Raw genomic sequence first — 230,686 nt, 5'->3', positions numbered from 1 at the left:
GCAATGGTTGGTGTTTTTACAAAGACAATACAGTGGTGCTGCTGAGTTATTCCATGCGGTTAAACGTTTGCAAACCGAAGATGAGATTTATGCCGCGATAGCAGCCCATCAAAAACAACTAGCATCACATTCACACATGGAAGAAAAAACAGAGCAAACAACTGCATTGGTCTAATTTACCTTACAGAGTACAATTCACGCATGTCATTATCTCTTAAAAATTTACTCATTCTGTTCGTGGTTATTACTGTTAGCGCATGCTCCCAGCAATCTACGCATTCAAGTAGATACACCGCGACTAATGCTTCCTCTCCATCACATCCCTCAGTTAGCTATCACGCCAAAGGTAAAGCCTCCTATTATGCGGACAAATATCATGGCAGGAAAACAGCCAATGGTGAGAGATTCAATCAAAGAGCAAAAACCGCTGCACATAAAAAGTTACCATTTGGAACATGGCTTAGAGTCACTAACGTAAACAATGGGAAAACAGTCATCGTTAGAGTTAACGACCGTGGTCCATTTGTGAAAGGACGGATTATCGACCTATCGAAATCGGCTTTTTCAGCAATAGCAAACCCAAGAGTGGGAGTTGTTGATGTGGTCGTGGATGTTATTGATCATTGATTAACTGAAAGATTAAGTGAGAGATAGAGAGTGAGTCAGAGATTGAGTTTTTTATCAGTCTCAATGAGTTATAACAGCCAAAAGATAACAACTATCATCGATTGAAATAACTAAAAGCCACCCCCCACCTTTGGGGCACTTTTTTAATTAGTTAAAATAAATCCAATTCAACGGTTTATTATTTCAATGAAAACGACTATAAACATTAAATAAGCAAATACCCCTTTTAAAAGTTTCCGAGGAACACTTATGACAGTCCATGTCGCGACCCATCCTTTAATCCAACATAAACTCGGCTTACTCAGAGCTGTAGATATCAGTACTAAATCTTTTCGCGAACTTTCAAGCGAAATCAGCATGTTACTCACTTACGAAGCCACTGCAAATTTGAAACTGGAACCAACCACGATTGAATGCTGGGACGGTGAAGTTGAGATTCAGCAAATCAAAGGCAAAAAAATTACCATCGTACCTATCTTGCGTGCAGGCCTTGGCATGTTAGATGGCGTCATCGAGTTGCTTCCAAATGCACGTATCAGCGTCGTGGGTTTATATCGTGATGAAGAAACTTTAGAGCCTGTGACTTACTTTGAAAAAATGGCACCTAAGATCGAAGACCGTATCTCACTGATTGTAGATCCTATGTTGGCAACCGGCGGCTCTTTTAACGCTGCGGTTGATATGGTTAAAAAATCAGGTTGCACCCATATCATGGGACTCTTCCTGGTTGCATCTCCTGAAGGAATTGAAGCGGTTAAGGAGCAACACCCGGATGTCGATATCTATGTGGCTGCGGTTGATGATCATTTAAATGAAAATGGTTACATCATTCCTGGCCTAGGCGATGCAGGCGACAAATTGTTTGGAACCAAATAGCACAGATGTAGCAATAGTTGGAAGGAAAGCCGACTGAATGAATCTTTAGGAGAAATAATATATGCAACACAGCTCAGATTTAGAAAAACAATCGATGCTACATACCGCCATCCTCGGCGCACAAATGTTATTTGTGGCGTTTGGTGCGTTAGTTTTAGTCCCCATATTAACTGGCTTAGATCCAAATGTAGCCTTGTTTACAGCAGGTATCGGTACGCTGGTTTTTCAAGTAGTAACGAAGCGTCAAGTGCCGGTTTTTCTCGCATCTTCATTTGCCTTTATCGCACCCATTATTTACGGCGTTCAAACCTGGGGAATACCTGCAACCATGTCAGGCTTATTTGCGGCAGGTATGCTGTATATGGTTTTAAGTGCAATGATCAAGTGGCGAGGTCGTGGCATTGTTGATCGTTACTTACCACCGATTGTAGTTGGCCCTGTGATTATCGTAATTGGTCTTACTTTAGCGCCTGTGGGAATTAATATGGCGCTGGGTAAAACGGGTGATGGTTCTGCCGTTTTAGTGGCGCACAATACTGCCTTGATCATTTCGATGGTGACGCTATTAGCGACAATGTTAACCACCGTTTTCGCCAAAGGCCTGTTCAAACTGATTCCTATTTTAATGGGTATCGTTGTTGGTTATATCATTTCGATGTTCTACGGTTTGGTTAATTTTGACGGCGTAGCTAATGCCGCGTGGTTTACACTACCCAAATTTACAACGCCTGAATTCAACCTTGAAGCGATTCTGTTTATCTTGCCGATTGCGATAGCCCCGGCGATTGAACATATCGGGGATATCTCTGCCATTAGTGGTGTCACAGGCAAAGACTTTATGAAAAAGCCTGGTTTACATCGCACTTTGTTAGGTGATGGTTTGGCGACATCAACCGCAGCATTATTTGGTGGTCCACCAAATACAACTTACTCAGAAGTAACAGGTGCGGTTGCGCTCACAAAATCATTTAACCCAGTAATTATGACGTGGGCAGCGGTATTCGCGATTTTCTTATCGTTCTCTGGCAAAACAGGCGCTCTTTTAGCAACCATTCCAACACCGGTAATGGGCGGCATCATGACGCTTATGTTTGGTGCTATCGCAGCAGTTGGTATGAATACTTTAGTGCGCGCACGTTTAGATTTATCTCAATCACGCAATATGATTATCATCGCGCTGGTTTTGGTATTCGGATTAGGCGGCATGCAGTTTGGTCTAGGTGAATTCACACTGAAAGGTATTGGGCTTTCTGCGGTATTAGCGATTGTGTTGAATATCATTTTACCTAAAGAAAAAGGTGAAGCGGTTTAATACTTAATTAATAAATAATTCATCGTAAAAAAGGCCGGATTATTCCGGCCTTTTTTGTGTCTGCTTTTTCATTTTATTCTAAGACAGTTATCAGAAGGTCTGGTTTCTTTGGGGACTTTAAAACATAAGCTATTATCATTTTCCAAATACACTGCTGAATTTTCATTATCATAAAATGGGTTATTTATAGCGCTTGGACTTACCGGGAGATTCTTAGTATTCGCCGTTGCATTAAACAATTGTATTTTAGCATCCAGATAGAAAAGCGAGGCGGCATACTTACTATAATCAGGAAAAGCGACATTATTTAAAATATCCCCAATATAGTTTCTGAGGAAAGACTTTTTAACGTTTACAGGCTTATCATTTTCTACAAAACCAGTGAAATTTTTTGCGCTTCCTTTAGATAACTTGATGATTTTTTTGTATCTTGGGTAAGCTACATTGATTTGCATATTAGGCTTATACAAAAATTTCCTGCTTAATATTCCACCGAGTTCACTGTTTGTCTGACTGTTATCAGTAGAGCTATTTCTTTGGAAAACTTTTGAGAATTTATAGGCCATAGCAAATTCATAATTGAGAGGTTTTTCCAAACTTTTTTCTTCTTCATTCAACACAGGAATTGTCTGATGAAAATCAAGTTTTTGTTTGTGAATGATTACTGACAATAAATCTAAACTATTACTAATAGATCGAGCCCCTATAGCTTTTAAAACGATGCTATCTGCTTGCTGTAGTAAATGACGCAACTGTTTTATCTCATGTAACAAAGCAGTTATTGCCTCTTCTTCCCTGTTTTTTTCTGCATATTCCAACGCTATTAAATGGCTTAAATTATTCCCAGCGAAAAGGTATGAGTAGGATGGGAATGGTGTCATCATATTGGGTACAGCCAGTGTATGAAAATCATCTTTAGCAAGAAATTCTCTGTAACGCTCTAACAAAATTGATTCAGTTGTTTTTATCTGTTCTGAATTATCGTTTTGCGCCAATAACCTATCCACATAACCGCAGTTGTCTTGTATTTTAAAGTCTTTGCAAGACTTCAACTTAAACTCTTTTAATCGTTTTGCTTTGGGATATTCACGAATTTTGTATGTTTGTTCTTCAAAACTTTTATCAGCAATTCTTTTTTCTTCAGCCCTGAGATATTCTAATTGCTGTTTTCCCACTGTCATCGGATCGTCATCAACACCCGCATAGATACCTAACAAATAAACATAAGCATCACTTTCAGTGTTTTCACCCACACTTTGATACATCTGAGAGGCTTCTGGGGCTATCTTGTCATCTACTGTAAAATAATAAACGACTAGTACTACAGGTATTGTGATCAAGGTAACGAGCTTAAGTACTAGTTTCATATTATTTTTAGTTAGTTTTATATAGTGTTAATTTTAAGAGTAATGAATACGAATAACAAACCGATTAGATTAGCGGGTAATCGACCAAGTATTTAAATACAAAGTCACCCCCCTACTTACAGGCACTTTTTTAATTTGATCTATGTCATAGCAACTTAAAGCCTGCATTGGTACAGATATTGTTCGATGCTAGACTCCCGCTTTTTAGCGCTTCCAATATCATCCAATGAAAAAACCTGAATTACTCGCGCCTGCTGGCACTTTAAAAAGTATGCATTATGCATTTGCGTATGGCGCTGATGCGATCTATGCGGGACAACCGCGTTACAGTCTTCGCGTTCGCAATAATGAATTCTTAAATGAAAAACTCGCTCAGGGAATCAACGAAGCGCACGCACTGGATAAGAAGTTTTATCTAACGGTAAATTCATCTCCGCATAACAGCAAAATCAAAACCTTCATCAAAGACTTAGACCCAGTAGCCAAGATGAAGCCCGATGCGTTTATTATGGCGGATCCTGGTTTGATTATGATGGCACGTGAAGCATGGCCAGATATGCCGATTCATTTATCGGTACAGGCGAATACCGTCAATTACGCCACGGTTAAATTCTGGAAAACCATGGGCGTTGAACGTGTGATTTTATCGCGTGAATTATCACTGGATGAAATCGCAGAAATCCGTCAGGAATGTCCTGATATGGAATTGGAAGTGTTTGTGCATGGCGCATTGTGTATTGCGTATTCGGGACGCTGTTTACTATCGGGCTACTTCAACCATCGCGATCCAAATCAGGGAACCTGCACCAACTCCTGTCGCTGGAAATACGATACCAAGCCCGCTGTTGAAACGGAGGAAGGTATTTTCAGTCCTGAAGATGTAAATACAGATTTGGCTAAGCCTGTAATCCTGTCAGAAGATATTCTCAATAATCCCGGTATCGGCGATCAACAACGTCACCCACTGGCTGATGAGGTTTACTTCCTCGAAGAGAAAGAACGACCCGGTGAATTGTTGCCGATTATGGAAGACGAGCACGGCACCTATATCATGAATTCCAAAGACTTACGTGCGGTAGAACACGTGCAGCGCTTGTGCGAAATTGGTGTCGATTGTTTAAAAATCGAAGGTCGTACCAAATCTCATTATTACGCCGCTCGCACTGCACAGACCTATCGTAAAGCGATTGACGATGCGGTCGCAGGACGAGAGTTTGACACTGACTTACTAGGCACTTTAGAAAATTTATCCAACCGTGGCTATACCGATGGTTTCTACCAGCGTCATCACACGCATGAGTACCAAAGCTACATGGCTAATGCTTCTCAAAGTAATCGCGCACAGTTTGTCGGTGAAGCGATTCAGGTCGATCACGAAAATGGCTTTATGGATGTGGAAGTAAAAAACCGCTTTAGCATTAATGACCGTTTAGAATTCGTGATGCCAAACGGTAAGAATATTGAAGTCACTCTGGATCACATGGAAACACTCAAAGGTGAAACGATTGATGTCGCACCAGGCAGTGGCCATACCGTAAAGATACCTATTAAAGAGCTCGGTATCGAAGGTGACCGCGTATTGATATCACGCTATTTATAAAATACTTTGTTTAGCCACCCCCCTACTTTTGGGCGTTTTTTTCAGTATTTGACGTAACGAGCAAAATGACATTTGGGTGTTCATGAGGAGTTAATTAGTGAGCATCTAAAATGCTTGTTATGATAAATAAAGAACAAACCACTCTGACAGATAGATTTGCTTTAGCTTTTGCTGGCGCTTTAATAACGTTTATCACAGGCTCAATCGTTTGGATCACGGTAAATGCATTTCTATTTAGCGCAACGGAAACCATTTTGTTCCCATTTTCACTGGTTTTGTTTTTTACTGCTTTCGGTACTGTTTTAGGTTTTTTTGCTCAACATAATTATCTGCTAAAAATATTAGCGCCGATCTGGAACCTTCTTAGCAGTACTGTTAAAAACAGGGATGATTATTAGTTAGCTTTAGGGACTATTAGTTAGCTTTGGACATTATTAGTTAGCTTTAGGAATTTTTTGTGAGCTTTAGGTATTTTTTGTTAGCTTTAAGCAATTTATTATCAATAGTCACCCCCCTACTTTAACGCTATTTTCCTTACTCAGTATTATTGAGAGATATCAGCTTTCTATACCTCAATTCATGCTATTTTCATTTCATGAAATTTAGACATGCTATAAGCTTATTTTTGTTAATTTTATTAACACTCCAATCTGGTTGTTCGCTGATTAAAATAGATCAGGAAATCAAGGAAATTGACAGCGCTGTCACCATTACAGGGAAAATCCTAAACGCGAAAAACCCTGACACACCAATCGTTATAGGTTTATTTAAAAAAGAGAAAGAAAAAGAGAGAGTAAAAGAGCAAGGCAAGAAAAATAAATATACGCTTTTACAATCTACAGTTGTTTATGGAAATTCTGCTTTTGAATTTTTGACTGAAGAAGATAGTTATTATGTCGCTGCTTTTGCAGATATAAATCAGGACTTCATTTTACAGAAAAATGAATCGGCGGGCTGGTATGGTAAACCATCTGCCTTGAAAGTGATTAGCGGCAAACAGATACCTCCGATACAAATCACATTAAAACCACCCACAGAAGTTAACATCGATATGCCTTCTATTTATGATGCTAACTATCAACAGCTAATAACGCTAAAGAATAATAAGACACTAGGTAGAATCCTTAAAATAACTGACCCATCACTTTCTCATTCCGTTGGTCAATTAGGTTTATGGCATCCACTGGAATTTGTGAAACAACAAAAAAACGGGATATTTTTCCTACAGGAATACGACCCTAAAAAAATCCCAATCATATTCTTTCATGGCATTGGTGGTTCGGGTGCTGATCTTAAATCACTAATAGCCAGTGTCGATACAAACAAGTTTCAACCGTGGGTGCTGCAATACCCTTCTGGGTTACGTCTGGATTTGATCGCTTCTCACTCTTCAGGAGAAATCAACAAGCTGCGTTCAAAATACCATTTTGATCAATACGTGGTTATTGCACACAGTATGGGTGGCTTGCTGGCTCGTAGTATTATCGAACGCCAATTATCCCAAAAAAGAGAGGTTGATATCTCTCTGTTTATTTCTATCTCTACACCCTGGAATGGTCATAAAGCAGCCACATGGGGCATTGAAGGCGCGCCTGTAGTGATCCCGGTATGGTTTGATATTGCGCCCGGAAGTCCTTACTTAAAACGCTTGCATCAACAGATAGCAAAAACACCCGTCAGACATCATTTACTCTTTAGTTATAAAGGTAACTTGAGCTTAATCAACAGTGAAAATAACGATGGTACGGTGACACTCAGCAGTGAGTTATTGCCCGTTGTGCAATCTCACGCCGAAGAAGTGTATGGGTTTGATGTTGACCATGTTGGCATTCTTGAGCATCAAGAAATGCTTGATAAAGTGAATCAACGACTATCTGAAATCGTCTTTTAACAGATACATTAAAGGCTCCAGTATTTCGACAACTAATACTGAGATACTGAAGCCAATTTATAACAGTAAACTTTGAAAGTTGTTTTGAAAGCAGTGTTTCTCGTTATTAATCACCCACGCAAATACCTTTTTTACGGATCGCATTCAGCGTTGCCGCGATTATTATTCCAACGACAATAGTCACTAATACGAGTAACCCACTCGCTATCCAAAGATAGATGTCTTTTTGGGTATTCTCATAAACCACAAAACTGCTGATGGTGATGGCGGCAAGTGGAAAAGAGTAAGCCCACCATGAAAGAAAAAACGGTATACGGATAAATCGATTAGTTTGCGACAATAGCAGTAACGTTAAAAACAACGCCGCAAAATAAAGAAAATGAGCGAAATTATCCATGCCGCCATTGAGTCGCATATACGCCAAAAAACCCACCGCTGGTGGAGCAATCAATATAAAAAGTGTGGGGAGTAAATGCTTATCCATTGGGTCATGGAACAAAATGCGATTGAAGAAAATAGTCATCAACATGATCCAGAACATCATTCCAATACTAAAGAAAAACCATGACACATCGGTATAGCCAAGCGTCACACCAGCTATTGGCACTAACACATTACCTACCGCCGGAATAAACCACGCCGGATTTATATGATTCACTTTGAAGTGTTCGTGATGCATCCAGGCGCTGACGATATAAAGGGTAAACCCTAGGTGCAATATGGCTCCGATAATCCACAAGGGACGTGAAATCGCTTCATTGATGTTCAAATACGTTATTGAAAGCAGGATAAAACTGATCGAAATACTGGGAAAAAAACTTAATTTAACAGGATGCTTGAGTTCCTTTTTAACGCTGGAAGTGTATTTGACTATTTTCGTTACATATAGAACAAACAACAAGACAAATACTGCTGTAGCAATACCCACTAAAACAGGCGTGATAGCCATTTGAAGATTGTATGCGTGCTGTGCTTTCTCCCATGCAATGGTTAAGCCACAAAGACCCATTACGACGGAGAAAAAAGAAACCGGAAAGTTTTCTAAACGGTTTTTTTCTGCGCTGTTGTTTTCTACACTGCTGTTTTCTGCGTTGTTGTTTTCTGCATAGTTGTGCTGTGATTTTTCCATAATCCATATCCTATATAGATTGTTTACATATTAGTTAGGATATTGGGACAGTAAGATGAAGTCGTCATTGATAAAACACAAAACTGACTTCGCCTTAGAATGAATTATGGTAAATATTTACACCAATACTTTTGATATTGCATGTGCAATTTCGAGATGGTTTTTTGATTATGATTGAAATTAACTACAGTTAATCAAAATACTTACCTTCAATAAGTACTTTGATGAACGGCAAAGCGCAGGATTTATTATTAACTGCCTACGTGTTCTACTTTGAATTTACCGTCGATATGTTCGTTGAAAAACTTATTGATCGTATCTGACGCGGCAAAAGATTTAAAAATATTTTCAGGAACGTTCACGTAGGGTGTATCAATCTCACTGCCCTGAAAATCTATAAACATCGTATTTACTTCTCTGCTGTAACCTATTCTATTTATTCTAGAGGTTTTAACAGTAACCCATTCAACCATATTTTTTCCTTTATTTCCCTAGCGACACTGAACAAATTGTTATTTATAACAATATATTAGCGCAACATTAAAATACATTATAGTTTTTTATTAAATTGTTTTTTAATGGACTCGTAAAATTAAGTCTTATGGTAAGTAAGCACTACCTTAAGAAAGGTTCATGTTAATTTTACAGAAAATTGGCCTCGCTTCTCCGCAACTTGAAAGCCGTTTACCAAGCTACCATCTTTAACCTTTATAAAATGGTAATTTGTCACATTTTTGAAAAATTATTTGTTTATCGCTTTTACTTAAATAAAATTAGTTACACCATAAAAACACGTATTCATCTATTCGCCTTTTCAATGGTAAGTAGTTTTACAATTAGAATTAATGAAATAACCGGAGGTTGGATTTTCCCAATTTCCCTCTTTTAAAAAATGTTAGATAAAACTTTACTTACAGATCGGATAATATGAGCCATCACTCGATTATATTCTAGTAATAGATAGACAAAACATGAGGAATGTCATGCCGAGAACAGCCTATAAACAATCAATCCTGATTCATAATGCCCGAGCAACCACTTTATTTGTTTTAATCATGACTTGCGCGTTCCTCATGCATGGTTGTTCATCCAGCGCGCATCAAAAGAATTATCACAACAATGGAAAGCTCATCCAGAACGTCAGTGCTGATTTTCGTGTGGGAGGTTTTTTCGGAACAACGTATGTCGTAAAAATAAAAGACAATGTACTTTCATACCGAACTTATAAACAAGGGGTTACCAGCGAATGGCAAAAACAAACGTTAAGCGCAGAGGATATCGAAAAGCTGGAAAGTAAATTTATTGAGTTAGACGTAGTCAACTGGGACAAACAATACATTAACCCTAATATAATGGATGGGACAAACTGGTTTATTCAATATAGCTCTAAAAGAATAAAAATAAAATCGAGAGGCAAGAATAAATACCCGGATAGTTACAAAAGCATCATGACTTACCTATCGAAGGAGTTACTAAAAGGAAAGCCTTTTGCTTAAGTGCCCAATCATTAATCGTCAACGATGGTGATTACAGGATATTGGCCCCCCCCTACTTTAAGGCCTTTAAAAAAGTCCCTGTAAGTAGGGGGGGTGCCATGAATAGATTTAGTAATGAATAGTGATGGTTAAAAAGGCACAGGGAATTGCTTAATCACATCATCAATTCCTGCCAATACCTCTTCAGAAAGCGTCAGGTTATAAGCGTCGATATCTTCCTTGAGCTGCTCCATCGAGGTCGCGCCAATAATAGAAGATGTCACTCCATTAAACTGATACACCCATGCTAGAGACATTTGCGTTAATGACAGGTTATGACTGCTCGCTACTTTATACAACGCTTCAATTGCCGCGTGTGACTGGCTGGTATCACGGAAAATACCGTTACGCTGTTCGATCGTCCAGCGACAATTAGGCGGTAAGGCACCATTTCGATATTTACCCGACAATGCGCCACCTGCCAACGGTGACCACGGAAGATAAGCCACATCATTCAATACACAGGTTTCAATTAAGTGTGGTGAATCCATCAAATGAAGAATGTTGAATTCATTTTGAATCGATACCATTTTAGGGAGATCGTGCTTTTCAGCCAGACGTAAATATTCATTCACTCCCCAAGGCGTATCATCAGATAAACCACAATGACGAATTTTTCCTGCTTTTACGCAGTCACCCAAAGCCGTTAAAATTTCGAGATGCTCTTCGCGCTCCTGGGCTACATCTATCTCTGCATAGTTGACATCTTGTGGCCAGTGGCGATTAAAATGAGGGAATGGGCGATTTGGCCAATGCAACTGATACAGATCGATATAATCAGTTTGTAGACGTTTCAGCGAGCCATCCAATGCTTCTTTTAGCCCTTTGCCTGTGATCTTGCCACCATCACGAATCCACGAGATTCCCGGGCCACAGACTTTAGAAGCCAGTACAATATCTTCACGTTTATCTTTATTTGCGGCCAACCAGTTACCGATGTAAGTCTCGGTCAAACCCTGCGTCTCAGCCTTTGGTGGAACAGCATAAACCTCTGCAGTGTCGATAAAGTTAATCCCTTGATCCAGAGCATAATCAATCTGCTCAAAAGCTTCTGCTTCCGTGTTCTGACTTCCCCAGGTCATCGACCCGAGACAAACCTCGGAAACCTGTAAATCACTGCTGCCTAATTTTACTTTTTTCATATTATTTCTTTTGCACTCTCGCTTTAGGTGGTTATTTATTACTAAATATTTGGATGTGTGTTTTGTCTACATTGTTTATTAAGCGTTTTATGTTGACGCTTTTTTCCTAGCTTTGTTCCTAGCTTTGTTCCTAGCTTTGTTCCTAATTAAGTTACTGACAAAGCACAGTAGATAGTAGGTTCAGTTGTGATTTCAAACCTATATCTGGCATTTTTATATCTTTAATTCTTAGTAACATCAATATCATCAATGTAACATCTATCTAATAGTAGAATAGAATTCTACCCACAACCAAGTAACACATACAAATTGTGTTTTTATGTCTTATGCAGATTTATTTTGTTTCCACCCCCCTACTTATAGGCACTTTTTTTTACTAAATTTTTAAAAGATGACTTAAGTCAAAATACGGGATGTTGCTTTCGCTATTATATGCCTACCAAACATGTCTCTTTTGGTGATTGTGTTGGCTGGCAGCTAGATATTATTTCCTCCTCCTTAAGACCATCTAGTGCGCCAGCCATTTTTTTACACTTTCATTTCAAATTCTCCACCTTTCTTTGCTAAATCACGGCTGTTCTTCAAAAAAACACTGATTTCTTCCGAATAGTTTCGAATAAATCCAGCAGAACTGATCTAGTTTCGTGTTAGAATCGCTTTTTTTAAAATACCCCCTCTGCACTCATTATGCCTGATTCTAAAACGCCCTTAACTTATCGTGATTCTGGTGTCGACATTGATACCGGTAATGCCTTAATTGATCGTATAAAACCACACACAAAACGCACAACACGCCCTGAAGTAATGGGTGGTCTTGGTGGTTTCGGTGGTTTAATGTCATTACCTACAGGCTATAAAGAACCGATTTTAGTATCGGGAACAGACGGTGTAGGCACAAAATTGAAACTTGCTATCGAAGCGGGTATCTACGACACCATCGGTATTGATCTAGTTGCGATGTGTGTGAATGACATTATCGTCACAGGCGCTGAGCCCCTATTCTTCCTCGATTATTATGCAACGGCAAAGTTAGACAATGACATCGCAGAAGATGTTATTAAAGGTATTGCAGAAGGCTGTGTTCAATCTGGCGCTGCGTTAATCGGCGGCGAAACCGCGGAAATGCCTGGCATGTATGCCAAAGGTGATTTCGACCTTGCCGGATTTAGTGTCGGAGTCGTTGAAAAATCAGAAATTCTAGACCCTGCAAATATCGAAAATGGCAATGTACTGATTGGTCTTGCATCTACAGGACCACATTCAAATGGCTACTCACTGATTCGTAAAGCGCTAGAAGTCAGCGGTGCGTCTCTATCTGATGCGTTTGATGGCGGAACCTTGGGCGAAGCATTAATTGCGCCAACCAAGATCTACGTTAAACCATTATTAGAAGCACTGAAAAAACACAAAATCAATGCTCTCGCGCATATCACAGGAGGTGGTCTTACTGAGAACCTACCGCGTGTTATGGCAGAAAACAGCAAAGGCGTGATTGATTTGAATAGCTGGGTAAAACCAGCCGTTTTTGACTGGCTACAACAGCAGGGCAATATCGAAGAGCAGGAAATGCTACGCACCTTTAACTGCGGTATTGGCATGGTTGCAGTGGTTGATAAAGACGATGCTGCAAGTATCCAGCAACACTTTACCGATGCTGGCATCAATAACTGGGTAATCGGTTCTATTGAAAGCTCTACTGAGACTGAGCCACATATCGAATATGTTTAAGCCTGATTCCAACGATTTTAAAATCGTTGTTTTAATTTCCGGAAGTGGCAGTAATCTTCAAGCGATTCTCGATAATATCGAATCTGGAAATATCGATGCAAAAATAACAGCGGTTATCAGTAATCGCGCAAATGCGTATGGTCTGGAACGTGCTGAAAAATGCGGCATTGATGCCAAAGTGCTCGATCATACACACTATGATTCAAGAGAAGCATTCGACCTAGAGCTGCAAAAACTGATTGATTCGTATTCGCCAGACTTAATAGTGCTGGCTGGATTCATGCGTATTCTCAGCGATGGTTTTGTTGAGCACTACAACGGCAAACTAATCAACATCCACCCTTCTCTATTACCTTTATACAAAGGTCTTGATACGCATCAACGTGCATTGACAGACAAACAATCTGAACACGGTGCGAGTGTGCATTTTGTCATTCCAGAACTGGATGCTGGCAAAGTAATTATTCAAGGTATCGTCGATATTAAAGAAGATGACGATGCAGAATCTCTGGCTCAACGCGTACATCAAATCGAACATAAGATTTATCCGCATGCCGTGAAAATTTTGGCTGAAGGTCGTTTAGCCTATAACAATGGCGATGTTTTATATGACGGGAAACCGATGCTAGATTCCCTGAAGAAAAGACTGACAGACAGCTAGAGCTGGGTAAATAAACCACTAGGACTTAGATATACCTAAGATTTATCGTCTGTATCCTTGCCTATTTTTTGCTCATTGTTTTTGACGATATCTTTGACGTTATCGTTATCACCTTTATCATCTTTATCAATGACAGTATCATTACTCCGCTTTGATTCTTTTTGTTCTTCTTTTAATTGCTTGAGGAGCTTTAAACCTTTTTTGCGATGCGCGTGAATCAAGGCTAGTTCGTTTGATATTTTTTCTTTGTTACCGCGCCCTTCTGCGAATTTTAATTCGAGCTTTTTCTCACGTTTACGTAATTTATCCAGCACGTGCTTTAAGCACTTAATTTTGGATTTACGTTTTCGATTTTCGACGCCAAGGTATTCATCAGCCTTATCAATTAATTCACTAATCTTCATGCTTACCCTCCTTTGCTCCCTGTTCTGTTGCTTTACGTGCGGCAATTGCCTCGGCGGTCTCCTTTTCATCAAGCATCAGACTCTTTTCAATCTCATGCAATGTTGTGTTCTGACTCTTAAACAGAATTGTGCCGATCTCTATCAGCTTGTTGGCAATGTTATTAGTATAGCTATGATCGTTCATGAGTGAGGTCGCCATCACTCCAGTGATATGTTTTTCGCGAATTAGTTGATTCATATCAGTAAAAAACTGCTTATCGGCTTCTAATACACCCACTTTCATTGCCTCAAGTGTGGCTAAAGCGGTTCTATGTTCATCAGGATCGTTCTGCAAATCAGACAATCCCCTTAAAATAGAACCCAGCCGAAAACGTATTTGGTTATATTCTGCACGAATATATGGGTTGGGATTGTTAATATAATGTGACAGATTTTTATGCAGATGCTGGATACTTTTGATGCTTTCCAGCATGGCTCTTCCCGCAGAACGTAATTCAAATACTTCATTACTTTGTTCTTGCGTCATATTCTCATTCGCCTTGCCAATAAAGTTAACGATCTCTGCATAGAGACCTTTTATTTTATTGGTATATTCTTCTTTGATATTGACCGGAATCGGTTTTCTGTGTGACTGAATAATCTCTTCTACCGGTATGTATGACTTAATATCCCTCTCTCTAAAACTCAAACCGTGACAGACAATGCCAAAATAGTATTTATAGAGGTTAAAAGTTTCTTTACGAACGGCTTCTAAGGCCATCTCAGGCAACTCCAAAGCCGCATCATTCAAATACAGAGGTTCAGCTATTTCATGTTCTTTTTCTGGTAATAATTTGGTAATGAACAAACCCAGCTTATTGATAAATGGCAACATCAAGGCGATACCGAGTAAATTAAACAAGGTATGAAATACCGCTAACTTCAAGGTGTAGTTATCACTGGCGATGCCCAATTTAATCGATAACCAATCTACTGCTGTAATCAGTTGAGCGATTAAGGTAATGGCAACTAACCCGGTGACGACATTAAAAACCAGATGCGCTATCGCCAAACGTTTACCATTGATATTCGCACTGATCGAACCGATGATGGCTGTTACAGTCGTCCCGACATTGCTTCCAATGGCAAGCGCCAAGGCGTTTTCATAGGTAATTTGCTGACTTGCCAGCGCAGTGATAATCAACACCAAAGTCGCATGGCTTGATTGCATGATTACGGTGGCGATGATTCCGATTAGGGTATAGATTAATAAGCCTTTTAATCCTGATAAGGCATAAGCGGTCAAATCAATATGCTCACGAAAGGTTTCAAACCCTTCCTTCATATAATGAATACCGAGAAATAAAAAGCCTAAACCAGCCAGGATATAGCCAATACCTTTTAACTCTTTTGGTTTTTGTAAAACCAGAATAATGCCAAATACCAACATTGGCATCGCATAGGCGGAGATATTAACTTTTAAGCCCAAACCAGCAACCAACCAGGCGCCTGTTGTGGTACCCAGATTGGCACCAAAAATAATGCCAATACCAGACGCTAGCGTGATCAAACCCGCAGACAAGAAAGAAATGGTGATGACCGAAACCAATGAGCTAGATTGCATGAGCGTGGTCGTCACCACACCAAAACTCATGCTCTTCCATAAACCATTGGTGGTTTTATTCAGGATTTTTTCTAATAACCCTCCGGTGAAAGCTTTGAAGCCCTCTTCCAGAGACAGCATGCCAAACAAAAATATGGCCACGCCCGCAGTAATCTCTTTCAGGTTAGGACTTACCCAAAACCCGTATGACAATATAGCGAAAATACTTAGAAGCAGTATATTCCTAAACATAGAAGTGATTATTCATTACGTTTTCTATTATTTTTCTTACCCTTCTTATTCTTTAATCAAACAACTCTTACTACAATCACATAACCCTGCATCAAGCCTTTCAAAGGCTTTTTCAGCTTACTAGACTCAGATTTCAAGACTAGGGAAGCATCGCGCCTCTAATAGTGTAAAAAATCAATGCAGACAGTAATGCTGATGCGGGTACGGTAATCACCCATGCAGCCGCAATTTTCAACAACGCAGATCTTTTCACCAACTCTTGGCGATAGACCTTCTTCAAGCTTTTGGTTTCGCGTTTCGTAAACTGAGCATCAGTTTTGTTATTTTTCAGCTCTTTCAACATAATACGTTTACCCGCAACATTGGCTTTCTGGAAGTCTTCAAGAAACACTTCAACCACATGCTGCTCTGAACCTTCATGATGATCAATGATTTCATCGACCATACGCTCGTATGACTTTTTCAGGTACTCACGTAAAAAACCAACACCAAAAATACCGCCGACTGCAATATGCGTAGAACTTACGGGCAATCCTAATTGTGAGGCAATGATAACGGTTATCGAAGCTGCCATGGCAACACTGAATGCACGTAATTTATTCAATTCGGTGATTTCACTACCTACAGTACGAATTAGTTTTGGCCCAAACAATGCCAAGCCCAGGACGATACCTAATGCACCTACCATCATTACCCAGAATGGAATTGATGCTTTACTATGAATGCCACCCTGTGTGATTGAATCATTGATCGCAGCTAATGGACCCACTGCGTTGGCAACGTCATTGGCTCCGTGTGCGAAACTCAGCATGGCTGCGGCAAAAATAAGCGGTATGGTAAACAGGCTATTGATAGAGTCTTTCTCGTTTTCGAGCTTATCAGCCGCCTTAATAATTAGAGGCTTTATAATAAAATAGATCGCTAGTGCGATGAAAAAACCCATGACAAAAGCCATCAGGAAATCTACTTTCCAGAGTTTTTTCAGACCTTTCATAATTAAATAGGTAGAAAAACTCCACGCCATTAATGACAACAACAGCGGAACGATCTTTTTCGCCGCTAAAATTTTGTCGTCTTTATAGGTAATGGTATGTTTTATAAAGTACAAAAATCCTGCGGCTATCAAACCTCCCAGCACCGGAGATATAACCCAACTAGAAGCGATAGCAGCCATCTTGTCCCAGTTAACAATTCCCCAACCACCGGCAGCTATACCAGCCCCCATTACCCCACCAACAATTGAGTGAGTTGTCGATACCGGGGCGCCCACCGAGGTCGCAAAGTTTAGCCACACTGCACCCGCCAGTAATGCCGCCATCATCAGCCAGATAAAGACATTGCTGTCCTGAATAATATCGGGGTTTATAATACCTTTTTTGATGGTACTGACCACATCGCCACCGGCTATCAATGCCCCTGCAGCTTCAAATACACCTGCAATCAAAATGGCCCCAACCAGTGTCAAAGCTTTCGAACCAACCGCTGGGCCTACATTATTAGCAACATCATTCGCACCAATATTTAAAGCCATATAACCACCGATCATCGCTGCCACGATTAACATGATTCGATGCGGCACATCAGGAATATTAAAATGGGTATAGAGCATAATACCAATCATAAATACCAACACGATAGCCATGCGCAGTGATTCACTTTTACTGAAGCCCGTGTTTTCTTCAATTTTATTTATGCTCGACAAATCCATACAGTTATTCCTGTCATTGATGCTTTTGGCATCAACTTCTGATTACCATTAAGGGGAAATAAATCACGCTTTTAGAAAAGCGAAATTCTCATAGACTTAGTAATACACACCCATTCTTCTTCCTTAAACTAAATATGTCGAATGAATGTCTACTGATTACATTTATAGATCATGTTAAGGCTTATGTAAAAGCAATTCTCATCATTTATGACCTATATCAACAGTGATAGTATTTGACATCTAAATAACTATTTTAATAGCAAAATTTGTCTACTTATTTACCGACATATTTTATGTATTTTGTCGGCATAAAATAGATAGAAAGTTATGAGGTATGGATTTCATAAAGAGACTTTAAATAAGAGACGAGAACGAGTAGATAAAAACCTTTTACAAAAAAAAGGAGCCACTAAATGTGTCTCCTTTTTATATATAGTAATTAAATGAGGAAATGCGTTATTCAGGAACACCCTGCCATAACATCTCATAACCTAATTCATGAGTGTCATCACAGAAGGTTGCTAACTCATCAAACTTCTCTTTGAACAGTTTGTCAGCATGTGATTTTTCATGTTGCTCAAACGATTTCCAGTAAGTAATGATAGCAACTTCACCTGTCTTCACTTTCTCTGCTTTTTCTTTTTCGGCTGATGACTCAGCACCTACCGAACCTTCTTCTGAGATAAACCCAGCGTATTTAAAAACCTGACCACCGATAAAACCGCCTTTATCATCGCCATAGTTATTTTTAACTACATTGCACATTTCGCCGAGGGTTAACTCAACATCCTCAATACTAACGCCCTCTTTCAGGTCTACGACATTAAATAGCATGACGCAGCCAAAAGGTATTTCAATCGGGTGAAACATAGTTTTCTCCTGTTAATCTAATGAGTTATTGTTACTTATAAGATGGGGTAAAAATGATTAATTTCAATCTACTGCTTAGGGAATTTGTAGAAACTATCGTTCAGGTATTCGGTGATCTCTTCCATGTCTTCATCAAACAGAGACGTACCTAAATTGGCATCACACATTCTCACCATTGACCCCAGACCTTTAAAATCCTTGATGCGGCGATCTTTGCGCGTGTAGAATTTTTCGTCGTGATTACCTCGATGACAATTAAGGCAATTCTCATCGTGTAAGGCTTTACCCGACATTTCCTCATCAGCAAATGCAGATACACTGAAAGCTGATGACAATAAGAGGCTACTTAAAGCTAATGATAAAAACTTCATAAATACTCCTTAAGGCAATAAATGGGTCTAATTAGTAGTAATGCTATTTACAGACCATACCAACTATTTATTATTTTTGTATATCCCAAAATAGTCATACTTTATAAGGTAAATGTATGAACTTATTCAGATTGCCTTAGATACGAGTTTTTACGATAAGTGCGACATATTTTTGCGTCCGTGCTCTACCAGTAAATCCACACAATCGTGCAGATAGCTTTTCATAAACTTACTTTTTACATACGCCACTGTGGTCGTGGAATACGGAAAAAACTCGGATAAATCTCGCATAATAAGATCACTATCATTCTGCTCCGAATACGCCATGCGTGAGATAATTCCCGCACCAAAGCCTAACCGCACATAACTTTTGATCACGTCAGTATCTGTAGCCGCGAATGTCACATCCATCTCCAGCCCTTTTTCTTTAAAAGTCTCATGAATTTTAGTGCGACCTGTAAATCCAAACACATAGGTCAGCAGAGGAAATTCTGCAATACGCTCAAGCGTGAGCTTACCTTTTTCAAGCGGATGACCTGGCGGTACAATCAATGCATGGTTCCAGTCATAACATTTCTTTTTCACCAGATCCGCGTGTTCTGCTAATTCTTCGGTACAGACAGCGATATCGGCTTCACGCTTATGCAGCATATCGACCAATTGTGTTGGCTTTCCCTGAAGAAAGTGAATTTTAACTTTCGGGTATTTTTCACGGAATTGATTCAGCACTTCAGGCAAAAAGTATTTCGCCTGCATGTGGGTTGTTGCCAGACGTAACTCACCGACACGGGCATCACGATGGTCGTCTGCTACCGCTCTTATATTATCCATCGCCAATTCGAGTTGATCGACTTCTTTACAGATATCGAGACACAACGGGGTGGGTTCTACCAACCGTTTTCCTTTACGGATAAACAATGGCATGCCTAATTCATCTTCCAGCAAACTCAGCTGTCGACTAACCGCAGATTGCACCACATAAGTCTGCTTAGCCGCTTCGCTAATATTTAAACCGTTATTTAATAAAATTTTGAGTAATTGTAATTGTGTAATTTTCATATATCTAATTATGACATAAGGATAACGAATTATATCACTTTTATTGTTGTTTATTTTAAGAGATATTAGCTTCCACAAAATGCTGTGCAGTTAACACAGCAATTAAATCATTTATGAAAAAGCGAATTAAAGCGAGTAAATAATCATGACATTACTAAACCAACAACAAATACAGAAAGTGTCTTCAGCAGTCGAAGGCCTTAATGCGAATCAGCTTGCATGGGTGAGTGGTTATTTCTCTGGCTTATCTGCAAATGCCGATACGGGTTTACAGCATCAGATCACCGATTTATCTACTTCACAAACCAGCGCACAAACTAGCCCACAACTGCATACCGCAGAAAAAGTGACGGTATTATACGGCAGCCAAACAGGTAACAGCAAAAAAATTGCAGAGTCAGTAAGTGCCGAACTTAAAACCAAAGGCGCTGATGTTACTTTAAAGAATCTACTGGACTACAGACCGCAACAATTAAAGAAAGAACAGAAGGTTGTTCTTGTGATCAGTACTCATGGTAATGGCGAAGCACCTGATGAAGCTTTGGCTTTTTACAACTTCATCTACAGTGACCGCGCACCTAAATTAGACAATCTGGAATTTGCAGTGCTTGGTTTGGGTGATTCTAGCTATGACGACTTCTGCCAGACAGGTGTTGATGTTGATGCTAAATTTGAAGAACTTGGCGCAAAACGCTTTCATGACCGTGTCGATCTAGACCTTGATTTCGAAGTAGGCGCAAAAAGCTGGCAGCAGGAAATCGTTTCTAAATTAGATGCGCTTAACGATCAAAAAACAGAATCGAATGACGCTCAGCATGTCGTTATCGACATCAATAGCAAACAAGCGATTAATACTGCTGAGACACAAAGCTGGAGCGAAGCAAATCCGTATCACGCTGAGATTTTAGCGATTACAAACCTGACCACAGATGATTCTGAGCAAGATGCTTACCACATCGAAATCTCAACAGAAGCTGAAGGTCTACGCTACGAACCAGGCGATATCATTGCGATTCTGCCAGAAAACAATACTGAACTGGTTGATGCAATCATCAAACAATTAGATGCAAGTGAAACCGAGTTGGTGACTGTTTCAGGCGATACAAGCTCATTACGCAATGCCCTAACGCATAAATTAGAAATCGCGAATCTTACGGCTAAAGTTGTAAAATCTTATGCTGAGTTAGTAAGCAACGAACCACTAAATGCGCTTACTGCAGATAAAGAACAATTGAAGCAATACCTTCACGGTTCTGACCTGCTCGACTTATTACAAGATTACCCGGGAGAGGTTGCGACGGCAGACTTGTTAAATATTTTACGTCCGCTGTTCTCTCGTCAGTATTCAATTGCCAGCAGTGAGCAAGTGCATACCGAAGAAGCACATATTTTAATCAAGCCTGTCTATTATGATCACAACGATAGAAAGCACCTTGGTGTCTCGTCTAACTGGTTAATCGACAAACAAGCTGGCGATACAATCCCGGTTCACATCAAGCCTAATAGCGGATTTTCATTACCTGAAAGCAATGAAGACAAGATCATCATGATTGGTGCAGGCACCGGTGTTGCGCCTTATAGAAGCTTTTTGTACGAACGTGAAGCACGTGAAGCGAAAGGCAATAGCTGGTTATTCTTTGGTGAGCAACGCTTCCAGAGTGACTTCCTCTACCAAACAGATTGGCAGCACTTCTTGAAGAATGGCACATTAGAAAAAATGAATGTTGCTTTCTCTCGAGATCAACAAGAGAAAATCTATATTCAGGACAAGCTACTAGAAGAATCAGCACAAGTGTTTGAATGGATTGAGCAAGGCGCGACGCTATATGTCTGTGGTGATATCGACAGACTGGCACAAGGTGTTCACGACACGCTTCACAAAATCATTAGTAAACACTCAGGTTTAGATGACGACGGTGTAAACAACTATATCGATCAGTTAAAGATCAATAAAAAGTACCAGCGCGACGTTTACTAACAGATAAAAAATGTATTAGGCACCCCCCTACTTACAGGGGGTTTTTTATTAAAAGCTAAAAACAACGAATAAACAGGAACAGGATTAATCATATTGAAAAAACATCAGCACTATTAACCACTCACTCATTGATTGAGTGATCAGCAGATACAAGCTGACACGTTAATACTGATATCGCTGAAATACTCCGTATGATTTAACACAAAACAATGAAAAATGTATTAGACCCAAGCAAAGAAATCATCAAACACCAGGGCGTGTTAATCAATGACAGCACCCCAGTGGAAGTTGCGAAAGATAAAGGTAACTACCTTCGTGGAACCTTAGTCGATACCTTTGCCGATCAAATAACAGGATCGATTCCCGCAGAAGACACTTACCTACTCAAGTTTCACGGCACCTATCAACAAGACGATAGAGACCAGCGAATCGGGCGTCAGGAAAAGAAATTAGAACCTGCTTATTCATTCATGATTCGCGTCAGAATTCCTGGTGGCGATTTAACTTCGGATGCATGGCTTGCACTCGATGCGATCAGTGACGAGTACGGCAATAAAGATTTCAAATTGACTACGCGTCAAGCGGTGCAGTTTCATGGAATCATCAAGTTTGATTTAAAGCAGACAATCAAAGCGATGGATAAAGCATTACTCGACAGCATTGCTGGCTGTGGTGATGTCAATCGAAACGTCATGTGTGATCCTGATCCTACGCAATCCAAAATTCATGCGCAGGTCTTCCCATGGGCGAAAAAAATCAGCGAACACCTATTACCTAAATCTCGCGCTTATCATGAAATCTGGTTAGATGAAGGTAATGGTGAAGGCAAAAAACAGGTTAATGCACCCGAGCCTGAAGAAACCGTTGAACCGCTTTACGGAAAACTCTATCTACCGAAAAAATTCAAAATTGGTATAGCGATTCCACCAAATAACGACAGTGATATCTACACCAATGATGTGGGCATCGTCGCTATCGTCAAAGATGAAGTGCTGCAAGGTTTCAATATTGCCGTCGGTGGTGGCCTGGCGATGACGTTTGGTCGCACAGAAACTTACCCACGACTGGCAACCGATATTGCCTATGTAAAACCAGAGCAATTACTTGAAGTCGTTACCACAATCGTAGAAATTCAACGCGATTATGGTGATCGCACAGATCGCAGTCAGGCGCGTTTAAAATACACCATCGACCGCATGGGTTTAGACACATTCCAAACCATGTTGATCGAACGTCTTGGTTACGAGCTTGATGCACCTAAGCCGGTTGAATTCAAAACGTCAGCAGATAACTTTGGCTGGCATAAAGCGACCAATGATAAATGGCACTTACTATGTTTTGTTGAACATGGTCGCGTACAAAACGTCGAAGGCTCTCAACAAAAACAAGCCTTAAAAGAAATCGCTGAACTCGGTGTGTGTAAATTCAGACTCACGGGTAATCAGCACGTATTGCTCGTCGATATCGAAGAAAACGACAAAGACAAAATTGAAGCGATCTTCACCAAATATGGTTTATCCGCTGATGCCAGTCACCTAAGTGGACTGCGCCGCAATGCGATTGCCTGTGTTGCACTAAACACCTGTCCGTTAGCAATGGCAGAAGCAGAAAGATACTTACCTAGTTTAATCACTAAAATAGAACCCATTCTAGAAAAGAATGGTTTGATTGATGATGAGATTAAATTCCGTATGACAGGCTGCCCGAATGGCTGTGGTCGTTCGGTAATGGGTGAGATCGGATTTATCGGTAAATCATTGGGTCGATACAATGTGTATCTCGGCTCAAGCCATCAGGGTGATCGACTCAGTAAACTCTATAAAGAAAATCTGGATGAGAAACAAATCCTCGAAGAGATGGATCTATTACTCACCGATTATGCTAACAATAGAAATAAGGGCGAACACTTTGGTGATTATGTCATCAGAGCAGAATACGTCAAAGCAACAACACAAGGTCTAGATTTCCACGATTAATTCTTCTTCTCCTTGAGGATGATACTTAGTTAAATCTAAGATTGCGCTTATCCGTTATTACACATTATGTAATAACGGATAAGCCTTTATTATTATATTAAAGACCACCCCCCTACTTTTAGGGTGTTTTTTAGTAACAACTCCATCTCTTTTATTTCTAATACCTTGAGAAGACTCTAAAGACATAAGCCATTATCATACTTACCCACTTTTCTAATCATCTCGGCTTTACTCGGTTCTACACGACGACCCGATAACTCCGATGAAATCGTTCTGACCACCAGTTGATCCAATCGTGTCACCACATAACATGCCACATTCGGTTCTTGGTGTTTGTTACCCACACCCGAATCATCCGTTAAAAATTGATAGCGACCGTTACTGATTAAGGCAATATGTCGCATCAGATATTCTGCTTCATCCTTAACGCCACTGGCACCCAGTGGATAAATTCGTATCCCTTTTTGATGAGCAATTTTAGCGGCACTAAAGGCTTTGTTTACACCGTTAATATGCGCGGGCGCATCTGCAATCAAGAACATCAATCTCGCGCGATTTCCTTTACCCCAATCTGCATTTACACCTTTTTCAACGGCCGCATCTAAAGCTTCCGGGTAGTCACCACCGCCATTTGCATTTTGCTTCTTAAGTAGTGTTTCCATTACAGATAATGAGTTCTGGAATTTATAATGACGTACCACATATTGATCACCCACATCTCGATAAACAATTAAACCATAGCGAATGCTAGTTTCTGGATGTAACCGTTTAACACGATTAATAATGCTTTTAAGCTCAGATTTAATATAGCTCAACTCATCCTGCATACTGCCTGTGGTATCAATAACAAACATCAGATCAAGTCCTTTAGGTAGTGTATTTTGCTGTCCTGTTAGAGTGATTTTTTGTACACCTGTTTTTCTAGTATTGATGACGGTTGTTTTAAGCGCTCGACTACGTTGTGAATCATTTGATAACAAGGTTACTGTTAATTTTGAAGAATCGAGTTGAGGGATTTCATAACCAGGGTATAAATAGAAGTGGCCATCGCTACGCGTATAGTAAGTTTGTCCCGCAATTTTTAAATGCACATTACTCAATCCTCTACCTGTGGTATCCACCACCTGTAAATGAATCACACCCTTATCAATAACCGAAGGGTATTGAGCAAGATTACCATTGCCATTTTGTTTATCTTTAACTCGCTTTGCGTAGCGTATGAAGTCTTTAAAATTTAAATTATCATCAATTTCACCCGCCGTAAGAAGACCTGACTGAGGTATATGCGAAGGACGACTGGGCTTCTTTGTTAAGCCAGACGAACTCGAAGAAGAAGATGATGATTTTGCAGCTACCCTGACCGATGGAGCAGATAAAGTTTTTGCAGAAGAAGGGGAAGACGCTACAGGAGCGGGAGCCGGCCTAGGTGCTGGTGCAGGCTCCAAAACAGGTTTAGAAACGTCACTCCCTTTATTTTTTGTCGCGGAAGATGTAGAAGTTGTAGAAACACTTGTACATGCAGAAAGTAAAACAGAGAAAAACACGAGTAGAAAAAAACGTAACAGCATTACAGCTCCCCTTAATTTGTATAGTTATTCATGAGTATAAAAAAGTTATATTCTGAATATCATTAAAAAACAACCATTCATTGAGTTGTCTATGATGACTGTCAATATCAAGAAACGGCATCAGCTTTTCTCTTCCCGTAATAAAATAAATAATTAGAAATGAATCGATCCAAAGTCACCCCCCTACTTACAGGCCTTTTTTTATTTTGTTCGTTCCTTTTTTATTCATTTTTTCCTCCCCAGCACTATTATCAAGGCTTATACCCTTATCTAAAAGTTAGATACATAAATCTAATTATATCGTTTTAACTGATGATAAATTTAAATGATAATAGCATTCATGCACTGAATACCGTTATTAATAAGCACTTTTCAGTACAAACATAATCATTAATTTTTAGGAGACATCATGTCAATCAACATTGAACAATTAAATGCCGAAGTGACAGGCAAATCACCACAGGAAATTATCAAAGCGGTATTAGCTGCTGATTCAAACGCGTTTGTGACTACAAATTTCAGCCCGTATGAAACCGTCATTTTACACATGCTCACACAAGTTAAACCCGATATTCCTGTGGTATGGATTGACTCTGGTTTAAACAAGCCAGAAACCTACGAATTTGCAGAAACCGCAATCGAAGAATTAAACCTAAATGTATCTGTATATACACCAACAGTAACGGCTGTACGTTTAGAATCTGTATTCGGCGGCATCCCAACAATTGATGATGAGCGTCACGCAGAATTCACCAAGCAATTCAAGTTAGAGCCCTTCCAGCGCGCGATGAATTCACAAACAGATAAAGTCTGGTTTACCGCAGTACGCCGTGAACAAACAGCAGTCCGCGCAGACATGGAATACGTTGATAATGGCCCATTTGGTTTAACCAAGATAGCGCCTTTACTCGATTGGACATTAGAACAGATGGACGCCTATATCGAGAAGTACAACCTACCTAACGAAACAAACTACTTCGATCCGACCAAAGCAGAAGGCGATCGCGAATGTGGTTTACACACTTTAAAGGTAGAAGACCAGCCAATAGAAAACGCGGCGTAGTCAAAAAACATACACCACAGTAAAAACAAATCACCCCTTGGCAATCACTATTTGCCAAGGGGTATCAGCAAAATCCGGAAGGGCAATATGCAAGAAATCATCTTTGTAAAAAAGAAACTGGCAACCGGCGAATGGTGCGCTAAATGTATCGATGTATCTAATCGTTTAGAAAAAGATGGCACATTACGATATATAGATCGCATCGTGGTTGCGGACGTGAACGATGCGCAATCAGAAGGCATTCAATTAGCCTTAAAACATAATATGGATCGTGCGCCATTTTTTATCGTGACAGATTCAAATACCACCCAGATATTCGATGTGTATTTCAAATTCAAACGTCACATGCAACGATTTGCCACAGCGGCTTAATTAATCTTAAGCGTTGCTTTGGTTGTTAAATAAAACAACCTACAAGCAAGATCAGGATATCTGGTTATTTGCATCGGAATGCTGTCTACTAACTGTTACTTTCTGTTTTGTAATCCAAAGGTGTAACAACAATGGCGACCCATCATGCGAAATCCGGCGAACTCGTAGACCTTAAAACCTGGGCGAATGATTTAAAAAAAGAACAATCCAAAGCCATTACAAAAACCAAAGGTTTGGAGATTGCTCGCATTGTGATTGAAGCAGGCGCAGATATGCATCACTCAGATTATTGCAGCGTAGCCGGTGCAACCGTATTTCAATGTATTGAAGGGCACGTGATATTGAAATTGCCTGATGAAGAAATCTCCATCCAACAAGGTCAATTAGTGTATCTGGATGCGGGTGTAAAACACGCCTTGAGTGGCGTACAGAAATCAGTTGTTTTACTCACTATCGTTTTATAAAGAACAGGCTTACTGCTATTCTCAATACGCTTATCAAGATAGATGAGTATTATACTAACTGGACCGCCGTTGTTGCTGAGGGCATTACTTAAAATTACTACTTAGTTACTTGTTACTATTTTCAGCTGTTTACTTGTCTTAGAACAAACAGTCTAAGACTGCTTAAACAATATTAAGCAGCTTTAGGTGTTCTAGGCATCTGTGGCGCTTCTGTAACAGCTTCTTTAGCTTTTAGTGTAGTTACATTATCAGGGATAAGCTTAGAAACTTCTTCTGCTTTCCAAGGGTATGCGTTTACGCCAATTTCCAATAACGCTCTTGAAATACCTAAATCAGCTAATTGCTTATCAGATAACAAACGTAATTCCTGTGCTGTACGTGCATAACCAGAAAGTCTCATGCCTTCATTGATGCCACCGACTAAACTACTTAATCCGTTTACTATTTTTCCTACTATCATTGTGTTTACCTCTTAAATTGTTTTCAAATTATTTTAATATTCGAATGCGCAAACCATTTTGCGTTTCGATGTGTCAATTTTAGAGTTTTAAGAGAACTTCACAAGCGAGTTAATATTGCCTGATTGTATAGTTTTGCTAACCAATAGTAATTATTAGGATGCTGTAATTATTTGTTTTTATTATTTTATTCCAATACGCTTTTTTGAAGTGGCGTATTTTCGAAGTGCGCGTACTTTAGTAAATTTTCGCCTTCACCGCCAGTAAAATTTCACAAAAAAATCGCAGCATGTAACATCAATTTTCGACATTACACCCTGCGATTATTTCCTCCGTTTTTAACAACAATTAACTACAATTAACTGTAATCAACGTTAATTAACTGTAATTGACCGTAAGAACAGAACATCAGTTAATCAACCGACTTCTTAAATCGTGCGAGCACCTCCTCGGCTCTCTTCTTGTTAATCTCTTGTGAACTTGGCTCACCGCGAATATGTGATTCGATATTCTGCATCGCCAGCATTTTGTCATCGAAATTTTCATGCTTCAGCTTAATCCGATCCAGTGACTCCTGCATTCGCGAAAACGTATGGCTGTGTTTATTCGCATGTACCGAAATCTTACCGACACTCTTTTGCGTCTCCTCAACCGCTCTCGCCATGTTCAACTCATTCCGGTATTTCGACAACGTAAACGCCGTGCGCTTTAACGCCTGTAGCAGATTCGTCTCATAATCCTGTAGCTGATCATGTTGCTGTTGCTGCGTTTTCACCCAGGTTTCAAGCTGCGCCAACTCCTCTGCCAGTAACAATGCCGAAGCCTCATCACCCTGCTCTAGCGACTCGCGAATTTCCTGTTCTTTATTTGCGACTCGCTGTTTCTGCGCATCGAGTTTGCGTTTAATGCTGAGCTTTTCCGCCACCACATTCGACAAATGTAATTTAGACTCCTTAAGGCTCGCCTCGCATTCGTAAATCTCCTGCGACAAAATTCGAAGTGATTGCGCATCAACCGCATTTTCCAACACTTCCCGAGTACCACCGCGAGCGGCAGTCGATAATTTCTGTATAAATTCAAACATAATCAACCCTCCTATTCCGCGTATTCTTTAAGAATTTTATTGGTCTTCGCTTCACTGATTTTACGATTAATACTCTGCGCCTCGTGCTCATCACGCATAGTTTTAGACATAATGATGGTCGAACTAATCAAAAATAGTGAGTTCAATGCGAGGTAGCCGCGCATTAACAAACTGCCTTCCATAAAGAAGATGAAACCCAGCATCGCTGCGATAGATATGCCGAAGGTCAATCTTACGAAAAGTAACCAGCCTGTAGAATTAGATTGAAGTGATTGTAATGTAGCAGTACTCATGATCTTTCCTCTTTTGCTTTAAAAAGTATTTCGTTTTGTTTGTTAATAACTGTTTTATTAACTTTGTTTTTTAACGTTGTTTTGAACTTAGTTTTAACGTTGTTATTAATGCAAAGTTACAAGTCCGAATGTGTATGTCCCTGTAACTGGAAACGAAGATTAGAGAAAGGTATTACAATCGACAATAATTCTAATAAAAAGAGTGATAAGCGCACCTATGAGTATTAATTAGTGATACTTAAAGTCGATTTGGGGAAATATGAGTGTGAGAATAACTAGATCTGACTAAGTCTATAAAGATAAAGTCACCCCCCTACTTTAGGGCACTTTTTTCTAATTTATAAAAATTCAGGCTTAGGTTATAAGTCGAAATATTTCAGTAAATGAATGCTTAAATGAATGAGAATAATTTCTCACAATAGTCTTGAAAGGTACCTGCTTATTCTTAATAGCTATTCTTTACGACCAAAACAAGTTATTCCGTATAGTAAGATAATTTAACGCCTGACTATTATAAACATCCAGCTATAGCGTCATTAGCACTCATAAATTGAGCTAATCCGTATAGTAAGATATTATTTGGGTCTGTATAATAAGCTGTTATGTGATATGAGGTAAAAATGGCAGAAATTGAAAATCCAAATTTTCTAAAAGGACATAATTTAAACCTCAAACAAATACGTCTAGATATCTATCGATTAGCTTGTTATTTCGAAGCAAATAAATCATTTGCTAATCAAAATGTTGAATCAAATCAAGATCTCTGCATAAATAGGCTACCTCGAGAATTCCTAGAGGATGAAGTAAGTCGCATTTTACTACAAAGCGCAATAATTATTAGGATATTGGATGATGAGTCGGAAGCAGATAAAGAAGAAAAAAATCCGTTTTATTGTGGTGAGTTATTGTTTAAAAACTCGACACAACAGCTTTCACTAAGAGAAGCATGCAATAAGATTGTTCATGGCCAACAGATCAACTTTGACATTGAAGAGCTAAACGGACACTCTTACCTTAAACCCATAGTATATTTGTATGGCTATCAGGGGAAAAATGACTGGAAAGCAACACTCCAAATACAGCAATTTGTTGATCATGGAGCAAGGCTACTTACTGCTAGAACACTTAATGAGTTCTTAGAATGGGAAGGCAAATACGGCAGCACATAACAAATTGCTGCATCGGAAAAACTACTCGCTGACGCTCGCATTTTTCCGCTGAGCAAGCCGTTAGCCTGACCTTATTCACCAACATCACTGGAACTAAATATACAATGACAAGTAACAACTTTTATCTAGATCATACTTTTAATGCCGAGTTACTAGAAATTGGAACTGAGCTACTTGATGGACAGAAAGGAGTTCTTAAAAGGAATAAAGAGGAATATATTGAACATGCCAAAAAGTGGTTTGAAGAAAAAAAGAAGGAAATAATTGGTATTCTTTGTAGTAAACAAGAATTTATTGAAGAGCAAAGTGACTTAAACATTGCTGTTGCAGACCTAATTTCTTCAATTGTAATTGGAGTTGCTCCAATAACTGTTGCAAAACTTATAACAAAGGTTGGACTAGACAAATTATGTAATAGCGAAAAGTAAATCAATATGTCTAAATCTATAGATTATATTAATGAACAGCAAAAGTTATATTCGTTAGAAGAAGATAAACTACTAAACCTATATGACACAGATAAAGAAGCTTTCAAAGACGTATTAACCGATATAAATACAAATATTATATCGGAAGCTTTTAAATATAAAACAAAATCTAAAAATGAAAATATTGAAATTGCGAAGTCCGTAAGTAATAACATGATTGATTTTTTAAACTTGCATAGAAAAAATATTCCGGATAGGCAAGACCTAGGTGAGTACAAGATACTTCATGATTTGATTAAAACTATCAAAAAGAAAAACCAAATAACAACCCAGTTCCCGAATTTCTTCTCACTACCCATCGGGTCACCGAATGCATTTTCTATACCTGTACCTAAGTCTGAGGAATATGTAATAGCATTTCAGTCAGGATTGTTTAATTTCTTAAGAGAAATTAGCCAAATTGTAGCTAATAGTATTCCATATGAAAAAATCACAAAACAACACATTAATTATATAAAAAACAATAATTTAGATATTTCCCAGATTAGTTATTCAAAAATTTATAGTATTTCTAAAGATAATCAAGAAGCCTTTAATTATCTTATTAGTAGTTATCTCTGTAAGGGGGAAGTCTCTCATAATAAATTGTCCTATAATTCTCTACCAGCAAAAATTGATTCAGGGGCAATACTAATAACAGCTGAATATTTTATACTTTGCCATGAATATGCTCATATATTATTGGGGCACTTAAAAGATTCCCCCAAGGAAAATGTTAAAGAATTAAACTTTGATCATATTTCTAGGAGCCATCAACAAGAAATCGAGGCCGATGTACTTGCATTACAAATGTCATTAAAATGTAACGATGGTGAGTTATTTATCCCAGACTTCTTCATGGGTGTTGAAGTTTTTTTAACCAGTATAGACATACTCTATAAAATCTTGGGCTTTCAATTTAAGGGAAGTTTATTTACAACACTAAAGTCACCATCTCATCCATATCCTATGACTAGAATTGGAGTTTTAAGACATATGATAAAGAACAATACTAAAAATGGTAAAAATGGAGATGCTGAAACAATATTTGAGATACTTTGGTGGGGCAGTGTAGCTCACAACACTACAAATAGCCTTTTATTTAATGAGCAAACACTTAACTTGTTAAAAGATATTCGTAAACATAAATCGCTACATAAAACATGGAGCTCATATAATAAAAAAGATTTTATTTTTGAATTTCAAATCCCATTTTATTCTTTTATCAAAAGTGTAAAAAGTAAGTTCGGCTTTGATTTTAACGGCTAACAAGTGACTGTGGTTCCAAGTCATTTCATCGAAAAAAATATTTACTCACCCTCACCATTTCCTCTGAGCAAGACGTTATAGAATCTCAGGAAAATCACCTAATGCATAAACTAATAACAGATCACTTAATATACATACCCTGCTATGACTGTAGATAAACATTTACTGACCTCTTTCTTATTATCATCAGACAAGAAAGATTATTTTGAGCCTAAAATATCAATTCTTGAGTTTAAAAAGCTGGTAGATGACATTGCACTTTGTGAATCAAATACTGAGTCTGAGCTTGTAGAGATAGGTGACAACTTATTAAAAATTCAATTTAAGGCTAAAGACGCTTTATCAGGTCAAGATATTCCAAACTCATTTACAATTTCATATTTCAAGCATGAAGAAAAGTACCATGCATTCTTGCAGACACATGATCGTGGCCCAGTGCACATATTTGATGAGCAACGATTTATCCCATCATCTCAAATAGTGGATATAGTTAAATACTTAGCTAATCAATGCGGTAAACAACGGTAAAAACGTACAACCATTTCACCTTGCACTAAACAGTACTTCGCCCATTTAAATAAACGCTTTATTTCCAATAATTAATTTCTGTTAGTAGCATCCAGTTACTATACTCTTATGTTTTTGAATGTGCGTATTTAGCAACCGTTAACACGCGTTTCATAGAGTAAGCACATAAGCTTCAGTTAAACCTTGCGCCAAGCGCAGTATCGGAATTCCATCATGAGCCCCAAAAAACGTCGCGTTCTGCAAGCTATCTTGTATGAAGTCTTTGCTATTGCCTTTGTTGGCCCGATTCTGAGTCTCGTTTTCGATAAATCCTCGGCTTCAACCTTTGGTCTCGCCTTTGTTTTATCCAGCGTTGCACTCGCCTGGAACTATGTGTTCAATGCATTGTTTGAGCGCTGGGAGTCTCGTCAAACGGTTAAAGGGCGATCATTTATGAGACGTTTGATTCATGGTACTGGCTTCGAAGGTGGCCTCGTTATTATGCTGGTTCCGGTTATGGCTTATTGGTTGGATATTTCAGCGCTCAGTGCGTTTGTGGCGAACCTTGGTTTATTCGTGTTCTTCTTTATCTATGCCATTGTTTTCACATGGGCCTTCGATCGCGTTTTTGGACTGCCTGCATCTGCAGAAAAGCAAGGTGACACTAAGCTTTAAATCTATAATTGGGTTTTATTGTTATATTGGCACCCCCCTACTTTGAGGCGTTTTTTGTTAGACTCATCTAAACCCTGAATTAGAAACCAAAGGAGCACAACAATGAGTCATACCACGGTCAACGGCATTACGCCTTTTCTGCCTGCTAAAGACTTTGATTTATCGTTGCGTTTTTATAAGGATCTGGGGTTTGTTGAAGTCGCTAAAATTGATAATGCAGTTAGGCTAGACATGAACGGTAACAGCTTCTGGCTTCAGGATTATTATATTGAAGAATGGGCGAACAACACTATGCTGTGCCTTTATCTGGATGATTTAGCTGCTTGGTGGGAAAACGTAAAACCGCTAAATATTACGGAAAACTACGAGGGCAAAGCCAAGGTATTTGCAGAACCGCATGAACAGGAAGGTGGTCAAATGATGCAGATTGGCGACCCTGCTGGGGTGTTGTGGCATATCAGGGAAGGTAGTTAGATTTTTTTAATCAGGTTTTTACAACGCATTTTCAAACCAAGCCATAGGACATAAAGTCACAGCAAAAACACTTTATGCTGGACTCATAAACGCTCAGCTTTTAGCATTAGCTTCTATCTCACACATTCAATATAAATGAGTTTTCAAATTTAGAAATATTATAAGGACATCGATATGGTTACCTCTATCATTCTATTAAAAGTAAAAAGAAAAAAAGTAAACGAAGTGGCTGAGCAGTTGGCAGATATTCCGGGCGTTTCTGAAGTGTATTCTGTAACCGGTAAGTATGATCTTGTGGTGATGATTCGCGTAAAAACCAATGACGATCTTGCGGAGCTTGTAACAGGCAATCTTGTGAACGTGGATGGGGTTAAAAAGACCGATACCATGCTGTCGTTTAAAGCCTTCTCAAAGCATGATCTGGATTCTATGTTCTCTATGTAAACCAACCCGACCTAGTGAACATAGTGAAGAACTTATTGAAGGACTTATTTAAGAGCATGGCGAAACACATAGCAGTACTCATAGCCTTCTTGTTGTTTAGCCCTGGCCTGTTTGCGACACCCACATCCGCGAAAGAAACAGCAGCAGACTTGCTCACCATTGGCTTTAAACATGCTGGAGGCATTGATTATTCTACAAAGTGTCTTCTGGAAAATGTATCAAAAGCATTCCCTGGTTTTATCGTAGAACCCGCTGTTTTTGATGATACCTACAGAGAGGATGCGAAAGGTTTTCATGTGCGCCTAGGGTCGAATCCTGACCCTGTATTTTCACTTAGTTGTGTTGATGTGGATGAGGGCAAGGAATCCGGTTCTACTTACGCTGGGGCAGAGAATAAATCCGGCGAATATGTTTTTTTAGTGCGCACGCGTAATAGTTTGGTTAAAGGGCCTGCTAACGCCATCGTGGGTAAAACAACCTTTGCTGAAATGAGAGATGTCCCCTGGGGTACAGGGGTTGATAGAGGCTGTTCCTTTGGTCAAAATGGAATGAAGAACACCATGGTTTGTTTAGGTGGAAATTTCAGAGCGTTATTCGTGTCACCCGTTGATTATAAGAAACCACTAAGACGCGCTCGACCAAAAATCATCGATAAAGCCGTTTTGTCTGAGCTGACGTATTGGCCAGGTTTTAAGGATAACTGAAGTCACTATTTATTAACTAACTAACTAACGAGCGTTGCCAACACGAAAGGATCTAGAGTTCTATGGATTACATTAAAGGAATAGCGCTTGCGATCGTCTTTATCGTATATACAGTAACCCCAACTTTATTGTTTATCATCCTATCGGTTCAATTCAAAAAATACCTACCCACACGTAGTTTTGTGTTGTTAGTCATATCGACGTTGCTGATTGCTTTTTTATCTGCGCTTAAAGTTGGCAGTTTAGTCTTCCCGATGATGAACAGAAATAATATGGAATTGATTGCAGAATATGTACAGATTTCATCAATTGCCGGGACGGTCAGTAGCTTTTTACTGTTGATTATCATCGCTATTTTATTGTTCCAACTGAAAGGACTGATTGCCAGTAATCAAAAATCAGGTGACTGAAATGAGCAATAATTTTGATCCATGTGTCATTGAAAAATCTCCCATTAATGGAAATTTCACACTCTGGCTTCCCGAACAAGAAGGCATTGTCGAGTGGCTAGAACAAAAGCACCAACACTCTCAAGGTCATATTTGGCACGGTGTAATATGTGCGTTTTATGAAACTCGACAATTAAGCCTAAGCGATTATTACATCGAACCAGAAGGTGATGTCTTTGTCGCTTATACAAAGACAGAATCAATAGCAAATAGCATGGCTACAGTGATTTTAGAATTACTTGAGAAGAAATCACTAATGCTTGAAATGGCGGATTATGCTGAGAAACACGGTTATTATTGATTAAGTTTTCTATGCCTGAATCAATTATTTCTTGTATTAAAAAATAAAAAACCACCCCCCACCTTTAGGGCACTTTTTTATCGCCATTATTTCAATGAGATACGTCTTATTCTTACGTATATGTCCTATGTGCTTACGTATAACTCCTACTTCATCACTTTGTTATTCTTTGATAGTTTGTTTGATATTGAAACGCTTGTAATGAAAAACCTTTTGAAAACAAGCCTGCAATAAACAGTTCAATCATCTGATCTCAAGCCTCAAGATAATGGAGCGATTAAGTTTATGCTAAAACTCAAATCCAGAAACGTTAGCTATAGAAACATCAGGCTCAACAGTATCCTCATCCCGATTCTGCTGACATTCACTCAAGCCAGCATGGCAAGTGATTTAGGGGAAACGCTCTCAAAGCAAGGTAATACCAAAGGCGCTACCGCATGTGTTGCTTGCCATGGCGTAAATGGCGGTGGATTAGCCTCGGCTGGATTTCCCCGATTATCAGGATTGGAACCTGCTTATATCGAAAAACAGTTACAGGACTTCGCCAGCGAGAAACGGGTAAACGCAGTGATGAAGCCAATTGCCCAAGGCTTGTCGGACGATGAAATAAAAGCGGTCGCCACTTATTATTCGCAATTAGAAATACCTGCTTCAACACAAAAACCTGACACAGATGACGCCACTATTGCCTCTTTTAAAGAAGGCAAACAACTGGCAATAAACGGCAACTGGTCTAAAAATATTCCTGCCTGTTATGCCTGTCATGGTGAGAGTGCTGGCGGTATCGGCGAAAACTTCCCCGCGCTTGCCGGACAAGGTGCCTTGTATATCGAACAACAGTTAAATGCATGGCGCAATGGACAACGCAAGAATGACCCCAACGATCTTATGAAAGGCGTCGCACTGCGCTTAAGTGATGCAGAAATAAAATCCGTGAGTGCGTATTTAGCGAGCCTTTCTAGTGCTTGGCACTAGAATTATTTCAGGAGTTTATTATGTCCAACAAAAACAAAGTCATTGAAGTGCTAGTGGGATTCAGCCTGGTTGCATTGACTGCCTCATCGATGAGCGTTTCGGCTGAAGAAAAAAGCACAACTAGAAATACAGATAAAGATTACCAGCTTGAATTAGAGACTGCCCCGAAAGGCGTTGCAACGTTTACTCCCCCCAAAGAAGCGGATATCCCAGATACGCCTTTTGGTGAGGCTGTCCGCTATGGTAAATCCTTGTTTATGGATACCCAGCAATTACGCGGTAAATACGTCAATAATGAATTGAATTGCGGAAACTGTCATCTGGATCGCGGCAGAATGGCTAACTCAGCGCCATTGTGGGGAGCCTTTCCCATGTACCCTGCCTATCGCAGCAAAAACGACCATGTGAACACCATCGATGAACGTATCCGCGGTTGTTTTACTTATAGTATGAATGGTACTCCACCGCCTTTTGCAAGTAAGGAACTCACGGCTATGGTTGCCTATAGTTACTGGATGTCGACTGGCGCACCCACGGGACAAGCGTTGCCGGGTCGGGGTTATCCAAAACTCGACAAAGCAAAATTAGAACCCGATGTGGGTCGCGGTAAAATGGTTTATAACGATAATTGTGCAATCTGCCATGGCGCTAATGGTGGAGGTACCAAAGCCAATGGTAAATACGCCTTTCCTCCGTTGTGGGGAAAAGACTCCTTCAACTGGGGCGCTGGAATGCACCGCGTGAACACAGCCGCAGGTTTCATCAAAGCCAATATGCCGCTTGGTAAACCGAATAGCCTGAGTGATCAGGAAGCTTGGGATGTGGCGGCATTTATGAACAGCCATGAACGGCCACAAGATCCACGATTTAAGGGTAATATCGATGAAACCGCTAACACCTTCCACAAACACCAATGTTTTTATGACAAAAAAGTGGACGATAAGCTCATTGGTACGGGTACAAAATAATTGGCTTCAATTGAATTTTTAAGGTCACCCCCCTACTTAGGGGCACTTTTTTATAGTGTGCTTATTAGATTAAAACTGATTCATCAGAATAAAATCATTAATCAGAATTAAGTCTAAGACTCCTCACTTTCTGCCTTGGCGTTTTGGTTTTCAATCTTCTGGTCCAGAATAATTTTGATGCTGACCAGAATCGGCACTGCCATAAATATACCCAACACTCCCCAGATCCACCCCCAAAACAGGATGAACAAGAACACAATCACCGGATTGACGGTTAACATTTTGCCGACAAAAAAGGGTTGAATAAACTGGCCTTCCAGCAAATTCAAACCCAATAAAGCCAAGGGTGGCATCAGAATATTAAAGGGCGTATTGAAGGTCGACAAAGACACAACTGCAACGATGCTGATGTTAATTAGCGGGCCAACGTAAGGAATGTAATTGAGTAACGCAGCACTCGCGCCCCACACCAATGGATTCGGCATTCCCAGCCACCACATCACGCCTGCAACGATTAAACCGAGGACAATATTGATCGCGGTAATCAGGAATAAATAGCGACTGATGGTTTGTTGCGTATCGCTGATGGCTTTGATGATATTGGTTTCGTACTCTAGCCGCTTCCAGTAACGCCCCAGTTGCCTGACCAGGGAATGACCGAACGCCAGTATAAAAAACAGTAACACGATAAAAATCAAGAAACCCCCAATAAACGACTGGGTGCTATCCAGCATTTTGGCGACTATACCTGGTTTTGTTTGTACCGTTTGCCCTGAACTTGAATCACCCGTTGCCATTTCAGTTAAGTCATCTATTTTTTTCGTGGCTTCTTTGACGTTATCAACAGAGCTTTTAAACACCTTTAAACGTCTATCTATATTGCGTATTTCTTTGGGTAATTTTTCCAGCCATTCACCTGCAGGCGTAGACAGACTATTAAACGAAAGTACGATCAGCGAGGATGAAATCAACAACACCAGAAAACTCGCCATAGCGCGCGGAATGCGAAGTTTCATTAAAAACAACACAACGGGTGTCAGCATAAAGGAGATTAAAATCGCCAGAAACACGGGGATTAACAGGCTTTGACCGACGTGCAAGACAAACAAAACACCGATAATAAAAAGCCCCCAGAGAGGGATTTTTATCGATTCTGATAGTGCTTTGAAGTCTTTCGTTTGCATGCGTATTACAACCCGTTATTTTTAATGGCTTACAATTGGATTAAAGACTTAGCGACCAGAGATGTAACTTTAGAGGTTGCCAGTGCAGATGTTTTTTCAGCGCCTGCAAGCAAGCCTGCAAAAAATGAAATACCAACGCTTTGTATTGGATTCTCTTTTACTGGTGCTAAATAATCGATAGTAGCTGCATTATGGCGTAGTTGTTGTTTCGCTTCAGCAACTGAAAGCGGTGTTTTGGTGCTTAATGTTTTTTGTGACGATTCGCCATCTGTTGACGTGTTTGGAGAAGATTTGTAGTGAATTGATGCATTTTGAGTGGCCACATCAATCGTTGAAGAAAGATCAGACTTTGAAATATCTAACTTTGTACTATCTATGCCTGTTGATTTAGACGATACGCTAGCCATACTAATCCTCCTATAAACAATAAACAAACCAGACTGGTAACCAGGTACGCTACAGCAGGAACCGAGACCATCAATGATGCGTGATATACAGACGCAAGCAACAGGCATATAGCGATGAGTGACATAATCGCCACAACCAGTATCATAAAAGCGATACTGGTTGTTTTGATGATTTTTTGTCGAAGCAAACGTCCTTCCGCTTCAGCCAGTTCAAATAGACTTATGGTGGTTTCGGTTAGTGCTTTCATGGAGTTAACCTGCTAGTTACGTTAGTTGCTTGTAATAAAATATTAAGTAAAGATTATTTATTTGAAGACACTTTCGACAATACATAACCCACACCAAATGCAACCAGAATGCTCGCAACCGGATTTTGCTTAATGCGGCCACTTACGGCTTCAACGCCTTCTGTGCCTTTCTCATACACTTCTTTCAAACCTTCTTCAGTCGTGTTTTGCAGGCCTTCGAGCTTGCTTGCCATTTCGCTTTTAATATCGTCCTTTTTTTCTGAACCCTTCGCTTTTAACAATTCAACAAGATCGTTGTATTTATCCTGAAGTTCTTTTAACTCTTCGTTGATCTCTTTATTGCTAATTGCTTTTTTAGTCGCAGCCATGACTTACTCCTGTTATTAATGATTGAATGAAATTTTGATTAGGCTGACTGTTTAACTAGTCAACAGATTCTAATTTATAGATAACAGGAGCGGAATGAACTCGGACAAATCCACAAATGATGTAAGGCTTGTCTTACATTGAGTGATTCTTAGGTGATTTCGTTATAACATTTAGAATAGGTCACCCCCCCTACTTTCAGGCACTTTTTATCTACATGTTAGCTTTGAAGTATTGCTGATTAAACAATTGGACTATTTATGATCTTAAGAATTTTAATTGCACTGATAATCAGCATTGTCGCTTATGTGACTTATTACAATAACGCGATCAGTACCGATTACAACGAAGACATCGCTTGCTTTGATCTCAATGACAGCCACATCAACGCATTAAGAAAAAGCGCCGTGACTTTTGATACTACGGAAGGTGGTGCGCCGATGCTGTCGTTTGAACTAACGGATCTGCTATTTCCGGGAAAGATCAGCGCGAATGAGTCTCTTGATACCACTAATAGAGCCATCATCAAGGGCATTGCTTTTCAAATATTCCTTAATGCTGCGACCTTAAAGTCAGGAAACTATTCTTTCACCAATCCTTTATTTGATGATGATAATCACAATAGCAGGATTTCATCGATTCCCGAGCTATTAGAGCTGTATCACAACAAAACAATAGGATTTTATTTTAACGAGAATCACGCCACGCTTTTAAAGTCGAGTCAGGCGAACTTCTCCTACGGTGTTATCGGAATAAACGCGAAAAGACCGTTCGGTGATTCGACCGCGTTTGAATACGATATCGCTGATATTGTCGGTGAAAAATACCCTGTGAATAACGACAACACAGGAAATATGTCAGCAGAGATGCTGGATAGAATGATGCGTCTGTATTACGAACTGGTCCCTGCGTTACAGGTATTACTGATCAATGGTGAGATTGAAACGGGGAAATATTGTAGAGAGAACTCTTACTCTGAATGGATAAAATCCTGATCAAAACAGGAGGTATCATCTTTATGAATAAAAATGACACCCCCCTACTTTGGGGCGCTTTTTTCTGATCAACGTTAAACTAATTCTCTCTATTAGTAGCCAAGCAGCTTCTACCAATAGCCAAGCAGTTTCCACCAAAGTCCGCCAACGACTCCCCATATAATCAAGTTAACAACACTCATAATCAGCCCCATGAGCCACCAATTTTCCATTGAGACATAACCTGAGCCGAATATGATGGGTGAAGTACCTGTCGCGTAATGCGTCAAAGACATCATTAATGAAGATGCGCCTGCAAGCAATAAGCCCAGGTACAATGGTGGCGCGCCTAACGCTAAGCCAGCCACATAAAAGGCAGCGAACATCGCAGTGATGTGCGCAGTGGTACTGGCGAAGAAGTAATGAGCATAGAAATAAATCACAACCAGGATAATGGTAGAGGCTATCCAGTCAAAACCGAGTTCTTTGATATTGCTTTCAACCACGGTAGAAAACCATGCAACCAAGCCTAATTTATTGAGGAATGTTGCCATCATCACTAAGGCAGAGAACCAGATTACCGTATCCCACGCTTGTTTTTCTTTCAGCACATCTTCCCAGCTTAAAACACCGGTAATCAATAAAACAGATAATCCCAGAAAGGCCACTGCGGTGGTATTCACTTTATAATCTGGGCCTAATATCATCGCGGGAACACCCGCCCAGAGAATCAGTAAAAGGGCAAACACGCTGATCATGATTTTCTCACCGTAAGACATGACACCCATTTCCGTTAATTTAGACTGTGCGTAGGTTCTGGCGTCTGGGGTGCTTTTGATTTCTGGCGGATACACCGCATAAACAATCAGCGGGACTAAGGCAATACAGACTAAACCTGGCAACAATGCAGCCAGTGCCCATGTTCCCCAGGTGATGCTGATATCGGCACCTGTTGCATCTGCAATCAGTTTCACAATTAACGGATTTGGCGCTGTTGCGGTGATAAACATCGCTGATGTAATCGGGTTTATATGGTAATTCACTAACGCCAGATAGTGACCAATTTTTCGTGAGGTTCCCTCTTCTGGCGAAGACCCGAAACTGGTCGCAATGGATTTCATAATGGGGTGAATAATTCCACCACCACGCGCGGTATTACTGGGCGTAACGGGTGCGATAATTAATTCGGACAATGCCAAGGCATAACCGATACCAATCGTCTTGCGGCCAAATAAGGAGATGAAGTAATAGCCGATGCGATTGCCCAGACCTGTTTTAGCCAAACCACGAGAGATGATAATCGCAATACCGATCAACCAGATCAATGAGTTAGAAAAGCCACTTAATGCATCTTTGATCGCGCCAGATGGATTGTCATTGGTGACGCCGGTTATCGCAACCAGAGTAATGGCTAAAATGGCAATTGCGCCAATCGGCATAACCTTGCCAATAATCGCCACGATGGTGCCGACGAACAATGCCAGTAAATGCCAGGCATTGTCAGAAACATTTTCTGGAGCAGGAACAACAAACCAAAGCAGTAGAATTATTGCGAGAGAAATCAATCCTGGAATAATTCGAAGATCAGTACTTTTCATGTGAGTACCCTTTTAATAGGAGTTTTTGTTCTTCGAAAACCGAAGAATTTCTAAGCGAATCTTACCCCACTTAAATAGGTGATCTCAGTGTCATTAGTTGATGAATATCATGTATTTGCGATTAAAAAGAGATTGGCTGATGAAGCGCGGGTTTCAGTGATAATTACGGTTTTAAATTAAGGATTAATTCACTCAATACGCTTAAGCCACCCCCCTACTTATAAGCACTTTTTTAAGTCGACTTTTTTTAGGGCGGCTGTATTTAGAGCTACTTTATTTAGAATTTAGAAAGCTACGATTAGATAATGCTGTGCTTTATGAATAATTCTCTTCTACTCGGTAAGAATTGTTCACTACAGATACACAGCAAAAATATTGTACATTCACCCTATCAATCGATGCCTTGTGAAAGTTTACATAGAGAGGCTAGTTCTTTCTTGATAGCTTCTTTCTTGATAGCTTCTTTCTTGATAGGTTTTTTCTTGATAGGCTCAGGCATCATAAAAACATTCGGAGAAGTACATGTCGGCTATTGAAATTCGTGACGCAAGCATTGAGGATTCTGCATTGATACTGAGGTTTGTCACTGAACTCGCTATCTATGAAAAAGCAGAGCATGAAGTGATTGCCACACAGGATGATATTGAGGAATCTTTATTCGGCCCTGAAACGAAAACCAAAGCGCTTATCTGCCAGTTAAATGGCGAAGCTGTAGGTTTTGCCGTCTACTTTTTTAATTATTCAACCTGGCTGGGTAAACACGGTTTGTATCTGGAAGATTTATACGTCTCTCCTGAAGCCAGAGGCTCAGGTGCGGGCAAGGCATTACTGAAGCACCTTGCAAAAATTGCGGTTTCTAAAAACTGCGAACGCGTTGAGTGGAGCGTACTCGACTGGAATGAGCCTGCCATTCAATTCTATCAATCGATTGGCGCACAACCAAAAGATGAATGGATTGGTTATCGATTGTCTGGCAAAACGCTGGAAGATTTTGCTAACGGTTAAGTATGGCGCGTTAAGCGTTTGGTGATAGCGGATAGAGTTTCAAACTAACAATAAGGAATCAATCATGACTAAAAAAATAGCTTTCTTCGATACCAAACCCTATGACAAGAAATCGTTCGACGAAGCAAATAAAGACTTCGGATTTGATATTACCTATTTCGATGCGCATCTGAATGCCCACACAGCCCCGTTGAGTGCTGAACATGATTCGGTGTGTGCTTTTGTCAATGACGTTATTGATAGTGATGTCATCGAAACTATCGCCAATAATAAAATACAGATACTGGGAATGCGTTGTGCAGGCTATAACAACGTCGATTTTAAAGCCGCCTACGAAAAACTGCATGTAGTTCGCGTACCTGCCTATTCTCCCTATGCGGTGGCTGAACACACTACAGCGCTAATTTTGTCGCTAAACCGCAAAACCTATAAAGCGTACCACCGCACTCGCGATGGTAATTTTTCCATCAACGGCCTGCTTGGTTTTGATATGCACGGCAAAACAGCGGGAATTATCGGTTTGGGTCAAATCGGAAAATGTCTGGTATCTATATTAAAAGGCTTCGGCATGCAGGTGCTAGCGTATGATCTGTATCCCGATGAAGCTTATGCAAAAGAAGTGGGCATTGAATATGCCTCTTTAGAAGAAATCTATAAACGCTCCGATATTATCTCGCTGCATTGCCCCTTATCTAAAGAAACGGAACACATGATAGACGCGGATGCGATCGACATCATGAAAGACAATGTGATGATCATCAACACCAGTCGTGGCAAGCTCATCGATACTGAGGCTTTGGTCAGAGGTCTTAAAGCAGGGAAAATTGGTGCCGCGGGTCTTGATGTTTATGAAGAAGAAAACGAATACTTCTTTGAAGACAAATCACTGGATTTGATTAAAGACGACACCCTTGCCCGATTGCTGACCTTCCCTAATGTATTGATCACTTCTCATCAGGCGTTTTTCACCAAAGAAGCGCTGCATAATATTGCCCAAATAACCTTGAACAACTTTAAACAATTCTTTGAAAATGGCGCTTTAAACAATGAGGTTTGTTACGACCACGAAACGATCAAAGAAAAATAACAAGAATCGAATGAATAGCCGACAAATTCTAATAAGCCAAACATCTGGCAATAATCTACATTTAAAATAAAGTAAAATTCTTGATTCTGTTATTCGTAAATTTCAGTATTATCTGCGCCAGTACAGCACATTTTAAACAACACTTTGGGTTGGAATTAAACAATTCGATACCCAATAATTATTAGATCACTGTTAGGAAAGCACCATGCAAACGATAAATATACTCGAAGAAGTTAAACAGGCATGGGGCTGGGTCGGCATTGATCCCATTGAGCTCGTCACCGAAAATGAATTTGGTAATTTAATCATCAAGGACGCGAAAGATCAGTTCTGGAGATTATGCCCTGAAGATGTGTACTGCGAAATCGTGGCAAATTCAATCGCAGCGTATAATGAGCTCATTCAAGACGAAGAGTTTCTGGATGACTGGTTCATGACCACAATGGTCGAAGAAGCCAAAAAATCACTTGGGGAATTAAAACCTGATCGTAAATATCATCTGGTGATTCCTGGAGTACTGGGTGGTGAATACACGGGTAAAAATATCAAAACAGTACCCTTCATTGAATTAATCCGCTTTTCTGGTGAGCTGGGAAAGCAAATAAAAGACTTACCCGATGGTGCTGAAATCGAATTGAAAACCACGCCGTAAGTAATTAGAACAAACGTAGCTTTAGATTGTTTAATATGACAATCGACTCAACATAATCAAATATAAAAGCGGACAAATAATGATATGACTAAAAAAGTAGTAAAATTTGAATACGAAAAAGAAACCAAAAACAGCATTCGTTACAAAGAAGTTCCTGAAGAAGGAACGCCTCCTATTGTGGGTTCTTTATATGTTCAGAAGTGGTTTGCTGGTGGTAGTAAAAATATTGAAATCACCATCGATAAAAAAGACTAAGTCTGGCAATTTGCCTTGAAAGCAATGCTTGAACTCAACCCGCAAGAAACAAACCAGATATTTCTTGGTGAAAGAGTAACCATTACGTTAAAAGAACATGGTTCTGTGGGCATTAAATCTAAAGCGATAACTAATGACGAATCTATCATTAGTTATGTAACGTCTAACTTTGAATATTCTAATGCTACTATTCCCATGCAGCCGGGCGGTGACGGCGGGCATAGAACCTATGTTTTTAAAGCAAATAAAACAGGGAGCACTTCGATCACTACACAGCGAATTTTTCGCGCTAAACTAGAACATGAGCGCAATATAGACATTATTGTGACTACCTAAACTGGTGTATCTAGCTATTTATTGAGCTAATAAAATTTTCTCAACCGCTTTTAAATCGTCTTCGGTGTCTACTCCATGTCCCGGGACTTGTTCAGCCACTTCGACATGAATACGAGCGCCATGCCACATGGCACGTAACTGTTCTAATTTTTCCAGATTTTCAATCTGACAAAGTTCCATAGAGGCAAAGCTTTTGAGGTAGCTTGCGCGATAGGCATAGATGCCGATATGACGTTGCGCAAACTGGCTGATTTCTATGCCAGCATCACGCTGCATCGGAATGGGTGAACGACTGAAATATAAAGCCAGACCTTGCTTATCTGTGACGACTTTAACCACATTTGGGTCGTTGTATTCAGCTTCTGTTTGAATCGGCGTAGACAGCGTTGCAATGGCTGATTCAGTGTTGCTTGAGAGATTCATCGCAACCTGCTTGAGACTGGTAATCGGCGTGAGTGGCTCGTCGCCTTGCAGATTTACCACGATGGTATCATCAGCCCATTGTTTCAGCGCAACCACTTCCGCCAAACGATCACTGCCTGTTTCGTGATCTTTTGATGTCATGCACACTTCTGCACCAAAACTTTCGCAGGCGTCTTTGATGCGCTCGTCATCTGTTGCGACGATGATCGCTTCAAATCCTACTTCGGCAGCTGCTTCTTGCGCACGTTCGTAAACGTGTTGAATCATTGGCTTACCAGCTAAATCTCGAAGTGGCTTGCCAGGAAGACGAGTAGACGCATAACGTGCTGGAATTACTAAAACTTTAGCTGTCATTGGCTTTTGCTTCCTTATTTCCTTTCGACTTCTTCAGCGGTTAGCGCACGTGCTTCTTCTTCCAGCATCACGGGAATCCCATCTTTAATCGGATAGGCTAGTCGCGCTGATCGTGAGATTAACTCGTTATTTTTCTTATCGTAAATCAGCGGACCTTTAGTCACTGGGCAAACGAGTATATCGAGTAATTTTTTATCCATTAGATTGTTCCATTTGTTTATCTTAAATCAAAAGTCACCCCCCTACTTTGGAGGATTTTTTTGAGTATCTTATATTTTGTAAAGCATTTGATCGAGAATAAATCCCTTAGCTGTTAATGAAGCCCTTAGCTACCAAATAAGCCTTTAGCTACCAAAGAAGCCTTTAGCTAACAAGAAAGCCTTTAGCTAACAAGAAAGCCTTTAGCTAACCAGAAAACCTTTAGCTAACCAGAAAACCTTTAGCTCTCAAAAGCCCAAGTAACTTATCATCAAAATCTTGAGGCAATACCGCACTAATCGGCAGGTACCAATAATGCGTTTGATCACCAATAAGCTTTTTACATTTTACCGCATCTTTCTCGGTCATTATAACCTTGGAATCATCAGCAAATAATAGATCATTTTTGGTAAATGCATGATGATCCGGAAAGCTATGCTGATTTATCGCTAAACCTGCATTTTCGAGTGTTGAGTAAAAACGCTGTGGATTTCCAATGCCAGTCAAGGCTTCTACTTTTAGCTGCGAAAACTCAGTTAAAGACCGCTGTTCTGCAGTGGCTAGATTAACCAGTGAATTACCTGATAATGTCATCATATAGGCTTGATTTAAATGAGTATTCTGCGTTTTATTTTCGCCATTTAACACCAGTAAATCACAGCTATCTAAACGACTGAGCTTCTCCCTTAAAGGACCTGCCGGAATGCAATGTTCGTTTCCAAAACCACGTTCACCATCAACCACAGCGATTTGGATATCGCGCGGCATTTTGTAATGTTGCATACCGTCATCAGATACAATGACATCACAATCCGTGTCTGCCTGTATACGCTGAATAGATTCCAGTCGATTGGCACCAGCATAAACAGGAACTGATGTACGCGTTGCCATTAACACCGCCTCATCACCAACTAGTTCTGCATCGCTATCAGCTGTTACCTTTTGTGGCCAGCTCTGTGCTTTGCCGCCATAACCGCGGGTAATGATCGCGGGTTTGTAACCAGCATTTTTTAATAGCTGGACGATATGCACTGTGACAGGGGTTTTGCCAGTGCCGCCAACGGTGATATTGCCGACGACAATAATCGGCAGTTTGATATCTGATGGATTTTGCTCAAGCGTTTTGAGCTGTTTTTTTCTTTGATAGGCATTGGCGGCGCAATACAAAGCGCTTAATGGCATCAACAAAAACCGACCTTTGCCATTTCTGTACCAAACACGTTCTAACCATTGTTGTAATTTAGTGGTTTGGTTTTGGCTTGTGTCTGGGCTTTGCTGTGACATTGCTATACGTTTGTAAAATTCGTAATGCGTTTATTTCAAAAACTGCAGCTGATGCAAATTCGCGTAAGCACCCTTTTTCGCCAGTAATTCATCATGCGTGCCCGTTTCGATGATTCTGCCTGATTCCATCATCATAATTTTATCGGCTTTTTCGATGGTCGATAAACGATGTGCAATCATAAAGGTAGTGCGATTTTCTAACAGCGTTTCTAATGCCGCCTGAATATGACGCTCTGATTTAGTGTCTAAGGCTGAAGTTGCTTCATCGAGAATCAGTATCGGCGCATCGGATAAAATCGCTCTGGCAATCGCTACACGCTGTTTTTGACCGCCTGATAGCAAGGTGCCGTTTTCGCCTACTTCGGTATCAAACCCAAGTGGTAGTTTTTCAATAAACTCTAGCGCAAAAGCCGCTTCTGCAGCCGCCCTGATCTGCTCATCACTGGCCGTTCTCATGTGGCCATAGGCAATGTTATTGCGAATGGTATCGTTGAACATAGTGACGTCCTGTCCCACATACGCAAATTGGCTACGAAGATTTCTTAACTTGAAATCACTGAGCGCATGACCGTCTAAAGTGATCTTGCCTTGTTCTTCTTCAGGGAGGTCATAGAATCGTGGCAGTAAATTAACCAAGGTTGTTTTGCCGCTACCAGATTGGCCCACCAGAGCAATTTTATCACCAGGGTTTACTGAGAATGTAATGTCCTTTAGGACCTGTTCAGAACCTTCGTTATATGAAAAATTTACGTGGCTGAATTCAAAATTACCTTCTGTTTTCTCTACATCCAAAGTACCTGAATCTTTCTCTGTGGTTTCATCAAGTAACGAGAAAATACTTTCGCCCGCTGCAATACCACCCTGTAATATCGCATTTACTTGCGTCAGTCTTTTAACAGGATCAAACAGTGCGATCATTGCTGACAGGAATGCCATAAAGCGTCCCGGCGTAAATGATTCCAATAGATCCCCGTGGGTTGCCGTATAGAGCACAACTGCAAGCGCGATCGCCATAATAAATTGCACGATAGGCATGCTGGTTTTTTCAGTGACGATACGCTTCATGTATGAGCGATGATTACGCTCATTGACGGTTTCAAAACGTTTTGATTCGTATTCCTGCCCATCGTAAATGCGTATTTCACGATTCGCATTAATCACTTCATGACCGATTTGCGTGACTTCACTCACCTGCTCCTGAATTTGACCACTCAATCGTCTAAAACGCTTAGAGATATAAGCGATCAAAGCAGCAATGATTGGGCCAACAAAAAAGATGATTAAGGTTAGCTTCCAACTGTAATAGAGCATTACACCGATGGAGCCAATCACCACGACAGTATCCTGAACCAGTGTTGTTAAACCTTTGGTTGCAGCAATAGAGACTTGCTCAACATGATAGATAAGTCGTGTAACTAATTGACCTGAATTGTTTTTATCGTAAAAAGAAACGGGTAAACGCAGCAATCTTGAAAATAATTCGGATCGGATTTCTTTAACCACCGAACGTCCTATCCACTCCATCGAGTAGCTGGACATGAAACCAGAAATACCACGCAGTAGAAATATCAGGAGCAATGCAAACGGTGCCCATTCGATAATTTCAGGATCTTTATCCATGAAGGTTCCATCTAACAGCGGTTGCATATACACCGCAAATAATGGAATGGTTAAACCACCGATGATCAATCCTACGATGGCTACAATCAAATATTTCCAGTGTTTTACCGCATAAATAGCAAGGCGCTTATAGATGGCATAACCGCTTTCTTCTGGGCTTAGTGGAGTTAATATGGATGTTTTAGACAAAGTACACCTAGAGGCTTAATAACAGCGTGGACTTTAACGCAGAATAGCTACTTGAACAATCTATAGCTGTTGTTAGTTATTGTTAAATGTTGATTGATTTCAACTAGCCACAAACAATTACACCCCCCTACTTATAAGCACTTTTTTCGGGAAAGTGCCTGTAAGTAGGGGGGTGTATTTGTTTCTATTGAATAATCAGTAAACGGTAAATTATTTTTTTCGAGTTGATTTTGATGTTGCCATCGAGAAGTTAGTCATCCCCAGACGACCTGCAATATCCATTGCAGTCACTACAGCCTGATAATTAGTACTGGCGTCAGCGCTGATAACCAATGGCGGTGTTTGTTCGCCACGTTCATTAAGTGCTTGTGTCATTGCTCTGAAAAGCGTTTCTGGTTTATTGTTTAGCACTTCTCTACCATCAACAAAAAACTTGCCATTGCCATCAATAATGACTTCCATGGGTTGTTTTTTAGGCGACGGCACTGCATTGGTTGTAGTCGGCAGATTGATATTGATTTTTGCATCTTTATCAAAGGTTGTCGTCACCATAAAGAAGATCAGCAACAGGAACACCACATCGATTAATGGCGTTAAGTTTACCTCAACCTCATCACTCATGTTTTTGCGGAAGTTCATGCTACCCTACCTGCACTAACAGCTTGTGCTGCTGGTCTTTGTCTTTTCGCCGCTGGTTTAGCAGACATATCCGTTGCACGTCTGTTAGGTATGCTGACAACTTCAAGTAGTTTAATTGCCTGTTGTTCCATTTCGATTGCGTAATCGTTTATCTTTCCGCGGAAATAACGATGAAAAATCAATGCAGGAACCGCAATAGTGATACCAAATGCTGTTGTAACCAACGCTTGTGAGATACCACCCGCCAGGTCCGCAGGATTTCCTACACCACCTTGACGAAGCATTTCATTAAACACAACAATCATACCGACAACGGTACCAAGTAATCCCAGTAAAGGAGCGATTGCAGCAATAGTGCCCAGTGTTGTCATGTACTTATCCATTTTATGAATAGCGTGACGACCCGCTTCTTCTATATTCTCTTTCATCACATGTCTTGGCTGACCAAGGCTTTGTAAACCGGTTGCCAACACTCTTCCCAGTAATGAACCATGTTCGATTTGATCGATATGACCTTGTGTCATCTTGCCTGATTTAGCAAGTTTCTGTGCTTTCTCAGCAAGACCGTCCGGAATCACTTTGTCCTTTTTAAGTGTCATGAATAGAGCGAGTATGACGGCGATAGCCACTAATGAACTCAGAACAAGAGGAATCATTAACCACCCCCCTGCTTGTACAAATGTATCCATGTTAAATATTCCCCTTAACGATTAAATTTTGTTTTTGTTAGTTTTTCTGATTTAAACACACAGGGACAATAACTGACATAACCTAAACTGAAGCTTAACAAAATGCGAATTCATGACTTAGGTCATTACTTTAAATAGATAAAATTAATAATATAGTGTCATTCAAAACACACACACATTGAGGAGTGCTTGAAATGAAAGAATTATTATTTAGCCCAATGGGATTTTGGACGGTTTTCACACTTGCGTTTATTATTATTTTAATGAGCTACTTTGTTTATAAAGTGATGCGTTTATCTGAGAAGAAATAGCAGACATTTAAACTGCCGAGATGAATCGACTCAGTGATTACAACACTGAGTCTGAAAATTCATAAAAGCTGATTAAGAAAGATGATCAGAGCTACACGTTACATGCGCGATCTTTTCTAATTCAGCGAGATTCTTGATGGTTATCATACGGCGATTGGTTTCTAAAATACCGCTTTCGGACATGCGCGTAATAATTCTGCTAAGCGTTTCTACTGCCATACCAAGGTAGTTAGATAAATCCTGTCGTGGCATCGGCAAGGTAAATTCTTTGCTTGAGAAGCCTCGTGACTGATAGTGAGCTGCTACTTTTAATAGGAAAACGGCGAAACGTTCATCCGTTTGTTGTTGCCCTAGTGACAATAGCAGGTTCTGGTTGTGAGTAATTTCTTTACCCACTTGATGAAACATCACCTTGCGCATGCCAGGAAGGCGATCACACAAGCCATCAAACTCTTCCAGACTGATTCTGCACAGCAATGTATCTTCTAATGCTGTTGCATTACATTTATGTTCGCCAGTATCAAAAGCATCGAAACCAAGCAAATCGCCGGGTAAGTGAAATTCGACAACTTGTTCTAATCCGTCTTTATTCGCAATTGAGGTTTTAACCGCACCCGATTTGACTGCGTAAATGCCATTTGCTTTGTCATTGGATCTAAAAACCAAACTTTTCTTTTTGATTTTTACTGACTTATCAATCGAAGTTTCTAATTCTTCAATTTCCGAGTCGCTTAATCCATTCGGTATACATATTTGACTTAAGCTACACGCTTCGCACTTAATCGTCTTTTCGGCGATAATATTTATAGGTGGTTTCATAGCAGAAAGATTATGAGTTTTTTGACTTTTTAGCAAGATTTACCTGCTAAAAAGTCTTAAGCATTCTCATTAAAAACGCCTAATTAGCGGCTTCTAACAAGAACTATGGGTAAAAACCGTTAGATAACTTTAGAAAAACGTTGCTGCTTAATTTGTTCTTTCAAGTAAACATCAAACACCATGCAAATATTACGGATCAAAAGTCGTCCACGTGGTGTCACATCAACTCTACGGGCATCCATAGTGATTAAATCATCGGCTTCAAACTTGATTAACTCTTCTAATTCTGCGGCAAAGTAATCATTAAAGACAATATCAAATTGTTCTTCTATTTGTTTGAAATCTAATGAAAAATGACAACTTAACTGTTGGATGACACGGTGTCTGATAATGTCGTCGTCATTCATACTCAAGCCACGAATAATAGGTAACTCATTTTTATCGATACGTTGGTAATATTTTTCCAGCGCTTTTTCATTCTGGCTATAACTGTAGTAAACACTACTGATTGCACTTACGCCCATTGCAACTAAATCACATTCAGAATGGGTGGTATAACCCTGAAAGTTTCTGTGTAACTGCCCTTGTTCCTGGGCAATTGATAACTCATCTTCAGGTTTTGCAAAGTGATCCATACCGATATAGTTATAACCATCGTTAACCAATGTTTCGATGCTGTGTTGTAGTATTTCCAGTTTATCTTCGGCTTTTGGCAGTTGTGCTTCATTTATACGACGCTGCGGTTTAAACAAATGTGGCATGTGCGCATAGTTAAATAATGAAATCCTGTCCGGAGAAACCTCGATAATATGTTTTAAGGTGTTGGCAAATCCTTCAACCGTTTGTAATGGCAAACCGTAAATCAAATCAATACTGATAGATTTGGCGTTATTTGCCCTACATGCATCGATGATTCCTTTGGTCTGATGAAATGGCTGGATTCTATTAACCGCCTTTTGCACTTCATCATCAATATCTTGAACACCTAAACTAAAACGATTGAAACCAACTTCACGTAATACTTTAATAGTTTCTGCACTGACACTGCGAGGATCTATCTCAATAGAATAATCACCCGAATCGTCATCCAGTAAATTGAAAGACTTACGGGTATAAGCCATTAAGTCCTTTATTTGTTGATGATTCAAAAATGTAGGCGTACCACCGCCCCAGTGAAGTTGCTCTACAACGCGATCGGTATCATATAGCTTTGCTTGCATATCGATTTCTCGATACAAATACTCAAGATAGGTATCTGCTTTAGAGTAATCTTTCGTGGCTATCTTGTTGCAGGCACAATAAAAGCAAATCGTGTCACAGAAAGGGATATGAAAATACAACGACAGCGGTGCATTATCCTGTTTGGTGTTGCTCAGATCAGCATGCATTCTAAAATCATCTTCAGTAAATGAAGGTGTAAAGGCTACCGCAGTTGGATATGACGTATAACGTGGACCTGCCGTGTCATAATTTTTGATTTTCTCAATATCAAATTCGATTTTCATAAAGGTTACTCTAAGTGGTCTTTTACAATATGCGCAAAATAATAACGTGAATCATTCTTATTCGAATTGATTTGCATCATGTTTAAGTAAACAACGCATTAGCCGTTAAATTGTCGATAAAGCGGCAAAAATGAAACCTAACAGATTCACAATGATTAACTTACTTTTAGCTTTTTATGAGCCTGCTTTAAGGTCACAAGACTCATGTAGTTTTTAGCGGTTAATACGATACAAACACCCACGACAAATAATCCCCCGATCACTAAACTAGCGGATTCATCATTTTGCAATTTAGTAAACAATACTGACCCCAAACCAACCGTTATCAGCATTAAGCCTACTGACATTAAACCTTTTACGATAAATTCTATATCGCACTCTGTGTCGCCTTTTTTTACATCGTGTTTTTCGTTGTGTTTGTCGCTATCTTTGCTGATATTTTTGTTGCTATTTATCTTGCTATCAATGTTGCTATAAATGTTGTTATAAATGTTGCGTTGTTTCATTTTAATAGTTTGCTCAAAACCTATTCATCATTAAAGAATGATACTAAGGCTTTGCTATATATCTCTTGATCTAGCTCATGCCACGCAAAATATTAATCTGTAAATAAGCACTAATCTGACAATAGGATTAAAAAAATTAACCTAACGTCACAGTTTTCGATACTTTTATTGCAGAAGTTATTACACTGGTATTAACAACACTTTGTCATGCTAAACTCGTTTGCATAATTATAAATATCACAATAAAAATCTAAAACAGGAAAACAGTATGTCCCTAGGAACTAAAGCATGAAAAATGCCCTGAAAGTTACCGGATTATTTACCTTTTTAGCGGTTGCCTTTTTAAATGCCTTTGTCGATTTAGGGCACAAAATAATTATTCAAAATACCATTTTCAAAAACTATGATGGTTCTGAATTAATTGTTTTAACATCTATTGTTAATGCGCTGATTTTATTGCCATTTATCCTGTTATTTACTCCCACAGGTTACATCTCAGACAAGTACGCGAAAAACAGTGTAATGCGTGTTAGCGCCTGGGTTGCGCTAGGAATAACATTGCTTATTACCTTTAGTTATTATCAAGGCTGGTTTTGGGTGGCATTTGCCATGACATTTTTGCTCGCCATGCAAAGTGCGTTTTACTCGCCATCTAAATACGGCTATGTAAAAGGATTAGTCGGCGACCGACGTCTGGCGCAAGCGAATGGACTGCTTCAGGCTGTCACAACCACAGGGATTTTATTGGGAACATTTTTCTTCTCCATTTTATTCGAAAAAATTATCGTCGGTTTCGAAATAACGGATAAAGATTCGCTAATTGCCATGATGGCACCACTGGGCTGGGTATTAGTGGGATTAACTACCATTGAATTAGTCTTAGCTTATCGCTTGCCGCAAACCAATAAAACCAATCATAAAATGAAGTTTCGCTGGGATGATTATATCCGCGGTAGAACTCAGGTAAGGAATATTCGCCTTGTTAGACGTCAACCTTATATCTGGTTATCGATTCTTGGGCTTTCAATTTTCTGGGCAATTTCACAAGTTGTTTTAGCCACTTACCCGGCATACGCGAAAGAATTTTTAGGTATTACCAATACCGCCATGGTGCAGGGACTCATGGCATTTGCTGGTATTGGCGTGATGATTGGTTCATTGATCGCTGGCAGAGTCTCACGTGATCATATCGAAACCGGTTTAGTGCCTGTCGGCGCGATTGGTATCACGATTTCTCTGATACTGATTAGAGCCTTTGACTCCAGCTTGCTGCAAGCCCTGAATTTTATGTTCCTTGGGGTAATGGGTGGTTTTATCGTTGTACCACTAAACGCACTACTTCAATATCACGCGCAAAATAATCAGTTAGGCAGAGTTTTAGCGACGAATAACCTTATCCAGTTTAGTGTGATGCTGTTATTCCTTGCGATAACAACCGTGCTTAGTTATTACAAGTTTGGCAGCACCGGCATACTTTGGGGATTAGCGCTGATTGCATTTATTGGTACGTTATATGCTGTCTTTAAAATACCTGAATCTCTACTGCGCTTTATTGTTGCCAGAATATTTGCTGCCCGTTACCGTATGAAAGTCTTGGGCTTTGAAAATCTGCCTCACTCTGGTGGTATGTTGCTACTCGGTAATCACATTAGTTTTGTCGATTGGGCATTGGTGCAAATCGCCAGCCCGCGCCAACTGAAATTTGTCATTGAACGCGGATATTATGAACGCTGGTATTTAAATGGCGTGCTTAAGATGTTCGGTGCAATCCCGATTAACAGTGGCGATAGCGCAGAATCGCTGGATATGATCAATAAATTACTTAAAGACGGGAAATCAGTTTGTCTATTCCCTGAAGGAACCATAAGTCGTACTGGACAACTTTCCGAATTCAAACGTGGCTATCAACGCGCTATAGAAGGAACTAACGCAAAAATTGTACCGTTCTATCTGCATGGATTATGGGGCAGCCGCTTTTCACGCTCTAGTGGATTTTTAAAAGACTCACGCCAGTCAGGCTTTAAACGTGATGTGATCGTCGCATTTGGCAAACCATTGCCGGCAGAAACAACACCTGACCAGTTAAAACGTCGTGTTTTCGATTTATCATTCGCATCGTGGCAGAAATATTCAAAAACACTCGACCCTATTCCGGTGTCATGGTTGAAAACAGCCAAGCGCATGAGCTTTCAAATGGCTGCAACAGACATCACTGGAGAACCCGTCAGCCATCATAAATTTATTACTGGTGTGTTTGCCTTCTCTAGTCTTATCAAAAAGAACAGCCCAGAGAAAAACATAGGTATTCTAGTGCCAGCTAGTGTCGGTGGAGCCATTACCAATATGGCGGTTATGGCAGCAGGAAAAACAGCGGTTAACCTCAACTTCACTTCGAGCCCTGAAGCAATTCAAGGGTCGATAAAAAGTGCGGATATAAAAACCGTTTACACATCAAAGAAATTCATTCTAAAACTAGAACAACGTGGCATAAAAATCAAAGAGATACTGCCAGAAACGAAACTGATCTATTTAGAAGAATTCAAAGAAAAGCTATCAAAAGCGCGAATGTTATTTACTTTGCTTTCGGTGATGTTATTACCTACTCGAATACTGCAATGGGTATTCATCAAACCAATCAAGCTTGAAGACACTGCGGCGATCTTGTTTTCTAGCGGCAGTGAAGGCAACCCTAAAGGCGTTGAGCTTAGCCACTTGAATCTAGCCGCTAACTCACGTCAAATCGCCGATACGCTGAATACACGTGAAGACGATGTCGTTATGTCAACGCTGCCCACATTCCACGCCTTTGGCTTGTTAGCCACGACCTTTATGCCCTTATCCGAAGGCATACCGATTATATGTCACCCTGATCCCACGGATGTTGTCACGATTGCGAAAGGTGTCGCCAGACATCAGGCAACCGTGTTGTTTGGTACGTCGACATTTTTACGCTTGTACACGATGAATAAAAAAGTGCATCCGCTGATGCTTAGATCATTACGCTTAGTGATTGCTGGCGCTGAACGTTTGAACCCAGACACCCGCGATGCCTTTACCCTTAAATTCAATAAGCAATTATTGGAAGGTTACGGCACCACCGAAACATCGCCCGTTGCTGCGGTTAATATCCCTGATGAACTGGATACCAATTACTGGAAGCCTCAACTGGGCAACAAACTAGGTACGGTTGGAATGCCATTACCAGGAACAAGTTTGCGCATCGTTGACCCGCATACGCTGGAAGAACTGGCTACCGGCGAGGATGGATTAATCCTGATTGGTGGTCCGCAAGTAATGAAAGGCTATCTCAATCAACCCGACAAAACCGCTGAAGTTATCGTCGAAATGGACAAGTATCGCTGGTACAAAAGTGGAGATAAGGGCCATTTGGATTCTGATGGTTTCTTAACCATTGTCGATCGTTATTCCAGGTTTGCAAAACTAGGTGGAGAGATGGTTAGCCTTTCTGCCGTAGAAGAAAAAATCAGAGGTGCTCTGGGCGATCCAGAACTTGAATTAGTCGCGGTGAATTTACCTGATGATAAAAAAGGGGAAAAAGTAACGCTATTAATCGTCAATGAAATGTCTGCCAGAGAGATCAAGAAAGCGCTGATTGATGCCGAGATGAATCCGCTGATGATTCCTTCAGCATTTATTAATGTGAATGCAGTACCGACTCTGGGTAGCGGCAAAACTGATTTCGCTACCTCCAAAAAAGTGGCTTTGGGAGAGTTATAACAACAAGAAGTGCAATCAAACATCCAAATAGCATGATTCAATATGGTATTGCTGATTGATTGTCACCCCCCTACTTACAGGCACTTTTTTAGAAAGTGCCTAAATTTTAACCATTTTTAATAACACACAAGAATATGGCGTAAAAGATTGCTAGGCTTAAAGTGAATTTTTCAACAACAAGGATGATGTATGGAAAAAATCAGCACGATGCTAGCAAACATGCGCAACTTAAAATCAGCAACGATGTCCGCTCACGAATCACGGGACATTTACTTTAAAACATTATTTGCTGATCCTTACGGCTTAAAAAATAAAAAATATGATTGGGGCGGTGAAAACACTTTTGTTTACTTTTCCTTATTGGTTTACGGAATTGGTATTGCCACACTTCTGGCACTGGAAGCCAATGGAGTTCTCCCCGAAATAAACCCTAATATTTATTTCGCGTTTATATTTGCAGTATTCATCGAATTATTGGGGAAAGTGGTTTTTTCATGGAGCATCCATCGCTTCAAAATAAAAATTAACTACATTAGAAAGCTGGCGATAAGGCCCTGGCGTAAATTAAAGATATATGTCATTACCCTGTTCTTTGTGATTGAAGGCAAAGACGCTGTCCATATTATTTGTATGTTGTTTTTTATGGACCAACTGAAAACCATCTTCACAGAATGGAATGTCATCAGACGAAGAGTTCCCATATTAGCGTATGCATTTGTAGCGTGGGACCGTATTGAAGACAGACCCTATACACTTCGCTATGACATGCTTGAAGATATTCTGAGATTCATTGTTTACTTACCCTTCATCATTATCTTTGGTAAGGCATCAATCATCATTATGATTCCGAACTTGATTAACGAGTTTGGTGATGGATTGGCAGAACCTGTGGGGATTCGCTTTGGTCGTCATAAATACCGCACGCGATCATTGTGGTACAACGGTAAATTCTGGAATGGCGATTTCCAACGCAGCCTTGAAGGCAGTGCCATGGTGTACATAATTTCAGTGGTGGTATTGCTGATGTATAGCGATCTATTCACCAGCACGCAGTTGATTATTTCGTTGATATTCTTACCGATTATTATGACGGTAGCAGAAGCCTTTAGTCCGCATACCAATGATGGACCAATGCTGGCATTAACCGGATGCTCCTTCCTCTGGGTGACGATGAATTTCACCTAGGTCATATAAAAGTATTGTTTAAGTTTTGCTTAAGCCACCCCCCTACTTTGAGGCATATTTTTTAAATTAGAGGGGGGGCTTACTTAGCTATATAGAAAAAATAGTTAAATAGAAAAATAGCTAATTAAAAAAATTAACCCCTATCGGCTCCAAAAACCTCGGTTAGTGAGTCGATAGGAATTTGTCTTGATCTCACCCTCATTCGCAGGGAAGCTAATCAGCATAGCGCCATGATCGACTGTATTCATTAAAGCCACCCCCCTACTTTGGTAGCGTTTTTCTATCTCAGCTTTCGGATGTCCAAAACGACTTCGATACCCCGCCGTAATCAAAGCAATATCAGGTGATACCGCTTCAATAAAGGCAATCGAAGATGATGTTTTACTACCATGATGCGGCACTGTCATAACATCTGCATGCAGTTTTTGCGGAACAGTTTCGAGTAAATTATTTTCAGCTAACTGTTGGATATCACCCGTTATCAGCAATGTATGATAAGCATTCGACACTCTTAATACACAGGACCGGTTATTATCATTCTCTGGGTACACAGCCGGTGGCGAGAGTATCTCAAAGTCGACATTATCCCATCTCCATTTCTTGCCCATTTCACAGGCATCTATCTTTACCTTATCCAAAACCGTGGGATCACTACTCACGACAGAGCTAACGGGTATATTGTCATAGATGTATTTAGCACCACCTCGGTGATCGATATCCTCATGAGATATCAATAAGGTATCAACCTTTGTAATACCTTTAGCCCGTAAATAAGGAATAACCACCAGCTTGCCTATATCAAAGTTGTTACTCGCACGAGCACCCGTATCGTAAACCAGCGTATGTGATTTTGTTTGAATGACTGAAGCCATGCCTTGCCCCACATCGAGCATTGTATAACTGAACTCACCATCGCTTGTTTTTGCCGGGGAGAATAAAACAGCAGGAATGATTAATACCGCACCCAACCAACGCGCGGGGAAACCTTTGGGTAGAAAGATAAAGAGAAGCCCCATGAATGATAAAGTCAAATAAACAGTGGGAATTTCAGAAGGATGGAAATTTGAGAGGATTGTGCCATCGACTAGCTCCAATCCCTTAAACAGGTAATCGATCGCTACGGCAGCTATTTTGAATAGAGTACCGGACAAGACCCCAGATATTGGCATTAATATCAGAGCAACCAGACTTAAAGGCACAACCACCAAAGACACCCACGGAATAGCAAATAAATTCGCAACCGGAGAGGTTAAAGAAGCGGTACCGAAAAACAAAATGGTTAACGGCAGCATGGCTAACGAAATCAACAACTGTAATTTCACCATCATCCAGCGAGGCTTTTGCTGCTGGCGTTTGATGAAAAACAGAATAATTGCCACCGCCATAAAAGATAGCCAGAAACTAATCGTCATCGCCGCCAGTGGATCCAGCAATAACACCAAAATCAATGCAACCGCTAATACAGTCGAGGAATCGTAATTCTTCCGACTATTTAAACCCCACACACCTATCACGACCATCAATAAGGCACGCTGAGTAGGCAATGTAAAACCAGCTAACATCGCATATATCAACGCAAACACCACACCAACAATTGAGCCAGCTATGCGCACAGGGACCCACTCATTCAAACGTGGAAATAATCTCCACAGCAACATAATCGGTAAAAAGGCAAAGCTCGCGAGTAAAGCGATATGCAAACCTGAGATGGCAATCAAATGACTGGTGCCAGATTGTTGCAATAATTCCCACTGTCTATCATCCAGCTTGGTTCTGACTGCAACTGTGAGAGCACTCAGCACAGCCGCAGAGGTTTTGTTTTCGACATTGCTTTGAATCGTTTCATGGATATTTTGGCGCAAGCGATTAATCGAATACCAGGCAGATGGAGCGATTCGTTTATTGAGTGTTAGTGATTTACGTACATAACCTGTGGCTCTGATCCGTTCGGTGAATAACCACTTCTCATAATCAAAACCACCGGGATTGAGAAAGCCGTTTGGCTGTTTTAAGCGAACAACAAATTGCCACTTTTCACCCGCATTTAGTAATTGATGATGCCTAAACCAGCCTAGTCTGACATTTCCTTTAAAATCTAACGGTGTATTGATATTTTTTTGAACGATAGTCTGCGATGTTGCTTCTGAATCATTGAGTTTTGCTGTGTTATTGATCAGTTCTGCGTTTTCTACCTTGAAAATAAATCGAACACCTTCATCCGTAGAATTCGGAATATCGTGAATTTTACCCTGAAGTAAAATCTCCTGACCTTGCAGTTGGCTGGGTAAACGATTATTGATTTGAGTGTGCGCTGCATAAGCAGCGATGCTGAAACCAAACAGGAAAACGATGACCGATTTCAGGGCAGTTATCAAAGAATGTGTATATTTATTCTGATTAAATGATTTATAACCCTTGAAGTACGGTAATAAAAGTACAATGATTAGAGCTAAGCTCATAGGTAACAATACATATAAAAATGTAGATATAGAAACAAGACTATTTGGTATGGTCTGAAAGAACTGGAGCGTTACCGTGCCCAGTAAAAATAGAATTGAATAAATCCGCATGAAAGTCTTATTTGTATTATTCGTCTGATTATTATGATTTAGATTTCGTATTTAGATAAAATATTAACATATGCCACGTAAGTTCCTGAAACGCTATTCTCCTAGCCCGAAAACAATTCGGGATAATAAGGCATTATCTTATTTAGGTGAGGATATTCATCGCCCTAGTTTGTGGCATATGAACCGAAACTCGGTATCGAAAGCATTTGCCATCGGTTTATTCTGTACCTGGATACCCTTTCCCTTACAAACCATTATCGCTGCATTGCTTGCCATTTTCTATCGTGCGCATTTACCGATATCCGTGGCATTAGTCTTTATAACCAATCCAATAACGATTCCACCAATGTTCTACTTCGCCTATAAATTAGGCAGCGTCATGCTGGGCGTAGAACTAGAATCAGTCCCCATGGACTTGAGTTGGGAATGGTTTTCATCGACATTACATCAAATCTGGCAACCTTTATTATTTGGCTGTTTGATCTTGGCCATCGTTTCATCGGCAGTGGGATATTTTACAATCAACACTATTTGGCGCAAAAATATTAAGCACCGCTGGAAATGTCGTGTAGACGAACGCGAAGCAGCGCGCGCCAAACAATCAATGCTGAGCGAGATCAAAAAAGCGATGAAAGATAGCTAGTGGCTATTAACGCTAGCGAACTATTATCTCAGTAATATCCGCAAGCCTTTTCGGTCATTTATGACTCTCAACATCCCCGCAAAAGGCATATCAATCAACTGCTGACTGGCTAATGGCATGCCTAGAATAATACCCAAAATGGCACGGGTTACGCCCAAATGCGTCACCAATAAAACATGTTCGCCTTCATAGGCTGTCAGGATTTTACCGAATGCGTCGTTTACCCGAGGTGTAAAAAACTCCAATAACTCTGCATTTTCTGGGCGGTTATTGACCGGATCGTCGAAGAAATTCCAATAATCCTCTTCTGATTCATGGAATATTTCAGTCGCGGTTCGTCCTTCCCATTTTCCGTAACCTGCTTCTCTAAAATTCTCTACTACTTCTACAGGGATTTTTTTGCTGGCACCTAATTGTTGTGCAAATTCATAACAACGTAACATGGGGGAGCTTATTATCGCAGACCAGTCTGCAGGATTAGCCTCGACACTGTGTTGCATCTGTTGCCAACCTGTTTTACTTAAATGATGGTCTGTGCCACCACCGCGATACATAGTCCCGCCTTCAGGTTCACCATGGCGGAGGATGTCAATTATGGTTGTGGTTTGATTAGTCATTGTACGTTTATCTCTATTTATCTCTGTCCATCGTTATCTATTTCAGTACCTGTCTCTAGTTTTGCATTAGCGGGGAGCTGCACATCAAGCGCGTGACTTAAGGAATCCCATCTAAAATATGGCCCTGGATCGGTTTTACGACCCGGTGCAATATGTTCGTGACCAGTGATATTTTCTTTGGATAATGACGGATAGCGTTTCAGCAAAGCAGTTAGCGTTTGTTCCAGTGTCTGATATTGAACCTCGGTAAATGGTTCAAAATCCGTACCTTCCATCTCAATACCAATCGAGAAATCATTACACACACTTCGACCTAAATAGCTGGATTCTCCCGCATGCCAGGCACGTTTTTCAAAAGGTACGTATTGAACAACTTCGCCGTCACGTCTAATCAATAGATGACTAGAAACCCGTAAATGGTCGATTTCTTTATAGAAGGGATGCTCATCCCTATCGAGTGTATTGGTGAATAGCTGATCGATTCCGTCACCACCAAATTCATTGGGAGGAAGGCTGATATTGTGAATAACGATTAAAGAAATATCATCAATGTCTGGACGCTCATCGTGATTTGGCGACGGGCATACCCTCGCACTTTCTAAAAAACCTTTATTAATCGTGCTGTTTGGTTCTGGGCGTTTTGTTTCAATTTTTGGCATATTGGTATTATGCCAGAACAAAGCGGATACGGTAAAAGGTCACCCCCCTACTTTAAGGCACTTTTTCTTTATATTTAGGTTAATTGATTCGTACGAAATTAAATCTAAACCTTTTTAACCATAGTTCTATCAATAGACCATTTCAGAACAATCGGTGAGATCAGTGTCGTTATTATCACCATAATGACAACAGCACTAAAAACATCATCACCAATAACACCCAGCCCTTTTCCGATACTGGCAAATATCAAACCTACTTCGCCACGTGGAATCATACCGACACCAATCACAAATCGATTCACACCTTTACCAGCAGCTAGACCAGATAGGAGCTTTCCAATGATTGCTACGACTGTAAACATAACGGCCAGCCAGATTGTTTGCGTTTCGAGAAAGGTTTTTAGATTAACCTGCATTCCCATCAAAACAAAAAACACAGGAGCAAACAGACTTTCAATCGGATTAATCAGTTCCTGAGTGGTCGGCGAATAATCAAAATTTCCATTTTCATCACAATGTTGACTTCTTTTTTTACTATCACCAAAGTGTTCATCATTTACAATTAAGCCAGCTGCAAACGCACCTACAATTGATGCCAGACCAATAAAGCTAGTAAACGCTGCCATTAGAAAAGCAAGGGCTAGTGGGAATAACAATTTTACCTGAAATTTACTGAATACCTGATAAAACTTACTCACCAACCACCCAACAGTTTTTTCACCAAAGAGTAATACCAAGGCGATGAAACCAATCGATAATAAGAGAATTTGTGAGACATCGGCTATTTGTACACTACCGGTAGAGACAATTCCGATGACTATTGCGAGGATAATCAGCCCTAAAATATCATCGATTACCGCGGCACCTAAAATGACACGCGCTTCTTTACTTTTAAATCTGTCTAAATCTTTTAAAACACGCGCGGTAATACCGACACTGGTTGCGCTTAATGTAGCCCCGATAAATAAATGGGTGGGTGTTGATACTTCTGGCAGAAACCAGCTACTGGCAATATAGCCGAGTGAAAATGGTGCGACCACACCAATAATGGAAACAAACAAAGAGCGTTTGCCGACCTTGATCATATCGGTGACTGAGTTCTCTAAGCCAATCATAAACAGCAGCATAATCACACCAAGGTTGGAGAACAGCCAAAGTGTCATGGTCATCAGCAATGTATCCATTGCGTGAGGACCTACAATAAAGGAAATTAATTCTTGAGAGATTCCGCCTTCGGCTAATTCGTTGGCGTTAAAGACATGCATTGCAGCATCATTGATACTGGAACCCGTGCGCCACACTTCTTCTAGCAATCTCTGCGCATCATCCAGATGCATAATCACAGTCGCTAATGGGTTACCTAACCAATAGGCAATATTACCCAGCAACACCCCGATCAATAATTCACCGAGCACTGAAGCCTGATTGAAACGCAATGCAAGACCACGACCAATAGAAGCCATGCCGATAATAACGGCGAGCTCTAGCAATATAAATGAGAAGGGTTCCATACTCTCATTATCAACTAATACAGATTATTTATAGTTGATATTAATCAGACTCGATATTGATAGTTACATTCAATTTAGCCCTGCTTTTACTCTATTTTAATATTAGCTTTTATATTTAACACCATAAAACAAAGCGTATAACACAGGTACTAAAATCAAAGTTAGCACAGTCGCAAAACTCAAACCAAACATTATAGTAACCGCCATAGGCTGGAAGAACACATCAGAAAGCAACGGTATCATGCCCAATACGGTGGTAATCATCGCCATCGTTACAGGTCGTAAACGACTCACAGATGCATTGGATATCGCATGCAGCATTTCATCACCCTCTTCTTCATTGAGGCGTTTGATTTCTTCTACCAACACTATCCCGTTTTTAATCAACATCCCGGTCAAACTCAAAATTGCCAGTAACGCCATAAAGCTGAATGGTGCGCCAGTCACCAGTAAACCCCAGGTCACCCCAATCATCGCTAACGGCACAGTAATCCACACCGCCAATGTTTGCTTAATCGAGTTAAACATAAAGATCGTGATAACCAGCATCACTAAAGCACCCAAGGGAACAAATGCAAATACCGCTTTGTTGGCTTTTTGCTGGGCTTCAAACTCACCCCCCCACTTTAAGCTGTATCCTACCGGCAATTCTATTTCTTCAACCAGAGGGCGTAGTTTTGCCAATAACGGCACAGGCATACTGCCCGTAGCGGGGTTAGGATCTGCCAATACGGTTAAGGTACGTTTTCTATCACGACGTTTAATTAAGGGGTCTTCCCATACTACATCGATACCGTTGATAGTTTGTTCGATATTCACATAAGCCTGCTTTGCAGGACTGAATATCTCTATATTTTTTAACTCATCAAAACTACTGCGCTCTGATTCTGGGGGACGTAACTTAATCGGTAATATTTCAGACCCATCCCTAAAAACACCAATCGTAGTGCCAGACACATTCAGCGCAATAGCATCATCAAGGTCTTTTTTACTAATGCCTAAACGCCTTGCTGCATTATCATTAAATATCGGGCGAACCAGCTTAGTGCGTTCTCTCCAGTCCTGCTTTACATTGATCGCATCTTCCTCCGCGAGAAATATTTTCTCAGCTTCAGCCCCCAGTTTTCTTAAGATTTTTGGATCTGGACCAATAAAGCGTGCTTCAATTTTTGCTTTGGTACTAGGCCCAATAGCCATACGATCGTATTTAGTGAACGCTTGCGGATAGTTAGCATCGGTGTAGGTTTTAATTTCACTCATTAATGTTCCAACACGCTCGAAACTGTCCGCACGCACTAATAATTGAGCATAACTTGGGTAATTAAATTCTGGGCTGTATGTCAGCATAAAACGATCTGCACCGCGCCCGATAGTCGCTGTTACTTGCTCAACACCCTGTTGTTTCTTGATATAGTTTTCTAAACCACGGATGTCTTTTTCAGTCGCGCGAATATCACTCCCTTCCGGCAACCAGTAATCCAGTATGAAGACAGGCAAAGAGCTCGCAGGGAAAAATGCCTGCTTCACGTTGCCGAAATTCATCATCGAAAAGACAAACAAGCCGATAATTCCAAACAAAGTTAACCAGCGAAAACGCAAGAAAACATGCAATAACCAGCGATAGGTTCCGTAGAAAACACCTTTATAAGGGTCTGCCGCCATATTATGTTGTTCAACAATCTCTTCTTTGAACATCAAATAACACAGGAAAGGGGTAATCGTGATAGCCATTATCCAACTCAAAAACAGCGAGATAAACAGTACCCAGAATAAACTGCCAGTAAACTCACCACTGGCATCCGGTGACAACCCGATCGGCGCGAAAGCAGCAATCGCTATGATTGTTGCGCCCAATAACGGCCAGACTGTATTTTTAACAATACGATTAGCCGCTTCTATTCTCGTTAAGCCTCGTTTTAAACCGATCATGATTCCTTCGGTAATGACGATGGCATTATCTACCAACATTCCCAGTGCAATGATCAAAGCTCCTAAAGAAATACGATGCAGCTCTATGCCTTGAATTTTCATGATGATAAAGGTGCCGAGAATCGTCAGTAACAACACAATACTCATCAAAATACCCGGGCGTAGTCCCATTGCCACAAGCAGTACCGCTATTACAATGCCTATTGCTTGTGCCAGACTCACCACAAAATTTTGTACCGAAGCATCAACCTGACCCGGCTGATCGTAAATAACGCCAATCTCTATACCTATCGGCCGTGCAAATTCTAATTCTTTTAGTCGTTCTTTTATCGCCTTGCCCACTTCGACCACGTTAACGCCTGATGCGAATGAAACCGCCAGCGTTAAGGCATTTTCTCCATTGAAGTGATAAATATGACTGGCAGGATCGATAAACTGTTTACTGATAGAGGCGATATCAGACAGATATACCAATTGATCACCATTGCGCCCTACGGTTAGGTTTTTCAATGCCTCTATGGATGAGACCGTACCGGTCGAGCTGATGCGCACATACTCTGTGCCGATTTTTATTTTTCCGGCATTACTCACAAGATTCTGCGTTTGCAACAAACCTTGTAAGGAGCTGACATTCAGCCCTAATGCAGTCATGCGCGAACGATTAATCTCGATAACCAGTTCTTCACTTCTGGTACCGCCGACTTGCACTTTACCGACACCATCGACAACCACTAATTCACGTTTCAGATAATCAACATAGTCTTTTAAATCGCTGTAGTCATAGTCTTTACCGGTGATAGCCATGAAATAGCCAAACACATCACCGAATTCGGTATTCACTATAGGCGTTGCAGAACCCACGGGTAAACCTGCCTGCATATCTGAAATTTTACTGCGCATTTCATCCCAGATCTGAGCGAGGTCATCCTTACGGTAGGTACTTTTCATTTCCACCATAATCTGCGACATGCCATTGCTCGATGTCGATGTCACATTATCCAGATAAGACAAGGTTTGCAGTGTCGTTTCCAGTGGTAAGGTGATTTCTTCTTCAACTTCTGTGGCTGAAGCACCCGGATAATAGGTGACTATCATCGCCTGTTTGATGGTGAAGTTAGGGTCTTCCAGACGACCTAAACCCTGAAATGAGATAATGCCGCCGGCAACCAGCAACACGATAATCATCCAGCTGACTGTTTTTTGGCGTATAGAACGTTCCGCGATATTCATAACTTTGTATCCTGATAGTCCGTTCTATAAACCGCGTTCTTTAGTTAAAGGTCGAATTTTCTGACCTTCTGCAAGATAACTCACACCGGCAGCAACCACTTTATCCCCAGCGCTTAACCCATCTATGATACGGATATTATCTTTGACGATACCCTTCACTGTCACATTGGTTTTAGTAACTCGCATATCTTCCGTGACTTTCCATACCCACTGCTTGTCATTTTCATCGAATACCGCTTCAACAGGAATTAATAGACCTTTGTTATCTGTGGCTAACTCTAGTTCGGCGAAATCCAATTCGATATCAACACTCATTCCGGGAAGTACATTGTAGTTTTCAGGATTTTTTAGACTGAATAAAACGGGATAAGAACGCGTCGCCTGATCTGGGACAGAATCATGTTCTTTGTAGCACGCTTTAATCTCATTATTATTATCAGAGGCTAGTTTTACCTTGCCGCACATAGACTTGTATTTATCAGATTTTCTTAAGCTTTTTATCAAAGTCTCCGGAATATCAAACTGTACATCCAGTTGAGTGGTGTTTTGCAGTTGAACAATCGTTTGCTGTGGCTGAATAAACTGAAAGTTTTCAATATCGACATGAGATATTGCACCAGTAAACGGGGCGCGTAACTTGGTATAGGTTAAATCCGTCTTGGCTTGTTTAACCGCGACTTCTGCGGCTTTTAGTTCTGCGGTAACGGCATCCACTTCTGCCTGAGACGCATAACGCTTCTTGAATAATGTGGTGGTCTGTTTGTACTTGGTTTTCGCCAGATTCAATTTGGCAATACGGTCATCATAAGCATTCTGATAATCAGTGCTGTCTATTTGCGCTAGAAGTTGGCCTTTTTTGACTTGAGAGCCAGACTTTACCATTACTTTCTCTAGTTGACCGGGCACTCTAAATGCCAGATCAGATTTTTTATTTGCTTCTATTAACGCCGGGAACGAACGCAGACTTGTGCCCTGCAAACCCATTACTTCGCTGATTATGGCTGGTCGGACAATTTCCTCTTTAGCCATTTTCTCTGAGTTTTCGGTGCTTTCAGTGCCTCCTGAAGCTTCATCAGCCATTGCATTTCCTGCACCTTTGCAGGCAGTTAATGTACTCAATAACAGCAAGATAAAGAGAAGCGCAGAAGACTTCCCTGAATTAGCAGTGATGTTCATTACATAGTTCTCGGATATAGATAGTGGGGACGTATTATATACATACATTCTTGTATGTATAGTTTATTTCTGATAAACTGCGCAAAATTTTTAGGGCTCTGTGATTAATAATCTGTGAATAATAAATAATGGCTAGAAAAACCAAAGAAGACGCGCAAAAAACCTTTCAGGCTTTGCTTGAAGCAGCACAGCGCCTTTTTATAAAACAAGGTATCGCCAACACCACATTGAATCAGATAGCCAAAGAAGCAGGTATGACTCGTGGCGCTTTGTATTGGCATTTTGAAAATAAAGATGCGTTGATAATGGCTTTGTGGGAAGAAGGCGCAGGTAGCTTTAACCATGAAACCACCCATGCTTTAGAAAACCTCAGTGAAAATGAAAACCCTGCCGATACATTCAGGCTATTAATGCATGGCGTAATCGGTGCTGTGCTGACTGATCCAAAGCTCAGTCAATCGCTAAAAATTATCATGAACTGTGTTGAAATAACCGATGAAGAAACGCCATTACGCGCCTACTTACAAGAAAAATATACATCGTATTTCACCAGCATGGCGATAGCGATTGAACACCTTAAAAGTCAATCCATGCTAAAAGTAGAACTGTCTGCGAATACCATTGCCGCAGGCTTACTCTCGTATTTATATGGGATGGTCAATTCTCACTTGCAACCTTCCAGACTGATCAATCTTGAAAACGATGGTATTGCCTTGATTGACCTCTATTTAAATAGTTTTATCAAAGACTAGCGCTTCAGGATTTCTAATTAATTATTCTTTTGATAATCAGACAATGTTCTAACAACGATGCTCTAACAACGTCGTTCTAACAACGGCGCTTTAACAACGATGCATTAACAACAATGCTTTAAATAAGAATCAATAACACGATAACAACAAACCCACCCCCCTACTTATGAGCACTTTTTCTATTTAGATAAATTTTTTATTCAATCAAAAAAAATTAACCTCATAGCTATTCAACAAGGTTTATACTTACTCTTTACGTATACGTAAAAGGGACACTCTAAACGGTGACTTATACATTTTATCTGAGTTGATCTTTACCCATCTCTCATATCATTAACAAACCCAAACTAATACTGTGATGAACTTATCTAAATTCGGCAAAAAATTTACCCAACCTACTGGCATTACCCAGTTAATGGAAGACCTTGGCAACGCCAACAATAGCGGCAATCCGGATATTGTTATGCTGGGTGGTGGCAACCCTGCATTAATACCAGAATCCAATGAGCTGTTTGTGAAAGAACTGCAGGCACTCATCTCCAGCTCGAAAGTCGATTCAATGCTGGGTTTATACGATGGCCCACTGGGTTTTGATGAATTTAGAGAAGCCTTGGCAGATATGCTTAATGACCATTATGGCTGGGGTCTCGATGCGAACAATATTGCCTTGAGCAATGGCAGTCAGAGTAACTTTTTCAGCCTGTTTAATTTACTTGCTGGTGAAATGACTGACGGCAGTAACAATAAGATTCTGTTTCCGTTAGCCCCCGAATATGTTGGCTATGCCGATCAGGGTCTAAGCGATGATATGTTCGTTTCGATAAAGCCTAAAATCAATATTCTTGAAAATGATTCAGCAAGTAATACCAGCCACAGCAAGCAAAAACAGTTTAAATACGAAATCGATTTTGATGTTCTGGAAGAAACGCTAGCTGAAACGCATCGAAATATTGGTGCTATCTGTGTGTCCCGTCCGACAAATCCCACTGGTAATGTAATTACCAATGAGGAATTATCCAGACTCGACGCACTGGCACAGCAATATCAAATTCCATTAATCATTGATAATGCTTACGGGCATCCATTCCCCGGGGCGATATACATCGATGCAAAACTCACCTGGAACCCGAATACGATTCTGTGTATGTCATTATCTAAACTTGGATTACCGGGTTTAAGAACAGGCATAGTGATTGCCAATCATGACATTATAAGCGCACTTAGCCGCATCAACGGCGTTATGATTCTTGCGCCAAACAGCGTTGGTCCAACGTTAATGACCCGCATGATTAAAGACAAAGAATTGTTAAACCTTTGTCGCAATGTGATCAAGCCTTTTTATCAAGACAAAGCCGCAACAGCGGTTCGTGTATTCGATGAAGTGTTTGCGGATCAGCCTGTATATCTGCATAAACTCGAAGGTGCATTTTTCATGTGGCTTTGGTTTAAAGATATGGATATCACCGGACAGGAACTCTACACACGCTTGAAACGCGAAGACGTTTACATCATTCCCGGGCATAACTTCTTCATCGGTATTGAAGATGACTGGGCGCATAAACATCAATGTATTCGAATCAATTACGCTAAAGATGAAGCAACCTTAAGAAAAGGTCTGGAAGCAATCCATCGCATCATCACCTCGTAATAGCCGGAGGTGATCCTATAAAGAAGGTCTTGGATCACCTCTAAAGTCACCCCCCCACTTATAAGGCATTTTTTGAACAGTATTCATAATGGTGTAATATTGTCCACTTACACTGCTTCGTCTAAATTTGTATCTAGGACGTTTTAAATAACAAAAAAATCAAGGGCACAATAGAATCACCAATCCACTCTAGTTGTAACCTTAGAATAAATCTATTGGAATCATACATACATGTCAGAACAGTTAGTTAGCGCGCGAATTACACCAACACAACACCTTAATATATTATCTCAGCTGGAAGTTTCCCGATTACTGGATGCATCGAATACCGGTATTTACCGCTTGTTTCGCCAATGTGCATTGGCGGTATTAACGCATGGAAATTACACCGACGATGCAAAAGAACTGCTGGAACGCCACAAAGCCTTCGAGATTCGCATCATTCAGCAAGACCGTGGCATCAAGCTTGAAGTAAAGGGTGCGCCCGCCGAAGCTTTTGTCGATGGCAGAATGATTCAGGGCATCAATGAACACCTGTTCGCGGTGATGCGCGATATTCTCTACACGCATGACGAAATACTCGATAATCCGAAATTTGATCTGGAAGACAGTGATGGCATTACCAATGCGGTATTCCATATTATGCGCAACTCAGGCAACCTTCGCCCACGTTCCAGACCGCAACTTGTGGTGTGCTGGGGTGGACATTCGATCTCTCGGATGGAATATGATTACACCAAGGAAATCGGTTACCAGTTAGGTTTACGTGGCATGGACATTTGTACTGGTTGTGGACCCGGTGCAATGAAAGGTCCCATGAAAGGGGCGGCTTACGGTCATGCCAAACAACGTATCAAAGACGGCCAATACCTCGGCATTACTGAGCCCGGTATTATCGCTGCTGAATCACCTAACCCGATTGTTAATGATTTGGTTATTCTGCCTGATATCGAAAAGCGCCTTGAAGCGTTTGTACGCACTGGGCATGCGATTGTGGTATTCCCTGGCGGCGCAGGAACTACCGAAGAAATTCTCTATATTCTTGGTATTTTATTGCATCCCGATAATGAAACCATGCCTTTCCCATTAATCTTCTCAGCGCCCGAAGGCTCTCGTGATTACTTCCAGAAAATAGATGATTTTATTGGTGCCACGCTGGGTAAAAAAGCTCAGGAACAATATGAAATTATTATTGATAACCCTGAAAAAGTCGCAAAGAAAATCAAGAAAGGGACAAAAAGAGTTCGAGATTTCCGTCGTCAACATAGCGATGCGTATTACTATAACTGGCGTTTAAAAATAGACACCGAATTCCAGCAGACGTTTATTCCAACGCATGAAAACATGGCAAATCTTGAATTAAGCAAAGATCTGGAAACTCATGTACTCGCGGCTAATTTACGCCGAGCTTTTTCCGGGATCGTAGCAGGTAATGTAAAAGATGAAGGCATACGTGCCATTGAAAAACACGGTTTATTCCAGTTGAGTGGAGATCCTGACATCATGCAAAAAATGGATGATTTACTGAAATCATTTATCAAAAATGATCGAATGAAATTACCGAGTGATGTGGCTTATACTCCGTGTTATGAGATTGTAAAGTAAGACAAGATTAATTGATTATAAAGTAGGAGGGTGTAAGCCACCCCCCTACTTTAGTCGACTTTTTTGTCGTGTTTTTCGTTTAATGTCTTCAGCGACTTTCTATATCAATGAACGTCTACTGGTTCACCATCACCAATCACATCACCAACATTAATAAATGAGTACGCAGAAATAGTTGCGTAACCGCCCCAACTTTCAGTGCCACTGTTACTTGGAGACGTAAATGCACCTACATCGTATGAACTATTATTAGCACCATTTACCACTTTTAAAACTAAACGAGCAGTGATACGTCCAGTCTCAGGATCATAAGTCATCTTGGTTCTACCCGTTGCAACTTTCCCTTCAATCACTTCAGTTTGGTCAGCGTTAATTGTTGCCGTACCACCAAAAAGTAAACCTTCATATTGATAGACACTAAAATCTACACTAAAACTCCCATCAGTCAGAATATCAGTATCTTCAAATTGTGCTACAGCAATCACTCTAGCTTGGTCATCGGGGAGTCCTATGGTTCTAACTTTTGCAGTAAAGTTGCCTTCCAATGCTGAAGCCGTAAAGCATAACGATAAGGCGATAACAGAACTCATGAGCATGATAAATTTTTTCATTAATTTTCCTTTGATGGTTTGTTTATAAAAATTATAATAATGGCTTACAAAATAAGAGCTTAGTAACTGCTTTTATTAAAACCATCCACAACCTATCACATTAATTAATAAAACACATTACCATTTTTTAGGCTTTCCCTGGTTTTAGCGACATAATGAACAAAACTGACGAAAGACGGCGAGTGCCCGTAAATGAATATGGGTGATGATGAATGAAGACGATGAATGAATATGTGCGACGACGATTGATGACGAGCACAGTATTTTACGTATGAATCTTCATTTAACCGCTAGCTTCATGGTTAAGAGCGGTTTAATTGCTTATAATCATCGCTTGTAGAGTAGCTCACACTTTTGCAATGATAAATCTATGGAAAGGATTATGCGGTTAGCAGTTGTTATATCACTTATATTATTAGCAACGCTATTTACTACGCTACCCCGTTCTGTTCTATCTGCCCCCGAAGCCACCGTAACAAAGCATTCTCATAACGGTCGCGTCCATAGCCATATACTGCCTAAAACCGGGCTAAAACATTTTCACCGCCATTCGCATAATGGACGCAGTCATATTCACCCTTATTCTGCTGAAATTGGTTTTAAACATACGCACAACAGTCCACAAATAAAAACTGACCCTAACAGTGTAAAACATCAACACGGGAATAGATGGCACAGCCACCCCTTACCAAGTTCTGGGTTAAACCATCCACATCGACACAAACATGGAGGTAGAACGCATTCTCATCCTCTACCTGCCACCGGGATTGATCATTATCATCGCGTAAGTCCTTCTACTTCTATTCATGCTTCGTCATCTACTATATTTGCGCCTGTGACAACACCTTTTGAACAAGGCGATGATGATTCAGATAGTTCGGCTTTTAAACCCACACAGAAACCTGAGATCAATATAAAGGAGATGGTTGAACAGCTATCTTTAAGCAAAAAAAACAATTCAGTTAAAAGCACTAAAGCAAAAGCTAAAACCAGCCCTAAAAAACATGTAAAGAAAAAAACCAAGAGAAAAGCCAAGAAGCAGGCCAAAACCAAGCAACGCATCAAACAATCGACTAAACAGAAAAAGAGCCCCTCTAAAGCTGTATCCAGCTATAAAGCTAAACAAGTAGACGAAGAAGACAAAGAAGAAGTCAAAGAAGAAGTCAAAGAAGAAGTCAAAGAAGAAGTCAAAGAAGAAGCACAGCAGATGATTGAAATACCTGCAATAGCTGCTGCAATAGAAGAAGAAAAAATGATTGAAACGCCCACCGAAGATCAACAATTGAGTGCAACAAGACAGTTTGAAATTGGCTTACGCTATGAGCATGGAACAGGCATAGAAAAAAACCTGAAACAGGCGGTAAAATGGTATCGCAGAGCCGCTGAACAAGGGCATGCCAAGGCGCAATTTAATTTAGCATCAATGTATGAAAGTGGCGAGGGTGTAGAAAAAGATTTAAAGCTCGCTCTCAAATGGTATAAGAAGGCTGCTGAACAAGGCAAAAATAAGTAACATAAGAAAATCACGATTACGCTTCAATACAAGACTACTTATCACTACTTTTTAAACGATAAAAACTATCTAACAGGATTCACCATGAAATCATTTTTACTTGCTGTTTGTTTGAGCTGTTCTTCATTACTGCTATTTAGCTCAACGGCTATAGCAAGCACAGAAGATACTGCCAATACTGAAATCACTAAATTGTTAGAGCAAGCCATACATGAAAATGTTAAGCAGATGAAAGCTGAAAACATCGAAGGCACAATGGCAACTATTCACACAAAATCCAATCTGTATGCGAGTAGTAAAAGTCTGATTTCTCGCCTATTCGATATCTATGAACTCGATTATGAAATCATTGATATCAAATTCATTGCCCATCAGGATGAACTGGCTTATGTACGAGTAAAACAACTTACCAAAAAAGTAACAGGGCCTGCATTCAAGAATAATGAACTCGACATGGTGCAAATATTCAAACAGGAAGACGGTAAATGGAAAATCTGGTCTCAAGCAAATATGAGCGTCGTGTTTCTAGACCAATAAGTGACCAATAACTGGCTAATAATGAATTATTAAAAGATAAACTAACGTCACCCCCCTACTTTGAGGCGTTTTTTTCGCGCTCAAAGTAGGAAGTTAGATCACACTATCCTTTGGCTTTTTCCAAATACAAAGGGTGCGTCGCGATGAAATGCTTTAACACTTCTTTAAGTTTAGCCGCTTGCTCATCATGGCCTTTACGTTTTGCTTCTTCGATATCATCTTTAATAATTCTTCGAAGCTTAGGAATGCCGTCTTTCCCATGAATAATATAATCAGCAAGCTCAGAGGCGACCGCGTCTGGCACATGTTCGTGCATGGCAACCGCTGCAATTTCTTCCTCAGTACAATCACACATACCGATAATATCTTGTAGATTTAGCATCTTTAACTCTCCCTGGTTATTTCGTTTGCTTATGTATTTACTGAATCATTTATTCATAATAATTAAACGAATCACCTAAATTACGTTCGCTAACATTTCTTCTCCTCATTAAACAATACTCCTTTCTACGGAGTGTTATGTGAGAATTGAAAACAAACAACGAAAAATCAAAGTAACTATTGATACAGATCAATCAAATTTCCGAACACTAAACAATAAAGATGAACCTATACTCAGAATAGTAAAAATAAACCATGGCAATCCAATCAATGAAAACCACTCAATGAAAACGACAAAATCCGCTGATCAAATTATCTATTTCTTGAAACAATGCGCTGATGCCATAAAAATTCGGACGAATAACCCAATCGTACTTGAAGGCGTTGAAGTCTTTAGTCAGCGAATACAATCTCCCACAGAAAAGCAGTTTAGCCCTCATTTATTGCCCGTTATAGCCCAGATCAAACACCTATCATCGACACCTTTTACCTTTAACTTTCAGCAAATTGCCACAGACATGGTCTGGAGGCCCTCTCCCCGTACCGATGAAAAAGGGGAACAAATGGCACTGGGTATTTTCAATGAAGTGTTAGATTTAGGCGATATCGTTGTTGGTTTATTACTGGTGGATAAACATCAGAGTTATCCTCTGCACCAACATCGACCGCAGGAACTGTATCTGGTGTTATCAGGAACTGGCGATTGGCGATACGGTGGTTCAGAGGAATTCAACACCTTAGTACCGGGTGATGTGATACATAACCACCCCAATGATCTGCATGGGGTAAACGCTTTAGATGAACCCATTTTGGCTTTATATGTGTTATGGAAATAGCCACACGGTTTTAGCATTCAAACCTTGAAGATAAAGCACGTCGTTTCTTGCATTGTTTCTTGCATTGTTTCTTGCATTGCTTGTTGTCATACGTCTTATTTGGACTTCATGCATTTAACATATGAACAGTGTGTTAGTTTGTGTTTGAGCTGTATTTCTCTTAGGGTCTTATTTGAAAATAAACATAAAAACCTCACCATGCTTAATCAACACTAAATCAACATTTATACAATACAGGGAGTATTAAATAATGAGCGCTAAGCAGCCAAAAGCTGACCTTGCCAAACCCATAGAAAAACAATTTGAAAAACTCACAGAACCGTTTAACCGGTTTGTAAATAACCAGATTTCTGGGGCGCTCTTACTTATTTTAGCGACACTCTCCGCACTGATAGTGGTCAATAGCCCATGGCATGATTACTACTTCGCGCTGGAAAACATTGAATTTGGGGTCGTGTTCAACGACTACGAAATTCGAAAATCATTACACCACTGGGTCAATGACGGTTTGATGGTGTTATTTTTCTTCTTGCTGGGTTTGGAAATCAAACGAGAATTTCTGGCCGGTGAGCTTCAGTCTTTTACTCAATCAAGCACTGTTATTATGGCGGCATTGGGTGGCATGATTTTTCCCGCGTTAATTTTTGCGGCTTTTAATTATGACACTGAAAGTGCCGCGGGCTGGGGAATCCCGATGGCGACAGATGCGGCCTTTGCACTGGGTGCTTTGGTGTTGCTAGGGTCACGCATTCCGAGTGGCTTGAAGGTGTTTTTAGTCGCTCTAGCGATTGTTGATGATATAGGAGCAATCATTGTGATTGCGGTGTTCTATACCGATCAGCTTAATTTACAGATGCTAATGATCGCTGCGGGTTTGTTTGCTCTATTGCTGGTGATGAACCGCTTAGGGATACGCAAACCTTTGCCTTATTTGCTGATCAGTATTCTACTGTGGTATGTAACCTTGCTATCTGGAGTACATGCAACTGTTGCTGGGGTACTCGCGGCATTTGCCATACCTGCACGTCCACGACGTCATCCGCGTAACTTAGCGAAGAAACTACGAACCGCGGCTAAGCAAATGGATCAGATTGAAGAAAATCCTGAAACAGAGATGCTTGCCGAAGCCAGTAATCACAAAATTGTTGAGGACGTTGAAGAACGAGCCAAAGAAACGAAAACACCCCTAAGAAGCTGGGAAACAACCCTAGAAAGACCGGTAAGCTTGTTCGTGATTCCGATATTCGCATTTCTAAATGCGGGCATCGTTATTTCCTTAGACACCATCAATGCCATTATCCCTGCGACTATCAGCTGGGGCATTATTGCTGGCCTGGTACTCGGTAAACCCATTGGCATCGTTTTAATGAGTTGGATTGTGTTAAAACTGAAATGGGGAGAATTACCCAAAAATGTCACACTTAAACACATTATTGGTGTCGGATTACTTGCCGGCATGGGCTTCACGATGTCGATTTTTATCGCGTCTCTGAGTTTCCCTGGTCACCCTGAAATGCTCACCCAAGCTAAACTGAGCATAATGCTAGCGACGGCTTTAGCTGGCTTACTGGGGGTAATCTGGCTATGGGTTTTATCATCCGGAGAAAAGTAGCTGCTGATTATAAACTTTTTAGCTAGCTTTTATAGATCGAATAAAAAACCGGCATTGATTGAAATTTAGATAATCCAATCAATGCCGGCTGTTATTTTTTAACCATTTTCTATCATCTAACTATCTTCATTAACACTTTTTCTTTGACAAAGTCATAGTCTGTTAATCAGGATTCATTAGAAAATAGTGGTTGCCACCCCCCTACTTTGGGGCAGTTTTTTTTAGTTTATCAATTTCAGTGCAATCAACGCACAGTCGTTAACCTTGATCACCCGCACGTACCGCTCGTATTAACTCTTGCGGCAAATCAACAACGTCACAAGGGCCACGGAATTCTTCAGGTACATCACCCGGGCATTCACCACAGGCTTCATTACCCGGTACGGCAAAATCAATTTTGCGCGGATATGGTAAATCAAGATTATTCATAATAGCGACAAATTCATCCTGAGTTTTATTATTACCTAAACGTGGATTACGATTCTTTTCCTGGCCGATGGTGGTTATCTGTCGTCCTTCATAATCATGCGCAGGATAAACAAGGGTCTCGTCTGGCAAAGTAAAAAACTTCTGCGTAATGCTTTCATATAATTTAACGGGGTCACCCGATTGGAAATCCGTTCTACCACAGGCTTCAATTAACAGAGCATCACCGGTAAACACCACTTTCTGCATGCCATTATCTAATAAATAGGCGTGATGCTTTCCCGTGTGACCGGGTGTAAATAAGGGCTCTAATTTAATATTACCCACCATAAATGGTGTGCCTTCAGATACGCCTAAATCGGCACAGGGTAATTGTTCCATAGCGGGAACTACAATCTGACTACCAGCAAATTCCTTTAATTTTTTCGCGCCTGTAAGATGGTCAGCATGAACATGGGTTTCCAAAGTATAGGTTAGACCTAAACCCAGTTCTTTTAGGACTAATAGATCACGTTCCACAGTATCAATCACCGGATCTATTAATACCGATTGCCCCGTTTCTTCACAGGCGATTAGGTAGGTATAAGTACTAGAGTCTTTTTCATAAAGCTGTTTAAAAATCATGGTTCACCTCTCACTGTTTGTTTCATTTGATCAGCATAGCTTTTTATCAGCAAAATTAATTCCACTGCAATCTGATCTAATCACATTTCAGATAAAAATTAGATGACTTATATCTTCTCATTCAAAATTAAATCCAGCTCTTTTTTCCAGTGTTTAATATCTTCAATATCATAGTCAGAAAGCCCCATTGCTTTTTGCTCTGAAACGATGGCTTTAGCCTGTTTATCGATAGCCTTGGCCTGTTCGGATGTTTTAGCGATTAGGGCTAATTTATGCAGTGTTTGTAATAAATGAATGGTTACTGCCAGGTCCCTCTTACCGTGATGACGTATCTGGTTAAACGAAGCTTCAACAATGCCATTAAAGGTAAATGGTTTTAATTGCATGAGTAGATGCCCACTGTCATCAACATATTGCTCATTAGGAAATTGTCTTCCCATTAACAAGCCAATATTACTGCCCAATCTATCGATGCAGCTGATAGCAGTAAAGGGGTCATTAATACCCGGCGACAATGCCCTTAGTGCAACTTCAACCAATTGCCTAATAGCAAATTCAGGGTCTTGTTCGGGCGTTGCTTTATCCCCAATAATCAGTTGTGCATTAATCTGTTTCGTTATGTCATCCTCATCAGGCTTTTCCTCTTTATGAAGAAAATAAGCAATCAACGAGGCTTCTATAATGAATTCACCCGGCTTTATCAAAAAATGCACAGCCACGTTATTATCGCGACAGCATTCCAGTAACGCATTGACATCAAATGCCTGAAGATAACCCGATTTTTGTGCATACACTGGATTACCTTGCTGTTCAAAGTGTTGCTGAATATTTGAGGGTTTTTCTAATTTAAGCGGTTGTTGATCTGGCTCTGTTTCATCAGGAAACAGCGTTTTTAGTTGTGCCACCAGTTCTTTATCAACATCGCCAATGACACTATCCGCCTGAATGGATACCGCTATGTGGTGAATAAAGAAAACCAGTAAAAGCAGATTAATGAATATCAGCACCAGCAACACGATCATCGAAATAAATGGGGTGGTTTTTTCCAGATCCATCGAACTAGTAAATTGCAATTGTAAAATACAATATAAAAAAGTTCCGATGAAACAGCCCAACACCAACTGGTTGAACCTATCCAACATAAAGTTACGGAGTAAACGGGGACCGAATTGCTGTGAAGCGAGCGTTAGGGACGCTATGGTAATGGAGAAAGAAACACCTGCGACACCTAGAATAGAGGTTGCAGAGACACTCAAAAGTGAGCGTATATTCTGTGAGTTGTTGAAGAACAGAAAGAGATCAGGGTATTCGATATGACGCGCTAACAGGGTTTTATCGAGATAAAAATTAAGAAAGGCCAAACCTGCACCTAACAACAGCGAACACAGTGGAATCATCCAAAAATTAGCGCTGATGATTCCCAGAAAATGCAGTATTCGTGTTTTCATAGATTCAGTAATTGTATAACAACCTCAGAATGATTTTTCTAACTTAATACTACGTTAAATAAATGATATGAGCCTGATTAAAACAGGCCCATATCACAGTACAATTTACATCTTGTTCAATGATTGTCTCATCATCTTTTCGCTAGTCTTTTCGCTAATTTTTTAGCTAACAAGATGTAGATTTACCACTTATTTTAGACGGTATCTAACACCCATTGTCAGGCTCTTATCTAGATCATCATTGCCGTTATCTGCAATTCTGTCGTCCGTATCGGTCAATTTTGCTTCAACACTAAAGTCTAACTTATTGGTCAAACTATATAGGAAAGTAGAACCGATTGTATTGGTTGTCAGTTCTGGTCCTGTATCAGACTCATTGTGATCCAGAGTCCACTTGTTTTCCCAATCGATTTTGTCAGTTAGCTCATGTGTGAGTGACATCGCGTTATTAAAGTTAAAGCTATCATCGCCATCTTTAAGTGTTGCTGTTGCAATAGCTTCGTTTGAAAACTGAGTGCGATTGCTTAGCGGTTTGTGGTACTCAGCACCTATTTCAAGCGCAGGCTTGCCATCTTCTCCGTCATAATCAGATAAAACAGCACCAACACCTGCTCGAACTAACCAACCACTCTTACGGGTTGAAATACGCTCGTTCACAAGTACATCATAAGATTTTAAGATAGCTCTGGCGTTTAAACCTGTAGTGCCATTTGTCATCCCACTTGCTTTAAGAGCTGTTTCTATATCCTGTACCCAGTATTGCTCGTAATCTTCAAAACCGTATTTAGAACGATATTCCGCTTCACGTTCGATTATTTGTGCTACTTGTTGATAGGTTGCATTGGTTGGATCGGCTTTAATAAAGCCATTTTCTTTTAATTCCTGAATGATACGAATTGATCGTGCCATTGGCGTTACATTGATAACGCGTCCGTAACCCACACCAGCTGTCGCTTTAGTAAACGGGTCTTCCTGACCTTTCTTTAAGCCAACCTCACCTTTACCGTACCAGAATGCTTCACTTTTATCGGGGTTGAAGTAATTATCAACGGTTACTGACCCAAGCGCCTGATAGGTGCTTTCTCTATCATCACCATCGCTTGATCCGCGAGAAACTGTACCTGTTCCTAAAAAGTCTAGTTTGGTATTTCTGTTTTTTGAACTGAAAACTTTTTCGTAATCGATCGATAAATCCAGATCGTAACTGGTTTGATCCTGGTTACCGCTATCCAGATTTAAATTACCTGAGAAATAAGCATCTTCATACGCTGAGGTTGCTTTTTCGTAATCTGTAATAAGAGGTTCAGCCCACAAAGGTGTCGAACCTATTGATACGATTGCCGTTGAGATAGCGACTTTTAATAGTGATTGCTTTGTCATGTTATTTTCCTTTTATTGATAATGAAAGATGGTTAATTAAAACTTACTAATTTGTTGATTCAGTTATGATGAATTTGTCTCTAAGGAAACTTTACCCAGAGGAACAACGCTCAAACTTCATCTTGGAATCTATCTTCTAAAAATTATCAATCGCTGACTGTCAGCAGAATCACATTTGCATGTAGTCTTTGACTGACAGAAAAGTAAAAAGCAGCATTTGTAGGATACGTCCTACAGCAAATGTTCAATTGTCCTATTGTGTATAATCACGAAACGGAATATCTTATGATTAGGGAATACACCCCCCTACTTTGGGTCGTTTTTTTAGAACGTTTATATAGCGTATCTATATTTAATTACTGAATTAAATCAACGAACTACAATATCATTACTTTTGATTAACCCTGAGGTGTAGGTATACAACGTGGTAAAAATTGCAATCGTAGATGATCATGAAATCGTAAGACGTGGCTTCAATGAAATGTTACAAGATGAAGTAGACTTTAATGTGGTATACGAAGCGTCTTCTGGCGAAGAGATTATCAATTATCTAAAAGATAATGACTGCGATGTTGTGTTACTGGATATCTCGCTTCCGAATAAAAGTGGTGTAGATGTATTAAGACACCTGCGTCAACGCTACGAGAAGTTAGGAGTGCTGATTCTAAGCGGACACCCTGAAGAGCAATACGCCCTACCCATGATCAAAAATGGCGCAAATGGTTATTTATGTAAGGACTGCGAACAGGAAGATTTAATCAAAGCAATAAGAACCGTTTCCCTGGGACGTCGTTATCTCTCTTCCAAAACAGCAGAATTACTTGCTGGAGAAGTCTTTAATGAAAACGACTCTGAACCACATAAAAACTTGTCAGAACGTGAACTACAGGTATTTATGCGGATCAGTGAAGGTGCGAGTGTCTCTGACATTGCTAATATTCTCGATCTGAGTGTTAAAACCGTCAGCACCTATCGTTCGCGTTTATTAGAAAAAATGGGCGTTAACAGTAATGCAGAATTAGCAATATATGCAGTTAACCACGGCTTAATTGAAAAAGAACTAGACCTATAATAATTACAAAAACTCATGAATAAATTGGCAACACTATGGCTTTAAACACAGAAAAATTATCCATTGTCCTTGTCGAGGACAATCCATTACTCAGAGATATTGTCTTGGAAAACCTGGACAGTATTGAACAGGTAAATGTAGTCGCAACAGCTGACCGGCAAATTCAGGCACTTAATGAGATTGAAGAACATAAACCCAATCTGGTTATTGCTGATCTTGAATTAAACGAAGGTAACGGACTTGGTGTATTAAATGAAATCAATCGTCACCCGGAACTTTATGGCACACCAGAAAAACTGGTTCTCACAAACCATACTTCCAAGCATTTAAAGAAAAAGTGTTTAGAACAGGATATTCAAGGTTTCTACGATAAATCCTATCAGTTATTTGAAATGATGGACTGGATAGAGGAAGCGGCTAAAAAGTAATTTAACAAACCGTTAATTTACTTTTAACGACTGTGCCGTCACCTGGCGCTGACTCAATATGCATGGTTCCTTTAAACATCGCCGCACGTGCCCTTATACCAGCTAATCCATGAGTTCCTTTCTTGGTTTCAGCTTGATCAAAACCTTCGCCATTATCCTTGATGGTTAAATGGTAAAAATCCCCTTCGACACTAAGTTCTATGAATACCTCGGTCGCTTTCGCGTATTTCCAGATATTATTTAATGATTCCTGACATATCCGATACAGAGCGAGCTCTCTTTCTTTATCGATCTCTGTCAGTGTGTCATCTATATCGACATGGTATTCCGCTGGCGGATGATTAGGATCATTTTCTGTCATCGCTATAATAGCTTCTGTTAAGCCCATTTCCCGAAGCAAAGGAGGCACTAAACTGGTGGTGATATGACGTTTGAGCGCAATACTTTTATCAATCGAATCAATCAATCTTTTAAATCGTGTATCAAATTTTTCTTTTTGATCTTCATTGATAGAACGACTGATCCAGGTACTGTCCATTCTAGCAGCAGTCAACAAAGCACCTAATTCATCATGGAGTTCTCGGGCAAGACGTTGCTTTTCATTTTCACTGGTTGTGGTCACATGTGATGCAAGATCAACCAGATCTATAGTCCTCTGGTTAACTGTTTTTTCTAATTCTTTATTGCGCAGTGCGATGTCATCAGCATGACTTTTCAACATTTTCTGTTGCCGTTCGGTTAACGCAAAAGATAAAAACAACAAACCAAATGAAATTAAAATAAGCAGTATTAGTAGCCACTTTATTAGATTCAAGGAGTTCAAATTGTCTTCAGTATTCTTGGCATTACTCTCTTTTATTGTTTGTCTAATTTCAGAAATTCGGTCGCGTAAACTATCCATGAGTTTTTTAGTAACATCGAATTCGGAAAGTCTGGTTTTCTGATCAAGTGCTTTTTGATTGACTAAATCAGATATCTGGATGATGGTTTGTTTAACTTCAGATTCTAAGGCGTCTATCTCTTGCGGACTCAGATAATCTGGCCAATGCTTTTCTACCGAATCAAAAGTATTGGACAGATTCTTGATACCTTCGTTATAAGGCTCAAGAAATTCGAGGTCATCAGATAACAAATAGCCTCTAGCACCCGTTTGAATATTCAACATGTTAATCAAAAGCCTGTCACTGTAATCCAGATGCAGTGCATTGAGCCGTGTCGAGTTTATTGAGGCTTTTGAGTCATATACAAACTTCAGAAAGAAAACGAATAGAATAATGATAATGGCACTAAAAATACTGAATAAAATATGCAGGCGATTACGACTAAGTTCTTGTAAAAAATTCTTTTTCATCTTATTCATTTATAAAATTATTCTAGGAAATATATCTGTTTGCGGGATAAAGACTACAAACCCTTCTGATATAGCTGACATATTTTATCATTCGCACCCCTCATACTTTATCTCAAGCGTATCAGGAAATACGACTTAGTTTACACGTTGTTCGATTGTCAGTCTTTACGATGCTATTGAACTTATCAGTTAACAAGATAAAGGAGTTAGTTATGATTAATCTAGCCGTTATATTTTTAATAGTAGCAATTATCGCAGGTCTACTTGGACTTAGTGGAATCGCAGGAACTGCGACAAACATTGCATGGATTCTTTTTGTAGTTGGTTTAATTGTGTCATTGATTATGTTTGTTACCGGTCGAAAACCACATTAATCAACTCAATTAGAATAACCCCGAAAAAGAAAAAGCGACTTTTATAGTCGCTTTTTCTTTTGTTGATTTTTATTTTTTTATTAAAACATTTCAAAATAAACGTTTATTTATCGGAATCATTTTTATCTGAGAAATAATGCTCCATGGCTAAACCGATAACTGCGATTATGGTAAAAATAATTCCCAGAGTTTTAAATATCGATTGCATGCTGCCACCTTCCAGAAAGAAGAATCCAAGCAACCCGAAAGCCACAGCAAGTACGGCGTATGTTATTGAATAATATTTCATAGTATTTGTAATTTGATTATCGTTAAATTCCCAGTCTGTCCTAGCATAGCTAAGTCATTGTTAATAAGGTGTTAAAAGCACTTACATTTTCTATTTAAATGTTTGGATTCATTAACAAACATCTATATTTCCTGATGTAGTTCCTAATGTAATTCCTAATGAAAGTCCTAATGAAAGTCCTAATGTATCTTCATAATAAAACTTCAATACATCTTCAGTTATCAGCGCATGCGGTAAGAGATGTAAGTCTTGTCTTACACAATATGCCTAAGTGATAGACACACTGCTTGATGTCAGACATCACTTACAAATCCCCCATTAAAAACCCTACAGGGTTAACAGAGTTCACTGAATTCCTTAGTGCGTCTTCGGATGTAATATTTCACTCAACGTTGATTTTGTTATCGATTCACTTATTGATTCAGATGCAAGTACAGAACACTTATCAATGTTTTTAAAACATAAAGGACCTACTGAGTAAAGCCAATACATCTACCTCAGTTTTTCTAAATTTGAAATTATTAAACTAAAAGGAGTTTTGATATGGACACCAAACATGCATACATCAAAAAAATGAAAGCTCAACTGGATGAGCTTGAAGCGGATATTGGCAGATACCAAGCCAAGGCAGATCAGGCGTCAGCAGATGCGGAAATCGAATATAAAGCCAAGGTTGAAGAGTTAAAAGAGCAACGTACTGAAGCTAAAGAATGGCTTGATAAAGTCGCTGATGCTTCTGACGATGCATGGGACTCACTCAAAGATGGTTTTACTGATGCTTATGATCGTATGAAGAAAGTATTCTCTTAAACATAACATCAAAAGCATAAAAGTAGTCATCTATACCCTGGCATTCATTCATGTCTGCCAAGGTATATCTAAATAAATAGTAGTGCATATATAACTAGAAGGTAAATACCATGTTAGTAAATTTCAGTTACATCAATGGACAAAAAATATCCATGTTTGAAAAGGACGCTAAAGGCATGCTCGAAGTGATGGAAATGAGCGGGAAAATTCCAGGCGCAATGAACCCTGAAGATATTCCTACAGCTATCAAACTAATTGAAGAAGCTAGTAGCATTTCGCAGCAACAGCCTGAAACGGCCAATGATGCAAAAGCCAAGGATAATTCGGTCTCTTTCAAAAACAGAGCTTTTCCACTGCTTGAACTACTCAATATGGCCGTGGAGAAGAATCAATCAATTATCTGGGAATATGAATAGTTTACGTCCCTAACGTTAATTACCTTTTACTTTTTTTTATAACTTATACGTACCTTTTTAAACGTACTAACAAACTTCTTTTAAGGAGCAATTAAAAATGAATATTTTTGAAGCGTTAAGAAAAGACCATGACGTACAACGAAAAATAGCTGATGCAATCATTGAAACGCACGGCGACACATCAAAAAGAGATGAGATTTTTTCCGATTTGAAGACAGAACTTAAAGCTCATGCTGTCGCTGAAGAAAGGCACTTTTATATCCCGCTCATGGAACATGATTTAACACAAGAAAAGTCACGCCACAGCGTCGCAGAGCATCATGAGATTGATGAGATGATTGAGAAACTGGAAGAAACTGATTACAGCTCGTCTGCGTGGCTAGTAGAAGCCAAAAAGCTACAACATAGAATTCATCATCATTTAGATGAAGAAGAACAAGAAGTCTTTCAGATGGGTGGGAAAGTACTCTCCGACAAAGAGAAAACGGATTTAGCTTCTGAATATGATAAAGAAATGACGAGCCAAAAGAAAAAAGAATGGTAACCACTTCTTTCTTCTAAAAAATTTAACGTATTTTAAGGTCAAATCACTCATTTAATTAAATGATAAGGAGTAGAAAATGGGAATCGAAGTAGGAGGAATATTTGGTTTAATCGTATTGATTTTAGATATTCTGGCAATAATAAAAGTGATGAATAGCGGAACCAGTACCGGTGGTAAATTACTATGGACGCTAATCATCGTATTTTTACCAGTGTTAGGACTGATTATCTGGTTCTTTGCAGGACCAAAATCATAGAAAACGGTAATACGATTAATTTAGGCGAAAAAAAAGATCAATTAATAATAATTGATCTTTTTTTATAATTGGTGGGCCCGGGAGGACTCGAACCTCCGACCAATAGATTATGAGTCTACTGCTCTAACCAACTGAGCTACAGGCCCCAGTGGATTCAGAATTTTACTGATAACTTCTATAAAAATCTATATAAAAAATCAGTTTAAATGAATCCAATGAATAACAGGCTTTCACCTGCAAGATATAGCTTAAGATGCACCTATATCTTTATCCATTTCCAGGAAGCTGCGTAGCATATCTGATCGGCTAGGATGACGCAATTTTCTTAGTGCCTTAGCTTCAATTTGTCTAATACGTTCACGTGTCACATCGAACTGCTTGCCCACTTCTTCTAAGGTGTGGTCAGTATTCATATCGATACCGAAACGCATACGAAGTACTTTAGCTTCACGCGGTGTCAAACTACTGAGTACATCACGTGTACTTTCACCTAAACCAGTCGATGTTGCAGACTCTATTGGAGATTGAACATTGCCATCTTCAATAAAATCACCTAATGATGAATCTTCATCATCACCGATAGGAGTTTCCATTGAAATAGGTTCTTTAGCTATTTTCATAACTTTACGAACTTTATCTTCTGGCATTTCCATCTCAACCGCTAATTCTTCAGGTGTACCTTCGCGGCCTTTTTCCTGTAGAAGTTTACGAGAGATACGGTTTAGTTTGTTGATAGTTTCTATCATGTGCACTGGTATACGGATCGTTCTAGCCTGATCCGCAATCGAACGCGTAATAGCCTGACGTATCCACCATGTTGCATAAGTCGAGAATTTGTAACCGCGACGATATTCAAACTTGTCTACAGCTTTCATCAAACCGATATTTCCTTCCTGAATCAAATCGAGGAATTGTAAACCACGGTTGGTGTATTTTTTTGCGATAGAAATAACCAAACGCAAGTTAGCTTCGACCATTTCTTTCTTTGCACGGCGAGCTTTCGCTTCACCTACTGACACAATGCGATTGATGTCTTTTATTTGTGTCACACTTAAGCGAGTTTCTTTCTCAATCTTTTGTAATTGTATTTGATTGAAAATAATATCTTCTTTAAATGGCTCTAGACTTTCCTGAAACTTAGGTTTGCTTTCAATATATTTATCAAGCCAATCAGTATCAGTTTCATTTTTAGGGAAGCTACTAATAAAGTCTTTCTTCGGCATTGCTGCTTTTTGAACACAAAGCTTCATTATCTGACGTTCATATCCACGAATACGCTCGATAATCGCATGCAGTTGACTGCCAATTTCATCAATGACTGGCTGAGTTAATTTAAACTCAAGCATCTTACGCGCTTGTTCCTGACGAACTCTTTCGTACTCTTCGTAGTCATCGTTCTCACTTGCCTGACAAGCTTGTACATAAAGCTCATTTAGCTCAGCGAATTTCACTTGAGCAATTTCAGGATCAGGACCTGTATCTTCTAATTCTACTTCTTCTTCATCCTCATCATCGACATCACCATCTTCTGCTGCCTCTGCAGCTTCAGCTGCTTTTTTCTCTGCAGCTTCTTTTGATTCTGGAGTGACAATAGGTGCTGGCTCTGGAATAACGTGACGTTCTGCATCAGGGTCAACAAAATCTGAAATCAAATCAGTAAGACGCTTCTCTTCTGTTTCTACTTTGTTGTAGAAATTTAATAAGTATTCAGTTGAAGCCGGGAATTCAGATAAAGCCGTAAGTACTTCGTACAGACCTTCTTCTATACGAATCGCGATTTCAATTTCGCCTTCACGCGTTAATAGTTCTACGGTTCCCATCTCACGCATATACATACGTACAGGGTCAGTCGTTCTACCAAAGTCATTATCAACGTTTGTTAGTGCTGCAGCGGCTTCTTCAGCGGCATCATCATCAGCTTCAGTCGCTTCTTCGGTTAGAACAAGACTGTCTTCATCAGGAGCTTTTTCATAGACTTTGATACCCATGTCGCCGATTGTCGTTACAATCTCTTCGATTTGCTCTGGGTCTACTATCGAATCTGGAAGGTGATCATTTACTTCTGCATAAGTTAAGTAGCCCTGCTCTTTACCTTTAAGGATAAGCAGTTTCAAACCTGACTGACTTTGCACTGCTACCGACTGGCTTGTACTTGCCTCGTCAGTCTTTGTGCTACTATCAGCCGTCTGTTGTTCTTTATTAAGTTCTTCTTTACTCATATATTTTTTATCGCGCCTTTAACGCTCTTCCTAATGTAACAATAAAAACATCTATGATGTTTATAATGCAGATACTGAACACTTTACATATAAAAAAATCAGTCAAACAGTATACCACAGTCTTACCACTCTACAATGTATCCATATTGAGAGAGTATTGATATTTATGACAACTACTTGATATTCATCCACCAACTGATAATCATCTTAAATGAAATATTGTGACGAAAATCGAAAACTAAAGAGAGGCTTAGCTATTTTTCAGATAAACAAGCAATGATTGCTTCTCTGACTCACTCAAACCCTCTGTGCGTTCTTTATGGAGCAAACTTTCAATTTTTCTCTCTTTGGCCCTTTTCCGAATTTGTAGCAAACAATCCTTAAATTCATCACTGAGTATAGCCATATCATCAGATTCAGGCTGCCATTTCATTAATTGAATTAGCGGGGCTTCAAATTCGGTATTTTTCCATCTATCCAGGAGTGCCACAGGCTTAATATCGGGACTCTCTTGAATTGCTTCAATGAGTGTAGTCAATAAATCTGATCCTGGCAGTTTTGATAATGCAATTTCTTCAATATTTTCAATTAACTTGACTAATGTCGGCTCTGAAAGTAATAAACTAATCGCATATCTTATTGGCGTCTGACTAACGCTTCGGTTATTAAGACGAGAGCGGCCAGACTTTGGTTCACCCATAGACTGATCTTTCGGTGAATTATTTGACGAGATTTCTCGCTGAAACAACACTTTTTTATCAACGTTTGTCATATCGGATAAACGTTGCACTAATTGATCTTTAATTAATGTATCCGGCATTTTCGTTAAGAGTTTAGCCGCTTCTTTTAAAAAACGTGTTTTGCCTTCATCCGAGGTAATATTAAAACGTGAATGCAAATTCTCAACGAAATAAGCGGTAAGTGAATCCGCTTGTTGATAATTTTCTTCAAATGCATCCTTACCAATTTTTCTGATTTGCGTATCAGGGTCTTCACCATCAGGTAAGAACAAAAATTTAATCTCTTTGCCATCTTGCATAACGGGCATCGCGTTTTCTAAGGCTCGCCAGGCTGCTTCTTTACCTGCGCGATCACCATCAAAGCAGAATATGATTTCTGGAACAGCTCTAAACAACTGTTTGATATGTTCTTCCGTAGTTGCTGTCCCTAATGTAGCAACGGCATAAGAAACACCAAATTGTGCTAAGGCAATAACATCCATATAGCCTTCAACAACAATGATCCGATCCAGTTTTTGTGTATTAATTCTGGCTTCGTACAAGCCATATAACTCTCTACCTTTATGGAAAACGGTGGTTTCTGGTGAGTTTATATATTTAGGTAAATCATCACCTAACACTCGTCCACCGAACCCGATCACCTGACCTTTACGATTTCTGATAGGAAACATAATACGATCACGGTATCTATCGTAAGTTTTTCCGTCATCTTTTTTGATGACTAGACCAGAGTCTACAAGCTGTTGTTCTGCATACGATCCTTTAAAGTGATTAAGCAGATGATCCCAACCATTTAAAGAGTAACCAATATTAAAACGCTTACTGATTTCACCGCTTAGCTCTCTGCCTTTTAGATATTCAATAGCAGCGGGTGAGCCTTTAAGTTGTAACTGGTAATACTGATTAGCATCATCCAGAAGTGTGTACAGGTCTTTACTTCTCTGACGTTGGGCTTCACTTGGTGCTCCCTTCCCTCCTTTTTCTCGGGGTACTGTAACCCCCATAGAATCTGCTAACGACTCTATTGCTTCAACGAAATCTAAATGCTCATATTCCATCAAGAATGAAATCGCAGAGCCATGCACCCCACAACCAAAACAGTGATAAAACTGCTTATTAGGGCTTACGGTAAAAGAAGGTGTTTTTTCATTATGAAAAGGACAACACGCAGTGAATTCGCGCCCCTTTTTTTTGAGTGGCACTCTCGCATTGATCACATCAACAATATCTGCGCGCGTCAGAAGATCGTCAATAAATTCACGAGGAATACGTCCAGATGCCATAATCAGGTTTCTTGATAACCTCCCACAATAAATCCGGGAAGTTGAATATTTAAGTCACCCCCCTACTTATAGGGGGTTTTTTTAGGATACAGAATGAGTTTAGCGAAATTTCTTATAAAAAAGCTAAAAATAAACAGTTAACAGGCAAAGGTCTTATCTAGATAAACTGGTATAGCCCATCAAGTACTCATCGATAGAGACCGCACACTGACGCCCTTCACGAATTGCCCAAACTACCAAAGACTGACCACGACGCATATCACCAGCAGCAAACACTTTTTCTAGTGACGTATAATAAGCGTTCTCGCCTTCAGTTGTTCCTTTGACATTACCACGTGGGTCAAGCTCGAGCTCGAGCTCTTGCAACATTCCTTCATGCACAGGGTGAACAAAACCCATCGCTAAAGTAGCAACATCAGCTTTCAATTCAAACTCAGAACCAGCTACTTCTGACATTAGCCAAGCACCGTTCTCGTCTTTATCCCAAGATACTTTGACACATTTTATTGCTTTAAGATTTCCATCTTCATCACCAACAAATTCTTTTGTGGCAACCGAGAATAATCTTTCACAACCTTCTTCTTGCGAAGATGATGTGCGCATTTTATTTGGCCAATCTGGCCATACCAGACCCTTGTCTTCTTTTTCTGGCGGCTTCGGCATAATTTCTAATTGAGTTACAGATGCCGCATGATGGCGAATTGATGTTCCAATACAATCTGATCCTGTATCACCACCGCCAATAACAACAACATGTTTGCCTTTTGAAGAGATTACCTGATCTTCTCCGTGAACGCCCTGCACCCACTTAGTGTTTGCTTTAAGATAGTCCATTGCGAAATGTACACCTTTTAAATCACGCCCGGGAATTGGAAGATCACGAGGCTTTTCTGAACCACCAGTGAGTGCTATCGCATCAAACTCAGCCAGTAATTTCTTTGCTGGAATATCTACACCGATATTCGTATCGGTTTTGAATTCAACACCTTCGGCAGCCATCTGCTTCATGCGTCGATCAATGATTTTTTTATCAAGTTTGAAATCAGGTATACCAAAACGCATCAAACCACCAATGCGTGATTCCTTTTCAAACAAAACTACATCATGGCCAGCACGTGCTAATTGTTGCGCCGCAGCCATTCCAGCAGGACCAGAACCGACGACAGCAACTTTCAGTCCTGTTTTATTTTTGGCAATTTCTGGTACAACCCAACCGTTTTCAAAGCCTTTATCGATAATGGCAGCTTCAATCGTTTTTATCGTAACAGAGTTATCATTGATGTTTAACGTACAGGATTCCTGACAAGGTGCCGGACAGATTTTACCGGTGATTTCCGGGAAGTTATTGGTAGAGTGCAATGTTTCAAGTGCATCTTTCCATTCACCGTGATAGACCTGATCATTCCAGTCTGGAATCAGATTATTAACCGGACAACCACCCTCTGGACCGTCGTGACAAAATGGTATGCCACAATCCATACAACGTGCACCCTGAGTTTGTAGCTCTTCATCATCTAGCGGAATAACAAACTCGTGAAAGTTAACAATGCGTTCTTCTACGGGTTGATATGCTCTATCTTGACGATCAAACTCTTTAAATCCTGTGACTTTTCCCATTTTTTCAACTACCTATCTAACGTTATTTCTACTATTTATCGAAATGAATTTTAAACAATAAGCAAAAATTCATTTCTCAATACCCACTCACAATAAGATTTTTACCTTCTTAAGCTGCTACCTTCTTTGATCTTTGACCTTCAAGGGCTTTGCGATAATCAACGGGCATTACTTTGATAAATTTGGGTAAGTTTTCTTCCCAATTATCCAAAATACTTTGAGCCAGTTTAGAGCCTGTGTATTTTTGATGGTTTTCAACCATTTGCTTCAAGCGTGTTTCGTCTGCTTGTAATAAGTCTGCGATATCAACATTGCCGCTATCTGGGCTTAAGTTTTCTAGTTCCACCATTTCGGTGTTACATCTTCTAGAGAATTCATTCTTCTCATCAAAAACATAGGCAATACCACCAGACATACCCGCAGCGAAGTTACGCCCTGTTTTGCCTAAACAAACCACAACGCCACCAGTCATGTATTCACAACCATGATCCCCGATACCTTCTACAACGGCCTGGGCACCTGAATTACGTACACAAAAACGTTCTCCACCAGAACCATTAAAATAAGCCTCACCAGAAATAGCACCATAAAGTACGGTGTTACCAACAATGATATTGTCTTGATGATTATCTATTTTGCAATCTGCCGGAGGGTAAATAATGATCTTTCCACCTGATAATCCCTTGCCAACATAATCATTACCTTCACCAGATAACTTAATGGTAACGCCTTTGGTTACCCAAGCGCCGAATGACTGCCCTGCTGTGCCCGACACATTAATGCTAATTGTGTCTTCAGGTAATCCCTCGTGACCATAATTTTCTGCGACACGACCTGACAACATTGTTCCGAATGTACGGTTATGGTTATGGATATCAATATCGATAACAACTTTTTCGCCATTTTCTAAAGCAGGTTTAGCTTGAGCAATAAGCTCGTTATCCAGTGCTTTTTCGATACCATGATCTTGTCCCATCGTATGATGTTCATCCGCATGTGAGTCTGCAACTGGCTTAGTGAGGATTTTGCTGTAATCGAGACCTTTAGCTTTCCAGTGATCAATGGCAGATTTCATGCGTAACTTGTCAGATTGGCCAACCATTTCTGAAATAGTTCTAAAGCCTAGTTTCGCCATAAGCTGACGCATCTCTTCAGCAACAAAGAAGAAGTAGTTAATAACGTGCTCAGGCTTACCCGTAAACTTCTTACGTAATTCAGGATCTTGTGTTGCAACACCTACTGGACAAGTATTTAGATGACATTTGCGCATCATGATACAACCTTCAGCAATCAATGGAGCCGTGGCAAAACCAAATTCATCAGCACCTAGAAGTGCAGCGATAACAACATCTCGTCCTGTACGTAAACCACCGTCAGCCTGCACACAAACTCGACTACGTAATTTATTAAGTACCAAGGTTTGATGCGTTTCAGCTAAACCAATTTCCCAAGGTGATCCTGCATGACGCAGTGAAGTCAAAGGCGAGGCCCCTGTACCACCATCATATCCAGAAATTGTTACATGATCGGCATGAGACTTGGTAACACCTGCTGCAACTGTACCGACACCTACTTCAGATACTAGCTTTACAGAAATACGTGCTTTGGGATTCACATTTTTCAAATCGTGGATTAACTGAGCCAAATCTTCGATTGAGTAAATATCGTGATGTGGTGGTGGAGAAATCAAACCAACACCGGGTGTAGAGTGACGTACTCGACCTATTTGCTCATTTACTTTATGACCAGGCAGCTGCCCACCTTCACCAGGCTTTGCCCCCTGCGCCATTTTGATTTGCAAATCATCTGCGTTTACCAGATATTCAGTAGTTACACCAAAACGCCCAGATGCGATTTGCTTGATAGCCGAACGCTGAGGGTTCATCGATCCATCTTCTAGTGGATTGAATCTCGATGCTTCTTCACCGCCTTCGCCCGTATTTGATTTACCACCAATCTGATTCATGGCAACCGCTAAGGTTGAATGTGCCTCGTGAGAGATACTTCCAAAAGACATAGCACCTGTAGCAAAGCGTTTGACAATCTCTTTAGCTGGCTCTACTTCATCTATTGATATTGGATTTTCTTCAAAGTTGAAATCCATTAATCCGCGAAGCGTTAATAAGCCTTCAGATTGCTCATCAATCGTTTTTGAAAATTCCGCGAAACTCTTCGCATCGTTACCACGTACTGCATGTTGTAACTTAGAGATAGTAACTGGCGTCCAGATATGTTTTTCACCACGTACTCGATAGGCGTAGTCACCACCGACATCCAGATGTTTTTCATATAGTTTCTTGTCACCATAACCACGCGAATGACAACGTCTGGCTTCTCTTGAAATTTCTTTTAAACCAACACCTTCAACAGTGGTAGATGTACCCGTAAAGTATTCTTCAATAAACTCTGTTGATAATCCAACAGCATCGAATATTTGAGCACCACAATAAGATTGATAAGTACAAATACCCATCTTCGACATAACTTTCTTTAACCCTTTACCAACGGCTTTTATGTAGTTTTGTTGTGCAGTTACTTTATCAATGTTTGGATCAAACTTTCTGTAATTATCATCAACAGTTTGTAATGCAAGCCATGGATTAATCGCTTCTGCACCATAACCTGCTAGCGTTGCAAAGTGATGTATCTCTAATGCCGCACCGGTTTCAATAACAAGCCCCGTATTTGTACGTAAACCATTCTTAATTAAATGATGATGCACGGCTGAGGTAGCTAGCAATGAAGGTATAGCCATTCTTTCAGCAGACATACTTCTGTCAGAAAGGATCAAAATATTGTAATGACCACCTTCAACAGCTTCTTTCGCTTGATCACATAACGACTTAAGTGCTTCTCTCATACCACCGCCTCTTAGCGCGGAGTCATAAGTCATATCCAGTGTTTTGGTGCGGAAATCATCACCAGCATGATCATTGATTTTACGTACAGTCGATAACTGTTCATTAGTCATGATTGGCTGATTAATTTCAAGGCGCATACTGGAGCCACGGTTATTGTGACCCAGTAAGTTTGGACGAGGACCAATCAGGCTCACCAAAGACATCACGATCTCTTCACGAATCGGATCAATCGGTGGATTGGTTACTTGAGCAAAATTCTGTTTGAAGTAATTCGACAAGTGACGAGCGCGATGAGACAACACAGCAACAGGACTATCAACACCCATTGAACCCGTTGCTTCCATGCCGTCTTTAACCATTGGTTCCAAAAGGAATTTAATATATTCCTGCGTATAACCAAAAGCCTGTTGCTGTTTCAGCAACTCCCCAGGATCCAAGTCTTCAGGGATATCGTTATCGCCAAAAATCTCACAGACTTTAATCTGGTTTTCATCCAACCATTGGCTGTAAGGATGAGAAGTTGCAAGATCTGTCTTTAACTCATCATCAGAGATAACTCTGCCCTGCTCCATATCAATCAGGAACATTTTGCCAGGCTCTAAACGCCACTTCTTAATGATTTTATTTTCAGGAATATCCAACACACCCATTTCAGATGCCATCACAACCAGATCATCATCTGTGATTAAATAACGAGCAGGACGTAATCCGTTACGATCAAGCATGGCGCCAATTTGACGACCATCACTAAATGCAACCGCAGCTGGGCCATCCCATGGTTCCATCAATGCAGCGTTGTATTCATAATAGGCAACGCGATCCTTATTCATGTGATCATTGCCATTCCAAGCCTCAGGAATAAGCATAGTCATGGCTTCGGTTAATGAATACCCACCGGCAACCATCAGCTCTAACGCATTATCAAGACAGGCTGTATCTGATTGACCTTCTGGAATAACTGGCCAGATTTTTTCTAAATCATCACCCAATAATGTTGATTTCATTGAAGACTGACGTGCTGCCATCCAGTTTACATTACCGCGATTAGTATTGATTTCACCATTATGTGCAATCATTCTAAACGGATGAGCCAGGTTCCAGGTCGGGAATGTATTCGTTGAGAAACGTTGATGTACAAGGGCCATCGCAGATTTTACACTAGGCTCAACAAGGTCCTTATAATACTCGCCCACTTGTTCTGCGAGTAACATACCTTTATATACGATGGTTCTTGATGACATGGAACAGATATAGAAGAATCGACTTCCATCGACTTCGTCTGAATCCACTCTGGCAGTTAAAATTTTGTGGATGACAAACAGCTTACGCTCGAATTCATCCTGATCTTTAATATCATCACCCCAGGCAACAAACACCTGAAATACTGCTGGCTCAGTTGGCTTTACTGATTCGCCAAGACCACTAGAGTCAACCGGCACCTGACGCCAACCAATAAAACGTTGACCAATTTCTTCTATAACACTTTGTACAAGACCTTTAAGCTCTGCACGTTGACGCCCGTCTTTAGGCATAAACAGCATACCTACGCCGTACTTTCCAGACTCGGGTAAATTAAATTCTGTGGCATCGCCCTGAAAAAACTCATCAGGAATTTGCATTAATAAACCAGCACCATCACCTGCTTTTGAATCAGCACCAACCGCACCACGATGTGTAACTCTTTCAAGAATGGTAAGACCTTGCTCGACGATACTATGGCTTTTTTCACCTTTAATATGTGCAACAAAACCTACACCACAAGCATCATGCTCATTGTTTGGGTCATACAAACCTTGTTTTCCGGGAAGGGTATTCATGCTTTCTTTTATTATTGGATTAGATAAAGCATCAGCCTTAAGGTCTGAGTTCGATTTCTTAGCTTTTGAAGCTGGTGTAGCAATAGTGCGCATAAATTTCCTCGGCAGATCCATCTAGAAAAGTCTATTAATTCTGATAGCGTTTAATTAATGACTCACCCAAATAAGCCCTTGAAATTAGGGATTTGGGTTAAAAAGGGGCAAGCAGTATACCAGCTTTTTGTAAGCTTCATATACCTTCAAAGGCATAATATCCTATTAGACATTTAATAGAGATTATTACGTTGCGGTTTGATTGTACTATTATGAAAGCAAATAATAAAAGTAATTTATTATATATAACCTCAATAACCATAGGGTAATTGCATGTTTCCTTCTAAACAGATTCAATCACTTTATGGTTCTTTCTTTTTAGTTTTTTGACCAAATCACGACCGACAATCGTTAAAAACTTATTATAGATTTTTATATTTTTTTGCTCGAGTTTATACAAATCTTCATGGGTCCAATAGGCCACTATCACAGCATCTTTGGCAAACACATCTGCAGACGCTGTTTGCTTACTCATAAAACTCATTTCACCGATGAAGTCACCACTCGCAATAGAAGCAATCTCTTTATTAGAAGAAATCACAGAGGTATTGCCGCTTAGTAACAAGAATAGCTCATTGGTATCCTGACCTTCAGACATTATTTTATCCCCTGCTTTATAGGCATGATAGGGATTGGTCATAATGATTTTTTTAAATTCGCGCGTAGTTAAGGTAGTAAACGCTTCTTTGTAAATGCCTTTAATCTCATCTGGTAACATCACAGTACTTTTATTGAATAAGATCATTCCGGCATGATATGAATTAATTAGAAAATAAGCCGCATTCCAGCCAGCCATAGAAGTTAGACCCAAGCTTACTCCCGCCAGGATATATAGAAGAGCTGCGATGATTAAAAACACCCTTAACCATAAAATATTACTAAACACATAGGCAGCAAAGCTAAACACAGCTGCAATACTGTATAGATACTCACCTGAATCAGGCGCAAAAAACAAATCCATATTTATAAGCCCATCTAATACTTCAAAATGTTATCTATTAATAGTAGAAAACCAATTAATAATCTTAATTATCTATAGCCACCCCCCACCTTTGAGGGCTTTTTTTGTTTGTGTGACCGAGAAATTACTATGTTAAAGTTAGCCCCAATGAATAGACCTCAAACACATTTAGGTAGCTACCAACAAGCCATTAGGCTTTTTTGGAAAGAGCTATACACAACTGGCGGCAAGACATTATATAGCCAACAACACTTTGGACCAACTAAACCAGACTGGATAAACATAGAACATGTTTTTCCCATGGCATGGGTCGTAAAAGCGTTGAAATGCAAAGACCGCAGAGACTGCCGTAGCAATTCTACCAAGTTTAATTACATTGAATCGGACATGCACAACCTGTTCCCCAGTCGACGGGATTTGAATATGCTCCGGGCAAGCCATCGCTTTGGCTCGATCAGTCACACAAAACCAGCAAAAGCAGACAATATTGATCGCGCAATTAAAGGCGAAATCAGGCTAATCGGCTCCTATGACATCAAGATAGACAATAAGAAAAGAATGGTAGAGCCAGCACCCGCAAGCCAGGGGGAAATTGCCCGTGCGATGTTTCACATGTCAGCAACATACAAACTGAAATTATTTTCCAAACAAGCTCAAACACTCGCTTACTGGAACAAGGTTGACCAACCCAGCAAGGAAGAAAAACGCCGCAATGATATTATTGAAAGCTTGCAGGGTACTCGAAACCATTTCATTGATTACCCAGGCGAAATTGAAGACCTGATATAAAGATGCTTATCCGCGTAATATTGCATTCACCCCCCCCTACTTTCAGGCACTTTTTTACTATTTAAAAACACATATCAATTTTTCATCTGACTTATTCGTAGTTTTATCTTCAAAGTTAGAAAAAACTGCAAGAGTTCGGTATTATGCGCAACAAATTTACTGGACCAATCAAGGTCAAATTAGGACCCAAGCAAGGTCGAACCAAGGTTACATTATGAGAAAAGGAATCATCCTAGCCGGAGGCAGCGGCACACGTCTTCACCCACTCACTCAAGTTGTCAGTAAACAGCTCATGCCTGTTTATGACAAGCCTATGATTTATTACCCGCTGACGGTTTTAATGTTATCAGGTATCCGTGATATTTTGATAATCACAACGCCACACGACAGCGAACAATTCCAAAAACAATTGAGTGATGGCTCACAATGGGGTTTGAATATCCAGTATGCCGTTCAACCTGAGCCAGAAGGACTGGCACAAGCATTTATCATTGGTAAAGAGTTTGTTGGCAATGACCCTGTCACCTTAATCCTTGGTGATAATATTTATTACGGCGAAGGATTATCAGAAAGATTACTGACACTGGCGAAAAAAGATCAGGGAGCCACCGTTTTCGGTTATTACGTCCGTGACCCTGAACGCTATGGCGTAGTTGATTTTGATAAAGATGGACTGGCACTCAGCATTGAAGAAAAACCAGAAAAGCCAAAATCAAATTATGCGGTAACCGGTTTATATTTTTATGATAATGATGTCCTGGACATAGCGGCAAATATTAAGCCGTCTCCACGCGGAGAACTTGAGATAACAGACGTTAATCGCGTCTATCTTGAACAAGGTAGATTAACTGTAGAAATGCTTAAACGCGGCACAGCTTGGTTAGATACAGGCACTCATGCTTCTTTGTTAGATGCGGCAAATTACATTCGAGTGATTGAAGAACGTCAGGGGCTAAAAATTGCCTGCCCTGAAGAAGTTTCATGGTTTATGAACTATATCACCACAGAAGAGCTACTCAGCCTCGCCAAACCATTACAGAAAAGTGGATACGGCCAATATTTAATTGATATCGTGAATGCAGGTTTGCACCAGCAGTGATACAGGCAGTGGAAAACAACGAGAAAAGTATGAAAGACAGCAATCTATTGCAGTGCAGAATTTGTGATAATGATGATCACAACACTATCTATAAAGTTCGGGAAATGATGCTCGGTCTTCGAGACACTCACAATTACTTCGAATGCGCTGATTGCGGTTGTCTGCAGATAGTAGAAGTTCCTGAAAACATTCAAGACTACTACCCCAACGAAGACTATTACTCATACGACGAAGTAAAAGCCACCAGCGGCTTTAAAGGTAAACTTATTCGCAGTAGAGATCGCTTTGCAGCAACCGGCAAAGGTATCCTAGGCAACATCATGCAGCAGTACCAGCCGCATGACAAACTACCTTCATTAAGACACGCGAATGTCACACTTGATTCAAAGATACTTGATGTAGGCTGTGGTGCTGGACACCTGCTACATTCAATGAAAGAAGCTGGTTTTAAAAACCTACTCGGCATCGACCCATTTAACAAAGAAGACATCCAATACGATAATGGCTTAACCATCGCCAAAAATTCTATTCACGATCTTCCTGCCAGCAACGAAAGTGATAAAAAGTACGGCACTGAAAACGGCTGGGACTTAATCATGTTCAACCATTCCTACGAACATGTTTATGATCAGTTTGAAGTACTAGAAAAAACGTATGACTTACTCAAGCCAGGTGGAATATGCATGCTACGTATTCCTACCGTTACTTCATGGGCATGGCGCCATTACGCGGAAGACTGGGTTCAACTGGACGCACCAAGACACTTATTCCTTCATTCACTTAGAAGCATTCATATCCTTGCAGAGAAAACTGGCTTTGAACTGGATGAAGTCATTTACGACTCATTTGCTTTCCAGAGCTGGGGTAGTGAGCAATATAAAAAAGACATCGCATTGCACGATGAAAATTCCTATGCGATTAATCCCGAAAAATCCATTTTTAGCAAAGAAGATATAAAGGGATTCGAAGAACACAGCAAGGTTCTAAATCAATCAAAAGCGGGCGATCAGGCTGCTTTTTATCTGAAAAAGATATAATTCGTGAGTAAAAACAAAAAGCCAAAAGTACTGGCGATCGCATCCCCCGGTGGGCACTGGATTCAGCTGAATAAAATCTGCAATCCGTTGGAGGATCGATTTGATTTAACCTATGTCACGCCCGGATCTGAATACGCTTCTGCAGTAAAAAACTCACGCAAAGTATTAAACGTGACCGATGCCAGCGCGGACAGTAAAATTAAATTAATCCCGCTTGCCTTCCAATTACTCTGGATATTCATCAAGGAACGCCCTACTGCGATTATCTCTACAGGTGCAGCGCCCGGCGCGATTGCATTTTTACTCGCTAAATTTTTACCTATCAAAACCATTTGGGTCGATAGTATCGCCAATGTTAGTCAAATTTCGCGTTCTGGTCGTATGGTCATGAAACATGCTGACAAAGTGATTACCCAGTGGGAACCATTGAGTGATGGTGAAAAAGTCGTCTATAAAGGCTCAATACTATGATTTTTGTAGCAGTAGGCACTCAATTCTCATTCAATCGACTCATCGAATACATGGACGATTGGGCCGCAGAGCATGATGAAAGCGTCATCGCACAAATCAGTGACGGAAGCTACACACCCAAAAATATGGAGTGGGAACGCTTTCTCAATGGCGAACAATATAATAAGAACATCAAAGAAGCCTCGGTGTTTGTTTCACACGCCGGAATGGGCAACATTATCAGTGCACGTGAACAACAAACACCCATTATTGTGATGAATCGACAATTTAAATTGGGCGAACATCGAAATGATCATCAGGCCGATGGGCTAAAGTGGATGGGTAAATTAGATGGTGTTTATACCGCGAGCACTCAAGAAGAATTAAACCAACATTTAAGTCACATAGAGAAGCTTCAACTTAAAAATACCAATAGCACAGTAGGCAATCAAAATCTGACCGATTATATCGCTGATTTTATCAACGACGATTTAACAAAGTAGCATTACAGTCATGAGTGCTCTTAAAAAGCTATTCAGCAAAGTATTAAATAACCCGCTGCTCAAACAGAGCTTATGGTCATTGATTGCAAGGTTTGTTGGCGTTGCTTTAAATTTTCTAGTCGTAATGATTATCACTAATCAACTACCAAAATCATCTGCTGGTGATATTTTACTGTTAATGACATTTATTACAGGTATTGCGTTAATCAGCCGGCTTGGCATCGATCAATTATTAATGAAAGAAGTTGCCAGCGCTCACCAGGAAGATCTTGATTTTCATGAAGGGTTCTTTAAAGCCAGTTTGAAAGCAGTTTTGTTTTTATCATTTATTTTCATGGCTTTATGGGCGCTATCTAGTCATTACATTCAGGCTAACTTCTTTTTTGATCATATTGCTAATAGCAACATTAACGAGAAGCTACCAAACGTTAGTATCACTGAATTAGTCGTAGCCAGCCTAGGCATCTTGTTTTTTAATCTGGTCATTTTAAACAGCACTTATTTGAAAGCGATTAAAAAAACGGTGATGGGTGTACTCGGCCAAAATGCACTCACAGCGATCACTTTTTTAGTATTGATTGGATTATTCTGGAATTACTTTTCAAAAGATCAGTATGTGTTTTATATCTATACCGCGTCCCTAATGTTGGCGGGAGTTATTGCAATTATCTATACGTATCGATCATTTGCCAATAAAACCGCAATAACTACATCAACCACAGAAACACCTGACAAGCTGCTGGAAACAGTCTCTAAAACAACTACACCCCCCCACTTATACGCACTTATTTCAAAGTCGCTACCGTTAGCACCCGTATCGATTATTTCTTTTCTGATGATATTTACTGATACCATCATGGTTGGCTGGTTTTTAGCCAACGAACAAGTCGCTGAATACAGTGTTGCTTCGAAAATTTCTTATATTGTTTTATTTTTCTTACAGGCGATGGAAGCAACCATTTACCCCAGATTATTAAATATATTTAGCCATAACAAAGATAAATTACATTCATTTTTCTGGCAATCAACCGCTTTGGTCATTACTGTCGTTCTGTCTGTCACTGTTTTCATGTATTTATTATCAGATTGGATTTTAATAGCCTTCGGTAAAGAATATGATGTGGCGAAATCCGCATTAGGACTTTTATTAATCGCACAGCTTTTCAGAGCAGCAACCATCACCTTTTCGTTTATGTTTATTATCCGTGAAAAAGTAAGATATCTAAATTACATACTTGTCACTGCTTTTGTAGTGAATGTTGTGTGTAATATTATTTTTATCCAGAGCCATGGTATTGAAGGCGCTGCTTTTGCAACACTGGTAGCGAATGCCACATTACTGATTTTGATAATCGCACTATTCGCAGCACATAAACTATTAACACTTCCTAAAGAAGCCACTCAGCCATGATCATTAGACTTCTTGCCATTTTGTTCGTAATTTCCATATTCATTCCTGTAGAATTCCATATTTTAGCTGGCAGCCTGCGATTAGAAGCTTATCGCCTAGTCCTAGCAGTGGTGTTAATTTATGGTTTTATCAATATCAACCAGATATTGAAACAGGCCAATTTGGTCGATATTTTACTGTTTTTCTTTGTGATATTGGCAACCGCCAGCCTTATCTACAACCACGGATTGAAAGATGGCATCGAATCGGCAGGTATTCTCATTATAGAAATACTCGGGTCTTTTTATCTAGCCCGGCTGTTTATCACTACCCCAAAAAGTTATTACGAAATCAATATGTGGTTTGCTACTATTTTGGCGATATTACTCGTATTCTCCTTGTATGAGGCCTTTGCCAAACATCGTATTTTGCACGAGTGGGCCAAGGTAATAACCGGCAATGATTCTTTAGATTACCGTTTGTATACTCATTACTATATCCGAATGGGCATTATGCGAACCACCAACCTGTTCGCTCACCCTATTTTGTATGGCACAATCGGAGCGATATTCTTCCCCTTTATCGTGCTTTTAGTTGCTTATAAATTCAAACTCGGCAATGCCATTAAAGCGGTTGCCATATTTATCGGGATGGTAACCACACTCTCTTCAGCACCTCTTCTTTCAGTGGCATTCCAAGCAATGACTGCAGTACTTACGCGTTTCTGGCATGGCGGCAAACGCTTTTGGTTTGGCTTTGGTTTTCTTGCTATCTCTGGGATGATATTGATCAACGCACTGTCTAATCGTGGTTTCTTTGCGATCCTTATTTCATACCTGACCTTTAACCCGGTTACAGGCTACTATCGCTTACTCCAGTGGCAGTACACGATGGATGATATTAAAGAACATCCATTATTTGGTATTGGCCTGCATGACTGGACTCGTCCAGAATGGATGAATAACAGTATCGATAGCTTCTGGTTATTAATGACACTTCAGCATGGCATTATTGCCAGCTTCATTTTACTGTTCTTGTGTCTATACGCCGTGTTCCACATGCTCAACAGATTACATAAATTCCATCCTGCTACTCGCTGGATGATTCGCTCATGGATATTGGCATTCATGTCACTTATTCTTATCGGTTTTACCGTCGATTATTTTGGTAAGATACAACCATTATTCTTCTTTATTCTAGGCTCAATTGGCTGGGCAAGTAATCATCAGCAAATGAACCAGATCATTAAAAGAATGACACAAAGATTAAGAGCAAAAAAACGAAGCACACAGGGACACTCATGAGAGCCAGATTTATCAACCAGAATATGTTTATGGTACTTGTGAGAATCCGTAACTCACTACTTTATGCAAGAACCTGGTATTACCGAACTGTCTACGGAATGGATATTGCTAAAGATGTGCGACTATCATTCAAGTCACGAATAGATAAAACCAATCCGAAAGGTTTAACCATCGGCGAAAAAACCATGGTTACCTTTGATGCGATTGTGCTTTCTCACGACTATGCCTCGAGAAGACATGCGGCAAGAACAGTAATCGGGACGCATTGTTTTATAGGCTGCGGATCTATTATCCTACCCAACGTCACTGTTGGTAATCACGTCATTGTGGCGGCTGGCAGCGTTGTAACGACCGATGTTCCGGATAATTGTATTGTTGCAGGAAACCCAGCCAAAGTTATAAAAACAGGTATAGATACAATTGCTTACGGAATGTTATCTGAAGAATATTTAGCAACACAAGATGCCATAGCAGAGAAAACAAATGAGCAAGATTGATATAATTTTAGTCTCGTACAATACTGCTGAATACACAAAACGCGCTATAGCATCAGTCTACGAAGAAACCAAAAAGACTTCTTTTCGAATTATCATGGTCGATAACGACTCGAAAGATAATTCGGTAGAATTAATCGCTTCAGAATTTCCTGAAGTTGAAATCATCCAGACCGGCGCCAATCTTGGTTTTGCTGGTGGCGTCAATGTTGGTACAAAAGCGAGTAATAGTGAATATATCCTGTTACTCAATCCCGATACCGTGATTCTGGAAGGCGCAATCGACAAGCTTTTTGAATATGCCCTGAGTACACCAAAAGCTGGCGTTTGGGGTGGCATTACACTGAATAACGATTTAAGCCTTAACCCTAATAACGCACGTGCTAGATTATCTTTTAAAACACTGTTATTCAGCGCCTTGGGATTAAGCAAAGCCTTTAACAAAAGCTGCTTTTTCAACCATGACAATTACGGTTGCTGGGACAGAAAAAGTGAACGCGAAGTCGATGTAGTGACAGGCTGTTTCTTTTTGACACCCCGCCACTTATGGGAAGATTTACAAGGCCTCGATGAAACCTTTTTTATGTACGCAGAAGAAGCAGATTACTGCATAAGAGCAATCAAAAAAGGCTATCAACCACGTGTTACCCCTGATGCTAAAATCATTCATCATGGTGGTGTCAGCGAAACGAATTTATCGGGCAAAATGCTGAAACTGTTAAAAGGCAAAGCTGAACTGATCAACAAGCACGCTAAATCCTGGGAAAAGCCGATTCATAAAGGTTTATTGCAGTTACATGTTCTAAACAAACTACTCTCATTGAAACTTTTATCTCTATTCAAAAAAGATAAATTAGAAACTCTTAAAGAGTGGCAAACCGTTTACAAACAGCGCAATGAATGGCTTAAAGGGTATCGTTAATGGCCACAGTAATTGTACCTGCACACAATGAAGCCAGTGTCATTGAAGACTGTCTGAACAGCATTATCAACCAATCAGGTATCGATAATATAATCGTCGCTTGCAATGGTTGCACAGACAATACGGTTGAGATTGTTACAACTAAATTCCCCAGCGTCACTTGCCTCGACATTGAAAAACCTTCAAAAACCAATGCGCTAAATGTCGCTGAAGAAAAAGCCAAGGCATTAGGCATAAGTTATCCTATTTTTTATATCGATGCCGATACTCAACTCAGTGAAAACGCCATCCAGCATATTTCACAAGTGATGGATACAGGTGACGTTTTGCTCTCGGCACCTACGCCTATCATTAAAACTGACAAGTCATCATTTTTAGTGAAGACCTACTATAAAGTCTGGACCAATCTTCCCTATATCAAAGAAGGTGTAATCGCCACCTGCAGCTTTATCGTAAGCGAGGAAGGCAGGCAACGATTTGACAAGTTTGCTGATGTCATTGGTGATGATGGTTATATACGTTGTCACTTCAAAAACAAGGAAATAGCAAATATCAAAGGTGCTGAAATTTATATTACTGCCCCTAAAGATATTTTCTCTTTAATTAAGATAAAAACAAGAGCCCGATTAGGCAATATGGAATTGATCGCTAAAGACAAATGCCCGGTTCGCGAAGAAAAACATTATGGCAATGTCATGAAAGAAAGATTATTTAGTAAGAACTTTTTCTCCACTTCCATCTACATAGCAATAGCTCTGATTATTCGAGTACGTGCAAATGCTCAATTTAAAAAGCTCAGCACGTATACATGGGAAAAAGACACGTCTTCACGATAAAACACATTTATTCGTTTTTTATCTAGTTAAACAGCTTAGTTTCTATGATAAAGAGCAGAAATAAGTAAATAATATCTATATAATTACTAGCTGAACATTTACCAGCTGACTCAATAGCTTGCAACGGAAAGGAAACCTAATCTGTGGATGATAAACATATTAGTTCAGAACTTATCTATCGTACCGTAGATATTCTGATTATTCTTTTCACACTATTTCTCGGTTCACCCTATACAAATTTTTATAATTTAGAAGGCTATATCATCGCAGGATTAAGTGCGATTGTTATATTTGGCCTTGTCGGTCGATTTACCGATATCTACACCTCTTGGAGTGGCAGACCTCTTAAAGACGAAGCCCTGCGAATTACCATGGCGTGGCTGATTACCTTCCTTTCATTGGTCTTTATTGCCTTTGTTACTAAAACGACTGAACAGTTTTCACGTGTTGTACTGGTTGCCTGGTTAATCGCGACCCCGGTTTTATTAATTCTGGCGCGATTCTTACTGCGTCAGATTTTTGCTCACTTACGCAGAATGGGAGTCAATAACCGCAGAGTTGTTATTGTAGGCATGACTCAAAATGGTTTGCACTTCGCCCGTGATCTCGAGAACAGACCAGAATTTGGTTATCACGTCGCTGGTTTTTATGACGATAGAAAAGATCGCGTCCATAAAGAAGTACTCAACCATTATGCACACCTTGGTAGCTTCGATGATCTAATCATTGCCGCTAGAAACGGCGAATGGGATCAAATTTATATTGCCCTGCCGGTTGAAGCTCGTAAACGTATGTTGAAATTGCTCAATGACCTTTCGGACAGCGCAACACCCATTAGACTTCTTCCGGATTATTTCACGACTAATCTGTTACACAGTAAATTTATCGAAATCGCAGACAACCCGGTTCTCTGTATTTATGATTCACCTTTCTCTGCTGATCACGCATTTATCAAACGAATCGAAGATATCCTATTAGGCAGTATCATCCTAACCATGATATCTCCCATTCTATTGGGTATCGCATTAGCGGTGAAATTAACATCAAAAGGCCCTGTGCTGTTTAAACAATCGCGCTACGGTCAAAATGGCGACAAAATACGAGTATGGAAGTTTAGAACAATGACCGTTTGTGAAGATGGTGATGAGGTCAAGCAAGCAACTCGCGGTGATTCGAGATACACCAAGATTGGTGAATTCTTGCGTAAAACCTCTTTAGACGAGCTTCCGCAGTTTTTTAACGTACTCCAGGGAACAATGTCTATTGTCGGCCCACGCCCTCATGCTGTTGCCCATAATGAGCAATACAGATCAATTATCCCAGGTTATATGCTTCGTCATATGATCAAACCAGGAATTACCGGCTGGGCTCAAATAAATGGCTGGCGTGGAGAAACCAATACGGTTTATAAAATGCGCAAACGTGTAGAGTTTGATCTTGAATATATGCGCGAATGGAGCCTATGGCTCGATCTTAAGATTATATTCTTAACCATATTCCGCGCTTTCACAGATAAAAACGCGTACTAATCCAACCTCGTTTAAGACTACATTTTGCAATTAGATCAAATCACTTTTACGCGTTTTGTCGCGGCCCTTACCGTTGTTTTCTTCCATTACGGTCAGACTGTATTCCCGGCTAACGTACCTTTCCTGTTTGAGAATGTAACGGCTGGCCCAATCGCTGTAGGTTATTTTTACGTTCTCTCTGGCTTCATTATGTCTATTGCTTATTATCAAGTAGACGTATCTAATCGGGCTGAATTTAAAAAGTTAAAATACTGGGTAGCCCGATTTGCACGTATATACCCTGTCTATTTAATCGCGCTGCTGATCATTGTTGCCGCTAAATATAAAACACTGGGTGAAGACTGGGACGTTTTTCTCGCACATATTTTTCTCGTTCAATCTTGGATTCCTGGATATCCGATTACCCTCAACACACCTGGTTGGTCTTTATCTGTTGAAGCATTCTTTTACCTTTGTTTTCCTTTTTTGATTTTGTGGGTTTATAAAAAAGGGATTAAACAACTGGCTGTATTTAGCATTGTTTTATGGGGTGTGACTCAATTAATACTAACCCATCAACTGAATTCTAACGCCTATATACCAAAGAATCAGCTTCACGACTTTATATACTACAACCCGGCAATGCACTTAAGCTCTTTCTTACTCGGCATGTTGTGCGGTATATACCTAAAGCACACTAAGGATAAACAGACGAGCAACAATGGTTTACTCCTTTTCGCTTCATTCATGCTTATCTTTATTTTAATTTGGGCAAGACCTCATCTTGAAAACCTATTCGGTTTAAAACTAGCCTTTACCAATGGACTACTTGCACCTGTTTTTCTACTCTTTATTATTACTCTAGCCAGACACAAGGGAGGAATATCGAGAGTCTTCAGCAATCCAAAACTTGTTTTATTAGGTGAAGCGAGTTATTCCTTATACATATTACAAAAACCAGCGCATGGGATTTATGATAAAGTCATTGTTCCCCGTGTCCCATTGAATGAAACCATTCACTTTTATATCTTTTTGGTTTTACTCATTATTTTATCCATCTTGTCTTATAAGTATTTTGAAACACCGATGAGACAATTAATACGCAGAAAACTGCAATAAGCCTTTTTCAACCGGTAAACGATTATTTATTGTTCCTAAAATGGCTACTTGCTAGAATGTGCGCCGCCTCGTATCTACTTCATCCAGATTTATATTAACTTCATCTGTGCTTCTTTGAACCAAATGGAAGCATTTAAGATACTAAGCCAAGTACTAACTCCCTACTTAAAAAAAGTAACTGAACACTATGACTTCAAACAACGGCCAGCAACTTCCAATGAATCCACGTTCATCAAGAAGTAATGCATCTGATAGCGACCTAATTCCTTATCCTCGTGACTTCTATCCAGAGGAATTACTGGAAGATTCAGGCGGGCTTGATTTAAAAGAATTCATTAATGTACTTAAGAACCACAAGAAATTAATTCTCTCGATCGCATTTGTAACCATGTTAATTGCTCTTTTACTAACATTGTTAATGCAGCCAGTTTATCGTGCTTATTCAACGATCAAAGTTGAAAGATATGCAGCGAACCCAAATGTGCAAATTCTAAATGCAGAAGCATCCAGAAGTGATAGAGACTTCTTTGAAACACAGATTCAATTAATTCAAACAAAAACACTCGCAAGCAGAGTTATTTCTGAACTTGGTTTAGATAAAAAGCCTGAATCAACTGGCTTAGTATCAAGTATTAAAAATCTGTTTTCCGGCGACAAAGCAGCAGATGCTAAAGATACGACAGCTATGGAAGAAATCTTTTTGAAGAACCTGACTGTTACACCCGTTAGTAATTCTCAACTTCTTTCTATTAGTTATGATTCTTCTAACCCACAATTGGCAGCTGATATTAATAATGCAATTGCCAAAACTTTTGTAAGACAAAATCTGGAACGTAGATTTGAAACCGCATCATCCTACAAAACTTATGTTGCGAATAATATTGAAGTTACAAAGAAGAGTCTGGAAGAAGCAGAACAGCGCTTGAATGATTACGCTAGAGAAAACGATATTGTTCAAAACGTCGATGGGGAATCAACCAGTAGTCTCACCCTTAAAAAACAAATTGATGAATTAGTGAATGCCGAGAAAGAGCGTATTGATGCGGAAGCTGCTTATGAGTTATACAAGAGTAATCCAGATTCAGCTCCTTCATTTGCGATCAATGATCCTTACATCCTTTCACTCAAGAAAGCCGCAGCTCGTTTAGAAACGCAATACCAAGGCTTAACAAGAAAGAAAACAAGAAGCGCTAACAGACTTAGAAAACAGATTGATGATTTAAAAGAACAGATTGCCTCTGAAAATAAATCTATACAATCGTCTTTCGAATCTCGTTATATGGAAGCGCAGCAAAAAGAGAAAATGGTTAGAAACCAACTTGATAAATTAAAAGCGGGCGCACTTAATCTTCAATCAAAAAGCACTAAATACAATAGATTACTCCGTGAAGTTGAAATCAATCAGCTCGCTTACAATAAACAACTTGAACAGTTAATGGCTGTTAATGTCGCAAGCAATGTAGGCACTAACAATATTTCGATCATCGACAGTGCCTCTGTACCCACCAAGAAATTCAAACCGAGCCTAAAAACCAACCTTGGTTTTGGTCTACTTTTAGGTTTATTACTGGGAATGGGCTTTGCATTCTTACGTGAATTTGTAGATGACAGTGTTAAAAACAGTGAGTTACTAGAGCAAGCAACCGGCCTACCAGTTTTATCTCAGCTACCAGAAACCAAAAACCTGGGCCCTAAGAAATTGGCATTACAAACGGCATTGGAACCGCGTTCTGCGCTAGCTGAGGCAATTCGATCATTACGCACCAGCCTTCGCTTTTCAACCAGACACGGCGCACCTCAAAGTACGTTTATTACTAGCTCAAGTGCAGGCGAAGGAAAAAGCACCGTTGCTTTAAACCTTGCTACAGCCTATGCGCAAGCGGGTAGTAGCGTGTTATTAATTGATGCAGATTTAAGAAACCCGAGCATTCATCAGTTGCTTGAATTAAATAATGTAGAAGGCTTAACCAATTATCTAGCAACCACAGAAACTAAAAGTGGTGATGTGACTCAGGCATGTATGATCAAGAATCTTAACGTGATTACCTCTGGCCCTATTCCTCCTGATCCAGTCGAGCTTTTATCTGGCAGTAAAATGGCGGAGCTGATAGAAAACGCAAGCGACATCTACGACCATATTATTATTGATGGACCACCTGTTTTAGGATTAGCAGATTCTCAGGTATTGGGCAATTTAGCTGAAGCAACTATAGTTACCGTAGAAGCTAGCAAGACCCGTAAAACCGCATTGCTAGATAGTTTGAAGCGTTTGGATCGTGCTAATGCAAATATGATTGGCACCGTATTAAACAGAAACAGTCGTTCTGCGAACCCTGACTACAATCAGGAATACTATTCGTATACTAGACAGGCACCACAGACAAAGAAAGCATAAAATAGTTAAAGCAGGTAGTGTGCAACTTTTGAAAGCCACCCCCCTACTTTGAGCGATATTTTCAGGTATTTAAGCCAGTTAACTGGCTTAAATACCTGATAGCAAATAAGCACTCTTTAAAATCAAATTCCCATTTCATTTTTTACTTCGGTAAAAGCAGCTATCGCCTTATCAATATCCGCTCGACTATGACCGGCTGATATTTGCGTTCTAATTCTAGCCTTACCCTCTGGAACCACCGGAAATGAAAAGGCAATGACATAAACACCCTTATCTAACATCTTTTTAGCGAAGCTAGAAGCTACTTTAGCGTCATACAACATGATAGGTACGATCGGGTGATCACCCTCTAAAATATCAAAACCCTGCTCCGTTAAAGCATCTCTGTAGTAACGCGTATTCTCCCTCAGAGACTTACGTAACTCATTAGAATTCTCAGCTATATCGATCGCTTTTAAAGCTCCCGCAACTACGGAAGGCGCGACGGTATTTGAAAACAAATAAGGACGAGAGCGCTGTCTCAAGAGTTCAACTATTTCAGTGCGTCCACTGGTGTATCCTCCACTAGCACCGCCTAAAGCTTTGCCGAGGGTTCCTGTCAATAAATCGATTCGACCCAAGACTCCGCAATATTCGTGACTGCCTTTTCCGCCTTCTCCAACAAACCCAGTCGCGTGACAATCATCCACATGAACCAAAGCACCATATTTATCGGCAAGATCACAAATCGCTTTTAAATTAGCAACATAACCGTCCATTGAAAATACACCGTCTGTGGTGATTAACTTGATTCTTGCCCCATCTGCATCTGCTTGCTGTAAACACTTTTCCAAATCTTGCATATCATTATTGCTGTAACGATAACGCTTCGCTTTACATAAACGCACGCCATCAATGATGCTGGCATGATTTAAAGCATCAGAAATAACGGCATCCTGATCATCCAAAATCGTTTCGAATAAGCCACCGTTTGCATCAAAACAGGACGGGTAAAGAATCGTATCTTCTGTTTCTAGAAAAGCAGATAACTGATTTTCTAATTGCTTGTGAATGGTTTGAGTACCACAAATAAAGCGCACAGATGCCATACCATAACCATACTCTTCCAAACCCACCTTAGCTGCTGCATTTACCTCAGGGTGTTGTGCCAGACCTAGATAGTTGTTAGCGCATAAGTTTAAGACTTCTCTACCATCACTGAGTGAAATTGTGGCGCTTTGCGCGCTGGCGATAATACGCTCTTCTTTATAAAGACCAGCATCTTTGATCGCATCTAACTTTTGCGTAAAATGTTGTTTTATATCTGTATTCATTAGTGATTTTCCCAATCTAAAATTACTTTACCCGACTCTCCCGAGAGCATCGCATCAAAACCTTGTTGAAAATCTGTATAAGGCAAACGGTGAGTGATAATAGGATTTAAGTCCAAACCTGTTTCTATCATCATCGACATCTTGTACCAGGTGTCATACATCTCACGACCGTATATACCTTTAATGGTCAACATATTGAAGACAACTTTATTCCAGTCGATTTGAGTTTGCTCGGCAGGAATACCTAACATGGATATTTTTCCGCCATGATTCATATTAGCAATCATGTCATTCAAGGCTTGAGGATTTCCAGACATCTCCAAACCAACATCAAACCCTTCTTTCATGTTGAGTTCTTTTTGCACAACCGACAGGTTTTCTTTAGCAGCATTAACGACACGGGTAGCACCCAATTTGCTGGCCAAGTCCAAACGATATGGATTAACGTCGGTGATCACAATATTGCGCGCGCCGGCATGTTTACAAATAGCTGCCGCCATCGAACCGATTGGCCCCGCGCCTGTGATTAACACGTCTTCTCCAAGCAAATCCCACTGCAAAGCTGTGTGAGTGGCATTACCGAAAGGATCAAATATAGCGGCAATATCTTTATCAATACTGTCATTGTGTACCCATACGTTCGACATTGGCAATGCAATGTATTCAGCAAAAGCACCGGTTCTATTCACGCCAATGCCTGAGGTGTGATTACAATAGTGTCGGTTGCCTGCCATACAGTTTCTACAACGACCACAAACGATATGTCCTTCTCCGGATACGATCTGACCTTTGTGGAAATCAATCACATTAGAGCCGATATCGACAATTTCACCAACGAATTCATGACCCACTACCAGAGGAACAGGAATCGTTTTCTGCGCCCAGTCATCCCAGTTATATATATGGATATCCGTACCACAAATAGCGGTTCGCTGAACTTTTACCAACACATCGTTTATACCAATTTCAGGCATTGGAACATCTTCCATCCAGATCCCTATCTCTGGTTTTGATTTTACTAACGCTTTCACAACAATATTCCTTATAGTGTATTTATATCCACTATAGTAAACTTAAGAGAATAGAGAAATCTACATATTTATTTCATATAGTGGATATTTTTCTACTATATAATTACTAGAGATATCCGAAAATATACTCTTTCTCTTATAAAACATTAGTTTATGGACATTTAAATTGAGCAACGAAACACTGTCATCACTATCTACACGAATCAAACAGCAGAGAAAGAAACAGCTCTGGACTTTAGAGCACTTAGCAAATCTCTCAGGCGTTAGTCGATCCATGCTTAGTCAGATCGAACGCGGTAAAGCGAACCCTACTCTTGCGGTCACCTGCAAGATTGCAGAAGCATTCAATATATCTATTGCCGAATTGATAGAAGAGCCATGGACACAGCCGCTAATAGAAGTCGTAAAAGGGGATAATAAAAATTCTATTTTAAGGGATGATCAGTCAGCGTTTATCCAGGTATTGACCCCCATCCATTCGGCCGAGAATATCGAGTTTTATTTGGTGAAGCTTCCTGTAAATGGCGAATTAAACAGCCATCCCCATATGCGAGGGACTCGGGAAATGATCACCGTCCAGAGTGGAGATATTACGGTTATTTCAGGTTCTGATTCAAAGCATTTAACCACAGGAGATAATGCGTATTATCAGGCTGACCAGGATCATAGAATTATTAACAATTGGGATCAGGAAGCGGTCATTTATATGATAACCAGTTTTGACAATGCATCAAATACAAACTAGTCCCAACAGCTATAAAGCCTTATGGGAATAGATTTTGAGAAAACGAACAAACCGTTGACATTATTTTTTAGAGGCTTTTAGATAGCGTGTAATCTCTTCCTTAGCGTCACTCATCACGGAATCTCGATCGAGACTATCGAGTATATTTTGAACAATCAGTTTAGGCCCGGAATCACCCCAGGATTTACCTTTGGCTAGATAATCTTCAGCAACTCTACCGACGACCAGAGTGCTATACCAGGCGACTGCACCTTGCGCCAAACCAGTAACTACGGTTGAAAAACCTACAGTGCCTATCTTCAATGCAGACGAGGCAAAATGAATTGCCCAGAAAGTCGCATATAAAACCAGCATTTGAGCGGCGATGGTTTTAATCAGCTCGCCTGCTTCTGATTTACTCATCGGCAAACCGTATATTCTGGAAAGATGAATCACCATACTCACATCAATCGCAGCCGCCGCTAATAGATCGGCAATAGGTATAGGGTTTAATGCAACCGCAACACCTTTACCCACGCAATACATGCGAATGGTTTCTTCACCCAACTCTTTTCGGGTTGCGAGAATCTTCTCCCCCAGTTGTTCACTGAGGTTTCCGGCAAACAAGGAAGCGTTTAGCGCAGATAAGGTCTTACCTTCCGCTTCTAAAATCTCCCATAAGCGCGATTTCAGATTCAGGATATCAACAGGTCGTTGTCTAACCGTTTCTTTTTCATTACCTTCATCATCGACGTAGATGACTGTTTGTCTACTCGGCGATGCGGCAGTGAAAACGATATTCGCAGGCGCGATAATACCCTTAACACGTTTGCGAATAATGGTGCGTAATTCGAAGATTTCTTCTTCGTTGTACTGATCTGCTTTGTTCACGACCAGAATAATCGGGCGATTAGTATCAGCAACGGTCTTTAATGCCGCTAATTCAACTTCGGTTAAATCGCTATCGACCACAAACAATAATAAATCAGAACGATTCGCTACTTCATGAGCTAATTGCTCTCTTTCTTCGCCGTCTATTTCATTAATGCCAGGCGTATCAATCAGGTAGATACCGCCAGCATCCACTTCCTGCCATTCTTCACTACTTTCTGTTTTAGTTTCGCCGTGTAAAACACTGACACTAAATGCCTGTTTACCTAAAAGAGCGTTCAATACAGACGATTTACCCACACTCACCCGACCGAAAACAGCTATGTGCAAATGCCCTTTTTCGAGCTTTTCCAGCATTTTACTCAGCTGCTGATACTCATCACTCAGCACATCACGTACAGAGTCAGGCACACGCGTATCTTCAAGTAACTGGCTTAAACTTTCCTTCGCCATATCGACATTGGAGTCACCCGAATCAGAGCCTTTGCCAGGTAATTCTGAAAGTGCGGTTTCTGAGTCGCTATTTTGACTGTTTTTGCTTGTCGAAAACCAGCTTGGCAAATAACTTCGCGCGCGATTCCAGATCTTCACTCAACATCTCCTTAAAGGTAATGGCTGCAGGAGCGGGTTTTAATTGACCTCGCTGTTGCAAAGTTTTATTTACAGCACGCCCTAAGGCATCAAATATCAACCCATAAGCCACTGCATGAGTCAGCCCGCCGGTTACGGTGCCTATTCCGGGGAAGGCCTTCATACCGTTGCCGGCTACAGCCAGTATTAACGGAACGCTTTTTTTCATTTGACCTGTACTAAAGTCCAGCAAATTATCGATATCCAATTGTTTAACAGGTACATCGTATAAAGCACACAAACCTTTAACGAGCTGTGTTCCAAGTACACCCTGTATCACTAAATCCGATCCTGGGCTGACAGAGGCCAATGCTCCCAGTACGGCTTTGCGGGTAGAGCTTTTAATGATTTCTTCTGCTTTTTTCTGGCGGAAATCATCCTTCGCCACATCTAATTTTTGTTTAACCAGTACAAACACACTGGCATCACGTAAGGTTTCTAGTGCGCCACTCTGTTTGTCGATTTCATCCTGTAGTGCTTGTGCCAATGCAGAGACATCAGCCCTGCGCGCTCTGACGACTTTCTCCTCACGACCATCCGGGTATATTTTGACAACTTCTTCTTCACCACCAGATTGCACAAACACGTGTTGAATTGAAGCATCCGTGCCTGCATTTAAATTGGTATTGAAACGTTCGCTGATCAATTGCTTTTCTTTATCGGTGAAACGATCACTTTTATTCAAGGCAACAATCATTGGCTTACCGAAACTCTTGAGTTGCTGAATATCGTCAAATTGACTGCGGGACAAATCAGAATCCGTCACATACACCACAATCTGTGCTCTGATTGCCTCATCTCTAACGGCTGCATCTAATTCGCCGCTGGCTTCATTGCGACCGGGAAGATCGGTTAATACCAACTCATCACCCGATGTGCTTTTCCAGGTGTATTGTTTGATGTCCTGAGTTGATCCACCACGCACATTGATATCAATATTCAATGACGCAGAAGTAGCCTCGGGCAATAGCGCTTTGACAATGGATGATTTACCTGTGCTGACATCACCAAACAGGGCGACATAGATTCTGCCAGTCTCTTTACGCGCCTGTAATTGCTCAATCTCACGACGCATTTCAGCAGTTTCCATGCCTACCGTATCGGCGTGATCTAATTCTTTTAAGATATTTTCTTCGGTGACTTCTTCAATTTTATAATCAGGGTTTTGCTGACTCGGTTTTAATAATTTATAAATCAACCATAAACTGAATAAAATCACCGCAGCAATAAGTGCTACATACGTGTAAAACAGTGGTTCAGGCAAGCCTTGCAAACGCTCCCAAACATCAAGCGCACTGCGAGTCGCAGAAAATAGAAACAACAATAAAAGCAGTGTCACTAAAACAACTGCAACAGCGAGTATTCGCTTGAATTTAAATCCAGATTTTTTCATTGATTATGGCTGTGATTATCCTGATGTTTTAGAAGTCTTTATTAGCTTAATGCAAGGGTGTAACCGTTCAATTTATTACTTAAAGGATTATCACTCAAAAAGTGTGATTCGTCATTGGTATAAAATTGATATAAACAGGATTAACGGTGATTAAACCATTAAATATAAATACCTTGAGCCACCCCCCTACTTTGGGGGCTTTTTTAACTGGTTTCAAGCATGCAAACCACATTGCTAAAATCACATTTAGCCAAATCACTCTTGTGTATTAAAAAGGAAATTTCACCCGCATCCCAAAAGCAGAAGCCACAATTATTGTCAGAATAGACCTTTAATAAAATCACCCAGTCTTCCAGTTTGCCTTTTTTTATTAATGCCGCATGCTCTTGAGGTGACTCATGCTGGGTAAACACATAAGTATTAATTGCATGATGACTATCGGCATAATAGCAGTCATTCCAGCTTTGATAGATCCCTTTTACCCCGAGCTTTTTCGATAACTCTTCCTTTATCTTATGATATTCGTCGACTTCTTTACTGGCATAAAAGTTCTCTAATGTGGTTTCTTTGAACAAAGGATCGTTTCGATAAAAATGCGGTAACGAAATCATAGTCGTTGCGGTAGCTTTGAATGGCGCATAAATGCCGCCATCATCACCAATATAATCATCATCAATGTCTAAGTCCTTGGCTGACTGTAGTTTTGTCGTATCCGAATAAATCACCTTACAAACAAAACTTTCCTGATCTTCCAGAAAGAAATAGAGCATTCCAGTTCGTGGCAAATACGCCTGGTAATCGACTAAATCTGCGCAGTTAAGCTGTGCGATAAATTGCCAACCACACATTCTTTCATAATAATTCGATTCAAATTCTGGATATGCCATGCCTTCAGGCAGGTCAGGTTTTCCACCAAAACGTGTATTGCCAAGAATACTGTAATCATCCGCTTCAGTGGTTTGCAGGCAGACCGCTTTTAAAGCCACATCTTGCAGTGCCTGTTGATGTTTCTCGAACACCGTATTGGTTATTGCGGACTGTAGTTGTTGCAATAACTGCTTATCATTACTGGCTAAATATAGCGAATCGTTGATATCAACCGTGCCTTTTCCATCTGCACCTTTATAATCGTAATCGAGCAGTCGTTGCTTTTCAGGTAATTCTAAAACGATGTTTTCAATGCTGTTTAAGTCTTCTGGTAGATGCGTAAAGCAGTTGTATTCAATTTCAATTTTATTAAGTTGTGGTTGAAGCGCTAAGGCTTTGGGTAACGTGGTTAATCGATTTCTGGAAAACGAAATCTGTTTCAAACTAGGTAAACTTATCTCATCAGGTAAATGTGTTAGGTGGTTATGGTTGAGATAAAGACATTCTAAAGCCGGTAGCTGCATCAATGATTCTGGAATACTTTCGAGTAAATTATTAGTCAATTGCAACCTGTTTAAGTTTGAAAGCTCACCGATACTATCTGGCAATTTCTTTATACAAGTATTTGAAATACTTAAAGACGCTAATTGTTTAAAATTAGCGATAGACTTTGGAATCTCATTTAAAGGACTGTATGAACTTTCTTGATCAGCATAATTATAATTACCCAAAATGGTGAGTGTTTTTAGTTGAGTAAACGCCAGAACCTCTTTGGGTAGTTCCACAAAATCTGGTTTTTCAATATACAAATAGCGCACGTCATCAGGGTTGGCTTGTAAAGATTCAGCATAGGAAAAAGTATAATTAGTCCAGTCCAGTTGTTCAGCATCGATTTTACAATAGACCCTCACCTGAAAAAGGGGCGTATTCGCATACGGTGGTTTTAAGTAACCATTTAAACCCAACCACCCTTCTTTTAACTCTAGTCTTCCAAAAAAATCCAGACTGTATTCAAACCCTCTACAATAAAGATGCAGAAAGAGTGGCGCGTTAGATTTACCCTCCTCAAACTCAAAAACTCCGGTCGGGATATTATTTTCAAACACTTGTTTCAATTCAATATCAAACCCAAAGTAATCGATATGTTCATTAAGCAATTGGCTTTCTACAGCACGTTGAAAGTGTTTGTCATTTTTGACGGGCAGATGAATTTTGACACCGAAGGTATGTGAGAAATCACTGATTTGAAAAACGCTAATCCCGCTATCGAGTTTGAAAGCAAACTCCCCAACCTCAAACACTTCATTTCCATCGTCAGGAATGCAAAATTCGGGTATATCCATAACATCCAGTACACTCATATTGTTGATATTATCAATATTTAGCGCAGTGATTTTTTCTTCATAATCAGCAATCTGTTGCTCTAGTTCTGCGCAGTGATCCGAATAATGACCTTTGTAGTGGATATCCTTGAGTATATTTAAAAATAACGGCTCGTAGGTGTCTCTTACCGATAACTCACAATCAGCGGTTAAATCCAGAATGTATTGATCATCAATGCATACAGTGGCAAAAAGATGGAAAAAACGTAATTCTTCTTCCTGATGTTGAATGCTTGAAATAGCTTTTTGCAGATAACAGGTCTTACCTTCTACTTCGATTTTTTCGATAGTCGACTCAACAATGTTATAGCGTTTTAGTTTGTAATAAGCCTGAATCAGCGCTTCGACATTATTTGCATCTGTATCTGTATCTTTATCTTTATCTTTATCTTTATCTAATGAAGCATCAGTGCTTTTAAACGCTTCTAAACCCTTTATTTCTGACAACTTCGAAAACTTATCCAGCGAAATAATCATTTGTGGTATCTGTAATTCAAACGACTCATCCGGGTTAGTCAAAATCACATCGCCAAATGATATTTTATTTTCTGAAAAGAGTTCGTCATAAGACACATCAAATGACAGCGTTTCAATTCTTTTCATGGGATCTCAGCACCTACTATCTAATAACAAAAATATGGAAAAAATATGACAACAAAAGCGATCGCGTAGATTGCTTGAATTAATTGCTTTATGCTTGTTTTACTAGCCTACACTAATCGTATTCGATTGAAAATTAATGGTATTGAGGTCACCCCCCCACTTTTAGGCACTTTTTTAAGCGAATCATAGTAGGCGTTTCAACAAAACTTTTCTATACTATTGATTCCACTTGATTCGACTTGATTCGACTTGATTACATTGCAGTTACCTCTCTGCTCCGTTTAACTTAAAAGGAAATCGTATGACACTTTTTGCAAAGCAAGCTACCAATCTCTTCAAAACAAATCTCTCCATCAAAACAATTGCCATGACCAGTCTGGCTCTCATTTTTACTTCAGCGACAACTATGGCTCAAGCGGATACCACAAAAATCGGTATGATTACGACGCTTTCTGGTGGTGGATCAAGTCTTGGTAAAGATGTCAGAGATGGTTTTCAGTTAGCGCTAAAAATGTCAAACAACAAAGATGTTGAGCTTCTCATCGAAGATGATGGCCGTAAACCAGCGAAAGCGGTACAAATTGCAGACAAGTTTATTCAAAAGGATAAGGTCGATATTCTTACCGGTATTATATTCTCTAATCTGGCAATGGCTGTTATCCCTTCAGCGGTTAAGAAAGGCGTTTTTTATGTTAGCCCAAATGCAGGACCTTCGGCATTAGCTGGAAAAGGCTGTCACGAAAATTCATTCAATGTGGCATGGCAGAATGATAATTTACACGAAGCCATGGGTAATTACGCTAACAGCGCAGACCTTAAAAAGACCTTTATTCTGGCGCCAAACTACCCAGCGGGTAAAGACGCATTAACAGGTTATAAACGCTTCTATAAAGGCGAAGTTGCGGGTGAAATCTACACAAAGCTCGGTCAAAAAGACTATGCGGTTGAGATTTCTAAAATTAAAGCATCGGGCGCTGATTCTGTATTCTTCTTCCTTCCGGGTGGCATGGGTATCGCATTCATGAAACAGTATTCACAATCTGGTTCAAAAATCCCGGTTATGGGTCCTGCGTTCTCATTCGACCAGGGTATTCTAGGTGCAGTTGGCGATGCGGCACTTGGCGTTAAAAACTCATCACAATGGAATAAGGATATCGATAACGAAGCGAATAAAACCTTTGTTGCAGCGTATCAGAAAGAATACAACAAGCTTCCATCTCTTTACTCAAGTCAGGGTTACGATGCGGCTAACTTGATTTTATCAGCATTAAAAAAATCTCCAGTAAGTGATAAAGATGCATTCCGTAAAGCGCTTAAAGCAGCTGACTTCGCATCGCCGCGTGGTGATTTCAAATTTGGTAATAACAACTTCCCAATTCAGGACATTTACGTTCGTGAAGTGGTTAAAGAAGGTGATGTTTTGACCAATAAAATTATCAGCAAAGGCCTTGAAAATCATCAGGATGCTTACGCTAAAGATTGTGCGATGTAATTCATTTGATCATTGATTGTTAATCATTGCTCATTAATTGTTCATTAAAATAGTTACATCATATAAGTCACCCCCCTACTTTGGGGCACTTTTTTCTCATTAACGAAATTCGTTACTGAAAAAAGTGCCCCAAAGTAGGGGGGTGACTTTTTGTTTCCTTTACTATCCCTAAACGCCCGAATAAATTGATATGACAGCTGCCCTCTTTCTTGAGCAACTCCTTAACGGCTTGCAACTCGGTATGACATTGTTCCTGATGTCAGCTGGTTTGACGCTGGTATTTGGCGTGATGGGTTTAATTAACCTCGCCCACGGCTCACTGTATATGATTGGCGCTTTCTGTTGCGCCACTATCACAAATATGACGGGCTCTTTCTTGCTTGGCTTGCTGGCAGGATTTGTTGGTGCAGCGATTGCAGGTTTGATTATCGAGGTTGTTGTGATTCGTAAACTCTACGATCGCGATCATCTCGATCAAGTGCTTGCCACCTTCGCGTTAATTTTGATCATATCTGAAGGCACTAGCTGGATATTTGGCTCATCACCGTTGTATCTCAGCATTCCAAGCTGGTTATCGGGTTCTATACCGCTTTCTTTCGAGGAGGATAGCAATAGTTCCTACCCTATTTACCGCCTGGTTATCATTGCGATTGGCTTGATTATTGCGTACTCACTTTATTTATTAATTACCAAAACACGGCTCGGTATGCGTATTCGTGCTGGCGAATCCGATCGTGAGATGATCGCCGCATTAGGCGTAAACATTCGTGTGATTTACTCGCTTATTTTTGCATTAGGTGCAGCACTTGCGGGATTGGCTGGCTCACTGGTCAGCACACTCTATTCAGTAGAAGTTGGGATGGGCGAACCTGTGTTAATACTTGCCTTGGTGGTGATTGTTATTGGCGGTATCGGTTCGGTCAAAGGTGCTTTGGTCGCTTCTATTCTAGTTGGTTTGGTCGATACATTAGGTCGCGTTTTCTTACCTAATATTCTGGCATTGTTTATCGACAACAGTCAGGTTGCAACGCTGAGTGCATCACTTGCCTCGGTACTGGTTTATATTTTAATGGCTGTGATTCTGGCTATTCGTCCACAAGGATTATTCCCAGCCAATGCTTAATTCTACTCATCAAAAAGGCTTTAAAGAGAAAGCCCTCAACCTGATTATCCTTGGCTTAATTTTTGTTACGGCCTTAGTCACCTATTGGCTAGATCAAGGCTATTACGTCAATTTAGTCTCTCGCGTGGTTATTTTTGCCATTGCCGGTGTTGGTCTTAATCTCGCATTGGGATATGGCGGCATGGTTAGTCTCGGCCATGCCGCATTTTTCGGTATTGGCGGATATATAGCCGGTATTTCAGCCATGCATTTTAGTGAAAGCACCTCATTTATTGCAGGCTTAGACAGCACCAATCAGATGCTTACGATCTGGCTATTTGTCATTATTATTTGTGCCCTTCTCGCCTTATTTATTGGTTTGATTTCGCTGCGTACTAGCGGCGTCTATTTCATTATGATCACCCTCGCCTTTGCACAAATGGTGTATTACTTTGCGATTTCGTGGCCCGATTATGGCGGAGAAGATGGTTTATTAATTTCTAGCCGAAATCAGTTTCTGGGCAAAGATACCGATAATGAATTGGTGTTCTTCCTGATCTGTTTTACTGTATTGCTGTTAACTGTATTTCTGAGTTCGCGCATCATCCGTTCACGTTTTGGTACCGCACTGCAAGTCGCCAGAATGAATGATGTACGTTTAGCGACGGTTGGCATCAGGCCTTATCCAATCAAACTGACAGCTTTTGTGATTTCAGCCGTGATCACTGGCATCGCTGGCGCGTTATTTGCCGATTTAAACCGCTTTGTCAGCCCTGACATGCTCAGTTGGCAGATGTCAGGCGAGATCATTATCTTTATATTACTGGGTGGCGTAGGTCGCTTATCTGGCCCCATTTTAGGTGCTACATTGTTTGTATTGCTCGAAACCTTTATCGGCGGTTATACCGAACACTGGAAGTTATTCCTTGGTCTGGTATTACTCATTGTGGTGCTCTATGCCAATGGCGGTTTGATGAAAATGGTTGTGGGAGAAAAGCAAAATGACTAATTCCACCGTTGATACATCAAATAGTACTAAATTGGGCAGTACTGTTCTTAAAATAGAAAACCTCACCAAGCGTTATGGGGCTTTAACCGTTAGTGATTCCATTAATTGCGATCTTAAACAAGGCGAAATACATACTTTAATCGGTCCCAATGGTGCGGGCAAATCTACCCTGGTTGGACAAATCGCAGGATGGATAAAACCAGATTCTGGTTCTATCACGCTTAACGGCACTAATATCACCAATATGAACGTTGCTAAACGCAGCCGCTTAGGTTTAGGCCGCAGTTTTCAGGTATCCTGCCTCGCCATGGAACTAAGCGCGCAACGCAATGTGATGCTCGCGGTTCAGGCTCGTCAGGGTTCTAGCTATCGTTTCTGGAAACCGGCAGCCAGTGACCAAAGCCTGATAGACGAAGCCGATAAGATTCTGGATCGATTACACATCAGCGAGTTTAAAGACACGCTGGCTTCACAACTATCCCACGGTAAACGCCGCGAATTAGAAGTTGCCTGCGCCCTCGCCTTACAACCCAAAGTGTTATTACTGGATGAACCAATGGCGGGTTTGGACCCTGCCAGTACACAAGGTTTGATCAACTTTCTGCAAAACCTCAAAGCAGAAATACCTATTTTACTTATCGAACACGATATGGATGCAGTATTCCAGCTTTCTGATCGCATCTCTGTATTGGTTTATGGCAAACTGATTTTCTCTGGTTCACCCGATCAAATCAAAGCTTCACCAGAAGTAAGAAAAGCCTATCTGGGGGATGACTAATGTCTTTGCTCAAAGTCGAACACATAGCCGTCTTCTATGGCAAATCGCAGGCATTGTTTGATGTCAGTCTTGAGATCAATCCCGGCGAAGTTGTAGCTCTAATGGGGCGTAACGGCGTGGGTAAATCAACCACAATACGCGCTATTTGTAACCTCACCCCCCCACTTACAGGCACTATTTCATTAAACGGTGAAAATCTGGCGAAGTTGCCAACGCATGTCGTTGCACGAAAAGGAATCGGGCTCGTCCCGGAAGGACGCCGTTGTTTTGCGAATTTAACGGTCGAAGAAAACCTGTTAGCGACAGAAAGAAAGGGCCAATGGGATATGCAGAAAATTCATCAGCTGTTCCCGCGATTAGAAGAACGCAGTAAACAATCTGCCGCGACTTTATCGGGCGGCGAACAACAAATGCTAGCGATTGGCCGCGCTTTATTAACCAATCCAAAGTTATTGATTTTAGATGAAGCCACTGAAGGACTTGCCCCTGTAGTCAGGCAAGAAATCTGGGCTGCTATTCATAGACTGAGAGAAAACGGGCAATCGATATTACTCGTCGATAAAACTCTTAAGGAATTACTCCCGGTATGCGATCAATGCTTCATATTGGAAAAAGGCCAATCTGTCTGGAATGGTGCACCACAAGCGTTGACTGATGATATTAGTAGTCGGTATTTGGGAGTTAGTACTTAAGAGTTATTAGTACGTATAAAGAATCACTTGGAAATTTGAATTTAGAATAATAAAAAGGGTGAATAGATAGCCTCAATTCACCCTTTTATAAACGTCAAAAGCTTGGTCCTATTTAAAAACCTTCAAGTACCACTTTCCCAACCGCTTGATTAGTCTCGATATGAGCATGCGCGCGCTTCAAATTTTCTGCATTTATTGTGCCGTAGTTCTCCCCTAAGGTTGTTTTGATCACACCGTCATCAATCAATTGAGAAATCTGATTCAACAAATCATGCTGTTTTTGCATATCCCATGTGTTGAACATTGAACGGGTGTACATCAATTCCCAGTGCAAAGATAAAGATTTAACTTTAAGCAACGTTATATCAAGCCCATTTTCTGGATCATCGATAAGTGCTAATTTGCCTTGTGGTGCTAACGCTTCTACCAACTGTGGAAAATGCTGTTCTGTATGATTAAGGCTGATAACATGCGTCACATTAACAATACCAAGATCATTTAATTGGGCAACTAAAGGCTGGTGATGATTGATTACATGATCAGCTCCCAGATCACGAACCCATTGCTCGCTTTCTGGACGTGATGCCGTACCGATCACTATTGCATTGGTTAGCTTTTTTGCAAGTTGCGTTAAAATAGAACCCACGCCGCCTGCAGCGCCCATAATAAGGATAGTTGGTTTAGGTGAACCTGCCTCAGCATCTGCATCTGTTTGACCCGGCGTAAAATCTAAACGGGCAAATAACAATTCATACGCCGTAATAGCGGTTAAAGGCATTGCCGCTGCTTCTTCATTCGACAATGATGATGGCTTTGTACCGACGATGCGCTCATCAACCAATTGAAATTCAGAATTTGAACCCTGGCGTGTAATATCGCCCGCATACCAAACTTGATCACCAACTTTAAATAACTCTGTATCTTCACCGACAGCGACGACTTCTCCTACTGCATCCCAACCGAGAATCTTATGTTGATCACCTTCTGCTTCTGCTCGCATTCTTACTTTAGTATCAACAGGGTTTACTGAAACCGCTGCTACTTTTACTAAGATATCTCGACCGGTTGCTACAGGAGTTTCTATCTCGATATCCATTAATGAGTCTGCTTGATCAATAGGTAACGATTTTAAATATCCGACTGCTTTCATTTTTTATTCCTTTGCTATGCTGTTGCGTTTGCTTTGCTTTGCTTTGTTAGTTTAGGTTTGCTCTTGTCATTTACTTGTTTTAACAAACACAGGAAAATGACAACTCTGTAATTTATTTGAGAAGTATAGTATTGATATTTTATTGTTTTTCATAAAGAGTGTTAACAGAGAAACATAATCAACATATTTTTGATAATCTATGTTTGATATATGTTTTGTATATGTTTTCTAGGCAGATCATTCATATACTTCTTGCTGTAAGAAATTTTATTGTAATAGATTGTTGCTGTATTAGATTGTGATGATAAAACGGACCAAAGCCATGCAAAAAAAAGATCCAACTGTTAACCCTATTCTGAACCCGGAAAGCAAGAAACACTCAGAAACAGACTTCAATCATTTTGAAGTGCTATTAGCAAATCGTAACTCAGGTATCGCGTTAGAAACCTTACGCCATGATGTTACCCCTATCGGTATGCATTATTTACTCAGTCATTTTGATATCCCTTATGTTCAGGATGAAAAACAATGGTCTTTAGAAATTGGCGGATTGGTCAATAATCCGATGACGCTGGATATGGATTACCTCAAGTCACTCCCACAAATCACTCAGCAAGTAACACTGGAATGCGCAGGTAATGGTCGAGCCTTATTAAAGCCACATTGGCCAAGCATGCCATGGACGTATGAAGCTGTTGGTACAGCAGAATGGAAAGGCACACGCCTGATTGATGTTTTAAAAACCGCAGATGTTAAAACCGAAGCAATACAATGGGTATTTAGTGGCGCCGATGAAGGCGTTGACTCTGGCGTACAGCATGATTTTTCGCGTGCACTGAGTATCGAAATGGCAAATAACCCAGACATTATGCTGGCATGGGAAATTAACGGCCAACCGTTGCCGCCACAACACGGTTTTCCATTACGATTAGTAGTGCCAGGCTGGTATGGCATGGCAAGCGTGAAATGGTTAAACCGCATCGAAGCCATAGACTATGAATTCCAAGGTTATCAGCAAGTTGGAACCTATGTTTATCGTAAAGATAAGGATGATAAAGGCACGCCAGTATCAGCAATACGCGTGAAATCATTGATGGTGCCGCCGGGCAAGCCAGACTGGTATACCCGTAAACGTTTATTAGAAGCTGGTGAAACAATACTGCAAGGACGAGCCTGGTCTGGCTTTGGCACACCAATCACTAAAGTCGAAATTGGAATAAATGATGATTGGTTTGAAGCAGAAGTCTTCCCTGCCAATGAAAAGTACGCATGGAGCCGCTGGCAATTTAACTGGCAAGCAGAAGCGGGATACCACCAACTTAAGTGCCGAGCCACAGATGCCAATGGCGACACCCAACCGCTTGAGCCTCCCTGGGATAATTCAGGGTTTGGTAATAATTGTGTTCAGATCACTGAAGTCTGGGTTGAAGATGATTTAAGCAATGTTTAAATCTATTGTTGCTGGGGATTAAAGAACGTCGTTTATTCTGGAATCTACGATGGACTTTTCTGGCTCTTGGTGAGGGTTTGATAATAACTTTTGAGTCTTAAAGACAGTAGTTGTTGATCTACCATTGTACATCGACGATTCCTTACGGAATCTACGATGGACTTTTCTGGCTCTTGGTGAAGTTTTGATAGTAGCTTTTGAGTCTTAAGGACAGTAGTTGTTGATCGACCATTGTACATCGACGATTCCTTACGGAATCTACGATGGACTTTCTTGGCTCTTGGTGAGCCTAAGAAAGCCACCTCCCCACTTACGGGCACTTTTTTGCTTGTTTACAAAGTAAACTAACGATTAACCAGAAGTAATTCATAAACTTACATATATTCGTGCAAGCCACTCAAGGAAAGGTTAAAATCGCCTGAACTATTCAAAAGGGGTCTGTCAAAGAAGTAGCAAGCGTGTCACGCTTGAGCGCTTTTACAGTTCGAATATAAGGCAAAAAAACTCTAGGCAGTTTTGATTTATTTGCCAGAAAATCATAGGAATAAAGAATAAATATGAAGTTATCTATCAAGCTGCTTAGCAGTACACTTTTGGCATCGCTCGTTCTGTCATTATCAACCGCCACACAAGCTGCTCCTGGTAACCGCCTTGGTTATAACACCAGTGGATTACATCATTTAGCTTCATCAAACCCTTTTACCGATATTTTCAAAATATCACGCGGCTGGATAACATCGTGTGAATTTAACTGGCAACAAAATCGCCCTATTGACCCTGGTTGTACAAAAAAGACATCTTTTAATACCAAAGAGTCTGACCAGGTTCCTGTTGACAGAAATGGTTGGCCAACGCGTTTGCCTGCGCGTGCCGAACGCCCAATTTACACATCGATCAATGCAATCTGGGATATGCCAGACAACTTCCCTGTCGGCAAACATTTCGTGACCTACGAAGGTGATGCAGACATTAAAGTACATGGCGATGTAGAAGTAACACGTCAGATTCCAGGCCGCATCGACTTTAATTTACGTTCAGCTAAACGTAATCTACGTTTACATATTACCCGTATCAATCCGCGCAATTACATTCGCAACATCAAAGTAATTCCGCAGAAGTATGCGAGCATTTATACCCGTCAGACTTTCAACCCGGAATACTTAAAGACTTCACGTAACTTTAATTCTATTCGCTTCATGCCTTGGCAGAATACTAAATTAACCAAGCTGGCAGAATGGCATCAACGCGCTACTCCACAGTCTGCATTTTACAATCACAATGCTGGTATGCCTGTTGAAACGATGGTCGATCTAGCAAACCAAAGCCAGGCTGACCCATGGTTTTCAATGCCACATTTAGCGTCGGATGATTTCTATCGCAAGTTCGCACAAACCGTTAAAGCACGCTTAAACGGTAGACATAAAGTGTATGTTGAGAACTCTAATGAAATCTGGAATTCAATGTACCCTGCTACTCACGATGCAACTCGCAAAGCGCTTAAATTGTGGCCACGCGGCAAGCTAGACATCAAAAACGTTGGTACTCGCCGTTTGTTCTTAGCGCTTAACTACAACGCTAAACGTAGCCGTGAAATGTGCCGTATCTTCAAGCAGGTATTAGGCAATCGCGCTGTTTGTGTTGTATCTGCTTATGGATCTGCACCAAAAATGGCCGAAGAATTAATGACCTGCCCATTAGCGGGTGGAGATTGTTACAAATCTTTTGATGCTTATGCAGTAGCACCCTATTTTGGTGATTACATTGCACGTATCGAGAACCGTCCTTTAGTGAAACGTTGGGCAGCATCTGGCAGCAATGGCGTTAACCAACTGTTTAGAGAGATCATGAATGGCGGACTTGCAAAAGATAATTACCCAGGCGGCGCAATTGAAAATGCTATTCAGGACCGTGTGGTTAAAAATGTGGCAATTACCAAAAAGTACGGCGTAAAACTGCTCGCTTATGAAGGCGGACAGCATTTACTTCGTGTCGATGGCCAGCATCGCATTAAAGACCCTCGCGTCTTTAGCCTATTCGCTAATGCGAATAAGAACCCACAAATGGGTAACGCCTATACCAAGTACTTAAGAGCCTGGAATCGCGCGGGTGGCGGCATGTTAATGCACTTTAATGGCATTGCTGCGATTGATGATCGTAATTACTTCCCAATGCTAGAAAAAGCGGGAACAACGTCGCCTAAATATAACGCCATGATCAATTATATTCGTGGACGTTAAGATCGCCTAACAACGCACAGTATTTCAAAAATGTCATTTAGCATGGGTGATTCGGGTGATCTTTGCCCAATCGGTGTTTTTGATTCAGGACTTGGTGGACTTTCCGTACTTCGGGAAATCCACCAACTTCTTCCCCATGAAAATCTCATCTATGTTGGTGATTCAGCGCACGCTCCCTATGGCGACAACAGTGCTGAATACGTCCGCAACCGATCACTCATCGTTTCTGAATTCCTCTTGGACCAAGGTGTAAAAGCCATTGTCGTAGCCTGCAATACAGCAACTGCCGAGGCGATTGATCTTTTAAGAGTGACACTAGATGTTCCTGTGATTGGTCTGGAACCAGCCATTAAACCCGCTAGCAAATTGAGTAAGAATGGTATTATTGGTGTTCTTGCAACTCAACGGACGATAAACAGTGAGCGGCTTCTGGGTTTAACAGAACAATATGCGGCAGATAAACGCGTATTAGCTCAGGCATGTCCCGGATTGGTAGAGCAAGTAGAAGCATGTGAACTTGAATCTGAAAAGACAAAAGACTTATTGAAGCACTACATCACCCCCCTACTTACAGAGGGTGTTGATGCATTAATTCTTGGCTGCACACATTACCCTTTCTTGATCGACGCCATTCGAGATATTACTAACGGCATCGGTGCAGGCATAAATAAAGACAAAAAAATTGAAATCTTAGAAACAGGCAAGCCAGTTGCCGTGCAATTACAGCGCGTGTTGGAACAGCATGATCTACAAAGAATCGTGCATGGAAACACTGATTCCGCGGGCGAAAAACAAAACCATTTGGGTAACATCAGCTTTTATAACAGCAGTAAAGACCCAGTCACCCTTAATAGTATGAAACAGCTATGGCAACGAAGTTTGCAGAAATCAATCAATCCCATAGCCATAAAAGCCCTTCCTGCGCTAGAATACGGCCATGACTGATAATTCACACCAACTTGACGATATAAACCCTCACACGGGCGAGCCTTACAAAATTCGCCCGAATAAGACCCAACTAAAACGCGAGATGAAGGTCTTGCATGACCTTGGGCGCGAACTTGTAGAGCTTGCACAAAATAAACTGGAAGAAGTAACCCTGTCTGAGCGTATGTATGATGCAGTGGTTTCTGCCAAAAAGATGAAAAAAGCGGCTTTACAACGGCAATTTCGATTCATCTCAAGCATTATGGACGAAGAAGACGTTGATACGATTCAACTAGAGCTAAAGCAATTAGCACTTCCGCAACAAAAAGAGGTTGAGGCATTACATCAGCTTGAAAACTGGCGAGACCAATTAATTGCGGGTGACAATGATCTGATTGAACAGCTAGTGACTGAAATTGAAGCAGATAGACAACACATCCGACAATTAGTCAGAAATGCTAATAAAGAAGCACAACAGAATAAACCACCGAAATCTTCACGGTTACTATTCCAATACTTAAAAGAACTTCAAGAGAATGCAGAATAGTTTTAGTTTTGTATTAAGGAAAATCATCCTGACATTAAAGTAAATCCGAAGTATCAATAAGCTCTTATCCAGCGTATACACTGTACATCGACGATTCTTTACGGAATCTGCGATGGAGTTTGGCGAACTTAGCGTTTCGTTTGTTGAAACGGATAATTCGATTATTTGGCTTTCCATTTCTGGCTCTTGGTGATCCTTAAAAAGCCCCCCCCTACTTATAAGCCTTTTTTTATTTCTTATCTAAACGCTTAATCGTTAAATAACCCAAATGCCTATTTTCAGGAATCTTCTTCTGCTTATCTGCAAGTGTTAGTAAATTGCATGAAAAGCGTTAAAATGGTTCACTAATATATATTGACCACATTACAATGAAAAATAAGCATTAGGCAATGTATGACTAAACAACTTTAAGTCTCTAATTATCCTAAATAAATCCATTTTTACCATTCAGATTTTTACTAATAATAGTTATGAAAGAAAAACACACCTTAACGCAGTTTCACAATTTTCATTTTCAAACGCTTGTTTGAATCTATTTCTATAGAACATTAATAGACAGATATTGAATAGTTGAGGCCTTCATTGAATTTTAGAGAAGACATAAATGGATTAAGAGCTATCGCCGTTATGGCAGTAATGCTATTCCATTTCGAACCCGCATGGGCTCCTGGTGGATTTGCTGGTGTCGATATTTTCTTTGTTATTTCAGGCTTTTTAATGACTGGAATAATTTTTAAAGGCATTGAAAACGATAGTTTTTCAATCTTAAGGTTTTATGCTGCCAGAGCCAATAGAATCATACCTCCGTTATTTGCGCTCTGTGCCACACTGTTAATCATAGGCTGGTTTGTATTAACCCCTGCGGATTACAGAAACCTGGGGATTAACTCAGCCGCAAGTTCGGTGTTTATTTCAAATATCATCTATTGGCTTGAATCGAGTTACTTTGCTCCTGGTGTTGAAAATAATCTGTTACTACACACATGGTCTTTATCCGTGGAATGGCAGTTCTATCTCATATATCCGGTTATTCTGCTCTTTTTAAGTAAATTTCTATCGATTAATAACATCAAAAAATTACTGATAGTGATCACACTACTGGGCTTTAGCTATAATTTATACGTCAGTGTATACAGCCCGAGCGCTGCTTACTACTTATTGGGATCACGATTTTGGGAGATGACCATTGGTGGTCTGGCTTTCTTATACCCCATTACTTTTACAAGAAAAAAGAGCATCGAAGCAATCGGTTTATTGCTCATTTTGGCGTCGTTCATCTTTGTTACCAAAAATGATTTATGGCCGGGCTATATGTCGTTACTGCCTGTTGTTGGTGCTTACTTAATTATCATCAGTCATACCGAAAGTTCACCTTTTACGACAAATCGACTCTCACTTTTTATCGGTAAAATTTCTTATTCTATTTATCTGTGGCACTGGATTGTGCATGTATTCTTATTCAAAAATGAATACGACAATCTTTACAGTAAAGTTTTTGGCATTTTAGTGTCTATTGTACTTGGTTATATTTCGTATTCCTTGTTTGAAAAGAAAAGGTATAAATTAGAAAATATTACTTTCAAAAACTTAATAACCTTCAAGCCTCTGATTTTATCATTCGCTATTTTTGGGCTTTCTGCGGGTATTTACCTTTTCAATGGCATGTTGAATTACACCTACTTAAGTCATCCGGAAGCATCCGATTACATTTCCAAATACGAAAACTATATGGAGCGTAAAGACGTTCAAGAAAACTACGGCGTATTGAATATCGATAACAGATATGAGTCTTCGACATCGACATCTACTTCATCAAATATAGATTCCAACCTTAAACAAAATGATGGTGTGTTTCTGTGGGGAGATTCTCATGCAGATGCCCTCGCCTATGGTCTAGAGAAAATATTTAAAGCGAATAACATTAAATTTCAGGCAACTACAGCTCAGTCTTGCGGTGCGGGTTTAGGCATTGGTGCAAACATAAAGAAAAAGGGCACGGATGACTATAAGCAATGCGTTGAAAGCAATACCTTTGCAGTCGACTTTATAAAAACACATAAACCTTCTGTAGTGATTTTTGCCCAACATAAAGACCATGATCTGAACAACTTTAATCAAATAGTCGATGAAATAGCAGATAAAAATATTAGCTACATCATCGTCGGGCCAGTACCACAATGGAGAGGCACTTTACCCTCCAGAATTGCATACACTTCGTTAGATCCCAAAGATAAGTATCTGGGCAGTATTCGACCCTGGATTCTTCCTCTGGATCAAAAAATGCAAGAGAAATACCAACAGAATAAGAATATTCGTTACCTATCTCTGATAGATAGGCTTTGTACGAAAGACGATAAATGTCTGGCTAAAGTAGATGATAAGAATAGCCCACTGGTGTGGGACTATGGACATCTCAGTCTGGAAGGCTCTTATTATGTGGGGCAAAACATTATTTACCCCGAAATAAGTAATCTTATCAATCAGTCTGCAATGACAAGCCAGATCGAGCAATAACTATAACGTTTAAATAACGCCTGCTGCCTGCTCATCAGCAAAATAAGATGATCGCACCATTGGACCACTGGCAACATGCGAGAATCCCATCTCGTAACCTACCACTTCAAGTTCTTTAAATTCATCTGGGGTTACGAATCTTTCCACCGGCAAATGATCAAGGCTAGGTTGTAGGTATTGACCAAGGGTTAGCATTTCACAATCGTGATCGCGTAAATCCTGCATCACGACTTTGACTTCGTCAATCTCTTCACCAAGTCCTAGCATTAAACCGGATTTAGTCGGAACTCCCGGGTGCATTGCTTTGAATTTCTTAATTAAATCCAGTGACCATTGATAGTCAGAACCAGGACGTGATTGCTTATACAAGCGAGGCACTGTTTCTAAATTATGATTGAATACGTTAGGTGGTGATTTAGTCATGATTTCAAGAGCAATATCCATACGGCCTCTAAAATCAGGTGTTAGGATTTCTATTTGAATGTCTGGGTTACTCTCACGAACTGCATTTATGCAATCGACGAAATGTTGTGCTCCACCATCACGTAAGTCATCACGATCTACTGAGGTAATAACAACATATCGCAGTGCCATTGCCTTGATGGTTTCTGCAAGGCTTGCTGGCTCATCTACATTTAACGGTTCTGGACGACCATGACCAACATCACAAAACGGACAACGTCGCGTACAGATATCACCCATAATCATGAAAGTAGCAGTACCTTTTGTGAAACACTCACCTAAATTTGGGCATGCAGCTTCTTCACACACAGTCACTAATTTCTGTTCACGCAATACTTCTTTTAATCGCCTGACTTCAGGCGTAGTTGGCGCTTTGGCACGTATCCATGAAGGTTTACGTTTGATTTCTGTACTTGGTATGACTTTTATCGGGATTCGCGCTACTTTTTCTGCACCACGTAGTTTCACACCCTGTTCTGCTTTCTTCACACTCATATTCGTCCTAAACTCTTCTTAGCCTTTAGCTGCTTATATCGCCACAAGCTCATTTTAGTCTTACACTTATTACAAATCGTAACTGTGCTATTCATTAAGTAATAGAGGATTATATCGCCATGTCTAAACAATACCAAGACTCCAATCAAGAAACGCTGAATACCCCGACTCAATCCATCAGCAATTTATTTCAAATCAGCTTCTATGTTCCAGTCAAAGATTGCGAAGCGGTCAAACAAGCCATGTTTGATGCTGGTGCGGGTATTGTTGGAAATTATCAGGAATGCGCGTGGCAAACGTTAGGGAAAGGTCAATTTAAACCATTGCCAGGGAGTAAACCCCATATCGGTGAGGTTAATACGCTTGAAAGCCTAGAAGAATTCAAGGTCGAAATGGTTTGTGCCGATGAATACCTGGAACCGGTCGTTCAGGCATTAAAAAGCAGCCACCCCTACGAGGTGCCTGCTTTTTCTGTGATAAAGCTTGAAGCGTTTTAACGAATTCTTCGAACGACTCTAACTGCACTGCTATTTGATGCATTCAAACCATCAACACGAATACAATCCGCATGATTTTTATGATTTGGGTTATGCGCTTTTCTATGAACCTTAGCTGCGCGCTTTTCTTTAGTCGTATTCAATACAGCTTGAGCTTGACGGTAAAAGTTAGCGTCGACTGATTGTAAGCGATTTGCTTGTAAACCGCGAGTCGCTTTTTTGATAAAAATAGCACTATTATTCATGGCATCAACGCGAATACAATCTGCATGGTTCTTGTGATTAGGATTGTGAGCGTGGTGTTTCTTATGCATTCTATGTTTTTTGTGCATGCGCTTTTTGTACATACGCTTTTTGTGCATTTTTGGCTTAACGCGCATCTTTGCACCAGGCGTCCAATTCTGACCTTTGTAGTTCTTAGTCGCCTTCGACTCAGGGCAATTAGTACGGTAGTAATACCCTTTTCCACGTTGCGCTATATAATTGTCATGAGCTGCCCAACCTCGAAATTGACCACCGTAAGCACGTACATTTTTAGCAGCGGCTCCGCACATATTCATTTCGTCAGTATCTGGCCATGCGTAAGCTGGCAGTGTCAAAACACTTCCAAAACTGAGGATTAGTAATAAAACCAATCGTTTGATTGATACAATTTTCATTGAGATAGTCTCCATACTATTTTATAACTTGCTTTAAACTTCCAAAAACATCCATTTTAGGAAGTGTTTAAACCTTGATAGCGTTTAGTGGCGAAGTTGCCATTAAATAGTTCATAAACACGCTTCAGTGATTAAAATATCAAGGTACGCCTGTAATATTATTGATATCATAGCTCACAAATTTATTAACTTATTTACTAAAACACTGTTTTGATTAATATTTAAACAGCCTATATCTATTTATAAATTATAGAAATAAGCACCGTTTTAAGTAATAACCAGGTATCCAATAATGTCTAAACAAGATGTTCAAGAGACTACGCATTTCGGTTACGAACAAGTACCAGTAACCGATAAAGCGAGCAAAGTAGCAGACGTATTCCATTCTGTTGCAGATAAGTACGACATAATGAATGATTTAATGTCGGCTGGCGTACACCGTTTATGGAAGCGATATACGATAGAAACATCAGGCGCTAAAAAAGGCGACACTATTCTTGATTTAGCAGGTGGCACTGGGGATTTAGCGGCAAAATTTACCCGTATAGTCGGCCCTAATGGTCTAGTCACACTCTCGGATATTAACGGCTCGATGCTTGAAAATGGCCGTCAGCGATTAACCAATATGGGTATTGCAGGCAATATCGAATACGTACAGGCGAATGCCGAATGCTTACCATTTGCAGACAATAAATACGACCTGATTACCATCGCTTTTGGCTTACGAAATGTAACGGATAAAGATGCGGCCTTAAAATCTATGTATCGCGTTTTGAAACCGGGTGGAAAGTTAATGATTCTCGAGTTTTCAAAACCTGTCGTACCTGGTTTGAGTACTATTTACGATCAGTATTCTTTTAAATTATTACCACTCATTGGTAAAGTCGTAGCGAATGATGAAGACAGTTATCGCTACCTTGCAGAATCCATCCGTATGCATCCCGATCAGGAAACATTGAAAGGCATGATGGACGAAGCAGGCTTTGAACGTACCTCGTATCACAATATGACAGGCGGAGTTGTTGCGTTACATACAGGATATAAATTTTAAGTTATCTGTAGTCACCGCTATTACAATTATCTCTTATTAAAGAATACGCTCAATGAAACTTCCTATACCCTTTCTATCAGCCATCGAGACAGCCATAAATACCTGGATGAAACTTGATGGCGAGTCTTTGGAAAAACTGAAGCCCTTAGAAGGAAAAATCATTCGTTTTCACATAACGGGGCTCGAGCTGAATTTATACTTTCTTCCTGCTGTTGCAGGCATAAGCGTTCTTGGTAATTATCCCGAAGAAAAGGAAGGCGGAATGGTCGATGCCACGATTCATGGATCACCAATGGCATTGATTCGTTTGAGTACTGCCGAGAACTCTGGGGAAACATTACTCAAGAGCGATGTTGAGATAGACGGAGATATGCGTATTGCAGAAAAATTTAGCGCTGTTCTCAGAGAGATAGATATCGATTGGGAAGAACACTTATCCAGATTAGTCGGAGATATTGTTGCCCATCAGGCAGGACAGTTTATTCGCGGGGCAAGTCGCTGGTTGAATGAAACCAATGATGCAATGAAAATGAATACCGCAGAATATATTAATGAAGAAGCTAAACTCTCTCCTGCTGATGCAGAAGTAAAATATTATATGGATCAGGTAGATGATTTAAGAATGGGCGTTGATAGACTCGATGCGAGAATTTCAAACCTCACTTCAAATCTTAAAAAATCTGACAACGCTTCAATAAGCAATAACAAAAAAGCATAAAACACCCATGAATCTTTTCTCTCAGCTTTATCGGCTCTTCGTCATTAATCGCGTCCTGATTCGTCACAACCTCGATGAATTGATTTACGCCATTCCTGCCTTCCGTCCTTTGCGATTTATTTATCATATATCTCCGTGGAACTGGAAAAAAGAAGAACGTGCTCCCCGTGGTGAACGCATCAGAAAAGCATTGGAAGATCTTGGACCCGTATTCGTAAAATTTGGACAAGTGCTCTCGACGAGACGAGATATGTTACCCGACGATTTAGCAGATGAACTCGCCAAGTTGCAGGATAACGTTCCGCCTTTCTCAGGCAAACTAGCCCGTGAAATTATTGAAAAGTCTTTAGGCAAGCCAGTAAACGAACTCTTTCAAGACTTCGATGAAACACCCCTCGCGTCGGCATCTATCGCACAGGTGCATACCGCTACCTTACAGGATGGTAAAGAAGCAATCGTCAAAGTCGTTCGACCTGGCATAGAAAAAACCATTCGTCACGATATCGACTTAATGCTTTTCATCGCAAAAATGGTGAATCGTTTTAGCGCTGTCGGTAAACGTTTACGACCTGTAGAAGTGGTACAGGATTATGAAAAAGTAATATTTGATGAGCTAGATTTAGGCCGAGAAGCCGCCAATGCCAGTCAATTAAGACGTAATCATTCTGGCACAAAAGATCTGTATGTACCTGATGTATACTGGGATTACTGCGCTGAAAATGTAATGGTCATGGAGCGCATCTATGGCGTTCCGGCGGGCGACATCAAACAACTACATGCTAACGGTGTAGACATGAAGGTTCTCGGCGAACGTGCTGTTGATATCTTTTTTACCCAGGCATTAACACATAACTTCTTTCACGCTGATATGCACCCCGGGAATATTTTTATCGATATCAGTAACCCTAAAGACCCCACTTTTATCGGTGTGGATTTTGGCATCATGGGTTCTTTAGAGGCTCAAGATCAGCGCTACCTCGCGGAAAATTTACATGCCTTTTTTAACCGCGATTATAAACGTGTTGCCGAAGTCCATATAGAATCTGGATGGGTACCGTCTCATACCAAAGCCAGTGAGTTTGAGGCTGCGATACGTACCGTCTGCGAGCCTATCTTTCAGTTACCTATCAAAGATATTTCATACGGCAAACTATTGCTGAGATTATTCCAGACTGCGCGACGCTTTAATATGGAAGTGCAACCACAACTGGTGTTACTGCAAAAAACACTGTTAAATATCGAAGGCATGGGTCGTGAACTCTACCCAGATCTGGATTTATGGGTAACCGCCAAACCTTTCATACAGCGCTGGATGGATGAACAATCCGGCATCAGATCATTATTCAATGGCGCTAAGGAAAACTTACCCAAATTCGTCGAACAGTTGCCACACATGCCGGTGATGATTAATGAAGTGATCCGCCAAATTCATGAAAAAAATAGCAATTCAGAATCTGAATCACGACAGATTCAAGCACTGCGTGAAGAGATTAAACAAGCCAATCAAAGAACCACTTATACCGTCACTGGTGGTGTGTTAATTATTAGTGCCGTCCTTTCTAGCTCTCCATTGCTTCTGGTGTCTTCTTATACTTCTCCCATATCCTTAGGCCTTGGTTCATTGGGAATTGCGTTGTTAGCATTTGGGTTAATGAAAAAATAAAAGTCCCCTTTTTTCTTAGGCACCCCCCTACTTATAGGGTTTTTTTTTAATTGCTAATGTCGTCTATGTCTAATGGCTTTCTAAACGACTAAGGATTTTATTTGGCTAATAGTTTCATCATTAGCTATTAGCTTATCTTCACTTAATCATCTTTATCAATAAGCCCAGATTAAACCTGTAATTCATTTTATTTATTAAAAATAAATTACTATTAAAAAATAATTAACACAATTTAGCGCTATATAAAGTAAAGTTACTCAAGGTTTACTTAATCAATATTGAAGTTGTATAGAAATAAAAATAACAAAAAACATACAAGTAATAAGAGGGAAGTCAATGAGTAGCAGTCTTAATGATTCTAACTTATTATTAACTAATCGCGCTAAGCAGTTAGAAAATATAGAGTTTTTCAAAGGAATGAACATGTCAGAGCTTACAGAGCTAGCTGGCATGATGAAAGAAATTAAGTATAAGAAAAATACCATCGTCATTAATCAAGGAGACTTGAGTCGTAGTTTATTCGTCATTGTTTATGGGCGTTTAAAAGTATTTGCGACCGATGAAGAAGGCAATCAAACTATATTTACCTTTTTAAATAACGGTGATTTCTTTGGCGAACTGAGCCTGCTGGATGACGCTCCGCGCTCGGCTACGGTATATACCCTTGAAGACAGCACAGTACTTAATTTAGACCATGTTAGGTTTAAAGACTTTATTGATACGCACCCTACCGCTTGCTGGCCGCTATTTAAATCACTAACAAGCCGCATACGAACAATGGATCAAACCATCTGTTCGCTCACCTCCAGAGATATTTACGGTCGGTTGATTGAAACCTTATACAAACAAGCCGAAGAAAACGCAGACGGGGTGCTTATTACGCAAAAGCTGACCCATCAGGATTTTGCTGAAATGATAGGCTCATCTCGTGAAATGATCAGTAGAATTTTTAAAGACCTCAAAAAAGGCGGCTATATTTCCGTAGAAAGAAAACAAGTGAGTATTCTTAAGCGTTTACCGTCGCAGTGGTGAAAAATACGGCTTACAATTAAATCAAAACAGACTTTTACAGCCTTATAAACCGCTCACGACACAACGTAACACGCCATAATTCCATTCGCCATCAAGCTCTTCAAACAAGGGCTTTAATGCGCCCTCTTCCTTAGTATTCAAGAATTCTGCCGTACGTTCTATGGTCGCGATATCCTCATCATCGAGTTCCAAAACATCCCAGGACTTTAGCATTCCCGCTTCAATCACATCCGCCAAGTGCGAATAAATAGTGGATGAGCTCAAATCACGTTTTTCAGATATTTCTTGAACACTCATGCCATCGTTATGAAGCGTGAGCGTTTCATTGATGGTATCTGAAAAATTATTTCTGAACATTTTTGGCAACGGGTTATCTTTGATCACCTGCATGAACTGCTTGCCGTAACGTTCTAATTTCATTTCGCCCACACCACTAATAAACTTAAACGCATTAGCGTCTTGTGGACGTTGACGAGCCATCTCAATAAGACTGGCATCACTGAAAATCACATAAGGTGGAACCCCTTGCTCGTCTGCCAGAGAACTTCTAAGTACTCGCATTGCTTCGAACAAAGGTTCGTCCATGCTACGTAAGTCGGCTTTTGCTTTGCCTTTTTTAGTGGTGACTTTCTCAGCCTTCTTAACTTTACGTGCGAATAACTCTATTTCCCCGCGTAATAATGGTCGTGCGGCCTCGGTGAGTTCGAGCGCACCAAACTTCTCCATATTAATCGTGAGATAACCTTGCGCAATTAATTGACGATATAAGCTGCGCCATTCAATTTGCTTTAGATGCGCACCAATTCCCCAGGTGGTTACTTTATCGTGTTGATTTTGTGCAATACGATCATCAGTTTTTCCCATGAGAATATCCGTGACATAGGAAACACCAAAACGTTGTCCCGTTCGGTAAACCGTTGACAGTGCTTTTTGTGCATCTTCCGTCGCATCCCATGTTTCAGGTGGGTTTAAACAGTTATCGCAATTCCCACAGGGCTCAGGTAATTCTTCATCAAAGTATCCGAGAATGGTTTGCCGACGACAACTTGCTAGCTCACACAGTCCTAACATGGAATCGAGTTTTTGCTGGGTTATTCGCTTATAGTCATCGTTTCCAACGCTATCTTGCATCATTTGGCGCAAGGTAATCACATCTTGCAAACCATAACTCATCCAGGCATTCGCTGGAGCGCCATCACGTCCTGCACGACCGGTTTCCTGATAATACGCTTCGATATTTTTAGGCAGGCTTAGGTGGGCGACAAACCGCACATTAGGTTTATCAATTCCCATACCAAAGGCAATCGTTGCTACGATAATAATGCCTTCTTCCCGTAAAAACCGTTGTTGATTATGCGCGCGAATATTTGCACCTAAGCCGGCATGATAAGGTAAAGCGGTAACGCCTTGTTTAGTTAGCCATTCAGCGGTTGATTCTACTTTTTTACGAGATAAACAATAGACGATTCCAGCATCATTCGGATGATTTTCCTTGATGAACTTCCATAATTTATCGCGCCCGTTTTGCGCTTCTGAAATGGTGTAATTAATATTCGGTCGATCAAAGCTATTGGTATAGACCCCTGCTTCACTTAAATTCAGTTGTTGTATGATTTCGTGGCGGGTACGTTTGTCGGCGGTAGCCGTTAATGCAATTCGCGGCACATTGGGAAAGCGTTCTGGCAACACCGAAAGGCGTTGGTATTCAGGGCGAAAATCATGCCCCCATTGCGATACACAGTGCGCTTCATCAATCGCAAATAAAGAAATTTTACACCGCTCTAGCATTTGCAAGGTATGTTCACCCAACAATCGCTCAGGTGCTACATAGAGCATATCTAATTCATCATTAAACAACGCTTGCTGTACATCTCGGGCTTCTTCTGAACTCAGGGTAGAATTCAAATAAGCCGCGCGAATACCTAACTGATTCAGGGTATCAACTTGATCCTGCATCAATGCTATTAAAGGCGAAACGATTACACCGACGCCTTCGCGTGTTAACGATGGAATTTGATAACATAAGGACTTACCGCCACCGGTTGGCATCAAAACAAACGCATCGCCACCATCAATCAACTGCTGCACAATCTGTTGCTGATTGTGTCGGAATTCACTGTAACCGAATGTTTTTTGAAGGATAGATTGTGCGTTTTCTAGGGTATTTGTCATTATCAATTGAAGCTTAGTATTTGATTAACATTAAAACACACCCCCCCACTTTGGGGCACTTTTTTATTAGTTTCTGTTGCTCAAATATAGATTATATTTAATTGGCGATAGACACCAAATTATCCTGAAATAAGCTTATTTTACATTAACTTAATGAGCCTGAACTTTGAGTGGCGCTTGAAGCGGCGCATTCGGTACCAGTTGAATTCGTTCTTGTTGACTCACTTCACGCCAAACGGTGTCTTTTGAAATCACCCCTAAAATATCGCCAGTATTGAATGCTGATACGTTATTTAAAATAGGATCTAGTAAATCAGGTCCATATTGATTTTGTAATTCTTCTGAATAACCTAATAAATCAAGTACCGTGGGGAATAATGAGAACTGGTCAGTTCGATTATAATTAGTCGCTGCAGATTCCACAAAATTTGATAACAATGGCTTTTTATCCGTCATCACCATCAATGGAACGAGTCCTTCAGTAGCAGGTGCATTCTCGCCAGAAGTACAGTGCGTAGTACTGGATGGTTCAAAATATTGCCCATGATCTGACGTATAGATAATTGCTGTATCGCTTAAATCAACTTCGTTAAACAGCTTTTCAAAAAACTTATCCACGGTCCAGTAAATGGAGTTTTTATAAGTATTAATAACAGGCTCCATCGAACCATCTGCGTAGAGTTCCATTAGTCCATCCAGACCTCTGTTTTCTTCACCTGTTGGCACTGGCAGATAGATTTCTGCTGATTTGGGATAATTATCATCGTAAGGAAAATGCGCGCCATTTTTATTGGCATAGATGAAAGTAGGTTTATCACTTTGTAATTCTTCTTCCATAATTTCTAGCAAGCGATAATCCAGATCCGGACCTTCAACATTTTTAACTTTGTAGAACTTATCGATTAATTTAGCTTCTTCGGAGGTCATATAGTTTTGAAAATCGTTAGGTTTAGTCACCGTTTTTTCAGATGCTTGAGAATCTATATAGACGGTTCGAAAACCTGCTTTTTTCGCGTATTGCCAAATAGTAGGACTGGTTCTGACAGATTCAATCAGGTTATCTCTGGTTGCCCCTAAACGTAAAATCGCATTTGATCTGGCAGAACAATTACTGCCCGAAACTGCCGTCCCAAAATTGGCGATTTTATCTTGATTCTGCATAAAGCTATCTAACAACTTACCTTTACTGGTATAGACATAATCGGGATTAATGCTTTCATCAACCAGATAGACAAGGTGTTTAACTTTTGCGGCGTATTTTGGCTTATCTTCAACCGTTTTTCTTTTCGGAATTTCCTGCACTGATAATTTATATCCCACCGCAGTAGCAATAGAAATTGGTGATAACTGTTGCGGCAAACCTGCTACTGCCCTATCAGATTTTATGAAAATCAGGGCAACAAACATAAGCAATGGCACAATTGGCAACCAGGCAAATGCGGTTAATAGCGTTCTGGCTCTTCCTGTCAATTTAGGCGGTGGGTAAGCGATTATAACGAATCCAATGAATGCAACTATTCCGGCTTTAATAACAGCATGATGAAAGTGTTCAAACGCCCTGCCTGTTTCATGTCTGGCCTGCCAAAGCTCCAAAACATCAAGCACTTCTAATTCAGAACCGCCTGCAGCGTAAAAACCATAAGAAACAGCCGTTGTAGCAGCAATGACCAGCGCCCAGAATAGTCTGATTAGCGTGTTTTGCTGAAAAGTCACCAAAAGGAGAATTAAAAGCGAAAACAACCACAAAAAAGCAAACACAATAATTGTGGTGGTGTTATTCGTTTCAATTAAGTATTCAAGTCTAAAATTGAACCCTTGATTGGTAAAAAGCACAAACACTAGCAACGTGGCTACTTTTAACCAGAAACGTGCACTGTAAAAAATGGAATTAGATAAGCTCATATTCGTTTATAATTTTTAATATTGGGGTTTTATTTATACAACTGAATAATTCTAATTTGCTATTGTTTTTTAACACTATTAAACACGATAGAGTGAGCATTTCTTCGGTTAAAGCAGAATTTTATCTTAAGTCGAATTTTACAGAATTTATTCAGGATCGAATATAAAGTATTAAACAGCATCCTTTATTCCGTTTTGACATACTTCTTATCTGGTCATTATTTACACAACAAGGCTTTTAAGTCACACTGTATTTTGTAAAATTATAATAAAACCGATATGAATCATATCTCCTATCAGCAACAAGAAAGTCATACAAAAATAGAATCGAGCCTTATTGTAAAATTGGCACTATTTCTATCTCTGTTCTTCATTTTTTCTATCCCATGGGGAAATGCCGTCTGGGATGGACTGACTCGTATTTTTGGTATCATTGCTTTTGGTGCTGCTGGACTCTCTTTGCTGAGCCACGGGACACATACCCGTTACAATATTTTCCACTTTTTTGTCGCACTCTTCGGGGTTTGGCTATTATTCAGCCTTATGTGGACGCCCGACCTGCCACGTGGCGAATTTCTTGTCACAAGTACCGTCCAATTATTGATGATCGCCTTTCTCATGACATTAATTCTTGATACAAAATACAAGATGTTACTGATGTATGAAAGCTATGTTTTTGGTAATTTAGTAGGTTCGGGTATCATCATCTACAATTACCTAAACGGAATAGAATCAATATATTACCAGCGTTATGCAATACCTGTGTTAGATATTGATGGCCAATCAATCATGCTAACGTTGGCTATACCTATGGCAGCATATATCACTACACAATCCAAAAGTAAGATACTAAAAATCATTAATATTGTGGCGATTCCAACGATTATCTTTGCGGTATTTTTAACGGGTACACGAACCGCTGCCATCATTGCGATAATCGGCGTCGCTTATTGGTTGTTTACTTACCGAAATACTTCCATGAGAATCAAGATCACGTTCTTCATTCTATTCATGGTGTCACTGGTTATGGTATTTACTTTCGCCCCTGAAAAGTCATTGAATAGAATTTATAGCTCTGGTGAGTCTATTTCCAGCGGTACCTTAAACAATAGAACGGTTATCTGGAGAGCATCGATTGAGCAATGGAAACAAGCACCAATAATTGGCAATGGTGTTGGAAGCCTTCAATATGTTCTCAGCACCAAACATGTTGAATACGACAGTGCCCACAACAGTTTTATTCACATTCTCACAGAAAATGGAATTATAGGTTTGTCGATATATCTGCTGATCATTATTAGTATTATTTTCTATTCCTTACATGCGCCCCTGACAGAAAAAGCCTTTATTATTGCCACCCTCATGATGATTTTAGTCAGCCAAATAACCCAGCACACCCATTTCAGTAAGGAAACCTGGTTTGTTTTTACGATGCTGGCAATACATGGCTACCTAGAAAGTAAACGAGCCAAGGAGTAATGTTATTTCGCCATAGCGGTATTTATATACTCGCAAAATTAATCCCCGGCTTAATGGCTTTTGCTGCATTAAGTCTCTATACACATTTGCTCACACCGAGTGAATACGGGGTTTATACGCTGATATTTACTGGCACAGTGTTTATCCATAACGTTGTATTTAATTGGCTTAGCTCAGGGACTTTGCGCTATTGGTCTAATCAAGAATACAGCGACTCACAATTCATCAATACGCTTTCTACCAGTTTATTGCGAATTTCGTCTGTCGTTTTAGTTTTCGCTTTAATTGCTGCGGCCTTCTTCTGGGATAAAACTGAATCTCTTTGGGTAATAGCCTCGTTTTCATTATTAATAGCACTTGCATTATTTACCATTACGCAAAACTTGTTCAGCGCTAAAATAGAACCCGCTAGTTACGCGTTTTTAACCATCGTCTATTCCATTTGTTCGCTGACCTTGGGCGGTTTATTTTCGTATATGGGTTATGGTGCAACGGGAGTTATTTTTGGCATTGCGTTGGGAACATCAATCCCTGCACTCTTTGTTTTCAAAAGGTTGTGGCTACCCTATAAAAAAGCTGATTTTAACAAAGGTTTATTCAAGCGTTTATTAACCTATGGAATCCCTTTAGCAGCCGCTGCTTTAGTAGAAGAAATCACCAAAGTATCTGATCGTTTTATGTTGGCTGGTATTCAAGGCAAAGATCAGGCTGGGCTTTACGCAGTGGGTTATGATTTATCCGGTAATTCCATTTTGATGATTATGTCAGCGATTAATATTGCCGCTTACCCTGTCATTATCAAACTTCTGGATAACGAGGGCGTTAAAGCCGCTACCGATTATTTTAGACATTATGTGATCTTGTTATTAGGGGTATCCATTCCCGCGGTCATTGGGCTTAACCTTGTTGGGCCTAATCTGGTGCATTTATTGATAGATCTCGATTATCAAGAATCTGTAATTTTCCTGTTACCCTGGATAACTAGCGCAATTTTTCTTCTGGGATTGCAGGTTTTCTACTTTGATTTAGCCTTTCAGCTTGGGCATAAAACCATAGCGAGTGTGAAGATTGCTGTCGCTATCGCCATAATCAATATTGGTTTAAATTTCTGGCTTATTCCTATTATGGGCATTCATGGGGCGGCGATTGCGACGATCTCATCATTTGCCGTGGGCAGCCTTCTTAGCGCTTACTTTGGTCGAAAGTACTTTTCATTACCCTTCCCTGCTATCGAAACTTTTAAAATCGTTATAGCAACATTAGTTATGTGTTTATGCTTATATTGGCTGAGAGATAAAAATGGCTGGGGATGGCTATTACTTCAATTATCCATTGGAGCAGCCAGTTATTTTGTGATGATGCTGTTATTTAATATCTTAGATATTAGATCAATGATAAAGGACAGATTGGCTCGCTAACTAGCTTGAATGATCAAATGATTGAGTCGCCGAATAACTGAACAATAAAAGCCAATAGCAGGCATCATGTCTGTTAAGAACTTTTGTGCAATCGGCTCATTAACCACAAATATACCGCACTAGATATTCCTTCAGAACCATAGATCATAGCCATCACCATTATTTGATAACGAACTGCAATCAATGGATCTACTCCTGATAATATCTGCCCTGTCATCATACCAGGCAAGGACACAATACCTACTGCAAACAAAGCATTTGTGGCCGGAATCATTGCATTTGCGTAAGCCAGATTTCTCGCTTCGATTTTACTTGTACCACGATTAGTCTCTTCATAAAATCGATCCGCAGCCAGACTGATGCTATTGATACAATTAGAGAAAATCATTCCACCTAAAGGAATTAAATATTGTGGTTTATACCAAGGCGTAAATTCCAGAACCACTTGAGTGACTAATGCCAAGGTCGTCGCACCACCCGCCAGTAAAGCGATCAATACATAACCGTACTGTTGAATCCGTTGTTCTTTGACTGTCCGTAATGCAATCCACGCCGAAAGACCAATCATTCCCGCTAGAATTAACAATATTACCCAATAACTCTCTGCACTAAATATATACCCGAGAAGATAGCCAACAATAATCAATTGGCCGAGCATTCTTAAGGATGCATAAATTCCTTCTTTATAATTTAATGACCACGAAAACTGGATGAATAGAACAATAATGACGGGAATTAAGACCAGCAACAAAGAAGCGATTGGAATGGTAGATATTGTCATTGATCATATCCAGAACTAAAAAAACGCCCTATAAGTAGGGAGGTGGGTTACATTTAGCGTCGAGTTAATCTAAAAAATACTCAATGGCTTGATGCAAGAATTCTCTACCAGTATATATCAAGTTAGCATTATCGACTCTTTATCACTATTTTTACCCTACTCTTCATCTTTAAGTATAATTCAGGATAACCCTTTGCAATATTACCCTGTCTAAAGATAGCTATTTATTGACTACCTTCAGACCCTATTATTTATTAAAGATAAGTAGATGCCTTTTTTCCCATTTAAATACTTTAGCGAGAACCCACTAGGCAAAGATTATGTCGTGGGTGACCTTCATGGCATGTTCTCTCTTTTAGAGTCGCAGCTAGAAAAACTGAATTTCAATCCAGAAACAGATCGCGTTTTTTCCGTGGGAGACCTAATAGATAGAGGGCCGGAATCTTTTCGTGTAATAGAGTTTTTAGATAAACCATGGTTTTTTTCTATCAAGGGAAACCATGAGATGATGCTATTAGAATCACAACATAAAAAAACCACCTATCGCAGCTGGGTAGAAAACAACGGTGGCGATTGGTGGCAAGATATCGACATCGATACTCAATTTGAAATTCGCGACCGTATTAAAGAACTCCCCGTTGCCATCGAAATAGCCACTAACATTGGAAAAATAGGTATCGTACATGCGGATATCCCCGTAGGCGTATCATGGCAAAAACTGGTTCACGACATTCATGTAGATAACGAAATCATAGATTACTTGATGTGGTCACGTAACCGTTATAAATATATCCAACTAACCGGCGAAACAGAACGTGTAGAAGGTATAGATCTTGTCGTGATGGGACATACGCCAATACCAAAACCAATGAAGATAAGTAATTTGTATTATATTGATACCGGTGCTTCATACATAAAAGAACAAGATTTGGGACATTTAACGCTTTTGCAAATACACCCTGAACTCAAGGTCTTCGAATATCCCGAATCACTCGACTGAAATCTACCGCCTAAAACTATTTACACGAGTTAAGTGTTTAATTTTTATCAACACTAACGAAGTAGTAGCAAATAAAACGCATTCAAACGTATAATCGGCTCGTGAAATTTTCTACCTCTCTTAAAACTATTCTCTGCACTGGATTTTTTGCCTCATTTTCGGCATCCAACGCTAAAACAATAAATGCAGAAGAATTTGCGTCTTGTGTAGTGCCGCAACAAACAACATCTAGCTCCACAACATTAAAGTCATCTCAAAAATCAATTACAGATAAGCCTGTTAAGGATGCAATCTATCTTGAAGCTGATTCAGGTAGCATCAAAAAACAAGGTATTTCGACACTGAATGGCGACATTATCATTCAACAAAACACAACTGTGTTTAACGCAGATCAAGCGCAACTCAACCGTGATAACGAACAGATAAATGCGCGAGGAAATGTTGTACTTACTGATACTAATTATGAGCTTAAAAGCCCTGATATCGAGTACAACCTTAAAAGTAAAACAGGCACAATTAAAGATGCAACATACTCGGTTGGCGACAGTGGGCTAAGAGGTAAAAGCACAGAAATCAAGAAAATTGATGATAAACGCCTGCAGTTACAAGACGCTACCTTTACTAGCTGCCCAGCGAATATGGATAGCTGGCATTTGGCATCATCAGATATTATTCTGAATAATGAAACTCAAATTGGTAATGCAAAAAACGTTACATTCAACGTCGGAAAAGTACCTGTTTTTTATTTTCCGTGGCTCAGGTTTCCGATGAATGATCAGAGACTATCCGGTTTTCTTACCCCTAGTGTAAAACTGCAATCGAACGAAGGTATATCACTCCCCTATTACTTAAATTTAGCACCCAATTATGACGCCACATTTAGATTAACAACAATCAACAATACCGGTGTGCAAATTGATAATGAATTTCGTTATTTAACACAAAAAAGCAAAGGTACACTCGAATACGATTTCATTCCTGAAGATCAGTCGTACGAAGATCAAATGCGCTATTATTTTAAGGTAGATCATCAAACGAAATTCAACAAACAAACTCGCTTAAACCTCAAAGCCGAAGGTGTATCCGACGCTGACTTTTTCGATGACTTCTCATCATCACTAGAAACCAGTACACGGCCTGCTTTGCAAAGGCGCCTAGAATTTGTAACAAAAGACACGCCATGGAATGCAAGTATTGCCGTTGAAGATTATCAAGTTCTGGATAGTGATGATGACCCGTATTCTAAATTACCCGAACTAAAGCTTGGCTATACCCCTAAAAGTGGACCAAATGAGCTAAAAGTAGGTTTAGACTCAGAACTGGTCTACTTCGACAAAGCTGATGAAACAAACGGTGCAAGAGCAGATATTAAATTCACCGCATCTAAAAAATGGGGAGATGATGCCTGGTACTTTAAACCTAAGCTAAGTCTCGAACATACCATTTATTCACTAGATATCTCCGCCTCAGACGAAGAGACATATACAGACTCAAGTATTGACCGAACATTACCGACCGTTACCCTCGATGCAGGGCTGTTCTTTGACAGACAGCTAAAAAACAATAAATATACGCAAACTTTAGAACCTCGCCTTTTTTATACTTATACTCCCTATAAGGATCAGAGCGACATTCCCATTTTTGATACCGCCCTCACTAATTTTTCTGAGAGTAATCAATTATTTCTAGAAAACCGGTTTACCGGTAAAGACCGCATTGCTGATAACAATAAGCTGACGTTTGCCGTTACCTCAAGAATCCAGAACCGGGAATTGGGTAGAGAACTATTTAAAACAAGTATTGGCCAGGTGTTTAACTTTACAGATAGAAAAGTTACCCTTCCCGGGGGAACTATTTCTACTGGTACACGCTCTGATCTAGTATTGGAATTAAGTGGCAGATTAAATGATAATTTCAGGTTATCTACGACTGCCAGTGTGAATAACGAAGATAGCAGCGATTCAAGTTATTATCTGCGTTTAAACTATCAGGATGACAAAAAGCGTATTGCAAATATCAGTTTACGCAAATTAGATACCGAACTGAAACAATTAAGTTTCTCAGGTGCTTTACCTATTAACGACAAGTGGTCGATGGTTGCGAGTACTGATCAAGACCTGAAAAATAATAGAAATCTGGAATCACTTGTAGGCATTGAATATCAAGATTGCTGCTGGAAAACCAGACTAGTAGTGAAACGTTATCTGACATCAGATAATATAACCTATGACAATCCAGTCTACCTTGAATTCGAACTCAAAGGATTAGGAAATATTGGTAGAAGTGCAACAAGCCAAATTAAGGAAAATATATACGGATATGACGATTATTAACAACTTTTTAAGATCATCAAATAAATTTTTACTAGCTCTTGGCTGTGTTTTATTTGCCAATACTGGTATCGCTGCTGACAAAACGCTGGATAGCATTGCAGCGATCGTTAACAACGACGTTATTATGATCAGCGAAGTTAAAGCGGAAGCTATAAAAGCAAAGCGTTCAAACAAACAAAATGTATCTGAGCAAACATTAATCAAAGAAGCGATGGAAAAGCTTATTTTGGATAAAATTCAGGTACAGAGAGCTAAAGCAGTCGGTATTAAAATTGATGACACAGCTGTTGACCAAGCTATGCAGTCATTAGCAGAACAAAACAAACTAGACCTGCAAAAGTTTAGAATTGCTTTGATTAATGAAGGATATAACTATAAAGATTTCCGTGAAAATATTCGCGATCGTCTTTATATGAATACCTTAAGAAAAAGACAACAAGTTAGTAATAAAAGTATTTCTGAATCTGAAGTAGATGACTTGATACAGGCTGAAAGCTTTTCTTTAAACAAAGGCGTTCAGTATCGCTTCATTGATATCTTCATCCCGAATAAAAATGGCCAGGGCGTTCAGCAATTTAATGCTAATTACAATCGCGCCCAGCAATTAAGAAAACAGCTGTTAGGAAAATCCACTATTCCTAAAGCTACTCTGAGTAAAATGGGTGCATCAAGTCAGGAGCTTGGCTGGAAAGAATCGAGTACTTTGAGCCCTGTTTATATGCGTAGCTTAAGCCTTATTGGTGAAGGAGAGTTATCGCAAGTGGTTAGAGATGAAAGAGGATTTCATATTCTCAAACTGATTGAACAACGCGGTGGCAAGAGAACAGAAACCAAACAAGCCAGAGTGCGTCATATATTAGTTTCTGCTGACACTCCAAATGGAAGAATCAAAGCCATTCAAATACGTAATCGTATTCTTGCTGGAGAGAATTTTAACAAACTCGCTAAAGAAAACTCTGCTGACAAAGGCAGCGCAGAAAAAGGCGGTGAAATGCCAATGTCAAATCCGGCTATATTTGTTCCTCCTTTTGCCAAAGCCGTCAACTCTTTGCCTTTGAATACACTTAGCCAACCCGTTCAAACTAAATTTGGCTGGCATATTATTGAAGTATTAGAGCGTAAAGTCAGTGACCAGACGAGAGATGCGTTGAAAAAACAAGCTCAAACACTTATTAGCGATAAAAAACAGGAAGAAGGCTTTAAGAATTGGTTGAAAAGCTTACGTGACCAGGCATTTGTCGAATATCGTTTAAACCTATAGCTTTTACGAAGTTATAATTTACAGCCGCAACTATGCTTTTATTCATAACTTTATAAATACAAATTAACACAGCAAACTAATGTCATGAATATACCTCGTTTAGCTATCACCTCTGGAGAACCCAGTGGAATTGGTCCAGATCTAATTATTCAGCTCGCTGATACTTTATTTCCTGCAGAATTAATTGTTATTGCAGATAAGAAAATGATGCAGCAACGATCTGACCAGCTAGGTATACCTGTATCTTTTTCAGACTATAACGCTTCTTTGTCAAGAGCAGAAAATAACAAAGGGGTTATCAAGATAATTGACACCCCCTGTGCCGTACCCGTTTCTGCGGGTATTCTAAACAAAGAAAATGCTTCGTATGTTCTAGACACCTTAACAATCGCAACGAAAGGATGCCTATCTGGCGAATTTGATGCGATGGTCACTCCCCCTTTACACAAAGGTATCATCAACGAGTCTGGCGTTGCATTTACCGGTCATACGGAATTTTTGGCAGAACTAACACAAGCAGAACTTCCCGTGATGATGCTAGCTGCAGATGATTTACGAGTTGCGTTAGCCACCACGCATTTACCTTTAAAAGATGTTAGTGCAGCGATCAGTAAAGAGTCTTTAACAAAGGTCATTTCCATCTTAAACCATGACCTTATCCATAAGTTTGGCATTGAAAACCCTCATATTTTAATCTGCGGCTTGAATCCACACGCAGGTGAAGACGGTCATTTAGGTATGGAAGAAATTGATACGATTCAACCGGTCATCAAATCATTAAAAGACCAGGGAATGAATCTATCAGGTCCATTACCAGCGGATACGTTATTTACACCAAAGTATCTCGATACAGCTGATGCGGTGTTAGCGATGTTTCATGATCAGGGTTTACCGGTTTTAAAACATGTCGGTTTTGGCCACGCCATCAATATCACCCTGGGTTTACCGATAATAAGAACTTCGGTTGATCACGGTACCGCTTTAGATCTTGCAGGCACGGGAAAAGCATCCTCAGGGAGCATGGTGGCTGCAATTAATTCAGCAATTTTGCTGTCTAATGAAACTTTATCTTAAATCACCCATCAAACAAATCTTACATCTAAAAGTAAATTTCAGAGGCTAATAATAAAAAATGAACACAAGTAACCATTCAATTCGACCACCAATGCTATTCGGCTTAATAATAAGCCTTGGCATGCTTGCTGTAGCATTATTCTTCCAGTACTACATGGAATTAGAACCTTGCCCTTTATGTATCGTATCGCGAGTTATCGTTATCGTTTTAGCTGCAGTATTCTTTTTTGCATTGCTACAAGGCCCAACATCATGGGGTCGAAGAATATATGGCCTATTACTGACTTTAGTTAGCCTTGCTGGCCTTGGTGTATCAGCAAGACATACGTGGTTACAACACCTACCACCCGAAAAAGTACCAGAGTGTGGGCCAGGTTTAGAATTCTGGATGAATAACTTGCCTGCTACAGACGTAATCCAGAAGGTCTTTCATGGCTCCGGTGAATGTGCCGAAGTTTCATGGACAATGTTCGGCTTAAGTATTCCCGAATTAAGTTTAATCGTTTTTGGTTTATTCTTAATTTACAGCCTAAAACTGTTATTTAAAGGCAGATAAATACATTGTTTGTTTTCAAGCAAAACTAAGTACTTTCTATAAAAAAGTACTTAAAAATTAAGTCTAGTTTAAATGGTTATTTGAAAAAGCGATTAAGTACCCCATAATAACGACATTAACCACACAATCATTAGAGAGAACACAATGGAAGAAATAGATGTAATGGATCGAATCAAAGAGGCTGTTGAAGGAAACGAAGTTATTGTTTTCATGAAAGGCACTCCTCAGCTACCTCAATGTGGGTTCTCTAGCAGAACTGCTCAGGCATTAATGGGTTGCGGCGAAGAATTCGCTTATGTAAATGTTTTGACTGATCCAGAAATTTTTCAAAATCTACCACGCTATGCTGATTGGCCAACATTCCCACAAGTTTATATCAAAGGTGAATTAATCGGTGGTTGTGACATCACACTTGAGATGTTTGAAAAGGGTGAATTACAGACCATGATCAAAGAAGCAAAAGCAGGTGCAAAAGAAGCTTAAGCAACTGATCTGCTCAAGATCTACATAAGCAATAAATAAAAAAAGGGAACATATCGTTCCCTTTTTTTATTGTCTTAAACTGATTAAGTTTCCAAAATCTTAAATAGTATCTACGACATCATTGCCTAAGATCTTCATAACCGTTTCATCCTTTATCGAATAATAAACTCGGTTTGCATCCTTTCTGGATGAAACAATACCTTTATCTCTCAATAAGCATAAATGTTGTGATACATTACTTTGGGTAGTACCTACCGTTTTTAAAATATCCTGAACGCTCACTTCCCCTGCACCTAAAACGCATAAGATATTAAGCCGTAATGGATGAGATATGGCTTTTAAAGAACGAGATGCATCTTCTAAATTACTACCAGCAAGTATGCCACGTAGAAACTTGCATGATTCATTTTCAGGACTATGCCCAGTCCCACTATTTTTGTATATTGTCATGATACTAAGTCCGCTATATTAGTATAATGTGATATTTTAATACGCACTAAATCTCTTGTCTACTTATTTCACTATAACTAAAATTTATTCATTTTAATAATTAATGACTTACTACGTTCTAAGAACTACTCTCAGTTGCCTAAACAGGTCTTTAGAAACACTATCAGGGGTCACTATTACTGTGTAACTTTTCTTTTTGTTATCAGCGAAATTCAAAATAAGTAGATAATTAGAAACAAAGCTCTCTGCCTGTAAATCGACTGTCTTTTCTTCTTCTAAAGCATTTTTTATAAACCAGTTATTTCTTGAATCTTGATACATCATCAACACTGAATATTTAGACTTCAGCCATATATGAAGATGTAAAAAGTATAAACAAGAAAATATTATTGCCAGGAAAAGAAAAAACGAAAGCAATAAAGACACTTTTACTATGCTTATTACTACAACAATTGCGATTAAATGAGGAAGAATAATCAATAGCCATTTTTGCAAAGAAGCATGTACTGGCAAGGAGATATTCCCATTAGATGTTTTATTAATCATAGATACCATTATTATTCTAATTTATTAATACTAAGCATTCATCTATAATCCAGTAAACTCTCGCTAGATAGTATATCATCCGCCCCTACTCGAAACATGCCTCTCTTGGAGAAACCAATATGAGTCAATCAGGCCAACGTGCTTCAGAATACTCTTTAACAGAAAAAGATAACATCCTGATGGATGGATACCGGAAGAGTATCAAAGATGGCCAAATCAGAGTAGACCCAGATCAAGAAGAAGTTATCCACGAACTTCAAAATATCTATGATCAATTAATCAAAACACCCGCTCCGATAAAACCAAAAAAAACACTGGCTAGATTTTTCTCAAAATCTAAAAATGATCCAGTGCTCCACAAAATCAAAGGTTTATACCTTTGGGGTGGTGTAGGAAGAGGAAAAACTCATTTAGTGGATTTTTTCTACGACCAGCTTCCTATCGAAAATAAAATGCGCTTACATTTTCATCGCTTTATGCAGATCGTTCATGATGAAATGGGCACCCTGGACAGTATTCCTGATCCACTAGAGCAAGTCGCAAAAAGCTTTGCCAGAAGAACCAGAGTCCTCTGCCTTGATGAACTTCATGTTATTGATATAACTGATGCAATGATTCTAGGACGCTTCTTTCAATATCTATTTGATGAAGGCTTAATTTTAATCACTACCTCTAATTTCCATCCTGATAATCTATACAAAAACGGATTACAAAGAGATCGTTTCTTGCCAGCTATCGAGCTACTTAAAGAAAACACTAAAATGGTAGAAATGGGTGGTGACTATGACTACCGATCCAATGCCTTCAAAGAAATCGGTATCTACTACTTTATTAATGATCAAGGCTCAGAAGAAATTCTTGAAAAGCATTTTCATCAACTCTCTGGCATTGAATTATACGAAGACAAGAAAGACATCATCATCAATGGTCGACTTATTCCTGTGAAGAAATTCAGTCCCGATGTTGTATGGTTCGACTTCAACGACTTATGTAATGCGCCACGCTCAACAGAAGATTACACAGAGATTGCTTCGTACTTCAAAAGCATCCTGATCTCTAATATTCCCGTAATGGGATATGACCTAGATGATGCAGCAAGACGCTTTATCAATATGATCGATACTTTTTACGATATGAGAATTAATATCGTCGTTTCAGCAGAGAAAGAACCAGAAGCGTTGTATACCGCTGATAAATTAAAATTTGAGTTTGTCAGAGCCGTGAGCAGAATCAACGAAATGCAAACCGACAAATATATTACGAGTAGCAAACTTACAGATGATAAGAAGCTATAAGTAAAAAATACTCATATAAAACCATGAGTAATAAGCTATAAATATAAAGCCATAAGTAAAGAACTATAATATGGATTCAATTGCTAAATTCATAAAAGTTAAACATTTGTTCTATACTAGGTCGATTATTTGATACACCCGATTATTTAAACCAAAGGAAAAAAAATGTCTTGGGATGATCCGCGGCCAATGTCGCCACACTTACAGGTATATAAACTACCTATTACAGCTAAGTTATCTATCTTACATCGAGGCACTGGTGGAGCACTATTTTTAGGCTTAATCCTAATGATTGCTGTACTAGTCTCTGCTGCATCTGGACCTGAAAGCTGGGCTAGCATGCATTCTTTTTTATCTGGCTTCTTTGGTCAATTGATAATCTTTGGATTTACCTTTGCCCTCTATTATCACGCCTGTAACGGTGTTCGTCATTTATTCTGGGATATCGGAAAAGGGCTTGATTTAGAAAATGCTCGTAAATCAGGTATTGCCGTTCTTATTGCAAGTGTTGTACTAACCCTTCTCACTTGGCTTATAGCCGCAATAGTATAGAGGATATATAAATGAAAGATTTAAGATCACCTCTAGCAAAAGTTAAAGGCCTTGGCGCTGACGGACATGGTTCTACAGAACACTTTTGGGTACAGCGTCTAACAGCTTTAGGACTTGTGCCTTTAGTAATCTGGCTTTGCATTAGCCTGGCATTTCTACCAGAAGCAACCTATGAAACGGTTATTGCATGGTTACGATCTCCATTTAATGCAATTATGATGATCACTCTAGTCATCGTTTCACTGCAACATGCGCATCTTGGTATACAGGTAATCATCGAAGATTACGTATCAGATCATGCTAAGCGTCTTGCAGGCATCCTGGTTGTTAAATTTTTAAGCTATTTCTTAATGATCGTCGGCGTTTACTCGATCATTAAAATCACCTTGGGGGGTGTATAAGTGTCAACTCCAGATAACAAAGATATCTCAAATTATAAAGTAATTAACCACGAATACGATGTTGTTATCGTAGGCGCTGGTGGTGCAGGTTTGCGTGCAACTTTAGGTATGGCAGCAGCAGGTTTAAGCACCGCATGTATCACAAAGGTATTCCCTACTAGAAGTCACACAACTGCTGCTCAGGGTGGTATGTCAGCGGCACTAGCCAATATGGGCGAAGATAGCTGGCAATGGCATATGTATGACACAGTTAAAGGTTCTGACTGGTTAGGTGACCAGGACGCAATCGAATATATGTGTCGCGAAGCGGTCCCAGCAGTTATTGAGCTTGAGCACTACGGCGTTCCATTCTCACGTACTGCAGAAGGTAAAATCTACCAACGTCCATTCGGTGGTATGACAACTCACTTCGGCGAAGGCGTTGCAGAACGTACTTGTGCTGCAGCTGACCGTACAGGTCACGCTATTCTTCACACCCTTTACCAACAGTCTTTGAAGCACAAAGCTGAATTCTTTATCGAGTACTTTGCAACTGACTTGATTATGGAAGATGGTGTTTGTAAAGGTGTAATGGCATGGGATTTAACTACCGGTGAATTACATTGTTTCCGTGGTCATCAGGTTGTTTTAGCAACCGGTGGCTATGGTCGTGCATTCTTTTCTGCAACATCTGCGCATACTTGTACAGGAGATGGCGGCGGCATGGTATTACGTGCTGGCTTACCACTTCAGGATATGGAATTCGTTCAGTTCCACCCAACAGGCGTTTATGGCGCTGGTGTATTAATTACTGAAGGTGTTCGTGGTGAAGGTGGATACCTAACCAACTCTGAAGATGAACGTTTCATGGAGCGCTACGCGCCAAATGCAAAAGATTTAGCATCTCGTGACGTGGTATCACGTTCAATGACGATGGAAATCAATGCAGGACGAGGCGTAGGCCCTAATAAAGATCATATCTTCCTTAACCTTCAACATTTAGGTCCTGAAGTAATTGATGAGCGTCTTCCAGGTATTGCAGAAAGTGCGCGTATTTTTGCAGGCGTTGATGTGACTAAAGACCCTATTCCAGTACTTCCAACTGTTCACTACAACATGGGCGGAATTCCAACGAATTATCACGGTGAAGTAGTTACCTTAGAAGGCGATGATCCAGATAAGGTTGTTCCTGGTCTAATGGCTATCGGTGAAGCTGCTTGTGTATCTGTTCACGGTGCAAATCGTTTGGGCTCTAACTCACTGTTAGATATTATCGTATTTGGTCGTGCAGCAGCTTTACGCGCTAAAGAACTTGTTGAAAAAGATAAGCCTCATCAGCCATTAGCTGAAGGTGTTCTCGAAAACATTCTGGCTCGTTTCGATAAAACGCGTAATGCTTCAGGTTCAACTTCAACAGCAAGCATCCGTGGCGAAATGCAGCGCACTATGCAGCAGTATGCAGCTGTTTTCCGTACTGGCGAGACGATGGAAGAAGGAACCAAGAAGATGAAGCAAATCTTCGATTCTTTCGCTGATGTTGGCATCAACGACCGTGGCTTAAAGTGGAATACTGATTTACTCGAAACACTCGAATTAGAAAACCTCTTAACACAAGCGATGGTCACTATCGAAGGTGCATTAAATCGTAAAGAAAGTCGTGGCGGTCATGCACGTGAAGACTTCCCTGATCGTAATGACGACGAGTGGATGAAGCATACATTGGCCTGGGTAGATGAGGCTGGCAAAGTCAAGTTCGATTACAGACCTGTGCATATGTACACACTTAGCGATGACATCGATGTTATTCCACCAAAGAAACGCGTTTACTAGGATACTTACCCATGGCTGAATTTAAATTACCTGCTAATTCTATTGTTATGACTGGTAAAACAGTTAAAGCGCCTGCAGGTGCAACTAACATAAAGAAATTTATTGTTTATAGATACGATCCAGATACAGGCGAAAATCCACATACAGACACTTATGAGGTCGATATGGACAACTGTGGCCCAATGGTTCTTGATGGTTTATTAAAAATCAAAGACGAAATGGACTCAACCGTTGCACTACGTCGCTCTTGTCGTGAAGGTATCTGTGGTTCTTGTTCAATGAATATCGATGGCAGAAACACCTTAGCGTGTACAAAAGCTATCGACGATATTGAAGGTGACGTGAAGATCTACCCTCTTCCACATCAACCTGTGATCAAAGATCTTGTTTCTGACTTGACTAACTTCTACGCCCAATACGCATCGGTTAAACCTTGGATGAGTACTGACGCAGCGGTTCCACCTGATAGAGAAAGATTACAATCTAAAGAAGACCGTGAAAAGCTAGATGGTCTCTACGAATGTATTCTATGTGCCTGTTGTTCAACCAGTTGCCCAAGTTACTGGTGGAATAGTGACCGTTACCTAGGTCCTGCTGCACTACTGAACTCATATCGCTGGATTGCTGATTCACGTGATGAGAACACCGGTGAGCGTCTGGATGAGTTAGAAGACACATTCAAACTATACCGTTGTCACACAATCATGAGTTGTACTGACTCTTGCCCGAAAGGCTTGAATCCTGCTAAATCAATTGCAGAAATCAAACGCCTAATGGTTAAACGTAAGTCTTAGACTTATTAAGTCTAAAGTCGACTGATGAAAGATACACCCGAGTATTCAAAGCTACGCTGGCATTGCCGGCGTGGCGTTAAAGAACTCGATGTGGTTTTCTGTGAATTTCTCGAAAACCACTATCCAACCGCGGACGAAGAAACCCAACGGGGATTCAAAGAACTACTGGATATAGAAGACCCTATTCTGTTATCACTCCTGATGAATTATCACACCACAGATAACGAATTGCACAATCGTATAATGGTCAAACTCAGGGATTTATTCTAATTCCGCCTGAGTAGAGCCAAAGTAGCACCGCAGCACCATAGAGAACACATCAACAAAAAAGTGCCCGTAAGTGGGGAGGTGGCTTATCTATTTCTTCATGCTGTCTATGTTATCTTTATATTTAGTTATATCCCATAATATTCCTTATATTCTCACCCTACCTTTAAAAAACACGTTATAGATCAATACCCATAGTAACGAGTCATGTAACAATGAATGACACAAACTAATGGAAGGATTTCTAATGCGAGTTTCTTACATTGTTATTCCCTTATTGATCGGCGCAGGCTTTTACGGCTGGTACTGGAAGCAAACCCACCCTGATATTATTCCCGTTTCAGTGATTGCTGTTGAAAAAGGAAACGTTGAAGCAACCGTGGCCAATACTCGTGCAGGTACTATAAAAGCATGCCGCAGAGCCAAACTATCCCCTTCAACTGGCGGCCAGATTAGCGAATTACCTTACGCCGAAGGTGATTTTGTTAAAAAAGACACAATGCTTTTAAAAATCTGGAGTCTGGATTTACAAGCTGAAGTTGAACACATTAAAAAGAATATCATCGCCAGTGAAGATACTGCTGAAGCCACCTGTTTACAGGCAAACATGGCACAACGCACGGCAGATCGTGAGTTACGCTTATTGCGCTCCAGATCAATCTCGCAGGAAGAATACGACCTAAAATACACCGAATACTTAGTCAATAAAGCCTCTTGTAAGGCGGCAAAAGCCAATATCGATTCTGTTAAAGCCAGCCTGCTTGTCGCTCAGGAACAATTAAAACGCACTGTTTTATATGCGCCCTTTGACGGTGTTATTGCAAAAATTAACGGTGAGCTAAATGAGTATGTAACACCCTCCCCGATTGGTATTCAGACACCGCCGGTGATTGATCTCATAGAACCTGGTTGTTTTCTAGTCAGTGTTCCCGTCGATGAGGTAGATGCACCCAAAATCAAAATTGGCATGCCAGCCCGAATTACATTAGATGCATGGCGCGGCCAAATATTTAAGGCAAATGTTTCTCGCATTGGCTCTTATGTGACCGATACCGAGAAACAGGCACGCACGGTTGAAATCGAATTAAGCTTTCAAGATAAAACCCAGCTTGATGATTTATTAGTCGGTTATAGCGCTGACGCAGACATCATTCTACAAACCAACAAAAACGTGTTGCGCATCCCTAGTGAGACATTAGTTGATGATTCCCACGTATTACTGTTTAACCCAGAGAGCAAGCTTCTAGAAAAAATTACCGTAAAAAAAGGTCTCAGTAACTGGAGCTTTACAGAAATAAGAGAAGGCTTAAAAACGGGAGATCAATTAGTCACATCTGTCGGCACAACTGGCGTTAAAGAAGGTGTCCTGGTCAAAGTTGTAAACGAAAAGTCAGAGAAAAATAGCAATAAGACAGATAACAAGAATGATTAAACTCCAGGATATCTGCCGTTTTTTTAAGGTCGGAGATGAAACGGTACATGCGCTAGATAAAGTCACGCTGGATATCTCGCGTGGTGATTATATAAGCATTATGGGCGCATCCGGATCGGGCAAATCAACCCTACTTAATATGCTAGGCCTGTTAGACATGCCAAACTCTGGCAGTTACCAATTTGAAGGTAAGGAACTCACGACCTTAACCGAAGAAAAAAGAGCGACTTTTAGACGCGAAAACGTTGGTTTTATCTTTCAATCTTTTCATCTGATTCCTCGCCTGACTGCAGCAGGTAACCTCGAACTCCCTCTAATGCTGATGGGTATGGCTCCGAAAGAACGCCACACCAAAGTAAAAGATGCATTAGCAAATATTGGACTAGCTGATCGTGCCAATCATTTACCTAAACAGTTATCTGGCGGGCAACAACAACGCGTGGCAATTGCACGTGCCATGATACTCAAACCCCCTTTATTATTAGCCGATGAACCAACTGGCAATCTTGATACCCACTCCGGCAATGATGTTGTCAAAATACTGGAAGAATTAAACGCCTCTGGCATTACCTTAATCGTAGTCACGCATGACTTGGAATTGGGGGAACGTGCTACCCGCAAAATCAAAATGCTGGATGGAAAGATCATAGAAGATGTGACATCTGAAAAACCAATATGAGAATTCTGGATACATTAGGCTTTGGTAAAATCGCATTAACAGCGAACCCAACGCGTACACTGCTGATATTACTCGCAATGTCTATTGGCGTAGCGTCAGTTATCATTTTAACCTCCTTAGGTGAAGGTGCACGTAAATATGTCTCTGCCCAATTTGAAACCCTAGGTTCAGAGTTACTTTTCATACTTCCGGGTAAAAGAGAAACAACCGGCGGTCTACCTCCCCTATTAGGAACGTCTCCCAAAGATTTAACTATTGAAGATGCGTTATCACTAAAGCGCAGCCGTGCTATCGCCTATGTCGCACCAGTAATTTTAGGCGCTGCGCCGGTGTCCTTTGCATCCAGAGAACGAGAAGTCGTTATTTTTGGCAGCAGTAGCGATCTTAAAGCCGCGCTTGATTTACCTTTGGCAGCAGGTCATTTCTTACCCGACGATGATCCAAGAAATGCGGCATCAATTTGTATTATCGGAAACAAACTCAAAAAGGAGCTTTTTGATAATAAAAAAGCCATAGGTGAATGGTTAAGAATCGGAGAACGTCGTTTTCGGGTGATTGGCGAACTCAGTGCGAAAGGCCAATCTGTTGGTATGGATTTAAGTGATACTGCCATCATCCCTGTAGCAAGTGCTGAAATTCTTTTTAATAAAGCCTCACTCAGTCGCATGATTGTTAAAGCACGAGGCAAAGAATCACTGGATAAAGCCGAAGCAGATATTTTAAGAACGATCAAACAACGCCACGATGGTGATGAGGACATCACCATTCTACGACAGGATTCCTTATTACAAACGTTTGATGGGGTTTTGCAAACACTGACCTGGGCGCTGGCAGGTATTGCAGCTATCAGCCTTATTGTTGCCGGAATCCTGATCATGAATGTCATGCTGGTTTCAGTGAGCCAGAGAAAATCCGAGATTGGCTTACTGAAAGCGCTGGGAGCCCCTACGCGTCAAGTGCTCACCCTATTTCTGAGTGAGGCTTTGATGCTATCCATAGCCGGAGGAATTATTGGCGTATTTATTGGCCTTGCCGGCGCAAAAATGATTGCCTACTTTATCCCAAATTTCCCCGTGCAAACGCCACTGTGGGCAATTGCAGCTTCACTCATCGTTACCATTATTACGGGACTGATATTTGGCAGCATACCCGCCAGCAAAGCGGCAAAACTGAATCCCGTGTTAGCCCTGTCGGATAAATAGTTATTAGAATGCGTATCACAGACTACTCACTACTCGCATTATCTAGCCTCAAATACAGCCGTTTGCGTACCTATTTGACGGCTCTTGGTATTGCCGTTGGTATTGCTGCTGTTGTCCTGTTAACAGCATTAGGCGGTGGCGCACAACATTATATGATGGGTCAATTCAGTCAGTTTGGGGCAAATATAATATCGGTTGCACCCGGTAAAACCACGACAGCAGGTATTTCCGGAGCCATTCTAAGCAATGTTCGCCCATTAACCATTGAAGATGCAGAAAGCTTGCATAGACTCCCAAATATCATTACTTCAGTTCCAGCAATACAGGGAAACCTGCCAATAGAACGCGGCAATCGAACACGCTGGACGAGCGTCTTAGGTATTAATCACGAAGTACCTGACACATGGGCTATGGAAGTCGGGCAAGGACGCTTTTTACCCAATGAACCTGCCGAACAAGCGCGTAATTTTGTGGTGATTGGCGACACCATAAGAAGAGAACTGTTTCCTTACACCAAACCACTGGGTGAATTTCTCCGCATAGGAGGTGAACGCTACAGAGTTATCGGCGTGATGAAAAAGAAAGGTCAGGTGCTAGGTTTGGATATGGACGATATTGTCTACATACCCGTATACAGAGCGCTTTCATTGTATAACCGCGATAGCCTGATGGAGATCGACCTGCGCTATACCGAAGGATACGATGAAGCGCAAATCATCAATAATATCAAACAACGGCTAATTGAAAGACACGGTAGTGAAGATTTCACCATCACTTCGCAAGACGACATTATCGGCACACTCGGCTCCATATTAGGGATTTTGACCGCGGTAGTCGCAGGGCTTGGCAGCATTTCTCTGTTTGTCGGTGGTGTCGGCATTTTCACCATCATGAGTATTGCAGTAAATGAACGAATAAAAGAGATTGGTTTACTCCGCGCGCTTGGCGCTTCCCGCAGACAGGTGACTTTACTGTTTCTGTTTGAAGCTGCAGTCCTATCCGGTTTAGGTGGAATTTTCGGTATGCTGTCGGGTTTTGGCATTGCGTGGTTACTGCACTATGTGATTCCCGCCCTACCCATTAATATTCAATGGGATTATGTCATCATGGCAGAAATTATTGCGATAGTAACGGGAATGATCGCTGGTCTGGTTCCGGCGACACGAGCTGCAAAAATGGAACCCGTTGACGCCTTACGCAGTGAGTAATAGTTTAAAAAACCCCTCATAAGTAGGGGGGTGCCTTTATAAACGTCTATTAACTCTAATTTAAAAAGAACCGAGTAATTTAGGATTTTTTCATCGCGACAAATCTGGGCATTGCTTCAATCTTAGCAAGCCATGCTTTAATATTTGGATAAGACTCTAAACTGATATCCCCTTCAGGCGCATGAGCGACATAGGTATAGCAAGCGATATCCGCAATTGTGATTTCATCTCCGATTAAAAAATCTTGTTGGCTTAGGGTGTTGTTGATCATTCCCAACAACGCATGGGTCTTTTTCTCTACAGCCTCAAAATCAATTTCAACCTTATACAAATTACTAAATCTTGCGGCAGCCGGGCCAGAAGCTAACTCGCCTGCGGCGATAGATAACCAGCGTTGTGTTCTTGCAGCTTGCTCTGCGGACTCGGGCAACCATGCATGACCATCGTTGTATTTTTTAACCAGATAGACCAGTATCGCGTTCGAATCAGCTAACTTAACACCATTATCATCAATGACTGGAACCTGACCAAATGGACTTGTTTCTAAATAATCATCTGGGCGATTACTACCATCGCGATTTAATTCGATAATCTCATAAGGTAAATCCAGCAGAGACAACATTAACTGCACTCTATGACAATGCCCTGATGCCTCAAAACGATAGAATTTAATGGGATTATTGCTTTCTGGAAAATGGCTATTCATATTGATTACCTGTCAATTAGATTCTTGACTATAGCTTACTGTATATAAATATTTATACACCCCCCTACTTATAGGGACTTTTTTAGATTATATGTTTTCAACAGAATTGGAAATTTGTACTTATTTTTTGTAATTATTTATTCGTATTTAAGACTTTGTATTAGTCTATCTTTAAATTCTAAGTCATCGACTTGAAATGGAATTTTTATGGCTTTTTTTTACAATAATTATAAAATATTTTTTATATCAAATAACACAGGATGTTACAGAAAAGAATGGCAACTTAAAAAGATACGCTATACCTTTTTAAAAAAAAGCATAGCGTATAAAACCGGAAGCGGTATTTCTCTCTCTATATATATTTAAGCAATCAATATTTCTATCCCCAAATCCTCTACTCTGTTTATTGCCACTCTTGATGAGTAATCACTATCCGTAGTTAGCTCTTGTAACGTTCCATCTAACCAGTTTAATCGGTGAATTTCTCCACTTTTATCTTCAATTACATTTGATACAACATCTTTTAAACAAACTTCATTTGTAGAAATTGCCAATATTAATTGACTATCTTCAAGCTTAACTCGTAATAGAGTATTTTCATTCTTCTGGTCAAACTCAATAATTTTAGAGTCTATTGATGTAACTGATTTATTGTGAATACTGGTTAAAAAAGCGTGTATATGTTTTACAAGATAGTAACCTGGTTTTGGGTTATATAATCGATCAATAACACCCTCGCGAGGGAAGTACCCTCTATCATTGGTCGCTAAAGTGTCGCAATAAATTGTATCTATTTTGAACAACCATCCATATATCATCGCCTCTGCAAGACGTTTACAAATAAATGATTCGCTCGTCATGTTTTCAGCGGGGTTATCTGCGGATAAACGCAGATGTATTGAGCTTTGTAAGCCTGTTTTTTTATTAGTTTCAGCGGCTAGATTGACTGTATTCCAAACTGAATCTAAAAAGCCACATCTCAAAACATAAGCTGAAAAATGATTATTTATTGACTGTGTCAGTTGGTCAGATAAATGTTTATCGGAAGGTGTATAACCATGATTTATCACATGGTAATAAGTTCGACCCGATTCCATAATATCAGCTTTGGAGCGCAGTGCTGAGAACGTCATGAGGCAATCAATATCAGAAGGCAATTTGGCGATTGATGCATATAACTCATCCAATCTTTCCACTGGCCAAGATATTTCCCAAGCCGAAATTAATGTCGATAGTGCTTTAGCCACCTCTAATTCAAAAGCATCTTCAGGAATTCCAAACGAGAACAAGGTGAATTCAAAACCCAGCTTTTGCATTTCATGTAAACGCTTTCGACGGTTTAGATTCATGATGTCGGCAAATGGAATGCGCAGGGACTTAACGCCCATTTCCAATAATGCTAAAAGAGCATAATCATTGCGTACCCACTTTCGATCAAATTCATCCAGTCCACCCGAAGGTGGAATTTGCACCATCTCTGCCCAATCCTGCCGAAGATCAAAACCCAGTACTGGGACCTTATTAGTCTCTGGGTTTACGTAGCGTAACAACTTGTTAGCAATCAGAAGTGTTGATTCGTTATCTGCTGTTTCATTTCCATAACAACGAACCATTTCAACATAATGGCCTTGTTCATGAACATGAACTAATAAATACCCAAGTTTTGCTTCATCGTTTCGTCCAAACTCGGCTGCGGATCCCACATGGAACATTTCAGCATAATCTTGTCTTGTAAATGCAGTTGAGGGAAGTAGGTAACATTGGCAATTATCCACTTGGTTGTACCAGAAATGGTGTACATGCCCTGCAAATAAGGCTTCTACATTGTGTTTTTTAAGTAGGGCCAATAACCACCCTCTTCCGGCTTCAGAAATATTATCATAGTGCTCTGGTTCATCTGCATCAGCCAAAAATGGCGGATAATGGGTAAACAAATAAATACGTTCCCCATTTAATTCTTGCAAAGTATATTCTAGCCACGCTTTTTGCTCCTGCTCCATACTCAAACCGGAACCTATTAATTGAGCATTTATCCCTATAAAAGCAATACCATCGTGAGACACATAAAAATAATGATCACCAAAATACTCGGTCCAAGCTTGTAAAAATAAGTCATTAACAGTCCCAGCAGGCCCCCAGGCAATAAATTTGTCTCCTACATCATGATTACCAGGTATTACATGCAAAGGATGCCTAAGTGCCGACATCTGTTCATGAAAACGTGCTGCTGACTCGGCATAGAGTGGGTCCATTGATGGGACTGGATGTACAACATCTCCCAGATGAAAAACCAGTGCCAAATCTCTTGTATTGAGATCGTTCACCACATAACGTAAACGACGATTGGCAAGACGATTCACATCAAATGGAGAATTACAATTATCCTCATCTTCATTTAAGTGAGTATCCGCGATCACTGCATAGGTAAATAAACGCTTACCTGCATCATTTCTCTTTCGAGATCTAGTTGAGTTATTTATCATTCGTTTTCAGAAAAACTCTATAATTAGGGGTTGACTTTTTATTAGCTTTATTCTCATTAAGAATCAGCCAGCAAGCGGAATATTCTTTTGTTTACTCTTAATTAAAAGAAATATTGAGATTGCAGTTAACACCCAGAAGAACCAACAGATAGGACTTCGTATTAATATCCCCAGACCACCTTCAGAAAGCACCATGGATTGCCTGAAGTTATCTTCAAGTAATGGACCTAAAATAAAAGCAATTAAAAATGGTGCCGCAGGGAATTTAAACACCATCATCAGATAGCCTAGAATTCCCATAACAAGCATTACCAAAACGTCAAAAGTACTATTATTAATAGCGAAAGTACCATACATACATAACACCACAACGATCGGATATAACACGCTATTTGGAACTTCTGAAATACGACTAATAGCTTTGATTGAGAATTTACCAATAATAAACAGATAGGCACTACTCAACATAATCCCAATGAATAAGGCATAAATCATGGGTAAGTTTTCTACAAACATCAAAGGTCCAGGTCTTAAGCCATGAATCATGAAGGCACCAAGAATAACCGCCGTAATTACATCTCCCGGCACTCCCAGTGCTAGTAATGGAATTAAGGTTGCACCTGCAACACCGTTGTTTCCGGCTTCAGCTGCAGCAACTCCTTCTATTTCACCTTTACCAAAGTTTTCAGGATTTTTTGATGTTCTACGTGCTTCGCTGTATGACAAAAAAGCCGCTGGAGCGCCCCCTATGCCTGGAATTGCACCTAATACCACGCCGATCAAACTTCCCCGAAAAATTGATTTAAAGCACCTCTTAAATTCTTTCATACCCGCACCCACACCTGACATAACGACCGTATGGACACGTCTTGATGCATTTTTACTAAAATAATGAATAATTTCAGGTAAAGCGAATAAGCCAATTAATACTGGGATGAAATTTAAACCACTCATCAGATTCCAATTATCAAAAATAAAACGATTAGTGCCATAAATCGAATCTAAACCAATGGTTGCCAACATCAACCCTAAAGAGGCTGAAATAATTCCTTTTACTAAATTATCACCAGAAACACCTGCAATAATGGTTAAAGAAAATACAATGAGTGTAAAAAACTCTGGTGGCCCGAATTTCAGAGCAAACGTTGCCAGCAATCCGGCAAATAAAATCAATGCCAAATTTGATAAAAAGTCCGCAAAAACAGAAGCATAAAGAGCTATATCTAATGCTTTCCTGGCCTCACCTTTTTGCGTCAAAGGGTAACCATCCAGAACCGTGCAAGATGCCGCAGGAGTACCAGGGGCTTTTATTAAAATCGCCGTTATCGAACCTCCATAAAGCCCCCCTTTATAAATACCTACCAGTAACAGAATTCCTGTTACTGGTTGCATAGTGAAAGTAAAGGGTAAAGCAAGTGCAACACCCATTGGGGTCGTCATGCCAGGGATTGCACCTATAATAGTACCCACTAATACACCTATAAAAACGATTGCAACGTTTTCAAAGGTCAGAAAAATAGAAAACGCTTGTAGTAAATTATCAATCATGATTATCCCCTCCAGGACTCAAAGACACCTAACGGGATCGGAATATTCGCGACATTCACGAAAAAAAGATACAAAATAACAGGTACTAAAATTGACAGCATTACCATCAACCACCAGCGCCGATACCCTGCAAACACCATTAAAAAGAAAATTATGATAATACCTGGCACTACCATGCCAAGCTGTTCTATGAAAAAGTAAAATCCAAAAAGCACCACCGTAATAACCATTAATCTTGGAATTCTTGTTTTCCAAGGAGTGCGGTTTTCATCGTCCTCATGATCACCTTTGCCATCCGTTTCAGGTTTTATTCTTTCTGGAATCATTAACAACACACCCATAAGTGATATGACCGCGGTAATTATTGTTGGCCAAAAGGCGGGAGATAACATTATGTTATCGAGATTTTTTGGTACTTTTATTCCATGCGGAATCAATACAAAGTAAGTAAAAACACCAAAAATAATAATAAATAGGCCTGTAAATTGATTAGTTTTCATTTGTTTAGCTTCTGAGAAATTTTACATTGAACCAGTGACTGGTAAATTGCGAGGGATTGTGCCGATTCATAACTAGACATTGGATGAAACCGTAAACGGTCATGAATAAAATCAGCGCTATTTAGACTTTTAAGACGTTGCCTTACTGCATCACAATAAATATTACTCTCAACTAGAGGCCCTGAAACTAGAATCACATCTGGATGTAATAACGCGTGCGACATACTAATTACATAGCCTAAAGCACTTCCAGCTCGTTCAAGCCGCTTGGCTGTATCCTTATCAACAGTGTCACCGGCATTTATAATATTGATTAATTTCTCTGCTAATTTGCCCGGATTATTGCTAATCGAAGTTTCTCCTTTTTGCAGAACAGAAATACCACCTGCGATTTGATCTATTGATTTATATTTATGAGAATCATGATCCCATATATTCATATTTTCGATTAAACCGGCATTACCTTTGGAACCTCGAATTAAACGACCATCAAGCAATATGCTGCACCCTATTGCCAATGACGCATTAAAAAGCAAAACATTATTTACATCTTGAGTGGATCCAAAACTATGTGCAGTTAAGTTCTTAGCATTGGGAATACTTTCGAGAAAGATAGGTATATCAAGATTTTGACCAATAATTTCAGAAACGTTTACGGTGCTCCAACCTAATGCTGGCGATGATCTTAAAATTCCTTTTTCGGGATCTATCGCTCCAGTAATTGCTACCCCACAACTTATCAAACGCTCTCTATTAACATCAGCTTTATCAATGAGTTTATTAAGTTCGTTAACACTTTTTGTTAATACTTCTTCTGGGTTACTAAGGTCACCAATATGAATTCTTTGACTCGCTAACACAGCATTGGACATATCTGCCAAAACGATATCCTGACGAAATGCATTGATTGAAATACCAGCCACGAAACATCCTTTAGGCCTTACTTTCAAACCTATAAAACGCCTGCCGCGTCTATTTGGGTCTTCCGATGCTTGATCCTCTTCTACTATTCCTCCATCTATCAGTTCACGACTGATTCTCGACACTGTTGCTGCTGTTAATCCAATGCGATCGGCTATTTTCGCTCTTGCAATTGGCCCTCTAAACATAATCTCGGCCAAGATTGCTCGGCGATTACGATCACGTTCACTTAAATCTTCATCAGTTTGCACAAGGTTAAGTATCATAATTTAATTATTTAGTTGCTTGCAGTAAGTAAATAATATATTGTTTTTACCAGATGTCAAACACAGACTTAAAAAATGACATCAATAAACCCCAAAGGAGAAACCAATGAAATACACTAAAAGGATTGTTGGGCTTATGGTTACATTAGCCTTCATACCGCTATTGATTATGCAATCAGCATCTGCTGAATATCCAACCAAACCCGTTACACTCGTATCACCCTATGGCCCAGGTGGCGCTGCAGACTTAGCTGCGAGAACACTTTCTGCTAATGCAACAAGTTATTTAGGACAAGGAATACTGGTTGTTAATCGTACTGGAGCTGGTGGAGTAACAGGTTCAATATCGGTAGCAAAGGGGAAAGCTGATGGTTACACCTTACTCTTAGCTCGTGTTGGCTCCCAAGCGGTTGTACCTGCAATGAACAGAACTATTCCATACAAATGGGATGAATACACATTTCTTGGTTTACTAGAATTAAACCCTTTTGTTCTCGTTGTAAATGCAGACTCACCATACAAAACACTGGATGACATAAAAAAAGCAATCGAATCTGGAAAGAAACCAAGCTACTCATCAGCAGGGGTTGGCACTCTTTTGCACGTAGCCATGACGATGGTAATGGATCAATTCGGTATGGATGCAAATGCCATGAAACACGTTCCTTACAAAGGTGGAGGGAAAGCGGCTGCAGCTGTAGCTGGTGGTCATGTGGACATGATGTTCCAAAACTTATCAGGCGTTATTGGCAATATACAAGCGGGTAAAATGCGCGCCATTGCAGTAACAACTCCAGAACGTGTACCTAGTATTAGTGATGTACCAACTGTTGCGGAATCTGGTTATCCTGGTCTTGAAACTATTGTTGGATGGAGTGGCGTCTGGGGTCCACCAAAATTACCGGAAGAAGTCGTGACAAAGTGGCTAGGTGTACTTGAAAGCCTCAAGAATGATAAGGCTTGGAATAATATGACAAAAGGTCTTGGCTCAACACCGTATATACAGAACCCTACCGATACCAAAGCTTTTGTTGAAAAGCAGTATTCAGCATTCAAAGCGCTGACTGAAAAGCTCGGTATGACAATCGAATAATCTAGAATCAATAACAGTAAGTAGTTTAATAAAGGTAAATAATATGTCCTCTGAAGCAACAAAAAAAGCACCTAACATATTGGTCATTCAAGCTGATCAAATGACAGCTAAAGCTTTATCACTATACGGCCACCCCTTAGTCAAGACACCTAACATTGACCGTCTCGCTAAAGAAGGGGCTGTTTTTGAAAACAGTTATAGCAATTTCCCACTATGTGTTCCATCTCGAACATCAATGATGGCTGGACGTTTTGCCAATGCTCTGGAACTGTGGGATAACGCCATTGAAATGCCAGCGTCAATACCGACGTTGGCTCATTACCTACGTGAAGAGGATTATCACACGGTGCTGTGCGGTAAAATGCATTTCATTGGCCCTGATCAGGTTCATGGTTTTAATGAGCGAATTACCACTGATATTTATCCTTCTAATTTCGCATGGACTCCCGATTGGGTAGTCGGAGAACGATATCGTCCTACCGGCATCAACATGCGTGCCGTGGTTGATTCAGGTGTTTGTGTCCGTGGTCTACAAATGGACTATGACGAAGAAGTCGAACACGCCGGCGTGCAAAAACTTTATAACCTCGCCCGTTTTAATGCTGATAACCCATGGCTTTTATGGGTTTCATTTACCCATCCTCATTCACCTTATATTACCACTCAGCATTATTGGGATATGTATGACCACGATGATGTAAAAATGCCAACCGTTCCACAAATAGAACCTGACGACATGGATCCTATGAGCCGCTGGTTACACTATGCACATGGCGGGGACTTACATAATGTCAGCGATGAAAATATTCATGATGCTAGACACGCTTACTATGGAATGTGTACCTATATCGATGACAAAGTAGGCCACCTTCTTGATACTATCGAAGATCTGGGATTAGAAGATGACACAGTTATCGTATTTACTTCTGACCATGGTGAAATGCTTGGTGAACGTGGTATGTGGTTTAAGCAGAGCTTCTATGAATGGTCGGTGACTGTACCGATGATTATTAAAGTACCTGGTATGAAACCGCAAAAACGTGTTAAAGAGCTAGTATCACTTGTTGATTTACTTCCAACTTTTATGGACATTGCCACCAACGGAAAAGTCCCAGAACCTGTGACTATTCAGGATGGCAACTCATTATTACCATTGATGAAAGGAGATACGGAGAACTGGAATAACCGAGTTATTTCAGAATATACAGGTGAAGGAGTGATTGCCCCGTGCCGCATGTTACGTCGTGACAATATCAAGTTTATCTACACACACGAACATCCTGATTTAATGTACGATTTAGATAACGACCCGAACGAATTAAATAATCTTATTGGTAACCCAGATTACTCAGAGACTGCAGTTCAACTTAAAGCTGAACTGCTATCAGACTGGAATCCTGATGAGGTAAATGATAAATGCATTCAAAGCCAGAAAGAGCGTCTGTTTATTCAAAGTGCGACAGATGGAAACCCAAACTGGGCGTTCTGCTATGACTCTGATGATTCGAATAGATTTATACGTAACGACAGTGCCGTAGGCACCAAAGCCAAAGCACGTTATCCGTATATCGAACCAACACCTTATATAAAATAAAGTCAGATATTTGATATACGCCTATTTAAGTTAAATCCCCCCCCTACTTACAGCTCTTTTTATAGATACTTTGCGTAATCTTTTAAAAATGTACTTATAAGTAGGGGGGTGACTTAATAGTTATTCTGCGATTTCTTTCTTCTCTCTAAAGTTTTGTTACTTATTATTTTCTAAATAACTATCAACATCAGCATTCAAACGCTGTTTCTCTGCATCAGAAATAAATGCTGCATCAAAACTATTCTTGGCGAGTTGTGCGAGATTTTCTTTATCGTTATTGATCAAATCGCTAATCGCTTCGTAATTCGCATTTAAATAGCCACCAAAATAAGCAGGGTCGTCAGAGTTAATCGTAACTTTTAAGCCAGCCGCTAACATATTCGGTAACGGGTGATTTTTCATATCATCCACTACACATAGTTTTGTGTTTGATAATGGGCAAACCGTTAATGGCATTTGCTCATCAGATAAACGTTTGAGTAATGCAGGGTCTCTCATTGAGGTATTTCCGTGATCGATACGCTCAACTTTCAATAGATCTAACGCTTCGTAAATATACTCAGGTGGCCCCTCTTCGCCTGCGTGTGCCACGATATGAAAACCTTCTTCTCTAGCCTTGGCAAACACACCTTGGAACTTAGAAGGCGGATGACCCATTTCTGATGAATCCAGACCGACTCCGATAATTTTATCATTATGCGCTAATGCAGATTCCAAGGTTTTAAACGCATCATCTTCATCCAGATGACGTAGAAAGCACATAATAATGCCAAATGTAATACCAAACTTATCTTGACCCGTTTGCAATGCCGAGTGGATACCATTCAAAGCCGTTTCGAACGCCACACCGCGATCAACATGCCCTTGTGGATCAAAGAAAATTTCTACATGGCGTACATTTTCTGCATTCACCTTTTCAAGGTATGCCCAGGTTAAATCATAGAAATCCTGCTCGGTCTGAAGCACGTTCATCCCCTGATAATAAATATCCAGAAAGTCCTGTAACTGATTAAAATCATAAGCTTTATGCAAAGCTTCAACAGACTCATAAGGCAATGTAATACCATTTCGCTCAGCAAGCTTAAACATCAACTCTGGCTCAAATGTACCTTCAATATGTAAATGGAGTTCGGCTTTAGGCAAGCCAGCAATAAATGATTTCATAGAGTTTCGCTTTATAAATTTATTAACAAAAAAGAGCGGCTAAAATATTAACCGCTCCTATTGAATACTACATAAATTTTGACTCAGAGTGCTTAGATTTTATTTCAAATCAAGGCGCTCCCGCACGCAGAATGTGAGCGTATACTTATACGTGACCATTCGAGTACGGGAACAACGAAGAGTTGGGATAAAAGATAAGTGCTCTGTGCCTAAATTTTTATTTTGGGATGGTTCCATCTACCCCTTCAACATACCAATCCAGCTTAGACAAATCACCATCAGAAATAGTTTCGCCTTCTTTCACAACGATCTCGCCTTTCTGGTTTTTGATTGGGCCCTGGAATGGGTGGAAGCTACCATCAATAATTGAGGCTTTTACTTTATCAGCCATTTCGCGAACATCCTCTGGTACTGCATCTCCGTAAGGAGCCATGACTACCATCCCTGCTTTTAGACCGTCCCAGGTATCATCTGATTCCCAGCTTCCGTCCATGGCTGCTTTTACGCGTTCGATATAATAAGGAGCCCAATCATCAATGATTGCTGTCAGTTGTGCCTTAGGTGCAAATTTCTTCATATCTGAAGCTTGACCGAAACCATAAACACCGCGTTTTTCAGCAACTTGTAGTGGTGCTGGAGAATCGGTGTGCTGCGTGATGATATCTGCGCCTTGGTCGATCAATGCTTTGGCCGCATCACCTTCTTTTCCAGGATCAAACCATGAGTTTACCCAAACAACTTTCACGGTGACATCTGGATTGACTTTACGTGCAGCAATCGTCATTGCATCAATACCACGAATAACTTCTGGAATCGGGAAAGAAGCAACATAACCGATGATATTCGACTTTGTCATTTTACCTGCGATCGTGCCTAATATTGCACGTCCTTCGTAAAAGCGTCCTGAATAAGTACCTACGTTTGCTGAGCGCTTATAACCAGTGGCATGTTCAAATTTAACCTTGGGATATTTCTTCGCTACTTTAAGTGTTGGGTTCATATAACCAAACGAGGTAGTGAAGATCACTTCGTTGCCATCTGCTGCCATCTGGCGAATAACTCGTTCTGCGTCAGCGCCTTCTGGAACACTCTCAACATAGCTGGTTTTTACATCTAATTCCTTTTCAAGCGCTAAGCGCCCTTGATCGTGCTGGTATGACCAGCCATGGTCTCCAATGGGACCGACATAAACGAAACCAACTTTCGTCTCCGCGTTAGCAATACCAGCGGCTGACAAGCAGGTGGCAATTGCAACAGATGTAAGAATTTTTTTAATCATTTTAACTCCTTCAGGGTTTGGGTGAATCAAATATTAGCAGATATTTATCGACTTGCATGAAAAGGTTTGCCTAAACTTGCAGGGGCATTTAGTTTAATTTTTGAACGGTCTCGGGAAATAATAACCAGTACTAAAATAGTGGCGAGATACGGTAGCATCGACATCACTTGCGAAGGCACAGCAATACCTAGCGCTTGAGCGTGAAGTTGTAAAATAGAGATTCCACCAAACAGGTAGGCACCCATTAATACGCGCCTGACTTTCCAGCTTGCGAATACCACTAGGGCTAGCGCTATCCAACCGCGACCCGCTGTCATTTGCTCTACCCACAGCGGAGAATAAGCCAAAGATAAGTACGCTCCACCGACACCTGCCATCGCACCGCCAAATATTACCGCGAGAAATCGAATTTTAAGCACTGAATAGCCCATCGCATGCGCTGCATCGTGGGAGTCTCCTACGGCTCTGAGAATCAATCCTGCACGGGTTTTATTCATAAACCACATTACAGCAAACACCATAAATATAGACAGATAGACCAGCCCATCCTGACTGAAGAAGATTTCACCGATCACTGGAATATCAGAGATTACCGGGATATGAAGTTGTGGAATGCCGTCATAAGCCACACCAATCATGCCTTGTCCAACCAGCGCACTTAGTCCTATCCCGAATATTGTTAGCGCCAATCCTGTAGGTACCTGGCTGGCATGAAACACCAGCACTAGCACACCAAAAATTGCAGCCATCGACGCACCCGCTACCATACTGGCAAAAATAGCCACGGTGGCACTGCCAGAAAAATGCACTGCCGCGAAACCGACAATTGCACCCATGACCATCATGCCTTCGACACCAAGATTCAACACCCCGGATTTTTCTGTCACTAATTCGCCTAACGCGGCAAATAATAACGGCGTTGCTGCGGTGATAATTGTCAGTATTGCTGCAACTAAAATCTCCATTATTTTACCTCGCTTGTAGATTTTATTGATGACTTAACTGCTGGTGCAAACGTCGACTCAGACTTTTTTGAGGTTCGAATCTTGTATTGAATCAACACGTCACAGGCCAATAAGAAAAAGAGTAATAAGCCTTGAAAAACACCGGTCACCGCAACGGGCAAATTGAGTTTCATCTGTGCGGTTTCTCCACCCAGATAAGACAGTGCAAGCAATAAAGCCGCGAATAGCACACCCAGAGGATGTAATCGTCCAACGTAAGCGACGATAATCGCGGCAAAACCATAACCCGGGGAAATATTGGGTAATAGCTGCCCTATCGGTCCAGAGACTTCGATAGCGCCCGCCAACCCCGCAGCACCACCACTAATTAATAGGGTCGTCCAGATTATTTTGGAATGACTAAAACCCGCGTGCTCGCCGGCTGCTGGCGCATCACCCATCACCTTAATTTGATAACCGAGCAAGGTTCGAGAAAGTAATATCCAGCCGATACCAACAAAAAATAAAGCGATTATGGCGCCAAGGTGTAAACGGGTGCCATCGTACAAAATAGGTAACAACGCGGAGTCACTGAATAAGCGTGATTCGGGGAAATTAAAACCATCTGGATCTTTTAAAGGTCCATGAATCAAAAGGTTTAATAACAATGCAGCTACATAACTAAGCATCAAACTTGTGAGGATTTCATTCGCATTAAATCGGGTCTTTAGAAAAGCCACGATTCCGGCCCATAACATCCCCCCTATTACTCCCATAATCAATATTAAAGGAATGATGTAAAAGCCTGTTTTCTCATAGAAAAACAATGCAGTTGAACCACCGAATATGCCACCGAGTATCAACTGCCCTTCAGCACCGATATTCCACACTCCAGCACGAAACCCTAGTGATAAAGCGACCCCGATAAGTATTAAAGGTGTGGCTTTTACCATCAGCTCGGTTAAACCATATATGCTCGAAATAGGCTCGACGAAAAATGCGTGTAACGCTGCTGAAGGTGACACACCCATAATCAGAAACAACACAACACTGGCTAATAAGGTTAGCAATAGTGCAAGTATTGGTGACAAAAAAACCATCGCTTTCGATGGCGCTTGTCGTTTAATCAATCTAGGTAGCATTTTTATTACTCTTGTTTGTAATATCGTTATTGGCATTATCTCTAACGTCGTCTGTGACACTGTCATCCAGTGAAACACCTGCCATTAACAAGCCCATTTTCTCAACCGTGATCTCTTCAATAGGGTAAAAACTGGAAAGCACTCCGCCACAGATTGCCCCCATGCGATCTGATATCTCCATCAATTCATCAAGGTCTTGCGAGATAACCAGAACAGCTGCACCTTTCGAAGCCATTTTACGAATCGCTTCACGTATCGTTTGTGCAGCACCTGCATCAACTCCCCAGGTGGGTTGTGAAACAATCAAAATATTGGGATTCTGGTCGAACTCTCGCCCCATAATGAATTTCTGTAAATTCCCCCCTGAAAGACTCGCCGCCGGGACTTCGGCATTAGGGGTTTTCACTGAGAAATCTTTAATCACTTTATTGGCATATTGCTCGGTTTTGCCATAATCAATAAAGCCATGATTGATGAAGTCGAGGCGTTCATAAGCCGTTAAAAAAGCATTATCGACTAAATTCATATCCGGCATCGCACCGTGACCGAGACGCTTTTCTGGCACACTTGCCATTCCCATTAAACGTCGCTTATTCGGCCCAAGATGTCCAACTTGCTCGCCTTCTATAATGATACTGCCAGATTCAGTTAAATGCTCGCCATTGAGTGCGGTCAATAATTCATCCTGTCCATTACCTGCAACACCTGCAATACCTACCACCTCACCTGAGTGGACTAACAGGTTAATATCCTTTAACGATATACCCAGTGGATCTTTCGCTACCATATTCAGGTTTTTAGCTTTTAAACGGATATCACCAAGGATTGGTTTTTCCGGGTGTTGAAATGCCTGCATCTCTTCGCCCATCATCATTGCAGCAAGTGAGCCGGTACTTTCTTTATCAACTGATACAGTGGCGACTTTTTTACCCAGTCTTAAAATGGTGGCGTCATGACAAAGTGCTTTGATTTCATCGAGCTTATGACTGATATAGAGTATTGCCAGCCCTTCTTCACCCAGACGTCTTAAGGTAACAAATAATTTTTCCACTTCCTGCGGTGTCAATACCGAGGTTGGCTCATCCATTATCAGCAGCTTGGGTTCTTGTAATAAACAACGAATGATTTCAATACGCTGGCGTTCACCTACGGACAGGGTATAAACGTGACGATCCGGATCAAGAGGCAAACCATAACGCTGGGATACTTCGGTGATCTGCTCTGCCAGTTCTCTCATGCTGCTCGCATGATCCATCCCCAGTGATATATTTTCGACGACGGTTAATGAATCAAATAGTGAAAAATGTTGAAACACCATTGCAATGCCCAACTCTCTGGCATGGGCGGGTGCCTTGATATTGACTGCTTTTCCATTAAATTTAATTTCTCCGGCATCTGGCTTCAAAATACCGTAAATCATTTTTACCAGCGTGGATTTACCTGCACCATTTTCACCGAGTAAAGCGTGCACTTCGCCAGGTCTGATTTTCAGATCAACATTGTCAGTAGCGAGTACACCCGGAAATGCTTTACGCATTCCTGTGAGTTCTAGCAAATACTCAGATGGTTGAGCCATGTGTTTCCCTATCCAGATTAATCTAAAATTGTACCGTTAAAAAACAAATGAATTTCATACATTTGCAATAAATCTAATAATGTTTCCTTAAATGATTAAAAAATGCCCTCAAAGTGGGAGGTGCCTTTAATCGTTTTAAGAATATATTTCTTAATTACACTTTTATTAGACTTTTATTACGCTTTTAATACACTTGTATTAAACCCATATCGATTGTACCCACCCCCCTACTTTAGAGGCTTTATTTTTTCATGAATGAATAAAAGTCATTGTTATTGGACTTTTCACCCATGATACTTTTCACCCATGATACTTTTTACCCATAATACTTCTTACCCATAATATAGGTTTCTTTAACACAACGATCATCGCCCAACATCAATAATGAAAACAGACTCTCTTCAAACGTAGTGCATTGTTCTATTTTAAATTTCAGCAACGGCGTTGCCTGATAATCCATCACCACAAAATCAGCTTCCTTACCCTGTTCAAAGTTCCCAATGTTATCGTCTAAATCCAGTGTTTTAGCGCCACCGAGTGTTGCCATGTACAAAGACTGGAATGCAGATAAGCTTTGGTCTTGAAGTTGTTGAATTTTATAGGCTTCGTTAATCGTTTGCAGGATTGAGAAACTGTCCCCGCCGGCAACATCGGTACCCAAACCTACTTTCACTTTGTGCTGTTGTGCTTTATGCAGATTAAACAAACCACTACCGATAAAAAGATTTGAACGCGGGCAATACGATATAGACGAGTCCGTTTCAGCAAGTCGTTGCCATTCGCCATCGTCCAGGTGAATACCATGCGCAAAAACAGATCGTTTACCAAGCAAATCATAATGATCGTAAACATCCAGATAGTTTTTTCTCTCTGGAAATAATTCGTGTACCCATTCGCACTCTTTTTTATTTTCAGAAAGATGCGTTTGAAAATGCACATCCGGAAATTCTTTTAACAAACGCCCTGCTGCTTCTAATTGTTCCGGGGTGCTGGTCGGTGCAAATCGAGGCGTTACGGCATAACGCAAACGATCTTTATTGTGCCATTTTTCAATCAGTTGTTTGCTTTCGCTATAAGACGTTTCGGGTGTATCCAGTAAATAATCTGGCGCGTGTCGGTCCATCATCACTTTGCCGCAAATCATGCGTAAGTTTCGGTGTTGTGCTTCGTTAAAGAATGCATCGACGGATTGTGGGTGTACCGTGCCGAAAACTAACGCGGTCGTGGTTCCATTCGACAGTAACTGATCGAGGAAAAAACGGGCTATTTCTGCTGCATATTCCGGATCAGAGAAATTCGATTCAGCAGGAAAAGTATAGGTTTCGAGCCACTCAAGCAATTGTTCGCCGTAAGATGCGATAATTTCACACTGTGGGAAATGAATGTGCGTATCAATAAAACCGGGAGTGATCAGGCAATTAAGGTGCTCCGTAATCTGAGCATCAGCGGGCAATGCTTTGAGTAGCGCTTCCGCTTCACCACAGGACTGCACCTGACCATTACTATCAATGACCAGTAAACCATCTTTAAAATACTGCCAGCTATTCTCTTTTGTTTCGGTTGAAGACTGATATTGAGGATCACTTAAAAAATGCAATATTTCGCCGCGATGAGCAGTAACAGAATCTTTAACTGAAGATGAAATTGTCATTAATCCCTGCTCTCTATGCTGACTATCTTGTTTATATCATCTTCAAGTCGAGCATAATCTAACTGCTGCTTTTCTTTTAACAACAGACATTCAGCCATGATCGAAACAGCAATCTCCATTGGTTTTTTAGTCTTTAAGTCGGGCAACCCCATGGGGCATGTCAACTGTTGCAGTTCATCCTGATTAAAGCCTTTCTTTAATAGACGCTGTCTAAATTTTAGCCCTTTGGTACTCGAACCTATGACACCACAATAGACTGCATCACCACGGGTTAGAATTGCTTCGCAGAGTTGCTGGTCGAGTGCATGATCGTGTGTCATCACCAGAAAATAACTATTCTCAGGACACGATTCGACTGCCAGTTCTGGCTGTTTTAAATGGATTGTTTGAACATTTCTCGCATCAATACCACTGAGCAGTTCTGGTCTGGAATCGAACAGGTTTACCTTGCAATCTACCTCGGCCAATATCTTGACCAATGCCTGACCGATATGCCCTGCGCCAAAAATATTGAGCACAAAATCACTGGCGGGAAATACCTCAAAAAAGACTGAAACCACGCCACCACAACATTGCTTTAAATCTTTTCCCAGATTAAAACGCTCGGTATGTTGCTGTAATTTATTGGATTTCAATAACTCACGTGCAATGTCGATAGATTGAAACTCCAGCGCACCGCCACCAATGGTATCGTAAGTTTCACCTTCAGAAACCACCATTTTTGTGCCCGTATCGCGTGGACTGGAACCGCGAACAGCCATCACCGTGAGCAACACAAACCCTTGTGCTTCAGATTCTAGCTTCGCCATCGCCTGAACCCAGTTCAAGACTTTGCTCCGCTGTTTGTATCAGTTTCATCAACATTATAAGTTATGGCGCTAATGGCATTCATAATACTTTCAGGAGTCGCAGGCGCATCTAAAGGTGGATTAATTTTGTAATCAGCGACACTAGCTATCGCATCGCGAATCGCAAAAAACACCGAGAAACCCAATAGTAACGGTGGTTCACCCACAGCTTTTGAACGCAGTATGGTGTCCTCGTGATTCGGGTTATGAAAAAGTTTCACTCTAAGGTCGTCTGGACAATCGTTAACAGCAGGAATTTTATAGGTGGAAGGTGCATGCGTCATCAGCTTGCCCTTCGGGTTCCACCACAAATCTTCTGTCGTAAGCCAACCCATGCCCTGAATAAAAGCGCCTTCTACCTGACCGATATCTATCGCTGTATTAATTGGATTACCGGCATCGTGTAATAAATCTGCGCGGAGCAACTTCATTTCGCCGGTTAAAGTATCAACAATCACTTCTGAAACGGCTGCACCGTAGGCAAAATAGAAAAAAGGTCGACCTTGTAACTTATCCTTGTCCCAATTCAACTTTGGGGTTTTATAAAAGCCATCTGACCAGAGCTGTATACGGTTTTCATAGGCTTCTACAACGAGTTCTGTGAAAGATATCGAATGTATATCAAGACTGACCGTATCATTTTCAAATACCACATCTTGAATGTCACCCCCCCACTTATGGGCGATATATTCTGCTAAACGCTGTTTAATCTGTGCGGCAGCATTCTCGGCGGCTTTACCATTTAAATCAGTTCCGGAAGATGCCGCTGTTGCCGAAGTATTAACGACTTTACTGGTATCTGTGGCTGTAGCTCGTACTCGACTTAAGTCAACACCAAGCACTAGCGCAACAACCTGTGCAACTTTGGTATTGAGTCCCTGCCCCATTTCAGTGCCGCCATGATTCACCAGAATAGAACCATCGGTGTAGATATGGACTAATGCACCTGCCTGATTGAAATGCACCACATTGAATGAAATCCCGAATTTTACGGGGGTCAGTGCTAGACCTTTTTTTAGAATTGGGCTTGTTTCGTTGTAAGCCTTAATCTCAGCACGACGCTTGGCGTAATCGCTGGTTTTTTCTAACTCGTCAACCAGCTCATGAATGACATTATCTTCAACCGTTTGACCATAAGGCGTAACATTGCGCTCAGCGTTGCCGTAAAAATTAGCTTTACGGATTTCCAGAGCGTCTTTACCTAAGTCACGTGCAATATTATCAATAATATTTTCAATCGCGATGGCTCCCTGTGGACCACCAAAGCCTCGAAATGCGGTATTTGACTGGGTATTGGTTTTGCCACACATCGCGTGTATTTCAACATCACTCAGATAGTAAGCATTATCAAAATGGCATACCGCACGGGTTGCTACCGGTGGTGATAGATCAGTTGAAAAGCCCGAACGCAAAACCATTTCAACTTTGGCTGCAAGAATTCGTCCATCTTCATCAAAGCCAACATCGTATTCATAGTAAAAACAATGACGTTTTCCCGTAGCCATAAAGTCATCATCACGATCGAGACGAATTTTTACTGGGCATTTAAGGTGATCAGCACATACCGCGGCGACACAGGCGAACAAGCCGGATTGGGATTCCTTACCACCAAAGCCACCACCCATACGGCGCGTTTCGATAAGTACCTGATTAAAGTCACGCTTAGTTGAATGCGCAACCAAGTGCTGCATTTCAGTAGGATGCTGTGTCGAACAATACACCAGCATGCCATTATCTTCTTTCGGAATGGCGTAGGAGATCTGGCCTTCCAGATAAAACTGTTCCTGCCCGCCTACATAGAATGTTCCTTTAGTTCGAAGCGGAGAATCCTTGAGTTTCTTTACGGGTTCGCCACGTACTAACTGCATTGGCGGAACCACAAATGAACCCTGAAGCTTAGCTTCCTGTGGCGTCATGATTGCAGGTAAATCTTCGTATTCGACTTTTGCTAATACGCTTGCGCGACGTGCCGCCATATAATTTTTGGCAACAACCACAAAAATTGGCTGACCTACAAACTGCACCAAACCATCGGCAAGAATAGGATCATCCTGAACAATCGGGCCACATTCGTTATCGCCCGGAATATCTTTGGCAGTTAATACTGCGACCACATCCTCAGCGGCTTCAACGGAGGATAAATCCATGGATTTGATTAATGCATGTGGGCGCTCGCTTAAACCCAGAGCCGCATACAAGGTTCCGTTGACCTCAGCAATATCATCCACATACACCGCTTCACCTGACACATGTAAATGCGCGGATTCGTGAGGATGGGATTTTTGGGATGACTGACTCATGAATTCACGCTCGTATTGGCAAACACATTGAGGCTTTCGTTGGTTAATGGGTTCACCAAACGCGTTTCCAGATAAAAACGATAGAGCAGATTTGTCGCCGATTGCATGCGGTTTTTATCACTCGCGCGCATATCAGTCATTGGCGCATAGTCTTGCTGCATCACCTTCATCGCAGTGCGAACATTCGACTCATTCCACTCCTGCCCGACTAAACTCTGCTCTGTCTGTTTTGCTCTCTTGGACGTTGCAGCCATGCCACCGTATGTTATTCGACAACTCTCGACGGTATTGCCTTTCAAGCTTAGCGCAAACGCGGCGAATACTGCGGAGATATCAGAATCATGACGTTTAGAAAGTTTATAGCAGCGGAACTGTTGTCCGGTAACAGGTAAAGGCAGATAAATAGCTTCTACGATTTCATCTCGCTGCATATCTTTTTTCATATAATCGAGATAGAAATCCTCGAGCAACAACGTTCTTGAACCCGAAGTGCTACGCAATTCAACTTCAGCGCCCAAACTGATTAGTGCAGGCATGGAATCACCAATGGGTGAGCCATTAGCGACATTGCCACCCAGGGTTCCGACATTACGTATCGGCTGTGAAGCAAAACGCTCCCACATCTGGTCCATCTCTGGATAATATTCTGACACCACTTTATACGTATCGGTTAACGACACTCCAGCACCTATTCTCAACGATTCATCTTTCACTAAAATTTGCTTTAGTTCAGTAACTTCTCCGATATAGATGATCGGATTCGGTTCTTTAAATTGTTTATTCACCCAAAGACCGACATCCGTGCCACCAGCGAGAATGGTTGCATCGGGATATTGAGCACGTAGCTCAGTTAATTCATGGATAGTTTTAGGTGCAAAAAATTGAGAATCTTTATAGTTATGGCTGAGTGCGGATTCACGTTTTAAATTACGTAGCTGATTGCATAAATCATCAGATTTAAATTCAACCGGAGGCAACTCAAACATTTGTTGTGCTGCATCAAGTATGGGACGATAGCCCGTACACCGGCATAAATTTCCAGTTAAGGCGCTTCTGACTTCTGACTGTTCGGGTTTGCTGCCTTCGGCTTGATGTTTATTGTAAACATTCCACAATGACATAATAAAACCGGGTGTACAAAAACCGCATTGCGATCCATGTTGATCGACCATTGCTTGCTGAACCGGATGCAAACTCCCATCACTTTGACGCAAATACTCAACGGTGAAAACAGCTTTAGCATCAAGTGTAGGAACAAACTGAATACAGGCATTAACCGTTTTCAACTCAAGTTCATCATTGACAAGTTCGCCAATGACAACCGTACACGCGCCACAATCACCCTCAGCACAACCTTCTTTCGAGCCTGTCAGTCCTTGATCTGTGCGTAAAAAATCTAATAGGGTTTTGTCAGCTCGAATATCTTCAAGCTGAGTCAATTTATTATTGAGAACAAACTGAATCACTTAAAACAAAACTCCATCAAATGCATATTGTTTACGTTAAAAATTTATACCATCTCAACTGATAGTATTCATAGTAAAGGATAGCAGAGATTAATTTTTTGTAGACCGAATTATCTATAATAATCATGCATAAAAAGCTCAGAAGAAAACGTAAATCTAACGCTTAATTAAAGGTGTACAGATCCAACCGTACTTCATTATCCCAATAAGTAATTAAGCAAGATTCATACCAGTTACACCATCCTCATTTTGCCTTAATTTAGCAAGCTTATTACTAACCAGACTCTAGAGAGGTCCAGCTAACAACAATACATTACCCCAGAATAGTGCAAACACATATATGTATACACCCAGAACAGTGCATGAATTAGCAATTAGAATTTATCTCGATTTGAACAAACACCTCAGCCAGAGCCCTACTATAGTCCTACTAAAGCCCTCCTATACAAATATTGTGCACCCGCAGCATTTGGCATAGTACTTGCTGACTTTATTTATTGATTGGTCAACAACTTTTCCAATTTTATTTTTTACTCAAGTTTTTACTCAATGATTCATATCGTCATCTATCAGGAGAATATGCAATGCCTTTAAATCTCTCATCACAAAAACTATCTACAATACTTAAATCTAGTTTAACTAAAGTAGCCGCCATAGCCAGTATATGTCTGGCCTCTACATTTTCCACTCATGCGGCTGATTGGAGTTCCACCAATGTACAACTGCTAAATGGCAGTGGTTATGAGCTTGGCGATAAAAATCGTACAATATTTACGTTTGAAAATGCACTCGGCTGGAAATACGGCGATAGCTTTTTATTCATCGACGTGACTGAACCTTTTAGCGAAGGAACGAGTTATTACAGTGAGTTTTCACCTCGATTTTCTCTTGGGAAAATAACGGGTAAAGATATGTCCTTTGGCATTGTCAAAGACGTGATGGTATCTACGACACTGGAAATGGGGCAAGGGACCCGTGGTTACTTAGTAGGTGTAGGTTTACCTCTAGATATTTCGGGCTTTGCATTTGCTAATGTGAATTTATATGCACGCCAAAGTGACCGCGATTTTGCTGCTGATGACACTGATCTAGGTGGACAGGTCACACTGACCTGGAATCGTCCGTTTACATTAGGTTCTACAAAGTGGAATTTTGAAGGCTTTCTCGATTATGCGTTTGCTGAAAAAGGAGGCAGTGCGCCGAAAGAAGACAATATCGTTGCAGCACCACGCTTAATGCTAAATCTCGGAAAATCTTTACAAGTGGGTATCGAGCAACAAATATGGAGAAATAAATTCGGCGTTAAAAATGTGGACGAAGATGTCACACAAGCAATGGTAAAATTCACGTTCTAAGCCTGTCATATCAAAGTAAACAGTATCTGCTTATTATTTATAACTAAAAACTAATGTCGTTATAAATTCCTCTTTCTAAGGGGAATTTATAACTAAAGCAAATCATAATTAGATCAAAAAGAATGAAAAACAAAGAATACAGATTATAAGTCACCCCCCACCTTTGGGGCACTTTTTTACTAAAGCTTCAACACAACCTTAGTGCCCAGCTCCGTTTCAACACAGTTGTTATCATCGGCTATGTGATCAACGACGATAAAATCACTGTCTTCTTGAAGGGGTATTAAATAGTGATGCCATACGCCTTTGTGGTAATTCACTCCTTGCCTGCCATTACTGATAAATAATTCGAGCTTATCGCTTTCCAGTTTTTCAGCGGGCGGAGCTACCAGTATCAGAAATGGAATATCGCCCAAGGGATGAAACAGCTGACTACCAAATGGATGATATTCCATCATCGTGGCTTCAAACGGTAATTTAACGGCCTTTGATTTGACCAGACTAATACAGGTGTTACCGCCGTTATCATTAACATCTATATCTGCAAGATCGTAATAACGGGTAGCCATATCATAATTCATGGAAAACGTTTTACTGGCGCTCTCAATATCGACGACATCTCCAAACGCTGAAAATGCTTGTGCGGTTAACGGTTTAGCGGTTAATTCAATCATATTTTTTGACTTCCTATTTCTCGCAGTTACCTATTTATTGCAGTTGCCAATGGTTCCATAAAGCCTAAAGCGACTGACACCACCATCTGGATAGATATTCAGACGTACATGGCTAACTGCACCTATATCATTAATCTGATCTATAAAATTATGCTCCATATCCATCTCTAGTTTTTGCTCAGTGAGAATTTCAGGCCAATTCTGGCTTTGCTCAATAAGTTCATCAGTGTTCATTGATGCATCAGTTAAACAAACTGCCTGTATGGAACAACGATCAGGATAGTTACCTTTGAAAAAGGCAGTATCAACAACCACTTTTTTAAGATGACCAGCATGACCTAATGCAATAATAACCCAATCATGACCAGGCCCACGTCGACGCGACGTTTCCCAACCATCACCCATATTTTTACCTTTCCCAGGAAAGATAATATTATTCATAATGCCGAAGTGTTCGTCGCTACAGGCAATGGCTCTCCCACCATTTAGAGCCGCCGCTAAATCCATAACTTCACTAGGAATTACATCATCCCAGTTGCATTGTGGTCGTCCATACACTCTTAAACGTGCAACACCACCATCTGGATAGATATGTAACTTCACGTGGCTAACCACTTGTTCGCATTCTACTTTACACGCTTTAACGTCATTTTCATTGACTGGCGTTTTAGCAAGCAACGTCGCCCATTCAGTTTTTTCACTTGGGACACCTTCACAGTAACAATAATCTATTGAGACATCTGTCGGCTGATTGCCTCTAAAGTGAGAAGTATCGATAACAACACCACCGATATAACCGGGACGAGCTAGCCTAACGATACAATAGTCATGCCCTGGAGTTCTTTTTCTGCGTGATTCCCAGCCATCCATCCACTTGCCGTGATCATCGAACTTATCTTCAATGAATACAGGCTCTTTATCGTGTAATAAACGTTCTTTGGCAGCAAAAAAGTCATCCGTCGCATAAAGCGCGATCGCACCTAGATTAGCTGATGCAAGATTGATGAAGTCCTGTTTAAATTGTTTAATCATTTTTTTATGAATTCCAGAGATAAAGTAAAATGTCTTTTGCTTTAAATGTAGCTTGTTTTTACTTAGTCTGTTCTAAAATAGCAGTTAAGCATTAACACTAAAATTTTCTTGCCAATGCTTGGCGATATCTATTCGACGGGTTACCCAGACTTGTTCCTTAGTTTGAATATAATCCAAAAAGCGAGCTAGCGCTGCAGCACGACCGGGACGTCCAACCAAACGACAATGCAGACCTATTGATAACATTTTAGGCTGGGTTTCGCCTTCTTCGTAAAGAAAATCGAAACTGTCTTTTAGATAACTAAAAAACTGATCGCCACTATTAAACCCCTGAGGCGTGGCAAAACGCATATCATTAGAATCCAGCGTGTATGGAACGACAAGTTGTTCTTTCGAATATTGCTTATCCCAATAGGGTAAGTCATCGGCATAACTGTCTGCGTGATAGACAAAATCAAATTCATCGGCGACCAGCTTAGCTGTGTTGGGACTAGCACGCCCCAGATAAAAGCCCAATGGTTTGGAGCCTGTAACCGCCTCATGGATTTCTATCGCTTTATGTAAATGTTCTCGCTCTAGTGCAATAGGAAGATGCTGGTAATCAATCCAGCGATAGCCATGACTGGCGATTTCCCAATCTGCTTTTAACATCGCTTCTACAGCTTCAGGATTACGTTCCATAGCCATTGCAACCCCAAAAACAGTAACGGGTAAATCTCGATCGGTAAACATTCGATGTAAACGCCAAAAACCTACACGCGAACCATATTCATATATAGATTCCATATTGGCATGCCGCATGTCTTGATAGGCCTCAGCACCGACTATTTCAGACAAAAAGCGCTCAGAGGCATCATCACCATGCAGTATGCAATTCTCCCCGCCTTCTTCATAATTGATGACAAATTGAACGGCAATACGCGCCTTTTCTGGCCATTGGGGATGTGGTGGATTCGCTCCATAACCAATCATGTCACGAGGATATTTCATGCTATTTCTCCAAAGACCGATACCAGAGACTAACCTGTTCGCGTTCCTCATCGGTCATTTGAGTGAGATTACCTAAGGGCATGATTTTTTGCATCACCTGAGTATTGACCTTATCCGCATTATTTTCAACATCAATGGGTTTATCGTAAGCCAACCCAGCGGGTGGTGCCGCAAAACCGGGCTGTGTCGGTTTAGCACTATGACAACTTGCACAACGCTGGGTGATTATAGGCATAATTTGCGCAGTTGTGACTTTATTCGCATCTTCAACTGCGGCTTGTTTCGCAGGCATTGTCGCCATTACAATCATAATAAATCCGAATAATGCCGTGGGTAACATCCATACCGCTTTATGCAAATGACGAATATTGTAGTAATGACGAACCAGAACACCCACCGCTGACACAGTAATGAGAACTAACCAGTTATACTGATTACCATAAGTACTCGGGAAGTGATTGCTGATCATGATGAATAACACTGGCAAAGTTAGGTAATTATTATGTCGTGAACGTAATAAACCATTCGCGCCAAAACTCGGGTCTGGTGTACGCCCTTCAGATAGCGCTTTCACCAGTTCTTTTTGAGAAGGAATAATCACAAAAAACACATTGGCTGCCATGATTGTCCCAATGGCTGCACCGACATGAATATAAGATGCTCTCGGGCTTAATAGCAGGCTTAAAATAAACGCTAACATTCCAAGAAAAACAAAGATTAACGCACCTAATAATTTCGGGTTTTCTTTTAAAGATGATTTACACAGCTGATCATAAATTACCCAACTCACCACCAGACTTCCAATACCAATCAAAATAGAAAGGAAAGGCGATATATCAAGCACGGAAGGATCAATCATCATCGCTTGCGCATTGTAATAGTAAACAATACACATCAAGGTGATGCCACTGACCCAGGTCATATAGGCTTCCCATTTAAACCAATGCAATACTTCCGGAAGCTTATCAGGTCCATTTTCAAATTTTTTCAGGTGATAAAAACCACCTCCGTGAACGGCCCATAAGTTACCATCAATGCCTTTTTCTTGTGGCGCCTGTCGATTTAAATGGTTTTCCAGCCAGTTAAAATAAAACGATGCACCTATCCATGCCACACCGACAATAAAGTGTATCCAGCGTACTAAAAGATTGAGCCATTCTGCGATATGAGCTTCCATGAATTAACTTCCTCTATACGTTGAATAGCCAAAAGGAGAGAGTAATAACGGAATGTGGTAATGCTCTCCGTCACCCGTTATATCGAAAACAATTTCAGCATAGGGATAAAAAGCCTCTATCTTCTGTTTTTGAAAATAGGCTTCTGTCACAAACAAGACTTTGTATCTGCCAGCATCCAGCTTGATTTCATCCGCCAATAAATTAGACACACGTCCATCACTATTCGTTATTCCTGCGCCCAGTAACTGCCATTCATCATTGACTAATTGAGATAAGGTTAAATCAATTCCCTCTGCGGGCTTCCCAACCGCCGTATCTAAAACATGGGTAGTTATTTGGCTCATGCTTTTTCCTCTAGTAATTTAAGTAATCTAATCTGGGTTATTTTGCGTTGTTCTTCAGCTGCATTTTCAAGTTCTTGTTTTCTATTATTGGGTAAGCGTTTTAGTAAAAGTTCCAGCATTTCTTCCGCACTTTTACCGGTGGCACACACTATAAAAATGAAGCCGAATTTTTCTTTGTAATCCTGGTTTCCCTGAGTCAATAACTCCAATGTATTCTCATTGGCTGTATTAACGCCAGACTGCTCATGCCCTGCCAGCTTTTCTGTATTGCGATATTTTTCTCTAAGCGTAGACACATCACCGATTTCAGGATGCCCTTCAAAAGCTTCCAGATAATCTTCTTCAGTAGAGAGTTCCCAATGTTGATCGGCTGTTGCTAACAAGGATTGAGAATCTGAAAAAGGACGACTCTGTTCCATTCGCATGCACCACTTCTGACTGGTATTGCATTGCATAAATAGATCAAGAGCCTGTTCTTTAGAAAGCTGATTAATGAAACTACACCCCCCTACTTTCAGGCCTTTTTTTGTTGATGAATTCATTGTGCCAACACCTTTGCCGCTTTAGTATGTTCTGCCATCAATTCAGCAAGATCAAGATCAACAACCTCACCATCTTTAACTTTCCATTCACCCGCAACCATAACGCGATCTGCTGCGTGAGCGCCACACAATAACAATGCAGCCAGTGGATCACCCGCACCAGAAAAACGGATTTCATCCAATTTAAAGAATGCTAGATCAGCTTGCTTGCCGACGGCTATTTCACCAATATCATCACGTCCCAGACATTGTGCAGAACCTTTCGTAACCCAGCGTAATGCATCAAAGTGAGTCACGCCCACAGAACCATAATGTAGACGCTGCAATAGCATCGCTTGTCTCACTTCTTGAATCAGATTAGAACAATCACTGGATGCTGAACCATCAACGCCTAAACCCACTGGACATCCTGCTTTTTCTAAATCCAGGGTACGACATTGTCCCGAGCCCAATACCATATTAGAGCTTGGGCAGTGCGTTACACCAACCTTTGCTTTTCCTAAACGAGTGATTTCTTCATCGTTAAAATGGATCCCATGTGCTAGCCACACATCATCCGACATCCAGCCAACACGTTCGAGATAATCAACAGGTCGCACGCCAAAAATTTTCATACAGAAATCATTTTCATCATGAGTTTCTGCAAGATGTGTATGTAAACGTACCTTTTTCTCACGCGCTAATATTGCACTTTGTTTCATTAAATCTTCGGTCACACTAAACGGTGAGCACGGAGCCAAAGCAACTTGTATCATCGAGCCTTCACTGGCATCGTGGTATTGGCCAATAACCCGATCGCAGTCGGCAAGAATCGCATCTTCAGTTTGAATAGTATTACGGGGAGGCAAGCCACCCTCATCTTCACCTAGGCTCATAGAGCCTCGTGTCAAGGTTGCTCGAATACCCACCGTGTTAATTGCATCAACTTGAACATCCAGCGCTTCTCTAGCCGCTTCAGGAAAAATGTAATGATGATCCGCCGCTGTGGTACAACCCGATAACAATAATTCAACACTGGCAAGTCGGGTAGATACATGAATCATCTCTTCATTCAAACCCGCCCAAACAGGGTAAAGGCTTTTTAACCAGGGAAATAATTCCTTATTTAGAGCATCTGGAAATGCACGCGTCAGTGTTTGATAGAAATGGTGATGAGTATTGATTAATCCGGGTAAAACAACATGCTCTGATGCATCAAATATTTGATCAACTTGTACTGAGGGTTTTTCATCCAGAGAGAGTATTTCAAGGATTGTATTGTCCTTTATAACAATGCCTCTAGCATACTCGTTCTTATCGCTATTGTTACCGTTACCGTTTCCGGAACCACCAACAAAAATTGCAAGCGGGTTCTTTATCCAAATATTCATTAATTGAGTCTGAAGTGCCTCGTTTTAATTAACTAGTACGTTTATGTAAGCATGGCGAAATGCAAATTTTATATGCCTAACGCCAGGCTTTTTCAATCAGAACTTTATGTAAAGAACTCTATTCTAAGAAAATTACTAAAAGTACATTTTTCATAGAGCTAGACCTATCAGTTAGTTGCTAATTGTTCTTTAGTTTCTTTCTCAAGTTCAGGTACGGATAGAGACTTAGACTCAGGTTGAGGCAGAATCAAATTCAAAATAATAGCCGATAATCCACCCATTGTGACTGCACTACCAAAAATATTTTGAGCGACTTTTGGCAATTGGGCGATTGCCTCAGGAACCATCATGACCCCCAAACCAAGACCAAATGAAACCGCTATGACTAACATATTACGACGATTTAATTCGACTTGCTTCAATATCTTTACGCCTGCCGCTGCAACGGTAGCGAACATAATTAATGTCGCACCACCCAGTACGGGTTTTGGCATATTTTGTAGTACTCCACCAATAATGGGGAAGAAGCCTAAAATAATTAAGATAACAGCTATAAAATAAGCCACGTGACGACTAGCCACCCCAGTTAATTGAATCACGCCATTATTCTGACTGAATGTAGTATTAGGGAATGTATTAAATGTTGCTGCAATTAAAGAGTTCACTCCATCTGCTAGTACACCGCCCTTGACACGATCGCGATATTTTTTACCATCTATTTCCTGTCCTGAAATCACACAGTTTGCGGTGATATCACCGGTAGTTTCAATTGCTGTAATAATATAAATAAGTGCTATTGGTAAAAAAGCAGCTAAGTCAAATGAGAATCCGAACTTAAACGGAACGGGAATACTAACTACTGGCAAAGCAGCAAGGTTACTAAAATCTATTTTTCCCATCATGATTGCTATGATAAAACCGACAACAAGACCTATCGCAATAGATGAAATTCTTAACCACTGATTTTTCATTTGATTCATAACAATCACAACAAGTAATACCGTGATGCCAAGCATCATGTTCTCGATACTGCCCAAATCTTTGGCTTTAAATCCCCCCGCCAAATCAGTCATACCCACTTTAATCAAACTCAAACCAATCACAGTGATTACTATGCCTGTTACCAGTGGTGTAACCACATTCTTTAATTTACCAATAATCTGGCTGAGAAATATTTCAATAAATGCACCGAAAAAACAAACCGTAAAAATCAGTGAAAGAATTTCATCAGGTCCTCCGCCTTTCGCTTTAGCGATAAATCCTGCAGCCAGTATTGAACTGAGAAAAGCAAAACTTGTTCCTTGCACACATAACATTCCTGCACCAACTCCGAGCATTCGACGTGCTTGAATAAACGTCGCTGCACCAGAAACGATCAATGCCATACTAATCAAATAAGGTATGTGAGATCCTAAACCTAGCACACCACCAATAACCAGAGTCGGTGTAATAATTCCCACAAAACTCGCTAGCACATGCTGTATCGCAGCAAATGTTGATTCGGTAACGCCTGGGGTGTCTTCTAATGTGTAAATCAGGTCCGTCTGCGGCTCGCTCTTATACTCTGCCATAATATTCTCCATGAACTTAGATCAATTGAAAAAGTCACTGCAGTAATAAACAAAGCAAATTTAGTGCCAGTATCGGTAAAATAATATGAGAACAGGTTTCTATCATCTAAATTATGAATAATGATAGATTGTAAATATATGATAGAAATCACATAAGATTCAGTAAAATAAAAATATGTTGTTATAAATATGGAAAGTGAATTTATTTTTACAACAAGAAGGCTTACAACAATTGATACCAATAAAAGACTTCAACAGTAGCACTTTTCACGTAACTCATTAAATTATTTAGAATAAACACATAAGAAAACGCTTATTAACAGGAGATATATCAAGTTACGCACCAAATTCTTACTTATAAATTCAATTATTAACAATTATCAACTTTAAAAATCTAACCTTATTTTATATTGAGCATAAGAGTTATTTGTAAAGGCGAGGAATTTTAAACACAAATCACCATTCCCCCATCACATAAAATTTTAGTCTTAAGCAGATAGCGCACTTTGAAATGACTCCACGAGGAGTGGATCTTTCAGTCTATTTTCAATCAAGGAGAGTTGATATGTCAGTACAAACATTTAGAAAAACCCCGATCGCTTTAGCAATAACGACAGCCGTTACAATGCTTATTGCTACGAATCTACAAGCAGGGCAAATTGTTACCGACGCACCAGAAGGTGAAGCGTTAAAAACCGCTGTTAATACACCAAACCAGCAATTTGGCTTTGGTGGATGGGATTTGAGCAATATTAGTGTAAATATAGTAAGCGTAGAGGATTTCGCTACTGTAACAGGGTCTTATAATCCTGCCGATGGAAGTTATACCAGTATGGTATTAGGTGATTCTTTTGAGTCTGTTATCACCACTGGTGGTGAGGTTAGAGGACTGCTACACGGTAAAGATTGGCCTACTGGTGAACCATCAGGAATCAAAATCATAAATGGTGATTTGGAGACTAAGCAGGGTAGACCAGAAAACTGCATAATGACAACATCTTACCTTGATAATGGTGGACCAACTCTTTGTTCTAGCCCTTTTCAAAGCCACAAACGTTTTAAAATTAATCTACAGCCAACTACAGTAGCTGGTGTTGAAGCGGGATTAGGATCACCCGTAGAAATATCATTTAATCTAAAAGAAGGTGATACCAGTACACAACGCTACCAAGTCTTACAAAAAATTAATAACTACACAGGTAAACGTCTTAATGGATATAGCATTGAAGTGTTCGATGCCGAAGGTCTTCCAAATCCAGAATTGACAGTATCCATAGGTTTAGGTGAAAACCCAAGCAATGGTGATGAACCAGCCACAGATATCTGGGATATCGAATCAAGAGCTAACTTCTCTCATGGGTTATGGGGACCAATAGATCAACATTTTGACTCTAATGGCTTTTTTGATAGCACTCGAGTTTATTACACGCCAGCGGTGGGTTCTAACAGCATCTCTTATGCGGGTCCAATGCTAGGCGGTAACTATCAGGAACTCTTTGGTAACTGGTTGCCTTCTATTTGGGAGCCAACAGGGGTATTTCATGATGATGACTTTAACCCACTTACTGATGCAACACTCAAAGCTTTTTGGGGCGATCCTCTAAAAACTGGAACAAATGCATGGCATAAAGGCAATGAAGATAACTGGGAAATTGCGACCGAGGAAGATCTACTTACTTGGTCAGGCGATTGGTATGCACAAGGTCCGGTTGAAGATGTTTTGAATCTGGGCGTAAACTACATCGTTAACGTCGGTGATAACACCGCCATTGGTAATAAATTCACCATTCGTATTACCCCAAGTGTTGATTCAGATCAGGTCGAACCCGCTTATGTGGCGGATGTTGCACCAGAGCCAGGATATGACGAAAGTGAAGGTATCGTGGTTGTTGATATAACACCGATCCCTGAAGACGAGCCAGATTCTGAAGAAGTGACTGATGATGAGACTGTTGTCGAGGATGATACAGCTGCTGAAGATGACGCTGTTGTCGAAGACGATACTGTTGTTGAAGATGACATTGTAGCCGAAGACGATACAGTTGTTGAAGGAGACGTTGTTGCCGAAGACGATACCGTTGTTGAAGATGACGTTGTTGCCGAAGACGATACAGTTGTTGAAGATGATACTGTTGTCGAAGAACCTGCTGTTGCAGCTAGACCAGAAGAAGAGCTTGTTCTTGAAGGTTCTGCACTTATCACAGTAGGTGTTGCCGACAATGACCTCAATACTGACCCACTTGCAAGAGAAACGGTTGAAATTGCGGTAACCAGTGATCATGGTGAGACAGAAATGTTGACCCTAACTGAAACCGATATCAATACATCTAGATTTATCGGTTACTTAAATGCTCATGCTTCAAACGAAGCAACTGTAGATAATGATGGTAAGTTGAATCTTAATAAGCACACTAACTTGAAAGCGACTTATGTCGATAATAAATACGGTGAGCAAACAACGCCTGAAACCGTTGAAACGGAGCTAGCGATTGAAGTTGCTGAGTTACCTGCAGAAACAGAAACTAGCAGCAATGGTGGCGGTAGCTTCAACACTTTCTTAATGATGCTATTAGGTACTCTTGGAATTCGCGGATTATTCGCACGCAGAAAACTAAGAGCTAACAATACCAAGTAATAGTATTTAACTTAAGAAACCGAATAAACCGGAGGGTAAACAGTCAGATCATTTGACTGTTTGCGCTTCGGTTTTTTCGTTTTGATTTTTGTTCTGTCTTTTCGTTTAGCCGTTATAGATTAAAAGCCACCCCCCACCTTTGGGGCACTTTTTTTAAATGTCTAAATTAGCTATCGGAAATAGTTATCGGGAATTAACTATCAGGAATTAGTTCGGGCTTCAAATAAGGTACTAAAAAGGGTTTGTGTTGCTTGATTTCATCCAGAGTCAACCCAGTCATTTCATACGGGAACACCAACCAGTCTTCAGTCTGGTGCAAAACAAAATCGGGCTTGGTATCAACCGCATTGTATGAAGATCGTTGATACAGCGTAGCTACTTTCACCTGTTTCGGCATATTGCGTCTTAAACGATGCTGGAGTTTCTGGATAACCGCTTCAATATTTTTACCTGTACTAAAAACATCATCCACAATCAACAATGAATCACCCTGATTCAAATTATCAACCAAATACTTGGTGCCATGCACTCGAATATCACTTACAGGCAAATTAGCCATTTCGTGATAATACGGTTGACCGCGGTAAGAGGTCCGCAAGGAAATATGATTGGTTTCAACACCCAGTGTTTGCAAACATTCCTGCACGTAAATACCGACAGAACTTCCGCCGCGCCATAGGCCAACGATAAAGGTTGGTTTAAAACCAGACTCAAAAATCTGCACACCAAGTTTGAAGGAGTCTTGTATTAATTCTTGTTCTTCCAGGAATGTCTTTTTCATAGTTTTAATATACTCTTTAAACTAGCCTTGTTAAAGTTGAATGATCATGGAAAAAGTCTACCTTACAGCACAAGATTTACTAGAAGATTCGTTTAAACTCGCCCATAAAATTCTGGAGTCGGGTTTTAAACCGACATTCATTATTGCAGTATGGCGTGGTGGCGCGCCGATAGGCATCGCTGTGCAGGAATATCTGCATTTTCACGGCATCCATGCTGACAATATTGCGATTCGCACCTCATCCTATTCCGGCATTGATAATCAACAACGCAAAGTGAAAGTGCTCGGTCTCGATTACCTCATAAAAAACATTCAGAACCACGACAAATTATTGATTGTGGATGATGTGTTTGACACGGGCCGATCAGTGCAAGCAATTATCAATCGACTTCAGAAATCAGCGCGTAGAAATACCCCAGAAGATATCCGCATCGCCGTGCCCTATTACAAACCCAGCAGAAACCAAACGGATATCAACCCCGATTTCGTCGTCCATGAAACCGCAGACTGGTTAAAGTACCCGCATTCGATGGAGGGGCTGACTAATGAAGAAATGGCAGAGAAACGCCCTGAGATTTACGCAATCCTGAAAGATCATTTGCCAAAAAATTAAGAGATACCATTCTAGGTCACCCCCCTACTTTAAGCCTGTTTTTCTGTTTCAGAAATCAATCAAGCAAATTTGATTAGCCTTCTCTATCCAAAAAAGAAAGATCGCGGTTGGGCTTGGCATAACTAAGATGCCCCAACAATTGCGTACTGTGATAGGTATCCAGACTGCTTACTGCAACCGTATTGGCTTTTTCCAGCGAGATAAACCCATCTTCGCTAACTAATTCGTCCGGAACTTCAATGCTGATAATCTCACCGATTAAGAACTCTGTACCATTGATGGCTAAATGGTGTTTTTCTCGCAGTTTCATGCCTAACTTGATATGACTTTCTTTTACAAACGGCGCAGCAAATCCTTCTTCCCACTGTTCGTTCAAACCCACTTCGTTGAATTCAGAAATATCCTCAGGATAACGTGCCGACGTTTGATGCGCTTGTTGATAGATATCGGTATTTACGTGATTCAAGGTATACACGTCAGTGTTGATAATATTTTCCAAAGTGCCGCGCGGCACGCTGTGAGGTCGCATAACCATTCCCAGTAGCGCAGGGTTTGCACCCAAGTGAACTACGGATGAAACGATCGCCAGATTGCTCTGTTTCTCATCGTTAGCTGTACCGACCAGATTCGCACTTTTAAACCCTGATAATGAATTGATGAAAAGTACGCGTTCGCGATCATCTTTCGCTTCGATCTGTTCTTTGTTTAATTTCATATTTGGTGGTTTGTAATTCGCTTTAGTAATAGATAGTTTGTTTAACGAAGACGCTGTGTCGGACAAACAAAACGACCAACCGTAAATCCCCGTTGTGTCAGATGTTTGGTTTTGCGACCACTGACCCGTTTGCGCCACATTTTAAAGCTGGATGCTTTCATGTGTTTGCGCATCAACACTATGACCTGTTTTTCTGCCAAACCATATTCGGTTTCAATCGCTTCGAAAGGCGTTCTATCTTCCCACGCCATTTCTATAATTCGACTCACATCGGCTTCTTCAAGACTTTTGGATTTACTGCTTTTCATAATAAATAAACATTCGTAGATATAGATTCAAAGGCATCGTTAAAACAAAACACAAATACTAACACATTTATTATACAATACTTATATTTTACCGATACATTAATTCTTGGGCTCCCAAATATGACGCATAAAAAGATCAATCTGGCTGAGAAGCAATGTCCGTTTTGCGAGAAACCATTTAGCTGGCGCAAGAAGTGGCAGAGTTGTTGGGACGAGGTTAAATATTGTTCAGAACGATGCAGACGAAACCGCAACAGTGTTGTTAATGTTGATAATCAAACGAGGAAAAGTTAATGCGCAGACTCTATGTCATTCTTGGTGATCAACTCGATCATAAGTCGTTAATCTTCGATGATGTCGATAAACAACAGGATTGCTTCTGGATGGCGGAAGTCAAAGAAGAAGCCACCCACGTTTGGTCACATAAACAACGCATCGCCCTATTCTTATCTGCGATGCGACATTTTGCAGAATCGTTAAAACAACGTGATTTACCTTTGCACTACTTAACGCTCAACGATCATGATTATTCAACGCTGGCTGATGCCTTAGGTGCAACGATAAAGGAACATAATCCTGAATCTGTATGGCTGGTTAGACCTGGTGATTACCGCGTGTTTAAATCCATCGCCGAAGTCTGTAAGCAACACGATGTCGAGCTAAAACAACTACACGATCAACATTTCCTCTCAACCCCTTCTGAATTTAAACAATGGGCCAATGGCAAGAAACAACTGCGTCTGGAATACTGGTATCGAGAACTCCGCAAGAAATACCACATACTCATGGAAGACGATAAACACCCTTTGGGTGGAAAATGGAATTACGATCAATCCAATCGCAAATCATTCAACAAAGATGGCCCACAAAACATCCCGAAAACGATTGACTGGGAAGCGGATAAAATCACTCAGGAAGTAATCACACTGGTTAACAACAACTACCCAGATCATCCCGGCGAATTAGAACAACTAGAGTGGCCAGTCACACCCGAGCAGGCACAACAAGCGTTGGATCGCTTCCTCGATGAGTGCCTGCAAAACTTTGGTGATTACCAGGATGCAATGTGGACTGACGAGTCTTTTCTCAATCACTCACTGATTTCATCTTCTCTCAATTTAAAACTACTTCACCCTTTAGAAGTGATTAACGCTGCCGAAACATACCACCGCGAAAAAGGCGCACCACTCGCTGCGGTGGAAGGTTTTATCCGACAGATTCTAGGTTGGCGTGAATACGTGCGCGGTTTGTATTGGTTGAATATGCCCGACTGGCTGGAAATGAACGGACTGCAAGCTAGTAACGATCTGCCCGATTTTTACTGGACGGGCGAAACCGATATGAATTGCCTGCATCAGAGCATAAAGCAAACGCTTAAACATGGTTATGCGCACCACATTCAACGCTTGATGATTACGGGATTGTTCTCATTGATTTACGGCGTTAAACCCAAACAGATTCACGAATGGTATCTGGCGGTTTATGTCGATGCCGTCGAATGGGTAGAACTACCCAATACCCTTGGCATGAGTCAGTACGTAGACAATGGTATTATGGCATCCAAACCCTATGCAGCTAGCGGCAATTACATCAATAAAATGAGTAACTACTGTAAAGAATGTCGCTTTAAACCTAGCGAAGCCATTGGCGATAATGCCTGTCCTTTTACTACCTTATTCTGGGATTTTCTGGATAAGCACGAAGCTGACTTTGCCAATAACCCACGTATGGGATTTATGCTAAAAAATCTGCGCCGCAAAAGTGATAACGATCTCAAACAAATAAAAAAACAAGCTGCAGCATTTAGGGAAAACACAAATAAATAAATTATAATGACCCGATGGATACCTTAAAAGAAATTGGCCTGAGTGACTGGTTTCAAAGTCACATTGATCAAAACAAACTAGCTACACATGAACTAGCCCGTGTTGTTTCAGTTCACAAAGATAGCTTCATGATTAGTAATGGCAAACAGGACGTGTTTGCCGAGCTTTCTGGAAATCTATATTACAGCGTGGAATCGGCAACCGACCTACCAACCGTTGGTGATTGGGTTTATGCTGATTTTTACGATGATGATACGCATGCAATTATTCATGGCGTTGTCCCCAGAAAAACCTTATTAAAAAGAAAAACAGCCGGAAAGCTGGTTGAGTTTCAATTAATTGCTGCGAATATTGATACTGCATTTATTGTTCAATCCGCCAATGAAAATTTTAATCTGAGTCGTCTAGAACGTTATTTGGTGATGATTAATCAAAGCGGAATTACACCCGTTATTCTATTAAGTAAAAGTGACCTACTCCCTCAATCCGAAATTGAAGAATTAACGACCAGCATATTGACCACCTACCCTGAAATCACGGTAATTGCATTTAGTAATGAGACCAGAGAAAACCTGGATAAAATCCGAGGTTTATTAATCTCAGGTTCTACTTATTGCCTACTAGGTTCTTCAGGCGTGGGAAAAACTACGCTACTCAATAGCATTCTCGGTAGTACTAAATTAGAAACCCAAACCGTTAGCAAAAAACAAAGTAAAGGCAGACATACAACCACCAGCCGCGAACTGTTGCAGCTAGAAAATGGCGCTATGATTATTGATACTCCCGGCATGAGGGAACTCGGTAATATGTCAGTAGATAGTGGTCTTGACGAAACATTCTCTGAAATTATTGAGCTAATGCAACACTGTAAATTTAGCAACTGTTCTCACACCAAAGAAAAAGGCTGCGCCATTTTAGCTGCGTTAGCCACTGATGAACTGTCTGAACAACGCTATAAAAACTATCAAAAAATGAAAAGCGAATCAGCCTTCAATGACATGTCCTATTCCGATAAAAGAAAGAAGGATAAAGACTTTGGCAAGATGATTAAAACCACCTTGAAGAACAAAAAGCGATGATATTGATGATAATATAATGATGAGTAGATCCAATAATCTATCACCCAAAATAACAAAGCCCGAACAGTAGTTCGGGCTTTGGTTGAATCTAATAACTATTGTTTAAAGTTCTTTCTTACAGAAGTACCAATCCGTACATTCATAACCTTCAGTCATACGTGCTTCGGCAGCAGCCGCATCCTGTGGTGGAGGTACGATAACCTTATCACCTGGCTGCCATCCTTCTGGCGTTGCGATTTGGTTTTCGTCAGATGCTTTAAGCGCTCTAATCACTCGCAAAAACTCAGGAATTGAACGGCCATTTGTCATTGGGTAGTAAACCATCGCACGTAAGATTCCATCAGGATCAATAATGAAAGTTGCTCTTACCGCTGACGTATCCGCAGCACCCGGGTGAATCATTCCGTAAGCTTTCGCCACATTCATTGAAAGGTCTTCGATGATAGGGAAGTTGATGTCTACACCAAATTTCTCCTTAATATTACGTACCCATGCAACGTGGCTGTAATAGCTATCGATAGACAAACCGAGTAAGTCTGCACCTTCTGCCAAGAACTCTTCGTGGTGATTCGCAAAAGCCATGAATTCAGTGGTACAAACAGGTGTGAAATCCGCTGGGTGAGAGAATAATACTAACCAACGACCTTTGTAGTCAGAAAGCTTTTTAACACCGTGCGTAGTCTTTGCTTCAAAAGCAGGTGCAGGTTTATTCAATTGTGGGAATGTAACCACTTCTTCGTTAATTTTTTCGATTGTATTTTCCATGATATTTACCTTCTATTATTAGGTTTCAATATTTTTCAATTTACGTTTGTTTGAATGAAAATCCGTTTTATTTTTGTTTAAACCAGATTTTCTGATTCCAGCTTGGTAGCTGTTAAAACCTATATTAGACTTCATTAATATACTTGTGAAATGTTAAATAACTATCGAAACAATCTATCTAATAGATGGTTGATTTATATCAAAACCACTCTGTGATTAAGCCAAGTAAAAAGACGAATAGCCCTGCATAGAAGTTGCTAAACTGCGATCTATAAGCAAGCTACTAATAAGCACATAATCCCCATTAAAACAAACAGGCTGAGTAAATGCATACCATTCGACAATACATAGAAAGCGATTTAGACGATGTTCTCGCAACATGGGAAAACGCTAACAAACTCGCACATCCTTTTTTAAAAGAAGACTTTGTCGCACAGGTGAGAAAAGATATTCCTGCACTTTACTTACCCAATGCAGATACATGGGTGATAGAAGATGACAATGAAAAGAAGGTGGTTGGATTCATCGCCCTGATTGGTAATGAGGTTGGTGCGATATTTCTACAGCCTGAGCATCATGGCAAGAAGCTTGGTAAAATGATGATGGATATCGCACACCAATTGCACGGCGATTTAGAATTAGAAGTATTCGAAAAAAACACCATTGGCCGCGAGTTTTATAAACAATATGGATTCACGCAAATCGATGAGATGGAACATGAAGCATCTGGCGAACATGTACTTCGTTTGAAATACACTGCATAAATGAGCACTGTTTATTGTAAATCTACTAAAGCAAAATAGGAGCAGATAAATGTCAATACAACCCTTCATAAGATGCAACGATATAACCGTCTCCCTCCCCTTTTACACGGAAGTTTTGGACTTCAACACTCTACAAGCACCCGACCCTGATCCAACTTCGTTTATGTCGATGTATGCGTTTTTAGAAAGAGATGGTGATCGGATTCATCTATCACAACATGCGGGCGATGGCGTATTTGGTAATGTGATTTATGTAAACGTCACAAATCTGGATGAGGTTTATAAAGGATTTACAAATAACGGTTTAACGGTCAAAGACAAAGCGGGAATTACCATGCAACCCGTCGAACAGACCTGGGGAATGAAAGAATTTTCAGTCGCTGATCCAGATGGTAATAGACTGACTTTTGGGCAAAACTTATAGAACAAATGTTAAGCCTTAAAAAAAGGCTTATAAGTAGGGGGGTGCCATTTCGTTTTTAGAAATGGTCAACTCATGTATGCCAAAGCTTAGAGCTAGCTCGCCGATAGGCGATACTAGATATTAGCGTGTATGCAGACGCTTTTTTATATATTGGTTTTAATCATTCACAAAATGTACACGATCGAACTCTTTTCTCAGCTTCGCCGTTTCAGGTGCAATTTCTTCAGGGTTATCAGAGCGCAATGCACGCGCAACCAAGCTGGCAATTTCTCCAATACGTTCAACGGTCACACCCCAACGCACTAATTCTGGTGTACCAAATCGCAATCCATTCATATCACCTTCCACAGTTTCAATCGGTAGTCCGATTCCGCTCGCGAGGAAACCGGCTTTGCGAAGCTTTTTCGCAGCCGTCTGACCTCCACCAAACTCTTTAGCGATAATCGCGAACTGATGAGATTTAGTGAATCCTTTGTCTTTAGCGTAAATAGGAATGCCTTCAGCATCTAACGCTTTAGCAAAAGCTTGTGCGACCGCGATCATCTCTTGTGCATAGGCTTCGCCATGTTCGCGCCAATCCAGCATGCTTACAGCGAGTGCCGCGGTTTTTGCGGCATCGAAGTTGGCTGTCATTCCCGGATAGGCAATTGCGTCTAGTCGTTCTACTATGTCTTTATCATTGGACACGATAATGCCACCAGCTGGGCCGCCCAGACTTTTATAGGTGCTCAGTGTCATAAAATGCGCACCTTCCGTTAACGGGTTTTTCCATGCCTTACCAGCGATAATGCCGCATTGATGCGCTGCATCGAACATTAACTTCGCGCCTACTTCATCCGCTATTTCTCGCACTTCTCTAATGGGATGTTCAAATAAATTTAAACTACTACCGATGGTAATTAATTTAGGTTTTACTTCTTTTGCTAGTTCACGCAATGCTTCGATATCAACGGTATAGCCATCTTCGTTAACCGGCGCATAAACCGTATTCAAACCATAAAGACCCGCGCAACCATCACTGTGATGCGTCACATGACCCGCAATTGATGCAGGTGGTGCGATAATAGTATCACCTGCTTTACAGGTCGCCATAAAACCATAGAGGTTCGCGATTGCGCCAGAAGGCACACGTACTTCAGCGTAATCTGCGTCAAAGATTTCGCAACACAATTCAGCGGCGATGACTTCGATTTCTTCAATTGCCTCAAGTCCCATTTCATATTTATCACCGGGGTAACCCAGTGATGCACGTGACCCCAAACCTTTCGCATGAAACGCTTCCGCTTTAGGGTTCATCACATTAGACGCAGGATTCAGATTGAAACACTCACGCTCGTGAATATCGGCATTCTTTTTCGTCAAAGACTCGATATGATCAAAAACGGTATTTGAATCTTCTTTGCTCGTACGCTTTGCAATAGCTTGTACCAAGGCTTCACTATGCTCTGGTACCCAGTTTCTTTTGTTCAAGGCCATAATATTCTCCGTCTGTTTAATGCGTGTGTCTCATGTATTTATAGATGGTTATTTGTATATCGATTTTGTCATTCAGAACCAGATAGATGATGCGCCACGCCTGCTGATTCGCGCAACTCAGAATTACTAAACTTTGGCATAGAAAAACTAGCCCTAATTTATTTGGTATAATTACTTTACATATCTGCAACATAAGCTACTTTCCATATAGCGATACGCTATATATATCTCTTGAGGATTTACACCTTGCCAGTTTCACCGCCCCGACCGAAAGGTCCACCGTTGAATGCATTACGCGCGTTTGAAGCAGCCGCACGTTTGGGTGGATTCAATAACGCCGCAGAAGAATTGTGTGTAACGTCGGGCGCCATTTCGCAACATATAAAAACACTGGAAGATTGGGCAGGCGCGAAGTTATTTGAGCGCCGCTCTCAAGGTGTCGTGCTTACTGATGTAGGCACAGAAGTCATCGCAGATTTCACCAGTGCGTTTGATGCGCTGGGTGATGCGGTTAGATTGTTGCGCACTAAAACGACTGTTGCTACGATTAATATCGCCGCTTTACCGAGCATTGCACAACTGTGGTTATCGCCGCGTTTACCTGCGATTCGTCGTGCGTTTCCACATATCAATATCTCGATTACTGCTTTGGAAAACCCACCCAATTTAAACCGGGAAATGTTTGATATCAGTTTATTTTTTGAAGCGGCTAATACAGACAGCAGCGCTAATAACATCAATGACAACAATAACAACAACCAAATCATTCTCGAAGAAGATACCATCCTGCCGGTTTGCTCACCTGAAATAGCGAAACGCTTAAAAACACCTGCTGATCTACTCAATGAAACCTGTTTGTATGATGTGCTATGGCCAGATGACTGGACTAACTGGCTTAACAAAGCAGCGCCAGATCTGACAATCCCCAAAAACGGACCTAGTTACTCACTATTTAGTATTGCAGCAGAAGAAACAAAGAACGGTGCGGGGATATTAATGGGGCATCTATCATTGCTGGAAGCGCCGTTGAAAAATGGTGACCTGGTAGCACCTTTCAAACAAACAGTGACGACTGACAAACCATTGATTCTGAAATTTGCAGGTGATAAAAACGTATCAAATAATCTTAGGCATGTAATCGATAGTCTTACGGGTTAAAATTGTTACCCACCCCCCTACTTTGAAGCCTTTTTTTATTCCATATTTATGAACGACAATCACCAAACAATCAAACCGATCGGCAAGTACTCAGAAGATATCGATTGGGATATTATCTACCGCACTTTTCACAATCCTAAAGATATTGCAGAACGCATTGCGTTTGAACTTGCAGATCACCAGGCTCCTGTCATTTTCTGTGGGTTTCCGGAAACTGCAGCCTATCTAGCGGCCGCGACCGAACTACAATTTGTTGATAAATCTGCGGTCGTGACACAACGTACAGAAGAACGCTACCCTGATATTCACAACGTCACACAAGGTGATATCAGTTCAATTCTAAAAGACACGCCCACCAGAAATGTCGTTATCAGCTGTCGTCTCTCTGCATTCTGGCAAACCGAGCAAGACTTCGAAGCACTCGCTAGCGCGATTCTAGCCCATCCAAGAGATCAGATTATTATCGACTTTTTCGATCGTGAAGCGGTGTTTGAAGGTATGCATATCTACTATCATGCAGAAGCGCCTGAAGCTGATTCTGAGGTAGCTGAAAACAACGCACAGAAAGAGAAAATACAACAGTCAGGAGATTGGGATTTCAAACAATTTGATGACGTCCAAAGTACCAATCCAGCTATTCAGATAGCCAATATTGATGTGAGTTTTTTTATTGAGAATGCTAACAATAGCAAAAACGATATTAATTTTACCTACGAAACGCGTCGCGCATTCTTTACTAAAATGGCTATTTTAAACTGGTGTACCAAAACATTCCCCAATTACGAAACAACACTCGCAACAGGCCTATTGGAAGGAGACCCAAGTTTCCTCGTAAGCCTTAAACCATTTTAAAAAACTGAGTTAATAGTAGCAATATTAAGGAGATTACTATGACAGGTATCGTCGAAATCGAAGAACTATTAAAATCCATGTCACCCGAAATCAGAGGCGGTGAATATGCATTTTGCGCCGTCGAAGGAGAACTCGCGGACTATGTTCATTTAAACCCTCTGGCTACCTATATCGAAGCAGAAGGTTTAACACTTATCCTTGATGTAGAAGCAGCAGAAAAAGCAAATATTCCCTTCGAAGGGAAATACAAACAGATCACACTCACCGTGCATTCCAGTCTGGAAGCGGTTGGTTTAACGGCGGCGGTATCAGCCAAGCTAACAGCTTATAACATCAGCGCGAATGTAGTGGCGGCTTATTATCACGATCATATCTTTGTGCAATCTGATAAAGCTGAGGCGGCTTTGGCAGCGTTACAAGAATTAGCAGAGTAACTTAATGAACACTTTTATCTGATTATATAAAATGTACTTAAACACGCGTTATCCAAAATATCTAGAAATTCAGTTTAGGTCTCTAAACTCACTGTTTTTATTTCAAACTCAGGTGTGACAAACTCCGCTGGAATCTTATCAGCAGTAATCAACAGTGTTACTGCTTTTTGTGCTCTCATCATCGATATGGCCAACTTTCGTGAATTTTTTTCAATGAGATTTTGCTCCTTCTCTGGATCATTATGAAACTGAGCTTCACTCGCAGCTAGTATATTTAAACCTGTAATAAATATAAAAGATGAAGTGAGCGCATGCCTTTCAATAAACCTGAAACTCGTAAGACCTAAGTGCCCTTTATGTCTATGCATATTGGCATCATTAATGACTTCGCAAGGTATATTTAAGGAATTACTAATCAGATTCTCAAGTGTTTTTTTATTAGTAATACTTGCTGATACAACTAATATTTCTTCCGCTTTTATTTGATTATTAAGTAGCCTTTCTATCTCTGATAGTAATTGGTTTTGTTCATCTTGCTGACGGAAAAAATGCATTAATCGAGGAATCGAATATTGATCCAATTCGATACTCTCATCATTATCGAGGCGGGTTACTTGAGAATGAAGCCTTTTTCTTAAATAAGCATTAACGGCTTTTAGTATTAAGGGATTACCCATTTATTTTTATTTACCCACTCAGGTTATTTTTATAAAAAACATGAATAAATTAACATGCTTATGATGAATGCAGTTTAAACATCGTAGTTATTTTTTTCATTGAATGCACTCAAATTTTATATGCAAAAAATAAGATTTCACGTTGCAGATCCCTTGCGAAATCTACAATGCGTTTTACCTAAAGATTTACCGCAGATAGTACATTTAACAATCTGCAGATTTAATCTTCTTCTAGCATCTTAAAGTAATTCACCAAGTTTTCTTTTAGCTCAAACATTTCTTTATTGATCTGATCTTTCTCAGGTCCATCGTATTTCAAGCCTTCTATCAGAATACGCGAAAGGTTTTTATTCACGCGTTTAATCGGACTTTTGAGCAATGTGTATTCTTTTGGTAACGGCACAAAGTTTTCGTTTTCCTGAATCGCCGCTTCGATGCCACCTTGCTTTACCGCTTTGATTATCTGCTTTGCTTCTTTGACTGTTTTATCCGCGATTAGTGGTAATACTTTTTCTTGCAGTTCTTTATTTAACTGGATAATTTCATTCGTCTGGCTGGCATTCAATTCACCCTGACTACGCGCCTGTTTTACCGAATCTGCTGCCAATTCATCGCGTTTGATGGCACTTTTAATCACTGATTTTGATAAGCCGGTTTTTTCTGAAGTAATCGCCGCAAACGAATCGTTATCGACTTTTTCCTGCTCTTTTTCTTTTAACTTATTCTCAGGGTTTAATGATTCATTGGATACATCAATTTTGATTGCGTTCGGGTTTAGCTGTTCGTAAATTTCACGACCACGATTCAAACACTTCTCTAGCTCTAATCGATTCAATGGCTCACGCACCAGGTTTTCATCGATAGAGATCAATTCCTGCTGTAATAAATCACGATCTACCACATGTACATCGACCTCTTTCCAGCCCAATTCTGTGACCGCCTGAAAGCGTCGAGAACCTGCTAATAACTCATTATCTTTATTGATCGTGAGTGGGTTGATTAGCCCGATGCTTTCGATGCTCTTTTTTAAGGTATCGACGTCTGTTCCGTGACGCAAGTATTCACTATTTCTTTTAATATCAGATAGTTGACGAGTAGCGAGTTCCATTTTCGACCTTCCTTATTTTTTTGAGATGCGTATTTTATGTAATTAACCGTTGATTAGATAGCATTGCTTTTTAAAAAACAAACAAGTTCAAATGAAACCTTATGCATCAAGCGTTAACACATCCAAATTCTTTTTCCTCGCGTATCTAAACCATTATTAACGCATTACATTGGTCATTCGCATGAACTTGAAAAACACTTTACTCATTGGCGCACTCTCCGGCTTTATCGTTGGCGTATTATTTATCTACGTACAACCTCTGTTTGGCATGTCGCCACTGACAGATAGACACGCGGCGGCTTACACCCAACTGAGTAATATAGGTCCATCTATAGCATTGATAGTTGCCTGGACTGCTCATTTACTGGTATCCATTGGATATGGCATTGCGACGGGACTGGCGTTATTCATCAGCAAAGACCTGCTTTCTTTCGGCATATTTATTGCCGCACTGGGGTGGATCACAACGGTTATCGCTGGTCCTGCGAATCAATTAATCGTTAGAGTGGTGACCAGAGATGGTTTTCCATCGTTGAATGGCTTGCCTCCTCTAAACTTTAACCTTGATGCAAAACTGCTACTACATTTGATTTTCTTTTTAGCTATCGGCGTATTTCTATTAGGCTATAGTTATCTTGGTAAACACAAAGCCGACTCACTCCGTCAGGCGGCTTAAGGGCTAATTATCAATCTAACAATCAGGAATCTAACCATGCAAGAAGCGTATATCATCGGCAATATTACCGTTAAAGATGAGACTAGATGGGCAGAATACAAAAGCAAGGTTCCTGATACATTGATTCCCTGGGGAGGCACTCTCGTCTTCCGCGGGGAAACGTTGAAAGGTTTTACGAACAGCTCCGCGCGCGCAGATTCCTCACATACCGATAACGTTATTATCAAATTTCCAAACCAGCAATCTCTGGATAACTGGATTGAATCCGATGCCTATCAAGCGTTAATACCTAACCGTGATCTGGCGGCTAATATTGATCTGGTGAGTTATCTGTCGATGGCTTAACTGTTTTCGCTTTCACACCATCCATATCTGTTACTTTAAGGCAATTAATGTAAACTGCCGAGCTTGTTAAACCAACGACTCTAGCTTCGCAAACCGATATGAACACTACTGATATTTTTGCCTTTTTTGCCGCTCTATTCTCAATGATGAATCCTATTGGTGGTGTAGGTATTTTCGCCAGCCTCACAGCCGACAGAAGTGAAGAGGAATCTCGTAAGATTGCCAAAACCTGTGCATTTGCATCAGCAATTACCTTATTGGTGGTTATTTGGGCGGGTGGCGGATTCCTTCAATTATTTGGTATAACCGTCAATGAGATCAGAGTAGCCGGTGGTTTAATCGTGCTTTTAATTGGCTTACACATGCTATTTAACAAAGATGACCACAGAACCAGTTCGGCCGAGACCACGGTTCACTCAAGCCACGATTCTATCGCGGTGGTTCCACTAGCTATCCCTTTACTAGCAGGTCCGGGAACAATGGCAACCGTGATTGTCGCTAGCCAAAACCATTCTGGTATCAGCTCTGACTTTATAATGTCGGTGATCGTAATCATCGTTAGCGCCATCACTGGTGTTTTGTTTACCTATTCACGCGTTGTTGCCAATTCTCTGGGTGAAAGTGGTATGGCAATCGTCTCTCGAGTAATGGGGATGATATTGATGGCGATGGCAGTAGGTATGCTGGCCGAAGGATTACGCGCGATGTTCCCTATTCTTAGATAGTCGGGATCAAATAGCTCAGTACACACACTAAGGTGCAAATAGCAGAGCTATAGTAAATAAGGCCCAAAAGCCTTGGTTTGCCTTATTTTTATTTTAACGGAAAAAACCACGTATAAGTGGGGGGGTGGCTTTTGCTATCTTCATACCCCTTTCCAATTCACTAATAATCCTCTATTTCAATAAAGCCTTCAATTCATCGCTGGCTGTCTTTTTATCCTTGATTCTTTGATACGCGGTTTTGCCGGTTTTATCCTTCAGCGATTTATCAGCGCCCAACGCCAGTAATATTTTTGATTTACTCAAGGCATCTTTCATACCGTGACTGGCTTCGTGCATCAGTGGCGTTACTCCCCTATCATCCTGCGCATTGACGTCTGCGCCTAATTTAACTAATTCTTTAATGAATGTTTCATCATTTTTCGCAATGGATAAGGACGACATGCCATCGTCACACACGATATTAATATCGGCACCGAGAGCCGCAAGCTTCTGCACACCAACGAGATCACCGTATTTGGCCGCGTAAAATACCGGATTACAACCATCTTTAATGGTTTTTCCATCCAGTGTTTCGAGCGCATCAAGATTTACTTTTAACTTTTTCCCTAGGTCGATACCCGATATCCCTGCATCATTCTTAATCGTGGGGTCAGCCCCGTTTTGCATCAGAAGACCAATGAGGTAGCTGTTATACACTCTGAAAGCAGCATGCAGTGGCGTATTACCTTTCGCCCCTTTAGCATTCACATCAAAGCCTTTATCCAATAAATAGCGAATGATATTCGGGTTTTCACCCATAGTTGCAGCCAGTAACAGGTTACTGCCATCTTTGGCTTTATGTTGCAGATTGCCACCTTTGGCGACGAGTGTTTCAAAGAAGGCTTGATCGCCTTTCGCGGCTGCGATGAATAGCGGACTCATACCATCTTTCGCGGTCATATTTACATCAGACCCTTTTTCAACATACTGTTTAATCTTGACCAGATTGCCTTTGAAGATGGCTTTTTTATAATCTTCGTCACCCATCACGATACCGAAATCTTCAGGTTGACCGACGATCTCAAAATTCTTCGCATAACGTTTACAGCTGGCTTGTAGCTTCTTCTTTTTCACATTAGCCTGACACTTTTTCAAAGCTTCGCTATCAGCCAAATCTGGTGAGAAAGCCCCTTCTGCACGACCACATGCCTGCTTACCTGATTTATCATTGGCTAAGTAAAAGGCTTGATGCTGACTTCCGCGCAGATAGTATTTAAATTGAAACAGGCACGGACCTTCGTTAATGATTTCTCTGCCCTTATTCAGATACTCACTGTACTCACTACTGCTTAAATATTTGTCTGATTTGGGGACAAGATTCACACCAAAATCATCCGCACTTAGCAGAATCTGTTTGTTTTCCGCATACACTTTACACGCACTTTTAGGTGCATTTTTGCCGCGTTTTGATTTATTGGTTTTACAGGCTTTAAGTGCGCTTTGTGTTACCGATTGCAAATTATCACCGAAACTTTTGCCACAGGCATATTTACCATCAGCATCAAGACTGTATGTAAAAACTCTGTGTTCTTTATCCTTTAAGTGAGTTTCATAGAAAGGCAGACAATTACCCAGAACGAGTTTCTTTGCTTCAGCCAGTAGCGCTTCTTTTTGCGAGTCGCTCAGCGGTGTATTGTCGGCTGGGGTAATCTGTGAAAAATCACCCTCTTTCACCAGGTAAGTGCCATCGGCATCAACCACCAAACATTCCGCATTTAATTGGTGTTTGGCACAGGATTTAATCGCTTCTCTCTTTGCAGTTTCAACGTCTTTAGCGCCGTAATGCCATTGGCATCGATCCTTGCCCGTCTTTTCTTCTCTCACATAAACAAAGGCTTTATGTTGTTTCAGGTTTTTATACTGCGTCTGATAAGCATTGAGGCAGCTCTTGTTCAAAATACGCTCAGGAGCCGGAGCAGCCCAGCTTAAAACGGGAAATAATAGGATTAAAACAAGCAGTTTATTAAGCATATTCAAAATCATGTTGGTAGGTTTTGTTAGAACGTAACTTATGGCAGCTACGATTTTCGATCAAGCTTTAATTGAAGCAAAATACCTAATAATCAAGTGGCAGTTAATTAACTACTTATCAAGTATAAAAAGAATCATTAAAAGCAGCTTAAAGTTTAAAAATGTGACTTATTTAACATTTGCTTAATCTTAACGCTATAGAATCACAGCGAGAAAAAACTCATCAAAAAAAGATAAGAGCGCCATGACTTTTTGTCGCTTTATAATTTTTTTGTTATCAGTACGTCATATTGGTCTATAAAGTAATAGAACAACAAGATGCATGCCTCCATATCCACGACTGATTTGATCAGGTTTACGATATAAAAGCACTAATGCGCAGAGAACTAAAGTCAGGAAAGAGTTTTAAAGAAGTGTAAGTTTTTATTTAAAAATTGGGAGAAAAAAGATGTTCAGTTACAGTTTATTATCTGCAGCAGCAGTGCCTACCTTAAGCGGTATCATGTTATTTATACTTAGCTTATCGCTATTTTTTGTAGCTTTTAAGGTATCAAAACAAAAAAGTGCGAATACCGGAAAATTCTTTATCACACTCATCGGAGTTGGCGCACTAGTGTCAGGTATGGGTGGTGTTAAATTAGTTACTGATGCGGAAGCTATTGTATTTATTGATGAACTTCCTTTAGTTGGATCAAAAGGCCAAGTTCAACTACAAAATCTTGATGGACTAAATACGTTCCAAAATCTAGATAATTCACAAAGAACGTTAGTCGCAGGAGCACTTACTAATCCTGTAGGATCAACGTGCACAGCCATAGCGCGCACTAGGGTTCAAAAAATAACAGCAGCAGCTCCACCGGAAGCAGTCATTAATAGCGATCCTGCCTGTACTGAAGGCACGCATATTACTTTTAAAGCTGTGTGTTATTTTGATTGCGTACTTGATAATCCATTATAAATATAAACATGATCTTTTAAAATAGGGAGAAAAAGATGTTCAATTACAGTTTATTAAATGCAGCAGCAGTACCAACCTTAAGCGGTATGATGTTATTTATACTTAGCTTATTGTTATTTTTTGTAGCTTTTAAAGTATCAAAACAAAAAAGCGCGAATACCGGAAAATTCTTTATCACACTAATCGGAGTTGGCGCACTTGTGTCAGGCATGGGCGGTGTTAAATTAATATCAGATGTATCAGCAGTCGGCTATGCTTCTCTTCCTATAGTTGGATCAAAAGGTTCGGTTACTCTTAACCCCAATGGAACAAGTATATTTCAAAATCAGGACGGGGCACAAAGAACATTAGTCGCAGGAAAAATTGATCTGAGCGGATTTCCTGAAGGTGCATTTTGCAAGTCCATATTACAAGATGTTACGCCTAATACGACTGATACGTTTAATTATAACCCTTGCAATGAAGGTGATCATATTCCTTTTAACGCAGTTTGTAGATTTGAGTGCTCAAGCTCTGGAGGCGTCCAGTAAATTAAAGAATTATCCTGAGATGAGCTCAAATTAGGAACTGTAATTTACTGTGTTTACTCATGCAGTTTAACTATTCCCATCATCTTACATTTACTACATCCTAATCATTCATTGCCAGCTATCCAGTTGGCAATGAATTTTTCTAAAAAACCAAAATATCTTAAAAAAGAACCCCCAAAGAATAGATATCTATTAGCAACAATATCTATTGCTAAAAGTGTCCATTACCAACAAATGTCCATTACCAATAAATGCCTATAAACTGACACATGTCTATAAAAGCCAACAGTCGATGCGCTAAAATAATAAGGTGATAAACATTGATAGATGTATTTTTTTATAACAAATAGCCCACCCTCATAAAATGAACAAAGCAAAAGATGTAAAACACACTAGATACATCTTGGATGGATTACATCCACGGTTATTGCTTGTTCTTTATTTACTAATATCTTCACTGCCTCTGGTTTTAGCGTATCTGCAAAACAAACCATTGCGCGAATTTCCCAATGAATTTGCATCAGCTTTCGGACTGATTGGTTTCACCTGGATGTTGATGAGCTTTTTACTTTCTGGGCGTTTTCGTACCATTTCCGGAAAAATTGGCATCGATAAAACAATGCGCCTGCATCAGGTAATGGCGATTGTGTTGACCGGGTTCATTCTCCTTCACCCATATTTATATACGTTACCGATGAATGAGGACTTGCCGTGGGACCCGACGCATCAACTTTACCTGACGCTCCCCCTTTCTGCTTTTATCACGGGAATGTTTGCCTGGGTATTGCTCCCTGTATTCGTTGCGCTTGCGTTGTTTAGAGATCAACTTCCCTATCGCTACGAATCCTGGCGCGGTTTACATGGCTTGGCTGCGCTAGTGTTGGTCGCCGCCAGTTTGCATCATGTACTCGTAGCAGGTCGTTATAGTGAAGATTTGATGATGAAGCTTTTCTGGTTTGGTTTAATCGCAATTGCATCACTAACGTTAATCCGTACCTACCTAATCCTCCCGATGCTACAAAAAAAGCGTTTGTACAATGTCGTGAGTGTCATACCAGCAGCGCTCAAAACCTGGCATGTAATGGTAGAAGCCAATAAGAAAAAGAGCAGTGACTTTACTTTTAAAGCGGGACAGTTCGCCTGGTTAAAACTACAAAAAGATCCATTCAATCTAACCGAGCATCCATTTTCGATTAGCTCAGCCCCTTCTGATCTGCCACAAATACGATTTACGATTAAAGAGTCAGGTGATTTCACCCGAGAAATCGGCACTATCACCGACGGTCAACATGCGTATCTGGATGGCCCACACGGCTATTTCATTATCGATGATCAGACGTTCGACGGAATCGTGATGCTCGCCGGTGGTATCGGTGTCGCACCGATGATGAGTATCATCAGGCAAATGGCTCACGATAAAGATAATCGCCCAGTAAAGCTGTTATATGGCAATCGTATCGAAAGCCAGATTGCCTTTAAAGATGAGCTTAAAGAAGCTGCCAGCAACATCAATCTGGATGTGGACTATGTACTCTCCGACCCACCACAGGGCTGGCAAGGTTCTACTGGCTATCTGGATGAAGCCGTCATAAAAGCAGCGCTGGTTATGCCCAATCCAGAAAAGTGGCTATACCTACTCTGCGGACCACCTGTGATGTTAGATTCAGCCGTGGAAACACTTCAATCAGCGGGCATTCCCAAACAGCAGATTATCTTTGAGAAGTTTTCATACCTCTAACCAAGCGCATAAAAAAAGTGCTTATAAGTAGGGGGGTGGCTTTTTGTTTACTTATTTTTAACCTATTACCATCACTGTATTTCATGGCTTTCAATTAAGTACTTCTGCTTAAACTATGAAACAATACCCCGCATGACTACATACAATGACATCTGGTACACCAGCGAAAACGGTTTGCGTTTATATGCGCGAGATTATTCCACTACGCTTGATAAAAACCCAAACGCAAAAACCATACTCTGCATGCATGGGCTGACAAGAAACTCCGCCGATTTTGAAGATATTTGCAATCAACTCGCTGATGATTATCGCTTAATTGTGGTTGATCAAAGAGGACGTGGTTTGTCTGATTATGACCCCGATCCGAACAACTACAATCCCCTGGTTTACGTTCAGGACATGTTCCTATTATTGGCAGAGTTAAAGCTTTCATCGGTGATTCTTTTCGGAACATCAATGGGTGGAATCATGTCGATGATGATGGCGGCGATGAAGCCAGACATGATAGATGCGATGATTATTAATGATGTAGGCCCTGAAATTGCAGAAAAAGGACTCGATCGTTTAAAGAAGTATGTCGGCAAACAAACGCCCGTAAATACCTGGGAAGAAGCGGCCAGACAAACAGAAGTAATTAATCGAATTGCATTTCCAGATGCCACTAACGAAGACTGGTTAAAATTCGCAAAGCGTTTATACCGTGAAGATGAAAACGGTCGCCCCATAATTGCCTGTGATCCTAATATTGCAATACCGCTACAAGACAATAGCGATAACAGAGTGGCGCCAGACCTCTGGCCTATCTATGAACAGATTCTGGATAAACCCATGCTGCTCATTCGTGGCGAGCTTTCAGACATTATTGATGTTGAATGCGTAAAAAGAATGCAACAGATGAAACCCGATCTTGAGGTGTTGGAAATACCGAATGTAGGACACGCTCCACTCTTAAGTGAAGAAGCTGTGGAACCTGCTATAGCAAAGTTTTTACAAGAATCTATCTAGACATCAGCATATATCTAAATGACACCCCCCTACTTTAAGCGACTTTTCATTTTGTTGTTTAAAAAGTGAATTGAGTTTATGCAAAGCAAAGGTACTTTTATAAACTGACTCTTAGGTTGAAACCATTTTCAGGGTAATTAGTGAAACGCTTTGTGATTGATATCTAATAATTGATGTTCACGTGCAAATCACGCGAACATCAATTCAGACTTATTTGCTGTTATAAGCTTTAGAAACTGCATAACTATTTTCAAGCCAGTTCCAGCTTTTCACTTTGCCATCTTTAACATGCACCCGAACAGCCCAGGTGAATTTTCCAGTATCGACGCCAGAATTATTCGCGATTGCGCTCATGGTACCCATGAACATCGCCTGATCAGCTTTTGAGAAACTGTAATCGGTACTCCAGCTTGTTACTTTTAAACCTGCACCGAATGCTGGCATAAATGTCCCCATCACTTTTTCTTTGCCTTCCCAATTTCCAATCCATGGGATGTTTGGATCACCTTCGTTGTGCCAGACGAAATCATCACTCATTAATTCATTGAGCGTCTTTCCATCACCACTTCCTGCTGCATTCAAAAATGACTGGGCAACCGCAAGTGTTTTATCAGATTGTTCATCGGCATGAGCCACTCCTGCCACATTCGTTAACATCAACCCTGCTAGTAATACTGAATAAATATATTTCATCGGTGTAACTCCTTCTATCTCTTTAAATTTGGGCTGGTCGTTGATGAAAACACCCAGCCCTTGTTGCCTTTAACCTGCTGATTACGTGCTTTTTACTTACCTTTCAATTGACCAAGCGCACCAGACCAGTCTTCAACGTGATAAGTCTTAACGATTTTGCCATTTTCAATGGTGTGGATATCAATAGTTAAAATATCGAAGCTTTTGCCTTTGCCATCAACACCAAATAAAGGCCCCGTTGGCGTACCTGTTGCGCGGCTTCTAACGACAACGCGATTACCTGATTCGATCATCTCCTGAGGTTCCCATTTAAGGTTTGGGATTAATTTAGAGAAAAAGCCTATCTGACCTAAAAATGCTTCTTTAGATTTATTTTTCCCCGAATAGTTTCCAATACTCTCCCAATCATCAGCGATGTGCGTGTTGAAGTTTTTTACGGCTGCGGCTGACCCAGGATTACTTAGAAGATCATAAAACGTTTGTGTCGTTGCTTTATTATCAGCTGCTGAAACATTACTCATTGCCATCATTGGAAGCGCAGCAACCATAAGTAATGCAAAAATCTTTTTGAAAATATTCATCATAAATGTCTCTTTTGTGTGTTTAGAAAATTAAGCAGTTACATGTTGTAGCCACAAAAAACATTCTATCGACTCTCTCATTGTTTGATAATATGCCTTTAATTAATTTCATAATTCGATAAAATGAGATAATGCTCAATCAACTCAGACAAATCGCCGTGTTTGCCAAAACAGTCGAACACGGCTCATTCCGTAAAGCGGCGCATGCTTTGAATCTCTCTCCATCTGTGGTCAGTCATCACATTGCCAAATTGGAAGAAGAACTAGGAGTAGCCTTGCTATACCGGTCTACCCGTAAACTCTCACTCACCTCCGATGGCGAAGCGCTACTGATTTCAGCGCACGCCATGCTAGAAGCTGCAGAAAGTTTTTTAAATGTTGCCACTAAACAGTCGACACAACTTATAGGAAATTTAAGCGTCACACTTCCGGCGGTTTTACAACAATCGGCTTTGGTTAATCACATCGGTTCGTTTGCTAAGTCACATCCCAATGTCATTCTAGATCTCGATTTTTCTGATTTAACCACCAACCTGATCAATGATGGGGTAGATGTCGCAATCAGAATGGGCTGGTTACAAGACAGTGGACTCAAAGCGCGAAAACTCTATGACGTAGATCGATACGTCGTCGCATCAGCCGACTATCTCAAAACCAAGCCCAATGAAATAACCGTTGAAGAAGTCGAAACCTGGGACTGGATGGAGCTTTCCTCGGTTGGCCTTGCGAATCTTTATTCTTTTCCAAATAACCCCAAAAGAGTATTCAGACCCCAATCCAGAATTCGGGTTAACAGTGCCTACGCCATACATAAACTCGTCTCAAATGATAACGGCATAGCTGCATTGCCAAAGTTTCTGATAAAAGAAGAACTTGAAAGTGGTAAATTAGTACATGTATTACCAGAAATAGAAATTAAATCTGTCGGTGTTTATGCGGTGTGGCCGCCGAATGCGCCCAAGGGAGGTTTGACGAGTCGTTTTGTAGAACACTTAAAACAGAATATACAATAGTTACCCCCCTACTTTGAATGATATTAGTTTTTTGTTGTTTGAAAATGTAAATAGAGCCGAGCTTGCGAGACAAAAGCTTTAGCTGACCCTTTAGGATGAGGCGTAGCCGAATAATTTATGCTTTGCGAAGGCACTTTTTTTAGTTAATCATGAAAAAAAACAAAGACATTCCATTACATTCTTTTAAAAACACTGTTGATAATGTACAGAGTTCTCAGGGAAAACCACTCGAACCCCTTGATCCAGAATTTCCGTTTGTAATGACCAGTTTTGGGGCCATGAATGAGTCAGCTCAGGCAAAATATCCACATCGTCATGATTGCTATGAAGTGCTGTATATTTGTGAAGGCGAAGGAACTCATATCATTGATTTCGAACCCTATCCCGTAAAACCGAATACATTCTATTTCCTCTCCAAAGACCAGGTCCATTTTTGGCAATTAAGTAAACCATTAAAGGGCTATGCCCTGCTTTTTACTGAAGAGTTTTTAGGCATTCCTTCTTCGAACATTATCAGGACCCATGATTTCTCCTTTTTCCACGATGTGGGACAAGCCCCCTACCTTTCTATCGATAACAAAGCATCTGCAATGGTGAATGGATTGTTTGATGGAATAGAGCAGGAGTTTCGCAATGAGACTGTGCGAAGTCTTTCCGTATTACGTGCTTATTTACACATCCTACTGACACAACTTCATCGTTTATATGATGTTGATCACCCAGAAAGACACGCCAAGACAACATCGCCTATCGTACGACAGTTTTCACAACTGGTATCCGAACACTTTATTTCGGAACATTCTGTAAAAGACTACGCCAACAAAATCGGGATTAGTACCAGCCATCTCACCGATACCATCAAAGCTGTTACAGGACAATCACCGGGAAACATTATTCGACAAAAGCTTGCGGTAGAAGCTAAGCGTTTACTGGTGCAAAGCAACGCTAGCATCGCTGAAATCGGTTATCACCTTAACTTTGAAGACTCGTCCTATTTCGGACGATTTTTTAAACGTGAAACCGGTATGAGTCCTGCAGCGTTTCGCCAGGAGATACGAGAAAAATACCAGATTGACTCAGAGAAAACCCCTTGATTTAAGTCAAAAGATTGAATGATTCAATCGAAAATCCGCGAAAAGTACCAGAACACCCGTGTTCAGTCTCTATATAAACTCCTGCATTAATTCATCATATCCCCATAGCATGAATTAACCATTAGCATTCAAGGAGAGAACAATGAAAACTCAACTAAGTACTTTATCAATACTAACCACACTTCTTATATCAGGAAGTGCCGTTTATGCAGATACTGACACAAGGCAGGATTCAAAAACCTATAAAATCGCAACACGTTTAAGTGACTATACGCGCCCAATAACGTTTACCCCGACAAAAGCCATACCAGTAAACGGTGCAATTACCGAAAATATTGTTACCACCACTCAAAACATATTTAACAAAGAGGCTCTTTTCCTCAAGAAAGGAATAGTGAAGCCTGTAGGTGAAGACCAATTCAGTGCATGGGAACTTGTCAGTGACGAAGGTGGTACTGATCATGATCAAACTGCGCCAAACCCTTTAACCTATTATGCGGCAGGTTCAGCCTCTAGTTTATTAACCCAAATTGAAAGAAGCATAAAAATATTAGGTCTGGATGTTGAGGATGTAAAAATAGAATCAAAAATATTTTTTAGATTCGACGATCCCATGACAAAAAAATGGTCTGGCTACACGGATAAAGTCATCTCTAATATTCTCATTAAAAGTAATGAGCCACCCAAAAAAATAACAGCATTAAAAGAAATGGCTCTTAAAGCGTGGGCTGTGGGTGAAGGACTGGCAAACAAAACCACTATCGATGCTGCAATTGTCATCAATTCAGATAATTGGTCAGGGATGACAGTTCATGCAGGGAAAGTAGAATCCCCTATTTCTATCGACAATGGTTTTACCCTAACTAATGTCACACCTGATTTAACGTTTGAAACAATGGACATTGAAGAAGACCTCGCTTTTGGCATGCTTGATATGCCAAACCCTATGATATTCCCAGAAATTGCCATTGCCGAATCTGCAAATGATGCAGGCAGACCCTATATGCATAAGATCAGAGCGAAATCATTAACCCAAAATTATCAAACCTGGGAGCTTTATGCTGATGATAGCCGTGGATATTCTGGAATGGATAAAGCGCCAACTTCAAGAGACTATTTCACCGTAGGCACATCCTTTTGCTTAATGAGTCAACTTTCGATAAACAAACTTCTCTTCCAGAAACAAGGCGTCGAAATTAAAAATTACCGGGTAGAACACCAGTTTAATTATCAGCAGGATAATTTTATGACTCCCTCAATGACGGGACATCTGGATGATGTCATCACCAGAGTCATCGTCACCAGCGACGCTGCAGAAGAAGCGGTAAATGAGTATGCCAAACAATCACTTCGTATGTGTTTTGCAGGAGAAGGCATTCAAAATGAAACCGAAATGGAAACCAATGTTTACCTCAACGGAAAGATCGTAAAGTAAGACAAAACACCCTCTTGAAAGACCCTTTCAACAGGGGTAATTATCAAATGAGATAAAGGAACATAGAAATGAAACAGCTAAAAAATCTACTGCCCGCTAATGTCAAAAATACATTGAGCGTGTGTTTTGCCACGGTTATTTTAACAATAAGTGGAGTAGCGACAGCCGAAAACACGTTTGATACACAGGCGGTAAAAGACAAATACAGTGTTAGAGATTATGTTTATGCGCCAATGCCTGAGCGCGGCTACAACTATTATGAAATTGCCAAAGACACCTATTTCGTTCATGACGAATTCGAACACATGGTCTTTTTTGTCACAGACGACGGGGTGGTTGTTTATGACCCCAAGCCAGATGTCTCGCCATTTGTGCTCAAGGTAATTCCTCAAGTCACCGACAAGCCCATCACTCATGTAATTTACTCACACCATCATCGAGACCATTCTCAGGGGGCTTATCTTTTTCCGGAGTCAGCAGAGTTGATTGCCAATGAACGAACCACCAAATTTCTGGCAATTGCAAAAGACCCAAAACGTCCTATGCCTGACACAACCTGGTCGGACAGTTATGTACTGGAAACTGGCGGCCTCCGACTTGAATTCAAAGATTTAGGACGGAACTGGCATTCTCAAGACGACACCATCATGTACGCACCGCAACAGAAGATCTTGTTTGCTACTGATATGTTCCACGCTGATGCCGCTCCCTGGATCCATTTTGGTGAATCTTCCGACCCAATGTTCGCCTTTATGTTGCCCGGCATACTATTAGATACTTATGATTTTGAGTTTGTTATTCCCGGTCATGAACGCATTGTACCCACCCGAGCTCACATGGAAACCTATAAAGCGTTGATAGCGGACATGCAAAAGATTCTATTTGAGGTTGTAAAATCCCCTGCATTCCAGAAAAGCGCTGAAGAAGCAGCCAAACGTTATAAAGATGGTCAAGACCACTGGGAATACAAAGAAAGTATCATGACAGCGTCGAATCTGTGCGCGAGTAAGTTTATCGAAAATTGGGCTGGGCGCGTACGTAATGCCAACTTGAATGCCGTGGAAAACTGCCAAACCATGTTTATGCATCAGATAATTCTTGATCCATAAAACTTAACTACGTTAAAGGCGAATACTAGCTTCTGATTGGGTTAGTATTCGCTTTAATTTTTATTACTTTTCATGAGAAACAAGCTATGAGTGACATACCACTAAATTAGCAAACATCCAATTAATGGACAGGTGACCGAGAAAAAGGCGAGGTTCGAATTGACGACTTACCCGTAATGCTCTCCGGTTCACCACATGATGACTACCGATTTTGTCCAGTTGATATTGAGACTATTATTAAAACCGCAAAATGATCACTGAACGGCGTTAATTCAATTATCGAAGATATTTAGCGTCATTATTAACACCTAAAATATACAAGAGAAAACCATGCCTAGAAAATTTTTTGCAGTAGCCTTGCTTGTCTCATTTATAGCAATGTCTACATCAGGGTTGATGATGTTTTTCATTGAAAAACCATCGTTTACTATTCAGATGCACCCGGTACATAAACTCTTCGGGCTGGTAATGATCATCTCGGTGATTGGCCATCTTAGTTTTAACTATCGATCTCTATTAACTTATTTGAAGACGAAAACAATCGCAATATTCGGCAGTGTATTGGTATTTCTACTGGTATTTCTCTACGGTGTAGCGATCAACAATAAAGTACCCGACAATATTGCGATACCGATGGATGAACTGGCAGGTCAGGCAGAATCACACGAGTAACAACAAGTTTTAAGGGGCACTTTTTTAATGAGTTTACATTTGAGTGAGTTTTTCGTCGCTAGGAGCGTATTTCTTTTTCACTTATTTTAGAGATCAGTCACGAGTTCACTTCTTTCTTTACTGCGTGAAAAGCCGCATAAAAGTACAGGGGTGTGTTTATAAGTGTTATCTTTAAGATACTTATTTATTCAGCCTTTACCCCCCAAAAACTAACGAACTCTATGACTGACTTTTCAGACAGCTTTTCTATTCTCTATCAAGATGATGACATCGTAGCGATACATAAGCCTGCAGGTCTTTTGGTTCATCGATCGTGGATGGATTCCGACGAAACACAATTCGCCGTGCAGATGACCAGAGATGCCATTGGCCAAAAGGTATTTCCCGTACATCGTCTGGATAAGCCCACCTCAGGCGTTCTTATCTTTGCCCTATCATCAGAGGTTGCCCGATTACTTCAAGAACAATTCCAGAATAATAGCATCGAAAAAGAATACCTCGCTCTGGTACGAGGCTGGCCAAGCCATGCAAAAGATCATGGAAAATGGATAGTCGATAAACCCCTCAAATACCATGTCGACAAGTTCTCCGAACCCGATACTGAAGAAGGGAAAATGCAAGAGGCTGAAACACATTTTGAATGTCAACAAACAGCAACCATTCAGCAACCCGTGGGACGCTATGATTCAGCCAGATATACCATAGTAAAAGCGATGCCGAAAACCGGCAGAAAACATCAAATACGTCGTCACCTGAATCACTGTAATCACCCAATTGTGGGAGATGTAAATCATGGGGATCGTCATCACAATCACTTTTTTCAAGACTATTTTAAGCAGACTCGCTTATATCTGGCAGCTACACAGATAACGCTTACGCATCCGATTAGTTTGGAGTCTTTGGTGATTGAAGCACCTATAGAGGCTAGCTTTCAGCGAGTGATTGATCAGATTGATTGGGATTAGAAAATTGTCACCCCCCTACTTACAGGCACTTTTTTTGATTAATATTTGAGTGGGCTTTTTCGTAGCTTGTGAACTTTATTCTTTCCCTCTTACTTTTGGTTATCGGCTACGAGTCACTTTCTTGTCTACAGCTACAAGAAAGTAACCAAAGAATAGCCGCCCCGATAAAGCACCCTGCGGGTTCACTGCGCGTTTCGCAAATAATGGGAATGAAGGGAACTCGCTCCTATCGTCACTCAAACAACCTTAATCCTGATCCATTATTTACTGTAATGCTCGTTGCTTTAGAGGGTATTTGGTCGCTAGTTTTGATTCTTGTCTTTTTAATGATTATTAAGTCACCCCCCTACTTTGAATGATATTACGTTTTTGTTTTTTGAAAACGTAAATAGAATTTATGCAGAGCTAGGCACTTTTTTTTTAATTAATATTTGAGTGGGCTTTTTCGTAGCTTGTGAACTTTATTCTTTCCCTCTTACTTTTGGTTATCGGCTACGAGTCACTTTCTTGTCTACAGCTACAAGAAAGTAACCAAAGAATAGCCGCCCCGATA

The 230,686-nt window shown here is 40.4% G+C and carries 215 protein-coding genes and 1 tRNA gene (1 of these 216 cut by a window edge); 123 read left to right on the top strand and 93 right to left on the bottom strand.

The features are described from left to right. From OO007_RS06655 to OO007_RS06640, 4 genes are all read left to right on the top strand, one after another. Positions 1-175, top strand: partial view of a tRNA dihydrouridine synthase gene (locus OO007_RS06655; RefSeq protein WP_325808215.1) — the final stretch only. The gene continues 833 nt to the left of window position 1, outside the view; 175 of the gene's 1,008 nt are visible here — the last part of the coding sequence; the start codon falls outside the window, past its left edge; it ends in the stop codon at positions 173-175. Positions 176-201: 26 nt separating this feature from the next. Continuing rightward, positions 202-627 carry a septal ring lytic transglycosylase RlpA family protein gene (locus OO007_RS06650; RefSeq protein ID WP_325808214.1) on the top strand — a complete coding sequence of 142 codons (426 nt, stop codon included), beginning with the start codon at positions 202-204 and terminating at the stop codon, positions 625-627. 249 nt (positions 628-876) lie between these two features. Then, positions 877-1,503 carry a uracil phosphoribosyltransferase gene (gene upp, locus OO007_RS06645; protein ID WP_131905532.1) on the top strand — a complete coding sequence of 209 codons (627 nt, stop codon included), beginning with the start codon at positions 877-879 and terminating at the stop codon, positions 1,501-1,503. A 61-nt stretch (positions 1,504-1,564) separates the two neighbouring features. Next, the gene (locus tag OO007_RS06640; RefSeq protein ID WP_325808213.1) at positions 1,565-2,815 is read left to right on the top strand and encodes a uracil-xanthine permease family protein; all 1,251 of its coding nucleotides are present in this window, start codon (positions 1,565-1,567) and stop codon (positions 2,813-2,815) included. Between the two features lie 68 nt (positions 2,816-2,883). Here OO007_RS06640 and OO007_RS06635 read toward each other — a convergent pair whose 3' ends face one another. Next, positions 2,884-4,182 (bottom strand): hypothetical protein, encoded by a 1,299-nt coding sequence (locus OO007_RS06635; RefSeq protein ID WP_325808212.1) that lies wholly within the window; start codon positions 4,180-4,182, stop codon positions 2,884-2,886. Between the two features lie 226 nt (positions 4,183-4,408). Between OO007_RS06635 and trhP the strand changes: the two genes are divergently transcribed. The 3 genes from trhP (at position 4,409) to OO007_RS06620 (ending at position 7,673) form a co-directional block, all read left to right on the top strand. Beyond that, complete coding sequence (trhP, locus tag OO007_RS06630) at positions 4,409-5,782, top strand: prephenate-dependent tRNA uridine(34) hydroxylase TrhP (protein WP_325808211.1); 1,374 nt, start codon at positions 4,409-4,411, stop codon at positions 5,780-5,782. A gap of 110 nt (positions 5,783-5,892) precedes the next feature. Then, positions 5,893-6,180, top strand: a complete 288-nt coding sequence (locus tag OO007_RS06625) for a hypothetical protein (RefSeq protein ID WP_325808210.1) — start codon at positions 5,893-5,895, stop codon at positions 6,178-6,180. A 227-nt stretch (positions 6,181-6,407) separates the two neighbouring features. Beyond that, on the top strand, positions 6,408-7,673 hold the full coding sequence (locus OO007_RS06620; protein WP_325808209.1) for a lipase family alpha/beta hydrolase: 1,266 nt from the start codon (positions 6,408-6,410) through the stop codon (positions 7,671-7,673). A 106-nt stretch (positions 7,674-7,779) separates the two neighbouring features. Here the strand turns inward: OO007_RS06620 and OO007_RS06615 are convergent, their stop codons facing one another. Together OO007_RS06615 and OO007_RS06610 are read right to left on the bottom strand one after the other, a co-directional pair. Then, positions 7,780-8,802 (bottom strand): SLAC1 anion channel family protein, encoded by a 1,023-nt coding sequence (locus OO007_RS06615; RefSeq protein WP_325808208.1) that lies wholly within the window; start codon positions 8,800-8,802, stop codon positions 7,780-7,782. A 251-nt stretch (positions 8,803-9,053) separates the two neighbouring features. After that, complete coding sequence (locus OO007_RS06610; RefSeq protein WP_325808207.1) at positions 9,054-9,275, bottom strand: KTSC domain-containing protein; 222 nt, start codon at positions 9,273-9,275, stop codon at positions 9,054-9,056. 510 nt (positions 9,276-9,785) lie between these two features. Between OO007_RS06610 and OO007_RS06605 the strand changes: the two genes are divergently transcribed. Continuing rightward, entirely contained in the window at positions 9,786-10,298 is a 513-nt protein-coding gene (locus OO007_RS06605; protein WP_325808206.1) for a hypothetical protein, read from the top strand. A 128-nt stretch (positions 10,299-10,426) separates the two neighbouring features. Here OO007_RS06605 and OO007_RS06600 read toward each other — a convergent pair whose 3' ends face one another. Then, entirely contained in the window at positions 10,427-11,479 is a 1,053-nt protein-coding gene (locus tag OO007_RS06600; RefSeq protein WP_325808205.1) for an aldo/keto reductase, read from the bottom strand. A 687-nt stretch (positions 11,480-12,166) separates the two neighbouring features. Between OO007_RS06600 and purM the strand changes: the two genes are divergently transcribed. After that, on the top strand, positions 12,167-13,207 hold the full coding sequence (gene purM, locus OO007_RS06595) for a phosphoribosylformylglycinamidine cyclo-ligase (RefSeq protein ID WP_325808204.1): 1,041 nt from the start codon (positions 12,167-12,169) through the stop codon (positions 13,205-13,207). Then, positions 13,200-13,868, top strand: a complete 669-nt coding sequence (gene purN, locus OO007_RS06590) for a phosphoribosylglycinamide formyltransferase (RefSeq protein WP_325808203.1) — start codon at positions 13,200-13,202, stop codon at positions 13,866-13,868. Before purM ends, purN begins: the two co-directional genes overlap by 8 nt. Before the next feature lie 35 nt (positions 13,869-13,903). Here the strand turns inward: purN and OO007_RS06585 are convergent, their stop codons facing one another. From OO007_RS06585 to OO007_RS06560, 6 genes are all read right to left on the bottom strand, one after another. After that, positions 13,904-14,272, bottom strand: a complete 369-nt coding sequence (locus OO007_RS06585; RefSeq protein ID WP_325808202.1) for a hypothetical protein — start codon at positions 14,270-14,272, stop codon at positions 13,904-13,906. Then, positions 14,262-16,016, bottom strand: coding sequence for a Na/Pi cotransporter family protein (locus tag OO007_RS06580; RefSeq protein ID WP_325808201.1), 1,755 nt, complete (start codon positions 16,014-16,016; stop codon positions 14,262-14,264). The genes OO007_RS06585 and OO007_RS06580 overlap by 11 nt, the downstream gene beginning before the upstream one ends. Before the next feature lie 229 nt (positions 16,017-16,245). Beyond that, a complete protein-coding gene (locus tag OO007_RS06575) occupies positions 16,246-17,814 on the bottom strand; it encodes an inorganic phosphate transporter (protein ID WP_131905546.1) in 1,569 nt (522 codons plus the stop codon). Between the two features lie 456 nt (positions 17,815-18,270). Continuing rightward, positions 18,271-18,684: a hypothetical protein gene (locus tag OO007_RS06570; protein WP_131905547.1), complete on the bottom strand. Its 414-nt coding sequence runs from the start codon at positions 18,682-18,684 to the stop codon at positions 18,271-18,273. Positions 18,685-18,752: 68 nt separating this feature from the next. Further along, positions 18,753-19,055, bottom strand: a complete 303-nt coding sequence (locus OO007_RS06565; RefSeq protein ID WP_131905548.1) for a c-type cytochrome — start codon at positions 19,053-19,055, stop codon at positions 18,753-18,755. Between the two features lie 150 nt (positions 19,056-19,205). Further along, positions 19,206-20,114, bottom strand: a complete 909-nt coding sequence (locus OO007_RS06560; RefSeq protein WP_131905549.1) for a LysR substrate-binding domain-containing protein — start codon at positions 20,112-20,114, stop codon at positions 19,206-19,208. A 145-nt stretch (positions 20,115-20,259) separates the two neighbouring features. Between OO007_RS06560 and OO007_RS06555 the strand changes: the two genes are divergently transcribed. After that, positions 20,260-22,092, top strand: a complete 1,833-nt coding sequence (locus tag OO007_RS06555; RefSeq protein WP_325808200.1) for an assimilatory sulfite reductase (NADPH) flavoprotein subunit — start codon at positions 20,260-20,262, stop codon at positions 22,090-22,092. Positions 22,093-22,301: 209 nt separating this feature from the next. Further along, positions 22,302-24,068 (top strand): NADPH-dependent assimilatory sulfite reductase hemoprotein subunit, encoded by a 1,767-nt coding sequence (locus OO007_RS06550; protein ID WP_325808199.1) that lies wholly within the window; start codon positions 22,302-22,304, stop codon positions 24,066-24,068. 176 nt (positions 24,069-24,244) lie between these two features. On the opposite strand, the gene OO007_RS06545 is transcribed toward OO007_RS06550, so the two are convergent. Next, a complete protein-coding gene (locus OO007_RS06545; protein ID WP_325808198.1) occupies positions 24,245-25,636 on the bottom strand; it encodes a vWA domain-containing protein in 1,392 nt (463 codons plus the stop codon). Between the two features lie 409 nt (positions 25,637-26,045). On the opposite strand from OO007_RS06545, the gene OO007_RS06540 reads away from it, so the two are divergent. The 3 genes from OO007_RS06540 to OO007_RS06530 all read left to right on the top strand — a co-directional run bounded on the left by OO007_RS06540 (position 26,046) and on the right by OO007_RS06530 (position 27,535). Beyond that, the gene (locus tag OO007_RS06540; protein WP_131905553.1) at positions 26,046-26,699 is read left to right on the top strand and encodes a phosphoadenosine phosphosulfate reductase domain-containing protein; all 654 of its coding nucleotides are present in this window, start codon (positions 26,046-26,048) and stop codon (positions 26,697-26,699) included. A gap of 87 nt (positions 26,700-26,786) precedes the next feature. Further along, positions 26,787-27,071, top strand: coding sequence for a hypothetical protein (locus OO007_RS06535; protein ID WP_325808197.1), 285 nt, complete (start codon positions 26,787-26,789; stop codon positions 27,069-27,071). Positions 27,072-27,202: 131 nt separating this feature from the next. Further along, complete coding sequence (locus OO007_RS06530; protein ID WP_325808196.1) at positions 27,203-27,535, top strand: hypothetical protein; 333 nt, start codon at positions 27,203-27,205, stop codon at positions 27,533-27,535. A 172-nt stretch (positions 27,536-27,707) separates the two neighbouring features. Here the strand turns inward: OO007_RS06530 and OO007_RS06525 are convergent, their stop codons facing one another. The 3 genes from OO007_RS06525 to OO007_RS06515 form a co-directional block, all read right to left on the bottom strand. Beyond that, the gene (locus OO007_RS06525) at positions 27,708-27,995 is read right to left on the bottom strand and encodes a DUF1127 domain-containing protein (RefSeq protein WP_325808195.1); all 288 of its coding nucleotides are present in this window, start codon (positions 27,993-27,995) and stop codon (positions 27,708-27,710) included. Between the two features lie 410 nt (positions 27,996-28,405). Continuing rightward, the gene (locus OO007_RS06520; RefSeq protein WP_325808194.1) at positions 28,406-29,077 is read right to left on the bottom strand and encodes a PspA/IM30 family protein; all 672 of its coding nucleotides are present in this window, start codon (positions 29,075-29,077) and stop codon (positions 28,406-28,408) included. A gap of 11 nt (positions 29,078-29,088) precedes the next feature. Then, entirely contained in the window at positions 29,089-29,370 is a 282-nt protein-coding gene (locus OO007_RS06515; RefSeq protein ID WP_131905558.1) for a YiaA/YiaB family inner membrane protein, read from the bottom strand. 620 nt (positions 29,371-29,990) lie between these two features. On the opposite strand from OO007_RS06515, the gene OO007_RS06510 reads away from it, so the two are divergent. The 12 genes from OO007_RS06510 to OO007_RS06455 all read left to right on the top strand — a co-directional run bounded on the left by OO007_RS06510 (position 29,991) and on the right by OO007_RS06455 (position 37,772). Further along, on the top strand, positions 29,991-30,539 hold the full coding sequence (locus OO007_RS06510; RefSeq protein WP_325808193.1) for a hypothetical protein: 549 nt from the start codon (positions 29,991-29,993) through the stop codon (positions 30,537-30,539). Between the two features lie 104 nt (positions 30,540-30,643). Continuing rightward, entirely contained in the window at positions 30,644-30,967 is a 324-nt protein-coding gene (locus OO007_RS06505; RefSeq protein ID WP_325808192.1) for a hypothetical protein, read from the top strand. A gap of 6 nt (positions 30,968-30,973) precedes the next feature. After that, entirely contained in the window at positions 30,974-32,275 is a 1,302-nt protein-coding gene (locus OO007_RS06500) for a hypothetical protein (protein ID WP_325808191.1), read from the top strand. 144 nt (positions 32,276-32,419) lie between these two features. Then, positions 32,420-32,803, top strand: coding sequence for a hypothetical protein (locus OO007_RS06495; RefSeq protein ID WP_325808190.1), 384 nt, complete (start codon positions 32,420-32,422; stop codon positions 32,801-32,803). Positions 32,804-33,016: 213 nt separating this feature from the next. Continuing rightward, on the top strand, positions 33,017-33,457 hold the full coding sequence (locus OO007_RS06490) for a PACE efflux transporter (RefSeq protein WP_325808189.1): 441 nt from the start codon (positions 33,017-33,019) through the stop codon (positions 33,455-33,457). Between the two features lie 102 nt (positions 33,458-33,559). Beyond that, a complete protein-coding gene (locus OO007_RS06485; protein ID WP_325808188.1) occupies positions 33,560-33,931 on the top strand; it encodes a hypothetical protein in 372 nt (123 codons plus the stop codon). A gap of 174 nt (positions 33,932-34,105) precedes the next feature. Further along, entirely contained in the window at positions 34,106-34,375 is a 270-nt protein-coding gene (locus tag OO007_RS06480; protein WP_131905563.1) for an Lrp/AsnC family transcriptional regulator, read from the top strand. Positions 34,376-34,431: 56 nt separating this feature from the next. Further along, a complete protein-coding gene (locus OO007_RS06475; RefSeq protein WP_325808187.1) occupies positions 34,432-35,079 on the top strand; it encodes a hypothetical protein in 648 nt (215 codons plus the stop codon). A 62-nt stretch (positions 35,080-35,141) separates the two neighbouring features. After that, the gene (locus OO007_RS06470) at positions 35,142-35,489 is read left to right on the top strand and encodes a hypothetical protein (protein WP_325808186.1); all 348 of its coding nucleotides are present in this window, start codon (positions 35,142-35,144) and stop codon (positions 35,487-35,489) included. Position 35,490: 1 nt separating this feature from the next. Continuing rightward, positions 35,491-35,829 carry a hypothetical protein gene (locus OO007_RS06465; protein WP_325808185.1) on the top strand — a complete coding sequence of 113 codons (339 nt, stop codon included), beginning with the start codon at positions 35,491-35,493 and terminating at the stop codon, positions 35,827-35,829. A gap of 285 nt (positions 35,830-36,114) precedes the next feature. After that, positions 36,115-36,804 (top strand): c-type cytochrome, encoded by a 690-nt coding sequence (locus tag OO007_RS06460; protein WP_325808184.1) that lies wholly within the window; start codon positions 36,115-36,117, stop codon positions 36,802-36,804. 20 nt (positions 36,805-36,824) lie between these two features. Then, positions 36,825-37,772 carry a c-type cytochrome gene (locus tag OO007_RS06455; RefSeq protein ID WP_325808183.1) on the top strand — a complete coding sequence of 316 codons (948 nt, stop codon included), beginning with the start codon at positions 36,825-36,827 and terminating at the stop codon, positions 37,770-37,772. A 113-nt stretch (positions 37,773-37,885) separates the two neighbouring features. Here OO007_RS06455 and OO007_RS06450 read toward each other — a convergent pair whose 3' ends face one another. Genes OO007_RS06450 through OO007_RS06435 form a run of 4 tightly spaced genes read right to left on the bottom strand, consistent with a single transcriptional unit; the run spans position 37,886 to position 39,979 of the window. Further along, on the bottom strand, positions 37,886-38,956 hold the full coding sequence (locus OO007_RS06450) for an AI-2E family transporter (RefSeq protein ID WP_299877126.1): 1,071 nt from the start codon (positions 38,954-38,956) through the stop codon (positions 37,886-37,888). A 29-nt stretch (positions 38,957-38,985) separates the two neighbouring features. After that, positions 38,986-39,363 carry a hypothetical protein gene (locus OO007_RS06445; protein ID WP_131905568.1) on the bottom strand — a complete coding sequence of 126 codons (378 nt, stop codon included), beginning with the start codon at positions 39,361-39,363 and terminating at the stop codon, positions 38,986-38,988. Beyond that, positions 39,330-39,611 (bottom strand): hypothetical protein, encoded by a 282-nt coding sequence (locus OO007_RS06440; protein ID WP_131905569.1) that lies wholly within the window; start codon positions 39,609-39,611, stop codon positions 39,330-39,332. The genes OO007_RS06445 and OO007_RS06440 overlap by 34 nt, the downstream gene beginning before the upstream one ends. Positions 39,612-39,664: 53 nt before the next feature. Then, a complete protein-coding gene (locus OO007_RS06435; RefSeq protein WP_131905570.1) occupies positions 39,665-39,979 on the bottom strand; it encodes a DUF883 family protein in 315 nt (104 codons plus the stop codon). A 258-nt stretch (positions 39,980-40,237) separates the two neighbouring features. Here OO007_RS06435 and OO007_RS06430 point away from each other — a divergent pair, with 258 nt between their 5' ends. Next, positions 40,238-40,972, top strand: a complete 735-nt coding sequence (locus OO007_RS06430; protein WP_325808182.1) for a hypothetical protein — start codon at positions 40,238-40,240, stop codon at positions 40,970-40,972. Positions 40,973-41,082: 110 nt separating this feature from the next. Here the strand turns inward: OO007_RS06430 and OO007_RS06425 are convergent, their stop codons facing one another. Continuing rightward, on the bottom strand, positions 41,083-42,549 hold the full coding sequence (locus OO007_RS06425; protein WP_325808181.1) for a DASS family sodium-coupled anion symporter: 1,467 nt from the start codon (positions 42,547-42,549) through the stop codon (positions 41,083-41,085). Between the two features lie 522 nt (positions 42,550-43,071). On the opposite strand from OO007_RS06425, the gene OO007_RS06420 reads away from it, so the two are divergent. The 5 genes from OO007_RS06420 (at position 43,072) to OO007_RS06400 (ending at position 45,884) form a co-directional block, all read left to right on the top strand. After that, entirely contained in the window at positions 43,072-43,554 is a 483-nt protein-coding gene (locus OO007_RS06420; protein WP_325808180.1) for a GNAT family N-acetyltransferase, read from the top strand. Between the two features lie 64 nt (positions 43,555-43,618). Continuing rightward, the gene (locus tag OO007_RS06415) at positions 43,619-44,641 is read left to right on the top strand and encodes a 2-hydroxyacid dehydrogenase (RefSeq protein ID WP_325808179.1); all 1,023 of its coding nucleotides are present in this window, start codon (positions 43,619-43,621) and stop codon (positions 44,639-44,641) included. Between the two features lie 205 nt (positions 44,642-44,846). Beyond that, on the top strand, positions 44,847-45,293 hold the full coding sequence (locus OO007_RS06410) for a T6SS immunity protein Tdi1 domain-containing protein (RefSeq protein WP_325808178.1): 447 nt from the start codon (positions 44,847-44,849) through the stop codon (positions 45,291-45,293). A gap of 84 nt (positions 45,294-45,377) precedes the next feature. Further along, positions 45,378-45,548: a hypothetical protein gene (locus OO007_RS06405; RefSeq protein WP_325808177.1), complete on the top strand. Its 171-nt coding sequence runs from the start codon at positions 45,378-45,380 to the stop codon at positions 45,546-45,548. Positions 45,549-45,572: 24 nt separating this feature from the next. Beyond that, entirely contained in the window at positions 45,573-45,884 is a 312-nt protein-coding gene (locus OO007_RS06400; protein ID WP_325808545.1) for a protease inhibitor I42 family protein, read from the top strand. Between the two features lie 18 nt (positions 45,885-45,902). On the opposite strand, the gene kdsB is transcribed toward OO007_RS06400, so the two are convergent. From kdsB to OO007_RS06355, 9 genes are all read right to left on the bottom strand, one after another. Then, positions 45,903-46,661, bottom strand: coding sequence for a 3-deoxy-manno-octulosonate cytidylyltransferase (gene kdsB / locus OO007_RS06395; RefSeq protein ID WP_325808176.1), 759 nt, complete (start codon positions 46,659-46,661; stop codon positions 45,903-45,905). Between the two features lie 14 nt (positions 46,662-46,675). Beyond that, positions 46,676-46,861: a Trm112 family protein gene (locus OO007_RS06390; RefSeq protein WP_131905577.1), complete on the bottom strand. Its 186-nt coding sequence runs from the start codon at positions 46,859-46,861 to the stop codon at positions 46,676-46,678. Between the two features lie 220 nt (positions 46,862-47,081). After that, the gene (gene lpxK / locus OO007_RS06385) at positions 47,082-48,143 is read right to left on the bottom strand and encodes a tetraacyldisaccharide 4'-kinase (RefSeq protein ID WP_325808175.1); all 1,062 of its coding nucleotides are present in this window, start codon (positions 48,141-48,143) and stop codon (positions 47,082-47,084) included. A 30-nt stretch (positions 48,144-48,173) separates the two neighbouring features. Then, positions 48,174-49,952 carry a lipid A export permease/ATP-binding protein MsbA gene (msbA, locus tag OO007_RS06380; protein ID WP_243651540.1) on the bottom strand — a complete coding sequence of 593 codons (1,779 nt, stop codon included), beginning with the start codon at positions 49,950-49,952 and terminating at the stop codon, positions 48,174-48,176. 210 nt (positions 49,953-50,162) lie between these two features. Then, entirely contained in the window at positions 50,163-50,591 is a 429-nt protein-coding gene (locus OO007_RS06375) for an ExbD/TolR family protein (protein WP_131905579.1), read from the bottom strand. After that, positions 50,588-51,280 carry a MotA/TolQ/ExbB proton channel family protein gene (locus tag OO007_RS06370; RefSeq protein WP_131905580.1) on the bottom strand — a complete coding sequence of 231 codons (693 nt, stop codon included), beginning with the start codon at positions 51,278-51,280 and terminating at the stop codon, positions 50,588-50,590. The genes OO007_RS06375 and OO007_RS06370 overlap by 4 nt, the downstream gene beginning before the upstream one ends. A gap of 383 nt (positions 51,281-51,663) precedes the next feature. Then, entirely contained in the window at positions 51,664-52,410 is a 747-nt protein-coding gene (locus OO007_RS06365; protein WP_131905581.1) for a cyclic nucleotide-binding domain-containing protein, read from the bottom strand. Between the two features lie 119 nt (positions 52,411-52,529). Beyond that, complete coding sequence (gene hemN, locus OO007_RS06360) at positions 52,530-53,915, bottom strand: oxygen-independent coproporphyrinogen III oxidase (RefSeq protein ID WP_325808174.1); 1,386 nt, start codon at positions 53,913-53,915, stop codon at positions 52,530-52,532. A 155-nt stretch (positions 53,916-54,070) separates the two neighbouring features. Beyond that, the gene (locus tag OO007_RS06355; protein ID WP_325808173.1) at positions 54,071-54,421 is read right to left on the bottom strand and encodes a hypothetical protein; all 351 of its coding nucleotides are present in this window, start codon (positions 54,419-54,421) and stop codon (positions 54,071-54,073) included. A gap of 288 nt (positions 54,422-54,709) precedes the next feature. On the opposite strand from OO007_RS06355, the gene OO007_RS06350 reads away from it, so the two are divergent. Together OO007_RS06350 and OO007_RS06345 are read left to right on the top strand one after the other, a co-directional pair. Beyond that, entirely contained in the window at positions 54,710-58,159 is a 3,450-nt protein-coding gene (locus tag OO007_RS06350; protein WP_325808172.1) for an acyl-[ACP]--phospholipid O-acyltransferase, read from the top strand. A gap of 189 nt (positions 58,160-58,348) precedes the next feature. Further along, the gene (locus OO007_RS06345; protein WP_165874662.1) at positions 58,349-59,344 is read left to right on the top strand and encodes a hypothetical protein; all 996 of its coding nucleotides are present in this window, start codon (positions 58,349-58,351) and stop codon (positions 59,342-59,344) included. Between the two features lie 140 nt (positions 59,345-59,484). Here OO007_RS06345 and OO007_RS06340 read toward each other — a convergent pair whose 3' ends face one another. After that, entirely contained in the window at positions 59,485-61,914 is a 2,430-nt protein-coding gene (locus OO007_RS06340; RefSeq protein WP_325808171.1) for a DNA internalization-related competence protein ComEC/Rec2, read from the bottom strand. A gap of 70 nt (positions 61,915-61,984) precedes the next feature. Here OO007_RS06340 and OO007_RS06335 point away from each other — a divergent pair, with 70 nt between their 5' ends. Continuing rightward, the gene (locus OO007_RS06335) at positions 61,985-62,557 is read left to right on the top strand and encodes a DUF2062 domain-containing protein (protein ID WP_131905587.1); all 573 of its coding nucleotides are present in this window, start codon (positions 61,985-61,987) and stop codon (positions 62,555-62,557) included. A 23-nt stretch (positions 62,558-62,580) separates the two neighbouring features. On the opposite strand, the gene OO007_RS06330 is transcribed toward OO007_RS06335, so the two are convergent. The 5 genes from OO007_RS06330 to OO007_RS06310 all read right to left on the bottom strand — a co-directional run bounded on the left by OO007_RS06330 (position 62,581) and on the right by OO007_RS06310 (position 69,679). Continuing rightward, positions 62,581-63,174 carry a histidine phosphatase family protein gene (locus tag OO007_RS06330; protein ID WP_325808170.1) on the bottom strand — a complete coding sequence of 198 codons (594 nt, stop codon included), beginning with the start codon at positions 63,172-63,174 and terminating at the stop codon, positions 62,581-62,583. Between the two features lie 17 nt (positions 63,175-63,191). After that, the gene (gene ampD, locus OO007_RS06325; protein ID WP_325808169.1) at positions 63,192-63,833 is read right to left on the bottom strand and encodes a 1,6-anhydro-N-acetylmuramyl-L-alanine amidase AmpD; all 642 of its coding nucleotides are present in this window, start codon (positions 63,831-63,833) and stop codon (positions 63,192-63,194) included. 104 nt (positions 63,834-63,937) lie between these two features. Then, positions 63,938-65,344 carry a cation:proton antiporter gene (locus OO007_RS06320; RefSeq protein ID WP_325808168.1) on the bottom strand — a complete coding sequence of 469 codons (1,407 nt, stop codon included), beginning with the start codon at positions 65,342-65,344 and terminating at the stop codon, positions 63,938-63,940. Between the two features lie 102 nt (positions 65,345-65,446). Next, the gene (locus OO007_RS06315) at positions 65,447-68,503 is read right to left on the bottom strand and encodes an efflux RND transporter permease subunit (RefSeq protein ID WP_325808167.1); all 3,057 of its coding nucleotides are present in this window, start codon (positions 68,501-68,503) and stop codon (positions 65,447-65,449) included. A 24-nt stretch (positions 68,504-68,527) separates the two neighbouring features. After that, on the bottom strand, positions 68,528-69,679 hold the full coding sequence (locus tag OO007_RS06310) for an efflux RND transporter periplasmic adaptor subunit (RefSeq protein WP_165874664.1): 1,152 nt from the start codon (positions 69,677-69,679) through the stop codon (positions 68,528-68,530). A 128-nt stretch (positions 69,680-69,807) separates the two neighbouring features. Between OO007_RS06310 and OO007_RS06305 the strand changes: the two genes are divergently transcribed. From OO007_RS06305 to ppnN, 3 genes are all read left to right on the top strand, one after another. Continuing rightward, positions 69,808-70,431: a TetR family transcriptional regulator gene (locus tag OO007_RS06305; RefSeq protein WP_325808166.1), complete on the top strand. Its 624-nt coding sequence runs from the start codon at positions 69,808-69,810 to the stop codon at positions 70,429-70,431. A gap of 358 nt (positions 70,432-70,789) precedes the next feature. Continuing rightward, a complete protein-coding gene (locus OO007_RS06300) occupies positions 70,790-72,079 on the top strand; it encodes a valine--pyruvate transaminase (RefSeq protein ID WP_325808165.1) in 1,290 nt (429 codons plus the stop codon). 231 nt (positions 72,080-72,310) lie between these two features. After that, positions 72,311-73,684 (top strand): nucleotide 5'-monophosphate nucleosidase PpnN, encoded by a 1,374-nt coding sequence (gene ppnN / locus OO007_RS06295; RefSeq protein ID WP_325808164.1) that lies wholly within the window; start codon positions 72,311-72,313, stop codon positions 73,682-73,684. A 104-nt stretch (positions 73,685-73,788) separates the two neighbouring features. Here the strand turns inward: ppnN and OO007_RS06290 are convergent, their stop codons facing one another. Next, positions 73,789-74,295 carry a hypothetical protein gene (locus tag OO007_RS06290; RefSeq protein ID WP_325808163.1) on the bottom strand — a complete coding sequence of 169 codons (507 nt, stop codon included), beginning with the start codon at positions 74,293-74,295 and terminating at the stop codon, positions 73,789-73,791. A gap of 382 nt (positions 74,296-74,677) precedes the next feature. On the opposite strand from OO007_RS06290, the gene OO007_RS06285 reads away from it, so the two are divergent. Both OO007_RS06285 and OO007_RS06280 read left to right on the top strand, forming a co-directional pair. Then, entirely contained in the window at positions 74,678-75,808 is a 1,131-nt protein-coding gene (locus OO007_RS06285; protein WP_325808162.1) for a tetratricopeptide repeat protein, read from the top strand. An 84-nt stretch (positions 75,809-75,892) separates the two neighbouring features. Continuing rightward, on the top strand, positions 75,893-76,345 hold the full coding sequence (locus tag OO007_RS06280) for a hypothetical protein (RefSeq protein ID WP_325808161.1): 453 nt from the start codon (positions 75,893-75,895) through the stop codon (positions 76,343-76,345). A 103-nt stretch (positions 76,346-76,448) separates the two neighbouring features. Here OO007_RS06280 and OO007_RS06275 read toward each other — a convergent pair whose 3' ends face one another. Then, positions 76,449-76,727 carry a hypothetical protein gene (locus OO007_RS06275; protein WP_131905598.1) on the bottom strand — a complete coding sequence of 93 codons (279 nt, stop codon included), beginning with the start codon at positions 76,725-76,727 and terminating at the stop codon, positions 76,449-76,451. A gap of 139 nt (positions 76,728-76,866) precedes the next feature. Here OO007_RS06275 and OO007_RS06270 point away from each other — a divergent pair, with 139 nt between their 5' ends. Both OO007_RS06270 and nhaA read left to right on the top strand, forming a co-directional pair. Next, the gene (locus OO007_RS06270) at positions 76,867-77,562 is read left to right on the top strand and encodes a dimethylsulfonioproprionate lyase family protein (protein ID WP_325808160.1); all 696 of its coding nucleotides are present in this window, start codon (positions 76,867-76,869) and stop codon (positions 77,560-77,562) included. Positions 77,563-77,812: 250 nt separating this feature from the next. Beyond that, the gene (gene nhaA, locus OO007_RS06265) at positions 77,813-79,174 is read left to right on the top strand and encodes a Na+/H+ antiporter NhaA (protein WP_325808159.1); all 1,362 of its coding nucleotides are present in this window, start codon (positions 77,813-77,815) and stop codon (positions 79,172-79,174) included. A 258-nt stretch (positions 79,175-79,432) separates the two neighbouring features. Here the strand turns inward: nhaA and OO007_RS06260 are convergent, their stop codons facing one another. The 3 genes from OO007_RS06260 to OO007_RS06250 all read right to left on the bottom strand — a co-directional run bounded on the left by OO007_RS06260 (position 79,433) and on the right by OO007_RS06250 (position 83,052). Continuing rightward, positions 79,433-80,224, bottom strand: coding sequence for an MBL fold metallo-hydrolase (locus tag OO007_RS06260; RefSeq protein WP_325808158.1), 792 nt, complete (start codon positions 80,222-80,224; stop codon positions 79,433-79,435). Positions 80,225-80,331: 107 nt separating this feature from the next. Next, positions 80,332-81,672 carry a DUF2254 domain-containing protein gene (locus OO007_RS06255; RefSeq protein WP_325808157.1) on the bottom strand — a complete coding sequence of 447 codons (1,341 nt, stop codon included), beginning with the start codon at positions 81,670-81,672 and terminating at the stop codon, positions 80,332-80,334. 189 nt (positions 81,673-81,861) lie between these two features. Continuing rightward, positions 81,862-83,052: a DUF481 domain-containing protein gene (locus tag OO007_RS06250; protein ID WP_325808156.1), complete on the bottom strand. Its 1,191-nt coding sequence runs from the start codon at positions 83,050-83,052 to the stop codon at positions 81,862-81,864. Positions 83,053-83,476: 424 nt separating this feature from the next. On the opposite strand from OO007_RS06250, the gene OO007_RS06245 reads away from it, so the two are divergent. Together OO007_RS06245 and OO007_RS06240 are read left to right on the top strand one after the other, a co-directional pair. After that, positions 83,477-84,124: a response regulator gene (locus OO007_RS06245; protein WP_131905604.1), complete on the top strand. Its 648-nt coding sequence runs from the start codon at positions 83,477-83,479 to the stop codon at positions 84,122-84,124. Positions 84,125-84,159: 35 nt separating this feature from the next. Continuing rightward, positions 84,160-84,552 carry a response regulator gene (locus OO007_RS06240; RefSeq protein ID WP_131905605.1) on the top strand — a complete coding sequence of 131 codons (393 nt, stop codon included), beginning with the start codon at positions 84,160-84,162 and terminating at the stop codon, positions 84,550-84,552. Between the two features lies 1 nt (position 84,553). Here OO007_RS06240 and OO007_RS06235 read toward each other — a convergent pair whose 3' ends face one another. Beyond that, positions 84,554-85,903: a sensor histidine kinase gene (locus OO007_RS06235; RefSeq protein ID WP_325808155.1), complete on the bottom strand. Its 1,350-nt coding sequence runs from the start codon at positions 85,901-85,903 to the stop codon at positions 84,554-84,556. 212 nt (positions 85,904-86,115) lie between these two features. Between OO007_RS06235 and OO007_RS06230 the strand changes: the two genes are divergently transcribed. Next, on the top strand, positions 86,116-86,277 hold the full coding sequence (locus OO007_RS06230; RefSeq protein WP_131905607.1) for a DUF1328 domain-containing protein: 162 nt from the start codon (positions 86,116-86,118) through the stop codon (positions 86,275-86,277). A gap of 103 nt (positions 86,278-86,380) precedes the next feature. Here OO007_RS06230 and OO007_RS06225 read toward each other — a convergent pair whose 3' ends face one another. Beyond that, a complete protein-coding gene (locus OO007_RS06225; RefSeq protein ID WP_131905608.1) occupies positions 86,381-86,566 on the bottom strand; it encodes a DUF1328 domain-containing protein in 186 nt (61 codons plus the stop codon). A 543-nt stretch (positions 86,567-87,109) separates the two neighbouring features. Between OO007_RS06225 and OO007_RS06220 the strand changes: the two genes are divergently transcribed. From OO007_RS06220 to OO007_RS06205, 4 genes are all read left to right on the top strand, one after another. Then, positions 87,110-87,376: a coiled coil domain-containing protein gene (locus OO007_RS06220; RefSeq protein ID WP_325808154.1), complete on the top strand. Its 267-nt coding sequence runs from the start codon at positions 87,110-87,112 to the stop codon at positions 87,374-87,376. Between the two features lie 110 nt (positions 87,377-87,486). Continuing rightward, positions 87,487-87,792 (top strand): DUF1840 family protein, encoded by a 306-nt coding sequence (locus tag OO007_RS06215; RefSeq protein ID WP_325808153.1) that lies wholly within the window; start codon positions 87,487-87,489, stop codon positions 87,790-87,792. 97 nt (positions 87,793-87,889) lie between these two features. Next, the gene (locus OO007_RS06210) at positions 87,890-88,336 is read left to right on the top strand and encodes a hemerythrin domain-containing protein (RefSeq protein ID WP_325808152.1); all 447 of its coding nucleotides are present in this window, start codon (positions 87,890-87,892) and stop codon (positions 88,334-88,336) included. A gap of 76 nt (positions 88,337-88,412) precedes the next feature. Then, positions 88,413-88,592: a PLDc N-terminal domain-containing protein gene (locus tag OO007_RS06205; RefSeq protein WP_131905611.1), complete on the top strand. Its 180-nt coding sequence runs from the start codon at positions 88,413-88,415 to the stop codon at positions 88,590-88,592. Positions 88,593-88,661: 69 nt separating this feature from the next. On the opposite strand, the gene OO007_RS06200 is transcribed toward OO007_RS06205, so the two are convergent. The 6 genes from OO007_RS06200 to OO007_RS06175 form a co-directional block, all read right to left on the bottom strand. Further along, positions 88,662-88,738: transfer RNA gene (locus OO007_RS06200), tRNA-Ile, on the bottom strand. A gap of 102 nt (positions 88,739-88,840) precedes the next feature. Beyond that, positions 88,841-90,811 carry an RNA polymerase sigma factor RpoD gene (gene rpoD, locus OO007_RS06195; RefSeq protein ID WP_325808151.1) on the bottom strand — a complete coding sequence of 657 codons (1,971 nt, stop codon included), beginning with the start codon at positions 90,809-90,811 and terminating at the stop codon, positions 88,841-88,843. Between the two features lie 250 nt (positions 90,812-91,061). Next, positions 91,062-92,834: a DNA primase gene (gene dnaG / locus OO007_RS06190; protein WP_325808150.1), complete on the bottom strand. Its 1,773-nt coding sequence runs from the start codon at positions 92,832-92,834 to the stop codon at positions 91,062-91,064. 153 nt (positions 92,835-92,987) lie between these two features. Further along, positions 92,988-94,451: a glutamate synthase subunit beta gene (locus OO007_RS06185; protein WP_131905614.1), complete on the bottom strand. Its 1,464-nt coding sequence runs from the start codon at positions 94,449-94,451 to the stop codon at positions 92,988-92,990. A gap of 109 nt (positions 94,452-94,560) precedes the next feature. Then, a complete protein-coding gene (gltB, locus tag OO007_RS06180) occupies positions 94,561-99,222 on the bottom strand; it encodes a glutamate synthase large subunit (RefSeq protein ID WP_325808149.1) in 4,662 nt (1,553 codons plus the stop codon). A gap of 283 nt (positions 99,223-99,505) precedes the next feature. Next, positions 99,506-100,183, bottom strand: coding sequence for a cyclic nucleotide-binding domain-containing protein (locus OO007_RS06175; RefSeq protein ID WP_131905616.1), 678 nt, complete (start codon positions 100,181-100,183; stop codon positions 99,506-99,508). Positions 100,184-100,312: 129 nt separating this feature from the next. Between OO007_RS06175 and OO007_RS06170 the strand changes: the two genes are divergently transcribed. From OO007_RS06170 to OO007_RS06110, 13 genes are all read left to right on the top strand, one after another. Further along, complete coding sequence (locus OO007_RS06170) at positions 100,313-100,972, top strand: endonuclease (protein WP_325808148.1); 660 nt, start codon at positions 100,313-100,315, stop codon at positions 100,970-100,972. A gap of 214 nt (positions 100,973-101,186) precedes the next feature. Beyond that, entirely contained in the window at positions 101,187-102,071 is an 885-nt protein-coding gene (gene rfbA / locus OO007_RS06165; protein ID WP_131905618.1) for a glucose-1-phosphate thymidylyltransferase RfbA, read from the top strand. A gap of 29 nt (positions 102,072-102,100) precedes the next feature. Then, positions 102,101-103,108: a class I SAM-dependent methyltransferase gene (locus OO007_RS06160; protein ID WP_325808147.1), complete on the top strand. Its 1,008-nt coding sequence runs from the start codon at positions 102,101-102,103 to the stop codon at positions 103,106-103,108. 3 nt (positions 103,109-103,111) lie between these two features. After that, a complete protein-coding gene (locus OO007_RS06155) occupies positions 103,112-103,579 on the top strand; it encodes an oligosaccharide biosynthesis protein Alg14 (protein ID WP_131905619.1) in 468 nt (155 codons plus the stop codon). Then, positions 103,576-104,061 (top strand): glycosyltransferase, encoded by a 486-nt coding sequence (locus OO007_RS06150; RefSeq protein WP_299875360.1) that lies wholly within the window; start codon positions 103,576-103,578, stop codon positions 104,059-104,061. Before OO007_RS06155 ends, OO007_RS06150 begins: the two co-directional genes overlap by 4 nt. 10 nt (positions 104,062-104,071) lie before the next feature. Then, a complete protein-coding gene (locus OO007_RS06145; protein WP_325808146.1) occupies positions 104,072-105,472 on the top strand; it encodes an oligosaccharide flippase family protein in 1,401 nt (466 codons plus the stop codon). Then, complete coding sequence (locus OO007_RS06140; protein ID WP_131905622.1) at positions 105,469-106,755, top strand: O-antigen ligase family protein; 1,287 nt, start codon at positions 105,469-105,471, stop codon at positions 106,753-106,755. Before OO007_RS06145 ends, OO007_RS06140 begins: the two co-directional genes overlap by 4 nt. Beyond that, entirely contained in the window at positions 106,752-107,252 is a 501-nt protein-coding gene (locus OO007_RS06135; RefSeq protein WP_131905623.1) for an acyltransferase, read from the top strand. Before OO007_RS06140 ends, OO007_RS06135 begins: the two co-directional genes overlap by 4 nt. Further along, entirely contained in the window at positions 107,239-108,171 is a 933-nt protein-coding gene (locus OO007_RS06130) for a glycosyltransferase family 2 protein (RefSeq protein WP_131905624.1), read from the top strand. Before OO007_RS06135 ends, OO007_RS06130 begins: the two co-directional genes overlap by 14 nt. Then, positions 108,171-109,007 carry a glycosyltransferase gene (locus OO007_RS06125; protein ID WP_325808145.1) on the top strand — a complete coding sequence of 279 codons (837 nt, stop codon included), beginning with the start codon at positions 108,171-108,173 and terminating at the stop codon, positions 109,005-109,007. The genes OO007_RS06130 and OO007_RS06125 overlap by 1 nt, the downstream gene beginning before the upstream one ends. Before the next feature lie 143 nt (positions 109,008-109,150). Further along, complete coding sequence (locus OO007_RS06120) at positions 109,151-110,536, top strand: undecaprenyl-phosphate glucose phosphotransferase (protein WP_325808144.1); 1,386 nt, start codon at positions 109,151-109,153, stop codon at positions 110,534-110,536. 24 nt (positions 110,537-110,560) lie between these two features. After that, entirely contained in the window at positions 110,561-111,634 is a 1,074-nt protein-coding gene (locus OO007_RS06115) for an acyltransferase family protein (RefSeq protein WP_325808143.1), read from the top strand. Positions 111,635-111,821: 187 nt separating this feature from the next. Next, positions 111,822-114,029 carry a GumC family protein gene (locus tag OO007_RS06110; RefSeq protein ID WP_325808142.1) on the top strand — a complete coding sequence of 736 codons (2,208 nt, stop codon included), beginning with the start codon at positions 111,822-111,824 and terminating at the stop codon, positions 114,027-114,029. A gap of 122 nt (positions 114,030-114,151) precedes the next feature. Here the strand turns inward: OO007_RS06110 and OO007_RS06105 are convergent, their stop codons facing one another. Beyond that, positions 114,152-115,342, bottom strand: a complete 1,191-nt coding sequence (locus OO007_RS06105) for a glycine C-acetyltransferase (RefSeq protein ID WP_325808141.1) — start codon at positions 115,340-115,342, stop codon at positions 114,152-114,154. After that, on the bottom strand, positions 115,342-116,373 hold the full coding sequence (gene tdh, locus OO007_RS06100; RefSeq protein WP_325808140.1) for an L-threonine 3-dehydrogenase: 1,032 nt from the start codon (positions 116,371-116,373) through the stop codon (positions 115,342-115,344). The genes OO007_RS06105 and tdh overlap by 1 nt, the downstream gene beginning before the upstream one ends. Before the next feature lie 166 nt (positions 116,374-116,539). Here tdh and OO007_RS06095 point away from each other — a divergent pair, with 166 nt between their 5' ends. Further along, positions 116,540-117,118 carry a helix-turn-helix domain-containing protein gene (locus OO007_RS06095; RefSeq protein WP_325808139.1) on the top strand — a complete coding sequence of 193 codons (579 nt, stop codon included), beginning with the start codon at positions 116,540-116,542 and terminating at the stop codon, positions 117,116-117,118. Between the two features lie 60 nt (positions 117,119-117,178). Here OO007_RS06095 and OO007_RS06090 read toward each other — a convergent pair whose 3' ends face one another. The 3 genes from OO007_RS06090 to OO007_RS06080 form a co-directional block, all read right to left on the bottom strand. Next, positions 117,179-118,579, bottom strand: a complete 1,401-nt coding sequence (locus OO007_RS06090; protein WP_243651544.1) for a GTP-binding protein — start codon at positions 118,577-118,579, stop codon at positions 117,179-117,181. After that, the gene (locus OO007_RS06085; RefSeq protein WP_325808138.1) at positions 118,509-120,011 is read right to left on the bottom strand and encodes a GTPase; all 1,503 of its coding nucleotides are present in this window, start codon (positions 120,009-120,011) and stop codon (positions 118,509-118,511) included. The genes OO007_RS06090 and OO007_RS06085 overlap by 71 nt, the downstream gene beginning before the upstream one ends. A 203-nt stretch (positions 120,012-120,214) precedes the next feature. Next, entirely contained in the window at positions 120,215-122,863 is a 2,649-nt protein-coding gene (locus tag OO007_RS06080; protein WP_325808137.1) for a DUF1963 domain-containing protein, read from the bottom strand. A gap of 301 nt (positions 122,864-123,164) precedes the next feature. On the opposite strand from OO007_RS06080, the gene OO007_RS06075 reads away from it, so the two are divergent. The 5 genes from OO007_RS06075 (at position 123,165) to OO007_RS06055 (ending at position 127,936) form a co-directional block, all read left to right on the top strand. Beyond that, complete coding sequence (locus OO007_RS06075) at positions 123,165-124,355, top strand: ABC transporter substrate-binding protein (protein ID WP_325808136.1); 1,191 nt, start codon at positions 123,165-123,167, stop codon at positions 124,353-124,355. Positions 124,356-124,545: 190 nt separating this feature from the next. Then, positions 124,546-125,478, top strand: a complete 933-nt coding sequence (locus OO007_RS06070; protein ID WP_325808135.1) for a branched-chain amino acid ABC transporter permease — start codon at positions 124,546-124,548, stop codon at positions 125,476-125,478. Next, positions 125,471-126,466, top strand: coding sequence for a branched-chain amino acid ABC transporter permease (locus OO007_RS06065; protein ID WP_325808134.1), 996 nt, complete (start codon positions 125,471-125,473; stop codon positions 126,464-126,466). Before OO007_RS06070 ends, OO007_RS06065 begins: the two co-directional genes overlap by 8 nt. Then, positions 126,459-127,244, top strand: a complete 786-nt coding sequence (locus OO007_RS06060) for an ABC transporter ATP-binding protein (RefSeq protein ID WP_299875310.1) — start codon at positions 126,459-126,461, stop codon at positions 127,242-127,244. The genes OO007_RS06065 and OO007_RS06060 overlap by 8 nt, the downstream gene beginning before the upstream one ends. Then, complete coding sequence (locus tag OO007_RS06055; protein WP_325808133.1) at positions 127,244-127,936, top strand: ABC transporter ATP-binding protein; 693 nt, start codon at positions 127,244-127,246, stop codon at positions 127,934-127,936. The genes OO007_RS06060 and OO007_RS06055 overlap by 1 nt, the downstream gene beginning before the upstream one ends. Positions 127,937-128,048: 112 nt before the next feature. Here the strand turns inward: OO007_RS06055 and OO007_RS06050 are convergent, their stop codons facing one another. Further along, positions 128,049-129,086, bottom strand: a complete 1,038-nt coding sequence (locus tag OO007_RS06050; protein WP_325808132.1) for a zinc-binding alcohol dehydrogenase family protein — start codon at positions 129,084-129,086, stop codon at positions 128,049-128,051. A 322-nt stretch (positions 129,087-129,408) separates the two neighbouring features. Here OO007_RS06050 and OO007_RS06045 point away from each other — a divergent pair, with 322 nt between their 5' ends. The 5 genes from OO007_RS06045 (at position 129,409) to OO007_RS06025 (ending at position 136,761) form a co-directional block, all read left to right on the top strand. Then, positions 129,409-130,536 (top strand): sulfite oxidase, encoded by a 1,128-nt coding sequence (locus tag OO007_RS06045; protein WP_325808131.1) that lies wholly within the window; start codon positions 129,409-129,411, stop codon positions 130,534-130,536. A gap of 557 nt (positions 130,537-131,093) precedes the next feature. Then, positions 131,094-132,773: a hypothetical protein gene (locus OO007_RS06040; RefSeq protein ID WP_325808130.1), complete on the top strand. Its 1,680-nt coding sequence runs from the start codon at positions 131,094-131,096 to the stop codon at positions 132,771-132,773. Positions 132,774-132,803: 30 nt separating this feature from the next. Further along, the gene (gene murI / locus OO007_RS06035; protein ID WP_325808129.1) at positions 132,804-133,718 is read left to right on the top strand and encodes a glutamate racemase; all 915 of its coding nucleotides are present in this window, start codon (positions 132,804-132,806) and stop codon (positions 133,716-133,718) included. After that, positions 133,711-134,247, top strand: coding sequence for a ribosome biogenesis factor YjgA (gene yjgA, locus OO007_RS06030; RefSeq protein WP_325808128.1), 537 nt, complete (start codon positions 133,711-133,713; stop codon positions 134,245-134,247). The genes murI and yjgA overlap by 8 nt, the downstream gene beginning before the upstream one ends. A 582-nt stretch (positions 134,248-134,829) precedes the next feature. Next, on the top strand, positions 134,830-136,761 hold the full coding sequence (locus OO007_RS06025; RefSeq protein ID WP_325808127.1) for an acyltransferase family protein: 1,932 nt from the start codon (positions 134,830-134,832) through the stop codon (positions 136,759-136,761). Positions 136,762-136,770: 9 nt separating this feature from the next. Here OO007_RS06025 and lipA read toward each other — a convergent pair whose 3' ends face one another. Beyond that, entirely contained in the window at positions 136,771-137,718 is a 948-nt protein-coding gene (lipA, locus tag OO007_RS06020; protein ID WP_325808126.1) for a lipoyl synthase, read from the bottom strand. A gap of 119 nt (positions 137,719-137,837) precedes the next feature. Here lipA and OO007_RS06015 point away from each other — a divergent pair, with 119 nt between their 5' ends. After that, a complete protein-coding gene (locus OO007_RS06015; protein WP_325808125.1) occupies positions 137,838-138,215 on the top strand; it encodes an NGG1p interacting factor NIF3 in 378 nt (125 codons plus the stop codon). On the opposite strand, the gene OO007_RS06010 is transcribed toward OO007_RS06015, so the two are convergent. Continuing rightward, positions 138,212-138,874 carry a hypothetical protein gene (locus OO007_RS06010; RefSeq protein WP_325808124.1) on the bottom strand — a complete coding sequence of 221 codons (663 nt, stop codon included), beginning with the start codon at positions 138,872-138,874 and terminating at the stop codon, positions 138,212-138,214. The genes OO007_RS06015 and OO007_RS06010 overlap by 4 nt on opposite strands. Before the next feature lie 292 nt (positions 138,875-139,166). Here OO007_RS06010 and ubiE point away from each other — a divergent pair, with 292 nt between their 5' ends. The 4 genes from ubiE (at position 139,167) to OO007_RS05990 (ending at position 143,338) form a co-directional block, all read left to right on the top strand. After that, on the top strand, positions 139,167-139,925 hold the full coding sequence (gene ubiE / locus OO007_RS06005; protein WP_325808123.1) for a bifunctional demethylmenaquinone methyltransferase/2-methoxy-6-polyprenyl-1,4-benzoquinol methylase UbiE: 759 nt from the start codon (positions 139,167-139,169) through the stop codon (positions 139,923-139,925). 52 nt (positions 139,926-139,977) lie between these two features. Beyond that, positions 139,978-140,643, top strand: coding sequence for a ubiquinone biosynthesis accessory factor UbiJ (locus OO007_RS06000; protein ID WP_325808122.1), 666 nt, complete (start codon positions 139,978-139,980; stop codon positions 140,641-140,643). 7 nt (positions 140,644-140,650) lie between these two features. Continuing rightward, complete coding sequence (ubiB, locus tag OO007_RS05995; RefSeq protein ID WP_325808121.1) at positions 140,651-142,306, top strand: ubiquinone biosynthesis regulatory protein kinase UbiB; 1,656 nt, start codon at positions 140,651-140,653, stop codon at positions 142,304-142,306. Between the two features lie 336 nt (positions 142,307-142,642). Beyond that, positions 142,643-143,338 (top strand): Crp/Fnr family transcriptional regulator, encoded by a 696-nt coding sequence (locus tag OO007_RS05990; RefSeq protein WP_131905647.1) that lies wholly within the window; start codon positions 142,643-142,645, stop codon positions 143,336-143,338. Between the two features lie 42 nt (positions 143,339-143,380). Here OO007_RS05990 and recQ read toward each other — a convergent pair whose 3' ends face one another. Further along, positions 143,381-145,510, bottom strand: a complete 2,130-nt coding sequence (gene recQ / locus OO007_RS05985; RefSeq protein ID WP_325808120.1) for a DNA helicase RecQ — start codon at positions 145,508-145,510, stop codon at positions 143,381-143,383. A gap of 150 nt (positions 145,511-145,660) precedes the next feature. Beyond that, entirely contained in the window at positions 145,661-147,412 is a 1,752-nt protein-coding gene (locus OO007_RS05980) for a sulfatase-like hydrolase/transferase (protein ID WP_325808119.1), read from the bottom strand. A gap of 279 nt (positions 147,413-147,691) precedes the next feature. On the opposite strand from OO007_RS05980, the gene OO007_RS05975 reads away from it, so the two are divergent. Beyond that, complete coding sequence (locus tag OO007_RS05975; protein WP_325808118.1) at positions 147,692-148,891, top strand: O-antigen ligase family protein; 1,200 nt, start codon at positions 147,692-147,694, stop codon at positions 148,889-148,891. After that, positions 148,891-150,309 (top strand): oligosaccharide flippase family protein, encoded by a 1,419-nt coding sequence (locus OO007_RS05970; RefSeq protein WP_325808117.1) that lies wholly within the window; start codon positions 148,891-148,893, stop codon positions 150,307-150,309. The genes OO007_RS05975 and OO007_RS05970 overlap by 1 nt, the downstream gene beginning before the upstream one ends. A gap of 73 nt (positions 150,310-150,382) precedes the next feature. Here the strand turns inward: OO007_RS05970 and OO007_RS05965 are convergent, their stop codons facing one another. Beyond that, the gene (locus tag OO007_RS05965; protein WP_325808116.1) at positions 150,383-151,090 is read right to left on the bottom strand and encodes an ABC transporter permease; all 708 of its coding nucleotides are present in this window, start codon (positions 151,088-151,090) and stop codon (positions 150,383-150,385) included. Positions 151,091-151,358: 268 nt separating this feature from the next. On the opposite strand from OO007_RS05965, the gene OO007_RS05960 reads away from it, so the two are divergent. The 6 genes from OO007_RS05960 to grxD all read left to right on the top strand — a co-directional run bounded on the left by OO007_RS05960 (position 151,359) and on the right by grxD (position 157,797). Continuing rightward, the gene (locus OO007_RS05960) at positions 151,359-152,090 is read left to right on the top strand and encodes a metallophosphoesterase (protein ID WP_325808115.1); all 732 of its coding nucleotides are present in this window, start codon (positions 151,359-151,361) and stop codon (positions 152,088-152,090) included. 101 nt (positions 152,091-152,191) lie between these two features. Further along, positions 152,192-154,423, top strand: coding sequence for an LPS-assembly protein LptD (locus OO007_RS05955; protein ID WP_325808114.1), 2,232 nt, complete (start codon positions 152,192-152,194; stop codon positions 154,421-154,423). After that, positions 154,410-155,684, top strand: a complete 1,275-nt coding sequence (locus tag OO007_RS05950) for a peptidylprolyl isomerase (RefSeq protein WP_325808113.1) — start codon at positions 154,410-154,412, stop codon at positions 155,682-155,684. Before OO007_RS05955 ends, OO007_RS05950 begins: the two co-directional genes overlap by 14 nt. An 84-nt stretch (positions 155,685-155,768) precedes the next feature. Continuing rightward, complete coding sequence (gene pdxA, locus OO007_RS05945; RefSeq protein WP_325808112.1) at positions 155,769-156,758, top strand: 4-hydroxythreonine-4-phosphate dehydrogenase PdxA; 990 nt, start codon at positions 155,769-155,771, stop codon at positions 156,756-156,758. Positions 156,759-156,816: 58 nt separating this feature from the next. Beyond that, positions 156,817-157,314 (top strand): disulfide bond formation protein B, encoded by a 498-nt coding sequence (locus OO007_RS05940; protein WP_207907029.1) that lies wholly within the window; start codon positions 156,817-156,819, stop codon positions 157,312-157,314. 153 nt (positions 157,315-157,467) lie between these two features. Beyond that, positions 157,468-157,797: a Grx4 family monothiol glutaredoxin gene (gene grxD / locus OO007_RS05935; RefSeq protein WP_131906165.1), complete on the top strand. Its 330-nt coding sequence runs from the start codon at positions 157,468-157,470 to the stop codon at positions 157,795-157,797. A gap of 99 nt (positions 157,798-157,896) precedes the next feature. On the opposite strand, the gene OO007_RS05930 is transcribed toward grxD, so the two are convergent. Both OO007_RS05930 and OO007_RS05925 read right to left on the bottom strand, forming a co-directional pair. Continuing rightward, positions 157,897-158,247, bottom strand: a complete 351-nt coding sequence (locus OO007_RS05930) for an ArsR/SmtB family transcription factor (RefSeq protein WP_325808111.1) — start codon at positions 158,245-158,247, stop codon at positions 157,897-157,899. 111 nt (positions 158,248-158,358) lie between these two features. Continuing rightward, on the bottom strand, positions 158,359-158,793 hold the full coding sequence (locus tag OO007_RS05925; RefSeq protein WP_325808110.1) for a protein YgfX: 435 nt from the start codon (positions 158,791-158,793) through the stop codon (positions 158,359-158,361). A gap of 119 nt (positions 158,794-158,912) precedes the next feature. On the opposite strand from OO007_RS05925, the gene zapE reads away from it, so the two are divergent. From zapE to OO007_RS05875, 10 genes are all read left to right on the top strand, one after another. Next, entirely contained in the window at positions 158,913-160,088 is a 1,176-nt protein-coding gene (zapE, locus tag OO007_RS05920) for a cell division protein ZapE (RefSeq protein ID WP_131905658.1), read from the top strand. A 165-nt stretch (positions 160,089-160,253) separates the two neighbouring features. Further along, a complete protein-coding gene (sdhC, locus tag OO007_RS05915) occupies positions 160,254-160,640 on the top strand; it encodes a succinate dehydrogenase, cytochrome b556 subunit (protein WP_131905659.1) in 387 nt (128 codons plus the stop codon). 11 nt (positions 160,641-160,651) lie between these two features. Further along, positions 160,652-161,041, top strand: a complete 390-nt coding sequence (gene sdhD / locus OO007_RS05910) for a succinate dehydrogenase, hydrophobic membrane anchor protein (RefSeq protein ID WP_131905660.1) — start codon at positions 160,652-160,654, stop codon at positions 161,039-161,041. Positions 161,042-161,065: 24 nt separating this feature from the next. Beyond that, positions 161,066-162,850 (top strand): succinate dehydrogenase flavoprotein subunit, encoded by a 1,785-nt coding sequence (gene sdhA / locus OO007_RS05905; RefSeq protein WP_131906166.1) that lies wholly within the window; start codon positions 161,066-161,068, stop codon positions 162,848-162,850. Positions 162,851-162,897: 47 nt separating this feature from the next. Beyond that, positions 162,898-163,644, top strand: coding sequence for a succinate dehydrogenase iron-sulfur subunit (locus OO007_RS05900; protein WP_279388042.1), 747 nt, complete (start codon positions 162,898-162,900; stop codon positions 163,642-163,644). A gap of 24 nt (positions 163,645-163,668) precedes the next feature. Then, positions 163,669-163,914, top strand: coding sequence for an FAD assembly factor SdhE (locus tag OO007_RS05895; protein ID WP_325808109.1), 246 nt, complete (start codon positions 163,669-163,671; stop codon positions 163,912-163,914). Between the two features lie 244 nt (positions 163,915-164,158). Beyond that, positions 164,159-165,343: an efflux RND transporter periplasmic adaptor subunit gene (locus tag OO007_RS05890; RefSeq protein ID WP_325808108.1), complete on the top strand. Its 1,185-nt coding sequence runs from the start codon at positions 164,159-164,161 to the stop codon at positions 165,341-165,343. Further along, complete coding sequence (locus OO007_RS05885; RefSeq protein WP_325808107.1) at positions 165,336-166,022, top strand: ABC transporter ATP-binding protein; 687 nt, start codon at positions 165,336-165,338, stop codon at positions 166,020-166,022. The genes OO007_RS05890 and OO007_RS05885 overlap by 8 nt, the downstream gene beginning before the upstream one ends. Then, on the top strand, positions 166,019-167,224 hold the full coding sequence (locus tag OO007_RS05880) for an ABC transporter permease (protein ID WP_325808106.1): 1,206 nt from the start codon (positions 166,019-166,021) through the stop codon (positions 167,222-167,224). Before OO007_RS05885 ends, OO007_RS05880 begins: the two co-directional genes overlap by 4 nt. Positions 167,225-167,232: 8 nt before the next feature. Then, the gene (locus OO007_RS05875) at positions 167,233-168,432 is read left to right on the top strand and encodes an ABC transporter permease (protein ID WP_325808105.1); all 1,200 of its coding nucleotides are present in this window, start codon (positions 167,233-167,235) and stop codon (positions 168,430-168,432) included. Between the two features lie 79 nt (positions 168,433-168,511). On the opposite strand, the gene OO007_RS05870 is transcribed toward OO007_RS05875, so the two are convergent. The 5 genes from OO007_RS05870 to OO007_RS05850 form a co-directional block, all read right to left on the bottom strand. After that, entirely contained in the window at positions 168,512-169,138 is a 627-nt protein-coding gene (locus OO007_RS05870) for a glutathione S-transferase family protein (RefSeq protein ID WP_325808104.1), read from the bottom strand. 362 nt (positions 169,139-169,500) lie between these two features. After that, positions 169,501-171,621, bottom strand: a complete 2,121-nt coding sequence (locus tag OO007_RS05865; protein ID WP_325808103.1) for a metallophosphoesterase family protein — start codon at positions 171,619-171,621, stop codon at positions 169,501-169,503. Positions 171,622-171,684: 63 nt separating this feature from the next. After that, a complete protein-coding gene (locus OO007_RS05860) occupies positions 171,685-173,169 on the bottom strand; it encodes a tripartite tricarboxylate transporter permease (RefSeq protein ID WP_325808102.1) in 1,485 nt (494 codons plus the stop codon). Between the two features lie 2 nt (positions 173,170-173,171). Further along, on the bottom strand, positions 173,172-173,669 hold the full coding sequence (locus OO007_RS05855; RefSeq protein ID WP_325808101.1) for a tripartite tricarboxylate transporter TctB family protein: 498 nt from the start codon (positions 173,667-173,669) through the stop codon (positions 173,172-173,174). Next, on the bottom strand, positions 173,666-174,841 hold the full coding sequence (locus OO007_RS05850; RefSeq protein ID WP_325808100.1) for an ROK family transcriptional regulator: 1,176 nt from the start codon (positions 174,839-174,841) through the stop codon (positions 173,666-173,668). The genes OO007_RS05855 and OO007_RS05850 overlap by 4 nt, the downstream gene beginning before the upstream one ends. Positions 174,842-174,962: 121 nt before the next feature. Here OO007_RS05850 and OO007_RS05845 point away from each other — a divergent pair, with 121 nt between their 5' ends. Then, complete coding sequence (locus tag OO007_RS05845) at positions 174,963-175,949, top strand: Bug family tripartite tricarboxylate transporter substrate binding protein (RefSeq protein WP_325808099.1); 987 nt, start codon at positions 174,963-174,965, stop codon at positions 175,947-175,949. Positions 175,950-175,992: 43 nt separating this feature from the next. Next, complete coding sequence (betC, locus tag OO007_RS05840) at positions 175,993-177,543, top strand: choline-sulfatase (RefSeq protein ID WP_325808098.1); 1,551 nt, start codon at positions 175,993-175,995, stop codon at positions 177,541-177,543. A gap of 156 nt (positions 177,544-177,699) precedes the next feature. On the opposite strand, the gene OO007_RS05835 is transcribed toward betC, so the two are convergent. From OO007_RS05835 to xdhA, 9 genes are all read right to left on the bottom strand, one after another. Beyond that, the gene (locus OO007_RS05835; RefSeq protein WP_325808097.1) at positions 177,700-178,707 is read right to left on the bottom strand and encodes an adenosine deaminase; all 1,008 of its coding nucleotides are present in this window, start codon (positions 178,705-178,707) and stop codon (positions 177,700-177,702) included. Between the two features lie 217 nt (positions 178,708-178,924). Beyond that, positions 178,925-179,986 (bottom strand): BMP family ABC transporter substrate-binding protein, encoded by a 1,062-nt coding sequence (locus OO007_RS05830; protein WP_325808096.1) that lies wholly within the window; start codon positions 179,984-179,986, stop codon positions 178,925-178,927. Between the two features lie 44 nt (positions 179,987-180,030). Further along, positions 180,031-180,951 (bottom strand): ABC transporter permease, encoded by a 921-nt coding sequence (locus tag OO007_RS05825; RefSeq protein WP_207907031.1) that lies wholly within the window; start codon positions 180,949-180,951, stop codon positions 180,031-180,033. Then, positions 180,951-182,072 carry an ABC transporter permease gene (locus OO007_RS05820; protein WP_325808095.1) on the bottom strand — a complete coding sequence of 374 codons (1,122 nt, stop codon included), beginning with the start codon at positions 182,070-182,072 and terminating at the stop codon, positions 180,951-180,953. Before OO007_RS05820 ends, OO007_RS05825 begins: the two co-directional genes overlap by 1 nt. Next, a complete protein-coding gene (locus OO007_RS05815; protein WP_325808094.1) occupies positions 182,062-183,648 on the bottom strand; it encodes an ABC transporter ATP-binding protein in 1,587 nt (528 codons plus the stop codon). Before OO007_RS05815 ends, OO007_RS05820 begins: the two co-directional genes overlap by 11 nt. Positions 183,649-183,964: 316 nt before the next feature. Then, positions 183,965-185,299 (bottom strand): guanine deaminase, encoded by a 1,335-nt coding sequence (gene guaD / locus OO007_RS05810; RefSeq protein ID WP_325808093.1) that lies wholly within the window; start codon positions 185,297-185,299, stop codon positions 183,965-183,967. Continuing rightward, positions 185,299-186,126 (bottom strand): xanthine dehydrogenase accessory protein XdhC, encoded by an 828-nt coding sequence (gene xdhC / locus OO007_RS05805; protein ID WP_325808092.1) that lies wholly within the window; start codon positions 186,124-186,126, stop codon positions 185,299-185,301. Before xdhC ends, guaD begins: the two co-directional genes overlap by 1 nt. After that, positions 186,123-188,447, bottom strand: coding sequence for a xanthine dehydrogenase molybdopterin binding subunit (gene xdhB, locus OO007_RS05800; protein WP_325808091.1), 2,325 nt, complete (start codon positions 188,445-188,447; stop codon positions 186,123-186,125). The genes xdhC and xdhB overlap by 4 nt, the downstream gene beginning before the upstream one ends. Next, positions 188,444-189,913, bottom strand: coding sequence for a xanthine dehydrogenase small subunit (xdhA, locus tag OO007_RS05795; protein WP_325808090.1), 1,470 nt, complete (start codon positions 189,911-189,913; stop codon positions 188,444-188,446). Before xdhA ends, xdhB begins: the two co-directional genes overlap by 4 nt. 584 nt (positions 189,914-190,497) lie before the next feature. Between xdhA and OO007_RS05790 the strand changes: the two genes are divergently transcribed. Then, positions 190,498-191,268 (top strand): outer membrane protein OmpK, encoded by a 771-nt coding sequence (locus OO007_RS05790; protein WP_325808089.1) that lies wholly within the window; start codon positions 190,498-190,500, stop codon positions 191,266-191,268. Positions 191,269-191,447: 179 nt separating this feature from the next. Here the strand turns inward: OO007_RS05790 and OO007_RS05785 are convergent, their stop codons facing one another. The 8 genes from OO007_RS05785 to OO007_RS05750 form a co-directional block, all read right to left on the bottom strand. After that, positions 191,448-191,942: an ureidoglycolate lyase gene (locus OO007_RS05785; RefSeq protein WP_325808088.1), complete on the bottom strand. Its 495-nt coding sequence runs from the start codon at positions 191,940-191,942 to the stop codon at positions 191,448-191,450. 30 nt (positions 191,943-191,972) lie between these two features. Next, entirely contained in the window at positions 191,973-192,974 is a 1,002-nt protein-coding gene (gene alc, locus OO007_RS05780; RefSeq protein WP_325808087.1) for an allantoicase, read from the bottom strand. A gap of 84 nt (positions 192,975-193,058) precedes the next feature. Further along, positions 193,059-193,964: an allantoinase PuuE gene (puuE, locus tag OO007_RS05775; protein ID WP_325808086.1), complete on the bottom strand. Its 906-nt coding sequence runs from the start codon at positions 193,962-193,964 to the stop codon at positions 193,059-193,061. Position 193,965: 1 nt separating this feature from the next. Beyond that, the gene (locus tag OO007_RS05770) at positions 193,966-195,141 is read right to left on the bottom strand and encodes a urate hydroxylase PuuD (protein WP_325808085.1); all 1,176 of its coding nucleotides are present in this window, start codon (positions 195,139-195,141) and stop codon (positions 193,966-193,968) included. A gap of 3 nt (positions 195,142-195,144) precedes the next feature. Beyond that, positions 195,145-195,486: a hydroxyisourate hydrolase gene (gene uraH / locus OO007_RS05765; protein ID WP_325808084.1), complete on the bottom strand. Its 342-nt coding sequence runs from the start codon at positions 195,484-195,486 to the stop codon at positions 195,145-195,147. Further along, complete coding sequence (gene uraD, locus OO007_RS05760; RefSeq protein ID WP_325808083.1) at positions 195,483-196,028, bottom strand: 2-oxo-4-hydroxy-4-carboxy-5-ureidoimidazoline decarboxylase; 546 nt, start codon at positions 196,026-196,028, stop codon at positions 195,483-195,485. The genes uraH and uraD overlap by 4 nt, the downstream gene beginning before the upstream one ends. Next, positions 196,025-197,398 (bottom strand): 8-oxoguanine deaminase, encoded by a 1,374-nt coding sequence (locus OO007_RS05755; protein ID WP_325808082.1) that lies wholly within the window; start codon positions 197,396-197,398, stop codon positions 196,025-196,027. Before OO007_RS05755 ends, uraD begins: the two co-directional genes overlap by 4 nt. A 167-nt stretch (positions 197,399-197,565) precedes the next feature. Continuing rightward, positions 197,566-198,969, bottom strand: coding sequence for a uracil-xanthine permease family protein (locus OO007_RS05750; RefSeq protein WP_325808081.1), 1,404 nt, complete (start codon positions 198,967-198,969; stop codon positions 197,566-197,568). 565 nt (positions 198,970-199,534) lie between these two features. Between OO007_RS05750 and OO007_RS05745 the strand changes: the two genes are divergently transcribed. Then, positions 199,535-201,604 (top strand): choice-of-anchor F family protein, encoded by a 2,070-nt coding sequence (locus tag OO007_RS05745; protein ID WP_325808080.1) that lies wholly within the window; start codon positions 199,535-199,537, stop codon positions 201,602-201,604. 193 nt (positions 201,605-201,797) lie between these two features. Here OO007_RS05745 and OO007_RS05740 read toward each other — a convergent pair whose 3' ends face one another. Beyond that, complete coding sequence (locus OO007_RS05740; protein WP_131905684.1) at positions 201,798-202,385, bottom strand: phosphoribosyltransferase; 588 nt, start codon at positions 202,383-202,385, stop codon at positions 201,798-201,800. Positions 202,386-202,431: 46 nt separating this feature from the next. Here OO007_RS05740 and OO007_RS05735 point away from each other — a divergent pair, with 46 nt between their 5' ends. Then, positions 202,432-202,998 carry a phosphoribosyltransferase gene (locus OO007_RS05735; protein WP_325808079.1) on the top strand — a complete coding sequence of 189 codons (567 nt, stop codon included), beginning with the start codon at positions 202,432-202,434 and terminating at the stop codon, positions 202,996-202,998. 73 nt (positions 202,999-203,071) lie between these two features. On the opposite strand, the gene OO007_RS05730 is transcribed toward OO007_RS05735, so the two are convergent. Continuing rightward, positions 203,072-203,713 (bottom strand): flavin reductase family protein, encoded by a 642-nt coding sequence (locus tag OO007_RS05730; protein WP_325808078.1) that lies wholly within the window; start codon positions 203,711-203,713, stop codon positions 203,072-203,074. A 41-nt stretch (positions 203,714-203,754) separates the two neighbouring features. Next, positions 203,755-204,021: a TIGR03643 family protein gene (locus tag OO007_RS05725; protein ID WP_299874599.1), complete on the bottom strand. Its 267-nt coding sequence runs from the start codon at positions 204,019-204,021 to the stop codon at positions 203,755-203,757. A gap of 120 nt (positions 204,022-204,141) precedes the next feature. On the opposite strand from OO007_RS05725, the gene OO007_RS05720 reads away from it, so the two are divergent. From OO007_RS05720 to rsgA, 3 genes are read left to right on the top strand one after another with little or no spacing between them, the layout of a single operon-like run. Further along, a complete protein-coding gene (locus tag OO007_RS05720; RefSeq protein ID WP_325808077.1) occupies positions 204,142-204,315 on the top strand; it encodes a DUF2256 domain-containing protein in 174 nt (57 codons plus the stop codon). Next, positions 204,315-205,847: a cryptochrome/photolyase family protein gene (locus OO007_RS05715; RefSeq protein WP_325808076.1), complete on the top strand. Its 1,533-nt coding sequence runs from the start codon at positions 204,315-204,317 to the stop codon at positions 205,845-205,847. Before OO007_RS05720 ends, OO007_RS05715 begins: the two co-directional genes overlap by 1 nt. Positions 205,848-205,861: 14 nt before the next feature. Next, positions 205,862-206,926, top strand: a complete 1,065-nt coding sequence (gene rsgA / locus OO007_RS05710) for a ribosome small subunit-dependent GTPase A (protein WP_325808075.1) — start codon at positions 205,862-205,864, stop codon at positions 206,924-206,926. A gap of 102 nt (positions 206,927-207,028) precedes the next feature. Here the strand turns inward: rsgA and OO007_RS05705 are convergent, their stop codons facing one another. Continuing rightward, positions 207,029-207,691 carry a peroxiredoxin gene (locus OO007_RS05705; RefSeq protein ID WP_131905690.1) on the bottom strand — a complete coding sequence of 221 codons (663 nt, stop codon included), beginning with the start codon at positions 207,689-207,691 and terminating at the stop codon, positions 207,029-207,031. A gap of 326 nt (positions 207,692-208,017) precedes the next feature. Between OO007_RS05705 and OO007_RS05700 the strand changes: the two genes are divergently transcribed. Together OO007_RS05700 and OO007_RS05695 are read left to right on the top strand one after the other, a co-directional pair. Beyond that, positions 208,018-208,455, top strand: a complete 438-nt coding sequence (locus tag OO007_RS05700; RefSeq protein WP_325808074.1) for a GNAT family N-acetyltransferase — start codon at positions 208,018-208,020, stop codon at positions 208,453-208,455. A gap of 49 nt (positions 208,456-208,504) precedes the next feature. Continuing rightward, a complete protein-coding gene (locus tag OO007_RS05695) occupies positions 208,505-208,879 on the top strand; it encodes a bleomycin resistance protein (RefSeq protein ID WP_325808073.1) in 375 nt (124 codons plus the stop codon). 156 nt (positions 208,880-209,035) lie between these two features. Here OO007_RS05695 and glyA read toward each other — a convergent pair whose 3' ends face one another. After that, on the bottom strand, positions 209,036-210,355 hold the full coding sequence (gene glyA / locus OO007_RS05690) for a serine hydroxymethyltransferase (RefSeq protein ID WP_325808072.1): 1,320 nt from the start codon (positions 210,353-210,355) through the stop codon (positions 209,036-209,038). Positions 210,356-210,601: 246 nt separating this feature from the next. Between glyA and OO007_RS05685 the strand changes: the two genes are divergently transcribed. Genes OO007_RS05685 through OO007_RS05675 form a run of 3 tightly spaced genes read left to right on the top strand, consistent with a single transcriptional unit; the run spans position 210,602 to position 212,799 of the window. Next, complete coding sequence (locus OO007_RS05685; RefSeq protein WP_325808071.1) at positions 210,602-211,513, top strand: LysR family transcriptional regulator; 912 nt, start codon at positions 210,602-210,604, stop codon at positions 211,511-211,513. A gap of 48 nt (positions 211,514-211,561) precedes the next feature. Continuing rightward, positions 211,562-212,365 carry a hypothetical protein gene (locus tag OO007_RS05680; protein ID WP_325808070.1) on the top strand — a complete coding sequence of 268 codons (804 nt, stop codon included), beginning with the start codon at positions 211,562-211,564 and terminating at the stop codon, positions 212,363-212,365. Positions 212,366-212,403: 38 nt separating this feature from the next. After that, on the top strand, positions 212,404-212,799 hold the full coding sequence (locus tag OO007_RS05675; protein ID WP_325808069.1) for an ACT domain-containing protein: 396 nt from the start codon (positions 212,404-212,406) through the stop codon (positions 212,797-212,799). Positions 212,800-212,873: 74 nt separating this feature from the next. Here OO007_RS05675 and OO007_RS05670 read toward each other — a convergent pair whose 3' ends face one another. Both OO007_RS05670 and OO007_RS05665 read right to left on the bottom strand, forming a co-directional pair. Beyond that, on the bottom strand, positions 212,874-213,476 hold the full coding sequence (locus OO007_RS05670) for a hypothetical protein (RefSeq protein ID WP_325808068.1): 603 nt from the start codon (positions 213,474-213,476) through the stop codon (positions 212,874-212,876). A 220-nt stretch (positions 213,477-213,696) separates the two neighbouring features. Further along, on the bottom strand, positions 213,697-214,584 hold the full coding sequence (locus tag OO007_RS05665; protein WP_325808067.1) for a ParB/RepB/Spo0J family partition protein: 888 nt from the start codon (positions 214,582-214,584) through the stop codon (positions 213,697-213,699). 181 nt (positions 214,585-214,765) lie between these two features. Here OO007_RS05665 and OO007_RS05660 point away from each other — a divergent pair, with 181 nt between their 5' ends. The 3 genes from OO007_RS05660 to OO007_RS05650 all read left to right on the top strand — a co-directional run bounded on the left by OO007_RS05660 (position 214,766) and on the right by OO007_RS05650 (position 216,330). Next, the gene (locus OO007_RS05660; protein WP_325808066.1) at positions 214,766-215,260 is read left to right on the top strand and encodes a hypothetical protein; all 495 of its coding nucleotides are present in this window, start codon (positions 214,766-214,768) and stop codon (positions 215,258-215,260) included. Positions 215,261-215,296: 36 nt separating this feature from the next. Further along, positions 215,297-215,605 (top strand): DUF1330 domain-containing protein, encoded by a 309-nt coding sequence (locus tag OO007_RS05655; RefSeq protein WP_131905699.1) that lies wholly within the window; start codon positions 215,297-215,299, stop codon positions 215,603-215,605. 98 nt (positions 215,606-215,703) lie between these two features. Then, positions 215,704-216,330 (top strand): MarC family protein, encoded by a 627-nt coding sequence (locus tag OO007_RS05650; RefSeq protein WP_131905700.1) that lies wholly within the window; start codon positions 215,704-215,706, stop codon positions 216,328-216,330. A 171-nt stretch (positions 216,331-216,501) separates the two neighbouring features. Here OO007_RS05650 and OO007_RS05645 read toward each other — a convergent pair whose 3' ends face one another. Beyond that, on the bottom strand, positions 216,502-218,340 hold the full coding sequence (locus tag OO007_RS05645; protein ID WP_325808065.1) for an ankyrin repeat domain-containing protein: 1,839 nt from the start codon (positions 218,338-218,340) through the stop codon (positions 216,502-216,504). A gap of 448 nt (positions 218,341-218,788) precedes the next feature. On the opposite strand from OO007_RS05645, the gene OO007_RS05640 reads away from it, so the two are divergent. The 4 genes from OO007_RS05640 (at position 218,789) to OO007_RS05625 (ending at position 222,571) form a co-directional block, all read left to right on the top strand. After that, positions 218,789-219,298, top strand: coding sequence for a hypothetical protein (locus OO007_RS05640; protein WP_131905702.1), 510 nt, complete (start codon positions 218,789-218,791; stop codon positions 219,296-219,298). A 35-nt stretch (positions 219,299-219,333) separates the two neighbouring features. Next, entirely contained in the window at positions 219,334-219,828 is a 495-nt protein-coding gene (locus OO007_RS05635) for a hypothetical protein (RefSeq protein ID WP_325808064.1), read from the top strand. A 364-nt stretch (positions 219,829-220,192) separates the two neighbouring features. After that, on the top strand, positions 220,193-221,566 hold the full coding sequence (locus OO007_RS05630; protein WP_325808063.1) for a ferredoxin reductase family protein: 1,374 nt from the start codon (positions 220,193-220,195) through the stop codon (positions 221,564-221,566). A 132-nt stretch (positions 221,567-221,698) separates the two neighbouring features. Next, on the top strand, positions 221,699-222,571 hold the full coding sequence (locus OO007_RS05625; protein ID WP_325808062.1) for an alpha/beta fold hydrolase: 873 nt from the start codon (positions 221,699-221,701) through the stop codon (positions 222,569-222,571). Between the two features lie 210 nt (positions 222,572-222,781). Here OO007_RS05625 and OO007_RS05620 read toward each other — a convergent pair whose 3' ends face one another. Both OO007_RS05620 and OO007_RS05615 read right to left on the bottom strand, forming a co-directional pair. Then, complete coding sequence (locus tag OO007_RS05620) at positions 222,782-223,264, bottom strand: nuclear transport factor 2 family protein (protein WP_325808061.1); 483 nt, start codon at positions 223,262-223,264, stop codon at positions 222,782-222,784. A 92-nt stretch (positions 223,265-223,356) separates the two neighbouring features. After that, complete coding sequence (locus tag OO007_RS05615; RefSeq protein ID WP_207907034.1) at positions 223,357-223,848, bottom strand: ester cyclase; 492 nt, start codon at positions 223,846-223,848, stop codon at positions 223,357-223,359. 128 nt (positions 223,849-223,976) lie between these two features. On the opposite strand from OO007_RS05615, the gene OO007_RS05610 reads away from it, so the two are divergent. The 6 genes from OO007_RS05610 (at position 223,977) to OO007_RS05585 (ending at position 230,133) form a co-directional block, all read left to right on the top strand. Beyond that, entirely contained in the window at positions 223,977-224,858 is an 882-nt protein-coding gene (locus tag OO007_RS05610) for a LysR family transcriptional regulator (RefSeq protein ID WP_131905707.1), read from the top strand. 149 nt (positions 224,859-225,007) lie between these two features. After that, on the top strand, positions 225,008-225,952 hold the full coding sequence (locus OO007_RS05605) for an AraC family transcriptional regulator (RefSeq protein ID WP_325808060.1): 945 nt from the start codon (positions 225,008-225,010) through the stop codon (positions 225,950-225,952). 142 nt (positions 225,953-226,094) lie between these two features. After that, positions 226,095-227,387, top strand: a complete 1,293-nt coding sequence (locus OO007_RS05600; protein WP_325808059.1) for a hypothetical protein — start codon at positions 226,095-226,097, stop codon at positions 227,385-227,387. Positions 227,388-227,455: 68 nt separating this feature from the next. After that, positions 227,456-228,496 (top strand): MBL fold metallo-hydrolase, encoded by a 1,041-nt coding sequence (locus tag OO007_RS05595; RefSeq protein WP_325808058.1) that lies wholly within the window; start codon positions 227,456-227,458, stop codon positions 228,494-228,496. Positions 228,497-228,826: 330 nt separating this feature from the next. Continuing rightward, positions 228,827-229,168 carry a DUF4405 domain-containing protein gene (locus OO007_RS05590; protein ID WP_131905711.1) on the top strand — a complete coding sequence of 114 codons (342 nt, stop codon included), beginning with the start codon at positions 228,827-228,829 and terminating at the stop codon, positions 229,166-229,168. 221 nt (positions 229,169-229,389) lie between these two features. Next, positions 229,390-230,133, top strand: coding sequence for a pseudouridine synthase (locus OO007_RS05585; RefSeq protein ID WP_325808057.1), 744 nt, complete (start codon positions 229,390-229,392; stop codon positions 230,131-230,133). Positions 230,134-230,232: 99 nt separating this feature from the next. Here OO007_RS05585 and OO007_RS05580 read toward each other — a convergent pair whose 3' ends face one another. After that, positions 230,233-230,373 carry a hypothetical protein gene (locus OO007_RS05580; protein ID WP_325808056.1) on the bottom strand — a complete coding sequence of 47 codons (141 nt, stop codon included), beginning with the start codon at positions 230,371-230,373 and terminating at the stop codon, positions 230,233-230,235. Between the last annotated feature and the right edge of the window lie 313 nt (positions 230,374-230,686).

It is taken from the genome of Cocleimonas sp. KMM 6892 (assembly GCF_035798195.1).
Classification (GTDB): Bacteria; Pseudomonadota; Gammaproteobacteria; order Thiotrichales; family Thiotrichaceae; genus Cocleimonas; species Cocleimonas flava.
This window is presented reverse-complemented; position numbering and strand designations above follow the sequence as displayed.

What these genes read in the sequence shown, in the direction of transcription:
- OO007_RS06650 (WP_325808214.1), top strand. Translation starts at nt 202, where the DNA reads ATGTCATTATCTCTTAAAAATTTACTCATTCTGTTCGTGGTTATTACT.
- upp (WP_131905532.1), top strand. Translation starts at nt 877, where the DNA reads ATGACAGTCCATGTCGCGACCCATCCTTTAATCCAACATAAACTCGGC.
- OO007_RS06640 (WP_325808213.1), top strand. Translation starts at nt 1,565, where the DNA reads ATGCAACACAGCTCAGATTTAGAAAAACAATCGATGCTACATACCGCC.
- OO007_RS06635 (WP_325808212.1), bottom strand. Translation starts at nt 4,182, where the DNA reads ATGAAACTAGTACTTAAGCTCGTTACCTTGATCACAATACCTGTAGTA.
- trhP (WP_325808211.1), top strand. Translation starts at nt 4,409, where the DNA reads ATGAAAAAACCTGAATTACTCGCGCCTGCTGGCACTTTAAAAAGTATG.
- OO007_RS06625 (WP_325808210.1), top strand. Translation starts at nt 5,893, where the DNA reads ATGCTTGTTATGATAAATAAAGAACAAACCACTCTGACAGATAGATTT.
- OO007_RS06615 (WP_325808208.1), bottom strand. Translation starts at nt 8,802, where the DNA reads ATGGAAAAATCACAGCACAACTATGCAGAAAACAACAACGCAGAAAAC.
- OO007_RS06610 (WP_325808207.1), bottom strand. Translation starts at nt 9,275, where the DNA reads ATGGTTGAATGGGTTACTGTTAAAACCTCTAGAATAAATAGAATAGGT.
- OO007_RS06605 (WP_325808206.1), top strand. Translation starts at nt 9,786, where the DNA reads ATGCCGAGAACAGCCTATAAACAATCAATCCTGATTCATAATGCCCGA.
- OO007_RS06600 (WP_325808205.1), bottom strand. Translation starts at nt 11,479, where the DNA reads ATGAAAAAAGTAAAATTAGGCAGCAGTGATTTACAGGTTTCCGAGGTT.
- purM (WP_325808204.1), top strand. Translation starts at nt 12,167, where the DNA reads ATGCCTGATTCTAAAACGCCCTTAACTTATCGTGATTCTGGTGTCGAC.
- purN (WP_325808203.1), top strand. Translation starts at nt 13,200, where the DNA reads ATGTTTAAGCCTGATTCCAACGATTTTAAAATCGTTGTTTTAATTTCC.
- OO007_RS06585 (WP_325808202.1), bottom strand. Translation starts at nt 14,272, where the DNA reads ATGAAGATTAGTGAATTAATTGATAAGGCTGATGAATACCTTGGCGTC.
- OO007_RS06575 (WP_131905546.1), bottom strand. Translation starts at nt 17,814, where the DNA reads ATGGATTTGTCGAGCATAAATAAAATTGAAGAAAACACGGGCTTCAGT.
- OO007_RS06570 (WP_131905547.1), bottom strand. Translation starts at nt 18,684, where the DNA reads ATGTTTCACCCGATTGAAATACCTTTTGGCTGCGTCATGCTATTTAAT.
- OO007_RS06565 (WP_131905548.1), bottom strand. Translation starts at nt 19,055, where the DNA reads ATGAAGTTTTTATCATTAGCTTTAAGTAGCCTCTTATTGTCATCAGCT.
- OO007_RS06560 (WP_131905549.1), bottom strand. Translation starts at nt 20,114, where the DNA reads ATGAAAATTACACAATTACAATTACTCAAAATTTTATTAAATAACGGT.
- OO007_RS06555 (WP_325808200.1), top strand. Translation starts at nt 20,260, where the DNA reads ATGACATTACTAAACCAACAACAAATACAGAAAGTGTCTTCAGCAGTC.
- OO007_RS06550 (WP_325808199.1), top strand. Translation starts at nt 22,302, where the DNA reads ATGAAAAATGTATTAGACCCAAGCAAAGAAATCATCAAACACCAGGGC.
- OO007_RS06545 (WP_325808198.1), bottom strand. Translation starts at nt 25,636, where the DNA reads ATGCTGTTACGTTTTTTTCTACTCGTGTTTTTCTCTGTTTTACTTTCT.
- OO007_RS06540 (WP_131905553.1), top strand. Translation starts at nt 26,046, where the DNA reads ATGTCAATCAACATTGAACAATTAAATGCCGAAGTGACAGGCAAATCA.
- OO007_RS06535 (WP_325808197.1), top strand. Translation starts at nt 26,787, where the DNA reads ATGCAAGAAATCATCTTTGTAAAAAAGAAACTGGCAACCGGCGAATGG.
- OO007_RS06530 (WP_325808196.1), top strand. Translation starts at nt 27,203, where the DNA reads ATGGCGACCCATCATGCGAAATCCGGCGAACTCGTAGACCTTAAAACC.
- OO007_RS06525 (WP_325808195.1), bottom strand. Translation starts at nt 27,995, where the DNA reads ATGATAGTAGGAAAAATAGTAAACGGATTAAGTAGTTTAGTCGGTGGC.
- OO007_RS06520 (WP_325808194.1), bottom strand. Translation starts at nt 29,077, where the DNA reads ATGTTTGAATTTATACAGAAATTATCGACTGCCGCTCGCGGTGGTACT.
- OO007_RS06515 (WP_131905558.1), bottom strand. Translation starts at nt 29,370, where the DNA reads ATGAGTACTGCTACATTACAATCACTTCAATCTAATTCTACAGGCTGG.
- OO007_RS06510 (WP_325808193.1), top strand. Translation starts at nt 29,991, where the DNA reads ATGGCAGAAATTGAAAATCCAAATTTTCTAAAAGGACATAATTTAAAC.
- OO007_RS06505 (WP_325808192.1), top strand. Translation starts at nt 30,644, where the DNA reads ATGACAAGTAACAACTTTTATCTAGATCATACTTTTAATGCCGAGTTA.
- OO007_RS06500 (WP_325808191.1), top strand. Translation starts at nt 30,974, where the DNA reads ATGTCTAAATCTATAGATTATATTAATGAACAGCAAAAGTTATATTCG.
- OO007_RS06495 (WP_325808190.1), top strand. Translation starts at nt 32,420, where the DNA reads ATGACTGTAGATAAACATTTACTGACCTCTTTCTTATTATCATCAGAC.
- OO007_RS06490 (WP_325808189.1), top strand. Translation starts at nt 33,017, where the DNA reads ATGAGCCCCAAAAAACGTCGCGTTCTGCAAGCTATCTTGTATGAAGTC.
- OO007_RS06485 (WP_325808188.1), top strand. Translation starts at nt 33,560, where the DNA reads ATGAGTCATACCACGGTCAACGGCATTACGCCTTTTCTGCCTGCTAAA.
- OO007_RS06480 (WP_131905563.1), top strand. Translation starts at nt 34,106, where the DNA reads ATGGTTACCTCTATCATTCTATTAAAAGTAAAAAGAAAAAAAGTAAAC.
- OO007_RS06475 (WP_325808187.1), top strand. Translation starts at nt 34,432, where the DNA reads ATGGCGAAACACATAGCAGTACTCATAGCCTTCTTGTTGTTTAGCCCT.
- OO007_RS06470 (WP_325808186.1), top strand. Translation starts at nt 35,142, where the DNA reads ATGGATTACATTAAAGGAATAGCGCTTGCGATCGTCTTTATCGTATAT.
- OO007_RS06465 (WP_325808185.1), top strand. Translation starts at nt 35,491, where the DNA reads ATGAGCAATAATTTTGATCCATGTGTCATTGAAAAATCTCCCATTAAT.
- OO007_RS06460 (WP_325808184.1), top strand. Translation starts at nt 36,115, where the DNA reads ATGCTAAAACTCAAATCCAGAAACGTTAGCTATAGAAACATCAGGCTC.
- OO007_RS06455 (WP_325808183.1), top strand. Translation starts at nt 36,825, where the DNA reads ATGTCCAACAAAAACAAAGTCATTGAAGTGCTAGTGGGATTCAGCCTG.
- OO007_RS06450 (WP_299877126.1), bottom strand. Translation starts at nt 38,956, where the DNA reads ATGCAAACGAAAGACTTCAAAGCACTATCAGAATCGATAAAAATCCCT.
- OO007_RS06445 (WP_131905568.1), bottom strand. Translation starts at nt 39,363, where the DNA reads ATGGCTAGCGTATCGTCTAAATCAACAGGCATAGATAGTACAAAGTTA.
- OO007_RS06440 (WP_131905569.1), bottom strand. Translation starts at nt 39,611, where the DNA reads ATGAAAGCACTAACCGAAACCACCATAAGTCTATTTGAACTGGCTGAA.
- OO007_RS06435 (WP_131905570.1), bottom strand. Translation starts at nt 39,979, where the DNA reads ATGGCTGCGACTAAAAAAGCAATTAGCAATAAAGAGATCAACGAAGAG.
- OO007_RS06430 (WP_325808182.1), top strand. Translation starts at nt 40,238, where the DNA reads ATGATCTTAAGAATTTTAATTGCACTGATAATCAGCATTGTCGCTTAT.
- OO007_RS06425 (WP_325808181.1), bottom strand. Translation starts at nt 42,549, where the DNA reads ATGAAAAGTACTGATCTTCGAATTATTCCAGGATTGATTTCTCTCGCA.
- OO007_RS06420 (WP_325808180.1), top strand. Translation starts at nt 43,072, where the DNA reads ATGTCGGCTATTGAAATTCGTGACGCAAGCATTGAGGATTCTGCATTG.
- OO007_RS06415 (WP_325808179.1), top strand. Translation starts at nt 43,619, where the DNA reads ATGACTAAAAAAATAGCTTTCTTCGATACCAAACCCTATGACAAGAAA.
- OO007_RS06410 (WP_325808178.1), top strand. Translation starts at nt 44,847, where the DNA reads ATGCAAACGATAAATATACTCGAAGAAGTTAAACAGGCATGGGGCTGG.
- OO007_RS06405 (WP_325808177.1), top strand. Translation starts at nt 45,378, where the DNA reads ATGACTAAAAAAGTAGTAAAATTTGAATACGAAAAAGAAACCAAAAAC.
- OO007_RS06400 (WP_325808545.1), top strand. Translation starts at nt 45,573, where the DNA reads ATGCTTGAACTCAACCCGCAAGAAACAAACCAGATATTTCTTGGTGAA.
- kdsB (WP_325808176.1), bottom strand. Translation starts at nt 46,661, where the DNA reads ATGACAGCTAAAGTTTTAGTAATTCCAGCACGTTATGCGTCTACTCGT.
- OO007_RS06390 (WP_131905577.1), bottom strand. Translation starts at nt 46,861, where the DNA reads ATGGATAAAAAATTACTCGATATACTCGTTTGCCCAGTGACTAAAGGT.
- lpxK (WP_325808175.1), bottom strand. Translation starts at nt 48,143, where the DNA reads ATGTCACAGCAAAGCCCAGACACAAGCCAAAACCAAACCACTAAATTA.
- OO007_RS06375 (WP_131905579.1), bottom strand. Translation starts at nt 50,591, where the DNA reads ATGAACTTCCGCAAAAACATGAGTGATGAGGTTGAGGTAAACTTAACG.
- OO007_RS06370 (WP_131905580.1), bottom strand. Translation starts at nt 51,280, where the DNA reads ATGGATACATTTGTACAAGCAGGGGGGTGGTTAATGATTCCTCTTGTT.
- OO007_RS06365 (WP_131905581.1), bottom strand. Translation starts at nt 52,410, where the DNA reads ATGAAACCACCTATAAATATTATCGCCGAAAAGACGATTAAGTGCGAA.
- hemN (WP_325808174.1), bottom strand. Translation starts at nt 53,915, where the DNA reads ATGAAAATCGAATTTGATATTGAGAAAATCAAAAATTATGACACGGCA.
- OO007_RS06355 (WP_325808173.1), bottom strand. Translation starts at nt 54,421, where the DNA reads ATGAAACAACGCAACATTTATAACAACATTTATAGCAACATTGATAGC.
- OO007_RS06350 (WP_325808172.1), top strand. Translation starts at nt 54,710, where the DNA reads ATGAAAAATGCCCTGAAAGTTACCGGATTATTTACCTTTTTAGCGGTT.
- OO007_RS06345 (WP_165874662.1), top strand. Translation starts at nt 58,349, where the DNA reads ATGGAAAAAATCAGCACGATGCTAGCAAACATGCGCAACTTAAAATCA.
- OO007_RS06340 (WP_325808171.1), bottom strand. Translation starts at nt 61,914, where the DNA reads ATGCGGATTTATTCAATTCTATTTTTACTGGGCACGGTAACGCTCCAG.
- OO007_RS06335 (WP_131905587.1), top strand. Translation starts at nt 61,985, where the DNA reads ATGCCACGTAAGTTCCTGAAACGCTATTCTCCTAGCCCGAAAACAATT.
- OO007_RS06330 (WP_325808170.1), bottom strand. Translation starts at nt 63,174, where the DNA reads ATGACTAATCAAACCACAACCATAATTGACATCCTCCGCCATGGTGAA.
- ampD (WP_325808169.1), bottom strand. Translation starts at nt 63,833, where the DNA reads ATGCCAAAAATTGAAACAAAACGCCCAGAACCAAACAGCACGATTAAT.
- OO007_RS06320 (WP_325808168.1), bottom strand. Translation starts at nt 65,344, where the DNA reads ATGGAACCCTTCTCATTTATATTGCTAGAGCTCGCCGTTATTATCGGC.
- OO007_RS06315 (WP_325808167.1), bottom strand. Translation starts at nt 68,503, where the DNA reads ATGAATATCGCGGAACGTTCTATACGCCAAAAAACAGTCAGCTGGATG.
- OO007_RS06310 (WP_165874664.1), bottom strand. Translation starts at nt 69,679, where the DNA reads ATGAACATCACTGCTAATTCAGGGAAGTCTTCTGCGCTTCTCTTTATC.
- OO007_RS06305 (WP_325808166.1), top strand. Translation starts at nt 69,808, where the DNA reads ATGGCTAGAAAAACCAAAGAAGACGCGCAAAAAACCTTTCAGGCTTTG.
- OO007_RS06300 (WP_325808165.1), top strand. Translation starts at nt 70,790, where the DNA reads ATGAACTTATCTAAATTCGGCAAAAAATTTACCCAACCTACTGGCATT.
- ppnN (WP_325808164.1), top strand. Translation starts at nt 72,311, where the DNA reads ATGTCAGAACAGTTAGTTAGCGCGCGAATTACACCAACACAACACCTT.
- OO007_RS06290 (WP_325808163.1), bottom strand. Translation starts at nt 74,295, where the DNA reads ATGAAAAAATTTATCATGCTCATGAGTTCTGTTATCGCCTTATCGTTA.
- OO007_RS06285 (WP_325808162.1), top strand. Translation starts at nt 74,678, where the DNA reads ATGCGGTTAGCAGTTGTTATATCACTTATATTATTAGCAACGCTATTT.
- OO007_RS06280 (WP_325808161.1), top strand. Translation starts at nt 75,893, where the DNA reads ATGAAATCATTTTTACTTGCTGTTTGTTTGAGCTGTTCTTCATTACTG.
- OO007_RS06275 (WP_131905598.1), bottom strand. Translation starts at nt 76,727, where the DNA reads ATGCTAAATCTACAAGATATTATCGGTATGTGTGATTGTACTGAGGAA.
- nhaA (WP_325808159.1), top strand. Translation starts at nt 77,813, where the DNA reads ATGAGCGCTAAGCAGCCAAAAGCTGACCTTGCCAAACCCATAGAAAAA.
- OO007_RS06260 (WP_325808158.1), bottom strand. Translation starts at nt 80,224, where the DNA reads ATGATTTTTAAACAGCTTTATGAAAAAGACTCTAGTACTTATACCTAC.
- OO007_RS06255 (WP_325808157.1), bottom strand. Translation starts at nt 81,672, where the DNA reads ATGAAAACACGAATACTGCATTTTCTGGGAATCATCAGCGCTAATTTT.
- OO007_RS06250 (WP_325808156.1), bottom strand. Translation starts at nt 83,052, where the DNA reads ATGACAAAGCAATCACTATTAAAAGTCGCTATCTCAACGGCAATCGTA.
- OO007_RS06240 (WP_131905605.1), top strand. Translation starts at nt 84,160, where the DNA reads ATGGCTTTAAACACAGAAAAATTATCCATTGTCCTTGTCGAGGACAAT.
- OO007_RS06235 (WP_325808155.1), bottom strand. Translation starts at nt 85,903, where the DNA reads ATGAAAAAGAATTTTTTACAAGAACTTAGTCGTAATCGCCTGCATATT.
- OO007_RS06230 (WP_131905607.1), top strand. Translation starts at nt 86,116, where the DNA reads ATGATTAATCTAGCCGTTATATTTTTAATAGTAGCAATTATCGCAGGT.
- OO007_RS06225 (WP_131905608.1), bottom strand. Translation starts at nt 86,566, where the DNA reads ATGAAATATTATTCAATAACATACGCCGTACTTGCTGTGGCTTTCGGG.
- OO007_RS06220 (WP_325808154.1), top strand. Translation starts at nt 87,110, where the DNA reads ATGGACACCAAACATGCATACATCAAAAAAATGAAAGCTCAACTGGAT.
- OO007_RS06215 (WP_325808153.1), top strand. Translation starts at nt 87,487, where the DNA reads ATGTTAGTAAATTTCAGTTACATCAATGGACAAAAAATATCCATGTTT.
- OO007_RS06210 (WP_325808152.1), top strand. Translation starts at nt 87,890, where the DNA reads ATGAATATTTTTGAAGCGTTAAGAAAAGACCATGACGTACAACGAAAA.
- OO007_RS06205 (WP_131905611.1), top strand. Translation starts at nt 88,413, where the DNA reads ATGGGAATCGAAGTAGGAGGAATATTTGGTTTAATCGTATTGATTTTA.
- rpoD (WP_325808151.1), bottom strand. Translation starts at nt 90,811, where the DNA reads ATGAGTAAAGAAGAACTTAATAAAGAACAACAGACGGCTGATAGTAGC.
- dnaG (WP_325808150.1), bottom strand. Translation starts at nt 92,834, where the DNA reads ATGGCATCTGGACGTATTCCTCGTGAATTTATTGACGATCTTCTGACG.
- OO007_RS06185 (WP_131905614.1), bottom strand. Translation starts at nt 94,451, where the DNA reads ATGGGAAAAGTCACAGGATTTAAAGAGTTTGATCGTCAAGATAGAGCA.
- gltB (WP_325808149.1), bottom strand. Translation starts at nt 99,222, where the DNA reads ATGCGCACTATTGCTACACCAGCTTCAAAAGCTAAGAAATCGAACTCA.
- OO007_RS06175 (WP_131905616.1), bottom strand. Translation starts at nt 100,183, where the DNA reads ATGGATTTGTTTTTTGCGCCTGATTCAGGTGAGTATCTATACAGTATT.
- OO007_RS06170 (WP_325808148.1), top strand. Translation starts at nt 100,313, where the DNA reads ATGTTAAAGTTAGCCCCAATGAATAGACCTCAAACACATTTAGGTAGC.
- rfbA (WP_131905618.1), top strand. Translation starts at nt 101,187, where the DNA reads ATGAGAAAAGGAATCATCCTAGCCGGAGGCAGCGGCACACGTCTTCAC.
- OO007_RS06160 (WP_325808147.1), top strand. Translation starts at nt 102,101, where the DNA reads ATGAAAGACAGCAATCTATTGCAGTGCAGAATTTGTGATAATGATGAT.
- OO007_RS06150 (WP_299875360.1), top strand. Translation starts at nt 103,576, where the DNA reads ATGATTTTTGTAGCAGTAGGCACTCAATTCTCATTCAATCGACTCATC.
- OO007_RS06145 (WP_325808146.1), top strand. Translation starts at nt 104,072, where the DNA reads ATGAGTGCTCTTAAAAAGCTATTCAGCAAAGTATTAAATAACCCGCTG.
- OO007_RS06140 (WP_131905622.1), top strand. Translation starts at nt 105,469, where the DNA reads ATGATCATTAGACTTCTTGCCATTTTGTTCGTAATTTCCATATTCATT.
- OO007_RS06135 (WP_131905623.1), top strand. Translation starts at nt 106,752, where the DNA reads ATGAGAGCCAGATTTATCAACCAGAATATGTTTATGGTACTTGTGAGA.
- OO007_RS06130 (WP_131905624.1), top strand. Translation starts at nt 107,239, where the DNA reads ATGAGCAAGATTGATATAATTTTAGTCTCGTACAATACTGCTGAATAC.
- OO007_RS06125 (WP_325808145.1), top strand. Translation starts at nt 108,171, where the DNA reads ATGGCCACAGTAATTGTACCTGCACACAATGAAGCCAGTGTCATTGAA.
- OO007_RS06110 (WP_325808142.1), top strand. Translation starts at nt 111,822, where the DNA reads ATGACTTCAAACAACGGCCAGCAACTTCCAATGAATCCACGTTCATCA.
- OO007_RS06105 (WP_325808141.1), bottom strand. Translation starts at nt 115,342, where the DNA reads ATGAATACAGATATAAAACAACATTTTACGCAAAAGTTAGATGCGATC.
- OO007_RS06085 (WP_325808138.1), bottom strand. Translation starts at nt 120,011, where the DNA reads ATGAAAAAATCTGGATTTAAATTCAAGCGAATACTCGCTGTTGCAGTT.
- OO007_RS06080 (WP_325808137.1), bottom strand. Translation starts at nt 122,863, where the DNA reads ATGAAAAGAATTGAAACGCTGTCATTTGATGTGTCTTATGACGAACTC.
- OO007_RS06075 (WP_325808136.1), top strand. Translation starts at nt 123,165, where the DNA reads ATGACACTTTTTGCAAAGCAAGCTACCAATCTCTTCAAAACAAATCTC.
- OO007_RS06070 (WP_325808135.1), top strand. Translation starts at nt 124,546, where the DNA reads ATGACAGCTGCCCTCTTTCTTGAGCAACTCCTTAACGGCTTGCAACTC.
- OO007_RS06065 (WP_325808134.1), top strand. Translation starts at nt 125,471, where the DNA reads ATGCTTAATTCTACTCATCAAAAAGGCTTTAAAGAGAAAGCCCTCAAC.
- OO007_RS06060 (WP_299875310.1), top strand. Translation starts at nt 126,459, where the DNA reads ATGACTAATTCCACCGTTGATACATCAAATAGTACTAAATTGGGCAGT.
- OO007_RS06055 (WP_325808133.1), top strand. Translation starts at nt 127,244, where the DNA reads ATGTCTTTGCTCAAAGTCGAACACATAGCCGTCTTCTATGGCAAATCG.
- OO007_RS06050 (WP_325808132.1), bottom strand. Translation starts at nt 129,086, where the DNA reads ATGAAAGCAGTCGGATATTTAAAATCGTTACCTATTGATCAAGCAGAC.
- OO007_RS06045 (WP_325808131.1), top strand. Translation starts at nt 129,409, where the DNA reads ATGCAAAAAAAAGATCCAACTGTTAACCCTATTCTGAACCCGGAAAGC.
- OO007_RS06040 (WP_325808130.1), top strand. Translation starts at nt 131,094, where the DNA reads ATGAAGTTATCTATCAAGCTGCTTAGCAGTACACTTTTGGCATCGCTC.
- murI (WP_325808129.1), top strand. Translation starts at nt 132,804, where the DNA reads ATGTCATTTAGCATGGGTGATTCGGGTGATCTTTGCCCAATCGGTGTT.
- yjgA (WP_325808128.1), top strand. Translation starts at nt 133,711, where the DNA reads ATGACTGATAATTCACACCAACTTGACGATATAAACCCTCACACGGGC.
- lipA (WP_325808126.1), bottom strand. Translation starts at nt 137,718, where the DNA reads ATGAGTGTGAAGAAAGCAGAACAGGGTGTGAAACTACGTGGTGCAGAA.
- OO007_RS06015 (WP_325808125.1), top strand. Translation starts at nt 137,838, where the DNA reads ATGTCTAAACAATACCAAGACTCCAATCAAGAAACGCTGAATACCCCG.
- OO007_RS06010 (WP_325808124.1), bottom strand. Translation starts at nt 138,874, where the DNA reads ATGAAAATTGTATCAATCAAACGATTGGTTTTATTACTAATCCTCAGT.
- ubiE (WP_325808123.1), top strand. Translation starts at nt 139,167, where the DNA reads ATGTCTAAACAAGATGTTCAAGAGACTACGCATTTCGGTTACGAACAA.
- OO007_RS06000 (WP_325808122.1), top strand. Translation starts at nt 139,978, where the DNA reads ATGAAACTTCCTATACCCTTTCTATCAGCCATCGAGACAGCCATAAAT.
- ubiB (WP_325808121.1), top strand. Translation starts at nt 140,651, where the DNA reads ATGAATCTTTTCTCTCAGCTTTATCGGCTCTTCGTCATTAATCGCGTC.
- OO007_RS05990 (WP_131905647.1), top strand. Translation starts at nt 142,643, where the DNA reads ATGAGTAGCAGTCTTAATGATTCTAACTTATTATTAACTAATCGCGCT.
- recQ (WP_325808120.1), bottom strand. Translation starts at nt 145,510, where the DNA reads ATGACAAATACCCTAGAAAACGCACAATCTATCCTTCAAAAAACATTC.
- OO007_RS05980 (WP_325808119.1), bottom strand. Translation starts at nt 147,412, where the DNA reads ATGAGCTTATCTAATTCCATTTTTTACAGTGCACGTTTCTGGTTAAAA.
- OO007_RS05975 (WP_325808118.1), top strand. Translation starts at nt 147,692, where the DNA reads ATGAATCATATCTCCTATCAGCAACAAGAAAGTCATACAAAAATAGAA.
- OO007_RS05970 (WP_325808117.1), top strand. Translation starts at nt 148,891, where the DNA reads ATGTTATTTCGCCATAGCGGTATTTATATACTCGCAAAATTAATCCCC.
- OO007_RS05965 (WP_325808116.1), bottom strand. Translation starts at nt 151,090, where the DNA reads ATGACAATATCTACCATTCCAATCGCTTCTTTGTTGCTGGTCTTAATT.
- OO007_RS05960 (WP_325808115.1), top strand. Translation starts at nt 151,359, where the DNA reads ATGCCTTTTTTCCCATTTAAATACTTTAGCGAGAACCCACTAGGCAAA.
- OO007_RS05950 (WP_325808113.1), top strand. Translation starts at nt 154,410, where the DNA reads ATGACGATTATTAACAACTTTTTAAGATCATCAAATAAATTTTTACTA.
- pdxA (WP_325808112.1), top strand. Translation starts at nt 155,769, where the DNA reads ATGAATATACCTCGTTTAGCTATCACCTCTGGAGAACCCAGTGGAATT.
- OO007_RS05940 (WP_207907029.1), top strand. Translation starts at nt 156,817, where the DNA reads ATGAACACAAGTAACCATTCAATTCGACCACCAATGCTATTCGGCTTA.
- OO007_RS05930 (WP_325808111.1), bottom strand. Translation starts at nt 158,247, where the DNA reads ATGACAATATACAAAAATAGTGGGACTGGGCATAGTCCTGAAAATGAA.
- OO007_RS05925 (WP_325808110.1), bottom strand. Translation starts at nt 158,793, where the DNA reads ATGATTAATAAAACATCTAATGGGAATATCTCCTTGCCAGTACATGCT.
- zapE (WP_131905658.1), top strand. Translation starts at nt 158,913, where the DNA reads ATGAGTCAATCAGGCCAACGTGCTTCAGAATACTCTTTAACAGAAAAA.
- sdhC (WP_131905659.1), top strand. Translation starts at nt 160,254, where the DNA reads ATGTCTTGGGATGATCCGCGGCCAATGTCGCCACACTTACAGGTATAT.
- sdhD (WP_131905660.1), top strand. Translation starts at nt 160,652, where the DNA reads ATGAAAGATTTAAGATCACCTCTAGCAAAAGTTAAAGGCCTTGGCGCT.
- OO007_RS05900 (WP_279388042.1), top strand. Translation starts at nt 162,898, where the DNA reads ATGACTGGTAAAACAGTTAAAGCGCCTGCAGGTGCAACTAACATAAAG.
- OO007_RS05895 (WP_325808109.1), top strand. Translation starts at nt 163,669, where the DNA reads ATGAAAGATACACCCGAGTATTCAAAGCTACGCTGGCATTGCCGGCGT.
- OO007_RS05890 (WP_325808108.1), top strand. Translation starts at nt 164,159, where the DNA reads ATGCGAGTTTCTTACATTGTTATTCCCTTATTGATCGGCGCAGGCTTT.
- OO007_RS05885 (WP_325808107.1), top strand. Translation starts at nt 165,336, where the DNA reads ATGATTAAACTCCAGGATATCTGCCGTTTTTTTAAGGTCGGAGATGAA.
- OO007_RS05880 (WP_325808106.1), top strand. Translation starts at nt 166,019, where the DNA reads ATGAGAATTCTGGATACATTAGGCTTTGGTAAAATCGCATTAACAGCG.
- OO007_RS05875 (WP_325808105.1), top strand. Translation starts at nt 167,233, where the DNA reads ATGCGTATCACAGACTACTCACTACTCGCATTATCTAGCCTCAAATAC.
- OO007_RS05870 (WP_325808104.1), bottom strand. Translation starts at nt 169,138, where the DNA reads ATGAATAGCCATTTTCCAGAAAGCAATAATCCCATTAAATTCTATCGT.
- OO007_RS05865 (WP_325808103.1), bottom strand. Translation starts at nt 171,621, where the DNA reads ATGATAAATAACTCAACTAGATCTCGAAAGAGAAATGATGCAGGTAAG.
- OO007_RS05860 (WP_325808102.1), bottom strand. Translation starts at nt 173,169, where the DNA reads ATGATTGATAATTTACTACAAGCGTTTTCTATTTTTCTGACCTTTGAA.
- OO007_RS05855 (WP_325808101.1), bottom strand. Translation starts at nt 173,669, where the DNA reads ATGAAAACTAATCAATTTACAGGCCTATTTATTATTATTTTTGGTGTT.
- OO007_RS05845 (WP_325808099.1), top strand. Translation starts at nt 174,963, where the DNA reads ATGAAATACACTAAAAGGATTGTTGGGCTTATGGTTACATTAGCCTTC.
- betC (WP_325808098.1), top strand. Translation starts at nt 175,993, where the DNA reads ATGTCCTCTGAAGCAACAAAAAAAGCACCTAACATATTGGTCATTCAA.
- OO007_RS05835 (WP_325808097.1), bottom strand. Translation starts at nt 178,707, where the DNA reads ATGAAATCATTTATTGCTGGCTTGCCTAAAGCCGAACTCCATTTACAT.
- OO007_RS05830 (WP_325808096.1), bottom strand. Translation starts at nt 179,986, where the DNA reads ATGATTAAAAAAATTCTTACATCTGTTGCAATTGCCACCTGCTTGTCA.
- OO007_RS05825 (WP_207907031.1), bottom strand. Translation starts at nt 180,951, where the DNA reads ATGGAGATTTTAGTTGCAGCAATACTGACAATTATCACCGCAGCAACG.
- OO007_RS05820 (WP_325808095.1), bottom strand. Translation starts at nt 182,072, where the DNA reads ATGCTACCTAGATTGATTAAACGACAAGCGCCATCGAAAGCGATGGTT.
- OO007_RS05815 (WP_325808094.1), bottom strand. Translation starts at nt 183,648, where the DNA reads ATGGCTCAACCATCTGAGTATTTGCTAGAACTCACAGGAATGCGTAAA.
- guaD (WP_325808093.1), bottom strand. Translation starts at nt 185,299, where the DNA reads ATGACAATTTCATCTTCAGTTAAAGATTCTGTTACTGCTCATCGCGGC.
- xdhB (WP_325808091.1), bottom strand. Translation starts at nt 188,447, where the DNA reads ATGAGTCAGTCATCCCAAAAATCCCATCCTCACGAATCCGCGCATTTA.
- OO007_RS05790 (WP_325808089.1), top strand. Translation starts at nt 190,498, where the DNA reads ATGCCTTTAAATCTCTCATCACAAAAACTATCTACAATACTTAAATCT.
- OO007_RS05785 (WP_325808088.1), bottom strand. Translation starts at nt 191,942, where the DNA reads ATGATTGAATTAACCGCTAAACCGTTAACCGCACAAGCATTTTCAGCG.
- alc (WP_325808087.1), bottom strand. Translation starts at nt 192,974, where the DNA reads ATGATTAAACAATTTAAACAGGACTTCATCAATCTTGCATCAGCTAAT.
- puuE (WP_325808086.1), bottom strand. Translation starts at nt 193,964, where the DNA reads ATGAAATATCCTCGTGACATGATTGGTTATGGAGCGAATCCACCACAT.
- OO007_RS05770 (WP_325808085.1), bottom strand. Translation starts at nt 195,141, where the DNA reads ATGGAAGCTCATATCGCAGAATGGCTCAATCTTTTAGTACGCTGGATA.
- uraH (WP_325808084.1), bottom strand. Translation starts at nt 195,486, where the DNA reads ATGAGCCAAATAACTACCCATGTTTTAGATACGGCGGTTGGGAAGCCC.
- uraD (WP_325808083.1), bottom strand. Translation starts at nt 196,028, where the DNA reads ATGAATTCATCAACAAAAAAAGGCCTGAAAGTAGGGGGGTGTAGTTTC.
- OO007_RS05755 (WP_325808082.1), bottom strand. Translation starts at nt 197,398, where the DNA reads ATGAATATTTGGATAAAGAACCCGCTTGCAATTTTTGTTGGTGGTTCC.
- OO007_RS05750 (WP_325808081.1), bottom strand. Translation starts at nt 198,969, where the DNA reads ATGGCAGAGTATAAGAGCGAGCCGCAGACGGACCTGATTTACACATTA.
- OO007_RS05745 (WP_325808080.1), top strand. Translation starts at nt 199,535, where the DNA reads ATGTCAGTACAAACATTTAGAAAAACCCCGATCGCTTTAGCAATAACG.
- OO007_RS05740 (WP_131905684.1), bottom strand. Translation starts at nt 202,385, where the DNA reads ATGAAAAAGACATTCCTGGAAGAACAAGAATTAATACAAGACTCCTTC.
- OO007_RS05735 (WP_325808079.1), top strand. Translation starts at nt 202,432, where the DNA reads ATGGAAAAAGTCTACCTTACAGCACAAGATTTACTAGAAGATTCGTTT.
- OO007_RS05730 (WP_325808078.1), bottom strand. Translation starts at nt 203,713, where the DNA reads ATGAAATTAAACAAAGAACAGATCGAAGCGAAAGATGATCGCGAACGC.
- OO007_RS05725 (WP_299874599.1), bottom strand. Translation starts at nt 204,021, where the DNA reads ATGAAAAGCAGTAAATCCAAAAGTCTTGAAGAAGCCGATGTGAGTCGA.
- OO007_RS05720 (WP_325808077.1), top strand. Translation starts at nt 204,142, where the DNA reads ATGACGCATAAAAAGATCAATCTGGCTGAGAAGCAATGTCCGTTTTGC.
- OO007_RS05715 (WP_325808076.1), top strand. Translation starts at nt 204,315, where the DNA reads ATGCGCAGACTCTATGTCATTCTTGGTGATCAACTCGATCATAAGTCG.
- rsgA (WP_325808075.1), top strand. Translation starts at nt 205,862, where the DNA reads ATGGATACCTTAAAAGAAATTGGCCTGAGTGACTGGTTTCAAAGTCAC.
- OO007_RS05705 (WP_131905690.1), bottom strand. Translation starts at nt 207,691, where the DNA reads ATGGAAAATACAATCGAAAAAATTAACGAAGAAGTGGTTACATTCCCA.
- OO007_RS05700 (WP_325808074.1), top strand. Translation starts at nt 208,018, where the DNA reads ATGCATACCATTCGACAATACATAGAAAGCGATTTAGACGATGTTCTC.
- OO007_RS05695 (WP_325808073.1), top strand. Translation starts at nt 208,505, where the DNA reads ATGTCAATACAACCCTTCATAAGATGCAACGATATAACCGTCTCCCTC.
- glyA (WP_325808072.1), bottom strand. Translation starts at nt 210,355, where the DNA reads ATGGCCTTGAACAAAAGAAACTGGGTACCAGAGCATAGTGAAGCCTTG.
- OO007_RS05680 (WP_325808070.1), top strand. Translation starts at nt 211,562, where the DNA reads ATGAACGACAATCACCAAACAATCAAACCGATCGGCAAGTACTCAGAA.
- OO007_RS05675 (WP_325808069.1), top strand. Translation starts at nt 212,404, where the DNA reads ATGACAGGTATCGTCGAAATCGAAGAACTATTAAAATCCATGTCACCC.
- OO007_RS05670 (WP_325808068.1), bottom strand. Translation starts at nt 213,476, where the DNA reads ATGGGTAATCCCTTAATACTAAAAGCCGTTAATGCTTATTTAAGAAAA.
- OO007_RS05665 (WP_325808067.1), bottom strand. Translation starts at nt 214,584, where the DNA reads ATGGAACTCGCTACTCGTCAACTATCTGATATTAAAAGAAATAGTGAA.
- OO007_RS05660 (WP_325808066.1), top strand. Translation starts at nt 214,766, where the DNA reads ATGAACTTGAAAAACACTTTACTCATTGGCGCACTCTCCGGCTTTATC.
- OO007_RS05655 (WP_131905699.1), top strand. Translation starts at nt 215,297, where the DNA reads ATGCAAGAAGCGTATATCATCGGCAATATTACCGTTAAAGATGAGACT.
- OO007_RS05650 (WP_131905700.1), top strand. Translation starts at nt 215,704, where the DNA reads ATGAACACTACTGATATTTTTGCCTTTTTTGCCGCTCTATTCTCAATG.
- OO007_RS05645 (WP_325808065.1), bottom strand. Translation starts at nt 218,340, where the DNA reads ATGCTTAATAAACTGCTTGTTTTAATCCTATTATTTCCCGTTTTAAGC.
- OO007_RS05640 (WP_131905702.1), top strand. Translation starts at nt 218,789, where the DNA reads ATGTTCAGTTACAGTTTATTATCTGCAGCAGCAGTGCCTACCTTAAGC.
- OO007_RS05635 (WP_325808064.1), top strand. Translation starts at nt 219,334, where the DNA reads ATGTTCAATTACAGTTTATTAAATGCAGCAGCAGTACCAACCTTAAGC.
- OO007_RS05630 (WP_325808063.1), top strand. Translation starts at nt 220,193, where the DNA reads ATGAACAAAGCAAAAGATGTAAAACACACTAGATACATCTTGGATGGA.
- OO007_RS05625 (WP_325808062.1), top strand. Translation starts at nt 221,699, where the DNA reads ATGACTACATACAATGACATCTGGTACACCAGCGAAAACGGTTTGCGT.
- OO007_RS05620 (WP_325808061.1), bottom strand. Translation starts at nt 223,264, where the DNA reads ATGAAATATATTTATTCAGTATTACTAGCAGGGTTGATGTTAACGAAT.
- OO007_RS05615 (WP_207907034.1), bottom strand. Translation starts at nt 223,848, where the DNA reads ATGATGAATATTTTCAAAAAGATTTTTGCATTACTTATGGTTGCTGCG.
- OO007_RS05610 (WP_131905707.1), top strand. Translation starts at nt 223,977, where the DNA reads ATGCTCAATCAACTCAGACAAATCGCCGTGTTTGCCAAAACAGTCGAA.
- OO007_RS05605 (WP_325808060.1), top strand. Translation starts at nt 225,008, where the DNA reads ATGAAAAAAAACAAAGACATTCCATTACATTCTTTTAAAAACACTGTT.
- OO007_RS05600 (WP_325808059.1), top strand. Translation starts at nt 226,095, where the DNA reads ATGAAAACTCAACTAAGTACTTTATCAATACTAACCACACTTCTTATA.
- OO007_RS05595 (WP_325808058.1), top strand. Translation starts at nt 227,456, where the DNA reads ATGAAACAGCTAAAAAATCTACTGCCCGCTAATGTCAAAAATACATTG.
- OO007_RS05590 (WP_131905711.1), top strand. Translation starts at nt 228,827, where the DNA reads ATGCCTAGAAAATTTTTTGCAGTAGCCTTGCTTGTCTCATTTATAGCA.
- OO007_RS05585 (WP_325808057.1), top strand. Translation starts at nt 229,390, where the DNA reads ATGACTGACTTTTCAGACAGCTTTTCTATTCTCTATCAAGATGATGAC.